At 48.6% G+C, this 202,280-nt stretch carries 196 protein-coding genes, 1 tRNA gene, 3 pseudogenes and 2 riboswitches (1 of these 202 only partly in view); of the genes and pseudogenes, 100 read left to right on the top strand and 100 right to left on the bottom strand.

Features of this window, described 5'->3' with window-relative positions; genetic code table 11:
* The 3 genes and pseudogenes from N530_RS18895 to N530_RS0112205 all read right to left on the bottom strand — a co-directional run.
* Nucleotides 1-274 (bottom strand): annotated as a pseudogene (locus N530_RS18895) (IS21 family transposase); the annotation flags it as partial.
* Between the two features lie 82 nt (nucleotides 275-356).
* Nucleotides 357-1,190 (bottom strand): ornithine cyclodeaminase family protein, encoded by an 834-nt coding sequence (locus N530_RS18075; RefSeq protein WP_162150957.1) that lies wholly within the window; start codon nucleotides 1,188-1,190, stop codon nucleotides 357-359.
* A gap of 135 nt (nucleotides 1,191-1,325) precedes the next feature.
* Nucleotides 1,326-2,231 (bottom strand): LysR family transcriptional regulator, encoded by a 906-nt coding sequence (locus N530_RS0112205; RefSeq protein ID WP_026480912.1) that lies wholly within the window; start codon nucleotides 2,229-2,231, stop codon nucleotides 1,326-1,328.
* 90 nt (nucleotides 2,232-2,321) lie between these two features.
* On the opposite strand from N530_RS0112205, the gene N530_RS0112200 reads away from it, so the two are divergent.
* Both N530_RS0112200 and N530_RS0112195 read left to right on the top strand, forming a co-directional pair.
* A complete protein-coding gene (locus N530_RS0112200) occupies nucleotides 2,322-2,903 on the top strand; it encodes an NAD(P)H-dependent oxidoreductase (RefSeq protein ID WP_026480911.1) in 582 nt (193 codons plus the stop codon).
* Nucleotides 2,904-2,907: 4 nt separating this feature from the next.
* Nucleotides 2,908-3,315 (top strand): DUF6220 domain-containing protein, encoded by a 408-nt coding sequence (locus N530_RS0112195; protein ID WP_035267031.1) that lies wholly within the window; start codon nucleotides 2,908-2,910, stop codon nucleotides 3,313-3,315.
* A gap of 97 nt (nucleotides 3,316-3,412) precedes the next feature.
* Here N530_RS0112195 and N530_RS0112190 read toward each other — a convergent pair whose 3' ends face one another.
* Together N530_RS0112190 and N530_RS0112185 are read right to left on the bottom strand one after the other, a co-directional pair.
* The gene (locus N530_RS0112190) at nucleotides 3,413-6,874 is read right to left on the bottom strand and encodes an indolepyruvate ferredoxin oxidoreductase family protein (RefSeq protein WP_026480909.1); all 3,462 of its coding nucleotides are present in this window, start codon (nucleotides 6,872-6,874) and stop codon (nucleotides 3,413-3,415) included.
* Nucleotides 6,875-7,113: 239 nt separating this feature from the next.
* On the bottom strand, nucleotides 7,114-7,566 hold the full coding sequence (locus N530_RS0112185; RefSeq protein WP_018690284.1) for an Lrp/AsnC family transcriptional regulator: 453 nt from the start codon (nucleotides 7,564-7,566) through the stop codon (nucleotides 7,114-7,116).
* A gap of 410 nt (nucleotides 7,567-7,976) precedes the next feature.
* Between N530_RS0112185 and N530_RS18690 the strand changes: the two genes are divergently transcribed.
* Nucleotides 7,977-10,052: an EAL domain-containing protein gene (locus tag N530_RS18690; RefSeq protein WP_051540928.1), complete on the top strand. Its 2,076-nt coding sequence runs from the start codon at nucleotides 7,977-7,979 to the stop codon at nucleotides 10,050-10,052.
* A 97-nt stretch (nucleotides 10,053-10,149) separates the two neighbouring features.
* Complete coding sequence (locus tag N530_RS0112175; RefSeq protein ID WP_026480908.1) at nucleotides 10,150-11,751, top strand: AMP-binding protein; 1,602 nt, start codon at nucleotides 10,150-10,152, stop codon at nucleotides 11,749-11,751.
* Between the two features lie 15 nt (nucleotides 11,752-11,766).
* Here N530_RS0112175 and N530_RS0112170 read toward each other — a convergent pair whose 3' ends face one another.
* The 4 genes and pseudogenes from N530_RS0112170 to secA form a co-directional block, all read right to left on the bottom strand.
* Nucleotides 11,767-13,038 (bottom strand): GNAT family N-acetyltransferase, encoded by a 1,272-nt coding sequence (locus tag N530_RS0112170; protein WP_026480907.1) that lies wholly within the window; start codon nucleotides 13,036-13,038, stop codon nucleotides 11,767-11,769.
* 1 nt (nucleotide 13,039) lies between these two features.
* Nucleotides 13,040-14,458 carry a lipopolysaccharide biosynthesis protein gene (locus tag N530_RS0112165; protein ID WP_247869194.1) on the bottom strand — a complete coding sequence of 473 codons (1,419 nt, stop codon included), beginning with the start codon at nucleotides 14,456-14,458 and terminating at the stop codon, nucleotides 13,040-13,042.
* Nucleotides 14,459-14,629: 171 nt separating this feature from the next.
* A complete protein-coding gene (locus N530_RS19530; protein WP_371179706.1) occupies nucleotides 14,630-14,773 on the bottom strand; it encodes an SEC-C metal-binding domain-containing protein in 144 nt (47 codons plus the stop codon).
* 47 nt (nucleotides 14,774-14,820) lie between these two features.
* A pseudogene (secA, locus tag N530_RS0112160) lies at nucleotides 14,821-17,500 on the bottom strand (preprotein translocase subunit SecA); the annotation flags it as partial.
* Between the two features lie 244 nt (nucleotides 17,501-17,744).
* On the opposite strand from secA, the gene N530_RS0112155 reads away from it, so the two are divergent.
* The 6 genes from N530_RS0112155 (at nucleotide 17,745) to N530_RS0112130 (ending at nucleotide 21,813) form a co-directional block, all read left to right on the top strand.
* Nucleotides 17,745-18,647 (top strand): peptidylprolyl isomerase, encoded by a 903-nt coding sequence (locus tag N530_RS0112155; protein ID WP_211097893.1) that lies wholly within the window; start codon nucleotides 17,745-17,747, stop codon nucleotides 18,645-18,647.
* Between the two features lie 2 nt (nucleotides 18,648-18,649).
* Nucleotides 18,650-19,879 carry a bifunctional glutamate N-acetyltransferase/amino-acid acetyltransferase ArgJ gene (gene argJ, locus N530_RS0112150; protein WP_026480903.1) on the top strand — a complete coding sequence of 410 codons (1,230 nt, stop codon included), beginning with the start codon at nucleotides 18,650-18,652 and terminating at the stop codon, nucleotides 19,877-19,879.
* 49 nt (nucleotides 19,880-19,928) lie between these two features.
* Nucleotides 19,929-20,693 (top strand): GNAT family N-acetyltransferase, encoded by a 765-nt coding sequence (locus N530_RS0112145; RefSeq protein WP_247869193.1) that lies wholly within the window; start codon nucleotides 19,929-19,931, stop codon nucleotides 20,691-20,693.
* On the top strand, nucleotides 20,677-21,090 hold the full coding sequence (gene mutT, locus N530_RS0112140) for an 8-oxo-dGTP diphosphatase MutT (RefSeq protein WP_371179705.1): 414 nt from the start codon (nucleotides 20,677-20,679) through the stop codon (nucleotides 21,088-21,090). The genes N530_RS0112145 and mutT overlap by 17 nt, the downstream gene beginning before the upstream one ends.
* A 104-nt stretch (nucleotides 21,091-21,194) precedes the next feature.
* Nucleotides 21,195-21,524 carry a hypothetical protein gene (locus N530_RS0112135; RefSeq protein ID WP_026480900.1) on the top strand — a complete coding sequence of 110 codons (330 nt, stop codon included), beginning with the start codon at nucleotides 21,195-21,197 and terminating at the stop codon, nucleotides 21,522-21,524.
* A 121-nt stretch (nucleotides 21,525-21,645) separates the two neighbouring features.
* Nucleotides 21,646-21,813, top strand: a complete 168-nt coding sequence (locus N530_RS0112130; protein ID WP_026480899.1) for a Flp family type IVb pilin — start codon at nucleotides 21,646-21,648, stop codon at nucleotides 21,811-21,813.
* Here the strand turns inward: N530_RS0112130 and N530_RS0112125 are convergent.
* Complete coding sequence (locus N530_RS0112125; protein WP_026480898.1) at nucleotides 21,810-22,664, bottom strand: SAM-dependent methyltransferase; 855 nt, start codon at nucleotides 22,662-22,664, stop codon at nucleotides 21,810-21,812. The two genes, N530_RS0112130 and N530_RS0112125, sit on opposite strands and share 4 nt — an antisense overlap.
* A gap of 39 nt (nucleotides 22,665-22,703) precedes the next feature.
* Here N530_RS0112125 and N530_RS18065 point away from each other — a divergent pair, with 39 nt between their 5' ends.
* The 4 genes from N530_RS18065 to N530_RS0112105 all read left to right on the top strand — a co-directional run bounded on the left by N530_RS18065 (nucleotide 22,704) and on the right by N530_RS0112105 (nucleotide 25,078).
* Nucleotides 22,704-23,468, top strand: a complete 765-nt coding sequence (locus N530_RS18065) for a ComF family protein (RefSeq protein ID WP_035267027.1) — start codon at nucleotides 22,704-22,706, stop codon at nucleotides 23,466-23,468.
* Between the two features lie 83 nt (nucleotides 23,469-23,551).
* Nucleotides 23,552-23,809, top strand: coding sequence for a glutaredoxin 3 (gene grxC / locus N530_RS0112115; RefSeq protein WP_026480897.1), 258 nt, complete (start codon nucleotides 23,552-23,554; stop codon nucleotides 23,807-23,809).
* A gap of 2 nt (nucleotides 23,810-23,811) precedes the next feature.
* Complete coding sequence (locus N530_RS0112110; protein ID WP_026480896.1) at nucleotides 23,812-24,642, top strand: carbon-nitrogen hydrolase family protein; 831 nt, start codon at nucleotides 23,812-23,814, stop codon at nucleotides 24,640-24,642.
* A 4-nt stretch (nucleotides 24,643-24,646) separates the two neighbouring features.
* The gene (locus N530_RS0112105; protein WP_026480895.1) at nucleotides 24,647-25,078 is read left to right on the top strand and encodes a DUF1178 family protein; all 432 of its coding nucleotides are present in this window, start codon (nucleotides 24,647-24,649) and stop codon (nucleotides 25,076-25,078) included.
* Between the two features lie 7 nt (nucleotides 25,079-25,085).
* Here N530_RS0112105 and ubiG read toward each other — a convergent pair whose 3' ends face one another.
* Nucleotides 25,086-25,838, bottom strand: coding sequence for a bifunctional 2-polyprenyl-6-hydroxyphenol methylase/3-demethylubiquinol 3-O-methyltransferase UbiG (ubiG, locus tag N530_RS0112100; RefSeq protein WP_026480894.1), 753 nt, complete (start codon nucleotides 25,836-25,838; stop codon nucleotides 25,086-25,088).
* A 165-nt stretch (nucleotides 25,839-26,003) separates the two neighbouring features.
* Here ubiG and N530_RS0112095 point away from each other — a divergent pair, with 165 nt between their 5' ends.
* The 10 genes from N530_RS0112095 to N530_RS0112050 all read left to right on the top strand — a co-directional run bounded on the left by N530_RS0112095 (nucleotide 26,004) and on the right by N530_RS0112050 (nucleotide 39,392).
* On the top strand, nucleotides 26,004-27,257 hold the full coding sequence (locus tag N530_RS0112095; RefSeq protein WP_018690266.1) for an aspartate kinase: 1,254 nt from the start codon (nucleotides 26,004-26,006) through the stop codon (nucleotides 27,255-27,257).
* Between the two features lie 78 nt (nucleotides 27,258-27,335).
* On the top strand, nucleotides 27,336-29,603 hold the full coding sequence (gene ptsP, locus N530_RS0112090) for a phosphoenolpyruvate--protein phosphotransferase (protein ID WP_026480893.1): 2,268 nt from the start codon (nucleotides 27,336-27,338) through the stop codon (nucleotides 29,601-29,603).
* Between the two features lie 77 nt (nucleotides 29,604-29,680).
* Nucleotides 29,681-30,757: a peptide chain release factor 1 gene (prfA, locus tag N530_RS0112085; RefSeq protein ID WP_018690264.1), complete on the top strand. Its 1,077-nt coding sequence runs from the start codon at nucleotides 29,681-29,683 to the stop codon at nucleotides 30,755-30,757.
* 4 nt (nucleotides 30,758-30,761) lie between these two features.
* A complete protein-coding gene (prmC, locus tag N530_RS0112080) occupies nucleotides 30,762-31,631 on the top strand; it encodes a peptide chain release factor N(5)-glutamine methyltransferase (RefSeq protein WP_051540927.1) in 870 nt (289 codons plus the stop codon).
* A gap of 270 nt (nucleotides 31,632-31,901) precedes the next feature.
* Nucleotides 31,902-32,633: a DUF4167 domain-containing protein gene (locus N530_RS18060; protein ID WP_051540926.1), complete on the top strand. Its 732-nt coding sequence runs from the start codon at nucleotides 31,902-31,904 to the stop codon at nucleotides 32,631-32,633.
* A gap of 127 nt (nucleotides 32,634-32,760) precedes the next feature.
* On the top strand, nucleotides 32,761-32,955 hold the full coding sequence (locus tag N530_RS0112070) for a CsbD family protein (protein ID WP_026480891.1): 195 nt from the start codon (nucleotides 32,761-32,763) through the stop codon (nucleotides 32,953-32,955).
* A 228-nt stretch (nucleotides 32,956-33,183) separates the two neighbouring features.
* Nucleotides 33,184-35,793: an ATP-dependent chaperone ClpB gene (gene clpB, locus N530_RS0112065; protein ID WP_026480890.1), complete on the top strand. Its 2,610-nt coding sequence runs from the start codon at nucleotides 33,184-33,186 to the stop codon at nucleotides 35,791-35,793.
* A 152-nt stretch (nucleotides 35,794-35,945) separates the two neighbouring features.
* Nucleotides 35,946-37,316, top strand: a complete 1,371-nt coding sequence (locus N530_RS0112060) for a L,D-transpeptidase (protein WP_026480889.1) — start codon at nucleotides 35,946-35,948, stop codon at nucleotides 37,314-37,316.
* A gap of 141 nt (nucleotides 37,317-37,457) precedes the next feature.
* Entirely contained in the window at nucleotides 37,458-38,438 is a 981-nt protein-coding gene (locus tag N530_RS18055) for a L,D-transpeptidase (protein WP_051540925.1), read from the top strand.
* 75 nt (nucleotides 38,439-38,513) lie between these two features.
* Nucleotides 38,514-39,392 (top strand): 3-hydroxybutyryl-CoA dehydrogenase, encoded by an 879-nt coding sequence (locus N530_RS0112050; RefSeq protein WP_026480888.1) that lies wholly within the window; start codon nucleotides 38,514-38,516, stop codon nucleotides 39,390-39,392.
* 25 nt (nucleotides 39,393-39,417) lie between these two features.
* On the opposite strand, the gene N530_RS19065 is transcribed toward N530_RS0112050, so the two are convergent.
* Nucleotides 39,418-39,591, bottom strand: coding sequence for a hypothetical protein (locus tag N530_RS19065; RefSeq protein ID WP_155851983.1), 174 nt, complete (start codon nucleotides 39,589-39,591; stop codon nucleotides 39,418-39,420).
* 142 nt (nucleotides 39,592-39,733) lie between these two features.
* A riboswitch (SAM riboswitch) is annotated at nucleotides 39,734-39,811 on the top strand.
* A 44-nt stretch (nucleotides 39,812-39,855) separates the two neighbouring features.
* Between N530_RS19065 and metA the strand changes: the two genes are divergently transcribed.
* The 3 genes from metA (at nucleotide 39,856) to N530_RS0112030 (ending at nucleotide 42,434) form a co-directional block, all read left to right on the top strand.
* Nucleotides 39,856-40,782 (top strand): homoserine O-succinyltransferase, encoded by a 927-nt coding sequence (metA, locus tag N530_RS0112040; protein ID WP_026480887.1) that lies wholly within the window; start codon nucleotides 39,856-39,858, stop codon nucleotides 40,780-40,782.
* Nucleotides 40,779-41,225: a GNAT family N-acetyltransferase gene (locus N530_RS0112035; RefSeq protein WP_026480886.1), complete on the top strand. Its 447-nt coding sequence runs from the start codon at nucleotides 40,779-40,781 to the stop codon at nucleotides 41,223-41,225. Before metA ends, N530_RS0112035 begins: the two co-directional genes overlap by 4 nt.
* Before the next feature lie 66 nt (nucleotides 41,226-41,291).
* Complete coding sequence (locus tag N530_RS0112030) at nucleotides 41,292-42,434, top strand: Mrp/NBP35 family ATP-binding protein (protein ID WP_026480885.1); 1,143 nt, start codon at nucleotides 41,292-41,294, stop codon at nucleotides 42,432-42,434.
* Nucleotides 42,435-42,484: 50 nt separating this feature from the next.
* On the opposite strand, the gene N530_RS0112025 is transcribed toward N530_RS0112030, so the two are convergent.
* From N530_RS0112025 to N530_RS18045, 9 genes are all read right to left on the bottom strand, one after another.
* Nucleotides 42,485-43,792, bottom strand: a complete 1,308-nt coding sequence (locus N530_RS0112025) for a branched-chain amino acid ABC transporter permease (RefSeq protein ID WP_026480884.1) — start codon at nucleotides 43,790-43,792, stop codon at nucleotides 42,485-42,487.
* Nucleotides 43,789-44,799, bottom strand: coding sequence for a branched-chain amino acid ABC transporter permease (locus N530_RS0112020; protein ID WP_018690251.1), 1,011 nt, complete (start codon nucleotides 44,797-44,799; stop codon nucleotides 43,789-43,791). Before N530_RS0112020 ends, N530_RS0112025 begins: the two co-directional genes overlap by 4 nt.
* 1 nt (nucleotide 44,800) lies before the next feature.
* On the bottom strand, nucleotides 44,801-45,505 hold the full coding sequence (locus N530_RS0112015; protein WP_026480883.1) for an ABC transporter ATP-binding protein: 705 nt from the start codon (nucleotides 45,503-45,505) through the stop codon (nucleotides 44,801-44,803).
* Complete coding sequence (locus N530_RS0112010) at nucleotides 45,502-46,290, bottom strand: ABC transporter ATP-binding protein (RefSeq protein ID WP_018690249.1); 789 nt, start codon at nucleotides 46,288-46,290, stop codon at nucleotides 45,502-45,504. Before N530_RS0112010 ends, N530_RS0112015 begins: the two co-directional genes overlap by 4 nt.
* 82 nt (nucleotides 46,291-46,372) lie before the next feature.
* Complete coding sequence (locus N530_RS0112005; RefSeq protein ID WP_026480882.1) at nucleotides 46,373-47,563, bottom strand: ABC transporter substrate-binding protein; 1,191 nt, start codon at nucleotides 47,561-47,563, stop codon at nucleotides 46,373-46,375.
* A gap of 338 nt (nucleotides 47,564-47,901) precedes the next feature.
* Complete coding sequence (locus N530_RS18050) at nucleotides 47,902-50,118, bottom strand: TRAP transporter fused permease subunit (protein ID WP_035267021.1); 2,217 nt, start codon at nucleotides 50,116-50,118, stop codon at nucleotides 47,902-47,904.
* Nucleotides 50,119-50,195: 77 nt separating this feature from the next.
* On the bottom strand, nucleotides 50,196-51,197 hold the full coding sequence (locus N530_RS0111995; protein WP_026480881.1) for a TAXI family TRAP transporter solute-binding subunit: 1,002 nt from the start codon (nucleotides 51,195-51,197) through the stop codon (nucleotides 50,196-50,198).
* Nucleotides 51,198-51,316: 119 nt separating this feature from the next.
* Complete coding sequence (locus tag N530_RS0111990) at nucleotides 51,317-52,663, bottom strand: sigma-54 dependent transcriptional regulator (RefSeq protein ID WP_026480880.1); 1,347 nt, start codon at nucleotides 52,661-52,663, stop codon at nucleotides 51,317-51,319.
* Complete coding sequence (locus N530_RS18045) at nucleotides 52,660-54,387, bottom strand: ATP-binding protein (protein ID WP_051540924.1); 1,728 nt, start codon at nucleotides 54,385-54,387, stop codon at nucleotides 52,660-52,662. The genes N530_RS0111990 and N530_RS18045 overlap by 4 nt, the downstream gene beginning before the upstream one ends.
* Before the next feature lie 302 nt (nucleotides 54,388-54,689).
* Between N530_RS18045 and N530_RS0111980 the strand changes: the two genes are divergently transcribed.
* Together N530_RS0111980 and murF are read left to right on the top strand one after the other, a co-directional pair.
* Nucleotides 54,690-55,721: an NADP-dependent oxidoreductase gene (locus N530_RS0111980; RefSeq protein WP_026480879.1), complete on the top strand. Its 1,032-nt coding sequence runs from the start codon at nucleotides 54,690-54,692 to the stop codon at nucleotides 55,719-55,721.
* Nucleotides 55,722-55,885: 164 nt separating this feature from the next.
* Nucleotides 55,886-57,259, top strand: coding sequence for a UDP-N-acetylmuramoyl-tripeptide--D-alanyl-D-alanine ligase (gene murF / locus N530_RS18040; protein WP_051540923.1), 1,374 nt, complete (start codon nucleotides 55,886-55,888; stop codon nucleotides 57,257-57,259).
* Between the two features lie 33 nt (nucleotides 57,260-57,292).
* Here murF and N530_RS0111970 read toward each other — a convergent pair.
* Nucleotides 57,293-57,369 (bottom strand) — tRNA-Arg (locus N530_RS0111970).
* A gap of 33 nt (nucleotides 57,370-57,402) precedes the next feature.
* Nucleotides 57,403-58,566, bottom strand: a complete 1,164-nt coding sequence (locus N530_RS0111965) for a M20 aminoacylase family protein (protein WP_026480878.1) — start codon at nucleotides 58,564-58,566, stop codon at nucleotides 57,403-57,405.
* Nucleotides 58,567-58,711: 145 nt separating this feature from the next.
* Between N530_RS0111965 and N530_RS0111960 the strand changes: the two genes are divergently transcribed.
* Complete coding sequence (locus N530_RS0111960; protein WP_026480877.1) at nucleotides 58,712-59,887, top strand: D-alanyl-D-alanine carboxypeptidase family protein; 1,176 nt, start codon at nucleotides 58,712-58,714, stop codon at nucleotides 59,885-59,887.
* On the opposite strand, the gene N530_RS0111955 is transcribed toward N530_RS0111960, so the two are convergent.
* The 5 genes from N530_RS0111955 to N530_RS0111930 all read right to left on the bottom strand — a co-directional run bounded on the left by N530_RS0111955 (nucleotide 59,853) and on the right by N530_RS0111930 (nucleotide 63,497).
* Entirely contained in the window at nucleotides 59,853-60,098 is a 246-nt protein-coding gene (locus N530_RS0111955) for a sulfurtransferase TusA family protein (protein WP_026480876.1), read from the bottom strand. The genes N530_RS0111960 and N530_RS0111955 overlap by 35 nt on opposite strands.
* 1 nt (nucleotide 60,099) lies before the next feature.
* A complete protein-coding gene (locus N530_RS0111950) occupies nucleotides 60,100-61,146 on the bottom strand; it encodes a murein L,D-transpeptidase family protein (protein ID WP_026480875.1) in 1,047 nt (348 codons plus the stop codon).
* A 150-nt stretch (nucleotides 61,147-61,296) separates the two neighbouring features.
* On the bottom strand, nucleotides 61,297-62,253 hold the full coding sequence (locus N530_RS0111945) for an acetyl-CoA carboxylase carboxyltransferase subunit alpha (protein ID WP_026480874.1): 957 nt from the start codon (nucleotides 62,251-62,253) through the stop codon (nucleotides 61,297-61,299).
* A 96-nt stretch (nucleotides 62,254-62,349) separates the two neighbouring features.
* Nucleotides 62,350-63,267, bottom strand: coding sequence for a site-specific tyrosine recombinase XerD (gene xerD, locus N530_RS0111935; protein ID WP_026480873.1), 918 nt, complete (start codon nucleotides 63,265-63,267; stop codon nucleotides 62,350-62,352).
* Nucleotides 63,268-63,311: 44 nt separating this feature from the next.
* Entirely contained in the window at nucleotides 63,312-63,497 is a 186-nt protein-coding gene (locus tag N530_RS0111930) for a hypothetical protein (protein WP_026480872.1), read from the bottom strand.
* Between the two features lie 142 nt (nucleotides 63,498-63,639).
* Between N530_RS0111930 and N530_RS0111925 the strand changes: the two genes are divergently transcribed.
* Genes N530_RS0111925 through N530_RS0111915 form a run of 3 tightly spaced genes read left to right on the top strand, consistent with a single transcriptional unit; the run spans nucleotide 63,640 to nucleotide 66,610 of the window.
* A complete protein-coding gene (locus tag N530_RS0111925) occupies nucleotides 63,640-64,242 on the top strand; it encodes a shikimate kinase (protein WP_026480871.1) in 603 nt (200 codons plus the stop codon).
* Nucleotides 64,235-65,359, top strand: coding sequence for a 3-dehydroquinate synthase (aroB, locus tag N530_RS0111920; RefSeq protein ID WP_026480870.1), 1,125 nt, complete (start codon nucleotides 64,235-64,237; stop codon nucleotides 65,357-65,359). The genes N530_RS0111925 and aroB overlap by 8 nt, the downstream gene beginning before the upstream one ends.
* Nucleotides 65,360-66,610 (top strand): HlyC/CorC family transporter, encoded by a 1,251-nt coding sequence (locus N530_RS0111915; protein WP_026480869.1) that lies wholly within the window; start codon nucleotides 65,360-65,362, stop codon nucleotides 66,608-66,610.
* Between the two features lie 18 nt (nucleotides 66,611-66,628).
* Here N530_RS0111915 and N530_RS0111910 read toward each other — a convergent pair whose 3' ends face one another.
* A complete protein-coding gene (locus N530_RS0111910; RefSeq protein WP_035267072.1) occupies nucleotides 66,629-66,916 on the bottom strand; it encodes a BolA family transcriptional regulator in 288 nt (95 codons plus the stop codon).
* A gap of 142 nt (nucleotides 66,917-67,058) precedes the next feature.
* Between N530_RS0111910 and N530_RS0111905 the strand changes: the two genes are divergently transcribed.
* From N530_RS0111905 to N530_RS0111890, 4 genes are read left to right on the top strand one after another with little or no spacing between them, the layout of a single operon-like run.
* Nucleotides 67,059-67,679: a J domain-containing protein gene (locus N530_RS0111905; protein WP_018690228.1), complete on the top strand. Its 621-nt coding sequence runs from the start codon at nucleotides 67,059-67,061 to the stop codon at nucleotides 67,677-67,679.
* A 51-nt stretch (nucleotides 67,680-67,730) separates the two neighbouring features.
* Nucleotides 67,731-68,717: a cobaltochelatase subunit CobS gene (gene cobS, locus N530_RS0111900; RefSeq protein ID WP_026480867.1), complete on the top strand. Its 987-nt coding sequence runs from the start codon at nucleotides 67,731-67,733 to the stop codon at nucleotides 68,715-68,717.
* A gap of 10 nt (nucleotides 68,718-68,727) precedes the next feature.
* Nucleotides 68,728-70,626, top strand: coding sequence for a cobaltochelatase subunit CobT (cobT, locus tag N530_RS0111895; protein ID WP_026480866.1), 1,899 nt, complete (start codon nucleotides 68,728-68,730; stop codon nucleotides 70,624-70,626).
* Nucleotides 70,619-71,620: an esterase-like activity of phytase family protein gene (locus tag N530_RS0111890; RefSeq protein WP_026480865.1), complete on the top strand. Its 1,002-nt coding sequence runs from the start codon at nucleotides 70,619-70,621 to the stop codon at nucleotides 71,618-71,620. Before cobT ends, N530_RS0111890 begins: the two co-directional genes overlap by 8 nt.
* On the opposite strand, the gene N530_RS18685 is transcribed toward N530_RS0111890, so the two are convergent.
* The 3 genes from N530_RS18685 to rpmB form a co-directional block, all read right to left on the bottom strand.
* Nucleotides 71,617-72,210 (bottom strand): hypothetical protein, encoded by a 594-nt coding sequence (locus tag N530_RS18685; RefSeq protein ID WP_051540922.1) that lies wholly within the window; start codon nucleotides 72,208-72,210, stop codon nucleotides 71,617-71,619. The genes N530_RS0111890 and N530_RS18685 overlap by 4 nt on opposite strands.
* Nucleotides 72,211-72,283: 73 nt before the next feature.
* Nucleotides 72,284-72,904, bottom strand: coding sequence for a VUT family protein (locus N530_RS0111880; protein WP_026480864.1), 621 nt, complete (start codon nucleotides 72,902-72,904; stop codon nucleotides 72,284-72,286).
* Nucleotides 72,905-72,995: 91 nt separating this feature from the next.
* Nucleotides 72,996-73,286: a 50S ribosomal protein L28 gene (gene rpmB / locus N530_RS0111875; protein WP_026480863.1), complete on the bottom strand. Its 291-nt coding sequence runs from the start codon at nucleotides 73,284-73,286 to the stop codon at nucleotides 72,996-72,998.
* 221 nt (nucleotides 73,287-73,507) lie between these two features.
* On the opposite strand from rpmB, the gene N530_RS0111870 reads away from it, so the two are divergent.
* From N530_RS0111870 to N530_RS0111845, 6 genes are all read left to right on the top strand, one after another.
* Nucleotides 73,508-74,290, top strand: a complete 783-nt coding sequence (locus N530_RS0111870) for a DUF3108 domain-containing protein (RefSeq protein WP_026480862.1) — start codon at nucleotides 73,508-73,510, stop codon at nucleotides 74,288-74,290.
* Nucleotides 74,291-74,313: 23 nt separating this feature from the next.
* Nucleotides 74,314-75,219 carry a DMT family transporter gene (locus tag N530_RS0111865; RefSeq protein ID WP_026480861.1) on the top strand — a complete coding sequence of 302 codons (906 nt, stop codon included), beginning with the start codon at nucleotides 74,314-74,316 and terminating at the stop codon, nucleotides 75,217-75,219.
* Nucleotides 75,220-75,348: 129 nt separating this feature from the next.
* Nucleotides 75,349-76,089, top strand: coding sequence for a methyltransferase domain-containing protein (locus N530_RS0111860; RefSeq protein WP_026480860.1), 741 nt, complete (start codon nucleotides 75,349-75,351; stop codon nucleotides 76,087-76,089).
* 84 nt (nucleotides 76,090-76,173) lie between these two features.
* Nucleotides 76,174-76,959, top strand: coding sequence for a chorismate mutase (locus N530_RS0111855; protein ID WP_026480859.1), 786 nt, complete (start codon nucleotides 76,174-76,176; stop codon nucleotides 76,957-76,959).
* Nucleotides 76,960-76,985: 26 nt separating this feature from the next.
* Complete coding sequence (gene hisC / locus N530_RS0111850) at nucleotides 76,986-78,104, top strand: histidinol-phosphate transaminase (RefSeq protein ID WP_026480858.1); 1,119 nt, start codon at nucleotides 76,986-76,988, stop codon at nucleotides 78,102-78,104.
* Nucleotides 78,105-78,123: 19 nt separating this feature from the next.
* Nucleotides 78,124-79,035: a prephenate/arogenate dehydrogenase family protein gene (locus N530_RS0111845; protein ID WP_026480857.1), complete on the top strand. Its 912-nt coding sequence runs from the start codon at nucleotides 78,124-78,126 to the stop codon at nucleotides 79,033-79,035.
* Between the two features lie 10 nt (nucleotides 79,036-79,045).
* Here N530_RS0111845 and N530_RS0111840 read toward each other — a convergent pair whose 3' ends face one another.
* The gene (locus tag N530_RS0111840) at nucleotides 79,046-80,047 is read right to left on the bottom strand and encodes a DUF2125 domain-containing protein (RefSeq protein ID WP_026480856.1); all 1,002 of its coding nucleotides are present in this window, start codon (nucleotides 80,045-80,047) and stop codon (nucleotides 79,046-79,048) included.
* 51 nt (nucleotides 80,048-80,098) lie between these two features.
* Between N530_RS0111840 and N530_RS0111835 the strand changes: the two genes are divergently transcribed.
* Nucleotides 80,099-80,626 carry a gamma-glutamylcyclotransferase gene (locus tag N530_RS0111835; protein WP_026480855.1) on the top strand — a complete coding sequence of 176 codons (528 nt, stop codon included), beginning with the start codon at nucleotides 80,099-80,101 and terminating at the stop codon, nucleotides 80,624-80,626.
* On the opposite strand, the gene N530_RS0111830 is transcribed toward N530_RS0111835, so the two are convergent.
* The 4 genes from N530_RS0111830 to ftsE form a co-directional block, all read right to left on the bottom strand.
* Nucleotides 80,607-81,335 (bottom strand): 1-acyl-sn-glycerol-3-phosphate acyltransferase, encoded by a 729-nt coding sequence (locus tag N530_RS0111830; protein ID WP_211097898.1) that lies wholly within the window; start codon nucleotides 81,333-81,335, stop codon nucleotides 80,607-80,609. The genes N530_RS0111835 and N530_RS0111830 overlap by 20 nt on opposite strands.
* A 151-nt stretch (nucleotides 81,336-81,486) precedes the next feature.
* Nucleotides 81,487-82,077, bottom strand: coding sequence for a YdcF family protein (locus N530_RS18030; RefSeq protein ID WP_051540921.1), 591 nt, complete (start codon nucleotides 82,075-82,077; stop codon nucleotides 81,487-81,489).
* A 177-nt stretch (nucleotides 82,078-82,254) separates the two neighbouring features.
* Complete coding sequence (locus N530_RS0111820; RefSeq protein ID WP_026480853.1) at nucleotides 82,255-83,229, bottom strand: ABC transporter permease; 975 nt, start codon at nucleotides 83,227-83,229, stop codon at nucleotides 82,255-82,257.
* Complete coding sequence (gene ftsE / locus N530_RS0111815; RefSeq protein ID WP_026317555.1) at nucleotides 83,222-83,881, bottom strand: cell division ATP-binding protein FtsE; 660 nt, start codon at nucleotides 83,879-83,881, stop codon at nucleotides 83,222-83,224. Before ftsE ends, N530_RS0111820 begins: the two co-directional genes overlap by 8 nt.
* A gap of 168 nt (nucleotides 83,882-84,049) precedes the next feature.
* On the opposite strand from ftsE, the gene N530_RS0111810 reads away from it, so the two are divergent.
* From N530_RS0111810 to N530_RS0111800, 3 genes are read left to right on the top strand one after another with little or no spacing between them, the layout of a single operon-like run.
* Complete coding sequence (locus tag N530_RS0111810; RefSeq protein WP_026480852.1) at nucleotides 84,050-84,610, top strand: hypothetical protein; 561 nt, start codon at nucleotides 84,050-84,052, stop codon at nucleotides 84,608-84,610.
* A gap of 3 nt (nucleotides 84,611-84,613) precedes the next feature.
* Nucleotides 84,614-85,162: a phosphoribosyltransferase gene (locus N530_RS0111805; protein ID WP_026480851.1), complete on the top strand. Its 549-nt coding sequence runs from the start codon at nucleotides 84,614-84,616 to the stop codon at nucleotides 85,160-85,162.
* Nucleotides 85,163-85,537 carry a response regulator gene (locus N530_RS0111800; RefSeq protein ID WP_026480850.1) on the top strand — a complete coding sequence of 125 codons (375 nt, stop codon included), beginning with the start codon at nucleotides 85,163-85,165 and terminating at the stop codon, nucleotides 85,535-85,537.
* Here N530_RS0111800 and N530_RS0111795 read toward each other — a convergent pair.
* The 4 genes from N530_RS0111795 to argH form a co-directional block, all read right to left on the bottom strand.
* The gene (locus N530_RS0111795) at nucleotides 85,534-88,149 is read right to left on the bottom strand and encodes a TIGR02302 family protein (RefSeq protein WP_026480849.1); all 2,616 of its coding nucleotides are present in this window, start codon (nucleotides 88,147-88,149) and stop codon (nucleotides 85,534-85,536) included. The two genes, N530_RS0111800 and N530_RS0111795, sit on opposite strands and share 4 nt — an antisense overlap.
* Before the next feature lie 116 nt (nucleotides 88,150-88,265).
* Nucleotides 88,266-89,531, bottom strand: a complete 1,266-nt coding sequence (gene lysA, locus N530_RS0111790; RefSeq protein ID WP_026480848.1) for a diaminopimelate decarboxylase — start codon at nucleotides 89,529-89,531, stop codon at nucleotides 88,266-88,268.
* Nucleotides 89,532-89,547: 16 nt separating this feature from the next.
* The gene (locus tag N530_RS0111785) at nucleotides 89,548-89,730 is read right to left on the bottom strand and encodes a lipoprotein (RefSeq protein ID WP_026480847.1); all 183 of its coding nucleotides are present in this window, start codon (nucleotides 89,728-89,730) and stop codon (nucleotides 89,548-89,550) included.
* A 90-nt stretch (nucleotides 89,731-89,820) separates the two neighbouring features.
* Nucleotides 89,821-91,257 carry an argininosuccinate lyase gene (gene argH, locus N530_RS0111780; RefSeq protein WP_026480846.1) on the bottom strand — a complete coding sequence of 479 codons (1,437 nt, stop codon included), beginning with the start codon at nucleotides 91,255-91,257 and terminating at the stop codon, nucleotides 89,821-89,823.
* On the opposite strand from argH, the gene N530_RS0111775 reads away from it, so the two are divergent.
* From N530_RS0111775 to N530_RS0111740, 6 genes are all read left to right on the top strand, one after another.
* Complete coding sequence (locus tag N530_RS0111775) at nucleotides 91,256-91,900, top strand: TlpA disulfide reductase family protein (protein WP_026480845.1); 645 nt, start codon at nucleotides 91,256-91,258, stop codon at nucleotides 91,898-91,900. The two genes, argH and N530_RS0111775, sit on opposite strands and share 2 nt — an antisense overlap.
* A gap of 559 nt (nucleotides 91,901-92,459) precedes the next feature.
* Entirely contained in the window at nucleotides 92,460-95,312 is a 2,853-nt protein-coding gene (locus N530_RS0111770) for a helicase-related protein (RefSeq protein ID WP_026480844.1), read from the top strand.
* Nucleotides 95,312-95,734, top strand: coding sequence for an RNA-binding S4 domain-containing protein (locus N530_RS0111765; protein WP_051540920.1), 423 nt, complete (start codon nucleotides 95,312-95,314; stop codon nucleotides 95,732-95,734). The genes N530_RS0111770 and N530_RS0111765 overlap by 1 nt, the downstream gene beginning before the upstream one ends.
* A gap of 104 nt (nucleotides 95,735-95,838) precedes the next feature.
* Entirely contained in the window at nucleotides 95,839-96,177 is a 339-nt protein-coding gene (fdxA, locus tag N530_RS0111760) for a ferredoxin FdxA (RefSeq protein ID WP_026317553.1), read from the top strand.
* Nucleotides 96,178-96,487: 310 nt separating this feature from the next.
* Nucleotides 96,488-97,087, top strand: coding sequence for a CarD family transcriptional regulator (locus tag N530_RS0111750; RefSeq protein ID WP_026480841.1), 600 nt, complete (start codon nucleotides 96,488-96,490; stop codon nucleotides 97,085-97,087).
* 171 nt (nucleotides 97,088-97,258) lie between these two features.
* A complete protein-coding gene (locus N530_RS0111740; protein WP_026480840.1) occupies nucleotides 97,259-98,113 on the top strand; it encodes an RNA polymerase factor sigma-32 in 855 nt (284 codons plus the stop codon).
* A gap of 10 nt (nucleotides 98,114-98,123) precedes the next feature.
* Here N530_RS0111740 and N530_RS0111735 read toward each other — a convergent pair whose 3' ends face one another.
* The 4 genes from N530_RS0111735 to thiB all read right to left on the bottom strand — a co-directional run bounded on the left by N530_RS0111735 (nucleotide 98,124) and on the right by thiB (nucleotide 103,114).
* Nucleotides 98,124-99,632: a M48 family metalloprotease gene (locus tag N530_RS0111735; protein ID WP_081773954.1), complete on the bottom strand. Its 1,509-nt coding sequence runs from the start codon at nucleotides 99,630-99,632 to the stop codon at nucleotides 98,124-98,126.
* Between the two features lie 138 nt (nucleotides 99,633-99,770).
* Nucleotides 99,771-100,505: a thiamine ABC transporter ATP-binding protein gene (thiQ, locus tag N530_RS0111730; RefSeq protein ID WP_026480838.1), complete on the bottom strand. Its 735-nt coding sequence runs from the start codon at nucleotides 100,503-100,505 to the stop codon at nucleotides 99,771-99,773.
* Complete coding sequence (locus N530_RS0111725; protein ID WP_202899066.1) at nucleotides 100,505-102,112, bottom strand: thiamine/thiamine pyrophosphate ABC transporter permease ThiP; 1,608 nt, start codon at nucleotides 102,110-102,112, stop codon at nucleotides 100,505-100,507. The genes thiQ and N530_RS0111725 overlap by 1 nt, the downstream gene beginning before the upstream one ends.
* A 6-nt stretch (nucleotides 102,113-102,118) precedes the next feature.
* Nucleotides 102,119-103,114, bottom strand: coding sequence for a thiamine ABC transporter substrate binding subunit (gene thiB, locus N530_RS0111720; protein ID WP_211097892.1), 996 nt, complete (start codon nucleotides 103,112-103,114; stop codon nucleotides 102,119-102,121).
* A gap of 53 nt (nucleotides 103,115-103,167) precedes the next feature.
* A riboswitch (TPP riboswitch) is annotated at nucleotides 103,168-103,263 on the bottom strand.
* Nucleotides 103,264-103,348: 85 nt separating this feature from the next.
* On the opposite strand from thiB, the gene N530_RS0111715 reads away from it, so the two are divergent.
* The 4 genes from N530_RS0111715 to aqpZ all read left to right on the top strand — a co-directional run bounded on the left by N530_RS0111715 (nucleotide 103,349) and on the right by aqpZ (nucleotide 107,087).
* Entirely contained in the window at nucleotides 103,349-104,005 is a 657-nt protein-coding gene (locus N530_RS0111715) for a thiamine diphosphokinase (protein WP_026480835.1), read from the top strand.
* An 86-nt stretch (nucleotides 104,006-104,091) separates the two neighbouring features.
* Nucleotides 104,092-104,358 carry a hypothetical protein gene (locus tag N530_RS0111710; RefSeq protein WP_026480834.1) on the top strand — a complete coding sequence of 89 codons (267 nt, stop codon included), beginning with the start codon at nucleotides 104,092-104,094 and terminating at the stop codon, nucleotides 104,356-104,358.
* A 115-nt stretch (nucleotides 104,359-104,473) separates the two neighbouring features.
* Nucleotides 104,474-106,288 carry an ABC-F family ATP-binding cassette domain-containing protein gene (locus N530_RS0111705; protein WP_026480833.1) on the top strand — a complete coding sequence of 605 codons (1,815 nt, stop codon included), beginning with the start codon at nucleotides 104,474-104,476 and terminating at the stop codon, nucleotides 106,286-106,288.
* 112 nt (nucleotides 106,289-106,400) lie between these two features.
* Nucleotides 106,401-107,087: an aquaporin Z gene (aqpZ, locus tag N530_RS0111700; RefSeq protein ID WP_035267064.1), complete on the top strand. Its 687-nt coding sequence runs from the start codon at nucleotides 106,401-106,403 to the stop codon at nucleotides 107,085-107,087.
* Nucleotides 107,088-107,167: 80 nt separating this feature from the next.
* Here the strand turns inward: aqpZ and N530_RS0111695 are convergent, their stop codons facing one another.
* Entirely contained in the window at nucleotides 107,168-107,635 is a 468-nt protein-coding gene (locus N530_RS0111695) for an Lrp/AsnC family transcriptional regulator (RefSeq protein WP_051540919.1), read from the bottom strand.
* A 121-nt stretch (nucleotides 107,636-107,756) separates the two neighbouring features.
* On the opposite strand from N530_RS0111695, the gene phhA reads away from it, so the two are divergent.
* Nucleotides 107,757-108,554: a phenylalanine 4-monooxygenase gene (phhA, locus tag N530_RS0111690; protein ID WP_026480830.1), complete on the top strand. Its 798-nt coding sequence runs from the start codon at nucleotides 107,757-107,759 to the stop codon at nucleotides 108,552-108,554.
* A gap of 63 nt (nucleotides 108,555-108,617) precedes the next feature.
* On the opposite strand, the gene phbB is transcribed toward phhA, so the two are convergent.
* Together phbB and N530_RS0111680 are read right to left on the bottom strand one after the other, a co-directional pair.
* A complete protein-coding gene (phbB, locus tag N530_RS0111685; protein WP_018690184.1) occupies nucleotides 108,618-109,343 on the bottom strand; it encodes an acetoacetyl-CoA reductase in 726 nt (241 codons plus the stop codon).
* A gap of 66 nt (nucleotides 109,344-109,409) precedes the next feature.
* Complete coding sequence (locus N530_RS0111680) at nucleotides 109,410-110,585, bottom strand: acetyl-CoA C-acetyltransferase (protein WP_026480829.1); 1,176 nt, start codon at nucleotides 110,583-110,585, stop codon at nucleotides 109,410-109,412.
* Nucleotides 110,586-110,867: 282 nt separating this feature from the next.
* On the opposite strand from N530_RS0111680, the gene phaR reads away from it, so the two are divergent.
* Together phaR and N530_RS0111670 are read left to right on the top strand one after the other, a co-directional pair.
* Entirely contained in the window at nucleotides 110,868-111,458 is a 591-nt protein-coding gene (gene phaR, locus N530_RS0111675; RefSeq protein WP_026480828.1) for a polyhydroxyalkanoate synthesis repressor PhaR, read from the top strand.
* Between the two features lie 113 nt (nucleotides 111,459-111,571).
* Entirely contained in the window at nucleotides 111,572-112,006 is a 435-nt protein-coding gene (locus tag N530_RS0111670; RefSeq protein ID WP_026480827.1) for a heme-binding protein, read from the top strand.
* A 73-nt stretch (nucleotides 112,007-112,079) separates the two neighbouring features.
* On the opposite strand, the gene N530_RS0111665 is transcribed toward N530_RS0111670, so the two are convergent.
* From N530_RS0111665 to N530_RS0111650, 4 genes are read right to left on the bottom strand one after another with little or no spacing between them, the layout of a single operon-like run.
* Complete coding sequence (locus tag N530_RS0111665) at nucleotides 112,080-112,475, bottom strand: hypothetical protein (RefSeq protein WP_026480826.1); 396 nt, start codon at nucleotides 112,473-112,475, stop codon at nucleotides 112,080-112,082.
* 25 nt (nucleotides 112,476-112,500) lie between these two features.
* Entirely contained in the window at nucleotides 112,501-112,941 is a 441-nt protein-coding gene (locus N530_RS0111660; protein WP_155851981.1) for a hypothetical protein, read from the bottom strand.
* 56 nt (nucleotides 112,942-112,997) lie between these two features.
* The gene (pdxY, locus tag N530_RS0111655) at nucleotides 112,998-113,867 is read right to left on the bottom strand and encodes a pyridoxal kinase PdxY (RefSeq protein ID WP_155851980.1); all 870 of its coding nucleotides are present in this window, start codon (nucleotides 113,865-113,867) and stop codon (nucleotides 112,998-113,000) included.
* Nucleotides 113,868-113,875: 8 nt separating this feature from the next.
* A complete protein-coding gene (locus N530_RS0111650) occupies nucleotides 113,876-114,139 on the bottom strand; it encodes a hypothetical protein (protein ID WP_018690177.1) in 264 nt (87 codons plus the stop codon).
* A 144-nt stretch (nucleotides 114,140-114,283) separates the two neighbouring features.
* Here N530_RS0111650 and N530_RS0111645 point away from each other — a divergent pair, with 144 nt between their 5' ends.
* Together N530_RS0111645 and N530_RS0111640 are read left to right on the top strand one after the other, a co-directional pair.
* Complete coding sequence (locus N530_RS0111645) at nucleotides 114,284-119,089, top strand: NAD-glutamate dehydrogenase (RefSeq protein WP_026480823.1); 4,806 nt, start codon at nucleotides 114,284-114,286, stop codon at nucleotides 119,087-119,089.
* A gap of 10 nt (nucleotides 119,090-119,099) precedes the next feature.
* Complete coding sequence (locus N530_RS0111640) at nucleotides 119,100-120,515, top strand: MFS transporter (protein ID WP_026480822.1); 1,416 nt, start codon at nucleotides 119,100-119,102, stop codon at nucleotides 120,513-120,515.
* A 58-nt stretch (nucleotides 120,516-120,573) separates the two neighbouring features.
* Here N530_RS0111640 and purH read toward each other — a convergent pair whose 3' ends face one another.
* The 4 genes from purH to htpX all read right to left on the bottom strand — a co-directional run bounded on the left by purH (nucleotide 120,574) and on the right by htpX (nucleotide 126,530).
* Entirely contained in the window at nucleotides 120,574-122,190 is a 1,617-nt protein-coding gene (gene purH / locus N530_RS0111635; RefSeq protein WP_026480821.1) for a bifunctional phosphoribosylaminoimidazolecarboxamide formyltransferase/IMP cyclohydrolase, read from the bottom strand.
* Nucleotides 122,191-122,301: 111 nt separating this feature from the next.
* On the bottom strand, nucleotides 122,302-123,987 hold the full coding sequence (locus N530_RS0111630; protein ID WP_162150956.1) for a heparinase II/III family protein: 1,686 nt from the start codon (nucleotides 123,985-123,987) through the stop codon (nucleotides 122,302-122,304).
* An 84-nt stretch (nucleotides 123,988-124,071) separates the two neighbouring features.
* Nucleotides 124,072-125,505 (bottom strand): RsmB/NOP family class I SAM-dependent RNA methyltransferase, encoded by a 1,434-nt coding sequence (locus tag N530_RS0111625; RefSeq protein WP_026480819.1) that lies wholly within the window; start codon nucleotides 125,503-125,505, stop codon nucleotides 124,072-124,074.
* Nucleotides 125,502-126,530, bottom strand: a complete 1,029-nt coding sequence (htpX, locus tag N530_RS0111620; protein ID WP_026480818.1) for a zinc metalloprotease HtpX — start codon at nucleotides 126,528-126,530, stop codon at nucleotides 125,502-125,504. Before htpX ends, N530_RS0111625 begins: the two co-directional genes overlap by 4 nt.
* Before the next feature lie 90 nt (nucleotides 126,531-126,620).
* Between htpX and N530_RS0111615 the strand changes: the two genes are divergently transcribed.
* Both N530_RS0111615 and N530_RS0111610 read left to right on the top strand, forming a co-directional pair.
* Nucleotides 126,621-126,833: a DUF1674 domain-containing protein gene (locus N530_RS0111615; protein WP_018690170.1), complete on the top strand. Its 213-nt coding sequence runs from the start codon at nucleotides 126,621-126,623 to the stop codon at nucleotides 126,831-126,833.
* A 248-nt stretch (nucleotides 126,834-127,081) separates the two neighbouring features.
* Nucleotides 127,082-128,401, top strand: a complete 1,320-nt coding sequence (locus N530_RS0111610) for a TadE/TadG family type IV pilus assembly protein (protein WP_026480817.1) — start codon at nucleotides 127,082-127,084, stop codon at nucleotides 128,399-128,401.
* A gap of 331 nt (nucleotides 128,402-128,732) precedes the next feature.
* On the opposite strand, the gene acs is transcribed toward N530_RS0111610, so the two are convergent.
* Nucleotides 128,733-130,685 carry an acetate--CoA ligase gene (acs, locus tag N530_RS0111605; protein WP_026480816.1) on the bottom strand — a complete coding sequence of 651 codons (1,953 nt, stop codon included), beginning with the start codon at nucleotides 130,683-130,685 and terminating at the stop codon, nucleotides 128,733-128,735.
* Between the two features lie 292 nt (nucleotides 130,686-130,977).
* On the opposite strand from acs, the gene N530_RS18680 reads away from it, so the two are divergent.
* Nucleotides 130,978-131,517 carry a D-Ala-D-Ala carboxypeptidase family metallohydrolase gene (locus N530_RS18680; protein WP_051540917.1) on the top strand — a complete coding sequence of 180 codons (540 nt, stop codon included), beginning with the start codon at nucleotides 130,978-130,980 and terminating at the stop codon, nucleotides 131,515-131,517.
* A gap of 60 nt (nucleotides 131,518-131,577) precedes the next feature.
* On the opposite strand, the gene N530_RS18020 is transcribed toward N530_RS18680, so the two are convergent.
* The gene (locus N530_RS18020) at nucleotides 131,578-132,807 is read right to left on the bottom strand and encodes an MFS transporter (RefSeq protein WP_051540916.1); all 1,230 of its coding nucleotides are present in this window, start codon (nucleotides 132,805-132,807) and stop codon (nucleotides 131,578-131,580) included.
* Between the two features lie 108 nt (nucleotides 132,808-132,915).
* Here N530_RS18020 and N530_RS18890 point away from each other — a divergent pair, with 108 nt between their 5' ends.
* Nucleotides 132,916-133,065 (top strand): DUF3309 family protein, encoded by a 150-nt coding sequence (locus tag N530_RS18890; protein WP_018690164.1) that lies wholly within the window; start codon nucleotides 132,916-132,918, stop codon nucleotides 133,063-133,065.
* Nucleotides 133,066-133,122: 57 nt separating this feature from the next.
* On the opposite strand, the gene pyc is transcribed toward N530_RS18890, so the two are convergent.
* Complete coding sequence (gene pyc, locus N530_RS0111585) at nucleotides 133,123-136,587, bottom strand: pyruvate carboxylase (protein WP_026480815.1); 3,465 nt, start codon at nucleotides 136,585-136,587, stop codon at nucleotides 133,123-133,125.
* A 123-nt stretch (nucleotides 136,588-136,710) separates the two neighbouring features.
* Complete coding sequence (mgrA, locus tag N530_RS0111580) at nucleotides 136,711-137,742, bottom strand: L-glyceraldehyde 3-phosphate reductase (protein ID WP_026480814.1); 1,032 nt, start codon at nucleotides 137,740-137,742, stop codon at nucleotides 136,711-136,713.
* 317 nt (nucleotides 137,743-138,059) lie between these two features.
* Here mgrA and N530_RS0111575 point away from each other — a divergent pair, with 317 nt between their 5' ends.
* From N530_RS0111575 to N530_RS0111445, 27 genes are all read left to right on the top strand, one after another.
* The gene (locus N530_RS0111575; protein WP_026480813.1) at nucleotides 138,060-138,713 is read left to right on the top strand and encodes a 50S ribosomal protein L21; all 654 of its coding nucleotides are present in this window, start codon (nucleotides 138,060-138,062) and stop codon (nucleotides 138,711-138,713) included.
* 124 nt (nucleotides 138,714-138,837) lie between these two features.
* Entirely contained in the window at nucleotides 138,838-139,107 is a 270-nt protein-coding gene (rpmA, locus tag N530_RS0111570) for a 50S ribosomal protein L27 (protein WP_018690158.1), read from the top strand.
* A 128-nt stretch (nucleotides 139,108-139,235) separates the two neighbouring features.
* Nucleotides 139,236-139,835, top strand: coding sequence for a GNAT family N-acetyltransferase (locus N530_RS0111565; protein ID WP_026480812.1), 600 nt, complete (start codon nucleotides 139,236-139,238; stop codon nucleotides 139,833-139,835).
* A gap of 95 nt (nucleotides 139,836-139,930) precedes the next feature.
* Nucleotides 139,931-140,971: a GTPase ObgE gene (gene obgE / locus N530_RS0111560; RefSeq protein WP_026480811.1), complete on the top strand. Its 1,041-nt coding sequence runs from the start codon at nucleotides 139,931-139,933 to the stop codon at nucleotides 140,969-140,971.
* On the top strand, nucleotides 140,937-142,088 hold the full coding sequence (gene proB, locus N530_RS0111555; RefSeq protein ID WP_051540915.1) for a glutamate 5-kinase: 1,152 nt from the start codon (nucleotides 140,937-140,939) through the stop codon (nucleotides 142,086-142,088). Before obgE ends, proB begins: the two co-directional genes overlap by 35 nt.
* A 712-nt stretch (nucleotides 142,089-142,800) precedes the next feature.
* Nucleotides 142,801-143,082 (top strand): hypothetical protein, encoded by a 282-nt coding sequence (locus tag N530_RS0111550; protein WP_026480809.1) that lies wholly within the window; start codon nucleotides 142,801-142,803, stop codon nucleotides 143,080-143,082.
* 106 nt (nucleotides 143,083-143,188) lie between these two features.
* Entirely contained in the window at nucleotides 143,189-143,470 is a 282-nt protein-coding gene (locus N530_RS0111545; protein ID WP_026480809.1) for a hypothetical protein, read from the top strand.
* A gap of 104 nt (nucleotides 143,471-143,574) precedes the next feature.
* Nucleotides 143,575-143,859, top strand: a complete 285-nt coding sequence (locus N530_RS0111540) for a hypothetical protein (RefSeq protein WP_026480808.1) — start codon at nucleotides 143,575-143,577, stop codon at nucleotides 143,857-143,859.
* Between the two features lie 249 nt (nucleotides 143,860-144,108).
* Nucleotides 144,109-145,395 (top strand): glutamate-5-semialdehyde dehydrogenase, encoded by a 1,287-nt coding sequence (locus N530_RS0111535; protein WP_026480807.1) that lies wholly within the window; start codon nucleotides 144,109-144,111, stop codon nucleotides 145,393-145,395.
* 56 nt (nucleotides 145,396-145,451) lie between these two features.
* Complete coding sequence (locus N530_RS0111530) at nucleotides 145,452-146,042, top strand: nicotinate-nucleotide adenylyltransferase (protein WP_051540931.1); 591 nt, start codon at nucleotides 145,452-145,454, stop codon at nucleotides 146,040-146,042.
* 121 nt (nucleotides 146,043-146,163) lie between these two features.
* The gene (gene rsfS / locus N530_RS0111525) at nucleotides 146,164-146,562 is read left to right on the top strand and encodes a ribosome silencing factor (protein WP_026480805.1); all 399 of its coding nucleotides are present in this window, start codon (nucleotides 146,164-146,166) and stop codon (nucleotides 146,560-146,562) included.
* Nucleotides 146,563-146,600: 38 nt separating this feature from the next.
* The gene (rlmH, locus tag N530_RS0111520) at nucleotides 146,601-147,086 is read left to right on the top strand and encodes a 23S rRNA (pseudouridine(1915)-N(3))-methyltransferase RlmH (protein WP_018690463.1); all 486 of its coding nucleotides are present in this window, start codon (nucleotides 146,601-146,603) and stop codon (nucleotides 147,084-147,086) included.
* 102 nt (nucleotides 147,087-147,188) lie between these two features.
* The gene (locus tag N530_RS0111515; RefSeq protein WP_162150955.1) at nucleotides 147,189-148,700 is read left to right on the top strand and encodes a murein hydrolase activator EnvC; all 1,512 of its coding nucleotides are present in this window, start codon (nucleotides 147,189-147,191) and stop codon (nucleotides 148,698-148,700) included.
* 2 nt (nucleotides 148,701-148,702) lie between these two features.
* On the top strand, nucleotides 148,703-150,025 hold the full coding sequence (locus tag N530_RS0111510; RefSeq protein ID WP_026480803.1) for a S41 family peptidase: 1,323 nt from the start codon (nucleotides 148,703-148,705) through the stop codon (nucleotides 150,023-150,025).
* A 130-nt stretch (nucleotides 150,026-150,155) separates the two neighbouring features.
* Nucleotides 150,156-151,370, top strand: coding sequence for a divergent polysaccharide deacetylase family protein (locus tag N530_RS0111505; protein ID WP_026480802.1), 1,215 nt, complete (start codon nucleotides 150,156-150,158; stop codon nucleotides 151,368-151,370).
* Between the two features lie 12 nt (nucleotides 151,371-151,382).
* Nucleotides 151,383-151,922 carry an RNA pyrophosphohydrolase gene (locus tag N530_RS0111500; protein ID WP_026480801.1) on the top strand — a complete coding sequence of 180 codons (540 nt, stop codon included), beginning with the start codon at nucleotides 151,383-151,385 and terminating at the stop codon, nucleotides 151,920-151,922.
* A gap of 275 nt (nucleotides 151,923-152,197) precedes the next feature.
* Complete coding sequence (locus tag N530_RS18675; protein ID WP_162150954.1) at nucleotides 152,198-154,360, top strand: methyl-accepting chemotaxis protein; 2,163 nt, start codon at nucleotides 152,198-152,200, stop codon at nucleotides 154,358-154,360.
* Nucleotides 154,361-154,363: 3 nt separating this feature from the next.
* Entirely contained in the window at nucleotides 154,364-154,714 is a 351-nt protein-coding gene (locus tag N530_RS18005; protein ID WP_035267013.1) for an STAS domain-containing protein, read from the top strand.
* Nucleotides 154,711-155,076 (top strand): response regulator, encoded by a 366-nt coding sequence (locus N530_RS0111485; protein WP_018690470.1) that lies wholly within the window; start codon nucleotides 154,711-154,713, stop codon nucleotides 155,074-155,076. The genes N530_RS18005 and N530_RS0111485 overlap by 4 nt, the downstream gene beginning before the upstream one ends.
* A gap of 12 nt (nucleotides 155,077-155,088) precedes the next feature.
* Nucleotides 155,089-157,242: a chemotaxis protein CheA gene (locus tag N530_RS0111480; RefSeq protein ID WP_035267009.1), complete on the top strand. Its 2,154-nt coding sequence runs from the start codon at nucleotides 155,089-155,091 to the stop codon at nucleotides 157,240-157,242.
* A 12-nt stretch (nucleotides 157,243-157,254) separates the two neighbouring features.
* Entirely contained in the window at nucleotides 157,255-157,710 is a 456-nt protein-coding gene (locus tag N530_RS0111475; protein WP_026480799.1) for a chemotaxis protein CheW, read from the top strand.
* Nucleotides 157,707-158,582, top strand: coding sequence for a protein-glutamate O-methyltransferase CheR (locus N530_RS18000; protein WP_035267006.1), 876 nt, complete (start codon nucleotides 157,707-157,709; stop codon nucleotides 158,580-158,582). Before N530_RS0111475 ends, N530_RS18000 begins: the two co-directional genes overlap by 4 nt.
* A complete protein-coding gene (locus N530_RS0111465; protein ID WP_026480798.1) occupies nucleotides 158,582-159,601 on the top strand; it encodes a chemotaxis response regulator protein-glutamate methylesterase in 1,020 nt (339 codons plus the stop codon). Before N530_RS18000 ends, N530_RS0111465 begins: the two co-directional genes overlap by 1 nt.
* 20 nt (nucleotides 159,602-159,621) lie before the next feature.
* Nucleotides 159,622-160,011, top strand: coding sequence for a response regulator (locus N530_RS0111460; protein ID WP_018690475.1), 390 nt, complete (start codon nucleotides 159,622-159,624; stop codon nucleotides 160,009-160,011).
* Nucleotides 160,011-160,541, top strand: coding sequence for a chemotaxis protein CheD (locus N530_RS0111455; RefSeq protein ID WP_026480797.1), 531 nt, complete (start codon nucleotides 160,011-160,013; stop codon nucleotides 160,539-160,541). The genes N530_RS0111460 and N530_RS0111455 overlap by 1 nt, the downstream gene beginning before the upstream one ends.
* On the top strand, nucleotides 160,541-160,846 hold the full coding sequence (locus N530_RS0111450; protein ID WP_026480796.1) for a hypothetical protein: 306 nt from the start codon (nucleotides 160,541-160,543) through the stop codon (nucleotides 160,844-160,846). The genes N530_RS0111455 and N530_RS0111450 overlap by 1 nt, the downstream gene beginning before the upstream one ends.
* A 411-nt stretch (nucleotides 160,847-161,257) precedes the next feature.
* Nucleotides 161,258-161,659: a hypothetical protein gene (locus N530_RS0111445; RefSeq protein ID WP_018690478.1), complete on the top strand. Its 402-nt coding sequence runs from the start codon at nucleotides 161,258-161,260 to the stop codon at nucleotides 161,657-161,659.
* A 2-nt stretch (nucleotides 161,660-161,661) separates the two neighbouring features.
* Here the strand turns inward: N530_RS0111445 and N530_RS0111440 are convergent, their stop codons facing one another.
* The 35 genes and pseudogenes from N530_RS0111440 to N530_RS0111260 all read right to left on the bottom strand — a co-directional run bounded on the left by N530_RS0111440 (nucleotide 161,662) and on the right by N530_RS0111260 (nucleotide 191,186).
* Nucleotides 161,662-162,168, bottom strand: a complete 507-nt coding sequence (locus tag N530_RS0111440) for a hypothetical protein (RefSeq protein ID WP_026480795.1) — start codon at nucleotides 162,166-162,168, stop codon at nucleotides 161,662-161,664.
* Between the two features lie 2 nt (nucleotides 162,169-162,170).
* Nucleotides 162,171-162,554, bottom strand: a complete 384-nt coding sequence (locus N530_RS0111435; RefSeq protein WP_018690480.1) for a hypothetical protein — start codon at nucleotides 162,552-162,554, stop codon at nucleotides 162,171-162,173.
* Between the two features lie 12 nt (nucleotides 162,555-162,566).
* Nucleotides 162,567-162,908, bottom strand: coding sequence for a rod-binding protein (locus tag N530_RS18670; RefSeq protein ID WP_018690481.1), 342 nt, complete (start codon nucleotides 162,906-162,908; stop codon nucleotides 162,567-162,569).
* A 34-nt stretch (nucleotides 162,909-162,942) separates the two neighbouring features.
* Nucleotides 162,943-163,365 carry a hypothetical protein gene (locus N530_RS0111425; protein ID WP_026480794.1) on the bottom strand — a complete coding sequence of 141 codons (423 nt, stop codon included), beginning with the start codon at nucleotides 163,363-163,365 and terminating at the stop codon, nucleotides 162,943-162,945.
* Nucleotides 163,362-164,117 carry a flagellar biosynthetic protein FliR gene (locus N530_RS17990; RefSeq protein ID WP_035267003.1) on the bottom strand — a complete coding sequence of 252 codons (756 nt, stop codon included), beginning with the start codon at nucleotides 164,115-164,117 and terminating at the stop codon, nucleotides 163,362-163,364. The genes N530_RS0111425 and N530_RS17990 overlap by 4 nt, the downstream gene beginning before the upstream one ends.
* Complete coding sequence (gene flhA / locus N530_RS0111415; RefSeq protein WP_018690484.1) at nucleotides 164,114-166,198, bottom strand: flagellar biosynthesis protein FlhA; 2,085 nt, start codon at nucleotides 166,196-166,198, stop codon at nucleotides 164,114-164,116. The genes N530_RS17990 and flhA overlap by 4 nt, the downstream gene beginning before the upstream one ends.
* Nucleotides 166,199-166,306: 108 nt before the next feature.
* Entirely contained in the window at nucleotides 166,307-166,573 is a 267-nt protein-coding gene (fliQ, locus tag N530_RS0111410) for a flagellar biosynthesis protein FliQ (RefSeq protein WP_018690485.1), read from the bottom strand.
* A complete protein-coding gene (gene flgD, locus N530_RS0111405) occupies nucleotides 166,560-166,973 on the bottom strand; it encodes a flagellar hook assembly protein FlgD (protein WP_081773949.1) in 414 nt (137 codons plus the stop codon). Before flgD ends, fliQ begins: the two co-directional genes overlap by 14 nt.
* Nucleotides 166,973-167,422, bottom strand: coding sequence for a flagellar biosynthesis repressor FlbT (flbT, locus tag N530_RS0111400; RefSeq protein WP_018690487.1), 450 nt, complete (start codon nucleotides 167,420-167,422; stop codon nucleotides 166,973-166,975). Before flbT ends, flgD begins: the two co-directional genes overlap by 1 nt.
* Nucleotides 167,422-167,766: a flagellar biosynthesis regulator FlaF gene (gene flaF, locus N530_RS0111395; protein WP_018690488.1), complete on the bottom strand. Its 345-nt coding sequence runs from the start codon at nucleotides 167,764-167,766 to the stop codon at nucleotides 167,422-167,424. The genes flbT and flaF overlap by 1 nt, the downstream gene beginning before the upstream one ends.
* Before the next feature lie 24 nt (nucleotides 167,767-167,790).
* Nucleotides 167,791-168,831: a flagellar hook-associated family protein gene (locus N530_RS17985; protein WP_051540912.1), complete on the bottom strand. Its 1,041-nt coding sequence runs from the start codon at nucleotides 168,829-168,831 to the stop codon at nucleotides 167,791-167,793.
* Between the two features lie 3 nt (nucleotides 168,832-168,834).
* A complete protein-coding gene (gene flgK, locus N530_RS0111385) occupies nucleotides 168,835-170,298 on the bottom strand; it encodes a flagellar hook-associated protein FlgK (protein WP_026480792.1) in 1,464 nt (487 codons plus the stop codon).
* Between the two features lie 56 nt (nucleotides 170,299-170,354).
* Complete coding sequence (locus N530_RS0111380; RefSeq protein WP_026480791.1) at nucleotides 170,355-171,611, bottom strand: flagellar hook protein FlgE; 1,257 nt, start codon at nucleotides 171,609-171,611, stop codon at nucleotides 170,355-170,357.
* A gap of 20 nt (nucleotides 171,612-171,631) precedes the next feature.
* Nucleotides 171,632-172,395, bottom strand: a pseudogene (locus N530_RS19270) (response regulator transcription factor).
* Nucleotides 172,396-173,043: 648 nt separating this feature from the next.
* Nucleotides 173,044-174,492: a flagellar hook-length control protein FliK gene (locus N530_RS0111365; protein WP_026480790.1), complete on the bottom strand. Its 1,449-nt coding sequence runs from the start codon at nucleotides 174,490-174,492 to the stop codon at nucleotides 173,044-173,046.
* The gene (locus N530_RS0111360) at nucleotides 174,489-175,748 is read right to left on the bottom strand and encodes a hypothetical protein (protein ID WP_026480789.1); all 1,260 of its coding nucleotides are present in this window, start codon (nucleotides 175,746-175,748) and stop codon (nucleotides 174,489-174,491) included. The genes N530_RS0111365 and N530_RS0111360 overlap by 4 nt, the downstream gene beginning before the upstream one ends.
* The gene (locus N530_RS0111355) at nucleotides 175,745-176,944 is read right to left on the bottom strand and encodes a flagellar motor protein MotB (RefSeq protein ID WP_051540911.1); all 1,200 of its coding nucleotides are present in this window, start codon (nucleotides 176,942-176,944) and stop codon (nucleotides 175,745-175,747) included. Before N530_RS0111355 ends, N530_RS0111360 begins: the two co-directional genes overlap by 4 nt.
* Nucleotides 176,944-177,756: a hypothetical protein gene (locus N530_RS0111350; protein ID WP_026480787.1), complete on the bottom strand. Its 813-nt coding sequence runs from the start codon at nucleotides 177,754-177,756 to the stop codon at nucleotides 176,944-176,946. The genes N530_RS0111355 and N530_RS0111350 overlap by 1 nt, the downstream gene beginning before the upstream one ends.
* On the bottom strand, nucleotides 177,753-179,393 hold the full coding sequence (gene fliF / locus N530_RS0111345) for a flagellar basal-body MS-ring/collar protein FliF (protein WP_026480786.1): 1,641 nt from the start codon (nucleotides 179,391-179,393) through the stop codon (nucleotides 177,753-177,755). Before fliF ends, N530_RS0111350 begins: the two co-directional genes overlap by 4 nt.
* 126 nt (nucleotides 179,394-179,519) lie before the next feature.
* Nucleotides 179,520-180,464 (bottom strand): flagellin, encoded by a 945-nt coding sequence (locus tag N530_RS0111340; protein WP_026480785.1) that lies wholly within the window; start codon nucleotides 180,462-180,464, stop codon nucleotides 179,520-179,522.
* Nucleotides 180,465-180,681: 217 nt separating this feature from the next.
* The gene (locus tag N530_RS0111335) at nucleotides 180,682-181,623 is read right to left on the bottom strand and encodes a flagellin (RefSeq protein ID WP_026480784.1); all 942 of its coding nucleotides are present in this window, start codon (nucleotides 181,621-181,623) and stop codon (nucleotides 180,682-180,684) included.
* Between the two features lie 189 nt (nucleotides 181,624-181,812).
* Nucleotides 181,813-182,505 carry a flagellar type III secretion system pore protein FliP gene (gene fliP / locus N530_RS0111325; RefSeq protein ID WP_051540930.1) on the bottom strand — a complete coding sequence of 231 codons (693 nt, stop codon included), beginning with the start codon at nucleotides 182,503-182,505 and terminating at the stop codon, nucleotides 181,813-181,815.
* 41 nt (nucleotides 182,506-182,546) lie between these two features.
* Nucleotides 182,547-183,056, bottom strand: a complete 510-nt coding sequence (locus tag N530_RS0111320; RefSeq protein ID WP_026480782.1) for a flagellar basal body-associated FliL family protein — start codon at nucleotides 183,054-183,056, stop codon at nucleotides 182,547-182,549.
* 9 nt (nucleotides 183,057-183,065) lie between these two features.
* Entirely contained in the window at nucleotides 183,066-183,773 is a 708-nt protein-coding gene (locus N530_RS0111315) for a flagellar basal body L-ring protein FlgH (RefSeq protein ID WP_026480781.1), read from the bottom strand.
* Nucleotides 183,770-184,309, bottom strand: coding sequence for a MotE family protein (locus N530_RS0111310; RefSeq protein ID WP_035266992.1), 540 nt, complete (start codon nucleotides 184,307-184,309; stop codon nucleotides 183,770-183,772). Before N530_RS0111310 ends, N530_RS0111315 begins: the two co-directional genes overlap by 4 nt.
* Complete coding sequence (locus tag N530_RS0111305; RefSeq protein WP_018689954.1) at nucleotides 184,309-185,415, bottom strand: flagellar basal body P-ring protein FlgI; 1,107 nt, start codon at nucleotides 185,413-185,415, stop codon at nucleotides 184,309-184,311. Before N530_RS0111305 ends, N530_RS0111310 begins: the two co-directional genes overlap by 1 nt.
* Complete coding sequence (gene flgA / locus N530_RS0111300; protein WP_018689953.1) at nucleotides 185,412-185,882, bottom strand: flagellar basal body P-ring formation chaperone FlgA; 471 nt, start codon at nucleotides 185,880-185,882, stop codon at nucleotides 185,412-185,414. The genes N530_RS0111305 and flgA overlap by 4 nt, the downstream gene beginning before the upstream one ends.
* Entirely contained in the window at nucleotides 185,882-186,670 is a 789-nt protein-coding gene (flgG, locus tag N530_RS0111295; RefSeq protein ID WP_026480779.1) for a flagellar basal-body rod protein FlgG, read from the bottom strand. The genes flgA and flgG overlap by 1 nt, the downstream gene beginning before the upstream one ends.
* Before the next feature lie 10 nt (nucleotides 186,671-186,680).
* The gene (locus N530_RS0111290) at nucleotides 186,681-186,980 is read right to left on the bottom strand and encodes a flagellar hook-basal body complex protein FliE (protein WP_018689951.1); all 300 of its coding nucleotides are present in this window, start codon (nucleotides 186,978-186,980) and stop codon (nucleotides 186,681-186,683) included.
* Entirely contained in the window at nucleotides 186,977-187,396 is a 420-nt protein-coding gene (flgC, locus tag N530_RS0111285) for a flagellar basal body rod protein FlgC (RefSeq protein WP_026480778.1), read from the bottom strand. The genes N530_RS0111290 and flgC overlap by 4 nt, the downstream gene beginning before the upstream one ends.
* Complete coding sequence (gene flgB / locus N530_RS0111280; protein WP_026480777.1) at nucleotides 187,396-187,749, bottom strand: hypothetical protein; 354 nt, start codon at nucleotides 187,747-187,749, stop codon at nucleotides 187,396-187,398. Before flgB ends, flgC begins: the two co-directional genes overlap by 1 nt.
* 74 nt (nucleotides 187,750-187,823) lie before the next feature.
* Nucleotides 187,824-188,348, bottom strand: coding sequence for a hypothetical protein (locus tag N530_RS0111275; protein WP_026480776.1), 525 nt, complete (start codon nucleotides 188,346-188,348; stop codon nucleotides 187,824-187,826).
* Nucleotides 188,345-189,685: a FliI/YscN family ATPase gene (locus N530_RS0111270; RefSeq protein WP_026480775.1), complete on the bottom strand. Its 1,341-nt coding sequence runs from the start codon at nucleotides 189,683-189,685 to the stop codon at nucleotides 188,345-188,347. Before N530_RS0111270 ends, N530_RS0111275 begins: the two co-directional genes overlap by 4 nt.
* A gap of 6 nt (nucleotides 189,686-189,691) precedes the next feature.
* Entirely contained in the window at nucleotides 189,692-190,411 is a 720-nt protein-coding gene (flgF, locus tag N530_RS0111265; protein ID WP_026480774.1) for a flagellar basal-body rod protein FlgF, read from the bottom strand.
* 1 nt (nucleotide 190,412) lies between these two features.
* A complete protein-coding gene (locus N530_RS0111260) occupies nucleotides 190,413-191,186 on the bottom strand; it encodes a DUF1217 domain-containing protein (protein ID WP_026480773.1) in 774 nt (257 codons plus the stop codon).
* Between the two features lie 146 nt (nucleotides 191,187-191,332).
* Here N530_RS0111260 and motA point away from each other — a divergent pair, with 146 nt between their 5' ends.
* From motA to N530_RS18665, 6 genes are read left to right on the top strand one after another with little or no spacing between them, the layout of a single operon-like run.
* Complete coding sequence (motA, locus tag N530_RS0111255; RefSeq protein ID WP_026480772.1) at nucleotides 191,333-192,187, top strand: flagellar motor stator protein MotA; 855 nt, start codon at nucleotides 191,333-191,335, stop codon at nucleotides 192,185-192,187.
* 5 nt (nucleotides 192,188-192,192) lie between these two features.
* On the top strand, nucleotides 192,193-193,080 hold the full coding sequence (locus N530_RS0111250) for a FliM/FliN family flagellar motor switch protein (protein WP_026480771.1): 888 nt from the start codon (nucleotides 192,193-192,195) through the stop codon (nucleotides 193,078-193,080).
* Between the two features lie 16 nt (nucleotides 193,081-193,096).
* Nucleotides 193,097-193,537 (top strand): FliM/FliN family flagellar motor switch protein, encoded by a 441-nt coding sequence (locus N530_RS17975; protein ID WP_081773948.1) that lies wholly within the window; start codon nucleotides 193,097-193,099, stop codon nucleotides 193,535-193,537.
* A 2-nt stretch (nucleotides 193,538-193,539) separates the two neighbouring features.
* On the top strand, nucleotides 193,540-194,538 hold the full coding sequence (locus N530_RS0111240) for a FliG C-terminal domain-containing protein (RefSeq protein WP_026480770.1): 999 nt from the start codon (nucleotides 193,540-193,542) through the stop codon (nucleotides 194,536-194,538).
* Nucleotides 194,539-194,551: 13 nt separating this feature from the next.
* Nucleotides 194,552-195,643 (top strand): flagellar biosynthesis protein FlhB, encoded by a 1,092-nt coding sequence (locus N530_RS0111235; protein WP_018689940.1) that lies wholly within the window; start codon nucleotides 194,552-194,554, stop codon nucleotides 195,641-195,643.
* Nucleotides 195,640-196,119 carry a hypothetical protein gene (locus tag N530_RS18665; RefSeq protein ID WP_026480769.1) on the top strand — a complete coding sequence of 160 codons (480 nt, stop codon included), beginning with the start codon at nucleotides 195,640-195,642 and terminating at the stop codon, nucleotides 196,117-196,119. Before N530_RS0111235 ends, N530_RS18665 begins: the two co-directional genes overlap by 4 nt.
* A gap of 13 nt (nucleotides 196,120-196,132) precedes the next feature.
* On the opposite strand, the gene N530_RS18660 is transcribed toward N530_RS18665, so the two are convergent.
* Nucleotides 196,133-198,898 (bottom strand): methyl-accepting chemotaxis protein, encoded by a 2,766-nt coding sequence (locus tag N530_RS18660; protein WP_051540908.1) that lies wholly within the window; start codon nucleotides 198,896-198,898, stop codon nucleotides 196,133-196,135.
* A gap of 355 nt (nucleotides 198,899-199,253) precedes the next feature.
* On the opposite strand from N530_RS18660, the gene N530_RS17960 reads away from it, so the two are divergent.
* A complete protein-coding gene (locus tag N530_RS17960; RefSeq protein WP_051540907.1) occupies nucleotides 199,254-199,757 on the top strand; it encodes a GNAT family N-acetyltransferase in 504 nt (167 codons plus the stop codon).
* A gap of 60 nt (nucleotides 199,758-199,817) precedes the next feature.
* On the opposite strand, the gene N530_RS0111210 is transcribed toward N530_RS17960, so the two are convergent.
* The 4 genes in view from N530_RS0111210 to N530_RS0111195 are tightly spaced (at most 26 nt apart) and all read right to left on the bottom strand, a layout consistent with a single transcriptional unit that may run on beyond the window.
* Complete coding sequence (locus tag N530_RS0111210; protein ID WP_026480768.1) at nucleotides 199,818-200,225, bottom strand: F0F1 ATP synthase subunit epsilon; 408 nt, start codon at nucleotides 200,223-200,225, stop codon at nucleotides 199,818-199,820.
* A gap of 5 nt (nucleotides 200,226-200,230) precedes the next feature.
* Nucleotides 200,231-200,431: a hypothetical protein gene (locus N530_RS0111205; protein ID WP_018689935.1), complete on the bottom strand. Its 201-nt coding sequence runs from the start codon at nucleotides 200,429-200,431 to the stop codon at nucleotides 200,231-200,233.
* Nucleotides 200,432-200,457: 26 nt separating this feature from the next.
* Nucleotides 200,458-201,999 (bottom strand): F0F1 ATP synthase subunit beta, encoded by a 1,542-nt coding sequence (gene atpD, locus N530_RS0111200; protein ID WP_026480767.1) that lies wholly within the window; start codon nucleotides 201,997-201,999, stop codon nucleotides 200,458-200,460.
* A gap of 17 nt (nucleotides 202,000-202,016) precedes the next feature.
* Nucleotides 202,017-202,280, bottom strand: partial view of a F0F1 ATP synthase subunit gamma gene (locus N530_RS0111195; RefSeq protein WP_018689933.1) — the 3' portion only. It continues 621 nt past the right edge of the window; 264 of the gene's 885 nt are visible here — the last part of the coding sequence; its start codon lies beyond the right edge, outside the window; it ends in the stop codon at nucleotides 202,017-202,019.

The raw sequence follows: 202,280 nt of genomic DNA, 5'->3' as shown, positions 1-202,280 counted from the left end.
CGAAGCCAAGCGTCACCAGATCTGCATGCATCTGCTTGGCAGTGCGCCGCTCTTTGCGCGATTTGCGCTGCTCTGTCAGCAGCCAACCCGACAGTTTCTCCGCAAACGGATCCAACTTACTTTGTCGCGTCGGCACCTTGAAACTAGGCTCAATTATGTCAGCTCGCAGATACTTCCTGATGGTGTTGCGAGATAGCCCGGTCCGCCGTGAAATCTCGCGAATGGGCATCTTGTCCCTCAAGGCCCACCGTCGAATAATGCTCAAAAATCCCATGTCTATCACTCCAATTACCCCCGACAAATCTGGTCAAGGGCAAGGTTGCACATGGGTCATTTCTCAGTGACAATTCTGACCTCTACCGGGTCAGTTCTGAGTGACATTCAACAACCAGATCATAAAAATCACCAAGCACGGCACTGCGCTCAATAGCGCCAGAGGCAAGCGGGATTATCAATTCACCAATATGATCGACTGTCGTTTCAAAGCTGTCGACAAAAATCCGCGCCTTTTGTAGCAATGCATCATCGGCCTCGCGCATATCCGCTTTAAATGCGCCGATGAGATCGACATGGGTTCCAGGCTTAATCCATTCGCCTTTGATGAGCGGCTCAAGGCAATAGGTTGCCGCTGACACGATATCATTTTGCCCACATGCCTCTGCCAAATTTTCAACGGCATGGGCATCTTTTTTCGTAGCTAATTTTTCAGCGTTTTTAAATGTGCGGTTCCAAATCGATACATTCTTGATCGATGGAAAAATGGCGCGGTAAGCGTCAATAAGATTATCCCCAACGGTGCCGGCACCCACAATCAATAGATTTTCAGGCTCTGGATTTGCCAATAGTTTTGCACCCAGAACGCTATCACCAGCCGTTTTCCATTTGGTGACGATATCGCTTTCAATCATCGCCTTGGGGGTACCGGTCTCATCGTCAAAGATCAACATAGCGCCCTGCACAGTTGGCAAATTGCGCTGCGGATTATCAGGACTGACCGTTACTGATTTGACACCTTGGCCAAGACCTTGAATGGCCGCAGCGCGTGAAAGAAGGGTTTTGTTGCCGCAGTCTAAAAACTGATCGCCAAGTGTCGCCTTGGGCAGTTTGTGGCCTGCTATGATTGCATCACAGATCATCTGCCAATTCATGAGGTGATCTGCGTCAGTCGATTTAATGAATTGTATGTCCATGATCGTGAATACATCCGATATCTTAAATGTGAAGCTGTTCGTGACCATGCATAAAAATGAATCGGGCACAACCATTCGCGATATCGCCCGCACATCCGGCGCGACACTTTAAGCAAATAACCCGCCCCAAAAGCACTAAGCCCCTAACGTGTCAAAGATAGTTTTGATGGTCTCGGCAACATGCTGCAGGCCTAAATCTTTCTCTCGCCGTTTGTGCCATGCCAGATGCAGCGGAAAACCACTAACAGCGACAGGAGGCTCAAATATTGCAACGTCTTCACGGCCATGAAGAGCAAGGCTGCGCCGAGGCACCATCGCCATAAAATTTGACGAAGTAAGGATGCGCGGGATCATTTGAAACGATGGAACAACAACACCCACCTTGCGTGAGCGGCCCATTGTTTCGAGTTTTTTATCAAGCGGGGAGCGAAGCGCGCCCTGCCCTGATACAAGAATATGGGGCCAATCAAGCCAGACATCCAAACCAAAGTCTTCTGCGGCAGGATGGTCTGCACGCATAGCAACAACATAATCTTCTTCGATCAATATATGTGTATCGATATGCTCTATATCGTTTTCAAACACAGAAATTGCCAGATCCGCGTCTTCATCTCTGAGCTGCTGAAGCGTTGCTTCAGAGCCATGCCAAGGTTGAAAAACAACCGTGATTCCTGGCGCTGTGACGCTAAGCGCTGCGATAAGTGGGCCAGCAATAATCGCAACCGGATCGTCTGAGGTGGTAATGCGGACAATCTGTTTTATGTCTTTGAGATCAACCGCAGGCGGATCGACCAAATCAACAACATTCAAAAGAAGCGATTTGAGCGGCGCTCTGAGCGCTTCAGCTTTCGCCGTACGGTACATGATACCCCGACCACGTTCGAGCAACGGGTCACGAAACAAATCGCGGCAGCGTTGCAGAGCATTAGAAACGGCGGGCTGCGTCATGTTGAGGCGAAGCGCAGCACGGCTCACATGTGCCTCATCAAGCAGCGCATCAAGCACGATTAAAAGGTTTAAATCTACACTTCTTAAATTCATGAAATCTATAATAGACTATATCTAATATCATTTGGAATAATTTATTGAGAACATTTAAATCGGGTTCTACACACCAACTGGAGTTTAGAAATGCCCGCAACTTTAATCTTACTTTTCCATCGAGATTTATCACAATCAAAAGCCAATGCAGCCCTCGCGAAGGCAGCGCAAACGGTTAAAGACGTTCAGGTCGTCGATATGCAGGCCCGTTATCCCGGCGGTGTCATCGATATATTTACAGATGCTGGCGCGGATGCAGAAATGCTGCTGTCTGCTGACCGGATCATTTTGCAATTTCCCATCCAGTGGTACGCCACACCAGCACTGCTCAAAGCATGGCAGGATGCTGTTTTAACTAGAATGTATTATATCTTTGCAGAAGCTGAAGGCGATCACCTTAAAGGCACGCCGCTCATGGTGGCAGCAACAGCAGGCAATACTTCAAGCGCTTACGGACGTGATGGTGCCAACCGCTATACGATAGATGAATTGCTCACACCGCTGAAAGCAACAGCGCATCGTTGCGGTTTGGCATGGCACTCTCCCTATCTGGTATTCACTGCAGATAAATTAGAACCCTCTGAATTAGAGGATGCGGCGCTGGGTTATGTGAACGCTATCGAACATTTCATTTCAGCGACGTCCGGCTCTTCAACCAACGAGGCAGCGTAACGTTATGATTGAAAATCTACATGATACGCTCATCGCTTCTAAGCGCGGCACACCAAAACTTTTTATCGCTTCGGGCTTGGCTATACCGCTAGGGCTTGGCGTGCAGTTCCTACTTGCTGGCCACGCATTATTCGCTCAAGCCACTTGGGATGCACACATAATGTTTGGCGCACTTTTAAGCATTCCAATTCTATTGCAGTTTTCATATGCCGCAATCGTGCCTCACCTTCGTGGGTTTATCTGGTGGGCAAGCGCAGTTTTAGTGCTCTATTTAATACAAATTATGTTGGCGGCTGGCGGCACGGCAACCCTCGCCTACCATCCTTTTAATGCCGCCCTTCTACTGACAGCTTCGCTTATCATGCTGTTCAAGGTCGAACGGCGTCGTGCATATAGCTTCCCGCATTCTTAAACATCAGACCACAAACAAAGGCATCAACACCGAATTAATCGATGTTGATGCACTCTAAAACAACAGGCAATCACAGAACGCGAAATGCGGGGCTATATCATTCAGCCGCTATCTTGCTGATCTCAGGCTTATTGATTTGGTTCAAGAGATCTTCCCGTCTCTTATCATGAGCTGCACGCGCTTCATCTTTGACTGGACCAAAGCCCCGCACCTGATCAACCAATGATAAAAGAGCCAGCGCTATGTGTGCAGGCGCAGAATCAAGCTTATTCAAAACCAGATCAATATCCTGCTCATATTGCGTAATTAAAGCACGTTCCGCTTTGCGCTCTTCACTTCGGCCAAATGGGTCGAAGGGCGTTCCGCGCAAGCCTTTCATTTTTGTCAAAAGACTGAACAGCTTTAATGTCAGCGGACCAAATTCACGTTTCTTTGGTCGCCCGTTTGGCGCAGTACCACTGAGCACAGGCGGCGCTAGATTAAACGAAATCCGATAATCACCATCAAACTGCTCATCTAGCGCAGCTTTAAATTCCGGCGCAGTGAAAAGCCGTGCAACCTCATATTCGTCTTTATAGGAAAGTAGTTTCGAATAGTTTTGAGCGACGGTGCGCGTGAGAGCTTCACCGTTTTTAATGTCACGCGCCGCGCTGCGCACCTTAGCAACAACCTGCTTATAACGCTCTGCCAGATCCTTGTTTTGATATGCTGTCAGATGCGCTACGCGATGTTCAATCAGCGTATCAAGTGTCATCTCATCTTGAGCAATCTGAGGTGACTTGTCGCGCAATTTTGACATGACAAAATCAGGATCATGAGCCAGCAGTCGGCCCCAATTCAAAGCGACAATATTTGCATCAATTGCAATACCGTTCAGGCGTATCGCCTCTTCCAAAGCGTCAATGCCAACCGGCACAAGGCCTTTTTGAAAAGCATAACCGAGCATCATAATATTGGTCGCGATTTCATCGCCTGCGACGGCAACCGCGATGTCAGAAAAATCACGGAAGTCATCTTTAGATCGCACCGTATCACTAACAGTGCGCTGAATTTCAGCAGCCTTAAAATCAAAGTCCCGCATCCGCACAAAATCTGAAACAGGAATAACCTTGGTATTAAGAATACCGTGGGTGCGCTTAGGGTCACAAATGATCGTGCCCTCTTTAGAGGCCGCAACAACAGCATCGGCTGCGATGATCACATCGGCACAACCATTGGCAATGCGCGGTGCACGCACCGGATAATCCTTTGGCGAAATGCGGATATGACTAAGAACAGCACCGCCTTTTTGAGCAAGCCCTGCCATATCCATAATCAAAGGGTTCTTGCCTTCAATATGTGCAGCCATACCAATCAGCGCGCCGATCGTTAAAACGCCCGTACCGCCAACCCCCGTAACAGCAATGTTCCAAGGTTTTTCCATAGACGGCAGTTTTGGTTCAGGCAGAATAGAAAAATCAGGCATTTGTGCCGGCGCGTTCTTTTTCTTCTTGCTACCACGAACCGTTACAAATGAAGGGCAGAACCCTTTAAGGCAGGAATAATCCTTATTACAGGCAGATTGGTTGATCTGACGCTTGCGGCCGAATTCTGTTTCCTTTGGTTCGATAGCAATACAATTTGATTGCTTTGAACAATCGCCGCACCCTTCACAAACGCTAGGGTTGATAAATAACCGCTCATCTGGATCAGGCGCAGCATTGTGCTTACGGCGTCTGCGTAGTTCCGCTGCACATGTTTGAACATAAACAATAGCGGTCACACCAGAAATCTCGCGCAGTTTCACCATAACCTGATCAATATAATCGCGGTGTTTGACAATCACGCCAGCAGGCAAATCTTTCGATTCATAAAGCTCCGGCTTGTCAGACAACAAATAGATCGTTTCCACACGTTCATTGTGCAGTTGATGCGCCAATTGCTGCGGCGAGAGTTCGCCGTCAAGCGGCTGACCGCCCGTCATCGCAACCGCATCATTATAAAGCAATTTATAGGTAATATTTGCCTTGGCAGCGACCGATGCTCGAACGGCCAATATGCCCGAATGGAAATATGTGCCGTCGCCCAAATTGACGAAACGGTGCTTCTCATCCGTATAACGACCAATCGCCGTCCACGGCACACCTTCCGCGCCCATATGAGAAAAGGTTTCCGTATTTCGGTCCATCCATTGCACCATGAAATGACAGCCAATGCCCGCCATCGCTTTTGAGCCTTCAGGCACACGGGTGGATGTATTGTGTGGGCATCCGGCACAATAATGCGGCAAACGCGTCACCGGAGCCACATGTTTCAAACCTTCAAATTGGCGATGCTCCAGAACGTGTAATTTAGTTTCAATGCTTGCCGCCAAACCTTCGGGCAAACCCATTTTCAAAATTCTATCAGCGATTGCGCGCGCAACTGAGCCAACCGTCAACCCCGCAGACAAAGACAGGAACGGTTTATCCTTTTCATCGAACTTACCAACAATACGAGGCCGCACATCGGCGCGCCAATTAAACAACTGTTCTTTAATCTGGTTTTCAATCAGCTCGCGGCGTTCTTCAACGATCAGAACCTCCTCAAGCCCTTGAGAAAATTCGCGAATACCAACCGGTTCAAGCGGCCAAGGCATCCGTACTTTGTAAAGCCTTAGACCAATCGCTTTGCGTTCTTCAGGTCCAATGCCCAATTCTATCAGCGCCTGAACCACATCCTCATAGGCTTTGCCAGAGGCGACAATACCAAAACGGGCTTCAGGCGTATCCATCGTAACTTTGTTCACGCCATTCGCGCGGGCAAACGCAATCGCGGCATAGGCTTTCAGCTCCTGAAGGCGTTGATCCTGCACAAGCGGCGGATCAGGCCAACGCAAATTAAGACCGCCCTCTGGCATCTCGAAATCTTCTGGCAGAACGAACTGCGTTTGCTCCTGCGCCAAATCAATGACCGATGTTGTCTCAATGGTCTCGGAGATCACTTTATAGCCGACCCAGCATCCCGAATAACGAGACATGGCAATGCCAAACAGCCCCATTTCAATAAATTCATGAATTGAGGACGGATAAAGCATCGGCATCACGGCAGATATAAATGCATGATCGGACTGGTGCGGGATTGATGAGGATTTACACGTATGGTCATCGCCAGCAAAGGCTAGAACACCACCATGTTTTGAACTGCCAGCTGCATTACCATGTTTGAATGCATCGCCTGAACGATCAACGCCCGGACCTTTGCCATACCATAGGCCAACCACGCCTTCGCGGTTAGCTTGCTGTGACAGATGAACTTGTTGCGATCCCCAGATTGATGCAGCGGCCAAGTCTTCGTTCAAGCCCGGCTGAAAAGTGATATCAAGCGGGTCCAAATATTTCTTGGCGCGCACCAATTGCTGGTCATAACCGCCGAGCGGTGAGCCACGATAGCCAGAGATAAAAGTTGCAGTATTGAGCCCCGCTTCTCGGTCACGGCGCATTTGCACCATGGGCAAGCGCACCAATGCTTGCGTTCCAGACAGGAACACCCGCCCCGACGTTGCGGTATATTTATCATTCAATGTGATTTTCGCGCTCAATCTTCATCCTCCCGATGTTGAGTGACCGTCATTGGAAGAGCTCGGACCGGTTCGAATGACCGCGCTCAATTCCAACTCTGATATCAAACAGTAAGGCGACTAGGCAGAAACATCATCCCTATTATAGTGATTTTATAGGGCAGTAGAGAAACACCGTATCTTAAAACTAACAAAAAAGGAATATTTGTTACGCAATCTGGTCGAAAGCTATGACGTACCCATCAAAGCGCAATATAAAATCAAACAGGAACATCAGGCGTGTTTTTCACTTCTTTGAGCGTCAAACTTGTATTGATAAGCGAGACATGCGGCAGCTGGAGTAGCTTGTGCTTAACAGCCTCTTCGTAATCGCGAATGCTGCGGGCCAGCACTTTCAATATAAAATCATATTCTCCTGCTGTGGTATAACATTCAACCACTTCGGGAATATCTTTCGATGCCCGCTCAAACTCCTCAAGCGTATGGCGTTTATGTGAGGCCATTCGCACGAAGCAAAACGCCACAATATCGAAGCCCATTTTTTGCGCATCGAGCAGATATCGCTTGTCCGTAATATAACCTTCTTCTTGCAGCCGCTTGAGCCTGCGCCAGCAAGGCGTATGGCTCAACCCTGTTGCTTCACCCAGCTCCCGCATCGTAAGTTCAGGCTGCTTCTGCAACACTCTAAGAATACGCTTATCGGCCTCATCCATACGCTGTCCTCCCCTATGACATATATTCAGCGTTATACGCTTCCAGAAGCATATATATGAAAGCCGTCCTATTTAATTGCTAAATATTGAAACATAGTTGCCGTGCGCTGTCTAAACAGTGCCAAAGTGTTACGATAACATATCTTATTGAGGGCCAGATAACAGCAAAACACAAGCTTCTCGGATGCCGTTACAATTCGGCACACGCATAGGTTTAGTTGTAAATTAATCGAATAGAAACCAAAGCAGAAAATAATACATTAGTTTAACATTATTTTCACTCGGGCAAACGAACCTATAAAAAGTATAGCGAGAAATAGGTTGGCCATGACATCAGCTGATGCATAGGCCTTATCCCTGATGGTAGCCTTAAGGTTATACCTATCACACGCTAGAGTGAGGGGCTGTGCATGAAAACGTCTATGCGTTTACAATCAAAGGATAAATTGCCGCTTACCGGCCATAAGCGCTTGGATAATTTTAAAACAGATCTGTGCCACACCATCGTTGATCGCATGGAACAGGGTGTCATTGTCTTTGACCGTGAAAACATTCTTTTTGCCAACAAGACAGTTTGTGAAATTCTATCCGTCTCAGAGGATTTCCTCAGCCCCGGTTCTTCATTGGAAGAATTCATCAAATTCGGTGTCAAACGCGGAGACTATTATCCAAATTCTGAGCTCACCTTAGCCGGAATACGCATGCGCCTCATGGCAGGTGAAGATTTTGTACTGCTCCGTAAGACACCCAATGGCCGTTTTTTTCGCATCAATAGTCGGTTCCAAGATGGTATTGGCATTAGTACTTATACCGACATTACCGAAGAAACACGCGAAAAAGCCGTTTTAGAGACAACCGTTGAAACGATTGCACAAGGCCTCCTCGTTCACGACCGCGAGAACATCGTCATCGCCAACAAGCATATGTTGAGTGTGATGAATTTGCCTGCTGAAATCGTCGAAACGGGCACTCCATGGATAGAGTTTGTCAAATATCGCGCAGAACGCGGCGACTATGATAGTGTTGATGAGCACGTACAGAAAATTCTCGATGCGTTTGATTCACAAACAGGTTTCTCAACTGAAACCCGTGCTAACGATAAGACAATACGCGTTGAATGCCGCAATGCGCATGACATGATGTTTGTCACTTACACAGATGTGACGGACGCCAGAGCGCGTGAAACAAAGCTCCAGCAAAAAGAAGCTGAAGTGAGAGTTCTGGCAGAGACCGATAGTCTCACCGGCGTAAAGAACAGACGTGCCTTTGACGATTACCTCGCAAAACAGTTCAAGCACTGGCAAAAGAACTCAAATAATAGCCAAAAAGAATTGGCGCTCATCCTTCTTGATTTGGATCATTTCAAACCGGTCAACGACACCTATGGTCATAGTTTCGGAGATAATCTTCTAAAACGGGTTGCGCGGCGCTTTGGTAAAGTTATTCGAAAAAGCGATACGATTGCGCGCATTGGCGGCGATGAATTCGGCGCGATTGTCGAAGTCGATTGCAAGAACGAGGCAATAGAGATCGCAACCCGCATGCGCGATGCGACAAGACAGCCAATTCTGATCGATAAAACAAAACTGCGCGTGAATGCATCTGTTGGCATTAGTTACTTCTCCGATGGTTTTAATGATGCATCGGCTATGTTTGTTGGCGCGGATCTTGCGCTATACGCGGCGAAAGACGACAGCCGCGGTTCTGTTTATGAATTTGAACCTGAATTTGCATGTAACGCGAAGGCAAAATATCTTCTTGAACAAGACCTTATATCTGCTTTGGATAAGAATGAATTTGTCCTTTATTATCAGGTTCAACAAAATCTAAGCACTGGCGGCGTTGCTGGCTATGAAGCGCTAATGCGTTGGCAACATCCAACCAAAGGGCTAGTATCACCAGCAGATTTCATACCCTTGGCAGAAGAAACAGGCCTTATTGTTGAAATGGGGCGCTGGGCGCTCAAGCAAGCTGCGCGAGATTTTGGCGGAAAGGAGAATAAAACGCGCGTCGCCGTCAATGTTTCTCCAGTTCAGTTCCGCGAATCTAATTTGATCGAAGATATTCAGCAGGCGCTTGCAGAATATGATCTTGCGCCGCAACAATTGGAAATTGAAATAACAGAAGACGTCCTGATTGAGGACAATTCAAATACGCTCAATATCCTTGAAGGAATTCGCGCACTTGGTGTCGGCCTCTCACTGGATGACTTTGGCGCGGGATATTCCTCATTGGGTTATTTAACGCGTTATCCATTCAGCAAGCTCAAAATTGACCGCTATTTCATTGACCAAATGATCCGCGATGAGCGAAGCCAATCATTGGTAAAGTCAATTCTTTCCCTTGCTTCGAATATGGGCATGAAAGTGACAGCGGAAGGCGTGGAAACGCCTGAGCAGCTTGAACTTTTGATAAAAAGCAATTGTGATGAAGTTCAAGGATATCTGCTTGGCAGGCCAGAGCCGTTCAGCGCGATCAACAGATAGGCGGCCCCTGCAAAACAGCGCAGAACAGTTTTTCTTTGCGTGCACTGCACAAAACTCTTAAACGTGGCAGCATGATGTGCATGTCCCGAGTATTATAATGTTACCCGAAAGCCCAAAAAGTCACGAAGATTTAGTGTCGCGGTTTCGCTGGAACATTCCGGCGCGTTTCAATATTGGCGTTGCCTGCGCGGACGCTATTGCAAGCTTAACGCCTGAAAAGCCTGCAATTATTGATTATTCATCTGGAACACCGCAAACGCTTAGCTTCAAACAATTGGCCGAGCGATCAAGCCGATTTGCTTCTGCATTGGATGGCATTGGCATAAAGCGCGGTGACCGCGTCGCCATCATGCTTCCTCAAAGCATTGAGGCTGCCATCGCTCACTTAGGCATTTATAAGCTCGGCGCAATCGCTGTTCCGCTTGCCATGCAATTTGGGCCAGAGGCGATGCAACATCGCCTTTCAGCGTCAGGCGCGCGCGCTTTCATTGCTGATAGCGCAGGCTTGGAACGTTTAAGCATCATTCATTCCAACCTACCCGATTTACAAATAAGGATTTCAGTTGGACGCACAGGTAACGCGCATATTTTTGATGATTTAATTTCAAAAGCATCCACCAATTACCCATTCGCCAACACATTGGCTGATGACCCTGCGATGATGCTTTTTACATCTGGCACCACTGGACAGCCCAAAGGCACATTACACGCGCACCGTGTTCTACTGGGCCATCTTCCGGGTATCCAAATGGCGCAAGGCTTCATGCCTCAAAATGGGGACCGCCTATGGACACCATCTGATTGGGCTTGGGCTGGCGGTCTATTAAACGCTTTGTTGCCTGCCCTTTATTTTGGCGTAACCGTCGTTGCAGCCCGCGCTCCAAAATTTGAAGCAGACTGGGCGATAGACCTCATAGGCAAGGCTGAGATTCGCAATATTTTCATGCCGCCAACAGCATTAAAATTGATGCAATCCAATTTAAGAAAAGCCCCGAAATTAAATATTCGCTCCATCGGTTCTGCGGGTGAAGCGCTGGGCGGGAAAACGCTGGAATGGGCAAAACAACACTTCGGCGTCAGCATCAACGAATTTTACGGCCAGACAGAATGTAATGCGATCATCAGTGCCTGCCATGAACTTGGCACAATTAAATCTGGCTCGATGGGCAAAGCGGTACCAGGCCATAATGTCGTCGTTCTTGATGAAGAAGGAGAAATTGCCAAAACGGGCGAGGTTGGGGAAATTGCCGTTAAAAACGATAGCCCCGTCATGTTCCTGCGATATTTCAACAATGACACTGAAACTGCCAAAAAGTTCAAAGGTGACTGGTTACTAACCGGCGACCGCGCATTGTGCGATGACGAAGGTTATTTCCATTTTGTCGGGCGCAACGATGATATCATTATTTCAGCTGGTTACCGTATTGGCCCGACTGAAATTGAAGATTGCCTGACCGCCCATCCAGCCATTGAGCTGGCGGCCGTTACGGGAAAAGCAGATGCAACACGCACACAAATCATTGTGGCCCATATCAAACTTGTTGAAAATGAGCGGCCAAGCGAGCAGCTAAAATTGCAAATTCGCGACTTTGTGAAAACGCGTCTATCGGCCCATGAATATCCGCGTGAGATAAATTTCGTCGATTCGATCCCGATGACGGAAACGGGCAAAATTATTCGCAAAGCATTTCGCAGCTAGAACAAACGTTCCTGCTTATCGTTTTCCAAGCATGAGCTTTAAACGTGCACTCACATTTTTAGCTGTTTTCTTCGTCGAACTATACAGATCCATTTGGGCTGCCGCTTGACGTACTTCACGTTCTTTACTCGGATCAACACCAATCACAAGCGTCGCCATCTCGGCATTATCCTGCCAAAGATGTGACATCATCGGATGATCTTCAGAAGCGCAGCTGTCGGCAAATGTAATGTTCGGGTCATCCAAAAGTGCTTCAGTTGTGCGCACCATCAGCAATTTACCCGGTGAGAACGCACGCATGGTTTCATCATAAGCGATTTTCCATGTCCAAGCTGAACCGCTTTCGATAAACACAATGAGCGAAGCAATAACGCGGTTATCAAGCTTCAACATATAGATACGGCATTTATCAACTTCCGCCAGCGAGTTCACCGCTTCACGTGCAAAAGCTGCCCGCAATCGGTCCGACGCTAGTGATGTGCGTTGTTTGCCTTTCCAACCTGCATTTTCAAGAAGCAGAAACTCCTCCATGCCCTGACGTATTTCAGTTGGGTTACGCGCAATCTCAAAAACAAAATCGCCCTGCCCCTCCATCTTGCGCCATAGGCGCCCGAAGTCTCGGCGGTGGTGGCTGCCCATGCTCTCTTTAAAGTAAACATCTGCATCGGCAGTCGCATCTAAAACGGGCCGTTTGACGGTGCGGGTAGTGGCCAGAGGCAAGCCATTGGAAAGCGCAACAGATCTCAAAAGAGAAACAACAGGGCTATTCAACATGACATCGGGAAACGCGATGATCTTCGGCAAAGGAACAGTTGGTAATGATAGCGTACCAAACAAATCTTCAATGATTTGCATCGCTTCGCGGCGCTCAACAATCGGCGTTCCCAATGGTCCATAAGGGTTTGCCCATGCACGGATAAGATCAGGTCCGATTGCAAAACCGGGCTTTTCTACGGTAAATGGCATCAAAAAACGGGTTTCAGAAGAACGATCATCTGAATCCTGAAGCACCAAAAGACGTACCTGACGCTCATCAAGGCGTGGCATTGCCGGCACGCAAAAGCGTGGGCTGAAAAACACATTTGGTTCTATGCAATAGTCACCAGCGCGCTCAATTGTCGGTAAAAGATCAAAACCTGCTTTGGCTGGGAAAACCCGAAAATGGCGACTTCCTTTCGACAGACGGCTAACTTCAGGGATATTGTCCTTATACTCGCTCGCAGGCGTACCTGGCATAACAAGCGGTGTTTCAACAATCTCTTCATCAATAATCGGCAATGCAGACATTTTAAGAAACTTCCTCATCAAGGGCGGGCGAAAATACAAACATCGAAACACCAATTCGCACCCGTACTATGTAGAACAGGGCTAATGTTTCAAAAACGGTGGCAATGGCGGTCGCAGCAGCAGCACCATAAATGCCAAATTGAGGTATCAAAATCAGGTTCAAAGCGATGTTAATCGCTAGAACAGCCCCAAATACAGCCGCGCAAATATTCTGATTACCCGACATATTCAAAAGGTTTTCAGCAGGGCCAATGCTGGCTCTAAACACTACACCCGTGACCATGATAAACAGAACAGGATAGCCTTCACGGAAAGCTGAACCGAACATCGAAAGCAACAGCGGCCCAGCAGCAAGCACGATAATGCCCATGATCAGTGATGGCCAGAATGTCCAAGTTGCCGAGCGGCGCGCCAACAAACGCAATGCGGATTTATCATCATCGTCGATACGCGCTGCGAACAGGTTAGAAACACCGGCTTTAACAGCAAAGAAAACAAAATGGACAAGGGCTAAGGTTTTTGCGGTTGCGTAATATATACCCACGCTTTCGGGGTCCAACATGATGCCAACCATAAAAACATCGGCGTGAACGAGCAAAGAAAAGAAGCCGTCCACGAGAAAAATAGGAAGCGCAACCAATATCCAATTCTTCATTTCAATGCGCGGTTTAGCTTTTGTATATGCGCGATCCAAACCCCGAATAATGACAAAATGTTGGATAAGAGTGCTGAAATAACTCGCAATGACAGCGCAAACCAACCCCGTCACCCCATTAACCGGATAATCTAAAAGCCAAGCGCCAACCATCAATGCCAAGATGAATAATGGGCGCAGCAAATATGTAGGCGCAAGGGCCCTAATAGGCCAGCTATTGGCGCGCGCCGTACCATCAAGCATATCACCCAATGCGATCATAGGCAGTGCAAAAACACCAACAATGAACGGCAAAACATAGTGGCTATCAAAGAAATTTGAACCATAATAGGCAACGCAAATCGTAGCTATTGCTGCGATTGTAGAGCTCAACAATACGAAAACCCGGCTTGTCAGCAAAATGCCGTGCACACCCGCAAGATCGTTTTTCTCACGATATTGCGGCAGAAACCGAATGATCGCCGTGGGAAAACCAAGGCATGACAAATTTCCGATGACGACCATGGCAATCCATACCATGACAAAAATGCCATATTCATAAGCGCCCATAAAACGAGCAAGGACAACTTGGCTTACAAAGGCGATTGCAGCGCTAAATATGCGGATAGAAAAAGCAATAATTGAAGCGCGCTGCGCGCTAGAAGCATCATCCGTACCAGACAGCGCAATATCCAAACGCTCGGCGAAGGGCCGCAAACGCGCAAAAAGCGACGTTGGAAAGAATGTTTCAGCTGTTTGTACTGCAGAGAACCGCAATGTCTTCACCCATAAATTGAATATGAGTGGGTTATACGCCGATTGGCTTAAAATTTTGTTCGCATATGAGCCGCGTTCAAATTGCTGAAAGACATGGTAAACCAAGCACTAACGCAAAGGGCCTGCACGATTAATAATTCGCGCAGGCCCTTCAATTAAACCAAGTTTCGTTTTGAAAATTTAAGCAAATGCACCATGGCAATGTTTAAATTTCTTGCCCGAACCACATGGACATGCCTCGTTACGACCAATTTTACCCCATGTCTCAGGGTTTTCGGGATCACGGTCCTCGGGTGCAACAAACCCAAGCGCAGCAGAAGACAATGCAGCCGCGGCACCGGCAGGGCTTGAGCCTTCGCCAAAGTCGTTTTCGCCCGTTGTGCCGTCAATGTGGCGACCTTCCATTTCTGGCAATTCAGGCTCCGGCGCATCAGCCGCTTCGCGTACAATTTCCACACGCATCAGTTTTGATGTTACTGAAACACGTAAACTTGCAAGCATTGTTTGGAACAGCTCAAAAGCTTCCTGCTTATATTCTTGCAATGGGTCACGCTGCGCATAGCCTCTAAAGCCAACAACTGAACGCAAATGATCAAGCGCGACCAAGTGCTCGCGCCACAACTCATCAATCGTCTGCAAAATCAATGACTTCTCAACATAAGTCATGATCTCTTGACCGAACCGTTCGGTACGCTGCGCAGCAACATCATCGCTAACTTTGAGCAAACGCTCCAGCATATCGTCTTCAGCAATACCTTCTTCTGCGGCCCATTCTTCAATCGGCGCATCTATATTAAGCTGCTCGATCACCGCTTCTTTAAGTTCAGCAATATGCCATTGCTCAGCATAGGCTTTTTCAGGAATGTGCTGGGAAATGAGGTTTTCGATTACTTCATGGCGCATTTCTGTGACTGTTTCAGTCAGATCTTCGCTGTCCATAACCTCAAGACGTTGTTCAAAAATAACCTTACGTTGGTCATTCATCACATCATCATATTTCAGCAAATTCTTACGGATATCGAAGTTGCGCGCTTCAACTTTACGCTGCGCCTTTTCAAGCGCTTTGTTGATCCACGGGTGAACAATCGCCTCGCCGTCTTTCATGCCAAGCTTTGTGAGCATGCCGTCCATGCGCTCTGACCCAAAGATACGCATCAGATCATCTTGCAAGGACAGGTAAAACTTAGAACGGCCCGGGTCGCCTTGGCGGCCAGAACGGCCACGCAACTGATTATCAATACGGCGGCTTTCATGGCGTTCTGTCGCCAGAACATAAAGACCGCCAGCGTCTAGCGCCTCTTTCTTCAAAACTTCAATTTCAGCAGCAATTTCCGCTTTGCGTTTTTTGAGTTCGGCTTCATCCGTAACATCGCCCAGTTCCTGCGCAACACGCATTTCCAGGTTACCGCCGAGCTTAATGTCCGTACCACGGCCAGCCATATTGGTCGCAATCGTGATTGAACCGGGCACACCTGCCTGAGCAACAATGAAAGCTTCGCGTTCATGCTGACGCGCATTGAGAACTTCGTGCTTCACACCGCCTGCTTTGATGGCATTTTCAACATCGCTCAGCGATGTCTTCAAATATTCAGCAAACTCTTTTTCTTTGCCTTCTTTAATCGCAGCAATACGGCTTTCCAACTTACCTTTCAGCGCTTGCAAATATGAAACATTGCTGAGGAAACTGGAAAGAAGCTCCGACTTTTCAATCGATGTTGTGCCCACAAGAACCGGCTGTTTGCGGTTTTGGCAAGAAATAATATCCAACACAACGGCATCGTATTTTTCTTCAACAGAACGATAAACTTCATCGTCTTCATCGATACGTTTAACGGGAAGGTTTGTTGGAATTTCAGAAACACCAAGACCGTAAATATTGCCGAATTCTTCCGCTTCGGTAGAAGCTGTACCGGTCATACCCGATAGTTTTTCATACATGCGGAAGTAGTTCTGGAACGTCACAGAAGCCAGCGTCTGGTTTTCAGGCTGGATAGTTGTGCCTTCTTTTGCCTCAAGCGCTTGGTGCAAGCCTTCAGAGAAACGGCGACCGGGCATTTGGCGGCCCGTAAATTCATCAATAATGACGATATCGTCACCCTTGACCATATAATCTTTGTCGCGCTGGAACAGCTTATGCGCTTTCAGCGCATTATTGATATGGTGAACAATTGAAACGTTCTCGACATCATAAAGATTGTCACCTTTGAGCATGCCAGCTTCACGCAAAAGGTTTTCAACGCGCTCAGTGCCATCTTCGGTAAATGTCGAAGATTTTTGCTTTTCGTCAATCGTGAAGTCTTCATCATTCAACATCGGAATGAATTTATCGATCTGAACATAAAGCTCGGACTTATCTTCAAGCGGGCCTGAAATAATAAGCGGCGTACGTGCTTCGTCCACCAGAATGGAGTCAACCTCATCGACCACGGCAAAGAAATGTTCACGCTGCACCATTTGCGAGCGGTCCATTTTCATATTGTCGCGTAGATAATCAAATCCAAGCTCGTTATTTGTCGCGTAAGTCACGTCGCAGTCATATGCTGCTTTGCGCGCATCATCATCCATTCCATGAACAATGACACCGCAGCTCATGCCAAGGAATGAGAAAATCCGGCCCATCTCTTCGCTGTCGCGCTGCGCAAGATAGTCGTTTACGGTAACAACATGAACGCCCTTGCCTGCCAGAGCGTTGAGATATGAGGGTAATACCGCAACAAGCGTTTTACCTTCACCTGTGCGCATTTCGGAAATTGATCCGTCATTTAAAACCATGCCGCCGACCAGCTGCACATCAAATGGGCGAAGCCCTAACGCGCGCACAGATCCTTCTCGTGCAACAGCAAAGGCTTCCACCAAAAGACTATCAAGTGTTGCGCCATCTGCGATGCGTTTGCGAAACTCATCCGTCTTTGCGCGTAGCTGCTCATCTGAAAGCGCTTGTATTTCACTTTCAAGCGCATTGATTGCAGCAACATTGCTGTCGAATGATTTTAAATAACGGTCATTTGCCGTGCCGAAGATTTTGGCTGCGATGCCGCCGATACTGACCATTATATATGGTCCTTTCCGTTAAAGCCGACTTGGATAAGTCGCTGAAATGAGTTGCAGCTACAATTGCTGCAATTGAACAGTTTTGGCACTCAGGTTTGAAAAATCCAAGCTGGACGCGCCACATTCGGACAGATAAGAGTGGCATTAATCGATGTCAACGCTACGACCAATGCCATTAATACGCCACGTTCACGGGTTGTTGATCGCAAAACGAAGCAAAACTAAAGAAATGGACTATTATCCCATGACACTAACGTCAACTAGCCTACCGTTGAACGCAGTTCGCACACGTAAAGTTGCGCGCTTTTCTGCAGCTATTTTTGCCATTGGCAGCGTTTTTAGCACAGCGGCATTCGCGCAAGATGCTGAAGATAAAATTATTGGCACATTGGGCGGCGAACCAATCATGCAAAGTGATTTGGCTTTAACGGTTAGTGAAATGGGCGAGCAACTGGGCCAAGTTCCTGCTGAACAGCAGCAATTTGCCGCGCTTATGGCGCTGATCGACATTAAGCTACTGGCTTCCAAAGCACGCGCAGATGGCCTTGATCAGGATGACGAGTTTAAAAAACGCGCTAAATTTTTAGAAGAGCGCACTCTTCATAACATCTTGTTCAGAAAAGATGTCATCGACGGCATAGCAGATGAAGAAGTGCGCGCACGTTATGACAAAGAAGTTGCTGCAACACCTTCCGAAAATGAAGTAAACGCAGCGCATATTTTGGTGGAAACCGAAGAAGCAGCTAAAGAAATCATCAAAGCGCTTGATGACGGTGCAGATTTTACTGATTTGGCGAAAGAAAAATCAACAGGCCCATCTGGTCCTCAAGGTGGCGATTTGGGCTATTTCACAAAAGGCCGCATGGTTCCTGAGTTTGAAGAAGTTGCTTTTGCACTTGATGCAGGCGGTTACACCAAAGAGCCCGTTAAAACACAATTTGGTTATCATGTGATTTTGGTAAAAGACATTCGCCCTGTTCAGCCACCAGCATTTGAACAGGTTCAGCCACAAATCCGCGCAACTTTGCTACGTGAAAAATATTTCAACTACATCAAAGGTCTTCGTGACACAGCTGAAATAAATATCGAAGACGAAGCGCTCAAAGCAGCTTATGAAAAAGCAATAGCGGAACAAGAAGCACAGTAAACATGGCGAAACCATCACCTGTATCCCCACTGGCACCAAAACAGGTGCCAGTATTGCCGCCAATAAAAGGCGTTACGCTGGCCACAGCTGAGGCAGGCATAAAATATAAAGGCCGCACAGATGTGATGGCGATGATTTTTGATCAGCCCGCAGCCGTTGCAGGCGTGTTTACAAAATCAAAATGCCCGTCAGCGCCGGTGGACCTTTGCCGTGCTCATTTGCCTAAGGGCCGCGCAAAAATACTGATTGTCAATTCGGGCAATGCAAATGCCTTTACCGGCAAAAAAGGCATAGCGGCAACAAAGCTTACAGCTGAAATCGCTGCAAAAGCTGCCAATTGCGCCATTGATGAAGTGTATCTTTCTTCAACGGGTGTAATCGGCGAGCCTTTGGATGCGACAAAATTTGAAGGCCACATTGAGCAGATGGTTAAAACCGCTGAGCCCGATGCATGGTATCAAAGCGCGCAAGCCATTATGACGACCGATACATTTGCCAAAGTTGCAACCCAAACGGCGAGCATTGACGGCAAAAACTACACGATCAACGGCATGAGCAAGGGCGCAGGTATGATCGCCCCTGATATGGCGACAATGCTTGCTTATGTGGTAACAGATGCTCCTGTTTCTGCGGCTGTTTTGCAAGACTATCTATCTGCATCGACCAAAACGACATTCAATGCCGTGACCGTTGATGGAGACACATCCACCTCTGATACGCTACTGGCGTTTGCAACAGGCGCAGAAGAATTCACAAACCCTGATGATGAAATGCTAGCAGCGTTCAAAGCAGCATTTCATGCTGTGCTTCATGATCTGGCTATGCAAATCATTCGCGACGGTGAAGGCATCCGCAAAGTTATGCGTGTTGAGGTTGAAGGCGCAACATCGCAAGATGCCGCCAAGAAAATCGCAATGTCCATCGCAAACTCTCCGCTTGTAAAAACGGCGATTGCTGGCGAAGATGCCAATTGGGGCCGCGTTGTTATGGCTGTTGGCAAAGCTGGCGAACCAGCCGACCGCGACCGTCTTCAAATTCGCTTTGGCGATATTATCGTTGCAAGAGACGGTGAACGCGAAGAAGGCTATAGCGAAGAAAAATGCGCCGCTTATATGAAAAATGATGAAATCGTCATCGGCGTCGACATTGGCCTTGGCTCGGAACGCTTTACCGCGTGGGGCTGCGATTTGACCAAAGAATACGTAGAAATCAACGGCGATTACAGAAGCTAAACCAGTTAATTTACCTTCTTTAATTGCGCAGTAGGAGTTGTTGAAGCCTTTGCCTAAACTTTCACTTGTAAGACGACTGGAAGCCGTTGGTTTTCGTGCATGGCCCGCTGCATCTGTTCATTATGACGGAAGCTGGGCCGTAAGGCTCACAGCAAGCCACCCTTCACGCAGGTTAAACTCGGTCAATCCACTCGACCCTGCGGATCAACGTGATTTTGAAAACCGTATTGCCCGTATGGAGCATCGCTTCGCATCCTATAACAGGCCATTGGTTTTCAGGCTTTCCCCGCTTGCGCCCGCCCCTTTGGCAGCACATTTTGACAAGGAAGGCTGGCAACGCGTTGCTGAAACGCACGTACTCATGGCAACATTGAAAGACATGGACCTTGATTCAGGCATTTATCAATTGCCGGGCAAAGACATCGGGCGCTTCGTTGATGCCTCCATCTCTATCAGGGGCGAAGACCCTGAGCGCAAACCTGGGCTTACCGAAGTTTTAGAAGCAATCCGCCCGCCCAGCGGCATGTTCGTCATGGAAGATGATAAAGGCCCCGTTGCGTGCGCATTATGTGTACGTGATAATGATATGGCTGGCCTTTTTGACATTGGTGTACGCCATGATTGTCAGGGCATGGGATATGGCCGCTCTATCGTGCGAACGGCATTGCGCTGGGCCCGCCAACAAGGCGCCAAAACAGCATGGCTACAAGTAGAGGCAGCCAATAAGGGTGCCAACGCGCTTTATAGCCGCTTGGGCTTCTCTGAAGTCTATTCCTATGTGTACCGCACCAGAAAAAATGATCATCATGAGTAATATACTCCTTGTTCCAGCGTGCGCGCTTGTTGATACCGACAACCGAATATTGCTGGCTCAGCGCCCTGAGGGAAAATCCTTGGCTGGTTTGTGGGAATTTCCGGGCGGAAAGATCGAACAAGGCGAAACGCCCGAAGAAAGTCTTGTGCGAGAACTTAAAGAAGAGCTCGGCATTACAACCCAAACGGCATGCCTTGCCCCTTTAACATTTGCCAGTTACGCCTATGAAAAATTCCATCTCCTGATGCCATTATTCATTTGCCGTAAGTTTGAAGGCATTCCAATGCCGCAGGAAAATCAAACGCTTAAATGGGTCCGCCCTGAAAAATTACGCGACTATCCTATGCCACCGGCAGACGAGCCACTGATCCCAGTGCTTCAAGATTTGCTGCGTTAACAAGCTCCCATCACAAACGTTCAACATCGTTAATCAATCGTTTAATCAAAACTGATAATAGTCATTACATAGATGACGACGATTACTATTACGGAGTTTGCGTTATGAGTGACGAATTGGAATGGGCAATAATTCGCGGTGAAGATGAACGCCAAACTGCGACGAAAAAAAACAGCACAATTCGCATTGCACTTCTTTTTGGCGGCGTAGCCGTAGCCTTGGGACTTTTCGCAACTCCGTTCCTTGATCGCAATAGCGGCGCTAGTCAAAGCTTCCACATGCTTGCAAACAACATTGACCCCTTCACAACAGCAAGCACGCGAAACAGCGCAAGCCCTCAAAAATCATACACGATACGGCGTTCTGTTTTGCAAAAAAGCCCTGTTGCAAAATGCATTATTCAAACCAATGGCGCGCCAATCGGCGATTGTTAAATTGCAACGAATATTCTTCAGCTTGAATTAGTCAACAAATGAAACCACTTCATCTTGTTGTTTTCTTAATGCATGCATTAACTTATTTGCGTTAGATAATTGAGCTCAAGGATTTATACAGATGCTAAAACAATTTTTATCTAATGAGCACGGTGCAACAGCGATTGAATACGCATTAATCGCGGCGATGCTGTCATTGGCAATTATCGGCGGTGTCTCAAGCACATTTAATGCGATTGAGCACATGTTTTCCGACAATGAATCACATATCAGCACAGCATTAAACTAGCTGTTTGCCGTTCTGTCCTTCAACACTTTGGCAAGGCTTTGCGTTGCACTGCCTGGTTTGAGCGGCTGTGGCTGCGAGGCATCCGGCGCCCATCCAGACATCCATATAAATGAAAATGTCGCACGAATTCGCCCATCTGAATCAGCAAAATTCTCTGCATAATGTTGAGCAGCATTATGAAAAAGATCACGGCGGCTTAAACTCTTTTGTCTTTCAACAAGCGTGTTGGTTGCCCCCATCGCACGTAAATCCAGCATAAGATCAAACATCGTGTCATAGCGCACAACAACGCTATCAATATCAGTGACAGGCAAGGCAAATCCTGCGCGCTGCAAAAGCCCGCCAGCATCGCGCACATCCATAAATGGCAAGACGCGCGGCCTCACACCACCTGAAATTTTACTTTCTGCCGCAAACAGGCTTTGGCGTAGCTCCGTGAGTGTGTCGCCGCCAGGAACACAGGCTAGAAAAAGGCCGTCCGGCTTTAGCGCACGGCAATATTGTATCAACATACCCGGCATATCATTGGCCTGATGAAGGCTCGAAACATCGATAATCAAATCTTCAGACTGCACATCAAGTCCCAATATGTCCCCATGCCGTAATTGCACATCATCCATAGCCGCAGATATTTGCAGCGTTTTTTGATCATCGAAATGCGCCCGAACAAAGCTTGGGTACATACTCACAAACCGACCAGATTTAAATTCTCGGTTCGTAATATCGAGGCGGTCTTTTAAATCCTCTAAAATGCGGGCGAGCAAAAAATCTGCACCGGCAATCTTGAGCCGTTCTGCACGCTGAACTGCTGCATCAACTTGCTTTTTATCAATAATGGTGCGGATACTCATAAACTGCTTTCATCAAGGCTGATTGTTTTGAAACTACAAATGAGAACTTGGGCGAAAAATGCAAGTCGTTCCGTCTTTGGAACTCTATTTCCTGATGTTTGTCTTGGTTGCGGCGCTTTTGTTACCAAGCAGGGAGTTGTTTGTGCAAATTGCTGGTCCAAGCTTCAATTCATCGAACGCCCCTATTGTGAAATAAACGGCACGCCTTTCACTGTCGATTTTGGCCTTGGCGCTGTCAGTGCAAACGCCATCGCCAATCCGCCTCATTATCATGCCGCGCGTTCAGCAACTATACATTTGAGCATCGCTCGGCAATTGGTAACGCGCTTAAAATACGCGGATAGAACAGATCTTGCGCCATGGATGGCCGATTGGATGATCCGAGCAGGACGCGAATTTATTGATGAAGCAGATTTGGTCGTGCCCGTTCCCCTGCACCGATGGCGTTATTTCTCGCGCCGCTATAATCAATCCGCTGAGCTGGCCCGTATCATTGCTAAAAAAACGAGCAAAGCCCATTGCCCATCTGCATTGTTAAGAAAAAAGCCGACACGGCAGCAAGTTGGCCTTAATTTGCGCCAACGGCAGGAAAATGTTCGCGGCGCGTTTATTGTGCCTGCAGATCAACACATACAGATTGCGGGGCGAACAATTTTGTTGATCGACGATGTTTTGACCACCGGCGCAACGGTGAATGCGGCGGCCAAAGCATTGCAAAAATCAGGCGCAGCCAAGGTTTATGTTTTGACCTTTAGTCAAGTGGTTCCACAATTCATTGAGCCGCACAAAATTCGCTCAAGCTGATTGAACACTGTAAATTGATGCAAATTGCATTTGCTCAAAGACAAACAGCGCCTATATACGCGTTTGAAACGTTAGGAAAAACAATGGCAAAAGTAACAATCTATACGCGCAAAATGTGCGGTTTCTGTTCAGCAGCAAAATCGCTGCTCAATAAGAAAAAAGTATCGTACAAAGAACATGATGCAACTTTTGATCCTGCGCTTAAAAAAGAAATGATACAGAAATCAAACGGCGGCTCTACGTTCCCGCAAATCTTTATTGGTGAGCTTCATATTGGCGGCTGTGATGATCTTATGGCGCTGGAACGTGCCGGTAAACTTGACCAACTTTTGAAAGCTTAAATATGCGCTGTGCAGCAATTCAAATGCGATCCGGCATTGATGTCGCCGCAAACATTACCGCGATGGATAAATTGGTGCGCGATGCAGCCGCCGATGGTGCTCAATATATTCAAACGCCAGAAATGACAGGGCTTTTGCAAAAAGATCGTAAAGCCTTGATGGCCGCGATAAAGCCAGATCAAGATGACCTCGTTCTTGGCACAGCAGCAAGCCTTGCCAAAGAACTGCACATTTGGCTGCATATTGGCTCCACACCCATTTTGCTGGAGGGCGGCAAGGTTGCAAACCGCGCAGCACTTTTCTCACCTCAAGGCATCCGTGCGGCGACATACGACAAAATTCATATGTTTGATGTGGATCTCGACAATGGTGAAAGCTGGCGTGAAAGCGCTGTTTACGAGCCAGGCGAGGCAACGCAAATCGTTCAAGCCGGTGAAATGCTACTTGGCCTTGCCATTTGCTATGATGTGCGCTTTCCAAATATTTTCCGCGATCAAGCCTTAGCAGGCGCGAATGTTTTAACGACACCGGCAGCTTTTACCAGACAAACGGGTGAAGCCCATTGGCACGTTCTGCAGCGCGCACGCGCCATAGAAAATGGGGCTTATGTTATCGCCGCTGCACAAGGCGGCACCCATGAAGATACCCGCGAAACATATGGCCACTCAATCATTGTTGATCCCTGGGGAGCTGTTCTGGCTGAAAAAGCCGACGATAAGCCCGGCTATATTATTGCCGATATCGACATATCTAAATCTGTAGAAGCGCGTAAAAAAATACCGAATTTGAAAAACGCCCGCCCGTACCGGGTTGAAACACAGCATACCGAATAAAGTCATGAAATTTTCACTTGAATGTAAAAACACCCACGCCTTTGAAGGTTGGTTTAAATCAAATGATGATTTTGAAACGCAATCAAAGCGTGGTTTTTTAGAATGCCCTATTTGCGGCACGCATGAAGTGGCCAAATCATTGATGGCACCATCTGTTTCGACAGGCCGCCAAAAAGAAAAAATCCAAGTCGCCGCTGGGCAAAAAGCGCAGGCCGAAATTATGGCCAAGATGATGGAATTTGCTAGAGAAGTGAAATCCAAAGCCGATAATGTGGGTGATAAATTTCCTGAAGAAGCGCGCAAAATACATTATGGTGAAGCCGATAGCAGGCCCATCTATGGTAAAGCGTCTAACGAGGAAGTCGCCGAGCTTTTGGATGAAGGCGTTGAACTCATGCCCCTACCCGATGTTCCAGATGATGAGAAGTTGAACTAGACAGGCCTTATGTATCGGCTTCTCGCTTCGCAACAACCATGTAATTAACATCCATATCTTTTGATAAACGCCAGTCATCCGTCAATGGATTGTAGAAAACGCCGCTCTGTTTAAAAACAGATACACCTGTACCATCCAGCGCAGCATCAATTTCAGTCGGTTTGACCAGCTTTTCAAATTGATGCGTGCCTTTAGGCAACCAACGCAAAACATTTTCCGCCATAAAAATCGCCAATGCCCGCGCTTTAGCTGTTCGGTTAATTGTCGCGATAAAGATCAAACCACCCGGTTTGACCATATGCGCACAGGATTTCAAAAACAGATCAACATCGGAAACATGTTCAACAACTTCCATGTTCAAAACAACGTCGAACTTTTCACCTTTCGCATCAAGGTTTTCAGAAGTCGTCGCGCGGTAATCTATGGCCAGCCCTGACTGATTTGCATGTATTTTAGCAATTTCAATATTCTTTTCTGACGCATCAGCACCCACAACATCCGCGCCCATGCGTGTCATAGGCTCGCACAATAGACCGCCGCCGCAGCCAATATCCAGAACACGCAATCCAGAAAATGGCTTATCTTTTGAAACATCAAGCCCAAAATGCTCAGTCATTGTCTCGCGAATATAGCGCAAACGCACCGGATTGAACTTGTGCAACGGCTTAAACTTACCAGCAGGGTCCCACCATTCAGCAGCCATTGCTGAAAAACGGTCAACATCTTCCTGATCAATTGTTGTGGCATTATCTGCGGACATGGCAAGCTCCTTATCGCCAAGAGATTGAGCGTCAGTGCCCTCAAGTCAAGAGGCACAGTGCCGCAGATCGCTTTAACACGCGACAAGCTTGCAGGTATGAAAAGTTTTCGCTAAGGAGCGCGCAGTAATTATTTAGTCCAACGACCAATAGTCGAGCATCGCAAAATGGCCCGCATTGTCATGAAATTTGGCGGCACGTCCGTCGCCGATATTGAACGCATTCGCAATGTTGCCAAACATGTGAAGCGTGAAACCGATGCAGGACACGAAGTCGCTGTGGTTGTTTCTGCCATGGCAGGCAAAACCAATGAGCTTGTTGGCTGGGCCCGTGAAGCCTCTCCAATGCACGATGCGCGTGAATATGATTCAATCGTAGCATCGGGCGAACAGGTAACAGCCGGACTTCTCGCCATTACTTTGCAGAACTTAGGTGTTGATGCGCGTTCTTGGCTTGGCTGGCAAATTCCGATCAAAACCGACAATGCCCATGGCGCCGCCCGCATCATGGAAATCGAAGGCTCGGAAATGGTTCGCCGCTTGGGCCTTGGTCAAGTTGCTGTTGTTGCTGGTTTTCAAGGCATTGGCCCAGATAACCGTATTGCCACACTTGGCCGCGGCGGATCTGATACAAGCGCAGTTGCCATTGCAGCGGCTATTAAAGCCGATCGCTGCGACATCTATACGGATGTTGATGGGGTTTATACGACCGATCCGCGCATTGAGCCAAACGCTCGCAGATTGAACAAGGTCTCTTATGAAGAGATGCTTGAAATGGCCTCACTTGGGGCGAAAGTATTGCAGGTCCGTTCTGTTGAACTGGCTATGGTACATAATGTACGCACCTTTGTGCGTTCCAGTTTTGAAGCGCCGGACGCACCCGGAATGGGCGATTTTGAAAATCCGCCCGGCACACTGATTTGTGATGAGGATGAAATCGTGGAAAAGCAGATCGTTACCGGCATTGCTTATGCAAAAGACGAAGCGCAAATTTCGCTGCGTCAGCTTGATGACCGCCCCGGCGTGTCAGCGGCAATTTTCGGCCCACTGGCCGAAGGCGGCATCAATGTTGATATGATTGTCCAAAATATTTCCGGCGACGGAAAATATACCGACATGACATTTACCGTACCGCACGGCGATCTTGAAAAAGCGGTTGCTCTTTTAACCGAGAACAAAAGCAAAATTGGCTTTGATGAAGTTCAGTCCGAAGCAGGCTTGGTTAAAGTTTCTGTTATCGGCGTTGGCATGCGTTCACACACAGGTGTTGCAGCAACTGCATTTAAAGCGATGGCCGATAAGGGCATCAACATCCGTGCGATCACAACATCAGAGATTAAGATTTCTATTTTGATCGACGGACCTTATGCAGAACTGGCTGTAAGAACGCTTCATAAAGTTTATGGTCTCGACAAGGCTTAACTTGCAGTTCAAAATCACACCTGAATAAACCGGCACGCTTATGTGATTTGCGTGCCGTGAAAGAGGTATTGCAATTAGATGCGGGATGTAGACGCCGGCCCAAGGGTATTACTAAAACGGATTCGCCAGATCATGGTGAAGCCGATGGACCCACAAACGCGTCTTGATCGCTTCGTTGAAGAAATCGCCCAATCAATGGTTGCAGAGGTTTGCTCTGCCTATGTACTGCGCGCCGATAGCATATTGGAGCTTTATGCCACTTTCGGCCTGAACCCTGATGCTGTTCACTTGTCACAATTGCGCCTTGGCCAAGGTCTTGTCGGCACGATTGCATCCTCATCAAGGGCGTTAAATCTATCTGAAGCGCAAAGACATCCAGCGTTCCAATATCTACCGGAGACAGGAGAGGAACTTTATCATTCCTTCCTTGGCGTGCCTATTTTGCGCGCTGGCCGCACGCTCGGCGTTCTGGTTATCCAAAACGAAGCGCACCGCGTTTATTCCGACGATGAAGTCGAAGCCATGGAAACCGTCGCCATGGTTATTGGCGAACTCATCGCACAAGGTGATCTAAAAGGCTTATCCACAGCCGGTGTTGAACTGGACATGGAAAAACCGGTTTCACACCATGGCCAAAGTCTGTCTGACGGCATTGGTCTTGGCCATGTTGTTTTGCATGAGCCACGTGTTGTCGTCACCAACCTGTTCAACGAAGATACGGACGCAGAATTAGAAAGGCTTGAAAAAGCCATTCGGGGCCTCCGCCTGACGATTGATGACATGCTAGCGCGCCGCGAAGTCGCCTTTGAGGGTGAGCACCGCGAAATTCTCGAAACTTACCGCATGTTCGCGCATGACAAAGGCTGGGTTCGGCGCATGGAAGAAGCCGTTCGCAACGGCCTGACCGCTGAAGCTGGCGTTGAAAAAGTACAAAGCGACATGCGCGCGAAGATGCAATCGATCAACGATCCATTTATGCGCGAACGCTTAAGCGACTTTGATGATTTGGCCAATCGCTTGCTACGCCAATTGGTGGGCAATGCCGGTGCCAAAGCGAGCAATATGCCGCAAGATGCTATTTTGATCGCGCGCACGATGGGCGCAGCAGAACTATTGGACTATCCGCGCGATACATTGCGCGGCCTTGTCCTTGAAGATGGCGCGCCCACCAGCCATGTTGTCATTGTTGCACGCGCAATGGGCATTCCTGTCGTCGGGCAAGCCAAAGGTGTTGTTGCGGTTTCAGAAAATGGCGACGCGATCATTGTTGACGGCCTTGCCGGTGATGTTCACTTGCGCCCGCAGCAAGATGTTCAATTGGCATTTGCTGAAAAAGTGCGCTTCCGTGCCAAACGCCAAGAAGAGTACCGCGCATTACGCACGCAGCCCAATATCACAAAAGATGGCGAAGAATTTTCGCTGATGATGAATGCTGGCCTGATGGTCGACATGCCGCAACTGGAAGAATCAGGTGCCAGCGGCATCGGCCTATTTAGAACCGAACTTCAATTTATGGTTGCCTCGACTTTCCCCAAAGCTGATGCGCAGGAAAAACTGTACCGCGCCGTTATTTCTGAAAGCGGCGGCAGGCCCGTCACATTCCGCACACTCGATATTGGCGGCGACAAGGTTCTTCCATATTTCCGCAATGCACCCGATGAAGAAAACCCTGCCCTTGGGTGGCGTGCTATCCGTTTAGCACTTGATCGGCCTGGCCTCTTCCGAACCCAATTGCGCGCGCTTTTGCGTGCATCCGCAGGCAGTGAACTGCGCTTGATGGTGCCGATGGTCTCTGAAATTTTAGAGCTCAGACAATCGCGCGAACTTATTCAAAACGAAGTGCGTCATCTTTCAAAATTTGGTCATGGCCTACCCAACAAAGTTTATCTTGGCGCCATGTTAGAAGTGCCGAGCCTTTTGTTTGACCTCGACAATTTGATGAAAGAAGCCGACTTCATTTCCATTGGCTCAAACGATCTCTTCCAATTCTTTATGGCGACAGATCGCGGTAACAGCCATGTCGCAGGCCGGTTTGACACTTTAGGCATTCCATTTCTGCGCGCGCTTAAATCAATCGCTGACAAAGCCAAAGAACACGGCACATCGCTCACATTATGCGGTGAAATTGCATCAAGGCCGATAACAGCGCTCGCGCTCCTAGCCCTTGGCATTAACAAGACATCGATGTCACCTGCGGGCATTGGCCCTGTTAAAGATGCGCTGCTAAAAACCGATATCGGTGCGCTGCGCAATGAATTATTGCCATGCCTCGAAAATGGCATTCCAGACCGCTGCGCCCGAACACTTATTGAAGATTTCGCTGAAAAGCATGATATACCGCTTTAGAGCGGCTTCCGCAAAAGTAGATGCCCCTTTTTTACGGCCCACAAAGACATTGAGCTTAAACGAGATTTATTTCACGCATGATAGAATTGCCTGACGACAAGATGGACCAAATGGTCAAGCGTTTCGAAATGCTTGAATCGCAAATGGCTGAAGGGCCGGACGCCGAAACCTATGTAAAATTGGCTGGCGAATATTCCGATCTGGAAGATCTTGTAAAAAACATCCGCCAATACCGCGCCAAGACATCTGAAAAAGCTGAACTTGATACGATGCTTGCTGACCGCACAACAGATGCGGAAATGCGTGAGCTGGCAGAGATTGAGCTTGAAGAAGTCGAAGAAGCGATTGAAGGCCTGCAACAAGACATCCAAGTTTTGCTGCTACCCAAAGATGCTGCTGACAGTAAAAGTGCAATTTTAGAGATTAGAGCCGGAACAGGCGGACTGGAAGCTGCGCTTTTTGCTGGCAATTTGTTCCGCATGTATGAGCGTTTTGCTTCTGAAAATGGCTGGAAAGTTGAAGTCATTTCACAAAGTGAAGGTGACGCAGGCGGCTTTAAAGAAATTATCGCAACGGTTACTGGCCGCGGCGTGTTTGCGAAATTTAAATTCGAATCCGGCGTTCACCGCGTTCAGCGTGTACCTGAAACAGAATCAGGCGGGCGTGTTCACACATCAGCCGCAACTGTCGCCGTATTGCCGCAAGCCGAAGAAGTAGACATTGCTATTCGCACCGAAGATATTCGCATCGATACAATGCGCGCATCAGGCGCTGGTGGCCAGCACGTTAACACGACCGACAGTGCCGTTCGCATCACGCATATTCCAACGGGCGTAGTTGTTGTGCAAGCAGAGAAATCTCAGCACCAAAACCGTGCGCGGGCAATGGAAGTATTGCGTGCCAGATTATATGATATGGAGCGCCAAAAGGCCGCTGATGAGCGTTCTGAAAACCGCCGCCTTCAAGTTGGCTCTGGCGACCGCTCAGAGCGCATTCGCACATATAATTTCCCGCAAGGGCGCGTGACCGATCACCGTATCAATTTAACGCTGTATAAGCTTGATCGGGTGATGGAAGGTGATCTCAATGATGTCATTAATCCTCTTATCGCCGATTATCAGGCGACTTTGCTGACCGAAAATCTGGAAGGTTGACCGGTTGGCAACGCGCAATGAAGGCCTGAGCATCGAACAAGCGTACCGCGATGCGCGCAAAAAGTTTCGCGATGCAGGTTTAGAAACGCCGGACATGGATGCAGCGCTTCTTCTCGAACATGCTTGCGGCGCCACGACAATTGACCGCATGACCGCGCCTGAAAAGCGGATAACGCCCAGCCAAAGCGATACCTTTGCTGCTTTCGTTAAACGCCGCCTGCTGCGTGAGCCTGTTCACCGCATTATGGGCGAACGGGAATTTTACGGCCTAACGCTTGGCCTTAATGAAGCAACCCTCATCCCCCGCCCCGACACAGAAATCCTCGTGGAAATGGTACTGCCATTTGTGCATGAACGCATTGCTCTAAGCGGCACATGCTCCATTTTGGATTTGGGCACAGGCACAGGCGCGATCGCGCTCGCAATTTTAAGCCAAGCACCTTTGGCTACAGCGACGGCGACTGATCTGGAACCAAAAGCACTTGAAATGGCGGTACAAAATGCCGAGCGCCATCAGCTCCAAAACCGTTTCTCGGCGATACAATCGGACTGGTTTGAAAATGTGTCTGAGCGCTATGATCTCATCATCTCAAATCCGCCTTATATAGTCAGTAAAGTCATAAATGATCTTGCCGCTGATGTGCGCGATTACGATCCGATGCTTGCATTGGACGGCGGCGATGATGGCCTAAACGCCTACCGCATTATTGCATCGCAGGCCGCAGCTTACCTAAAGTCGGGTGGACGAATCGCCGTTGAAATCGGGTTTGATCAAAAAACGAGTGTTTCTGCTCTGTTCAATCAAGCCGATTATGCGACATTTGTGACAAAAAACGACCTCAGTGGAAATAATAGAGCACTTTTTTTCACATAAATTTCATGAATTTAGTTAAAAAATAAAAAAACCGCTTGGCAAGCAGCAAAAGCAACGTTACCAAAGATAGCAAGTGAAGCCGAGTGACTTTCAGTCCGGCATGACACCGTAATCTAATTCACTAACGGGCGGCGATAGGTTTGCTAAGAAGCAAATGACGTCACGGGAAGCCTCGTTTGAAAGTGACACGAGATCAAAAATGATAATCATCCGTAGCGATCATATGGTCCAAACCGGATTCAAGCTTCTGAAAAGTAAGACGAGATTTAGATGAGACCACAACAGCAGGGTCGCCGCCGTAATAATAATCGTGGTGGCAATAATAATAGAAACCGAAATCAAAATCCGCTCCAGCGCAGCTATGAAAGCAATGGACCGGATGTAAAAATTCGAGGCAATCCGCAAGTCATTGCCGACAAATACAACCAACTTGCACGCGATGCGAGCTCTGCCGGTGATACTGTGATGGCAGAAAACTATTTCCAGCACGCAGAACATTACACACGCATCATCATGGCTGCACAGCCAGTACAGCAACCGCGCGATGAGAATGATCAAAACGAAAACGATCAGAACGAAAACGCGCAGGGCGACAACACGCAAGACGATAATGCGGAAAACGAAAACAATGATACGCAAGCAAATGCTGGCGATCAGGACAACCGTAACAATAATCGCGGCCGCCAGCGTAACAACAATCGTGGCCGTGGGCGTGATCGCGACAATGATCAAAGTTCAAATGACAGCAAGCCTGAAGTGACGGCAGAAGCTGCACCAGAAAAACAGCCTGAAGTTAAAGCTGAGACTTCTAGTGTATCCGCAGAGCCAGTTGCTATCGCACAAGAAACGGCAGAGGCAGCGCCAGCACCGGTGAAAAAACCGCGTGCACCACGCAAGCCCCGTGCGCCTAAAGTGCCAAAGGCAGAAGCTCCAGTCGAAGCTGCGGCTGAACCTGCTCCTGCAGAAACAGTCAGCGAACCAAAGCCGGAAGCTGCTGAATAGTTTCATTCAACTGTAAATGATTTAACCCGTCTTGAGCATCTCAAGGCGGGTTTATTTTTATCCAGTGGGAACCTCCTTCTCAATGCGGCGTTGTTAGAACATAGCAACCAATCAGAAGGATACAGTCATGAACTGGGATATAGTTGAAGGTAACTGGGAACAATGGAAAGGCAAAGCCCGCGAGCAGTGGGGCAAGCTTACCGATGATGACATGGACATTGTTGAAGGCAAGCGCGAACAGCTTGTTGGAAAAATCCAAGAGAATTACGGAAAAACCCGAGACGAAGCTGAAAAAGAAGTCGACGACTGGCTCAGCAAATAAATAACGCACATTAAAGCCCCTGCATTGTCAGGGGCTTTTTTGTATAATGTGTTAGGAATTTAAGCGCTGCACGGCGTAAAACCTTTTATTTTCAAACGACCGTTCCCATATATTGTTTGACGATAGGGCTTGCCTCATTGATTGTCTGTAATAGGCAATTTGGGAGTCCGTCATCGATAAATCTTTGTCCATTGCCTTTTAAGGGATGGTCATTAATCGGAGACAAAAATGAATATTGAACAATACTCGGAACGCGTGCGCGGTTTCATTCAAAGCGCACAAACTTACGCATTAGGTGAAAGCCACCAACAATTCACGCCTGAACATCTACTAAAAGTTTTGGTTGATGACACCGAAGGCATGGCTTCTTCTCTCATTGACCGCGCTGGCGGCGACAGCAAACAAGTTCGCTTGGGCGTTGAAACTGCGCTTGGCGCATTACCAAAAGTCGAAGGCGGCAATGGTCAGCTTTATATGGCTGCCCCATTGGCAAAGGTTTTCAAAACCGCCGAAGAAGTTGCAAAAAAATCTGGCGATAGCTTTGTTACTGTCGAGCGTCTTTTGCTTGCATTGGCGATGGAAAAGTCTGCCAAATCAGCCGACATACTTAAGAAATCGGGCGTAACCCCCAACGGGCTAAATTCAGCAATTAACGATATTCGCAAAGGCCGCACCGCTGATAGCGCAAGTGCTGAAAGTGGTTATGATGCGTTGAAAAAATACGCACGCGATCTAACCGCTGATGCGCGTGACGGCAAATTAGACCCCGTTATTGGCCGCGACGATGAAATCCGCCGCACCATGCAAGTTTTGTCTCGCCGCACAAAAAACAACCCCGTGCTTATCGGTGAACCCGGCGTTGGTAAAACAGCCATTGCGGAAGGCTTGGCGCTGCGTATCGTTGATGGCGACGTGCCCGAGAGCCTGCGCAATAAAAAGCTGATGGCGCTTGATATGGGTTCATTGATTGCTGGCGCTAAATATCGCGGTGAATTTGAAGAGCGCCTAAAAGCAGTACTCAATGAGGTGCAGTCAGAAGCTGGCGAAATCATTCTATTCATTGATGAAATGCACACGCTTGTGGGTGCTGGTAAGGCAGATGGCGCAATGGATGCCTCGAACCTACTTAAGCCTGCATTGGCGCGCGGAGAGCTTCACTGCGTTGGCGCAACAACACTAGATGAATATCGCAAACATGTCGAAAAAGACGCCGCACTTGCACGTCGCTTCCAGCCGGTTTTTGTCAATGAGCCAGCGGTGGAAGATACCATTTCCATCCTGCGCGGTTTGAAAGAAAAATACGAGCAGCACCACAAAGTGCGCGTTTCAGACTCAGCACTGGTCGCAGCAGCAACACTGTCAAACCGTTACATTGCGGATCGCTTTTTGCCAGATAAAGCCATCGATTTGGTCGATGAAGCAGCATCGCGCTTGCGCATGCAGGTTGATTCCAAACCTGAAGCGCTCGATGAAATTGATCGCCGCATCATGCAGCTTAAAATCGAGCGTGAAGCGTTGCGCGTCGAAAAAGATGCCGCCTCTAAGGACCGCCTTGAAAAGCTGGAAGAAGAACTTGCTGATCTTGAAGACAGATCAGCTGAGATCACCACAACATGGCAATCTGAAAAAGCAAAGCTTGGTGCTGCCGCTGATTTAAAGCGACAGCTTGAAGAAGCGCGTAATGAGCTTGCGATAGCACAGCGTACAGGTGAATTTCAGCGTGCTGGTGAGCTGACCTATGGCAAAATCCCTGACCTAGAAGCCAAGCTTGCGGAAGCAGAAAAGCAAGGGGAAAATGCGGAAGGTGGTTCCTTGATGGAAGAAACCGTTACGCCAGATCACATCGCGCATATTGTATCGCGGTGGACCGGTGTTCCTGTTGATAAAATGCTAGAGGGCGAGCGCGACAAGCTACTGCGCATGGAAGACGAGATAGCCAAACGCGTCGTCGGCCAAGGTGAAGCGGTGCAAGCGGTTTCCAAGGCGGTGCGCCGTGCACGCGCCGGTCTGCAAGATCCAAACCGCCCGATCGGCTCATTCATCTTTCTTGGACCAACAGGCGTTGGCAAGACAGAGCTAACAAAAGCGCTGGCAAACTTCTTGTTTGATGATGAGCAAGCAATGGTGCGCATCGACATGTCCGAATTTATGGAGAAACATGCCGTATCACGCTTGATCGGCGCGCCTCCTGGCTATGTCGGCTATGATGAAGGCGGACTTCTAACGGAAGCGGTTCGCCGCAGACCTTATCAAGTTGTGCTTTTTGACGAGATTGAAAAAGCCCATCCCGATGTCTTCAACGTGTTGTTGCAGGTTCTGGACGACGGCCGTCTTACCGATGGCCAAGGCCGTACTGTCAACTTCAAAAACACGCTGATTATCATGACATCCAATCTGGGGTCTGAATTCCTTGTCAATCTGACAGAAGATCAGGACGTGGATTTGGTCAGGGACGATGTGATGAATGTGTTACGCGGTGCGTTCAGACCTGAGTTCTTGAACCGTGTGGACGAAACAATCCTATTCCACCGCCTCAAACGGGAGAATATGGGCCAGATCGTCAACATTCAATTGAAGCGTCTGGAAGCACTTTTGGCAGATCGCAAGATCACCTTGAATTTGGATCAAAAAGCCCGCGATTGGCTTGCCGCCAAGGGGTATGATCCGGCCTATGGTGCACGCCCGCTTAAGCGCGTGATTCAAAAATACGTACAAGATCCACTTGCCGAAAAAATTCTCGGCGGGGAGATTTTGGATGGATCAACCGTCAATGTGCTTGAGGGGTCAGACCGATTAAATTTTAAAGCAATTAAATCGGTAAGCGATCAAGCTGCTTAAATTAAGATATTGATGGCTGCTGCTTAAACTTGAGCGGCGGCCATTTTATCGTCGTAATCCAGTGCCTTAAAGCGCCCTAGGGGACACAGGTGGAACCGGACCGTAAATCAAACATTATCGGTTAGGGACAAAATAACTAGGGGTTATCAAACGTGTCTGCACGCCATTATAAAGTTTCAACGCGCTCCATTTTGATCGCTTCAGCAGCAACTTTTTTCGCCAACGCTGCATTGGCTCAGCAATCAACGCGCTTTCCAAATGGTCAAGCGATCCCGCTTGCAGGCATTGGCATTGCCATTGACGAGGCAGGACGCAAGATAACCTATGATCTCGATACGGAAGAAATCATCAGTATCGAAATTCCGCGCAGCGGCCAAATAATCACTAATATTCCAGAAGATTCTTCCCGAAGGATAGCTGCACCGCAGCGTGTCGAACGTGCACCGCTTGGCCAGCCAGAATCATCTGATTTTGCAACGGCAACACCCGAGTTCGATGAGCAGGTGCCTGAAGACCCTAATTTCGGCCGTGAGCAACTGCCTGAAGACGGCACCATGCAAAGCGTCGTGCCGCCAATGGAAAATGATCCATTTGCGCAGCCGCAAAGAGTTGGACCCGAGCCCGCTGACGAAACACAGACGGCGGCCATCGTAAAACCAGACAATCCAAATCTTAATACGAAACCTGAATTTACAGCCAAGCTTCAAATTCTTCTTGATCGTCTTGGCCTATCTCCAGGTGTTATTGATGGGCGAAATGGCTCGAACGTGCGAAAGGCGATGACCGCTCTTTCGATAAAATATAACCGCGACCTGTCATCATTATCGCCCGAAGAATTAGATGCGGAATTAGAATCCACAGGCGGTCCAGCATTCTTGACCTATACAATCACACCGGAAGACACGAACGGACCTTTTGTCAGTGCAATTCCGGTTGATTATGCAGAAAAAGCTAAATTGCCAGCAATGTCATACACATCGGCATTGGAAGCATTGGCTGAAAAATTTCATATGGATGAAAACTATATGAAAAAACTTAACCCCGGCGTGGATTTCTCGCGCGCGGGAACAACCATCCAAGTGGCCAATACTGGCGAAAAAATTAAAACAAAAATATTCCGTATTGAAGCTGATAAGGGCGCGGAACAAGTGCGCGCTTATGATGAGCTAGGCAATCTGGTGGTCGCTTACCCTGCAACGATTGGCTCCACAGCAACACCGTCTCCATCGGGAACCGTGACGATTGAACGGATCGCTCTTGATCCAAATTACACCTACAATCCGAAGATCAACTTCACCCAAGGCGAGAATAAAAGCGTGCTGACCATTCCGCCTGGCCCTAACGGCCCCGTGGGCAATGTCTGGCTTGCACTTTCTAAGCCAACCTACGGTATTCATGGAACGCCAGATCCTTCAAAGATTGGTAAATCCAACTCACATGGCTGCGTGCGCCTGACAAATTGGGATGCTCAGGAATTAGCAGGCATGGTTTCCAGAGGCGTGACCGTTGAATTCCTCGATTAATCAGACATTGTTTGCCAATGACACGCGATCAATCTAACTAAAAAACTGCAACGCGAACTCGGCCTCAATCAAGATTGAATTGACTTAGCCGAGCACACATTCCAAATCACAAACCACATCTTTATTGATATCGGGGCAATCTTGCGTTTCATATTATTTGCATTCATTTTACTGGCTCAAGCAGCACAGGCAGCAGCTCAAAACTTGCCCGCGACCAGTGAAGAATTTGACACGATTAAAATCGGCGGCGCGCAGCTTTATAAACCGGCAAAGCCCTTTCGTGATCAACGCATCATAACGTTGCAAATTATAATGGACCGCGCGGGCTTTTCGCCCGGTGTGATCGATGGTTTAGATACCAAGCGTTTTCACATGCAATTAAGAGCGTTTAAAACAGCGCATAATCATGATTTCAAATTGAACGACCAAGAGGCCGTAGCGCAACTTTTAGCGCAAAGCGGCGGTGACGCATTTGTTGATTATGAAATTACAGCCAAAGATTTGAGCTATAAATTCACACCCGATATTCCTGAGCGTTATGTCGATCAGGCTTCTATGCACCGTATTGATTTCACTTCAGCACAAGAGATGTTTGCTGAACGCTTTCATATGGATGAACAATATCTCATCGAGTTAAATGAAGGCAAAGATTTCTCAAAAGCTGGAGAAACAATCAAGGTCGCTGCCTTTGGCAAATATTTGCAAAAGCGCATCGCGCGTATTGAGGCAGACAAAAAGAACCTTCAAGTGCGAGCCTATGATGCAAAAGGCAACATCGTCGCCACCTACCCCGCTTCAATCGGCTCCACAGTAACGCCTTCGCCAACAGGCACCCATACTGTACGTAACAAGGCTCAAAACCCTGCATACACCTATGATCCCAACGGTTCGGCGCAGCCTGGCCAATCAAAAGGTTTGGTATTATTGCCGCCAGGGCCAAACGGTCCGGTGGGTGATGCTTGGATTGGCTTGTCTAAAAAAACATATGGTATTCACGGAACACCTGATCCCTCCAATATTGGCGTAACAGCCAGTGTGGGCTGTGTGCGTCTGACAAATTGGGATGCGCTGGAACTTGCGCGCCTTGTTAACCGCGGCGTGCAAGTAACCTTTATTGAGTAAAGGTAAGGTTCGCATTTGCATTGCATCGCCGTCGCGATTACATTGCACTGCACAATTTAAAAATAGGCGGGGGAAATGACTGTGATAAAGAAAATTGGTGTTATCGGCGCGGGTCAGATGGGCGCAGGCATTGCGCAGGTTTCTGCAGCTGCAGGCTATAGCGTCGTGCTCAGCGACATTTCCTTGGACAATGCAAAAGCGGCAATCGAAAAGATTGATGCAGCAACGGCCAAGCTGGTTGCAAACGACAAAATGGATGCCGCAAGCCGTCAAGCAATCCTCGCGAATATGACTGCGGCCGGTGACCTATCGGCGCTAGGCGATTGCGATCTGGTTATTGAAGCAGCAAGTGAAGTCGAAAGTGTTAAAAAGTCTATTTTTAAAGAGCTTTGCCCGCTGCTAAAGCCTGAGGCATTGCTGGCTTCGAACACATCATCCATCTCGATTACCCGTCTTGCTTCTTCGACAGACAGGCCAGAGCAGTTCATGGGCATACATTTCATGAACCCAGTGCCGCGCATGAAGCTGGTGGAGCTTATTCGCGGTATTGCGACTGCTGAAACAACATTTAAAGCCGCCAACGCATACGCCTTGGACCTTGGCAAAACGGTAACAACATCCGAAGATTTTCCAGGCTTCATCGTCAATCGTATTTTGATGCCAATGATCAACGAAGCGATTTATACGCTTTATGAAGGTGTCGGCACAGTTGAGTCGATTGATACAGGCCTGAAGCTCGGTGCGAACCATCCGATGGGACCATTAGAACTTGCCGACTTCATTGGCCTCGATACATGCCTGTCAATCATGCAGGTGCTGTATGAAGGGCTTTCAGATTCTAAATACCGCCCATGCCCGCTTCTCGTGAAATATGTCGAAGCTGGCTGGTTAGGCCGTAAAACCAATCGCGGATTTTACGATTATCGCGGTGAAACACCGGTTCCAACACGCTAGGTCAGAACCGGTATCATCTGATAAATCAATAAAGCGGAGAGATTGAGCGCGGCGATACATCGCCGCGAACAGGCATATTAGGTCCCAGCGTCCTGATTTGCTGGGCTATGCGTTTGCGCAATGGTAGCTGACCAGCTGACCGTTGTTCAAACGAAGAATGTATCATGTCCAGTGAGTCGACTGTAAGTGGGCTTGCCATGGTTTTTCCTTTGCATGCAAACACCTCCCAGAATCAAAATACCCAAAGATTGTGTTCTTTCAATGAAAAATTGTGCGCTGCAGCATTATTCTATCGTATAGGCCTGCGGCGATTGATTTGACTGGATGAATTTTGCAGATTAAATAGAATTCGTGGTGATTTGGCCGGTCGGCTTGCAGCCACGTAAAATAATTCGCTAAAGGGCCGTTGCTGAGAAGCCGGTTTTAAGCGTTTATCAAATCGGTTTTAGTCAGCGAGAACACCATGCCAATTCGTATTCCAAATGCCCTTCCAGCCAAAGAAGTTCTGGTTAAAGAAGGCGTCATGGTGATGGATGAGACAACGGCATCGCGCCAGGATATTCGTCCGCTTCAAATCGCGCTCCTCAACCTGATGCCGAACAAAATTAAAACAGAGACACAGATTGCACGTTTGATTGGCTCAAGCCCGTTGCAAGTGGATTTAACATTGGTGCGCATCGGCAACCATGTGGCCAAAAACACCTCTGAGGACCACCTGCTATCATTTTACAACACTTGGGAAGAGATCAAGGACCGTAAATTCGACGGCTTCATCATCACCGGTGCACCGATTGAAAAGCTCCCCTTCGAGGATGTTAGTTATTGGTCTGAATTGCAGCAAATTCTGGATTGGACGACCACCCATGTGCATTCCAGCTTTTTCATTTGCTGGGGCGCAATGGCTGCTATCAACCATTTCCATGATATTCCAAAACATACGCTCGATAAAAAGGCGTTCGGTGTATATCGCCACAAAAACCTAAATCCAGCTTCGCCTTACCTGTCTGGTTTTTCCGATGATTTTTCAATTTCAGTGTCACGCTGGACAGAAGTTAGGCGCGGCGATGTGCCAGCAGATAGCGGTCTCGAAATACTCATGGAATCGCCGGATACTGGGCTGTGTCTCCTACATGAGCAATTTGCAAACCGGCTCTATATTTTCAATCATATCGAATATGATTCAACGTCCTTGTCCGATGAGTATTTCCGCGATCAGGAAAATGGAACACCCGTTGATTTGCCCGCCAATTACTTTCCAAACGATGACCCTAAGAGCACGCCGCAAAACCGCTGGCGCAGTCATGCCTTCTTATTGTTTGGCAACTGGATAAACCAAGTTTATCAGACAACTCAATTTGACCTCAATGATATTGGGAAAGATCGAACATGAGCAGCGAAATTACAATCCGCAGCATACAAAGCGCAGACTTTGACGCTTGGAAAGCCATGTGGACCAAATATCTTGAGTTCTATAAATCAAGCGTTCAGCCGGAAGTCTATCAATCAACATTCGGCCGTTTCTTTGAGCAAGGTGAATTTGAACCCAATTGTTTTGTCGCCTTACAGGACAGCCAGATGGTTGGCCTCGTTCATTTCCTGTATCATCGGCACAATTGGCATGTTGCCAACACCTGTTACTTGCAAGATCTATATGCAGATGAAAATCGGCGCGGCACAGGCATCGGCCGCAAACTCATTGAGGCTGTTTATGAGCAAGCCGATAAAGATGGCGCTGTATCAGTTTATTGGAACACACAAGATTTCAACACTGAAGCCCGTAAACTTTACGACCGAATTGCTAAGTTGACGCCATTCGTCAAGTATCAACGCTGATACAGGGCTTTACCCTTGGCGCGCAACGTCATAATCACTATGTGACGTTGAAACGGCGAGGAAAATATGACGAACGCACCGACCAAAGACGATGTGCAAAGCGCATTGGCAAAGATTAAGCTTCCCGATGGTACAGCACTGGGCGGATCAACGAACCTTTCGGACATTTTTATCGCTGATGGAAAAGTGTTTTTTTCCATCTCATGCGATGCAGCAGAGGCGCAAAAGTTTGAAGCTGTTCGCCTTGCCGCCGAAGAGGCAGTAAAAGCGCTGCCTGGAGCTACTGGCGCAATGGTTGCGCTGACAGCGGAAAAGAAAGCCGGATCACCAAATCCTGCGCCCAAGCCAGCTCCAACGACCGCACCACAGCCAAAACCGCAAGCTGGCCCACAAAACTCCCCCAAAGCGGGCGTTGAAGGCGTCAAGCAAATCATTGCCGTTGCCTCCGGCAAAGGCGGCGTGGGTAAATCGACCACCGCAATCAATATTGCCCTTGGTCTTCAATCTCTCGGGCTGAAAGTCGGCGTTTTGGATGCTGATATTTACGGCCCGTCCCTTCCGCGTTTGCTTGGCATTACGCACAAACCAGAAACAATCGATGGGCGCATATTAAAGCCTATTGAAAAATTTGGCCTACAAGTCATGTCGATTGGCTTTTTGGTCGAAGAAGATACACCGATGATTTGGCGTGGCCCGATGGTGATGTCAGCGCTCACACAAATGCTGCGCGAAGTTGCATGGACCGATCTCGACGTGCTTGTTGTGGACATGCCGCCTGGCACAGGTGACGCTCAACTCACAATGGCGCAGCAAGTACCCCTTGCCGGCGCCGTGATCGTATCCACACCGCAAGACTTGTCGCTTATCGATGCGCGCAAGGGCCTAAACATGTTCCGTAAGGTTGATGTTCCTGTGCTCGGTATCGTTGAAAATATGAGCTACTTCATCGCTCCGGATACGCAGGCGCGCTACGATATTTTTGGCCATGGCGGCGCAAAGGCAGAAGCGATCAAACTCGGCTTGCCGTTCCTTGGCGAAGTCCCCCTCGTCATGAAAATCCGCGAACTATCTGATGCTGGAACACCGATTACAGTAGAAGAGCCAGACGGCCCTCATGCTGCGGTTTATAAAGACATCGCAAAAGCAGTCTATGCGCAGATGAGTGATGGTGCAGGAAAACGCGCAGCGCCCAATATAGTGTTCGAATAAATCTACATATAAAAACGGCGACCCATCGGTCGCCGTTTTTAGTTTCAGTGTTATCTTCGCCGTTCAGGTATTAAACCTTGCGGTGCAAAGCGCAGCACCAGCAGCATTATAACCCCCATCGCCATAAGACGAATATGAGCGGCACTATCCAGCAAATGCAGGCGCAGAGGATTGCTCTCATCCATTGAAGAGGTGATCAAATCCATAAACCACAGCCCGATTGGCTCGGCTTCAACCCAGAAGAACCAGATAATAAAACCACCCAATACAGCGCCCCAGTTATTGCCAGAGCCACCGACAATAACCATTGCCCAAATGAGGAACGTAAAGCGCAGCGGCTGATAGGCACCCGGCGTAAACTGCCCGTCAATCGTCGTCAGCATAGCGCCGGCAATCCCGACGACCGCAGAACCAAGAATAAACACTTGAAGGTGGCGTCCCTTCACGTCTTTACCCATTGCCTCTGCCGCTGTTTCATTATCGCGGATAGCACGCATCATACGGCCCCACGGAGAGCGCAGAGCAGCCTCAGAGAGATAGAGCACAATCAGCAGCACAATGGCGAAAAGGCCAGCATAGCTAAGCTTCACAACCATTGATGACAATTCAATAATCGACATGCCCCAGTCGGCCGCCAAATCCTGAAAATAGACAGATTGCTGAATATCAACTTCATAAGGCACAGGACGCGGCAAACCGACAACGTTTTTCACACCGCGTGTGAGCCAGTCTTCGTTCTTCAACATCGCAATGATGATCTCGGAAATACCAAGCGTCGCAATCGCCAAATAGTCAGAGCGAAGACCAAGTGAAATCTTGCCAACAATCCACGCAGCACCAGCAGCAAACACACCGCCAATGAGCCATGCAAAAATAATCGGCATGCCCGCGCCACCAAGAAATCCGGTAGCAGCAGGATCAACCGCTTCAATCGCATGGGCCGCAGGGTCTAAAAATGCGCGCGTCGCAAAATAACCAGCAACAGCAACAAGCGCGATTAACACACGGCGTTTCGTGCCGCGCATATCATAGTAACACCAAACAATGATGCCGATAGTAAGCGCAGCAATGAGCAAGCCAACAAGCAGATTGCCGCCGCCAGCAGACCAAGCCGCAGCAACAGGCGGCGATGAAACCAATACAGCAGCCAAACCGCCCAATGCGGCAAAGCCCATCACACCCACATTGAGAAGGCCAGCATATCCCCACTGAATATTCACGCCCAGCGACATGATTGCAGAGATAATACATAGGTTAAGAATAGCGAGCGATAGCGACCAGCTTTGCATCTGACCGACGACCACAAACAACATTGCTGTAGCGGCAAACAAACCGATATTACGATAGTTGATGTTCATATTGTTTGCCCCTTAAATATGCCCGTTGGTCGAACAAGCAGAACAACGACAAGAATGGCAAATGACACAGCAAACTTGTAATCGGTCGATAGAAGCTGAATCAAACCATCCGGCACCCAATCACCCGGCGTTAGATAGCCAATGACTTTCTTATAGGCGAATGTCACAGCGATTTCTGAAAACGCGATAATAAAACCACCAACCACAGCACCAATGGGACTACCCAAACCGCCAACAATAGCGGAGGCGAAAATTGGCAGTAGCAATTGCAAATAGATGAACGGCTTAAAGGTCTTATCCATGCCGTACATTGTACCGGCAATCGTCGCCAAACTCGCAGCAAGAACCCAAGCAATGACAACAACCTTCTCAGGGTTCACACCCGATAGAAGCGCAAGATTTTCATTGTCGGAATAAGCGCGCATCGATTTGCCGGTCTTGGTTTTATTTAAAAACCAGAACAAGGCCGCCACACATAGGATCGCCACCACAATGGAAATGCCCTGCGTTGTGCGAAAAGCAATGCCTTCAGCAAGTCCTGACCACTTTTTAAAATCGCCAGCCGTAAAGATGAACCGTGCGCCATCAGCAACATTTTGGTCATCAGGGCCGATCACAAAACGGATCAAACCATTATAGAAAAACATCACAGCCAATGAGCCGATTAGAAAAATAACCGGCGGTGATTTTTGTTTGCGGTAGAACTTATAAACAAGCCTGTCTGTTCCGAGCGCCAACAATACGGCAACAAGAATACCGACAGGCATAGCAATAAGCGCTGTCGGCAGAAATCCGCCTGAAATACCTGCGCTTTGTAACAACCACATAACCAAGATTGTGGTCATTGTGCCAAAGGCCATCAATTCGCCATGGGCAAAATTCGAAAACCGTAACACGCCATAAATGAGCGTCACACCAAGCGCACCAAGCGCGAGTTGAGAGCCATAAGCCAGTGCGGGAATGACAAGAAAATTTAAGAGAACCGCAAGTGCGTTTAGAATATCCATATTACCCACCCAAAAACGCTTTGCGCACGTCAGGATCTGCAAGCAGCGCTTCACCTGTATCCGTGTAGAGATTTTTACCTTGCGCTAAAACATAACCCTTATCGGCAATGTTGAGCGCCTGTTTTGCATTCTGTTCAACCATCAAAATCGCAATGCCAGTGCGGGCAATTTCAATGATGCGGTCAAACAATTCGTCCATAACAATGGGCGAAACACCCGCTGTTGGCTCATCCAACATCAGCACTTTGGGCTGCGTCATCAAAGCACGGCCCACGGCCACCTGTTGACGCTGACCACCGGACAATTCGCCAGCAGGTTGGTTGCGCTTTTCTTTCAAAATGGGAAAGAGATCGAAAACCTGTGCCAGCGTGTCGGAAAAATCATCGTTGCGAATAAACGCGCCCATTTCCAAATTTTCTTCCACCGACATGGACGTGAAAACATTATGGGTCTGCGGCACAAAGCCCATACCTTTTTGAACACGGGCTTGCGGCGTAAGCGCTGTGATGTCTTCGCCGTCCATCGTCACTTGGCCTTCGCGAATGTTCAGCATACCAAACACTGCTTTCATTGCCGTGGATTTACCTGCGCCATTTGGCCCAACAACAACCGCGATCTCACCCTGCTCAACACCAATTGTGCAATCATGCAAAATATCAGTGCTACCATAACCACCGGTCATGTTTTTTCCGAGAAGAAAACTCATGCACTCACCTCTTTGGCTGGCTTGTTTTTAAGGCCAGTGCCCAAATAAGCTTCGATGACTTCTTCATTGTTTTTGATTTCTTCTGCTGTTCCTTCAGCAAGAACGCTGCCTTCCGCCATACAAATTACAGGGTCGCAAAGACGTGAGATAAACTCCATATCGTGCTCAATCATGCAGAACGTATAGCCACGCTCTTTATTGAGGCGCAAAATAGCATCGCCAATTGTCGCCAATAATGTGCGGTTAACACCGGCGCCAACCTCATCCAAAAAGACGATTTTTGCATCAACCATCATGGTTCGGCCAAGCTCTAAAAGCTTCTTTTGACCACCAGAAAGATTGCCCGCCAACTCATCAGCCACATGGCTGATTTCCAAAAACTCGATAACATCATTGGCTTTGTTGCGAATTTCTTCTTCTTCGCGTTTTACAATGCCGGGCTTTGTCCAAGCCTTGATGAGGCTTTCACCTGATTGTCGCGGTGGCACCATCATCAGATTTTCGCGCACTGTCAGTGTTGAAAACTCGTGCGCTATCTGGAAAGTGCGCAATAAACCTTGAGCAAAAAGTTCATGCGGGCTGAGACCCGTAATGTCCTGCCCATCAAGTAATACGCGACCAGAGGTGGGCTTGAGCGCACCGGCAATCACATTAAAAAGAGTTGTTTTGCCAGCACCATTGGGACCAATGAGCCCCGTAATTGAACCGGTCTTGATGGTCAGTGACGCGCCGTTTACCGCGCGGATACCGCCAAAATGCTTATGAATATTCTCTACAACGATCACGAAAGCGCTCCCCACAACAATGCGCTAGATATAAGAAATGCCCGGGCTTTCACCCGGGCAATCCAATGTACTCAAAATACGCTTAACGGTATTTTTCAGTTGTGATTTTTTCGCCATCAACAAGGATTTGACGGAAGCTGCCGCCGCTTTCACCGTTGCCGATAAACTCAACCGCTGTTGCGCCAACATAATCAACTTCGCCGCCTGCAGCTAGAATTTCAAGCGCCTTGCCAATTTCACCTGGAAGAATTTTCTCGCCCGGTGCGTTAGCAACATCCATGACCTTGTCTTTGAAATCTGCAGAATTAGCAGATTTTGCAGCCTGCATAGCAAGCAAGATCAAAGCAGCAGCATCGTAAGATTCAGCTGCGTAAGTATCAGTTTTAACACCGGCATCTGTTGCAAGCTTTTGGAACAAATCTGCGCCTTCGCTCTCAGAACCTGCGATTGTACCGTAAGAACCGTTCAAAGGTGCGCCGATTGCTGCTGGCAAAGAATCGCCAACCATACCGTCTGGCAATACGAATGTTTCAAATGCACCAGCGTCCAAAGCACCCTGAATGATACCTTTACCACCTTGGTCAAGATAACCAGCAACGATCAAAACATCGCCGCCAGCCTGTGCCAAAGCACCAACTTCAGCAGAATAGTCGCCTTTACCATCTTCATGAGCAGCTGAGATAGTAATTGTGCCGCCTTTTGCTTCAAAAGCAGCCTGAATGCTATCAGAAAGGCCTTTGCCGTAATCGTTGTTTGTATATGTCAACGCAGCAGATTTGACGCCTTTTTCGATCAAAACATCCGCCAAAACATCACCCTGACGTGCGTCAGATGGCGATGTACGGAAGAAAAGGCCATCATCTTCAGCATCAGAAAGCGCCGGAGATGTTGCAGATGGTGAAATCATAACGATACCGTTTGCACGCGCAACGTTTTGAAGGATCGCACCGGTAACGCCTGAACAGTCAGCGCCCATAATCGCTGTCACGCCTTCGGCAGTGATCAAGCGCTCTGCAGCCGCAGAAGCAGCAGCTGAATCAATACATGTTGAGTCAGCGCGAACAGACATAACTTCAGCGCCATCAAGGAACTTGCCGCTGTCTGTTGCTTCTTTCATTGCAAGCTCTGCGCTTGCAGCCATTGTTGGTGTTAGCGATTCAATCGGGCCAGTAAAGCCGAGGATAACGCCGATTTTAACCGGTGAATGCGATGCTGAAATCGCAGCAGATGTCATTAGAGTTGTTGCAGCAAGTGCCGCCAAAATCTTTTTCATAAATAGTCTCCCAATATACAAGCGTTTAACAACAAAGAGCGGCTTGCTCGCCCAAATCCTTCCAACCAAGTTGCCACTTTTTTCTCATACGCTCCATTTCAATCGAAACGCATTTCGTGTGGCAGCTAGAATTAGTATACAATATTTTTATTACATTTAATCAACACAGAAAAATGCAATTGCATAAAAATCTAAACCATAGTCCGACATATGCAAAGTGCTACTACGGGATTTGGTAAACGGCAAGAGCGCAATAAGAGCGCCCATTTCAAAACAACAAACCCCGCTTCGGTTAAAAAGCAGGGTTTATTATTGATGCCAAAAATGTAGTTTAAAGCTTAAGTAGAAACGGGCTGACCTGCTTGTATAGCAAGGTTTTGCTGGGCTCTCTTACTCAATATAAAAACAGTAACAACAAGCACAGCACCGACAATATTAGCCGCCCAGTTAAGCGGCCAATAGCTGCCGAGCGCACCTAAAATTATAAGCCCATATAACATTGGATTAAGCGGGCCTTCCGCGTAGCGCTGTATAAGTACATTAGTCGCATAAATGCCAAACAGTGCAAAAAAGCCTATTTGCAAAATTTCAGGCAAGGTGCCGGAAATGAGCGGCGTGTATGCAAACATCAACGGAACGATGTAGAGACCTTTGGCTATTTTCCAGCTTTCAAAACCCGTTGCCATCGGTTTCGAGCCCGCAATTCCTGCGGCTGTAAACGCAGCCAAACAAACCGGCGGCGTGACATTACTATCCTGACTAAGCCAGAAGATAATCAGGTGTGCCGTCAGTAAAAATGATGCTTGAACAGTTGGATCAACCAATAGTGGCCGAACTGTAATCGCCAGTTCAAACGGCATCGCTGCCATCAGCGCAACAGCTTCTTCTCGCAACATACCGCCAGCAACTTTTGCAATATGCGGGCTATCGACCAACATAAACATGGCTGATTTTGCAGGGTCAGCAATACCTTGCATAAGCTGGTCAATGATAATGCTATCAGCCAATATACCCGCCAGCGCAGGCGCTGTCAGAATGGCCAGAATGATATAGGCGGCCGTTACCGGCAACCCCATCCCCAGAACCAATGATGCAAGACCAATCAGCAAAATGGCAATCACCAACGAGCCGCCAGACCACTGCGCGATCATCAAAGAAAAGCCGTTGCCGATACCGCTCGTTACAATCGCATTATTCATAATGCCGATAGATACAAGAAGGATACCTGTCATGATCGATGAGCGGATACCGATCAACAGTGCTTCTGAAATTTTAGCAGGCCCCATATGGACCGGTTCAAAATTAGAGCGACCGAATAGACGTGATGCCAAAGATGTAAACCAAGACACAATCACCAATGATGCGATTGCCCAGCAGGCAGCATAGCTCGGCGTAACGCCAGTCATCAGCATGAAAATCATAACGCCAAGCGGCAAGATGAACGCTAACCCACCGGACAATAATTTCGCGCGGTTCACAACTAAATCAACACCATCGCCAATCTGATGTTTTACCGCTTCAATGCGCACGATAAAGGCAACAGACAGAAAATATAAAAACGCTGGGATGATCGAAACAGAAACAATCGTCGCATAAGGAATGGACGTGTAGCTTGCCATAACGAAAGCCCCCGCCCCCATAATAGGCGGCATAAGCTGTCCGCCTGTCGATGCTGCCGCCTCAACTCCGGCTGCAAATTGCGGCCGAAACCCATTAGACTTCATAAGCGGAATAGTGATCACGCCCGTTGAAGCTGTATTGGCGATTGCAGAACCAGAGATCGTTCCCGTCAATGCCGATGAAAGCACCGCAACAAATGCCGCGCCGCCGCGAATGCGTCCGGCAACAACTTTCGATAATTCGATCACAAAATCGCTTGCGCCAGATGCAACCAAGAACCCGCCAAAGATCATAAATAAGGTAATGTTAGTTGATGAAATATCCGCCAGAATGCCGAACATGCCTTCATCATTATACATGGTTCTGAAAAGCACATCGTTCATCGGAAGGCTTGCCGCACGAAATACGCCCGGCAAATAGCCTCCAAGAAATAGAATGTAGCTCAACGAGACGATTATCAGAATAGGAATGACCCAGCCAGATACGCGGCGCGAAAGATCAAGCGCTGCAAATATCAATAATAATCCAGCAGCCCAATCAACAATGTTGAATTGCCATGACTGCCCCGTCACAGCCAATGTGCGCTCGTAAATACCATTTTCGGCGCCAGCCACCCAAAGCGCAGCACCAGCGACCAAAAGCCCGTATGTGAAATCTAAAAGAACCGCCCATTTTTTCTCGGCATATTTGCCAAATGGACTGAGCGTAACAGATGCCAAAAATGCAAAACCTGCAAAGTGAATGGCGTTTTGCCATTTGCCAGGCTCGTTGAGATAAATATTGGTCGCGATATGCCAAAGTGCGAATAATACCGCAAAACCCACGACCGCATAACGCAATATGGTTTTATCGTTGTTCTCGACAGTCAGCCAGCTTTCGCGGCCATGTAGAGCGACAATAGGCTCTTGAATATCAGTTGGAATTGTTTGGCTCATCACCGCCACCACTTTCTAGATTGCAAGCGTTTAAAAAAGGCGGAGTAAATACCCCGCCTTTAGCTCTTCAATTTGATTTATTGAGCAATCAAGCGCTCTGGAATATCCAGACCGGCTTCTTTGTAATAACGCGCAGCGCCCGGATGCAGCGGCAATGGCAAACCAGCCAAAGCTTTTTCCAACGCCATATCCTTCGTCGCTGGGTGGATCGCAGTCAGAAAGCCAAGGTTCTCATACAATGTCTTCGTAAGCTGATAGACGTGCTCTTCATCAACACTATCATTCACCGCTAAGAAGTTCGGCTGAGCGATTGTATTGATATCTTTTTCCTGACCTGGATAAGCGCCAGCAGGAATTGTAAATGGCACCCAAAGCTCGCGCCCACCGTCCATTTTCGCAAGCTCTTCTTCTGTCACATCAAGAACAGTATACTTGCCTTCATTAGACGCCATCAGTTTTGTAATCGCACCCGTAGGCGTTCCTGATGGAATACCGGCAACAACAACCTGACCGTTGGACATTGCGTCCGCAGTCGGACCGTACCCTGCATAAACAAGCTCGAAGTCTTTTTCGACATCAATACCAAGGCCAGAAAGAAGCACAGCATTTGATTCAAGCGTGCCGGAATTTTGGCTACCCATACCAGCGCTCATACCCTTAAGCGCAACAATATCACTCACTGTGCCAGTTGGTGCCTTATCGACGGGAACAACGAATTGTTCAACATTCTGCCAAAGCATTGATACAGAGCGAAGGCCCGTTTGTGGTTCCGTAATCGGACCTGTTCCCTGCGCTGCATAAGAACCATAAAGACCCTGCAAAATAGCAAAATCAGCCGTACCTGAACCCATCGCCTGAATATTTGCGCCTGAACCGGCTGAGTTGACGGCGGTCAAACTAAACTTTTCTGTCGGCAATAGTTTGATTTTAGTCAGTGTTGAAATGGCTGTTCCGACCGGATGGTAAGTACCGCCCGTTGAAGCAGTGTTTAATACGTAATCTTTAGTATCTTGGGCCATTGCAACACCAGCAGAAACGGCAATTGCAACACCAGCAAGAATTGCTGTGATCGATTTCATGAATTTTCCTCCAAAAGAAAGCTTATCCCAAAGCTTAACCACTGATAGCGGTCGCATCAGACTACAGCTATGAAGAAAAATGCGCAAATGCTTGATAAAGCCTGCGGAAATCCGCAGGGCTACATTTTCTCTAAAATATCGTTTTTGTTGAGCCCAAGCTTCACAATCTTTTCATTGAGCGTTCGCCGCCCAATACCAAGCACATGGGCTGCTTCATCCATTTTGCCATCACATGATTTGATGGCTCTAGCGATCAATTGAGATTCAAATGCCGCCACAGCTTCGCGCAAAGTATCCGGATAGGTTTCGCCGCCCTCAACAACGCCTGACAAAGCAGATGCAAAAGAACCGTCGCCGCGCCGTGCCATTAAGACACGCCGCTCGCACGCATTGCGCAATTCGCGCACATTGCCCGGCAAATCATGGCTCATCAGTGCTGAAAAATCTTCCGCTGTGCTCACGGGCACCTCGATTTCATAACTATTGGCGAAATGATTGAGGAAGTGCGTATAGAGCAACGAGATATCATCGCCGCGCGTGCGCAGCGGCGGCAAGTTGATCATCACCGTGTTTAATCTGAAAAACAAATCTTGGCGAAATTCCCCGTTAGCAACAGCGCTTTCCAGTTTTTCATTTGCAGCAGAAATGATTCTGAAGTCAGACTTTTTAGCCTCGGTTGAGCCAACAGGTGTGAACTCTTTCGTTTCAATAACACGCAGCAATTTGGGTTGAAGGGAGAGAGGTATTGCGCCCAGCTCATCAAAAAACAATGTGCCGCCATTGGCACGGTCAAGATAGCCCGGCGTGCTGTCAGCCAATCCAAAAAGCGCCTCTTCAAACTGAGCTGGCGCTAAAGCCACGCAATTCAGCGTGATAAAGGGCTCTGATGCCCGCCCGCCCAAATCGTGCAGGCCGTGCGCAACAAGCTCCTTTCCCGTACCTGTTTCACCAGTAATCAGCACATTGCTGTCTAAATGGCTAAGATCAAAAACATCATTGCGAAGCCGCTGTATCGGTTCAGACTCTCCAATGAGTATTTTATCAAGGCCAGAGAGCTTAGACAGCCGATCCTTTAGGCGGTCATTATTCAGCGTCAGATGGTTCAGTTTAGCAGCATTACTCAACACACCCAGCAAGCGCCGCGGATCAAATGGTTTTTCTAAAAACGTGTAAGCACCATCTTGTACAGCAGACACCGCCATAGAAATATCGCCATGCGCCGACATGAGAACGATGGGAATTTTTGAAATCGGCTGGAGAGCTTTCTGCAATTCCAAGCCGCTCATATTCGGCATGCGCACATCACATAAAATGACGTCAAATTGTTGTTGGCGAAGTTTTTCCAATCCCTGCTGCGCGCTTGAAATTACCTCAACTTGAAATCCGCCAGAGGTAAGTAAATCCTTCAAGGAGTTACGCATCTCACGGTCATCATCAATAACCAGAATATTGCTTTTGAGTATCATGGATTATCGCTCGCAATAATTTGAGGCAGATAGATAGAAAAGATAGAGCCACCATCGGGCAAATTTTCTGCTGTCATGTGGCCATTATGGTCTTTGACAATCTCTGCGGATATAGAAAGCCCAAGCCCCATTCCCGTGCCCGATGCCCGCGTGGTGTGGAACGGTTCCTGCAATTCATCAATCTTCTTTATACCAATCCCATGGCCGGTATCACTCACTGAAACAACCACTTCTTGTTCGTGAATTTGCGCTCGTATTTTCAAAGCCTTGTTTTCGGCATCATCCATTGCCGCAATACTGTTTTGAATGAGGTTCACAACAACCTGTTCCAACCGCAACCTATTGCCAAAGACCAAAGCTTGGCGGACATCCAACGCGCAATCAATATCAATTCCAGCGGCAACAATATCGTGCTCAACCAGCGCCATAGCGCCGTCAATAACATCGCCGATTTCAAATCGTTCGAACTTTTCCATTCCAGGCTTGATGAACAGCCGCAGCTGCTTGGTCAAATTATCCATCCGGTCAATGACACCGGAGAAATTTTGAAGTGTCGCCTTGGACGTTATGTGTCCGCTAATTTCTGCCGCTGCAAGGTAGTTTCTAAGCGCTGAAATCGGTTGCCCTAACTCATGTGTTACCGATGCGGATAGCTGGCCAAGCGCTGCCAATTTACTGGACTGCGATAACTCCTTTTGCGCATTGCGCAACTCCTTGTTGGCGATTATCAGCTTGTTCCGGTCCGATTGAGAAACAGCAAAAGCCTGACGAATACGTTCAGAGCGAAGAAATACCGCGAACACCAAGAGCAACACGACGAATATGCCAAAGACACCTGCGGCAAGTGCTGCGCGTTCATATATGCGCCGCTCATCCTGGAAGAAATGAACTTCCCACCCAAGCCGATCAGCAGGGCTTGTTACATGGATAAAACGCTGATCACCAATATAGGCTGCGTAAGGATCAGTTTTTTTCCAATCGAGCAAATCAAGCGGTTGGTTGCCAAATTGGCGCTTATTCATAATGTTAATGCGCTGCTCTGGCGTAAGCGCCACCAAAGTTTTGTAAAGCCATTCTGAATGCGAGGTTAAAACGATAATACCGGAATCGTTTGCTACAAAAATCTTCTCGCCTGCATCAACCCATGCGCGCTCCAAACCGCTCATGTCCAGCTTAATCACAATAGCGGCGAACGGCCGACCATTCGCGTCGACAATCGGCTCTGAGATGAAATAGCCCGGCCTGCCCGTTGTTGTGCCAACGCCAAAAAACTCACCTGTCTGGCCCCGCATTGCGTTCATATAATAGGGACGAAACGCATAATTTTGCCCAACGAAGGAGCTTGGCGTACCAAAATTTGATGCCGCAATGGCTGTGCCAAAACTATCGAGCAAATAGACCGCCTCTAACTTTGCTTTTTCTGCAAAGCCGCGCAGTCTTACATTGAGCTGATCAAGCGCGAACCCTTTTGCACCAGCAATCACTTGCGCATCACGCGCCAACACATATGGCAAATGCTGGAACCGCTCCAAGCCATCACTCAATGACTTTTCATACAGAGACAGTCGGTTGCGCGCTTCCTGTATCTCGATGGAACGAAAATAGGAAACAGCCGCTAAAAAAAGAAGCGTCGTGGCAGCAATGACCACCACAATTAAAGTGTAATAAACGCTTCTTCGCGCTCTTTGCGCAATCTGTATATCTGGCCCAAGAGGCTCGCTCACATCTCACCTATTACTGATCTTCGTGAAAGATAGTAAGTGAGTATTTTGGTGGCCATGTAAACACAGGCGCTTTTATATGAATACTAATGCCTGCGGTTTTCCGCAGACTAAATGCTGTGAGCTGGCACAGCAGGATGATTAATCAATCATAAAATAGTGAACATGGTTGGACATTTTACCCGCCGTTCCTATCTATTACGGGTAATTGCAACACATAAAACAACAACAATAAGCAAAATCCCATCCCCTGCGCTGTATCGCAAAAATCCAGAAATACAGCCAGTAAAAGAAAGATACTTTAAGTGACCCAATCCAACACCATCAATCGCCGTTATGTTTTAGCAAACAGACCTAAAGGTGAGCCTAACGAAGACACATTGCGCCTTGAGACGTCTGAGATCCCTACCCCTGCAAAAAATCAGATGTTGTTACGCAACGTATTTTTATCGCTCGACCCCTATATGCGCGGGCGCATGAGCGATGCACCATCCTACGCAGCACCTGTAGAGATTGGCGGCGTCATGGTCGGCGGCACAGTCGCACAAGTCGTCACCTCGAATATTGAAGCTTATTCTGAAGGTGACTGGGTTGTCGCTTTCGGCGGCTGGCAAGACTATGCGCTTTCCGATGGCACTGGCGTGATCAACATGGGAAAAGACCCACAAAACCCATCTTGGGCACTTGGCGTGTTGGGCATGCCAGGCATCACCGCTTGGGCCGGATTAACACAGATCGGCACGCCGAAAGCCGGTGAAACACTCGTTGTCGCTGGCGCTAGCGGCCCTGTGGGCGCGACCGTTGGCCAGATCGGAAAAATTCTCGGCTTGCGCGTTGTGGGCATTGCAGGCGGTTCTGAAAAGTGCAGCCATGTAACCGACACGCTCGGCTTTGATGCTTGTATCGATTACAAAGCGTCAAGCTTTGCCGATGATCTAAAACAGGCTGTACCAGACGGCATCGACATCTATTTTGAGAATGTTGGCGGTGACGTTTTCGACGCCGTGTTGCCGCTACTCAATGCAAGTGCACGTATTCCACTTTGCGGTCTAATTTCCCAATATAATGCGACTTCACTGCCTGATGGTCCAGATCGTATGAATTATCTGATGGGCCAAATTTTGCGCAAACGCATTACAATGCGCGGCTTTATTGTCTTTGATGATTTTGGACATCTATATCCAGAATTCTCAAAACAGATGACGGGCTGGGTTAAGGAAGGAAAAATCAAATACCGCGAAGAAATGATCGAAGGTCTGGAACAAGCGCCATCCGCATTTATTGGTCTTTTGCGCGGCGAGGCTTTCGGCAAACGCGTCATTAAGATTGCTGATTAAATTCAGGTATTCAAACTCATGCTGGGGCATCCCTCCAGCATGAGAGCAACGTGCCAAAGCCCCTCACTCCGCCTCAATAGATTGACTTTGAAGCGAAAAATGAAGTTATTTGTAAAGACTAACACTGCACACTCGGAGACATCATCGCCGAAAGGGTGTTAGAAATGGCTGATTGGACATTGCAAAACGTCGCTCAAATTGTGGGCGATTGTGCTTGGGTAAAACCAGGTGCCGAGGATTTGCCAGTGTCAGGCGCATCCATTTACCTTCCAACATACCGCCCCGGTGATATTGTTTTTGTAAGGCCCGAAAGCGCCGGCTTTGGCATTCGCACAGCCACTTTAACGCGCAACAACATAAAACCGCGCTTGGCGATTATTCAGGACGACGCACCTTCAAATTTAAATGCGGATGCGGTCCTTAAGGTCACGGACCAAACAGAAGCCTTGTTCAGCCTCGCGCGCGAAGCACGGCGCATGATTAAATCACCCGTTATCGCGATTACAGGCAGCGTGGGAAAAACCTCGACCACGGCAATGACGCAGCATGCGCTCAGTGCGATTGGTCCCGTTTATGGAACACGCGAAGGAGCCAATGTGCCGCGCGGTGTTGCATGGAATTTGGCCTGCGCTTCGCCAAAGGATCAGTTTGTGGTTCTTGAATTGGCCATCGGCGGAATGCTCAAAAACACCGCTCTCGCAAAGCCGGACATTGCTGTTTTCACCAATATTCACCTTGCGCATTTGATGTACCATTCGGACTTAAGCACGATTGCGCAGCGAAAGGCGAGAATTTTCGAAGGAATGGCAGCGGGCAAATGCGTAGTATTAAACAGTGACATGAATGAGCGGGCCTATTTGGAAAAGTCGGCGCGTGATCGCGGCCTAGAAATCTTATATTACGGTCGCCGAGATGAGGACCAAGTGCGCTTGCTCAGCCTTGATACAAGCAAAGCCATTGCCGAAATTGCAATTGGCGATCATGTTTTGCGGCTGGAAAACTGCCTTCGACATGGCCTCCACATGCTTGAAAATTTTCTTGCGATATGTGCTGTTCATCTTGCGCTTGGTGTAACCATGGAAAATCTGGCTGATAAATTTGCGGATTTTGATGTGGCCAGAGGGCGCGGATCAGTACATCAAGTTCCAACGCAAGGAGGGCATTTTACACTTTTAGATCATTCCTATAATGCCAATCCAGCCTCCATGCGCGCCTCGTTAGTTCATCTGCAAAGTCTGCCAGCGCAGGGACGCCGCATTGCTATTCTTGGCAATATGGCGGAGCTCGGAGATATGGCCGTATCAGAACATGACAGTTTGATCGAGCACGTTAAAAGCCTTGGCTTGGACCATGTCTATACGCTTGGCGAAGGCTTCGACCAAGTAAGTGGATTAGCAAGCCACACACATCTTGATAGTCCTCAGGACTTGCTAACGGTCTTGCGCAATGAAACGCGAGCGGGCGATGCCGTCTTGGTGAAAGGGTCAAACAGTACCGGCCTATACCAAATGGTGAAAAAATTCCTGAGCACTAAGTGAGCTCACAAACATGCTTTCGGGTAAAAGCGGGTTTGGTGATCCCGGCTGGAATTGAACCAGCGACCCTCAGATTAGGAATCTGATGCTCTATCCAACTGAGCTACGGGACCACACGGTGCTAATATGCGAAAATCAGTTGCCGATCAACGTGCTGGATTTTGCTCTGCAATCTGCGCCCAATAGCTGATGCCATAAGGTATGACTTCGTCATTAAAGTCATATTTGGGGTGGTGCAAACCTGCGCTTTCACCATTGCCAATCAAAATCATCGCACCTGGTCGCGCTTCCAACATATAAGAGAAATCTTCGCCGCCCATCAGTGGAGGCGTGTCGATGTCAATGTTACTCGCACCAACAACAGCGCTTGCAGCTTGTGTCGCAATCTCAGTTTCAACGTCATGATTGACCGTTACCGGATAGCCGCGGCGGAATTCTAGCTGGACTTCGCAGCCATAGGTATCGGCAACAGATTTCGTAATCTCCCGCAAACGCTTTTCACCAAATTCACGAATGTCGCTGTTAAGTGTCCTGATCGTGCCGCCAAGTTTTGCTTCATTCGGAATAACATTATGGGCATCGCCAGCATGAAACTTGGTGACAGAAACCACGATAGATTCAAGCGGATCTACATTGCGCGATGCAATGCTCTGCAAAGATTGAACCAGCGCTGTACCCGTAACAATCGGGTCAATCGTGCCATGCGGCATAGCGGCATGACCGCCCTTGCCTTTTAGCGTGATGTTAAATTCATCTGTCGCCGCGAAGAAACCGCCTTTGCGTATCGTGAATTCGCCAACAGGTACATTGGGCATATTATGCATGCCGTATACGCGGTCGATGCCAAACCGCTCCATCATGCCGTCTTTGACCATTTCATTGCCGCCGCCACCGCCTTCTTCAGCCGGCTGGAAAATGACAACAATTGTTCCAGAAAAATTACGTGTTTCACTCAAATATTTTGCAGCGCCAAGCAGCATTGCCGTATGCCCATCATGGCCACATGCATGCATTTTGCCATCTGTTTTAGAAGCATAAGGTTTGCCGGTTGCCTCTTTGATGGGTAGCGCATCCATATCCGAGCGCAGGCCAAGCGTTTCGCCTTCACCGCGATTGCCTTTGATAACAGCACACACACCCGTGCGGCCAAGCCCTGTGACAACTTCATCGCAGCCAAACTCGCGCAGTTTTTCTTCAACGAAAGCTGCGGTCTGGTGCACATCAAACATCAATTCTGGGTTTTGGTGCAAATGCTTGCGCCACCCAGCAACTTCTGCCTGCATTTCCGCTGCTCTATTTAAAACTGCCATGATGTCGCCTCAACTTGAGTGGATTTGGTCCCCCATAGATGGCGCGGCAAAGCTGCCACATCAAGCAATTAATCGACAAAATCGGCCTTAATTGTTTGAAACCGCATGCAGCCTCTACTAAACAAAGCACGACAAAGGAGATTTCATGGCCCGCACGATTAAATCAGTATGGCTTACTCTATCGCTTATTGCTGCGATCATTGTGCCAACACACATCGCACTTGCCGGACCATCGATTGTAATCGAGATGAAATCAGGCCGTGTACTGGAAGCCAATCGGGCCTTTGAGCGCTGGAACCCAGCATCCCTTACCAAGCTGATGACCGCCTATGTCACATTCAAAGAGATTGAAGCTGGCCGCCTAACAACATCAGCGCCAGTGCGTATATCGACGAATGCTGCGAACAATCCGCCAAGCCGCATGGGCTATAAAGTTGGCTCTGTGATGACCGTCGAGAACGCTCTTGAAATGCTCATCGTCAAATCAGCCAATGATGTTGCTGTAGCACTTGGCGAAGCGGTTTCTGGCACTGAGCCTGAATTTGTTGCGCGCATGAATGCAGAGGCAAAACGCCTTGGTATGATCGACACCCATTTCGTCAACCCAAACGGCTTGCATGATGACAGCCAATACACAACAGCGCGTGACATGGGCATTTTAGCAACAGCGATACGCCGTGATTTTCCGGCCTATGATCCCATCTTCGCAGCAGAAGCAATCAGCACGGGCGGAAAAGTGACCTCGACTTACAATTTGCTGATTGGCCGCTATGCGGGTGCAGACGGCATGAAAACAGGCTTTGTTTGTGCATCCGGCTTTAATCTTGTCGCATCAGCAACCCGTAACGGCCAAACTATGATCGCTGTGGTTTTAGGTGCAGTCTCACAAAAAGAGCGCGCAGAAGAAGCTGTAAGACTTATGGAAAAAGGCTTTGCCAACCCTAATCTTGCAGCGCCGACATTGCTTGAATTGCCACGCCCTACAAATGTTTCAGATCAAGTCGCCAATATGCGCTCTACGGTTTGCACAGATGAAGCACGGGCCTCGCGCTGGGATGGCCGACAAATTGAAGGTTATATCACCTTCAATACGCCAGCGATAAAACCGCTGACACGCGCACCAAAAGCGTTAAAAACAGGCCTTGGCGGCGCAGATGGTGTTTCCAAATCGGCTGTCATGCTCAATGGTCAATTTGTTCAAGCCTATCCGGTGCCGTCTGAAAAACCAGTACGGCCAACACTTTTAGAAGATGGCGATAAAGAACAATTCGGTCTGCGGCCCGGCTTTACAGTTCCTGTTCCGAACCAGCGTCCTTCTTAAGAAGAAAGCGATGCCCACCACCTTCAACGGCTTCTGATTTAATTAGAGCATGGCCGCGTTCGCGCGCAAAATTGGGAATATCGATAACGGCAAGCGGATCAGAGGTTTCAATCCAAAGCTCTTCACCAGCAAGCATATCGCGCATACGCTTCTGTGTTTTTAAAACCGGTAACGGACAGTTCAAACCACGCAGATCGTATATTTCAGCCATATTAATTGGACACTTCTTGCGCTGTACTTTCGACAAGCGTCGTTTCTGTTGTCGTAGCAGCAGCCCCAGATGATGACGCTGTCGCAATAACATTGGCTGGCGCTACGGCCGCTTCTTCAGGCAATTTATCCACTTTCACAGCAGCCGGCGCGGGCGCAGTTGGAAGCGGTTTTAAAGAAACAGGACCGGGCTTGCGCCCTTCATGCTTTGCCAACAGCTTTTCAAACTCAACAGCGTAATTGTTTTCAAATTTGGTATAGGCCACTTCTAACTTATATGGCATTTCCATTTTCGGACACGCAGCATTAGCGTTAAAACTACCTTCAATTGCCGATTGGTTGAAGACATAGCGACGGTTACACACGTCCACTTTTGGCGGCAATTGTGTCAGTTCAAAATGGTCATAGCCTTTTTTGAGCATAGACCAATATTCAAAATGCTCGCTATCACGGTGCTTCACCATGTTTTCAGCAGTCATACGAAACGGAAAAGCTTGAACCTGAAAAGCTTCTTGCCCGCCAGCCAATGCGTCGCGCGCAAAACCATAGATTTCCGCAACATTTTCGTCCGTCATTGCATAGCAACCAGCAGATGAGCAGTCGCCATGCACCATCAGATTTGTGCCTGTTCGCCCGAGCGAACGGTCAAACCGGTTTGGATAACCTAAATTGAAAGCGAGATAATAATTAGAATTTGGGTTCATTAGGCCGCGATTGACCATGTAAAACCCTTCAGGAGCCTGACGGTCTCCTTCTTTTATTTTAGGGCCTTTAACACCGGAATATTTGCAAATCTCATAAGATTTAACCAGCGCGTAGCGACCGGTATCTTTCTGCTTCCAAACCTCAAGAGTACCTTCATCCTTGAAGATCCGCATCATGACAGGTGATGACTTCGTCATCCCTTGTGCTTTCATCTTGCGCACGACGTCCTGAGGCAATGGCTGATTAGCTTTGCGGGCAACATCCAGCACATCGCTGGAATTACATCCAGCAAGAACAAGAGCACTCGCAAATCCCAAAGCTATAGAAAAACGTCGTAAGTTCATCAGAGAAATCCAAAAAATTCGCACCTAACCATTATAGTTGACGAATTATTACCGCAAGGTTTCCAACATCACTTCACGGTTATGTGAAATGATGTTGTCCTTGCTATCTTCGCATTAAGGCCGACAAATGACGTAAGCGATTGGTGTAATTTAAAGATTACGCCCGATAGCCAGAAACTTTTCGCGGCGTTGACGCTTAATTTCAGCGCCCTCTTTGCCTTCAAACTCTTTAAGAGCATCAGCAATGCATTTTTCTGCATCGACCATGACGGCATCAATATCGCGGTGCGCCCCGCCCAAAGGTTCAGGAATAATACCGTCAATAACTTTGAACTGCAGCAAATCCTGCGCGGTTATTTTCATAGCCGTTGCAACATCTTTTGCCCGTGCAGAATCACGCCAAAGAATTGATGCCCCCGCTTCAGGCGAAATAACCGAATAAATCGCATGTTCCAGCATGAAAACCTTATTGGCAGTTGCAATAGCAATCGCACCGCCAGAACCGCCTTCGCCGATAACAACGGAGATAATAGGCACGTCGAGGTTCAGACATTTTTCAGTCGAACGGGCAATAGCTTCTGCTTGGCCGCGCTCTTCTGCGCCAATTCCTGGATATGCACCGGATGTATCAACCAGTGTGATAACAGGAATTCCAAATCGGTTCGCCAGATCCATGATGCGGACGGCTTTGCGATAACCTTCAGGCCGCGCCATACCAAAATTATGTTTGAGGCGCGTTTTCGTATCAGAACCTTTTTCCTGCACGATCACAGCAACTGATTCGCCTTGAAAACGTGCAAAACCAGCCAGAATCGCATGGTCTTCTGCAAAGTTCCGGTCACCAGCAAGCGGCGTAAAATCAGTAAACAGCGCATCAATATAGTGAATGCCGTGCGGGCGGGAAGGATGGCGCGCAACTTGCGCTTTTTGCCAAGGCGTCAGCTTACGGTAAATATCGACAAGAGCATCACGCGAACGCTTTTCAAGCCGTGCGATCTCATCGGCGGTATCAACGGCGCCTTCTTCTTTTGCGGATATCTTTTTGAGCTCGAGGATTTGACCCTCAAGGTCCGCGATAGGTTTCTCAAATTCCAGATAGCTGGTCATAGAACTCTGCCATTTTCACGCTTACTCTTGTAGCGTGAGGTGGCGGTTTCAAACACCAATGTCAAGCTTTGCAAACTTGATGCACCCAAAAACATACTAAATTTGCGCCAAAGGGTGATGCTCGCTCACCAAAGCATGCAAACGTTCATCCAGCACATGCGTATAAATTTGCGTCGTGGAAATATCCGAATGCCCCAGCAATTGCTGCACCACACGCAAATCTGCACCATTTTGCAAAAGATGTGTTGCAAAAGCATGGCGCAGAACATGGGGCGACAATTGGCTAGGAGCCAAGCCGCAGCGCGCGCCTATTGCTTTTAAATCACGTGCAAAAACCTGCCGCGCAAGCGCTTGCTCATAATTATCAGCTGGAAAAAGCCATTTACACTGTTTTGATTTGTCATTCAGGTCTCGTATTTCCAAATGATAATCAACGGCATCCATTGCTTTTTGAGACATCGGAACCATGCGCTCCTTATTGCCTTTACCTTTGACAATAAAAAACGGTTCATGACGGCGCATTAAAGAGACAGGCAAACTGACAAGCTCGCTTACGCGCAAACCTGTTGCGTATAACATTTCCAGCAGCGCGTGATTGCGAACAGCCCGCGCCTTAGCCTTTTTTGATCGTTGCGGCGCTTGAGCTTCTAATTCCGCCTGACCAAGCAAACGTGAAACATCATCTTCGCTCATCGTTTTTGGCAGTGTGCGTGCTTTTTTAGGCGCTGTGATCGTTGCCGTTGGATCGTCTTCGCGCACACCTTCTGAATATAAGAACAGATAATATTGTTTTAGCGCAGAAAGCCGCCTTGCCTGACTGGAGGCGGCAAACCCCGCAGCTTCCATCGAGCCTATATAGTCCGCGATTTGACTTTGTGATGCTTGAGCAAGTTTAACATTATTGTTGATGCGTAAAAAACCAGACGCATCATCTAAATCACGCCTGTAAGATGATAGGGTATTGGCAGCAGCGCCGCGTTCAGCGCTCATCATTTCTAAGAATGCATCGATCATATGGCATATTATAGCTTCAAAGTCTTACTGATCTGCGAAGAATATTATTGTGCGTTGGTACTAGCATCAGAACCAGTCTCTTGCCGAACAGGATTTATCTTGTCGGTTGGCACACGTTCGCTCATTTCCCGCTTGGTGGGCTCCACATACAAGACGAGCGCAAACATCGCGCCATAAATGGCACCAGCGATCAGCCCAATTGTCATTAAAAACCGAATTAAACTCGGCATATCATATCACCCAAGAATTCATCCTGCTTCATAAGCGGCTTTTCCTACACAAATCAACCGCCAAATGGCCTCAACAGCACTGACATTCTTGACATTGACGACAAGTTTATGCGCTAAGCAGTCCAGAGCGAAAGACAGTTTCATGGATATGGCAACCAAAAAGCGCGCGGCCAATGTGCGTAACCTGATCGGCGATCAAACCATTGCGCTTGTTGGCCTAATGGGGGCAGGAAAGTCTGCTATCGGCAGAAAACTGGCACTTGCGCTGGACCTACCCTTTATTGATGCTGACACAGAAATCGAAGCGGCGGCAAAAATGCCGGTTGCTGAAATTTTTGAAGCATATGGTGAACCCGAATTCCGCCGCCTTGAAGCAAGCGTGATAAAGCGTGTTTTGGAAAGCGGCCCGCAAGTTCTGGCAACCGGCGGCGGGGCTTTTATCAATGAAGCAACACGCGATATCATTCATCAAAATGGCGTATCCTTATGGTTATCAGCCGAGATTGATTTGCTCATGACTCGCGTGAGCAAAAAAGCAACGCGTCCGCTGTTAAAGAACCCGAACCCACGCGCGATCATGCTCGACCTCATAGACAAGCGTTATCCTATATACGCAAAAGCCAATATCGAAGTTCTTTCGGAAGACCTTACAAAAGACGAGATGGCCTGCATCGTCATCAAAGCATTGGATGATCACTTATCCGAGCAAAGCAATCAGAACGGAAAGTCCAGCCGCCATGCGTGATAGTAATCTCATTGAAACGGTACGGGTCGAACTTGCTGACCGTTCTTACGATATTCTAATCGGCGACAATCTGCTTTTGCAGGCGGGCGAGCAAATTAAATCCGTTCTTCCAAATGCAAAATGCGCGATTGTGACCGACGAAAATGTCGCTGCAATCCATTTAGAAGCTCTACAGGAAAATCTAAAAGCCGCAGGCGTTGAAGCCAAACCGATCATCCTTCCTGCTGGTGAAGCAACAAAAAGTTATACGCACCTTCAAACTGTCATCGAGGCCATTATCGAAATGCGCCTTGAGCGCGGTGACGCAGTCGTTGCTTTTGGCGGCGGCGTTATCGGCGATCTGGCAGGCTTTGCAGCCGCCTCTGTGCGCCGCGGCATGAATTTCATACAAATACCCACATCGCTTCTTTCGCAGGTCGATAGTTCCGTTGGCGGCAAAACCGGCATCAACTCACCGCAGGGCAAAAATCTTGTCGGTGCATTCTACCAACCAAAACTCGTGCTCGCCGACACCGCAATTCTTGATACGCTTTCTGCACGCGAGTTTCGTGCGGGCTTTGCCGAAGTGATTAAATACGGCCTCATCAATGATGCTGATTTCTACGATTGGCTTGAGCAAAACTGGGATGGCATTCAAGAAGGCGGCGAAAAACGCATTCACGCTGTCGCAACATCCTGCCGCGCAAAAGCGGCCATTGTTGCCCGTGATGAGTTCGAAGCTGGCGAACGTGCTTTGCTTAATCTTGGTCACACATTTGGCCATGCGCTGGAAGGTATTACAAAATACCAATCGGACGTCTTGGTTCATGGTGAAGGCGTGGCAATCGGCATGGTACTCGCGCATGCTTTTTCCGCCCGCATGAACCAATCATCGCCTGATGATACGGTGAGAGTGACGAATTATCTTAAAAAAGTCGGATTGCCGACAGATATGTCTGGTTTGCGCAATCACGTAAAAACGGCCGATCAAATGATGGATTTCATCGCGCAAGACAAAAAAGTCTCACGCGGTAATCTCACCTTTATTCTGACACATGGTATAGGCCAATCCTATATTGCCAATGATGTGCCGGCAGCAGAAGTGCATGCCTTTTTGACAGAGATTTTGGAGAGCTAAATGGAAATTTGGATAACAACACTCGCAATCATCGTCTTGATTGCTCTGTCCGCCTTTTTCTCTGGTTCCGAAACAGCACTCACAGCCGTCTCGCGCGGCCGCATGAAACAATTGGCCAACCAGGGCGACGTGCGCGGCGAAGGCGTCAATAAATTGACCGAGAACAAGGAGCGTCTTATCGGCGCACTTCTGATCGGCAACAACATGATCAATGTTCTGTCCTCTGCGATTGCGACGACATTGTTCTTGAATATTTTTGGCGAAACCGGCGTTGTCTATGCAACAATCGTGATGACAGTATTGCTGGTAATTTTTGCCGAAGTCATGCCGAAATATCTGGCGATTTCTAAAACTGATAAGTTCGCATTGGCTGTTCAGCCCATTATCCGCATTTTTGTTATGATCGTCTCACCGCTCGCCTATGCGGTAGATCAAATCGTCCGTTCTATTCTGGCTGCCTTTGGCGTGCGCTTTGATGACAATGAATCAATTCTTTCTGGCCACGATGAACTGCGCGGCGCAGTAGAAGTGCTGCATGAAGAAGGTTCTGTGGACAAGGAAGACCGTGCGCGTCTTGGTGGATTGCTTGATTTAAACGAGCTCGATGTTTCAGATGTGATGATCCACCGCACAAATATCGAGATGGTCAATGCTGACGATTCATCCGAAATGATCGTTAAGCAAATATTGGAAAGCCAATATACCCGCCTGCCGCTTTGGCGCGGTGAAACCGATAATATTGTCGGCATCGTTCACGCTAAAGACATGCTGCGCGCTCTGCACACGGTCGACAATGACCCGGCCAAAATCGACATTTTAAAAATCGCAAATAAACCTTGGTTTGTGCCAGACACCACAATGTTGCACGATCAGCTTAACGCCTTTTTGCGCCGGAAAGCCCATGTCGCCATCGTTGTTGATGAATATGGCGAGCTTGAAGGTTTGGTCACGCTAGAGGATATCATCGAAGAGATCGTCGGCGAGATTGCCGATGAGCACGACATCGAGGTTACTGGCGTTAAAAATGAAGCCGACGGTTCTGTGCTGGTTGATGGCTCCGTGCCGATTCGCGACCTAAACCGCGCATTGGGCTGGGACTTGCCTGACGAAGAAGCAACCACCATTGCCGGTCTTGTTATCCATGAGGCAAAACTTATCCCGATGGAAAAACAAGCTTTCACTTTTTACGGCAAACGGTTTCTTGTTCTCAAGCGTGTGAAAAACCGCATCGAAAAACTGCGCATCAAATAAGTTTAAGCCAAACGAGCACTACCAGCGCACATTATCGGTGGTTGCCGCTGGCTCTAAAGCCAACGCATGCAAACCTTCGTCCAGAACGGGCTTAAGCAATTCATTGATCAAGCGGTGTCGCTGAACGCGCCCTACGCCATCAAATTTTGCTGAAATGACCCGCACACGCATATGCGTTTCACCCGAACCATCTGCCGACCCACCGGCATGACCTGCATGCATATGGCTCTCATTAATGACCTCCATTCGCAACGGATCTAGCGCTTGAGACAAGATGTCTCTTATCTGTTTTTCAATTGAACCCATTTCATCGCCTTTCCAGCCTTGCAACACTGCTCATGTCCAGCTAAACCGGAGCGTCGCCAAATGCACGTTAATTTGTGCCTATTGTGACGGTGACAATGCTGTCAATCCTTGTTTAGCGGGTTTCACATCCCACATCGGTAATATGACCAAACGATCAAAATACTTCGATAGCATCCGTATCAATCCGGGTGGTAAAAAAAAGAAAGCCGAAGAAGAGGCTCGCAACAAATGCCAATGGGCAGGCTGCGAGAACGCTGGCGCGCATAAAGCGCCTGCAGGCAGGGACAGAGAGGGAGAATATCTCTGGTTCTGCACGGATCACGTTCGCGAGTACAACAAGAACTACAATTATTTCTCTGGCTTGTCGGATGACGACATTGCCAAGTTCCAGAAAAATTCACAAGTTGGCGATCGCCCAACGTGGAAAATGGGCACGGCAAACGCCGAATCGAATCGCTCTGCGCCAATTTTTGCTGACATGAAATCTGGCTCTGCCAAAGCGATGCGCATGCGCAATCCAACCGCATGGGACAGCGTTGTCAACGCCAAACCAGTGCGCCGCCGCTTAAAGCCGCTGGAAGCAAAAGCCATTCGCACGCTCGGTCTTGAGCAAACAGCAAGCTCTGATGAAATCAAAGCGAAGTATAAAGAGCTTGTAAAAAAGCACCATCCAGATGCCAATGGCGGTGACCGCACATCGGAAGAAATTTTCCGTGAAGTCATTCAGGCGCATAAAATTTTAAAATCAGCAGGCATGGCTTAAAGCCAGCACATTTAAGGACGATGATGGCGCATAGCGCATCAAGGAGACACTATGAATAAGATCGATCTCGATATCGCGAATATGCCAGACACAATGGTTGATGTACGCAAAACTTTCGGCATTGATGTCGATCTTGAAGTGCCTGCCTACACCACGGCCAATAGCTATGTGCCGGAAACGGATGAAGGCTATGTTTTCGACAAGCCAACAACGCTCGCTATTTTGGCAGGCTTTGCTCATAACCGCCGCGTCATGGTTTCAGGCTATCACGGCACGGGTAAATCCACCCATATCGAGCAGGTTGCAGCGCGCCTTAACTGGCCTTGTGTGCGTATTAACTTGGACAGCCACGTCTCGCGTATCGACCTTGTCGGTAAAGACGCCATCGTGTTGCAAGACGGCAAGCAAGTCACCGAATTCAAAGACGGTATTTTGCCTTGGGCATACCAAAACAATGTTGCGCTTGTTTTCGATGAATATGATGCAGGCCGCCCCGATGTGATGTTTGTCATCCAGCGTGTTCTCGAATCTTCTGGCCGTTTGACATTGCTCGACCAGAGCCGCGTGATCCAGCCGCACCCAGCGTTTCGCCTGTTTGCCACAGCCAACACTGTCGGCCTTGGCGATACAACGGGCCTTTATCACGGCACACAGCAGATCAACCAAGCGCAGATGGACCGCTGGTCTATCGTGACAACACTCAACTACCTGCCCCATGATCAGGAAGTTGAAATCATCCTGTCTAAAGCGCCGCAATATCGAAACGAAAAAGGCCGCGAGACTGTGAGCTCAATGGTGCGCCTTGCCGATTTAACACGTAACGCTTTCATTGCCGGCGATCTTTCAACTGTCATGTCGCCGCGTACCGTTATTACTTGGTCTGAAAACACCGCAATCTTCAATGATATTGGCATGGCCTTCCGCCTAACATTCTTGAACAAATGTGATGATCTGGAGCGCACGCTTGTTGCTGAATTCTATCAGCGTTGTTTTGGCGAAGAGCTTGCTGAATCAGCTGCCAATGTTGTGCTAAGTTAACGGAGACAACGTGGCAGGACCCGGCGATAATTATAAGAGAAAACCCAACCAAAAGGTTGATACGGAACCGTTCAAAAAAGCGGTAACAGCTTGCATGCGCGCCATTTCAGGCGAGCAAGAGCTGGAAGTTGTTTTCTCAAATGATAAGCCTGCTTTCGCTGGCAACCACGCCCGTATTCCAGACCTGCCAAAGCGCGTTACCAAAAACGATGTGATGATCACGCGCGGCGTTGGCGACTCAATGGCCCTGCGTGCTGCATGCCATGACGCATCGGTGCATCGCACCATGTTGCCCGAAGGCGATCAGGCACGCGCTGTCTATGAAGCTGTCGAGCAAGCACGCGTTGAATCAATTGGCGCAAAGCGCATGACTGGCGTTGGCGATAATCTTGCCGCTATGGTCGAAGATAAATTCATTCGCTCCAACCTTGCTGGCGTGACCGAAAAAGAAAACGCACCGATTGAAGAGGCGATTGCCCTTGTTGTGCGCGAGCGCCTAACAGGCCGCAAAACACCTGAAAGCGCAGCCTCTGTTGTTAATCTATGGCGTGATTGGATTGACGATAAAGCAGGCGCTGAGATCGAGCGCCTTGCCGATGATATGGAAAATCAGGCAGCCTTTGCCAAAACTGTGCGCGACATACTTTTCCGCATGGAAATGGCCGAAGACTATGAAGGTGATGGTCAAGACCAGAACGAAGACGAGTCCGACGATGAATCATCGCCGGAACCAGAAGACGATGACGACGATGGCGGCCTAGACGATCAAGAGTCAGGCGACGAGTCAACTGAGCAAGACGATACGCCCATTGAAAGCGAAGAATCGCAAGCTGGCGAGATGGATGAATCCGACGCCACTGGCGACGAGATGGATGAAGACTTTGATCAGGAGGCCGAAGAGCCTGGCGAAGCTCAACGCCCCGATCCTGGCATTCATGACATCCTTTCCGACATCGATTACAAAGTTTATTCAACCGAGTTTGATGAAACCATCGGCGCAGAAGATCTATGCGACGCTGCTGAACTTGAACGCTTGCGGATATTTCTCGACAAACAGCTTGCTAATCTTCAAGGCGTTGTCGGCCGTCTAGCCAACCGTTTGCAACGCCGCTTAATGGCACAGCAAAACCGCTCATGGGACTTTGACCAAGAAGAAGGTTATCTTGACCCTGCGCGCCTTCCCCGCATTGTTATCGAGGAACAAGCCGGCGGCTTTGGCGCTCTATCGTTCAAGCGCGAACAAGACACCAATTTCCGCGATACTGTTGTCACGCTTTTGATCGATAATTCCGGCTCTATGCGTGGCCGCCCAATCACGGTGGCTGCGACATGTGCCGACATTCTGGCACGCACACTTGAGCGCTGCGGCGTGAAAGTGGAAGTGCTTGGCTTTACCACCCGTGCCTGGAAAGGCGGGCAAGCGCGTGAAGCTTGGCTGAAAAACGGCAAGCCTACGGAGCCGGGCCGTCTCAATGATCTGCGCCACATAATTTACAAATCAGCAGATGCCCCTTGGCGCCGTGCCAACAAGAATCTTGGCCTTATGATGCGCGAAGGCTTGCTGAAAGAAAATATTGATGGCGAAGCGCTGACATGGGCATATCGCCGTTTGGCTGCGCGCTCAGAACAACGCAAAATTTTGATGATGATTTCAGATGGCGCGCCTGTTGATGATTCAACATTGTCGGTCAATCCGGGCAATTATCTTGAACGTCACTTGCGTGCTGTGATTGAGGAAATCGAAACCCGCTCAAATGTCGAAATGCTCGCAATTGGTATCGGCCATGATGTAACGCGCTATTATAAGCGCGCCGTCACAATCGTTGATGCCGAGGAGCTGGCTGGCGCGATGACAGAACAGCTCGCCTCATTGTTTGAAGAAAAAACCGGAGGTAAGCGCCGTGGTTAAATTCAAAATTGTGATCGTTAGCTTTCTAGCTCTGATGATTGCGCCCGCAATGGCCCAGACCGTTCAAAGCTTTGAGGTTAAAGCAAGATCGATTGAGCAATTTAAAATTGGCTCAAATGAAAAGACTTTCGGCCCCCTTGAATTTGTTGGCGGCCTCGAGATGACAGGCGGATCGCGTGATTTCGGCGGATGGTCCGGCATCAGCGTTTCACCCAATCAAATAGACTTTATCGGCGTTCTCGACACCGGCTTTTGGATTGACGGAAAAATCCTGCGCAATGATGAAGGCAAACCGACCGGCCTTTCAGCAAATTTGCAGGAAATTACGAACGCAGCCGGCATACCCATCACTAAAAAATGGCAAGCTGATGCAGAAAGCATCACCCGCAAAGGTGACCTTGTTGTCGTTGGTTTTGAACGTGCACACCGCATAGACACCTATAAAATTGAACCAGATGGTTCTTATTCTTTCCAAAGCACCAGCGCGCCCAATGTTCCGCTTTATGAGCTTCGTGACAATCGCGGCTTTGAAGCCATCGGCTTTGCACCGCTACAAACCGCGCTCAATGGCGCGCTTGTTGGCATCAGTGAAAAGAGCCTCGACAAAGATCAAAACATGATGGGCTTTGTGCGCAATGATGATGGCAGCAGTTTCCAGTTCTCTGTCGTCAGAAGCGATGAGTTTGATATCACCGACCTTGGCTTTTTACCGGATGGCAATCTAATCATTCTCGAACGGCGGTTTAACATAGAATCCGGCATTGCGATGCGCCTTCGCCATCTCGACGCAAGTGAAATCAAGCCAGACTCTACCGTTGATGGCGACGTCTTGTTGGAAGCCGATATGCTTTACCAGATCGATAATATGGAAGGCCTGTCGATCACGACGGACCAAGACGGCACGCCGCGCCTGACAATCATCTCCGATGACAATCATTCACTGATTCAAAGAAATCTTCTTTTAGAATTTAAACTCACCGAAACCGTGAATTAAAAATTACGCCTAACGCCAAAGACATGCGCGTTATGCCCACCGCTCATATTAGACAATGTACCATTGGCACCAGAACGGTGATGCGTGCGATAGAAAAATTCCGTCTTTGGTAGCTGTTCAAAGCTAAAGGCAATTTCAGGGCCTAGATAAAACAGCAACGCCGCATCTGTTCCTGCCGCATGAGCCCGCTTAGTCTCCAAGCCGATTGTGTCGGTGACGGCACTTAAACCAAAAGTAAAGCGTGGCGCGACGTTAACAAAGCCAATATCAAGCCCTTGATGACGAATGGTTGCGCCTGCCCACAGTTCAGCGCTTGTTGGCTGATTTTCACCAAGGCGGATTGCACCGCCAACTTCGCCGCCCCAAAAGAAGCCGTAGCCAAGTTCACCGATGTCACGGTTATAGATCATGCCGAAATTATAATTGTTCTCAAGGTCGCCGCCAAAGGGAATATTGGCATCGCCTGGAAACGAGGAAGCCGAAAACTGCCCAACAAATAAAGACACACCTTCAGAAAGAGTCTTTTCGCCAGCATGAGCCACATTGGACAGCAACAACGTGCTCAATAATAAAGTAATCTTCTTAAACATAACGCCAACTCCCACAGTCGAAATACTTTATACAGACGCAGGAACCATTGCAATATTTTGATCTAAACTTTGGTTAGATAACCGCAGGGGTTTTAATAACCAGCCTGTAGGGAAATAGCATTGCTAAACCGACAAGTATTTTCACTGTAAAGTCACCAACGGCCAGTGACATCCACAACGGTGCCTCTGCCCCAATGCCTAGAAACGGCACGGCAAAGCCGAGCGATCCATCCTGACCACCAAAGTCCAAAAAGCCAAACATCGGTGCAAAAGCGATCCCGAAGAATAAAACAGTGTCGAGGATTGAGCCCAAAAGCGTCGATATAAACGGCGCTTTCCACCACGCAGAAGCGCGCAAACGATCAAATATGGAAACATCCAACATTTGAGCAAATAGGAATGCACAACCAGATGCAATCGCGATACGCGGCGTTGCCAACCAGATCGACAATGCAACAGCGATAATAAAGCCAGAAAACACAACGATTCTGGCTTGTGACTTACCAAACCGGCGGTTCGTAAGGTCCGTAACCAAAAAGGCGAGCGGATAGGTAAAGGCGCCCCACGTCAAAATATCCGCGAGGTTAATCCCACCAATTTGAGCTTGAACAGGAAACTGAACAAGAAAATTGGAAGCAAGCACAACGGCGCACATAGCGATAATGAAAAAGGGGGTGTTTTTTAACATAAGCATTTTTTTACCCTGGGTGATGCCACCAGCTGGAGAGAAAAAGGAGCGGACAATTGCCCGCTCACACTAAAATATAAATATGACTTGAAAAGGCTTAAGCCGCTTCAGTTTGCTTCTGCGCAATACGGCGCTTGATCAAACGAGCGCGCTGTGAAAGCTCAGTAGCTTTAGCTTTTGCCAAATATGCATCAAGGCCGCCACGGTGCTCAACAGAGCGAAGTGTTGACGCAGCAACGCGAAGGCGGAATTTTTCGCCCAACACGTCAGACATCAATGTAACTTGGCAAAGGTTTGGCAAGAAACGACGACGTGTTCTGTTGTTTGCATGGCTAACATTGTTGCCAGTCATAACGGCTTTAGTTGTCAATTCACATACGCGGGACATAGTTAGTACCTCAAATTTTTATGGCCTCTCGTCCATTAAAGATCAAAGCGAAACCGCATACGGCCGCCGACGCTGTCAATAGACTTTGCGAGGAGTCGGGTTTCTATAATGTTGAGTTTCGGAAAGGTCAATGCCTTACATGGACAGAATTGATCATATAAAAGGCCAAATTACACACTAGGCGTAGTCACAAGGGACTTATTACATAGGATTAGCAGGCAATGAAGCGCCTTTTTAAATTTATGGCATTTGCAGCTTTAGGCGCAGGGGCAACGACAAATTCAGGTCTAGCAGCTGATTTCGCAAGCGAATATTCAATATCCATCATCGGAATAAACATTGGCAAAAGCGAATTCAAGACATCTATTAATGACAATCAATACAAAATATCAGGATCATTAAATGCTTCTGGCATTGCCACTGTTTTCACATCAACAACTGGAAGCCTAACAGCCAGCGGCAAATTAAATAATGATAAAGTGCTCGCCACTGCATTTGACGTGAAATACAAAGATGGCGGCAAAAGCAAAAGAACAACGCTTGGATTTTCTGGCGGCAACGTGACGAAAATTTCAAACACCCCAAAACCTAAGAAAAAAGGCAAATGGGTTGAGGTACAAAAAAGCCATCTAAACGATGTGCTGGACCCGATGGCGGCGATTCTTGTGCCTGCAAAATCATTTCAAGATGTGTGTAACAATACGCTAAAGATTTTCGACGGTGAGATGCGCGCTGATTTTCCAATGCGCTATTTGCGCACGATCCCGTTTTCGGCCCAAGGCTATAGCGGCGACGCCGTAACGTGCCGCGCCTCTTTCAAACCAATTTCCGGTTATGACGCAAACAAAAAAGACATAAACTGGATGCGTGACAGTGGCCGCATTGAAATCAGCTTTGCCCCCGTTGGTAACACAGGTTATTTCGCGCCAGTTGCGGCGAAAATTAAAACCCGCATAGGCATGGCAAATATTAGAGCGAACCGTTTTGAAGCATTGACAAAATAAACCGCGTCATCAACACATCCAGCATGGATAAAGACAGCAGCGAGACGCACACAAATAGCGCAACCATCATCGGCTTCACAGCGGTATTGATGTGGGCGCTGCTGGCTCTTTTCACGGATGCGACAGGCAACATTCCGCCATTTCAGCTAGCGTTCATGACGTTTTTCATCGGCACGCTGATTGGTATCATTTGGAATATCGGTCGCAAAAAGCCAACAAACGAAAATCCAATCCCGCTGCGTGTCGCTTTAGCGGGCGGCATTGCACTCTTTGCTTATCACGCGCTTTATTTTGGTGCTTTGAAAAACGCCCCTGCGGTGGAAGCAAGCCTAATTGCCTATCTGTGGCCGCTACTCATTGTTGTGTGCAGCGCTTTATTGCCCGGCGAAAAGCTAGGCTGGCATCATGTATTGGGCGCATTTGCAGGTTTTGCTGGTACAATTCTCATTGTGACAGGCGGCAAAGGCTTCACCATAGACCCAGCAGCAGCATTTGGTTATGGGCTCGCCTTCGCAGCTGCATTCACTTGGACCGCTTACTCTTTGGCCTCGCGAAAATTTGCGGATGTCCCGACAAAAAGCGTCATAGCCTATTGTGCCGTGACGACCGTTCTCGCCTTGGCCGCTCATTTGATGTTTGAAGAAACAACTTTGCCAAGCAGCACATTGCAATGGCTGGCCATTATTGGCCTTGGCCTTCTGCCCGTCGGGGCAGCATTTTACACGTGGGATTACGGCATGAAGCGCGGCGATGTCCAAGTCATTGGCGCTTCAAGCTATGCAGCGCCCCTGCTTTCAACCATCATTTTAATTGCTTTTGGCCGCGCAATCTTTTCATGGTCAATTGTGTTTGCCTGCTTGCTGATAACATTTGGTGCAATGCTGGCCGCGAAAAACATTATTCGCCGCCGCAAGCCTGATCAGCTTTAAGCCTGCAGAGTGCAAATGTTTGAAGACAATTCCCTCACTTCATGACCATTTAGCCCTTGTCGAACGGGCCAGCACATCGCACATTCCCTTTATGGTGCAACCCCATGTAACACAGCAGAGTAAATGCTCATGAACGCCGACATCGTGGAAATGCGCGCGTTTTATCATTCCGCGCTCGGAGAACGCAGCAACAACGCGATTGCAATGGCGTTAACGCGGATATGGGAGCCGGTTGCAAAAGAACGCCTCGTCGGCATTGGCTATACGCGCCCTTGGCTGGAGCGATTTGAAAATGACTCACAGATCACATTAGCTTTCATGCTTGCAGCGCACGGCGCAGCTAAGTGGCCACGCACCGGCCCTTCACGTTCTGCGCTTGTATTTGATGAAGAACTGCCCCTTGCCGATAGTTCAATCGATAGAATACTTGCCGTTCACGCTTTAGAATATGCCGAAAGCCCACGCGAGACATTAATGGAATTTTGGCGCGTCCTCGCACCCAATGGCAAATTAATTTTGGTTGTGCCGAACAGGCGCGGTGTATGGGCGCGAATAGACACAACGCCTTTTGGCAATGGCCGCCCGTTTTCCTCTGGGCAATTAAGAAATCTGCTCCGCGAAACAAATTTCACGCCTGCCCGCGAAACAGAAGCGCTTTTCTTTCCGCCTAGTCGGCGCTTTTTAGCGCTCAAGCTTTCCAACCAATTTGAAGCGGTCGGCCTGCGCATCGGCCGTCTGTTTGGCGGTGCCATTGTAATCGAAGCTCAAAAGCAACTTTATCAGGGCTTGCCTGTCGCAGAACGTCAATCGAGACGTGTTTTCGTTCCTGCCCTTTCCCCGCAAGGCGCGACCAGAAACCAAGTGGATTGATGGCTTTGCATTTGCAACAAACTCAACGTACACAAAGTGCTCAAGCACTTGGACACCCAGACATTCAATAAGCCAGAGAATAAAATGACTGCAAATAATCTTCAGCGACTGACAGAACTTCGCGCTAAAATTGATGCTGTGGATGAATCAGTCCATAATCTTTTGATGCAGCGCGCCAGCGTTATTGACGAGCTTATCAAGGTTAAAGGTGCCGCGACGCAAAAAGGCGCAGCATTTCATCCGGGCCGTGAAGCCAGCATGATGGTCCAATTTGCTAAGCGCCACGCAGGAAGCTTGCCGCTTGAGATGATCATCCATATCTGGCGCGATATCATTTCAACATTTACTTTTCTGCAAGCCAATTACACGGTCCACCTATCTAATGTGGGCGACACCAATTTGCTGCGCGATATGGCACGCTTTCAATTCGGCTTCACTGTTCCATTTGAAAACCACGCCACCGCAAAAGAAGCATTGAACGTTATGGCCGAGACCGGAAACGCTTTGGCCGTTATCGCGGTGAATGGCGAAAAATGCTGGTGGCAATATCTTGGCGGCAAAAACGGCCTCGGCTTGATGGCACGGCTTCCGGTTCTGCTTGAATCTAAACTGCCGTCAGTGGATGCATTTGTTGTTGCACCGCCAACGTCTGAATCAATCCCTTTTGATTGGCGCACTTATGCTGGATATGTATCAAGTGCCGACGCCTTAAAAGATTGGACAGGCGGCAAAGTGATCGCAATTGATACAGACGAACAAGGCAAGCATCAGGCGCTCATCGCGATTGCCGATGGTGGCACCGCACCAAAGAGCATGCTCGACATTCGCGCTGTAGGCGGCTATTTCGATCAAGTAGAATCGGCCGCGTAAAGCGCGTTTATAATCTGGATATTAAGATGACCTCACAATCACCAAAAGCCACTCGCCCAGAGCCTAACAAAGGCGTGCTTGATATTGCAGCCTATGTACCTGGCAGCGACAAGGCCAATCCAAATGTTAAATTGCACAAGCTCTCTTCGAATGAGACGCCGCTTGGCCCAAGCCCCGCTGCAATAGATGCTTATAATAACATTGCAAATAAGCTTGAAATTTACCCCGACGGTTCTGCTACCGAACTGCGCGATGCCATTGCAAAGACACATGGCCTAAACCCTGAGAACATCTTATGTTCAAACGGTTCGGACGAACTTTTGGGCTTGCTTGCAGGCACTTATATAGGTCCCGGCGATGAAGGCATCTTCACCGAGCACGGCTTCCTTGTTTATAAAATCCAGATCAAAGCTGCTGGCGGTGTACCGGTTGTGGTGCGCGAAACAGATTTGCACGCAAATGTCGACGCTATTTTAGAAGCGGTGACAGAGCGCACTAAGATCGTGTTTCTTGCCAATCCAAACAACCCAACAGGCACATATATGAGCGACGCTGAAGTGCGCCGCTTGCAGGAAAACTTGCCGCCGCATGTTATGTTGGTGCTTGATGCTGCCTATGCAGAATATGTACGGCGCAATGATTATGCCTCCGGCATCGAATTGGTTTCAGCAAACCAAAACGTTGTCATGACGCGCACATTCTCAAAAATTTATGGCCTTGCAGCGCTGCGCATCGGCTGGATGTATGCGCCTGCTCACATTGTTGATGCGATTAATCGCGTGCGCGGCCCGTTTAATGTCAACACAGCGGCAATTGCAGCTGGTGCAGCAGCGATGAAAGATCGCGCTCATATTGATAAGGCAATTGCTTATAATGAGGAATGGCTGCCGAAACTCACCGAGGCGTTTACCAATATTGGTCTGAAAGTCACTCCAAGTGTTGGCAATTTCGTGCTGATCCATTTTCCTGATGGTGATGCCGTTCATACATCGCAAGGCGCTAATGACTATCTGATTGAACGCGGTTTTGTTCTACGTGCTGTTGCGGCTTATGGATTGCCAAACGCTTTACGCATGACAATTGGTTCTGAAGAAGCCAATCTAGGTGTCATCAACGCACTAACCGAATTTATGAAAACGGCCTGATATGCCTCTGGATAATCCTATGTTTGATCGCATTGCTTTAATTGGCATTGGCTTGATCGGCTCGTCTTTGGCGCGCGTGATTGAGCGGGAGAAGATTGCGGCCAACGTCGTTGTCTCAACCCGCAGTGAAGAAACGCTAAAGCGCGCAGAAGAATTGCGCCTTGGTACGCATTACACAATGGATGCAGCCGAAGCGGTAAAAGATGCAGATCTTGTGATTATATCTGTGCCCGTTGGCGCATCGGGTGCGGTCGCCGCACAAATTGCCTCGTCGCTAAAACCGGGTGCCATTGTCACGGATGTCGGCTCAACAAAAGCCTCTGTCATTCGTCAGATGAAACCTGAATTGCCAAGCAATGTGCATTTCATTGCAGGCCATCCCGTCGCAGGTACGGAATATTCTGGTCCCGACGCTGGCTTTGCGAGCCTATTTGAAGGCCGCTGGTGTATTTTAACGCCGGACGAAGACACGAACCCAGAAGCATTGCAAAAGCTTAGCGCCTTTTGGACGGCATGCGGTTCTGATGTTCAAACAATGGACGCTGTTCATCACGATCAAGTATTGGCGCTTGTCTCGCACCTGCCCCAGCTCATCAGTTACAATATTGTTGGCACAGCATCTGATTTTGAAACGGTCTCACAAGCCGATGTCATCAAATATTCAGCATCAGGCTTTCGCGATTTTACCCGCCTTGCGGCATCCGACCCTACAATGTGGCGCGATGTCTGCCTGCACAATAAAGACGCTATCTTGGAAATGCTTGCCCGTTTTTCAGAGGATCTATCCTCCATGCGCGCAAGCATTCGGCGCGGTGACGGCGATGCTCTGTTTGAGCTGTTCACCAAAACGCGCTCCATCCGCCGCTCTATTATTGAAGCAGGTCAAGATGTCGATACACCAAACTTTGGCCGCACACCGCACAAGGATTAATAAAGAGGCGTTAAAGCGGCTTGAGCTTGCCAAGTGGAATAAAGCCAAGCCTGATCTGGCTCTTTGTAATTGAAAGAGTCATCTCAACTTCATCGTTTTTTTCGCCGCTGCGCGGCTGTCCCGCAGCAAAAGCCGAAAGCATAGGCGCGATATTTGGCAGTGCTTTGCCAATTAAGTTCGAGACTGCATCCACATCAATAATGCGTAACGTAAGTTCACCGTCGATCAGCCCTTGATTATCGACCTTCAAAGGGCCGCTGAGTAATAGACCTTGATCGTCGCTAAGCAGAACACCAATTCGCCGCACATCCAAGTCCGTGCCGCGCAACTGCAAAGAGTTTGACGCCAAAAGCGCTGCCCCGTCTTTTACCGTTGCATCAAAATCCAGCCCAAGCGGTGGCAGGTTTTCTATTTGAGCAATTGTGTTTTTAATCGACAATTCCTGCGCGCGGCCAGCAAGATCCAGATCATTGCCATTAATCCGCATATGGCTTTCAAGGCCGATTGCAGCAATGCGCGGTGCATCATCGCTCTGTTCGATGCGCACATCTTTGCCAACAATCGAAACATGCTGCGGCAAAGGGTTTGTCGCCACAAAAGAACTGCGCATCGATGACCAGCTCACCTTAATATCTTGCGCCATAGAAGGTTGCTCAATGACAAGCGGCCCATCCAACTCACCAATTATCTTGCGTGGATCATAGAACTGCGCAGCAGAGCGAAAGGCACCAGCCTTAATGATGAGGGCGTTATTCTTGTCATCATTGTAAGAAACTGCATCGCAAAAAACGCCAAACCGAAATGGATATCCGCGCACAATCCGATTGTCGCACTCAACAACATTGCCCTTAGCAGCCTGCACACTGATCAATTTTCCGGCAGCTTCGTCAATTTTACCTGCAACAAAATACCACCCAGCCGTTGCAGCCACGATCAAAAAGACCGAAAAGGCAGACAAGAACTGAATACGCCGCTTTGCATTATAGGGCTTTTTTGCGTTATCGCTGGACATGACTTCTCCATTTGCAGTTACGCATAAATACGATTGAAAGTTGGATGAATTATGAACGATCTATGGGTGTTCGGCTATGCCTCTTTAATGTGGAAGCCCGATTTTAAATTTACCGAAAAACGCCGCGCCAGATTATCAGGCTACCACCGCTCGCTATGCATTACATCTTGGGAACATCGTGGCACGCGTGAACGCCCCGGCCTTGTGATGGGGCTCGACAATGGCGGCGCCTGTGTTGGCCTAGCGTTCAAAGTTGCGCCGAATGACAAAGATGACGTCATAGCCTATTTACGCGAACGCGAGCTTGTCACGAATGTTTATCTCGAACGAATGGGCAAACTCACATTAGACGGCGGCGAACGTGTGGACGGCCTCATCTATGTCGCCGACCATCGCCACGAACAATATGCAGGCCGGCTATCGGTTGAAGATGCCGTCGAGCGCGTTTGTGGTGCCGCCGGCGGCATGGGGCCAAACGAGGACTATGTGCTTAACACCGCTGACCATGTAAAAAGCTTGGGCATTAAGGATCATTGGCTGCAAGCTGTTGCCGACAATATCAGGAAGCGCTCTTCTTAAGTTCATCGATGCGCGCCTGCGCTATAGACGAAAATGGCGGCGGATTTGGTCCATCATAAACCTCCAGCAGCAAACGGTCACAAGCTTCTTCCGTAGACGATACTAATGCAGCCATAAATTCACGGCGCGAAAGACCGGGCGGTATCGGCTTTAGAATTTCAACTTTGATTGTGCCCGGAAACCGTAAAAACTTACGGCGCGGCCAAAACAGACCCGCAACATGGGCAATCGGCACCACTGGCACATTCAAATTTTCATAAAGATGAAAAATACCGGCCTTATAGGCTGGCTCTGCACCTGCAGGACGGCGCGTGCCCTCAGGGTAAATAACAATCTGGCGACCATCTTTAATCGCTTCCCCAGCGCCCTTGTTGATCGATTTAATCGCAGTCTCGCGGCTACCGCGATCAATACCGATCATTTTCATACGCATCAGAAACCACCCGAACAGTGGTATCCATTTTAGTTCACGTTTTAGAATATAAACTGGGTCCGGCCACCAAGGCACAAATGCAAATGTATCCCATGCGGACTGGTGTTTAGGCGCAAGAATATAGCCGCCCTCCGGCATATTCTCAAATCCTGTCACCTCATGTTTTGTGCCGCAGATAATTTTCAAAAACCACAGATTCGAGCGTGCCCAAAAGCGCGGCACCCACCAAGCATTTTTGCGTTTTCCAATAGAGAAAAACGGCAACAGCACAATCATGTAGATCAGCGTGGAAAAGTAAAAAACGAAATTATATAATGCGGAACGAAGTGCAGTCACAAATAAGCCCAGACAGTTTTGCGATCAAATAACTGTCAGGTTACAGCCATTTGAATGTTAAGGTTGCGTCACTCTAGTACAAATGCAGTCATTATTTCAAAGCCGGAATTCGGCCATCGTGCAAGGCTGCCCGTAAAAAAGTTGCAACCAGCTTGCCATACTCAAGCAGTAAAACACGATATTGGCCAATCCGCTCGCCCATTGTAAACGGCCCAGAAGATCGGTTGCGTATCGCATAGGGCAATAATTCGATGTCACCTATTTCACGGCGAAGTTCCATCAAACTGCGCGGCATATGATAATCATTCGTGACAACAAGCAGCGATTTATAATCTTTTGAAGCCGCCCAATGGGCCGTACCCAATGCATTGCCAATGGTATCCAAAGCATCTTGGTCAATATCAACGCAGCAGTTGAAAAGCTTGTCTTCTATATCAAGGGCATGCTTTAGCAATTGATCGTCGGTTTTGCGGTTAACACCAGAAATCAGCAGCCGCTCACCGCGTTTTTCACGGAGCAATTGTATGGCTGGTTCCAACCGAGCAAAACCGCCCGTCAGCACAACAATACCGTCAGCGGTTTCAGCGCTTTGATTGCGGGCATGCCGATCAACGCTTGTCAGAAAAACGCCAAAGCCCACAGTCAATAAAAGCACAGACAGCAGCAACAAAAAAGCGAACATCCGTAGCAGTCGCCCCGTTATGCTGCGTTTCCTCGCCTCTACCATAATGTTTCGACTTGCACGGACATGCAATCATCCCACGGTGTTTCAACTTATTTTAATAAAGCTGAAATCAAGTATAGAACAGGTCAATTTTGGCGTTTATCCGATCAATCCAATGAAAACGGATGTTTTATATCAATAAGATTGACGCGACGGGTCTGCGCGTTGCTCATCGATCTCATATATCGTGCGCACAACGGTTAATCTTGCCGTTAATGTCGTGAGAGCAGCAACCAACGCAATGACAAAAAACGTGCCTATGAAGATGCCCATCCCAATGGAAAAATCGCCAAACAGAACAGCGACCTGCACGCCCTCAGCAGTGGTTAAATTGCGCCCTGCCCAAAATTGAAAAATAAGGAACATTGCGATCGCAGCGCCGCCGCCAATCAATGCACCGCGAAGGCCAATCCAGAAGAACCGGCGTTGAAATTGACCCGCGATAAAATTAGCGCGTGCACCAACAAAATGCAGCACTTCAATAATAATATGATTGCTCGCCAATGCGCCGCGCGTGGCAAAAACAACGGTGAGAACCAACGCTGTTAAAACGAGCAAAAGAATAGCAACGCCCACATAGGTTGTTGTGTTTGCCATCGACACGAGCCTGTCTACCCATGCTCTGTGGTCATCCAATGTAGCATTTGGAATAGCCTCATTAATTGCTGTACCAATTGCTTTAAAGTCTGGTGGGTTACGTTCATCAATCCGAATGACCACCAGCCGCGGAACCGGCAATTCGCTTAAATTTATATCCTTGCCAAGCCATGGCTCTAGCAAAGTGGCCGTTTGTGACAGGCCAATGATACGCGCATCGGTAACACCGTCAAAACTTGCTGCAATCGCCTGCGCTTCCACCAATGCCGTTTCGATATCGAAATCACGGGCTGGACGTATTTGTACGGTGGCCTCACGAGAAATTTGGCTTTGCCATGACGACGCGCTTTTATCGATCATCAAAACAGCCCCAACCGTTAGGCATGCCAAAAATGACATAATCGCAATAACAAGCGACAATGCCTGCCCTGCAATATTGGAGGGCGGTACAATCGGGGTCGGTTTTACAGAATGTTCTGTTTCCGCATTCATTTGCACAGGAGTATCAGCCATAAATATCCAAATGCGAATTGTTGAGGATCATTCTTCGCGCATCAACCTGTTCCATCAAACCAAGATCATGCGTGGCAACAACAACCGCCGTGCCAGAACGATTAAGTTCAAGGAAAAGGCGCAGCAGACGCCGTGCCATATGCGGATCAACATTGCCCGTTGGCTCATCGGCCAAAAGAACTTCCGGTTGATCAATCAGCGCACGCGCAATGGCAACACGCTGTTTTTCACCGCCGGATAAAACAGGAGGCAATGCATGTAATTTATCGCCCAGCCCAACCCAGTTCAACAAATCGCTAACATCGCTGCGAAAACCGCTTTCGTCTTTGCCCCGCACCCGCAAAGGCAGCGCGACATTTTCATATGTTGTCATATGATCGAGCAGTCTAAAATCTTGGAACACAACACCGATACGGCGACGCATAATTGGCAATTCGTGACGTTCAATCGTCGCAATATCACGGCCAAACATGCTGATCGAACCGCGTGTCGGGCGCAGCGACATGAACAAAAGCCGAAGCAAGCTTGTTTTGCCAGCCCCCGAAGGGCCGGTTAGAAATTGGAACGAACGCTCTGGAATTTCAAAAGAAACATCCCTTAGGACTTCCGTTTCCATGCCATAGCGCAATCCAACATTTTCAAACTTGATCACGCTGCCCACTGCCCCGAATCATCGAAAATCTGCATCTTTTCACTAACACAGCTTGTCTTCACCTCAACATGTAAAACCGATAAACTGCCATTCAGCACGTCAAACGGAAACCAACAATTAACCATGTTTACTCCATAAGATTGGGCTTGGGCGTCAGGAAACACTTTAATGACCAATAAAGAAGATGCAATTGATGTCGAATTTGAGACCGTCCAAAAAGATGGCGCTCAGCCGGTTAAAAAGCCTACATCAGCAAACATAAAAGAAGATAATGCTGACAATGACGAGCAGCTTGCGGTGTTTGGCAAAATGCCGAACAAGAAAAAGCAAAGCGGCATGTCACTGCCGATGTTCACGCTTGTCGCAGCGGTTTGTTCTGTCACCGCCTTTTATCTTGCCGGTGGTCATGTTCTATTTGAAAATGCGCAACCGATTATTGTCCAGCCAGAAATCCAGCCCCTTTTGCAATTTCAAAATATCAGCACAAACCGCCTCGCACGCGATGGCAGTGATGTTTTGACCATCGAAGCGACCATTATAAACAACGATAAAGTCGCTCGTGTTTTACCGCCTGTTATCGTTCATATCGGCGATGATCCCACAAAGCGTCGCATGTTTCGCATTAATCGCGGTGAAACCCTTAACCCTGGCGAGCGGTTGATGTTTACAAACAGCCTCCCCGTTGGCAAAGGTAACTCAGATAAAGCTGAACTTACATTTGCGGAATAGATAATGCCGATTGTGCGCAACAAGAATATCGACGTCCTTTTTCCTGCCTCTGCAATTGCAGTGCGCCACCTTGAGCTTGCGCGTGAAATCGCCGCCCACAATTATAAAGATCTGCTGGTGATTTCGATTCTCAAAGGATCATTCATTTTCGCAGCTGATCTTGTGCGCGCGATGCATGATGTTGGCCTTGAACCCGAAGTAGAGTTCATGATGCTCTCAACCTATGGCAAAGGCACTGAAGCGGGCGAAACCAAATTGGTGCGCGATATCGAAAGCACTGTTGAAGGCCGCGATGTTCTGCTGGTTGATGATATTCTTGAATCAGGCACAACTTTAACTTTCGCGCGTGATTTAATGATGAGCCGCGGTGCAAATTCTGTGTCCTTTGCGGTACTGCTCGACAAGCGCGTTAAACGCAAAGCCGCAACACCGCTCAACGCTGATTTTATCGGCTTTGAGTGCCCCGATCATTTTGTTGTCGGATACGGCATGGATGTTGCCCATGCATTTCGCGAATTACCATTTGTAGGCATTGTCACAGGAGATGCCTGAATGAGCACAGTGCTTGTAGTTGATGATGACGCCTCAGTTCGCACATTCACAGCGCGCGCGCTGATGCTTGACGGACATGATGTTGATCAAGCCGATGACGGCGATGTCGCGCTGGAGATGATCATCGAGAAAAACGGTGCTTACGATCTGGTTCTGTCAGACATTCGCATGCCCGCAATGGACGGCATCGAAATGGCCAAAACCGCGGTTAAAGATTTTCCCGATCTAAAAATACTGCTCATGACCGGATTTGCCGAACAGCGTGAACGTGCGTCCGATCTTTCCAAGATCATTATTGATGTCGTGCCAAAACCGTTTTCACTTGCCGATATTCGCCAAGCGGTCAAGTCTGCTCTGGAAACGGATCGGCCTTAATTTAGGTCAAGCAACCGTTCCAGATAATCTTTTTCAAGTTGTTGCAAAGCGCCATTGCCAAGACGCTTTCTAATCGCCTCCAAGATTTCGCGTGCACGGCGCACATCAATCTCATCAGGCACTTTGACATCATCGCCAAAATCAGGACCAGATGAACGTTGCGGGCGGCCAAGCGGATCACGGCCTTGCGCCTTGCTCTGACCACCGGGCTCGCTGGACGAACCTTGGCCTTGTTGCGCTTGCTGTTCCATTTGCTCCATCATGGATTGTGCACCACGGCGCAGCGAATCCATCGCTTCACCTTGATCGCTAAGCGCTTGATCGCCAGAACCTTCGCCAAGCGCATCGCCGGCTTCGCCCATAGAACGTTCGGCATCGGAAAATTCTTCGCCCGGATTAATGCCCATGCCTTCCAATCCTTCCATGAATTGGTTGAGCCTGTTCTGCAGCGCCTGCTGTCCGGGCTCCAAGCCCTCTATTCCCGCGCCGCCTTGCGCGCGCTGTTGGCCTTGCTGGCCTTGTTCGCCTTCTTGCCCAGGTTGTTGCCCTTGCCCTGGCTGTTGCTGGCCTTCTTGAGAATTGCCAGGCTGCTGACCATCTGGTTGATCGCCTTGGCGTTGCTCACCTTCTTGTGCGCCATCCTCAGGCCGCTGGCTGCGCTGAAACGTGTCGTTCATCAGCTCTTGCTGCTTGCGCAAAATCTCGCCCAACTCATTCATTTGCTGCTGCGCTTGGTTCTGCTGGCCTTGTTGCCCTTGCTGTGGCTGCGCCATCTGAAGATTATTCATCATGTCGTTCAGCTGCGACAGCATATCCATTGCCTTATCGCGCGCGCCGGATTTGGCCATTTCTTCGAGGCGATCAAGCATTTCATCCAGACTTTGTTGGTCTAGCTGCTGCGCATTTTGTTGGTTTTGCTGATTTTGCGGATTGCCTTGGTTTTGACGTGCAAACTCTTGCAAATATTCTTGCATTGCCTCACGTAGCTCGTTCATTGCCTGCTCGATTTCTTCATCCGAAGCACCGCTTTCAAGCGCATCGCGCAAAGCCTGCTGCGCATCTTTCAAACGCTTTTCGGCATCCGACAAACCACCGTCTTCAATATTGCGCGCAACTTCCCACAAATAATCAACGACACTGCGCAAATCATCATCATTATTGGCATAGCGCAATCTTGATTTTGCCGTCGTAATTCCGAGAAAATGCGCCGTATTATTGATCGTTTCTTCAGGGTAAAGCGTAAATAGGTCGAGCATTTCATAAACCGCAACAGCACTATTGGCATCCAGCGCTAAATTGCGCCGTTGCTCGATAAGTGCACGTGCAAGCTTATTGGAAAAGGGCCTGCCCGGAAGGATCGCTTCGACCATTTCACTATGGCCAGCTTGGCCCAGATCATCTTCGACCCGCAATTGAACATTTACCCGCGCACCTGCCCAAGGATGCTCGGTTAAATCAACCGATGTTTTGGCTTTACCTTCATCGTTGCGGCGTGGCAGGCGCAGCGCAATATCAGGCGCTTCATAGAGCGGGCGCGCATCTTCGCCTTGCTCATCAAGCAATGTCACCAAGGCTTCGCCGCTTGCGATACGGTAATCATCATGAGCAATATATTTTAGCGTCATCGCACCGTTTACGGCGCGTTCAACATCGCCGTCAAAAGTAACCTCTGGCGCTTTATCGTCGCTGATGGTCAGCGTCCATTGCTGCAAAACTTGCTCGCCGAGCGTTGGGCTTGCGTCAGCTTGCGGCAAAATGCTGAGCTGGCCGCTTTCCATTGCAACAACTTCAAACTGCCGCGCTTGTGTCGATTTGCGGCTCGAATCATCATCAAGAACATCGAGAACTGACCCCACATTAGGAAACGTGACTTGCTCGGCGCCCGTACCGCCAGAAACCCGCACGACAATCTTACTGCCTTCAGGTGCTGTAAATTCTTTGCGCTCCGCATTGATATCAGACGTCATGAAAATAGGTGCAACACCAGTATAAGATGGCGGCGTTACCCACGCATCAATGCGTGCCGCAATCACTTCTCCATTATTATGAGAGAAAAACACATCGCTAATGCGCCCGCCCTTCGCGCCAAAAGAATAGGCAAAGGCAATAACAAGCAGAAGGGGCACCACCGCGCGCAAAGCCCACGGGTCACGCTCAGGAATATCGGTGCGCGCTTTTACGCCCTGAACATCACTGATTTGGCCAGCGAGTTTCCTCTGATGCAATGCCCAAAGCGTTTTAGCAAAATCATCCGTACCAATCGCCAGAGGATCGTCTTGCACCGTAATCGGTTGGTGCAATAGCTTATTGTCCCGCTCAAGCCGGCGATCAATTTCATCACCTGTCGGCATTTTGAATTTTCGAAGCGCCGAAAGGCTTGCCAACGCGGCTAAGGTAAAGACAAGGCCGATAAAAATACGGGTTAAGTCGCCCACCGAGCGAAACAGGCCGAACCATGAAACAATCAGAAAAAGACCGACGACCAAAACAAGCGGCAATGCCGCTGGTGCTAGCCGTTCAAATGCAAGCGAAAAACGGCTCCACAGCCGCGCACCGCGCAGCTTTTTAGCTGCTTCGTCCCAGTTTTGCTGACTTGGAGATTGCTTCGCCATGCGTCCTCTCGCTCGATTTTTAACAAAGATAGCAGAGAAAGCGGCAAAGACGAGGCTACTGGTTCATTTAGACAATAAAAACCGGTAACTCTTTTGTCACCGGCAGGTAAATGGCCTTAAATCCAGTCAGGCATACTATCCAGCGCAATCAATTCTTCATATGTTTTGCGTGGCCGCACAACATGGAACTGATCATCATTGACCATAACTTCCGGCACCAAAAGCCGTGAATTATATGTTCCTGCTTGCACCGCGCCATAAGCACCAGCCGAGCCAACAGCGATCAGATCGCCTGCTTCAAACATTGGTAAATTACGCTCCTGCGCGATAAAATCGCCGGATTCGCAAACAGGGCCAACAATATCAGCGATGAAATGTTTGGCATCATCGGCTGGCCGTTTGACCGGAATAATCTCATGATAAGCTTCATAAAGCGTCGGGCGAATAAGATCGTTCATCGCCGCATCAACAATCACAAAGTTCTTATCTTCAGCCTGCTTCACATAGATCACTTCGCTAACGAGAATACCCGCATTGCCTGCGATCAGTCGGCCCGGTTCAAAAATCACCTGCACGCCCAAAGGTTTTACATGGCTTTTGACGATATCGGCATAAGCATCCGGCAATGGCGGCGGTGCATTGTCGTTTTTATACGGAATGCCAAGACCCCCGCCCAAATCAACATGTTCGATATCATGACCATCACTGCGCAATTGCTCGACAAGCTCAGTCAAAAGGCCAAAAGCCTCATCAAACGGTTTCAAATCCGTGATTTGGCTACCAATATGCATATCGATACCAGCAACTTTTAAGCCCGGCAGCGCCCCTGCACGTTTGTAAACATCACGTGCCCGCGCAAAGGAAATGCCAAATTTATCGCCTTTTTTGCCCGTTGAAATCTTGTGATGCGTTTTGGCATCCACGTCCGGATTAATCCGCAGCGATATCGGTGCAATTTTGCCAAGCGCGACAGCGCGCGCGGAAATCATCTCAAGTTCAGGCTCTGATTCCACATTGAAACAATGAATACCTGCCTCAAGTGCAAAATCAATCTCACGCGCCGTTTTGCCAACGCCGGAGAACAATATTTTAGAAGGCGGAATACCGGCCGCGAGTGCACGGCGTAATTCGCCTTCCGACACAACATCAGCGCCAGAACCAAGTTTGGCCAATGTGGCAAGCACTGCCTGATTGGAGTTGGCTTTCATTGCATAGCAAACAAGCGCATCCACATCTTCAAAGGCTTTAGCAAAGACATTATAATGACGGCTTAAGGTCGCCGTTGAATAGCAATAAAATGGCGTGCCAACCTGCGCAGCAATATCTGCCACAGCTACGTTTTCGGCATATAAAACACCGTCTCTATATTCAAAATGGTTCACGGGGTCTGCCTGATAGTTAGTTGAGGAGCGCGTCGAGCACGAAAGGCTTTTCTTCAACGCTCGGTTCTTGTGTTTCTTGGCCAGCAGGCTTTGAAACACTTGATGGCGGCGGCTCTAACGGCCCAGCACGCCCACAGGCCGCCAATGCTGCCAGAAGCGACACCATTGTCATTGCATTTATAAGCTTTGACGCTTTCATTTCAGATCACCCAATCCAAACCGCTAAAGTCACTTTTTCCGCTTCTTTCATAAAACGGAACGTTGTCATTTGCACCCCTGCAAATATCACTTATTTAGAGCGCTTTTCCATGCGCTTAATCCAATAGCGAATTTGCTTTTTAACTTGCGCAGGTGCCGTGCCGCCGAAACTTGTGCGGCTGGCAACAGACTTTTTAACGGTCAGCACGGAAAACACATCTTCGGTGATGGATGGGTTGATGCTTTGCAACTCTTCCAAGGTGAGCTTTTCAAGCGGCACATTTTTCTTCACCGCAAGCGCTACCGCTGTACCTGTCACATGGTGCGCATCGCGGAACGGCATATTGATTTCGCGCACGCACCAATCGGCAAGATCAGTTGCAATTGAATAGCCCGAACCTGCAGCTTTGCGCATCGCAGCTTCATTAACTGTTAGATCAGAAATCATGCCCGTCATGGCAGCCAGCGCCAATTCCAGCGATTCGGCAGCATCAAAGACCTGCTCTTTATCTTCTTGCATGTCTTTAGAATAAGATAGCGGAAGCCCCTTCATCACCGTCAAAAGACTAACAAGCGCACCATTGATACGGCCAACTTTCGCGCGAACCAGTTCGGCAGCATCAGGGTTTTTCTTTTGCGGCATAATAGATGAGCCGGTCGAAAAACTATCCGACAGAGTTACAAAGCCAAATTGCGGTGTTGACCAAATGACGATTTCTTCTGCAAGCCGCGATAGATGCGTTGCGCAGATAGATGAAAGCGACAGCATTTCTAATGCAAAATCACGGTCAGATACGGTGTCGAGCGAGTTACGTGTCGGCTCGCGAAAACCAAGCGCCTTGCTTGTCATGTGGCGATCAATCGGAAAGCCTGTTCCAGCAAGCGCCGCAGCGCCAAGCGGGTTTTCATCAAGACGCTCTAGCGCATCATCAACACGGCTAAGATCACGGCCAAACATTTCCACATAGGCCATGCAATGATGACCAAATGTTACCGGCTGTGCGGTTTGCAAATGCGTAAAGCCGGGCATCACTGTGCCAGCATGTTCTTCTGCACGAACCAGAAAAGCGCCAATAAGGTTTTCTAAAAGCCCTGCTGTCTTTTGCAATTCAGCTTTGACCCATAGTCTAAAATCAAGCGCAACTTGGTCATTGCGTGAGCGCGCAGTGTGCAAGCGGCCTGCCGCATCACCGATCAAATCACGCAGGCGCGATTCAACATTCATATGAATATCTTCAAGCGCACGCGAAAATTCGAATTTGCCCGCTTCGATCTCTGACAAGATCGTGTTCAATCCGTGAATAATCTTGTCGCGATCTTCCACCGTGATTATGTCACATTCCGCCAGCATGGTCGCATGTGCGATTGAACCGGCAATATCCTGCGCGTAGAGCTTTTTATCAAAACCAATGGAAGCATTGATCTCTTCCATAATCGCAGCAGGGCCAGACGCAAAACGGCCGCCCCACATCGAGTTTGATTTATCAAGCTTGGTTTTGTCGGATTTGGAATTGGAAGATTGAGACATGAAACGGACTAACCCTGACAGCAAATTGATTACAAGACGCGGTGCTTTGTCGCTTGGCGTTTCCGCGCTGACAATCGGCACGCTTGGCATATACGGGTGTAGTGACACATCTGGCAATGCCTCTAGCGGCTTGTCTGACGCACTAAAGGCCAAAATAGCGCCCCTTTTGGTCGGTGATATCGCCGCAATGGCCATTCGCGACAACGCTGACGACCTGTCTGAGCTCACATTTAATGGACCAGATGGCAAGCCAATGAAAATGTCAGATGCCAATGGCAAATACCGATTGGTCAATCTTTGGGCAACATGGTGCGCACCTTGTCGGCACGAAATGCCGGCCCTAGACGCCCTTCAAAAAGCCAAAGGCGGCGATAAATTCGAAGTCATCGCCATTTCAGTTGATGGCGGCGGCGAAGAAAAGCCCCGTGCCTTTTTTGATGAAATCGGGCTCACGAATCTTGGCTTCTATCATGACCCTTCAATCAACGTTTTCAATGCGCTCAAGAAGAAGTCGCTGGCACTTGGTTTGCCCGTAACGCTCCTTTTGGATGAGAACAGCCGCGTTGTTGCCAATATGAATGGTCCAGCCGAATGGGCGAGCCCCGATGCTTTCAAGCTGATTGATGCGGTATCAGCGCTTTAAAAGCGCGAAAAGTTAACAAAAACGGCCAAGTCAGTCTCCACTTCTGGCTTTCAGCACTCTCAATAGTACCTGGCGCACTGCGCTTGGCACTACATGTCGTAAGAACAAAACAGGAAGATCGTTTAAAGGCTGATTCGACCCCGATTCGTTCTACCCACGTTCTGAAAGTTAACAAAAATCGAGGCAAATCAACGATTTATGGTTAACAAAACCTTTACAGGGCAATTCAATTTTAAGACCTTAACGCACCGTAAATAAGCCATTGAGGTTTTGTTTACGTTCCTTAACGGGACAATGCCATTTTTAGCGATAAGACGATTCCGCCGATCAACATATAGAGGCTTGATCTGAAAACCCGCACTATATAGCCATGAACAAAACAAGAATTATGATTCCTTGCCGATTCGTCAGCGATTCGTTCCACAATGGTTCCAAAACTTAACAAAAGTCGATTTTCATTCGCAATTTGAGCATCTTTTATCGTGCATCAACCTTTTATCATGCCAAAACCATGCTAATGAGGCAGTTGCTTTTAATCGTGCCTACCCACGGATTTCCCATGTATCGCCCTCAAGAATCGGTCGTTTTTTCTGGACATAGCGTCCAGGCCGTTTTGGGGCCAACCAATACCGGCAAAACCCACCTCGCTATCGAGCGCATGTGCACGCACAGAACAGGCATTATCGGCCTGCCTTTGCGCTTGCTTGCACGCGAAGTTTACGCCCGCGTTTGCGAGAAGGTCGGCATTGATAATGTAGCTCTGGTTACGGGCGAAGAAAAAATCGTCCCCAAAGGCGCGCGCTATTCCGTTTGTACCGTTGAAGCCATGCCGCGCGATGCGAAAGTCGAATTTGTTGCCATTGATGAAGTACAACTTGCCGGAGATTTCGAGCGCGGCCATATTTTTACCGACCGCATATTAAATATTCGCGGCATTGAAGAAACATTGCTGCTAGGCGCAGCAACCGCAGCGCCCATCTTGCAAAAACTATTGCCAGGCCTTTCCATCATCACCCGCCCGCGCATGTCACATTTGGCCTATGCAGGCTCTAAAAAGATCACGCGGCTACCGCGCCGATCAGCCATTGTGGCATTTTCAGCCGACGAAGTTTACGCCATTGCCGAGCTAATCCGCAGGCAGCGCGGCGGGGCCGCCGTTGTGATGGGCTCCTTATCGCCGCGCACACGCAATGCGCAGGTTGAACTCTACCAAAACGGCGATGTTGATTACCTTGTCGCAACCGATGCCATTGGCATGGGCCTTAATTTAGATGTCGACCATGTCGCCTTTGCCCAAACGCGCAAATTTGACGGCCACCAGTTTCGCGATCTCAATCCAGCGGAAATGGGACAAATCGCCGGACGTGCCGGACGTCATCTGCGCGATGGCACCTTCGGTGTTTCCGGTCAGGTTGCACCACTGGACGAAGAATTGGTTGAACGTATTGAAACCCATCAATTTGCAGCGCTGAGCGTATTACAATGGCGCACCCGCAATTTTGATTTTTCTTCAATTGATGCGCTCAAAGCGTCGCTTGATACATTGCCGAAAGTACAAGGCCTCACACGGGCACTACCGGCGGTCGATCAGCGTGCCCTTGAATTTCTATTACGCGACGTATCGGTGGTTGATATTTGCAAATCAGCAAAAGATGTCGAAACGCTGTGGGAAACCTGTTCACTGCCGGATTATCGCAAAATTGCACCCGCACAACATGCCGACATCATTTCCTCAATTTATGAGGATTTAATCAAAACAGGTCATGTGAACGAAGATTATATGGCCCAGCAGGTCAAGCGAGCCGACCGTACAGATGGTGAAATTGACTCAATATCCCACCGGATCGCACAGATCCGAACATGGACATATGTGTCAAACAGGCCTAAATGGCTTGCCGATCCGCTACACTGGCAAGAAAAAACACGCGAAATCGAAGACAAACTCTCCGATGCGCTCCACGAAAGGTTGACGAAACGGTTTGTTGATCGCAGGACAAGCGTGCTCATGAAGCGACTAAGAGAGAACAACGAGATGGATGCTGAAATCAGCGCAGCCGGTGACGTCACTGTAGAAGGTCACCACGTAGGTCAATTGGATGGATTTCGGTTTACAGCCGATACCACGGCAGAAGGCGAGGATGCAAAAGCAATCCGCGCGGCTTCTGCAAAAGCATTGGCCAGTGAGTTTGAAACGCGCGCAGAGCGCTTTGGTGCAGCGCCCAATGGCGATCTGGCAATTTCCTCTGATGGAACATTGCGCTGGCTTGGCACGACCGTCGGCACATTAACGTCCGGCGATGATTGGCTAAAGCCTCGGCTTATCCTTCTTGCCGACGAACAATTGACAGGTCCAGCACAAGACAAAGTGCGTGCACGCGCAGAGCGTTTTATCGCCTTTCATATTGAAACACACCTCAAGCCACTCACAGACCTTCAAAAGGCTGACGAGCTATCTGGCATTGCACGCGGTATTGCATTCCGCCTGATCGAAGATCATGGCATTGTTGCGCGCCGCGGAATTGCTGACGAGATGAAAACGCTCGATCAGGATGGCCGTGCTGCACTACGCCGTTATGGCGTGCGTTTTGGCTTCTATCATGTTTTTGTACCTGCTTTGCTTAAACCAGCACCTGCAGGACTGCTCACGCTTCTTTGGGCCTTAAGCAATGATGGCAAAGACAAAGATGGTTATGGCGAAATCATAACGCTACTGGCAAGCGGACGCACATCGCTGGTCACGGACCCATCTTTTGATAAAGAATTCTACAAACTTTCAGGCTACCGCCTGCTCGGCCCCCGCGCCGTGCGTGTGGATATTTTGGAACGTTTGGCTGATCTTATTCGCCCAACGGTCTATTGGAAGCCCGGAACAGAATTGCCGGAAGGTGCTTACGGCGATGGCCGTTTTGTTATCACGCCCGCAATGTTGTCAATTCTTGGTGCGACCGCAGAAGACATGGAAGAAGTGCTAAAAGGGCTTGGCTATCGCCATGAGCCAATCGATGCGCTGACAGCCAACCAAGCCCTTGAGGCGCTCAAAACCCAGCACGGTCCAAAACCAGCCGAAACAGCTGCTGAGGAGCCTAAGGCGGCAGAACCTGCATCTCAAACAGATGATGCAGCACCTGAACCAAAAGCAGAGCCACAAGCTGAACCTGAAGAAACGCCTAAGCCAGTTCTCGTTTGGCGTCAGGCACGTTTTGAACGTGCACCAAATCGCGGAAAACCGGGTGAGCAACGCAAAGGCGGCAAGCCAAGCGGCGATCAAAAACCACGCCGTAAGGGCAAACCGGGCGGCAAAAACAGCCAACCTCAAAATGCAAAAGCATCGCCGCCGCGCAAAGAAAAGCCGATTGATCCAGATAGCCCCTTCGCTAAGCTTCAAGCATTGAAGCAACAACTCGGCAAATAATGCGCGATAATGACGCCAAGACTGATGCGGGTACAAATAAAACAAGCCCTACCCGCATCCGTCTCGACAAATGGTTGTTTTTCGCGCGCGTCATAAAATCCCGCACTCTCGCTGCAAAATTTGTGAGCTCTGGTCATGTGCGGGTTAATGGCGAAAAAACCACTCAACCAAGCCAGAATGTAAAGCCAGATGACGTGCTGACAATTTCATTGGAGCACAATATCAAAATTTACCGCATTATTGATTGCGGCATGCGGCGCGGCCCTGCGCCTGAGGCACAGCGGCTTTATGAACATAATTCACCGCCGCCCCTTAAAAAACCTGATACTAAATTTGCTGGGCTGGCAGCAAGAAGAGACCCCGGTGCAGGGCGTCCAACGAAAAAAGAACGTCGCGAATTGGACCGGCTGCGCAAAAACTAACTTATAATCTGTAAGCCTGCCACAAATCGCCGCGACGACACCTCTTGCACCGCAACAAGATTCCGCATAATCAGAGCGCGACTACGCTAATCCGGAGTGATAAATTGACCTATATCGTCATCGATAACTGCATCAAATGTAAATATATGGATTGCGTGGAAGTGTGTCCGGTCGATTGCTTTTACGAAGGCGACAATATGCTGGTCATCCATCCGGATGAATGCATTGACTGTGGTGTTTGCGAACCTGAATGTCCTGCAGAAGCAATCAAGCCGGATACAGAGCCGGGCCTTGATAGCTGGCTTAAGATAAATACCGAATATGCGGATAAATGGCCGAACATCACCATCAAGCGTGATGCGCCTGATGATGCAAAAGAGTTTGACGGCAAACCAAACAAGTTCGAGCAATACTTTTCGCCTGAACCTGGCCAAGGCGATTAAGCCTGTTTGGTAGCTTACCCTAAGCCAGCTTGTTAACTATAGAATCGCCCTACTTTTTCATGCTGCGGTGCACGATGTTGCAAGCCATTGAAAAACGCCAATTTTTGTGTTATACCTGTTGATAATGTCATTCTGCACAAAAATTTGTTGGTCCCAATTTTCACAAATCCAAGAATAAATATTCTTTGATTGGCTTTAGCGCGTTTAGCGTTGCCTGAGCCAACAAATATATTTTGTCGAATGACGTATGACAATAGCTTCGGCTGCAACCAATGGTCCGGTCACAATACCGGACGGGAGTACTGATTACATGGCAACTGCGCCCAAAAAAACATCTCAGCGTCAAGGTTTTAAAACAGGCGAATTTATTGTTTATCCAGCCCATGGTGTTGGACAAATTACAGTTATTGAAGAGCAAGAAGTTGCTGGCCTAACAATGGAACTCTTTGTCATCGAGTTTCATAAAGACAAAATGCGTTTGAAAGTGCCTGTGGCAAAAGCACTCACAATCGGCATGCGTAAACTTTCTGAGTCTGGTTTTGTTGATCGCGCTCTTAAAGTCACACAAGGCCGTGCCCGTGTAAAACGCACAATGTGGTCACGCCGCGCTCAAGAATATGATGCGAAGATCAACTCAGGTGACATTATTTCAATTGCTGAAGTTGTGCGCGACCTTTACCGCGCTGAAAACCAGCCTGAACAGTCATATTCCGAGCGTCAGCTTTATGAACAAGCTTTGGACCGCATGGCACGTGAAATCATGGTCGTGAAGAAAATTTCTGACACAGAAGCCGTGCGTTTGATTGAAACAAATCTCAACAAAGGCCCGCGCCGTGGTGCAAAGGCTGAAGGCGAAGATGGGGAAGCTGAGGCTGTAACCCCAGCTGAAGGTTCTGAAAAAGCTGCATAAGCCATCTTTTTTCTGACATTTTTGAACGCCCGAAAACACCCAGTTTTCGGGCGTTTTTATTTTGGGTGGTGCTCAAAACCAGAAAAACAAGGCTTTTCTTCAATTAGAAATGAACCATTTTGCGTCTCACGCGTAATCCCTTTGTAACAAACGTTATTAAAGGAGTGCATCATGGAACCAGCCCGACGCGATATGGTTCGCACCGCAATGAATGCCCCTTATTTGGAACGCGGCGAAGAGCATGATCTGGCCGTTGCTTGGAAAGATAGCCAAGACCAAGAAGCACTCCACAAAATAACAACCGCCCATATGCGCCTTGTTATTTCCATGGCGTCAAAATTCAAAAATTTTGGCCTGCCGATGAGCGACCTCATTCAAGAAGGCTATGTCGGCTTGCTCGAAGCCGCAGCACGGTTTGAGCCAGAGCGCGAAGTGCGCTTTTCAACATACGCCACATGGTGGATCCGCGCTTCGATGCAAGATTATATTTTGCGCAATTGGTCAATCGTGCGCGGCGGCACAAGCTCAGCCCAGAAATCATTATTCTTCAATTTAAGACGACTGCGCGCAAAGCTAAGCCAAGGCGGCGATCTTCTCTCACAACCTAATCTGTACGGCGAGATCAGCCAAGCGCTTGGCGTTTCTGAAAAGGATGTCGCATTGATGGATTCGCGCCTATCTGGTCCTGATACATCCCTTCATGCACCTGTGAGCGATGATGAAACGGGTTCAGCAACCCGCATGGATTTTCTGGTCGATGACCGTCCATTGCAGGATGAATTGGTGGAAGAAAGCATTGATACAGAGCGCCGCACATTATGGCTTCATGATGCCATGCATGTGCTCAATAAGCGGGAACGCAGGATCATCAGTAAAAGACGTTTGAGCGAAAAGGGCGCGACCCTTGAGGCATTAGGCGTTGAACTTGGCATTTCCAAAGAGCGTGTGCGTCAAATCGAAAATCGCGCACTAGAAAAAATGCGTTTTGAGCTTGAGAGTGATCGCCGCGTAATCCTAGCCAAATAATCAAGGCACCCTACTGCGTGACGACTTTATATAAAGTGCCAGGCTCCAATGCTTGGCCTTCAGACACGCCATTGAGTACGCGAAACAATGTTTGAGCGCTGGTAACATCGCGCATTCTGGCAGCCATGGTGGCAACACTATCGCCAGCTTCAGCTTTTAAAATACGAATACGCAGCGGTTTCAAATCCGCTTTTTCCGATGCCGATAGCAATCGGAAAGACGAGCGAACCTTACCAGCCAAAACCGATAGTTCAGGCGAACCTGCCGGTGCAGCTGTCAAAATGCGGTAAACAGCGCCATTGGCGCGCACCACCGTGACATCAAAATCCCAGCGTCCAACAGATGCTTTTGCCGTAGCAGCTTCCAATCCATTGATTGATGCTGCACGCACCGATGAAACGTCCAAACCTTCAACCCAGCCACTGGCAATATATTCGGTCAGGCTTGTCGTCTTGGCAACTTCATCACCATCAAAGCGGATCGCTGCACCATCGGCCGAGCGGCCACCCAAAACAGCTTCAGGGCGGTTTTCAATGTCAAAGCCTTCTGGAAACTCGAACGTAATGCCAAGCTTCACATGGCTATAACGCTGCGCACGCACATAGCCCTCATCGGCATTATCGCCAAACATCATGCCATTGAGACCACGCATATAGCTTTCGCGGTCCCGTGCGCCCGTGCCGCGCCCACCAAATTTACGCGCATGGCCAACTGCCAAGGTAACACGCTGCGGTGTTGAAGGGTGCGTCGATAAAAAATCAATACCCTTATCGTTCGCGCCAGATGCGCTGCGATAAGCATTAAACGCCGCCATACGTTGCTGAAAAGCGGCCGCTGCATAAGGATCATATCCAGCTTCGCCAATAGCCGAAATGCCAACAGCATCTGCTTCCAACTCTTGGTTGCGCGAGAATTGTGCAAGGTCAAGTTTACCGCGCACAAGGGCACGTCGGCCGGCTTCCTTGTCACGCAAAACATCCGAAACGACCCGTTCGGCCAGAACAGCTTCTTTTTCCCGCTCTTGGCGCAAGATGCCGTGGTTTGAAGTTACGTGTGCCATTTCATGCGCGATAACAGCAGCCAATTCAGCGCTATCACTCGCCAATGCCAGCAATCCGCGCGACACATAAAGATAACCGCCCGGCAACGCAAAAGCGTTGACCACCGGAGAATCCAAAATCGAAATTTGATAAACTTGGCTTGGATTGTCAGAGACAGTCACAAGCTTGCCCACAATACCGGCAACCATGCGCTCCAAAGCAACATTGGAATATTCACCGCCATAGGTTTCCAATATGCGTGGATGCTGCAAAGCGCCTAAACGCGCCAATCGGCCTGAGCGCACATTTTCTGCAATGATGGGCGACTTTGATGGTGAAAGCGACGGGTCCGATGCAAGGTCAACAAAGCTCTGGCATGCGCTGAGCGCAATTGGCGACACTAAAGCCAAAACCCGCAACCATTTTGATGCGGGCAGTGGGAACAATCGCTTTTCTAATTTATGCTGAACTAGGACCATATTGAAAATGCGCCGCTTGGCAAAATCCGATTCTATTAATGTGTCATATCCAATAGCGGGATAGATGCCGCTCGCAAAGCAAAAGATTTATCTATCGCAGCGCTAAACCTGAAATCAGGCAAAACAACGTCAAATTTATCACGTTCTGCGCCCTATTAAATAATCACGCACCGCTTCATTCTGATTTTGCGTTTTAGCAAGCTCACTTGATGGTCCATGATAGACGACACCTTTGGGGCCTAAAAATACAAGATCTTCGCTAATATGAAGCGCATCTTCTGGTGAATGCGTCACCATCAGCGTTGTCATAGCGTTTTTATTGGCAAGCGTTCCGACAAGATCGAGCATTTCGCGGCGAAGGCCCGGCCCAAGAGAAGCAAAAGCTTCATCCAGCAACAATATTGGTTTATGCCGCACCATCACACGGGCAAGCGCAACACGCTGCCGCTCACCACCTGAAAGCTGGGCGGGTAGCCGCTCTCCATAATTTTCCAAACCAACGCTTTGAAGAGCCATATTGATCTGCTCTTTCTCGCCAGCGGACAATTTAAGCGAAGGCGAAATACCAAGGCCCACATTCTTAAAAACACTCATATGGGCGAAAAGATTATTCTCTTGAAACACCATCGAAAGTGGACGGTCTCCCGCGGCGCGGTGGGTATTATCTTCTCCGGCGAGCCAAATCTCGCCTTTCTGGGGAATTTCAAAACCTGCCAGCAAGGACAACATTGTTGATTTGCCCGAACCACTGGCCCCCATGATCGCGGTGATAACCCCTTGGCGAAACTGCGCATCAAAATGCATGGCAGGCATGCCAGCATCATAAGCAAATGTGACATCACGTAACGCAACACTGATTTTATCAGTCGTCATCACTTTTTATCCTTTAAAGAGACGCTACTGCGGTCTGCGAACATCAAAATTGCCAAGGTAAACACGCACAATATAAGCGCCAAACCTGCTGCGTCATTGGTGCGGTAGCTGCCCATACGCTGCAAGATTAAATACGGCAAAGTCTGCACTTTTTCTGATCCAAAAAGCGCAATGACACCCAGATCGCCGAGCGATAATGCAAAGGCAAAAGCAAAGCCAACAGATAAAGGCTTGATCATTACCGGCAACAAAACCAAACGCCATTTGTCAAAACCTTGAATATTAAGTTGCGCGCATAAACGGTCATGGCGTTGCGCTGCAGTTTGCCGTGCAGGCAGCACAAACCGCATCGCAAATGGAAGTGCCATAGCCGCATTAACGCTGACAACCAGATAGGGCGCAGCTTCATATATGCTCACGAATGGCCGCAATAAAATGAACCATCCAGCGGCAATCACAATCGGCGGCACGACAAGCACCAGCGATGCTGCATGACTATAGGCGCCTTGCATAAAGCCAGCGCGAACAGCCCCCTCGCATAAGGCCAGCGTAACGACAATACATAGGCACGCCGCAAGAGCGCCCAGCACAAAGCTTGTCATAATGGCTTTTTGAACCGCCGCTTGGCCAAGCAATTTAATAAGGTCGGCAGCAATGCCTTTTGCAAAGATCGCAATAAATGGCGACGCAACAAACAGTGCCGCCACGCCAAGCACAATCACCGCCAAGATGACTTGGCTTGCCTTATGTTTGATCAGCAAAGGACGCGTGCGTTCAAGCGTCATGCCAGCATCAATATTGCCGCCAGCGCGGGCAAACATATAGACAGAAAAGGCGGTCAGTGCGAGTTGCATGACGGTTAAAACCACAGCGCGCGGAATATCAAAATCAAATGTCAGCGCCTGATAAATACCGACTTCCAGCGTTGTGGCACGCGGACCGCCGCCCAGCGTTAGCACCACGGTGAAAGAGGTAACGCACAGCATGAATACCAACGCCGACGCGTTAAACAATGCAGGGCGCATATAAGGCCAACAAATATGGCGAAGGCGCTGTAGCGGCCCCATATTAAGCTGATGCGACAAGCGTTCATACTCCGCAGGCATAGCATTAAGAGCGCCAAGAATAACACGCGCGACAAGCGGCATATTGAAAAACACATGCGCGATTAAAATGCCGGACAGTCCATAGATCGTGCCGATAGGCAATCCTGCCTGCTTGAGCGCTTGCGTGACAAAACCTTGATTTCCGTAAAGTGATACGATTGCTAAAACCGCTACGATTTGCGGCAAAACAAGCGGTATCGCAAACAGGCGGAGCAGCAATTCACGGCCATAAAAATGCTTATACTCAAACAGCAAAAACCCGACAGGAATGGCAAACAGTGCCGACAACAACGTCGATAGTGCCGCCTGCCAAAGTGTAAAACGAATGATACGCCAGACAACAGTGTCTGTTGCAATATCAATTACATCAACCTGTGAGCCGCCAAGAGCCGCAAAAACAACCAGCGCAATAATGGCGCCTAGCGCCAATGCTGCCAACAGAAAAAGGGCCAGCGGCGGAATCGCAAGCCCTAATCCTTGGTATGGTTTTGTATATTTCAAACCTTGTTACCGGCTCATAACTTCAAGCCATTCAGCAACCCAGTCTTTACGGTTCAAAGCAACGTCATCTGATGAATAAAGCAGCGCATTGTCTGGCTGAACGAGCTTATCAAAAACCGGATTAAGCGGCTTTGATGTCGCAGCAGCAGGAAGCATCCAGTTTGTTTCAGGAATAATGTCTTGGAATTCTGGGCTAACGACGAAGGATAAAAACTCTTTCGCCTTCGGGTTTTCAGCGCCTTTTTTCGTCAAGCCTGCCACTTCTATTTGCATGTAATGGCCTTCAGAAAAAGCCGCCGCCTGATATCGATCATTGTCTTCGGCAATCATGTGGTAGGCCGGCGATGTCGTATAAGACAGAACCATTGGCACTTCGCCATCTGTGAACAGCCCATAAGCTTCTGACCAACCCGGCGTGATCGTCAAAATGCGATCATTTAATTTGGCATAGGCCTCCGGTGCATCATCGCCATATAATTTCTTAATCCATAACATCAAACCAAGGCCCGGTGTTGATGTGCGCGGATCTTGAATTGCAATCTTGTTGGAAGCATCGCCGTTTAAAAGCTCTTCCATGCTGGAAGGCGGCGTAGCAATCTTTTGCGTGTCATAAACAATGGCGAAATAACCATAATCATAAGGCACGAAAACATCATCATTCCAACCGCCAGGAACGGCCGCCGCCTCAATGTCCATGCCGTGCGGTGCAAAAAAGCCTTCGGCTTTGGCTTCCGCAATCAGGTTTTGGTCTATACCCAGCACCAAATCAGCATCGGTGTTTCCACCTTCCAGCCGCAATCGGTTGAGCAGTGCGACACCATCGGCGGCAGAAACAAATGTTACGTCACAGCCGCACTTTGCTTCAAATGCTTTTTCAACTTGCGGGCCCGGACCCCATTCAGCTGTAAAGCTCTCATAGGTATAGATAGTGACGTCCTGCGCATGCGCATGCGTCGCGACAACACTGCTCAGCAAAGTGCCCAATAGGATGGATTTTCTCAAAGCTTCTCTCCTTGTTTTAAACAAGGGACAAACACAACGTTTAAGGGGAATTCCAAAACCGTGCGCCTAATCCCTCCGCCGGTGTTAACCGGATCAGGTTCTACGGGTCGGATTACCTCTCAGCCATTATGGCACCCCGTTAGACAAGTTCCGCAATAGCATTTGTATAAAAACGCGGCAAGAGCGCCAAGCTTCGCTATTGCGCTGTAATTTGCCAATGCTTATGACTGGGCAATGTGTAATTCCAGCTCAATTACGATCCTTTTAGGCGGCACCTTACAGGTCGATGACGACCTAAAAGAGCGCGTCAAAAACAGCTATGTCGTGGCTGCCGATGGTGGCATTGCCCACGCAAAGCCTCTTGGCTTAATGCCAGATATCTGGATCGGTGATTTTGATTCCAGCACTTCTGAATTTTTTGATGATTATCAATCCGTTGAAAAAGTGCCTCACTCTTCCAATAAGAACCAATCCGATGGCGAGCTTGCTCTTGATCTAGCTATTGCCCGCAAACCGCAAACGATCACCATTTGCGGCGCACTTGGCGGCAAACGAACAGACCATGTGCTTTTTATATTATTGGGTGCATTGAAATACGCTCTGGATAATCCTGATATCGCATTTTATCTAACCAGAGGTGATGAAACGGCTTTTCCGCTGCTTCCAAACCGTGAATTGGCGCTACATTGTGCGCCGGACACGACATTTTCAGTCATCCCCTTTAGTGCGCTAACCGGCCTCACCGTCTCAGGTGTAAAGTGGCCGCTACGTGATGAAAATATTGCGCTGGGCTCAACCCATACGCTGTCAAATATGTCAAACGGCAAAACAAAAATTAAGCTGGTTGACGGCTATGCTCTTGCCTTAGTTCAAAATAAGCATAGTTTATGATTGTAGTGGAAGGGAACATCTACAACCTGTCAGAAAAATGAGACATAGTTCTGCTTTTCTGACCCTATTAACTCGGGAGCATATCCATGAAGAAAATTACAGCAACAATCGCAGCACTCGCAATGGCAGGCGTAGTCGCAACAGGCTGCACAAACTCTGATCTTCGCGCAGGCGGTGCAGGCGCTATTGTCGGTACTGGTGCGGCCCTTATTGCTGGTGGCAACACTGAAGCAGTATTGCTTTCTGCAGCAGCAGGCGCAGCAGCTGGCGTCGTTATCGGCCGCGTAGCACAAGGTTCAAGCCAGTGCTATTATTCAAACGGCCGTGGTGGTTACTACAAAGCACGTTGCTGATCTAAAAATAATTGAATTTGAAAGCCCGTCTTTTGGCGGGCTTTTTATTGGCCTTGATTTCAGCGCTTGAAACCGCCAAAGCCTGATCGAAGAAACGACAAAGGTTATTATGGCAATCTCCCCGCCCCTACTGCGCTTGGAAAATATATTACTGACTTTCGGTGGCAAACCGCTCATCGAAGAGGCAAGCTTTTCCGTGCATACAGGAGACCGAATAGCGCTTATCGGGCGCAACGGCTCCGGCAAATCAACTCTTTTAAAAATCGCCGCAGGCATTACTGATGCGAGCGATGGTGATGTCACATCAGATCGTAACGCCACCGTGCGTTATTTAGCGCAAGCCCCAGATATGGCGGATTATGCAACGGTTGGTGAGTATATCTCAAAGGGCCTTGGCCCAATGGATGATCCACACCGTGCCAGCTATTTGGCAACAGAACTTGGGCTGGATGAAACCAGATCGCCCCAAGGGCTTTCTGGCGGCGAGGCGCGGCGCGCAGCGCTTGCGCGCACTTTAGCCCCTTCACCTGATATTCTGCTTTTAGACGAGCCGACCAACCACCTTGACCTGCCCGTTATTGAATGGCTGGAATCCGAGCTACAACGCTCAAAATCTGCCATCGTATTGATTTCACACGATAGGCGTTTTTTACAAAACATTACCCGTAAAACTCTGTGGCTTGACCGTGGACGCTTACGGGAAAACAGCGCGGGCTTTTCACAATTTGAAGATTGGCGCGACAAACTTTTAGAAGAAGAAGAACAAGAGCTTCACAAGCTTGGCCGCAAAATTGTGCGCGAAGAACATTGGGTAACGCACGGCGTATCAGGTCGCCGCAAACGCAATATGCGCCGCTTGGGTGAATTATCAGAACTAAAATCAGCTTTCAGAAATCATCAACGTGCCGAAGGCAATGCCAAGCTAGAAACAAGCGATGTACGCACCAGCGGCAAGCTGGTCATTGAAGCCGACAACATCGCCAAATCCTATGGCAATCGCACGTTGGTTAAAGACTTTTCATTGCGTGTGCATCGCGGTGATTGTATCGGCCTTGTTGGCCCCAATGGTGCAGGCAAAACAACATTAATCAAAATGCTAATTGGTGAACTGGAACCCGATAGCGGCAGCGTTCGCCACGGCACCAATCTTGATATTGCGATGCTGGATCAACGCCGTGATGCGCTCAAGCCGGATGAAACGCTCGAAAACTTTCTAACCGATGGACGCGGACAAACGCTCGTCGTCAATGGCGAAGAAAAACATGTGTCGTCCTACATGAAAGATTTTCTTTTCAAGCCTGAACAAGCCCGCACACCGGTCAGAGAATTGTCGGGCGGCGAGAAAGCACGGCTGATTTTAGCCAAATTGCTCGCACGCTCAAACAATTTGCTGGTTCTCGACGAACCAACCAACGATCTTGATATGGAAACATTGGACCTGCTGCAGGAAATGATTGCCGACTTCAAAGGCACCGTTCTACTTGTCAGCCACGACCGTGATTTCCTCGATAAAACCGTTAATGCGATTATTGCGCCCGATGCAGAAAATACAGGCCGCTGGATCGCTTATGCTGGCGGCTACACCGACATGCAGGCGCAGATTAAAGAAATAAAAGCAGCAAACGCGCCAGCGAAAAAAGACGCCAAATCTGAAAAGTCGGCGCAATCAAAGCCAACAACCGCCAATGCAAAAGGCAAGCTTTCCTATAAGCAGAAATACGCGTTGGAAACGCTGCCTGCCAAAATGGATGAGATTACCAAGAAGGTGGCTCAGCTTGAAACCAAGATGGCTGACCCTGCCTTTTTCGCCAAAGACGCAGAAGGGTTCAGCAAAGCAGCCAAGGAACTTGAGGCTTTGCAAAACAGCCACACAGCCATGGAAGAAGAATGGCTGGAACTGGAAATGCTACGCGAAGAACTCGAAGGTTAAAGGCGTAATACTTTAAAGAATGATTTTAAGGATTGTAAAACCAAGTAACAATTTACATTATACATGTGCAGAAACTATCTGTGTTTTATTATAGGATTTATACATGTCTACAATGAAAAAAGTATCAGCAGAATTCTTCGGTACATTCTGGCTGGTGTTCGGTGGTTGCGGCAGCGCCATTTATGCCGCGGGCATAGCCGATGTTGGAATCGGGTTTCTTGGGGTTGCGCTGGCATTTGGTCTGACCGTTTTGACTATGGCATATGCCGTTGGAGGCATTTCTGGGGGGCACTTTAATCCTGCGGTCTCCATCGGCTTGGTGTTCGGCGGACGCTTCAGTGCCAAAGAGCTACCGGCTTATATTATTGCGCAAGTTGTCGGCGGCCTTGCAGCCGGCGTTATGCTTTACCTCATTGCAAGCGGCCAAGAAGGCTTTGCAGCGGGCGGTTTTGCAGCCAACGGCTATGGCGAACATTCCCCTGGTGGCTACTCCATGGTTTCGGTTCTCATCGCCGAAATGTTGCTGACTGCAATGTTTTTGATCATTATTCTTGGCTCAACTGCAAAATCTGCATCTGCTGGTTTTGCCCCTATTGCTATTGGCCTAGGCTTAACTCTCATTCATTTGATTTCTATTCCAATCAGCAATACGTCTGTGAACCCTGCGCGGTCGACCGCAGTAGCATTTTTTGCTGACGGCGGTTGGGCCGTTGGGCAATTATGGATGTTCTGGGTGGCTCCAATAGCTGGCGCCGCTATTGGCGGAATCATCTATAAAGCATTGCTAGAAACAAAATAAGTAATTTAAGGCGGGCTGAAAAACCCGTCTTAAACCGCATGATTGTTTAGACTTAAACAACAGCTAAAAAGCAGCAACAATTAGCACTTGAGCGCAACCGGCAGCGCACCGGCAACCTTGCTTTGGCGCAAGATAAAGTTGGTTGTTGTCGTGCGCACCACGCCAAGACGGTTAATGCGCTTCATGATAAAGCGTTCAAGATCTTCTGGGTCTGTCGCGGCCACTTTGAGCACGAAATCAAACTCGCCCGTGATCGAAGCGCATTCGATAATTTCTTCTGCACCATCAATGAAATTATTAAATAAATCGATGGATGCCTCACTGTGATCCATAAGCGATACATGCACATAAGCCAGCGCATGCAGGCCTAATTTTTTGCCGTCCACAATGGCAGCATAGCGCGTGATATAGCCCTCATCTTCCAGCTTCTTCATCCGCCGCCAACAGGGCGATGGCGATAGTCCCACCGCATCTGAAAGTTCTTGCGTGCTGGCGCGTCCATTTTGCTGCAAAAACTTTAAGATTAGCCTCTCAAAATTATCAAGCATAATTCACCTACTTTCACACACATCAGAAAAAATTTACCCAGATTATGATCTGTAGCATCAAAATAGAACATAATTTATTGCAATGCCATGCAATTCTAACCTAAACCATGGGAGGTGAGACATGCCTAAATCAACAAAATATGTTGCTAAAATCGCTGATGCGGAAGGCCGAATAGATTACACAAGCCAAGACGATGCTGTGTGGCGCGATCTTGTTGCCCAGCAAGAGCAAAACATCAAAAAATACTCCGCAAAAGAATATTTGGCAGGTCAAGAAAAACTAAATCTGCCAAAAGACCGCGTGCCGCAATGTGTTGATGTTTCTAGGCAGCTTCAAGCGCTAACAGGATGGAGCGTGGAGCCCGTTCCAGCGCTAATTGGCTTTTCTCAATTCTTCTCAATGCTCGCCAATCGAACATTTCCCGCAGCGTCATTTATCCGTAGCCGAGAAGACTTCAACTACATCGAAGAGCCAGACATTTTTCATGAAATATATGGCCACACACCACTACTTACCGATGAGCGCTTTGCAAAGTTTTCCGAAGCCATTGGTAAAACAGGGCTTGAATGTGACAAGTCCGATTATTCTTGGCTGATACGCCTTTATTGGTTCACCATCGAATTTGGCTTAATCCGCCAAGATGGTCAGATCAAAGCATTGGGTTCCGGTCTTGCATCGTCGCCAACAGAATTGATTTGTTCTGTCAGCGATGAGACCGCTATTCGCAAGCCCTTCGATGTTATCGACATTTTGCGAACACCGTACCGAATTGATATCCACCAACCGATCTATTTTGTGCTCGATAATCCCGATCAGCTTTTTAAAGCTGCAGACCGCGATCTCTTAAGTGACATTCGGGAAGCGCGCCAACTGGGCCTGCATGAACCCGCATATCCGCTCAAAGAAGCCGTTGCTTAATCGGTAACAAAAAACGGCCCGCATTTTAACGAGCCGTTTTCATAAATAAGCATACGGGCTTTATTAAACGAAGAACTGCGCACCGTTCGCCGAGATGGTCGAACCATTGATGAAGCCGGAATCATCAGAAGCTAAAAACGCGACGCAGCGTGCAATTTCCTCTGGCTCACCCAAGCGGCCAGCTGGAATTTGCGGAATAATCTTGGAGTTCAGCACTTCTTCAGGGATAGCACGCACCATTTCAGTGCCGATATAGCCTGGGCAAACCGCATTGGCTGTAATGCCAGCACGTGCACCTTCTTGCGCCAATGACTTCACGATACCCAGATCACCTGCTTTTGTTGCAGCATAATTGACCTGACCAAATTGTCCTTTTTGACCATTGATCGAAGAAATAACGATAACGCGGCCAAATTTACGCTCGCGCATGCCCGGCCAAACCGGATGAACAGTATTGAATACACCAGTCAGATTGGTGTCGATCACTTCTTTCCACTGGTCAGGAGACATCTTATGGAAAGGCGCATCGCGTGTGATGCCAGCATTGGCAACAACGATGTCAATCGGGCCGATTTCAGCCTCAACCTTTTCTATGCCTGCTTTGGATTCGGCATAATCAGCGACATTCCATTTATAGGTTTTAATCCCAGTTTCTTTAGTAAATGCCGCCGCCTTCTCATCATTGCCAGCATAAGTCGCCGCAACATTATAACCTTCAGCCTTCAGTGCTTTCGAAATTGCCTCTCCAATTCCGCGGGTGCCACCCGTTACCAGTGCTACTCGTGCCATAGTCTGCTCCTCCAGCGTTATTATCCTCAAAAAAGGCGGCCCGTAAGCCGCCTTACAAATATGAGGTTAGTCACGCTCTACGCAGAGGGCAACACCCATTCCGCCGCCAATGCATAAAGTTGCAAGGCCTTTTTTGGCATCGCGTCGCTGCATTTCAAAAAGCAAAGTGTTGAGAACACGTGCGCCAGAAGCACCGACCGGATGTCCAATAGCAATCGCACCGCCATTGACGTTGACGATATCTTCGCTCCAGCCCATGTCCTTATTAACGGCACAAGCCTGCGCCGCAAAAGCTTCATTGGCTTCAACAAGATCAAGATCGGCAACAGTCCAACCCGCTTTTTCAAGCGCTTTGCGTGATGCAGGAATTGGACCCGTGCCCATGATTGCAGGATCAACACCAGCTGTTGCCCATGAAACAATACGCGCAAGCGGTTTGATGCCGCGCTTTTCTGCTTCTGCTTGGCTCATCAATACGGTCACCGCAGCGCCGTCATTAATGCCTGATGCGTTCGCAGCTGTTACCGTGCCATCCTTATCAAAGGCAGGGCGTAGCTTGGAAATACCTTCAACCGTCACACCTTCTTTGATGTACTCGTCTTCCTCAACAATTGTTTCGCCCTTGCGGGTTTTCACGGTGAACGGCACGATCTCATCTTTGAACTTGCCAGCCTTGCGTGCAGCTTCAGCTTTATTTTGTGACGCAGCAGCAAAAGTATCTTGATCAAGGCGCGAGAGCTGCCATTTCTTGGCAACATTTTCAGCTGTGTTACCCATGTGATAGCCGTTGAAAGCATCGGTCAAACCGTCTTTCAACATCGTATCAACCATTTTGAAGTCGCCCATTTTCACGCCGCCGCGCAAATGCTGGCAGTGCGGCGCCATAGACATGCTTTCCTGACCACCGGCCACGATAATATTTGCGTCGCCTGATGCGATCTGCTGCATACCAATTGCAACGGCACGTAGACCAGAACCACACAATTGGTTCAAACCCCATGCTGTAGCTTCTTGAGGAATGCCCGCAGCCATAGCCGCGATTCGCGCTGGGTTTTGGCCCGCGCCTGCTGTCAAAATCTGACCCATGATGACTTCGTCAACATCTTTAGGGTCAACACCAGCACGCTCAAGCGCGCCTTTAATGGCCGCTGCGCCCAGTTCATGGGCAGGAACATTGGCAAAAGCACCAAGAAATGATCCGACAGGTGTGCGCGCTGCGCTTGCGATAACGATAGGTTGCATATTTTTCCCTTTCACACTCCATGACAGGCCTGCCGATTGGCAGTTCTACCGGAGCTATTTTAAGTCCAATCGGCGATGGAACATTATTCTTTCAAGCAAGCTTGATTATCTAAGTCAAACCCCTTTCAGATCAAGTTACACCCTTGCGCCAATGTTTGCGCGTTCTTTTTGAAAATTTGACAATAAGAAAAGACTTGGAAAACTGCCGAATACCGCGTTAGTTTGTCAGTGTTACATTCATGCGCAGCTGATTGTCTTATGTACTGCGTAAAAGGAGGTCTAATGGCCAAGAAAACTGACACAACGATCATTAAAAAATATGCCAATAGACGCCTCTATAATACAGGTACGAGCTCCTATGTAACGCTTGAAGACCTAGCAACAATGGTCAAGAACGACGAACAGTTTACCGTTCAAGATGCAAAATCAGGCGAAGACATTACCCATTCGGTTTTAACGCAAATCATTTTCGAGCAAGAAGCCAAAACAGGCCAAACCATGCTGCCTGTCTCCGTTTTACGCCAGCTCATCTCGTTTTATGGCGATCAAATGCAAATGGTAGTCCCAAGCTATTTGGAACATTCCATGGCGGCCTTTGCAAACGAACAAGCGCAGATGCGTGAGCAAATTACATCCATGGTCGGCAAGTCACCCATCGATGTGATCGCCTCAAGCCAAGAGATGATGAAAGAACAAACACAGCGCAATATGGAAATTTACCAAAAAGCCATGCGCATGTTTAACCCGTTTATCCCAGGCGGCGATCAGCCGGAAAGCGCGCCTGAAGCAAAAGCTGAAAACAGCGACGACTTAAAGAGCATGAAAGACCAGATTGCAGAAATGCAGCGCAAGCTCGACCAAATGGGCAATTAACAATACCGCTCACTTTGGATAAACAGTTTCGCCAATAAAGCCCGTGACGTAGCTTTCATATTAGCCTTTACCAAGGGCTGATCATTTGCACATAACATATAGATGGGGCCACAATGGCAAAACTGACACTTTCAAACGCAAACAAAATCATCACTGATGCGCTTGCAAAAGGCAAAGAGCTTGGCCTGAAGCCACTCACCGTGGTGGTTCTGGATGCTGGCGGCGCAACCATTGCCATGCAGCGTGAAGACGGCTCATCGCATCTGCGCCCTGAAATTGCAGCAGGCAAAGCCTTTGGCTGTATTGCAACTGGCGTTGGTTCACGCTGGCTGAACGCACAAGCCGAAACCCGCCCGCATTTTCTTGAAGGACTTTCAAATGTTTCTGGCGGCCGTATCGTAGCCGTTCCAGGCGGCGTATTGGTCAAAACAGAAACAGGTGAAATCATCGGTGCTGTTGGCATTACCGGCGACACATCAGACAATGATGAAGCTGCCGCAGTAGCAGGTATTGAGGGCGCAGGGTTTACGCCGGATACAGGCGCTTAAAGCTAGCTATCATCGTGATATAGAAAAGGCATCCACGCGGATGCCTTTTGTTTTTGCGGTTGTGAAAGTACGTTTAATTATAAGAAACGTCTCTTCCAGCTGACCTGATCGAAACAGAAAACCCAGCCATAACGTCAATAAGAGCCATCATCATCAACAAGAAGAAAACCGATGTTGACGCGCCTGCCACGATTAAAAACTCAACCAAAAATGCAATAAAGACGACCGTTGAAAACAAATGGTCAAGCACTGACGTGTTTGACGTGCGGGTCGATTTCAAAATTTCAAAGAATAAAAACAACAAGCCAATGGCCAGCAACATGGCGCCCAAGCTCATGGTCCATTGCCCACCTGAAATCAGATTGACCGAGAACACTGTTCCGTTCCAGGGATCAACAGATGCGCCCGTTACCAGAATAACATTATAGGCGATGAATGGGATGATCATCAGCGGGATTACACTAAACATATATATCGTCTCCTAATGAAATCGATCAAAAATCGTCACAGCGCTCGGCGATCGTTTCCTGAACAGATTTCGTGATACGCATATCAGCTATATCAAAAATTTCTCGCGTCATCAGCGCATTACCACCAAAGTCATAGCAGGCAACAGCTGTAACGCTTTCCATCGTGGAATCAGCATCTATTTTATACGCGATATAGCCCTCTTTAATGGCAGAGGACCAGCCCTCAAGGCTTTCCACAAACTCGGCCTTCGTTTGCATCGTATCGAGGTCTTTGAGTTCAATGGTCGCTTTTTCAGAAAGCAAAGCTGTAATTTCGCTCTGCATCTTAGGCAAATCATTGGCGGGGGATAATGCCGCGTACCACGCATTGACCAGTCCAACAGACATCGCCTTGTTTTCAGCATGTGCAGCAGACGCCATAAAGACAGCCAAACCTGCCAAGATCAGCCTATTCATTTTCAACATTTGTCCGCCCCATCTTACATGCAACAAAATATTTCTCGCTCCTTCAAAGCAAGCCATCAGCAAGAACGCTTAGGCACAACCGAAGGCCCAATTGCCCGCATTTGCACCATGGATCGCGGCTGCCGCAAACTATGCATATCCTGCTCAAGGGTAAGTTCATCTGCACCCCGCTTTGCCGTATTGCTCAAAACTTCAAACACTGACTGCGTGGAGATATGCAAAGCATCGCTCGCGCTCATGCCAGAAAGATAACGCGCTAAAACGAGTGCGGCGGTTAGATCGCCCGTACCGCTTGGCACATTTGTGAGTTTGCGATGCTCGGCAAGCCAAGCACTATTGTCATCGATGAAAAGATTACCAATACCGCCCTTCAACATACCAAATGCAGATGTGATAATCGCACGCGGAATGTCTGATTTGCGAACCTGCTCGACAATCGCGTTATTGTCCTTAAATTTAGTATTGCTCAGCCATTCGAATTCAAATCGGTTTGGCGTTATGAGATCGGCCTGCGGAATAAGCGCATCGCGGATAGTGCTTGCCGTATCCTCAGGAATGTACAGCCCGCCTTCATCGCCAATAACTGGATCGCAAACATAAACCAGATCAGGAACTTTCTTGCGCAAGCTTGCAATGAACTTCCCAATTGATTCGGCCTGTCCAGCAGAACCAAGATAGCCGGTTAAGACAGCGCCCACTTCATCGACAAATTTTGAGTTCAACAAATCATCAAGCAAGGCAGCAAAGTCGGCATCATCAGGCACAATACGCGTTGCCTTGCCATGCCCTGGGTGCCAAGGCAAAGTCACGGTCGGCACCGCCCATACAGGAAAGCCAAGAGTTTCTAGCGCGAACACCGCCGCCCGATTGCCAACGGACCCACGAACAACATGGCTGGAAATAACAATGACAGATGGCTTACGCATAAAATTACTCATGCCGCACCGCGTGAAAGAAAGTTAAGAAGCCAAATCGCTAACGCAATAAAGACGACAATTGATAGCCCGCGCCCAATGCGCTTGCCCCAAACTTCGATCTTATCTTCTTGATCGGCATCCGCGCCCAACAAGTGATCTCGCGTTTTATTGGCCGTGCGCACTAAGGATGAAGTACCCACAACCTCAGAATTCGTATTGACCGAATTGAGGATACGATCCGATTCACGGCGGCGCTCTTTATCTGAATTCTTGTTAGCCATAGCGATCAACCTCCCAGTCACTTATGCAGTTACTTGTGTGACATATTTTTGAAAACAGACAATGGCAATTTTATACTGCAAGTAAAATATGCTCTGCTATGGTAACGCCAGATTGCCGCTAAGTGCAACGAACGGGAGACTAAAATGGGAAAAACGCTTACCGCATCCGCAAAACGCATTCTGCAAGAAGTCAGCGCTAAATTGAGCGTAATGGAAACGGCTCTTGCTGAACCACTTTTGGGTGCAGCTTATGCTGAAGATCTAGCGATCATCGAAATCGATACGCTAGCAGCAGCAATTAAACTTTCTTCTGAAACTTTAAGCACTCACAAAAAAGGCGAATCAATCGTCGAAGTGCAAAGCATCACGGATGAGTTGGGTAAGTCGGCGACAATTGTTTCGATCATCAATGAGAACATGCCGTTTTTATTCGATAGCGTCTTGGGCGAAATCAACGAAAGAGCCTCTGATGTTCACATGGTCGTCCATCCGGTTCTGGATGTAAAACACAACGCCAAGGGCTTCGACATTATCGACAAGTCGCGCCCTGGCCTTGCCCGTGAGAAAACCCTGCGCACCAGCGTCATTGTCGCAATTCTTCCTCAGATGAGCGACGAAGCGCGCGAAACTTTGAAGAACAGCGTTATCTCAACACTTGTGCAAGTGAAGGCCGCCGTTCGTGACTGGCAACCTATGCAGAGCAAGATGAGCGAAATCGTTCAAGCCCTGACAGAAGGCGTAACCCCTGCACGCAAGAAAGACATTCAACAGGCTGTCGAGTTTTTGTCTTGGCTGCGTGATGATAACTTCACGTTTCTTGGCATACGCGAATATAATTATGTCGGCGGCGAAAAAACCGGCAAGCTGGTACGCGCCGACCAACCTTCGCTTGGCATTTTGAATAATCCCGATATTCATGTCTTGCGCCGCGGCGATGAACCGGTCACGACAACACCCGAAATTCGTGCCTTCTTGACCGGCCGCGATGTGCTGATCGTCACTAAAGCCAACTTCAAATCGGTCGTCCACCGCCGAACCTATATGGATTACATCGGCATCAAGAAATATAACGATAAAGGCAAATTGTCGGGCGAGATTCGCATCGTCGGCTTGTTCACATCCGCAGCCTATACGCGTTCTGTAAAACGTGTTCCTTATATCAAATCTAAAATTGAAACGGTTATCGCGCGTTCTGATTATGAAGCCGACAGTCATTCCGGCAAGGCACTCCTCAATATCCTTGAAGATTATCCCCGTGATGAACTATTTCAGGTCGATGCGCCTACCCTATTACGAAATGCTGAGGCAATACTTGCGCTTACCGACCGCCCAAGAGTGCGGGTTCTAAGCCGCATCGATCCATTTGATCGCTTTGTCTCTTCCATCGTCTATGTGCCCCGCGACCGTTACTCTTCTGAAAACCGCGAGAAAATTTGTGCAGCCTTGGCCGATGCCTATGACGGCCATGTCTCGGCTTATTATCCAGCCATTCCAGAAGGCATGCTGGCACGCGTCCATGTTATTATTGGTCGCCGCTCAGGCGAAACACCAAAGCCGACACAGGCTTCATTGGAGCGCACCGTCAACAACATCATCCGCACATGGGAAGATGCACTGCGCGAAGAACCGGACCTTGATGCAGCAGCCTTTAATCGCTTCTCATTCAGTAATGTTTACCGCGACACAGTTAGCGCCGCCCAAGCGGTGCGCGACGTTGACTACCTTGAAAAATTGTCAATCGAAAATCCTATTGCAGCAGACTTCCATGCAGTGTCTGATGACACCGAAAACAAGTCTTCAGCTGCTTTGCGCATCTATCATCTTGGCGCACCGGTTCCGCTTTCAGAGCGTGTGCCTATCCTTGAAAATATGGGCTTCCGTGTCATTGATGAGCTGAGCTACGAGGTCACGCTCAAACCAACAGAAGCCAATGGCCCGATCTCGGTTTTCTTGCATGAAATGCGCCTTGAAAGCGCCTCCGGCGAAATCGTACCAATGGAAGATTGCGGCGCTCTTTACGAAGAGAGCTTTGTCTCTGTTTGGTCAGGTGCCAATGAGAACGACCGTTACAATGGCCTTGTTCTTTCAACAGGCTTCAATGCGCGGCAAGTAACTGCCCTGCGCGCTTATGGTCGTTATCTCAAACAAGCTGGCATCGCATTTAGCCAGGATTATTTGGCATCGACGCTCATAAAACACAGCCATATCGCACGCCAGCTCTTCGATTTATTTGATGCAAGATTCAATCCTGATCGTGCGGCCGATCCTGAAGAAGACACAAACGTTACGCAAAAACATATCAAAGCTGCGATCAGCGACAGCCTTTCCGAAGTGCCCAATATTGATGAGGACCGGGTTATTCGGCGCTTCCTCAACCTTATTGAAGCAACATTGCGAACGAGCTATTTTCAACATGATGAAAATGGTCAGCCAAAGCGAAACATCGCTTTTAAATTTGATCCACACCAGATCGATGGCATTCCAGCACCAAAGCCTTACCGCGAAATATATGTGTTTGCGCCAGATGTGGAAGGTCTGCATTTGCGCTTTGGGCCAATCGCACGCGGTGGCCTGCGCTGGTCTGATCGCTCGGAAGATTATCGAACAGAAGTGCTCGGCTTGGTCAAAGCACAGCAGGTTAAAAACGCTGTTATTGTTCCGGTAGGCTCAAAAGGCGCGTTTTATCCAATGCGCTTGCCAAAGAACGGATCACGCGATGAGATTTATGAGGCAGGTCGTTCTGCCTATATGACATTTATTTCATCGCTATTGTCACTTACAGACAACCTCGACGGCGACACTGTAATTCCACCATTGCGCACCGTGCGCCATGATGGCGATGACCCTTATCTTGTTGTTGCAGCCGATAAGGGAACTGCTTCATTCTCCGACACGGCAAACGGCATTTCTCAAGGTCATGATTTCTGGCTGGATGATGCTTTTGCATCTGGCGGTTCGGCTGGCTATGACCATAAAAAAATGGGCATCACAGCACGCGGCGCATGGGAGGCTGTTAAACGTCACTTCCGCGAAATGGATAAAGACATCCAAGAAGAGCCATTCACTGTTGCCGGTGTTGGCGACATGTCGGGCGATGTTTTTGGCAATGGCATGCTCTTGTCAAAGCAGATCAAACTGATCGCTGCGTTCGATCACCGCGACATCTTTATTGATCCAGATCCAGACCCTGCATCATCGTTCAAGGAACGTGAGCGTATCTTTAATTTGGGCCGCAGCAGTTGGCAGGATTATGATACAAAAAAACTATCCAAAGGCGGCGGCATATTCCCGCGCAGCCAAAAAATAATCACACTGTCTAAGGCGGCGGCTGATGCCATTGGCCTTGATAAAACCAAAGCATCACCAACAGAGATTTTGACAGCCATATTGAAGGCTGAAGTTGAACTCTTCTGGTTCGGCGGCATCGGCACCTATATTCGCGCAAGCCATGAAAGCAATTCAGAGGTTGGCGATAAAGCAAACGATCCTATCCGCGTAGCAGCAAAAGATGTACGTGCAAAAGTGCTTGGCGAAGGCGCAAACCTTGGCGTCACACAGCCAGCGCGTATCGAATACGGCTTGCTGGGTGGGCGCTGTAACTCTGATGCCATCGACAACTCGGCCGGCGTGAACTCTTCTGACGTGGAAGTGAACATCAAAATCGCATTTGCGCCTTCCATGCGTGATGGCAGCTTGCCGCGTGAAAAGCGCAACAAGCTACTGGAAGCAATGACCGATAATGTCGCTGAATTGGTGCTGGAAAATAACTACGAACAAACGCTAACGATTAGCCGAACACATGAACGCGGCGCATCGATGCTTTCCGTTCAAAAACGCCTTATGGAATCGCTGGAAGATCGCGGCCTTCTTGACCGCGAAGTTGAAGACCTGCCCAATGATGAAGAGCTGGCACAACGCCTAATCGATAGAACGGGCCTTACACGCTCAGAAATCGGCGTTCTTCTGTCTTATGCCAAGATTGTGCTTCTTGATGATCTTGTTGCTTCAGATGTTCCAGATGATCCATATCTTGAAAAATATCTGATGAGTTATTTCCCGAAGAAAATGCAAAAAGACTTCGCAGATAACATCAGAACCCACCGTCTGCGCCGTGAGATCATCGGCACAGTTTTGGCCAATGAAGTTGTCAACAAAGGCGGCCCATCAGTCATTAGCCGCTTTGAAGATGCAACCGGCGTTCTGCCATCGACGATTGTGCGTGCACATGTCATCACCCGCGATGCCTATAATTTACCGCAGTTAAACGCGGCAATTGATGCACTTGATGGCAAGGTGAGCGGCAGTGAACAGCTCTCGCTTTATAAAGACCTGTCAGACTCGCAGCGCACAGCCATTAGCGGTTTCATTAAAACCGTCAATGATGATCTTGCGATTGCAGATCATGTGGCGCGGCTTTCTGCCATTCGCGATGTGCTTGAAGGCAAGCTCATGTCTATCATACCGCAATATTTGAACGATTGGGCAAAAGAGCGTCATCAAACATTCAAAGGTTGCGGCCTCAGCGATACACATGCCAAACGCCTTGCTCTACTGCCAATTTTGACGATGGCACCAGACATGGCTGCAATTATGGATGCAACGAACCGCGATGTACTGGATGTTGCACAGGCTCTGTTTGCTGTCTCCAATACGTTTAAAATTGGCAGGTTGGAGCATCTTGCAAATCTGTTGGAAACGGGAGACTACTTTGATGGGTTAGCCCAGCAACGTGCGCTCGACACAATTCATACAGCACGCAACGCTATTACAATCTCTGCACTTTCGAACAATACGCTCGAAGCGACAGCAGCTGTTGAAGCTTGGCATGCTGCCAATGAAGTGCGTATATTGCGCGTGCAAGAGCGAATTTCTGACCTAACAGACAAATCAGATTTGACAGTCTCGCGGCTAACAGTAGCAGCGGGCTTATTGACTGATCTTGTCAGCTAACGGATAAAAAATGACCGATACCAATCTGGATGCCTCAGAAAAACCCGCAACACAAAAAAGAGGCATCTGGGGATGGATGTTTTTTGATTGGGCAGCACAGCCGTTTTTCACAGTTGTCACAACCTTCATTTTTGGGCCTTACTTCGTCTCAAAAATGGCTTCAGACCCAGCGGCAGGACAAGCCGCATGGGGCTATGGCATAGCAGCAGGCGGTTTTATCATTGCGATATTATCGCCCATTCTTGGATCAATCGCGGATCAAACCGGCCCGCGAAAACCTTGGATTGCTGCCTTTGCTGCGGTAAAAATAGCCATGCTCTTCACCCTATGGTGGGCAGCCCCCGGCTCCAGCCTTGTATGGGTGGTTGCGGCCTTCACATTGGCATCGGTCGCAGCTGAATTTTCAACGGTGTTCAACGATTCAATGATGCCGCGCCTTATCCCTTCCAAGGATGTGGGCAAGGTCTCCAACATTGCGTGGGGCCTTGGATATGCTGGCGGCATGATCGTTTTGATCTTCATCATTTTGGGCCTTGCCGGAAATGCTGAAACGGGCAAAACACTCATCGGCATAACGCCTCTATTTGGCATTGATCCAGCACTTGGCGAAGACGCCCGTGCAGCAGGGCCAATCTCTGCGATCTGGTATTTTATCTTCATTTTGCCAATGTTTTTCTTCACGCCCGATTCAGCAAAAACAGCAGGAAAACCGATGGCGCAAGCCGTGCGGCTTGGCCTTAAAGATTTAAAAGCAACGCTCAAAGAAGTGCGCCATAAAGCTGGCCTCTTACGCTTTTTGATTGCACGTATGATTTATCAAGACGGTGTAAACGCATTGCTTGCACTGGGCGGCGCGTTTGCTGCTGCAATGTTTCAATGGTCGATTACCGAGATTGGCATCTTCGGCATCATCTTAAACATCGTTGCAATTGCCGGCTGCCTTGTTGCTGGCCGTATGGACAGCCGCTTTGGCTCGAAAGCGATCGTGCAACTGTCAATCATCTGCCTCATCATTGCGACCATCGGCATTGTATCCACCGGACCAGGCTTCACTCTGTTTGGTTTGCTACAATTTTCTACCGATGATCCAGGTGGCCTTTTCGCGACAGCAGCGGAAAAAGCCTATCTTGTATTCGGTCTTTTGATCGGCGTTGCCTTTGGACCAGTACAAGCATCATCGCGCTCCTATATGGCACGCAGTGTGGAGCCAGAAGATGCAGGGCGTTATTTCGGAATTTATGCGCTTGCAGGACGAGCCACCAGCTTTGCTGCACCGCTTGCTGTTGCCATTGTAACCGACATCACAAATTCGCCGCGCATTGGCATGGCAATGATTATCATCTTTTTGGTGGCCGGAAGTGCAATCCTTTACAGCACGCCATATCCTGCCAATAAGCCGAACTATGTCGCGCGCCGTATGCGCTAAAAAAAGAAGCGCCCTGAACCTGCAACGCGCAGGCAAAGGACGCTTCAAAAATAAAAGCTTAGTGCCTGAAGTGACGGTTGCCTGTCATAATCATTGCAATATTGTGCTCATCAGCAGCTGCAATAACATCATCATCGCGCATTGAACCGCCCGGCTGAATGACGCAGGTTGCCCCCGCAGAAGCAGCAGCAAGAAGACCGTCAGCAAACGGGAAGAACGCATCAGAAGCAACCGCAGAGCCCTTCGTCATTGGCTCATCAATGCCCATTGCTTCGGCAGCATCTACAGCTTTGCGTGCAGCGATACGGCTGGAATCAACACGGCTCATCTGCCCTGCGCCAATACCAACCGTTGCCCCATCACGCGCATAAACAATGGCGTTGGATTTCACATGTTTGGCAACGCGGAATGCGAAAATAAGGTCTGCCATTTCCTGCGGCGTTGGCTCGCGTTTGGTCACACACCGCAAATCCATATCATCAACCACAGCTGCATCGCGGTTTTGCTTAAGGTAGCCGCCAGCAATTGTTTTAAGCGTAAACCCAGCCGCTCTCGGGTCGGCCAACATACCTGTTTCGAGCAAGCGGATATTCGGCTTCTTCTCAAAGAGTTTGCGTGCTTCATCTGAAATAGAAGGCGCAATAACAACTTCCGTAAACACACCCAAAATCGCTTCAGCTGATTCAGCATCAAGCCTCTGGTTCAAAGCAACAATACCGCCAAAGGCCGACGTGCGATCACAGTCAAAAGCGCGTGCATAGGCTTGGCTAATCGTATCGCCCGTTGCCACACCGCACGGATTAGCGTGTTTGATAATCGCAACGGCAGGTTTGTCCGTTGCAAACTCGCTGACAAGTTCAAATGCAGCATCCGTATCATTGATATTATTGTAAGAGAGCGCCTTGCCCTGAATAAGTTTGGCTGTCGCAGCACCAGGACGCTTATCGCCTGTTAGATAAAGCGATGCATTTTGGTGCGGGTTCTCGCCATAGCGCATGGATAGCGCCAATGTGCCACCGATCGCATCATAGCGTCCAAAACCTTCATCATCGATCGCGCCGACCATCCAGTTTGCAATCATCGCATCATAGCTGGCAGTGCGGCGGAACGCACGCAAAGCCAATTGCTTGCGCAAGGCAAGGTTCGTTGCGCCACCATTTTCGTTCAACGCTGCCAGAACTTCATCATAATCACCAGCGTCCGTTACGATAGCAACATGGCCGTGGTTTTTCGCAGAGGCACGAACCATCGCAGGTCCGCCAATGTCGATATTTTCAATTGTCGTTGCTTCATCTTCACCGCGTGCAACAACTTCTTCAAATGGGTAAAGATTGACCACAACCAGATCAATGCCAACAATATTGTGCTCTTGCATCGCCGCAACATGCTCAGGATCGTTGCGCACAGCCAGCAATCCACCATGCACCGATGGGTGCAATGTTTTAACGCGCCCGTCCATGATTTCAGGAAAGCCCGTTACTTCACTAATATCAAGAACAGGAAGGCCCGCATCAGCAATCGCTTTGCGTGTACCGCCCGTTGAAACCAATTCAATCCCATGACCGACGAGCGCCTTTGCGAAATCGATCAACCCAGTTTTGTCGGAGACAGATAGAAGCGCGCGTTTAACCTCAACGCGGTCCGGCGGAGTAATTTTTTTGGAAGCTATTGCCATGATAAATTGCCTGCTTGAAGCGAGAATGGAGAGGATTTACCGCCCCATAGCATTAGCTTGCCATGATGACCATGCCGCCACGTGAATGAGGCTAAAAGCCACAGATTTTTATCAGATACGTTCAAAGCGCCACTTTACGCTATCAACGCCCGGATATTCAAACGAGATAACAATCTGCCAATTATAAATCGGCCCGCTAATACCGGCGAGAAAAATGCTCTGCTCAATCATCGGCTTTTGATTGACGGCGCTAAATTGCCAAACCTCACCGCGATCCGTTTTAATCTGCAAATAGTCACCAACTTCTGCAACCTGTATCGAAGGATGAAGGTGAAACCGGATATCAGCCTTATGGCTTGTCTTGTGAATAGCGCTTTCAGGCGTCAGTCTGTCATAACCATCAAGGCGCCTCCCAGAATGAGCAAGCAAAATGCCGCGCTCATGCCACAGACCTGATGTGGGCAGATAACCATTATGACGTGCACTGAAGCCTTCGCCATTCTCGGTTTTCCAAGGCTGTGTTTCCACAACTGTCGGGCCACGTAAAAGCCGCGTATGTCGCCGCCTGCCGGAACTAAATACGGCAAATTGTGCAGAAGACTTATCATCCAGCACGAGCGCTGAATGAGCAGCTGTTGCGCGTGCCGGAGCATCATAAACATCACGGCACAAACGATCTACACCGGCGTTGACAATCAACCGGTTGCGGCCACTTGAAAACTCAAATGCCAACGTGCTGGCATGCGTTTTAACACCGTTATAACCCGCTACCGGACGGCCAATATCTGCAATAACAACAGCATCATTTTCCACCAGCTTTTGATAACCACTTTGATTGGCAATGCCGTTGGGCTGACCATTGGTTACATCATGGCGAAGCACCGCAGCCGAAATATCTGCATCACCAATTCCAGCCCCATGAAATTGCGCGATACTGCCATCGGCATGGCGAAAGAAGCGGAGCATCGGGAACAGCCGATCAATCGCACGTAGAAGCTCTGATGGTACAGGCTTTGAGGCCGCAATATAAAGCTGCGAAAGCGGCAATAATTCGCAAAGAATATCGGCAATGGCATCGGGATTGCGTGAGACATGCCCACCATCGGTGTAGATCTGCCGCTTGAGTTGATATTCTAAGTTACGTGCCGCCCGTGTGCGCGTTTTATCATGGCTTGTCAGTACGAGTGAGCACATCGCCAGTGCGATCCGCACTTTCAACAATTTAAGATCGTCTTGGCACCCACGCGCAAAGGCCCGCAAATAGCGCATTTGCTTATTGATCGAGGCTAAAAACCTACGGTAAAATGAGTGCTCACTATTACGCAATATGAACGGCGCATGTTGCAGCCATGCAATCAAGCGAGCCGCACAAATATCAGCTTCCCACGAAACACCGATAATGCGTTTGCCCGGCCCATTAAGCCAACCATCAATCAAAGCACGCGCATTTTCTGAGGCAAGTTCGGTATCAGCCGCGCTCAAATGCCTAAGCCAGCGGAAGCTGTGCAACCCGTTTTCCCAAGCAGGTGACGGCGCCTCAACATCAAAAACAGAGGTTGCGCCCGTTTCAACCGTGCGACCAGAAAACGTAAAACGCCCCTGATAAATATCCCGCGCAACAAGCGGGTCAGAAGGGCGAATGCAAGATGGTGTGAAAAGCAGGCGCTCTGATGTTCGGCCAACAAAACGAAACCACCATAGGGGACCGGCCTGCAAACGGCTGTTAATCCGTTCCAGCACAAGCTCTGCGCCGACACGCAGATAATCTGGTTTCATAATATTCGATAGGCTACTCAAAAACTTCGCCCCCATCACTCTTCCCCAAAAGAGGCTAGACGATGATGAGCTTAATATAAAGCCAAATTGTTACGCGTGCGAAATTCATCCACGGCGTTTAAATACAGCGGCAAAAAACCCGTCGAGACCTGAACCATCGAAATTTCCTTCGCGGTTAAAGTCAGCAGGTGTCGTGCGCACGAAACCTTCCGGCGTTAAACAGGTCTCTAAACCTGTAATGGCGGCGGCCTCAACGGGCACAACATCAAAGCCATTATCAGCATCTGCGAACACGCGCGCCACATCTTCGCCTTCCAATGGATCAAGCGAACAATTCGAAAAGATTAGCACACCATCGAGCGCAACAAACTGCGCAGCCTTGGTGAGCATCCGCGCCTGAAGTTCAGCAAGCTTTGTGATGTCTTCAGGTGTTTTTGTCCACGGCACATCGGGATGGCGGCGCACCGTACCGGTTGACGAACAAGGTGCATCAAGCAGAACAGCGTCGAATAATTCCTCTGGCGCAAAATCAAACAGGCTAGACACAACCGTTTGGCAATTCTCATTTAGCCCAAGCCGCGCCAAATTCTCGTCCAAGCGTTTCAAGCGATTGGCAGACATATCAAGCGCGGTAACTTTAGCGCCAGCCGCTGCAAGCTGCGCGGTTTTTCCGCCCGGTGCCGCGCATAAATCAAGCGCCCGTTTTCCGTTCAGATCGCCAAACAACTTTGCAGGCAGTGCGGCGGCGGCATCTTGCACCCACCAAGCGCCTTCATCAAAACCTGCAAGTTGCGTAATATCGGCATCGCCGTGCGGGCGGCGCAATGTACCAAACGGCAATAGTGCCGCCTCAAGCGCTTCTGCCCATTTTTCTGCTTCGCCAGCATTCTTTACCGTAAAATCAAGCGGCGCTTCAATGCGGTGCATTGCTTCAATTTCAGCTGCTTTTTCCGCGCCATAAATCTCGATCAACCGCTCAGAAAACCACGGCGATGACCGCGGTGTTGCCTGCGCTATTTTATCGAGCACTTTTTGCTTAGAGCGCACAGCGCGGCGCGTGACCGCATTCACAAGCGAAGCAAAACGCTTCAAACGCGGATCACGGTTCGCCGATTCAACCGCCAGATCAACGGCGCTATGATCGGGCACATCAAGGAACAAAATCTGCGCCAATGCGACATGAAGCACAGTCTGCAGGGCGGTTGCACCTGCCGGTAATGGCTTATCGATAAAACTGTCCAGCACATCACTAAGTTCGGCACGAAAACGCAATGCTACCATCAATATGGCGCGTAAAAGCGCACGGTCGCGCCGATCTAAGGCCAGATAGTGCGGGTGACCATGAGCATCATCGGTCAACGCATCAAAAGATGTATTGGTCTCTATGATCGCACCAAGCAAACGGTGCGCGGTGCGCCGCGTTGCAAGTCCGGGCTTATTAGCCCCATCATCGCTATACTTTGTTTCAGCTTGATGGGGAGCGCGCGCCTTTTTGTTGCGGGCGCGTACTTCGTCACGTTTCGATTTTTGGTCGTTCACCGGTCATTTTCCTCGCCGCGCCCCCAAGGCAGCGGCTTTGAGGTTGAAGACTTTGCATGATTGCCACCAGTATTTGGAATACCGGACGAGCCGCGTTTGTGCTCAATTTTGGCCGAAGGCAACTCTGTAACCGAACTCTCACGGCGTGCCAATGGTGGCTGTGATGTTTCATGTGCTTGGCCGCCGAATTCCTCAGCCATCGCCATCAAAGCATTCACGCGGTTTTGCGTGTCCGGATGGGTCGAAAACAGGTTATCAGCGCCAGAACCATTCAGCGGATTGATAATGAACATATGCGCCGTTGCCGGATTGCGCTCAGCGGTAATATTAACGCTGCGGCCCGATGCGCCAGCAATTTTCACCAACGCGCTTGCCAGCCATTCAGGACGGCCACAGATTTCCGCACCCCGTTTGTCTGCTGAATATTCACGTGTTCGGCTGATCGCCATTTGAACAATCATCGCAGCAAATGGCGCAACAATCATCGCCGCCAACACGCCAATGAACCCAAATGGGCTATTATTATTGCGGCCACCAAAAAACAGCGCAAAATTACCAAGCATCGAAATGGCACCAGCCAAAGTCGCTGTAATCGTCATGATGAGCGTATCGCGGTTTTGAACATGGGCTAATTCATGCGCCATCACGCCTGCAACTTCTTCTGGCGTTAGCATGTTTAACAGGCCTGTTGTGGCCGCAACGGCCGCGTTTTCAGGGTTACGCCCCGTTGCAAAGGCGTTCGGTTGATCTTCGTTAATCACATAAACACGCGGCATTGGCAGGCCTGCATTGGCAGAAAGATCTTCAATCATGCCATAATATTCAGGTGCCGATTTCGCGTCTACTTGCTTGGCATTATGCATGCGCAAAACCATCTTATCGGAATTCCAATAGGAAAAGGCATTCATGGCAAGCGCAATGATAAAGGCAATCATCATACCGCCAGTACCCCCAACCATATACCCGACACCCATAAAGAGCGCCGTCATAAAAGAGATGAGCATTGCTGTTTTGACTAAATTCATCGGCTTATCCGCATCCAATCTGTTATAGACCTGACTATATTTCTTCCCATATATGGTATCATAAAGACTAAATTTCCAATGGTAGATAAAATGAGCGACAACGAGCAAACCCAAAGCCAGCCATCACGCAGCTTCGATGAGCTACCTGCGCCAGCGCAGCGCGCATTAAAAGAGGCCGAAGAGCGCCGCATCCAAATGGAAGAAGACAAAGCAAAACGCGCAGCAGAAATTGGCGGGCGCGGCGGTGAAGATCCTGCACGCTTTGGTGATTGGGAAGTCAAAGGCATCGCAGTCGACTTTTAGAACTGCATCTGTCCTTTCATTAAAATAATAATGAATTTCTTAGGGCGCTCTTGGTGATATTTTAAATCTCTTGAGCAAGACACGCTTCAAAACGCGCAAATTTATGATTCCATAACGTGCTTTTGCTACGCCTAGCGCAACAAAAGCATGGTGTTTATTGAGCCAATATATCCGCTGATACAGCTAAAAGTATCCAAGGACAGGCCACGCAATGCCATGCAAGAAATCAGTTGTGTAGGGAAATTGCCGTGCCGATTATATCAAGATTGAACAAAAAGCTTTTTAAAACAGCGTCCTGCTTTCACAAAGATACGCAGGGCCAGTTTGCCATTATCTTCGCGATTACCGCCGTCGCTCTGGTTTTAGCGGGCGGTTTAGCCGTTGATGGCGCACGGCTTTATTCAGCAAAGTCCAAATTGGATAACGCAATGGACGCCGCCGTGCTGGCAACAACCCGCGATATAACGACGGGAAAAATTGCAAAAGAAGACGCTGAAGAAGCCATCGGCAACTTCCTATACTCAAACATAAATCCAGCCAGCTTTAGCAATGCCGAAGTTAAAATCGATAATATCAGCATTGATGACGTCACAAAGACAGTTAAGGTTGATGCGCATATCAAGCTACCGATGACGTTAACAGCGGTAGCGGGTTATCAAACGGTGGAAGTGAGCTCAGCTTCTGCAGCAAGATATAATGATGATAAAATTGAAATCGCGATGGCGTTGGATGTCACCGGCTCAATGAACAGTAAAATTAAGGGCTCCCCCACAGGTGAAACGCGGATCGAAGCCCTCATAGAGGCAGCCAGTGCCGCAATTAATACTTTAATTCCTGATGAGGAGGCAGGCAAACGTGTCCGCATTGGCCTTGTGCCCTATTCAGCCTCCGTGAACATCTCGCCAATCAAATCTGAAATTCAAATAAGCGGCAAAACAAAAGGCTGCGTTATCGAGCGCACGAACAGTAAACGCTATACAGATGACTTCTCTTCTGGATGGAATAAAGTCAAAGGCATATCATACGCACCTGGAAAATGGTGGAATGACCGAGATGGAAACCCATGCACAAGCAACGAAATTCTGCCGCTGACCAATGATACAGCCAAGCTAACTTCAAAAATAAAAAACCTTGACCCCTATGGCTTTACCGCTGGTCATGTGGGCATCGCTTGGGCACAATATATGCTGTCGTCTAAATGGAATACAGCTTGGCCGACTGAATCAGAAGTTGCCCCATCATCGGACAAAACAACCAAAAAGTTTGCTGTCATCATGACAGATGGAGAGTTTAACACTTTTCTCTCCAATGGTCAGGGGAACGGCAAAGGCGCAAACGAATCGCGTTCTTATGCAGAAAACCTATGCACCAACATTAAAGATAACGATATTAAAGTCTTCACAATCAACTTTGCGGGTGGAGACGATGCCAGCAAGCTAATGGCAAAATGTGCCTCGCCAGACACAGAAACGAACCAGTTCTTCTTTGATGCCTCAAGCGGTGAAGATCTCAAAAAAGCTTTCCAAGCAATTGCTGAAAGCATTAAGGGTCTGCGCCTTGTCGGCTAAATAGAAAAAGGGCCGCTCAAAGAGCGGCCCCGCAATTCCTTCTACCGGTCGGTTTCAACCAAAGCTAAGCGCTTCCGGCGTCAGATATTCAAACTCTTAGAGGCTGCTCCAAGAGGCAAAAATCCGCATAAACCGAGCCGTCTTATTGGAACTACTGATCATCGGATCACCCCCTTTCGTTTGTTAAACACAGGTAAAAGATGGGGCAGCAAATCCGTTTTGCCAAGGGGTAATTTTCAATAGGCAGGTTAAGACGCCATCCCACTTGATCCAAAATGAAAAAAGCGCCGCATGAAAAATGCAGCGCTTAATCAATTTCAGAACTAAAGCCTTAAGCTTTTTTGTTTTGGCGGTTCGCAATCAAATCATCAACAACGGCTGGATCAGCCAGTGTTGACGTATCGCCAAGCGAGCCGAAGTCATCTTCCGCGATTTTGCGCAAAATACGGCGCATGATTTTGCCAGAACGTGTTTTTGGCAATCCCGGTGCAAACTGTATTTTATCAGGTGACGCAATAGGGCCAATATCTGAACGCACATGCGCAACAAGCTCTTTGCGTAAAGCGTCATCGCCTTCCTCGCCCTCCATCAACGTCACATAGCAATAAATGCCTTGTCCTTTGACATCATGCGGGTAGCCAACAACCGCCGCTTCTGAAACTTTCTTATGCGCCACAAGTGCTGACTCAACTTCGGCGGTGCCCATCCGGTGTCCAGAAACATTGATTACGTCATCAACGCGTCCTGTAATCCAATAATAGCCGTCTTCATCACGTCGGCAGCCATCGCCCGTAAAATATTTGCCCTTATAGGTGGAGAAATAAGTTTGGATAAAGCGCTCATGATCCCCATAAACACTGCGCATTTGGCCAGGCCATGAGTCCGTAATACAAAGATTACCCTCAATAGCACCGTCCAAGACCCCGCCTTCATTATCAACCAATTGCGGCTGAACGCCAAAGAATGGACGCGTTGCAGAGCCCGGTTTTAAGGCCGTTGCACCCGGCAATGGCGAAATCATAATACCGCCGGTTTCTGTCTGCCACCATGTATCGACAATCGGTGATTTACCTTTGCCAACGGTCTTATAATACCATTCCCACGCTTCAGGATTTATCGGCTCTCCGACAGAACCAAGTGTGCGTAGCGATTTAAGTGAAGCCTTATTTACATGCTCATCACCAGCCCCCATCAAGGCGCGGATCGCCGTTGGTGCGGTATAGAAAATATTGACATTGTGCTTGTCGCAAACATCCCAGAAGCGCGATGGCGACGGATAATTCGGCACACCTTCAAACATCAAGGTTGTCGCACCATTAGCAAGCGGACCGTACACAATATAAGAGTGCCCCGTTACCCAGCCAACATCTGCTGTACACCAATAGATATCGCCATCATGATAATCGAACACATATTCATGTGTCATCGATGCGTAAACAAGATAGCCGCCTGTGGTGTGAAGAACACCTTTTGGTTGGCCTGTTGAACCGGATGTATAAAGAATGAAAAGCGGGTCTTCAGCTTTCATTTTAGCTGGTTCACATTCAGGGCGTGCCGCAGCAACAGCCTCGTGATACCAAACATCGCGATCTGCATTCCAGTCGATTTTAGCAGCTGTTCGGCGAACAACCAATGTGGTCTTCACGTCCACGCCGCCCTTGGATGCAATCGCAACCGCTTTGTCAGCATTGGCTTTAAGCGGGATTGTCTTGCCGCCGCGCAGCCCTTCATCCGCAGTGATAACAAATGTGGATTCACAGCCAACAATTCGCCCTGCCAGCGCTTCTGGAGAAAAGCCGCCAAAGACAATTGAATGAACCGCGCCAATACGCGCGCAAGCAAGCATCGCATAGGCTGCCTCAGGAATCATCGGCATATAGATTGTAACGCGGTCGCCTTTTTTAACGCCGTTTTTCTTCATCACATTAGAAAGACGGCACACCTGCTCATAAAGCTCATTATAGGTGATCTTCTTATCATCATAAGGATTGTCACCTTCCCAGATGATCGCCACTTGATTGCCGCGTTTTTTCAAATGGCGGTCAATGCAATTATAAGCAACGTTCGTGACGCCGTCCTCAAACCACTTGATTGAGACATCGCCCTCAAAACTTGTATTCTTCACTTTGGTGTAAGGCTTGAACCAATCAATACGCTTGCCATGCTTAGCCCAGAATTTCTCAGGGTCTTTCACACTCTGCTTGTACCACTTTAGGTATTTTTCATCATCGATTTTCGCGCGTTTTTCGGCCGCAGGCAAAACACGGTAAACTTCACCAGACATAGAATTCTCCTCCAAGGGCATTGGCCCGTATTCTAACGCAAAACTGCGCCTCCACTGAGTATAAATAAAACAACATCAAAGCTTCGTAAATTAGACGAACGGCCCCTACTGCACTTGCCACACTATTAAAATGCCAGACATCTAATGTGACAGGACGTAACTAAGCTTGAATTGACCCTTGGTAACGAGACATTTACCCCCGCGCAATGGCTTGGGAGGGTTGTGCATTAAATTGCACGACCCTCCTTTTCTTTAAAAAGCCTCTCATTTGAATAAATTATAGGTCTTATGTATGCGCTTTACGCAATCGCTTAATTTTACACGTCACAAGCTGGCTATTCTCTTTCTAACGTTCATCGCTGTCACCACAGCAACGAGCGCGCAATCTGGCGCTTTGAATACCAATGGCAACCCTTGGCACGCTTTAACAAATGGCCTGATGGATCATGATCACGGCCATTTACTGCGCGAGCCTTCACCTTTCGACGACATGAGCGCAGTTCAACTCGCCGCTCTACCCAAAGGTCGTCGCATCCATTTTAACGCACCATCAAAATGCGTACCAGCACGGCTTAAAAGCGTTTTGCAAAATGTTGCTGCGAAATACGGACCAATCACGGTCAATTCGACTGTTCGCAGCAGTAAAAAGAACCGCAAAATTGGCGGCAAGAAACGTTCATGGCATCTAAGGTGCGCGGCAGTTGATTTTCGCGTTCATGCGGGCACCAAAGGCCTTTTGTCATATTTGCGTAAAAGCAAAAAAGTCGGCGGCTATAAGCGCTATAAATCAGGCTTCTACCATATTGATATAGGCCCAAAGCGTACTTGGTAAATCACGCTTGATAAAATGACGATAAGCCCGGCTCTCAATGTCGGGCTTTCTTGTTTGCAGCTAGGTCTTCTTCGTTCTATTGCCGTCTATATGTGGCAGCACAAACCCAAGCGCCGCAACGCCAAGAACGATGATTGCCCAGCCAACATAAACAATGCCAATCGAATAATATTCGGCAACAACACCCACTAATGCTGGAATAAAAAGCAGCCCCGCATAGCCAAGCGCCGTCACCACGGCAATGCCAACCGATGGGCGAATGCCGGGATATTTGCCAGCTGCAGAAAACAACACCGGCACCACATTCGCCATACCGATACCAGCAACAAAAAAGCCAAAACACGCCAGATAGAAATTATCGGCATAGCCGCCAAAAAATAGCCCGACCGATGAAATCGCTGCGCTCACAATAAAAGTGCGCCGATCACCAAAACGCGTACGCACACCATCGCCCAAAAAGCGCATCAACGCCATTGTGAACGAAAACGCCGCAACCGCATAGCCGCTGACGATCAAAGGTGCATCCAGCTCATTGCGAAGATAAAGCGCACTCCAGTCGATAATTGTGCCTTCTGACGCAAAAGAAAACAGTGCGGCAAATCCCAAAAGATAAAGACCAAAAGAGCGCGGAATTCCTGTTTTGCGTTTTTTAGTCTGAGCGCCCGCCTCTTGTTGCGCGTCAAAATCAGAATCCATATTCGCATCAGACATAAGCCGCGGCCACGCATAAAACATAAGCGCAAGAACGATGCCTGTGACAATCAAGGCATGTCCCATTTCGCCAAACCAGACAATCATAGCCCCGCCGCTGAGGCCGCCAACCAAGCCCCCAAGGCTCCAAAATCCGTGATAAGAAGACATAACCGGACGATCAAGCGCGACCTCTACAGCCACACCATTGGCATTCATAGCATTGTCCATCGCCCCCAAAAACATGCCGAACCATAACAGCGCTAAGGCCGTTCCGAACAATGATGGCACAAGGGTAAGCAGAATGAGAGAAATCGACAGGAAGAGCCATGTCCAGCGAATAACAAAAACCGAACCGTATTTTGTAACCAGCCATGCACCGACAATAAGCGCAAACAATGCGCCAAGGCCAAAGACGACAATTAACTGTCCAAGCATGCCCTCAGAAATGCCCAGCCGTTCAACCATGACCGGAATTTTGGCCGCCCAATGACCAATCATCAAACCATTGGCAAAAAACGCCGCATTAACGGCCCATCGCGCATGAAATAACGCGCCCGCCGTTGAAGGCGAGAAAGCCGTGGTCTGATGTTCGCTCATAATTGCGACCTTCTGTAAAAGCTCCAACAGAGCCTATGGCAGGAGAGAAAGGGAACCGAATAGCCGTTTCGACGTTATGGTATCAAATAATTCGAAAAGGAACATGTCATGGGTCTATCAACAATCCTCCTCATCATACTTGTACTTCTACTCATCGGCGCGATACCTGCGCGCGGACGCTTCGGCAACGGCCCTATCGGCATTGTCGGCGTTTTGTTGATTATTGTTGTTATTCTAGCGCTCACTGGCAATATTTAACCAGTCAGCATAAAGCGCGGCTCACCAAAGCCGCGCTTTATAATTTATTCAAACCCGTTAGCTTTCCAAAACAACCAACAAGTCTTTTGCATCAATCTGGTCGCCCGCTTTAATAAGCACTTCGGCAATCTTGCCATCGCGCTCGATATGAATTGCAGTTTCCATTTTCATCGCTTCGATAGAGCAGATCACATCGCCAGCAGTGACGTCTTGCCCAACGCTGACAGCAAGCGTTGAAATAACGCCCGGCATTGGGGCGCTAACATGCGCTTCATTGCCTTCTTCAGCTTTGCGGCGTGACAATGCACCTTCTGCGCCATGGGCCCGATCTGGTACTTTAATGCGGCGTGGTTGACCGTTCAGTTCAAAGAACACTGTCCGCATGCCTTTTTCATCGGTCTCGCCAATAGCCAGACAACGCGCAACAAGCGTTTTACCTTTTTCAATCTCGATAAACACTTCATCGGATTGCTCCAGCCCGTAGAAATAGACCGGCGTTGGCAAGCGTGAAACAGGGCCGTATTTTTCTTGCGCAAGCGCAAAATCCGTAAACACCTTCGGATACATCAAGTAAGATGCAAATTCGAAATCATTGATTTTGCGGTCAAGCTTGGTTTCAATCTCGGCGCGCATCGCATCAAGGTCAGCAGCGGCAAGCAATGAGCCTGGAACGTCCGTATAGGCCTTTTCGCCTTTCAGCACTTTCTTCTGAATGTCCTTTGGCCACCCGCCCGGCGACTGGCCAAGATCACCGCGCATCATAGAAACAACAGAATCTGGGAACGCAATATCTTTCGCCGGATCTTTGACGTCTTCAACCGTCAAATCTTGGCTCACCATCATCAACGCCATATCACCAACCACTTTGGAAGACGGCGTCACTTTAACGATGTCGCCAAACATGTTGTTGGCATCATGATAAGCGCGTGCAACTTCGTGCCAACGTGTCTCCAATCCGAGCGAACGTGCTTGCTCTTTCAAATTGGTGAACTGACCACCCGGCATTTCATGCAAATAGACTTCAGAAGCAGGGCTTTGGCTGATCGTTTCAAACGCTGAATACTGATTGCGCACCGCTTCCCAATAGAACGAAATTTTGCGAATCCATTCTGCATCAAGACCGCTATCGCGCTCAGTGCCGCGCAAAGCCTCAACAATGGAGCCAAGACATGGCTGCGAAGTGTTGCCTGAAAAGGAGTCCATGGCTGCATCAACGGCATCAACACCGGATTCAACAGCCGCCAACACTGTCGCAGCAGCAATGCCGGATGTGTCATGCGTATGGAAGTGAATTGGCAATTCTGTTTCGCTGCGCAATGTTGTGAATAGCTGACGTGCCGCAGCAGGTTTTAGCAAACCTGCCATGTCTTTCACACACAACACATGGGCACCCGCCGCTTCCAGCTCCTTGGCAAGACCAACATAATATTTCAGATCATATTTTGGACGGGCAGAATTAAGAAGATCGCCTGTGTAACAAAGCGTTGCTTCACAAATCTTATTCTCTTCAATCACCGCATCCATAGACACGCGCATATTGTCGACCCAGTTAAGACAGTCGAACACACGGAACAGATCAACACCGCCAGCGGCCGCTTGGCGAACAAACTGTTTGACCACATTGTCAGGATAGTTCGTGTAACCAACACCATTGGCACCGCGCAGCAACATTTGTAGCAAAATGTTCGGCGCTTGCTCACGCACCATCGCAAGGCGCTCCCACGGATCTTCCGTTAAAAAGCGCATCGACACGTCAAACGTCGCGCCGCCCCAACATTCCAATGACAAAAGATTTGGCAAAGCGCGCGCATAGGTGCCCGCAATCGAAGCGATGTCATGGGTACGCACACGTGTCGCAAGCAGGCTTTGATGGCCATCGCGCATCGTCGTATCGGTAATCATGATCTGTTTTTGATCACGCAGCCATTTAGCAAACCCAACAGGACCAAGTTCATCAAGCTTAAATTTAGTGCCTGTTTCTGGCAGCTTGCCTTCAAACCAAGGCACAACCGGTGCTGCGCTATCTTCTTTTGGTAGCGGACGCCCTTTGGTTTCAGGATGACCATTGACACTAACATCGGCAATATAAGTCAAAAGCTTTGTCGCGCGGTCCTGTCGTTTAACCTGCTCGAACAGCGCTGGCGTATTGTCGATAAACTTCGTTGTATATTCATTCGACTTGAAAAGCGGATGCGAAATAATCGCCTCAAGAAACGTCAAATTGGTCGCAACACCGCGAATACGGAACTCACGCAATGCGCGGTCCATACGGGCAATAACTTCGTCAGACGTCGGTGCCCATGCGGTTACTTTTTCCAAAAGCGGATCATAGAACCGTGTGATAACCGCGCCCGAATAGGCTGTGCCACCATCAAGGCGAATACCAAAACCCGTTGCACCGCGATAAGCTGTAATACGGCCATAATCAGGAATGAAATTCTGCTCAGGATCTTCCGTTGTAATACGGCACTGGAGCGCATGACCATTAAGGCGAATATCTTCCTGTTTAGGAACGCCCGATTCAGGCGTACCGATCGCGTGTCCTTCAAGAATATGAATTTGCGCTTTAATAATGTCGATGCCCGTGACTTCTTCTGTCACAGTATGCTCAACCTGCACGCGCGGGTTCACTTCGATAAAGTAAAACTCGCCGCTGTCTTTATCCATCAGGAACTCGACAGTACCAGCACCGATATACTGGGTCGCATTGGCAATTTTCAGACCGTAATCAGAAATTTCCTTGCGCTGTTCCATCGACAAATAAGGCGCAGGTGCACGCTCAACCACTTTTTGGTTTCGGCGTTGAATAGAACAATCACGCTCCCAAAGATGGACTGCATTGCCATGCGTGTCGCCCAAAATCTGAACTTCCACATGGCGGGCATTTTGAATTAGTTTTTCAAAATAGACTTCGTCCTTACCAAAAGCAGCACGTGCTTCGCGCTTTGCTTCGGTAACATCGTTTATTACGTCATCTTCAGAGAAGATCGCACGCATACCGCGGCCGCCGCCGCCCCACGATGCTTTAAGCATAACCGGATAGCCGATCTCGGCGGCCATCTTTTTAACTTCCTCCATGTCATCGGGAAGCGGTGTTGTTGCTGGCACCACTGGAACACCGGCAGAAATCGCAAGATTTCGCGCAGCAACCTTATTGCCAAGGGAGCGCATGGTTTCAGGCTTAGGGCCAATAAATGTAATGCCGGCTTCTTGGCAGGCATCCACAAATTCAGGGCTTTCAGACAAAAGACCATAGCCCGGGTGAATAGCATCAGCACCGGAAATGCGCGCAACGCGCAAAATTTCCTCAATCGAAAGATAACTTTCAATAGGCCCCAAATCTTTTTCTAAATGAGGGCCACGGCCAACCTGATAGGATTCATCGGCTTTAAACCGGTGCAGCGCCAGCTTGTCTTCTTCTGCCCAGATTGCGACCGTTTTTATACCAAGTTCATTGGCTGCGCGAAAAACGCGAATCGCAATTTCAGAGCGGTTAGCAACAAGAATTTTTTTGATGGCCACTATGTAGTCCTCAGTATGTTGATTATCGTTACGGCATCTATAAAGTCATAAATGGTGCAGTGCAAACCGCTTGTCTCATAGCGGCTTAACTTTACGCATCCAGCAAAGCTGGATACTTAAACTTCACTCGCTCTCAGATGATTTAGCCCAAAGATTGATGTCTTCATCGCCGGCAATTTCATCAATGCGCTTTAGTTCATCGCTCGTGAACTCAAGATTTGAGACAACACCCGCACAATCCAAAACTTGACTTGGCTTTGATGCACCGATGAGCGCTGTTGTTACGCGTTCGCCGCGCAGCACCCAAGCCAGCGCCATTTGCGCCAATGTTTGCCCACGTGCTTCTGCCATCTCGTTCAGCGCCCGAACGCTATTAAGTGCACTGTCAGTGAGCATTGATTCAAACAGCGATTTACCTTGGGTAGCACGGCTACCCTCAGGAATTCCGTTCAAATATTTCTTCGTCAATATGCCCTGCGCAAGCGGCGTAAAAGCAATGGAGCCAACGCCTTCCTCTTCCAGAGTATCGAGCAGGCCATCACTCTCCACCCAGCGGTTCAGCATGTTGTAGCTTGGCTGATGGATAAGACACGGCGTTCCAAGATCTTTAAGGATTTTGACCGCTTGGCGTGTCCGCTCTGAATTATAAGATGAGATACCCGCATAAAGCGCTTTGCCGGAACGCACGATTTGGTCCAGCGCGCCCATTGTCTCTTCCAGCGGTGTATTTGGGTCAAAGCGGTGCGAATAGAAAATATCAACATAGTCTAGGCCCATACGCTTCAAGCTCTGATCGCATGACGATATATGGTACTTTCGGCTACCCCATTCGCCATAGGGTCCGGGCCACATGTCATAACCAGCCTTTGACGATATAACCAACTCATCGCGGTAACCGGCAAAATCAGTTTTCAAGATTTCGCCAAACGCACTTTCTGCACTGCCCGCAGGCGGCCCATAATTATTGGCCAAGTCAAAATGAGTGATTCCATTGTCAAACGCTGCCTGACAGATTTCCCGCTTTAATGTATGCGGTGTGTCATCGCCAAAATTGTGCCAAAGCCCTAAGGACACAACGGGCAACTGCAAGCCCGAACGCCCACAATGGCGATAGGTCATTTTTTCGTAGCGATCTTCGGCTGGTACGTAACGCATGAAATTCTCCAATGGTATTTGGCCGCGAAGATGATCAGCGCAAGCCAGTTTGTAAAGCTAGCATCCGCACAAATCGGTACTGCTGGGTACACCTAATATGGAATATAGCACTCAAGAATACTATTAGCGGCGAACCACACACCCACTTGACTTTACGGGTTTATACCATCATAGAAGCCCCGTTGGTGCGACATGGTTCGCGCCGCGTTTATTTTACGCGGCAATTTTGTCAGTCAACATCATAACCGGAACGACTATAAAAAGACGGCCTACGTCCTTGGCGTAAGAGCTGGAATTGAACACGAAAGGTAAAAACGATGTTCGCAGTCATTAAAACCGGCGGTAAGCAGTATCGCGTATCCGCTGATGACGTATTTAAAATTGAACGCCTTGACGCTGAAGAAGGCGCACAAGTCGAATTCACAAACGTATTGATGGTCGGCAGCGGCGCAGAAGTAACAATCGGCGCGCCTGAAGTTGATGGCGCAACCGTCGTTGCTGAAGTTGTCGAGCAAGGCCGTGGCCGTAAAGTTATCGCTTTCAAAAAGCGTCGCCGTCAGAATTCACGCCGCAAGCGCGGTCATCGCCAATACGAAACAACTGTTCGTATTACAGAGATTCTGACAGATGGTGCAAAGCCTTCTAAAAAAGCAGCTGCTAAGCCTGCTGCGAAAAAAGAAGCTGCTCCTAAAGCGGAAACAAAAGCAGCACCTGCTAAAAAAGAAGCTGACGCTTCTGCATCAGCAGCGCCATTGTTTACAGCGCCAGCAGGCGATGCAGACAAGCTAACAAACATCAAAGGCATCGGCCCAGTTGCTGAAAAGCAGCTTAACGAGCAGGGCATCACAACTTTCGCTCAGATCGCAGCTCTTTCAAAAGCTGACATCGAAAAAGTTGATGAATATATGCCTTTCTCTGCTGATCAGATCACTGACTGGCAGGCGCAAGCTAAAGAACTTATCAAAGGCTAAGCGCGTTTATCGCGCTCTGACTTGATATCTCGGGCAAATGCCCATAATAACAATTTGGTTCCAACGTTAGGCAGCAGCCAGACACTGGAACAACCAAACCGCAAAGTGCGGCAGGAGATTTAAGATGGCACATAAAAAAGCCGGTGGTTCGTCACGAAACGGTCGCGATTCTGAGTCAAAACGCTTAGGCGTTAAAAAATTCGGTGGCGAGAATGTTATTCCTGGCAACATCATCCTACGTCAGCGTGGCACAAAGTGGCACCCTGGTACTAATGTCGGCATGGGTAAAGATCATACGATTTTTGCTACATCTGAAGGTGCTGTGGAATTCCGCAAGAAAGCCAACGGACGTACATATGTTTCTGTAGCGACAATGCAGGAAGCCGCTGAATAAGCCGGAACTTCTTGAGACCGGTGTTCAAATCCCCGGTCTAATTGTAAAATGACTTAAGGGAGTTGAGCATCAGTTCAGCTCCCTTTTTAATACAAGCCTAGTGAAAACAGATGATAGCAACTGCAAACATGAGTTCTCCGAACGCCTCTGTATTTGACCTTGATACACCTGTTCTTGAGACGCCGCGCCTCATCATGCGCCCGCCGCACCGCGAGGACATTGAGGATCTGGCCTTTATCGGCAACAACAGAGAAATCGCGGAAATGACATCCCGCATGCCGCATCCCTATTCAAAGGATGATGCGCTGGCCTTTATCGAAAGCTTCGAAAGCGGCCGATATGAGGGATGTATCTATGCGATCACACAAACGGATTCCGGCCGCTTAATCGGCATGGGCGCTGTTGAAAATCGCAAACGTTTCGGCGGTTTGGAAATCGGTTACTGGCTTGGTAAGCCCTATTGGGGCAGAGGCTTTGCAACAGAAGCCGCCAGTGCGCTCGTAGATCTTGCCTTCCGTGTGACTGAAACTGACTGCGTTTATGCGGCATGCCGCACGAACAACCCTGCCTCACGCGCAGTGTTGAGAAAACAAGGCTTTAACTTTGTTGGTCTCGACGAAATGAACTCACTAGCCGCTGGCATTGTGCCAATTGAGCGCCATTGTCTTGAGCGTGATATCTGGCTTGATAAGAAATCTGAAGAAAGCAAAGCCGTCGCACGCAAATAATACGTTAAAGACGCGAGTGGATTCTCTACTCGCACTTTGACAACATTTGCGTTAGACACTGCGCTCATAACTCTAAATAGCGTATTGTCGTATCCATGAAATTCCTTGATCAAGCCAAAGTATTTATTCGTTCCGGTGATGGCGGCGCAGGTTCCGTCTCTTTCCGCCGTGAAAAATATATCGAATTCGGCGGCCCCGATGGCGGCGACGGCGGACGCGGCGGCGATGTATGGGCCGAATGTGTTGACGGCCTTAACACGCTGATTGATTATCGTTACGCCCAGCACTTCAAAGCACCAACCGGCGTACACGGCATGGGCCGTAATATGACCGGTAAAAAGAGCGATGATAAAATCCTCCAAGTGCCCGTTGGAACGCAAATTTTTGAAGAAGACAATGAAACGCTCATCTGCGACCTCACAGAAGTCGGGCAGCGCTTTCAGCTTGCGCGCGGCGGCAATGGTGGCTTTGGCAATGCTCACTTTAAATCGTCGACCAACCAAGCACCGCGCCGTGCCAACCCTGGCCAAGACGGTATTGAAAAGTGGATATGGCTGCGCCTAAAGCTGATTGCAGATGCTGGCCTTGTCGGCCTGCCAAATGCAGGAAAATCTACCTTCCTTGCCAGCGTAACATCGGCCAAACCAAAAATTGCTGACTACCCATTCACCACACTTCACCCCAATTTGGGCGTAGTGCGTATTGACCAAAAAGAATTTGTGCTGGCTGATATTCCCGGCCTCATTGAAGGTGCACACGAAGGTGTTGGCATTGGCGACCGCTTTCTTGGCCATGTCGAGCGCACACGCGTATTGCTGCATCTGGTTTCTGCGCGTGAAGAAGATGTGGCACATGCCTATAAAGTTGTTCGCCGCGAACTGGATGCCTATGGCAACGGTTTGGAACTGGACCAAAAAGCAGAAGTCATCGCGCTTTCACAAACTGACACACTGCTTGAAGACGAGCTTGCGGAAAAAGCTGCGGCTTTGGAAGCGGTTTGCGGCCAAAAGCCAATCATGCTGTCATCGGCCACACGTTCAGGTATCGATGATGTGTTGCGGGCATTGATGCGCCATATTCAGGCACAGCGTAAGCAAGAAGATGGTCCGGAAGACCCAACACGCTGGGAACTGTAAATCTGTGGTCGCGCTATCAAATTATAAGCGTATCGCGATAAAAGTCGGCTCTGCCCTTCTTGTTGACCGAAAATCTGGTGTGCGCGATATTTGGCTCAAAAGCCTATGCGCCGACATTGCCAAATTACAGGAAGCTGGCTGTGAGATAATGATTATCTCCTCCGGCGCAATTGCGCTTGGACGTACAGTTCTTGATCTACCGTCTGGCATTTTAAAGCTAGAAGAAAGTCAGGCTGCCGCTGCCGTGGGGCAAATCGCCTTAGCGCCAGCTTGGAATAGCGCCCTTAAACATCACAATATTAACACCGGCCAGATCTTGCTGACGCTCGAAGATACAGAAACACGGCGTCGATATCTCAATGCGCGCGCAACATTGAGCGAGCTTTTGCGCCTCAAAGCTATTCCTGTCATCAATGAGAATGACACTGTCGCAACGAGCGAAATCCGCTACGGCGATAATGATCGCCTTGCCGCACGTGTTGCCACAATGATGAATGCCGATTTGCTCATCTTGCTGTCAGATATTGATGGGCTTTACACGGCACCGCCAGCCTTAAACCCAGATGCTGTGCATTTGCCAATCATTGATACGATTACGCCTGAAATTGAAGCCATGGCAGGCAGCGCCGCTTCTGAATTATCACGCGGCGGTATGCGCACGAAGATTGATGCAGGCAAAATCGCCACGCACGCCGGAACCGCGATGATTATCGCAAAGGGTGAAGCACAAAACCCGCTTCAGTCTTTGCAAGATGGCGCGCGCTTCACGCTCTTTAAACCATCGACAACGCCTGTTTCGGCTTGGAAGAACTGGATTGCCGGTCAATTAGAGCCACAAGGCAAGCTTATCATTGATGAAGGTGCACGCGGCGCACTGTTAAGCGGCAAGTCGCTTCTTGCCGCAGGCGTCAAATCAGCTGAAGGTGATTTTCAACGCGGTGATACTGTCGCGATTTTGCTTGAAGGGTCTAATATCGAAGTGGCGCGCGGCCTTTCTTCATATAGTTCACATGAAGCGCAGCTTATTACGGGCCGCCGAAGCAGCGATATTGAAACCATATTAGGCTATGCGCCACGCGCAGCCATGGTTCACCGCGATGATATGGTCATCAGCTAACACACGCACTAAGAAATATTTGCAAGAAAAAGGCCGAAACGCTGCAACGTTTCGGCCTAAAGTCCTAATAAGTTATCCCAACCCAAATAGGAACACACAAATAAGGTACATGGAATGGTACCTTACCGCAAGTAAGTTTTGGTAAGCTGTAAATTTCCAACATTTTTGAAGCGAATTTCAATTTTTGGCCCAATCAGCCATTCGCGATTTGAACAAAGTCGATCACGAAAAGCGTGATAACCCGCGAGAATTTCGCAATCCTAGCCCTTCAAAAGTCATTTCAAGAAAAAAGCCCAAAAAAAGTTCATTTTTCTCTTTTCCAAGAATGCCTAAAACAAAGGCATTTCGGCACTTCCATTTTGCAACGCTGTGTTCACAAAAACTACACATTACGAGCAACAGAAAGAAAAATGGACACTTCAAAAATCCGCAAGTATTTGAATTAGCTTAACAATTTATATCGTCCGCTTCTTTTCCGCGCACCTCAATCACGGTTACTCTCACAGAAATCTAACGTTTTCGTAATTTGAAACCCTGCGCTGAGGAGCCTATCTTCAACTCATCGGAAGCGGAACGAAAGAATGTTTCAAACATCTTTTAAACCGCAACCCAAAACAAGACCGGAATAAAAAACGACCCGGCCAGAATTTAGACGAAACTTTTGAGCGACACTTAGCGTTGTTCAAATGACAACAATAAAAAGGAACACATTATGAAAACTCTTGCACTTACACTCGCAGCAACTTTGATTGCTTCTACTTCTGCTTTCGCAGCTAATAGCTCATTTTCAAATGGCGACGGTTCTTACCTGCAACATGGCAGCAACCTTGACATGGAATCAACAGCTTCAATCGGTACAAATGCAATCGACACAAGCGCAGTATTTACTTCAAGTGAATATGTGAACGGCCGCGACGCTACAGTGAAATACACACTTGGTGCAGACGGAAGCCGCAACATCATTTCTGAATCTTTCCGCTCAAGCGACCGTTAAGATTTAGCTTCAAGAGCCCGAGGCGCTGCAATGCCTCGGACCCGCCCAGACGATCCCAACCCAATTTTAAAAATAGCGTTCAAACGCTGATAAAAAGGAATACATTATGAAAACTCTTGCCCTTACACTCGCCGCAACTTTGATTGCTTCTACTTCTGCTTTCGCAGCTAACAGCTCATTTTCAAATGGCGACGGTTCTTACCTGCAACATGGCAGCAACCTTGACATGGAATCAACAGCTTCAATCGGTACAAATGCAATCGACACAAGCGCAGTATTTACTTCAAGTGAATATGTGAACGGCCGCGACGCTACAGTGAAATACACACTTGGTGCAGACGGAAGCCGCAACATCATTTCTGAATCATTCCGTTCAAGCGACCGTTAAGATTTAACTTCAAGAGCCCGGGGCGCTGCAACGCCTCGGACGCTTCGAAACTATCCCAACTCAATTTTAAAAATGGCGTTCACACGCTGATAAAGGAATACATTATGAAAACTCTTGCCCTTACACTCGCCGCAACTTTGATTGCTTCCACTTCTGCTTTCGCAGCGAACAGCTCATTTTCAAATGGCGACGGTTCTTACCTGCAAAACGGTGGCAATGTTGACATGGAAGCAACAGCTTCAATCGGTTCTGTTGCAACAATCGACACAACAAACATTTTCACAGTTGATGAAGTTGTTCATGGCCGCGATGCAAAAGTGAAATTTACACTGAATGCAGATGGAAGCCGCAACATCATTTCTGAATCTTTCCGCTCAAGCGATCGATAATTACTCAAATTGCCAGATTTCAGATAATCCCCCTCTCCCAATAGGTTAATCTGGCAAGAGTGGACCTGACACTGCCAATGCAGCCAGGTTCAAGCGAAGTCATAAGCGTGCCCCTCCATGCTCAATGACTTCGCCGTATCAACCACCGCCGGCAATGCCAGCGGTGGTTTTTTTGCAATTATAAACGTCACGTTGCACCAAATGCCGCATCGGTGTAAGAACGCCCAAGTTCTAAAAATTGAGACGGATATGCTGACGCAAACAAATAAATCGACGCAAGAGATTGAAAGCCTAATGGCCGCGATTGGCCAAAATGCGAAAGCGGCAAGTGGCCCTCTATCAATCGCTTCAGCGCAGCAAAAAAACGACGCATTAGCGGCGATGTCCGATGCTGTACTCAAGAACATCGATGTCATTCTTAGCGCCAATGAATTGGACATGAAAAACGGCCTCGAGGCTGATCTTTCGCCTGCAATGCTTGATCGCCTTAAACTCGATAAAGAGCGCATTGAGGCGATAGCAGCAGGCATCCAGTCAATTAGCAAATTGGCAGACCCAATTGGCGAAGTAATCGCTCAGTGGGATCGCCCAAATGGTTTGAACATCGAGCGCGTACGCACGCCGCTTGGTGTGATCGGCGTCATTTATGAAAGCCGTCCAAATGTAACAGCGGATGCTGGTGCGCTCTGCTTGAAAGCTGGCAACGCTGTCATCTTGCGCGGCGGCTCGGATTCAGTCAATTCATCACGCGCCATTCACGCTTGTTTGGTGAGCGGCTTGAAACAAGCCGGATTGCCAGAACACGCAATACAGCTTGTACCAACAACAGACCGCGCAGCTGTCGGCGAATTGCTGAAAGGTTTAGGCGGCTGTGTAGACGTGATCGTCCCACGCGGCGGAAAAAGTCTCGTAGGACGCGTTCAAACCGAAGCACGTGTGCCTGTTTTCGCGCATCTTGAAGGTATCTGTCACATCTATGTGGATGGCTCTGCCGATTTGCAGATGGCTGTCGACGTTGTCACAAACGCAAAAATGCGCCGCACAGGCATTTGTGGCTCAGCCGAAACGCTACTTGTGGACCGACAAGTAGCCGCCAGCCACCTCATACCTATTTTGAAAAGCCTAAAAGAGAAGGGTTGCGAAATTCGCGCCACAGAAGAAATTTGCATTGCTTATCCTGATGCTGTTCCAGCGAAGGAAGAAGATTGGGCAACCGAATATCTTGATGCCATTATCTCGGTGAAAGTCGTTGATGGTATTAGCGCCGCTCTTGCCCATATTCAAAAATACTCCTCTGCCCATACAGAAGCTGTGATTGCAGAAGACGAACACGTCGTCTCGCGCTTTTTCAATGAAGTTGATAGTGCGATTTTGCTCCACAACGCTTCAACACAATTCGCTGATGGCGGCGAATTTGGCATGGGCGCTGAAATCGGCATAGCCACAGGAAAAATGCATGCTCGCGGACCCGTTGGCGTTGAACAGCTGACATCGTTTAAATACCGCGTGCATGGCACCGGCCAGATCCGAACCTAACCCGCGTGAAACACACCAAGGACATCACCGCAGGCGTTGCAGCGCAATATCTGCGCATGCCCTATGTTGAAAAAGGCATGACCGTTGGTCTTTTCGGCGGCTCTTTTAACCCGCCGCATGATGGGCACCGACTGGTATCGGAAATAGCGCTGCGCAAGCTGGGGCTAAACCAATTATGGTGGATGGTCACGCCGGGTAATCCGCTTAAAGACACATCTAAATTACCAAGCCTAGCGGAGAGAATTGCGCTTTCTGAAAAGCTCAATCATGACCCGCGCATCAAAATAACAGGCTTTGAAGCCTCACTGAATACAGCCTACACGGCCCAAACATTGGCCATGATCCATAAGCGTAATATCGGCGTGAATTTCGTTTGGATTATGGGCGCAGATAATCTAGCCAGCTTTCACAAATGGCAAAATTGGCAAATTATCGCTCAAACATTTCCCATAGCCGTGATTGACCGCCCCGGCTCCACTTTGTCTTATCTATCATCGATCATGGCCAAAACTTTTGACTATGCCCGCGTTGACGAAAATGATGCACCCGCTTTGGCGCATCTAAAAGCGCCCGCATGGACATTTATTCACGGCCCAAGATCACGACTTTCATCAACAGCAATCCGCGACAAAACAACAAACCAGTAACATGTCGTAACCTTCTTCAAGATGGATTGCGTCTTGAAACTGTTATATAGGCATGACTATCTTTACATTATCAGGCAGACGAAACGCCTGATTTGCAAATGTTCCAGAGGAAAGGACCCACTTGAGAACAGCAAACGAAAAGAAGGTTAAACAACCTTCAGCATCCGAACTCAGCGGCACTGCCACTGCGCAACGGATTTATGATCTTGTGATGGACAGCTTGGATTCAAGCAAAGCCATCGACATCATCCCGATCAACATTCGAGGCAAATCTGCACTGGCCGATTATATGGTTGTTGCATCAGGTACATCACATCGACACGTGAACGCTGTTGCTGACCAATTGCTTCGCACATTAAAAGAGCAAGGCTTGGGCACGTCCCGCGTCGAAGGTCTTGCAGGCGCCGACTGGGTTTTAGTCGATGCAGGCGATGTGGTTGTGCATATCTTCCGTCCGGAAGTACGCGAATTCTATCAGCTTGAAAAAATCTGGTCAGAAGACGCAGACACGGTGCATTAAAAATACCGCTCCGGTACAGCACCGGAAAGGATTGATTTATGCAGCTGGTTTTATTTTGTGTTGGCCGTCTTAAAAAAGGGCCAGAGCGCGAACTTGTTGAGCGCTATCTTGACCGTGTGGCCAAGACAGGCCCGCAATGCGGCCTGTCTTTTGGCGGCGTAACAGAAATCGTTGAAAGCCGCGCCCAAACCGCCGAACAGCGCAAAGCTGAAGAAAGTGCGCGTTGCCGCGAGCTTTTAAGCGACCCACGTTCCGCACTGCTTTTATTTGATGAACGCGGAAAGGCACTTGGTTCACGCGATTTTGCTGGAAAAATCGGCGATCTTCGCGACCGTGGAATCCAGACCTTGGTGGCCGCAATTGGCGGCCCTGACGGTCATGACCAAAGCCTTGCACAAGAAGCACAAATGGTCGTAGCACTCGGCAAATTAACCTGGCCCCATCAAGTGGCACGCATTTTGGTAGCCGAGCAGCTCTATCGCGCGAGCGCCATTTTGAACAATCACCCCTATCACCGCGACTAAAAAGCCAAGCGCTTAATCATATTTGCGCCCCTTTACACTTTTATCGCAGCGCAAATCATTTAAGGTTAGGCAAGAAACAGGCTTTGATTCTTGGCAACGACATTGGGTAAATTTTTAACACGGCAATATTGGCTGGTGGCGCTCTTCATGTGCGCTGTCACCAGTGCGCAAACGCAGGTGTTATTACCCGATGATATGCCCCCAGAAGTTCGCCAAAGCCTACAAAAATCTACCGCAGAATTAAACGCAATCCTTGATGAACGCGGTGTCACAGAACAACGCACCAAAGAACTTGAAATTGAGGTCGAAGCAATTCGCAAGGATAGAGCGGCGATTACAGCAGCGCTTATTCAATCTGCCAAAACTGAAAAGAAATTAGCGGCAGATATTTTTCAATTGCAAGAAGATCTGTTGGCGCTTGAAACCCAAAAGGCAGACATTCAAATCGGCCTATGGGAGCGCCGCGGCGCATTGGCAGAAGTATTGGCGGCTTTGCAGCGCATGGGCCTTAACCCGCCGCCCGCAATTTTGGTCACGCCCGAAGATGCACTTGGCTCGGTGCGCAGTTCTATTCTTTTAAGTGCAGTGGTGCCGCATATGCGCGCCGAAACCGAAATTTTAATTGCCGACATTCAAGAACTCGATCAAATCACGGGCAGCATTACGTCAGAGCAAGAAAAGCTAAAATCAACACGCCAAGAGCAAGCAGCAGAACAAAAGCGCCTCACTTTACTTGTCGAAGAAAAGCGCAAAATTGAAGGACAGACGGCAGCAGAATTGGCCGCGCAACAAAAACGCATGGCCGAATTACTTGCACAAGCCGAAAGCATGGAAAGCTTCATTTCTTCGCTAGAAGATGAGGCCGAACGCGTAAAACGAGAAGCTGAAGAAAAACTACGCGCTGAAGAACAAGCGCGCATTGAAGAAGAGCAGCGCAAAAAGGCAGAAGCAGAAGCAGCGCGCCTTGCAGCTGAAAAAGCACGTGAAGACGCCGAGCGCGCCAAGCGTGAAGCCGATGAAGCCCAGCAGCTTGCTGCCGAACAAAAGCTGCGCGAGGCAGAAACAGCCCGTTTGAATGCTGAGCGCGAACAACGCGAAGCACAATTGCGAATCAATGCTGCGCGTGAACGTGCAGCTGAATTGGCTGCAAAACCAAGTAGCATTGCGCCGGCAGCAGCATTTTCAACCCGCAGCGGCCAATTGGCAAAGCCTGTTTCAGGCCGCACAATTACCGCATTTGGCGATGATGACGGACTTGGTCAAAGAGCACAGGGTGATACATTAGAGACCAGCCCTAACGCGATTGTGACTGCACCAGCAGATGGGAAAGTGCTATATGCTGGACCATTCCGCGCCTATGGTAACCTATTGATCATTGATGCAGGAGAAGAGTATCATCTTGTCCTTGCCGGTATGGATAGGATAGACGTTGCACAAGGACAATTTGTGCTTGAAGGTGAACCAGTAGGCGCAATGGGCCGTATCAGATTAGCCAGTGTTACGGCTGCGGCGACTAAAAATGACAACCCGACGCTCTATATAGAGTTTAGGAAGAATTCAAAACCGATCGATCCATCACCATGGTGGGAAAAGATCAGTGCGGGAAGGACGTAAATATGCTCCGTAAACTATCTCTGCTGTTCGCAGGTGCACTCATTGGTGCAGGTACAACAGTGCTTGTAGCAGGCCAACCGATGATTAGTGCCAATGCAGCGGGCAATGAGACATACAAAAATCTAGCGATTTTTGGAGATATTTTCGAAAGAGTGCGCAGCAATTACGTCGAAGAGCCAAACGACAGTGAACTCGTTGAAAATGCAATCAACGGCATGTTGATGTCGCTTGATCCCCATTCGTCATATCTCAATACTGAAGATGCTGATGACATGCGCACACAAACCCGCGGTGAATTTGGCGGTCTTGGCATTGAAGTTACAATGGAAGATGAACTTGTTAAAGTCATCACACCTATGTTTGAAAGCCCCGCTGAAGAAGCAGGCGTGCTTTCCGGTGACTTTATTTCCAAAATTGACGGCGAAGAGGTTCGCGGCCTGACACTGCAAGAAGCGGTCGACAAAATGCGCGGCCCCATTAACACGCCGATCGTATTGGAGCTTCTACGCAAGGGTGCCGATGCGCCGATTGAAGTGACTATCGTTCGCCAAATCATTACTGTTCAAGCTGTAAAAACGCGCATTGAAGATGACGTTGCTTATCTTCGTGTTATCTCCTTTACCGAGCAGACCTATGATGATCTTGCCGAAGGTATCGAAAAGATGACTGCGGAAATTGGTGAAGATAAAATCAAAGGCTATGTTATTGATTTGAGGCTCAATCCGGGCGGTCTTCTCGATCAGGCGATCAATGTATCCGATGCGTTCCTTGAAAAAGGCGTTATCGTTTCAACACGTGGCCGCGATGACCGCGACAGCCGCCGCTTCTCTGCGCGCGCAGGTGATTTGGTCAACGGCAAGCCGGTTATTGTGCTGATTAATGGCGGTTCCGCCTCTGCATCTGAAATTGTTGCTGGCGCTCTGCAAGACCATCGCCGTGCAACGGTTGTGGGCACACAAAGCTTCGGCAAAGGCTCGGTTCAGACAATCATCCCGCTGGGCGAAGGCGGCGCGTTGAAGTTGACCACAGCGCTGTATTACACCCCTTCTGGTATTTCCATTCAGGGCAAGGGCATTACACCGGACATCAAAGTGGACCAGACCTTGCCTGAAGAGCTTCAGGGACGTGATTTAACGCGCGGTGAATCTGATTTACGCGGCCATATTGCGGGCGAAAAGGAAGATGACGAAGGTTCCGGCTCAGTTGCTTATGTTCCCCAAGACCCAAAAGATGATGATCAGCTTACATTTGCGCTCGAATTGCTGCGCGGAGAGCGCACGGATAAGGCATTTCCGCCAGATCCAAACAAAGCGACATCTAACTGATCTCTAACAACGGTCGGCAAACGGTAGCATTGCCAAAACCGTGACGAGACCTAAGATAGAGGCCACCATCGCTGGTGGCCTTTTTGATTCGATTAATTATGTTCAAGCAGCCTGAAAGTTATTCTAAAATATGAATGATCTAAACGCCCCGCTTGGCAAAAACTTACCGCCAAAAAAGCGCGCACCCAAAACGCCGACCTCGCCGCCAACGGGAAGAGGCTTTGCCGTTATATTAGGCGTTATATTTATCGGCATTTTGGCGCTCAATATTTACATCTTCATTGATACGCACAAAGATACAGGCACGCTTGTTGTGCGCCTGCCTGAACCAGAGCCAATTGAAATAGCCGAAGCAAAGTCTGAGCCAGAAGCGGACAAGCCCGATGTTGAAGTCATCTATGGGCAACCGGACGCAAATCTTTCACAAGAGCCGATTATAGCCGCTGAACGCGAAACAATCACAGAAGTTTCGCCGGGCGGCCCGCGCATCATTACAATCCGCGATCCACAGGCGACCGAAATCGGCCAGCCGGATGGCCAACGCCACCGGCCAGTGCAAAGCGCATTGGAGGAAACAGATGCGGGCAAGCTACCCAAACGCACCGATGATGGACGCCGCCCTGTTGATATTTATGCGCGGCCTTGGTCAAATGCTGGCGGCAAACGCATAGCCATTGTCATTGGCGGCCTTGGCCTGTCACAGACGGGCACGCAGCGCGCGCTGGATCAATTGCCACCAGAAATAACGCTGGCCTTTGCCCCAACCGGCAACAGCTTGGATCGGTGGATGGGTGTAGCCCGCAAAAAAGGCCATGAGCTTTTAATGCAAATTCCAATGGAACCGTTCAACTATCCGCAGGTAAACCCCGGCCCGCATACGCTGCGTTTGGCTTCAAGCCCTGAAACCAATCTTGAAAACTTGCAATGGGCGATGGCCCGAATGACCAATTATAGCGGCGTTACCAACTATCTTGGCGCGCGCTTCATGGGCGACAAGCAAGCAATAACGCCGATATTAGAAGAATTGGGCGAGCGCGGCCTCTTGTTCTTTAATGACGGCAGCTCAGGCACAGCTGGCAATCTTGGCGCTGATGCTGCGCGCGCCCGCGTTCCCTATGCGGCTGCAAATGTGATTATTGATAACTCGAATTCTCCAGATGACATTCGCACCAAACTCAAAGCATTAGAAGCATTGGCCGAGGCACGCGGCACAGCAATTGGCACAGGCTCCGCGCTTGAACTCACGGTTAAAACCGTTGCTGAATGGGCCAACCAAGCCAAAAAGAACGGTTTTGAAATTGTTGGTATCGCCGCTCTTGCAAGCGATCCCGAGCGTAAGCGTTAGATAGGGCACCCAATGGCTAAGAAAGACAAAAAACACATGCGTGCAGAAGATCTTCCATACCGTCCTTGCGTTGGTGTCATGATTCTCAACAAAGAAGGCCTTGTCTGGGCAGGGCGGCGCATCAAAGAAGGCAATACGGAATATTCCGGCTCTCCTCTATTGTGGCAAATGCCGCAAGGCGGCATCGACAAGGGTGAAGAACCGATAGAGGCGGCCGCACGCGAACTTTATGAAGAAACCGGCATGACATCGGTCACCCTCATTGAAGAAGCGCCTGAATGGTACAACTATGATTTGCCCGCCGATATGATTGGTATTGGCCTTAAAGGAAAATTCCGCGGCCAAAAACAGCGCTGGTTTGCCTATAGATTTTCAGGTGATGAATCCGAAATTCAGATTAACCCACCGCCAGGTGGGCACACTGCTGAGTTTGATCAATGGGCGTGGAAACCCATGGCTGAGTTGCCAGAGCTGATCGTGCCCTTTAAACGCGATGTCTATCAAAACGTTGTTGCAGCCTTTGCGCATTTGGCAGGCACCAAAAGCAACTGACGTCTTCTCAATGCGGCTGTTCAAAGTTGTGTTCTTATAAATTGGGCTGCCCAGCAAGGCCCGCACAAGCACGCCACGTTTCAATTGGTCAGGGTTAAAAAGCTTCTAAGGCAAGCAATTGCTTAAAAGAATCTATAACGGAGCAATCAAATATTAACCAAATGAAACTTAGAACATTAAGATCGAAGAGCCCTGTTTTGGCTTAGGCATGATGCCGCTTTCGCACCCGGTAATCCGGAATGTTGATATCCATCCATTCCATAACGGGACTTTCTATGAGTTCTCCCTCGCTTTCTGTTAATCAGGCGACACAAAATACGAACTCCTCCTCAACTTTGAGGCGCGGTATCTGGTCATTTGCTGGCTTGATCGTGTTGACCCTTGTCGGCACGACGAGTTTTGCGATTTACACTCAATCGCAAAATAATAATGTAAGCCAAAGCATTCAGCAGGTAATCGAGGCGAAAAATCTGGTTTCAGATATTGCCCCACCGCCAGCATATGCGATCGAAGCTTATGTGAATGTGCTTGAGGCCAATCGTGGCCGCGCCGATATCAAAGCGACTTTCAATGAATTCCAACAGCGCGAAACTGAATATTTGCAGCGTGTGGATCATTGGAAAGCATCACCAATTCCAGCCGATATTAAACAGTCGATTACCGTGGACGCGCCCGCTGCGTTGCAAGATTTCTGGCAGCAGTCAAAAGAGGTCGTCTTTCCGATCCTTTTGAAAGAAGGCGCTCGATCAGCTGTTGATGGCTCAAAGCTCAATGCAGCTTTAATGCAAATCGAAAATTCATTTAGCAATCACCGCGATATTGTGGCCTCTGCCACAACACAAGCGCAGCAATATCTTGATAGCAACGCCGCATCAGCACAAACAGCTGAAGGCATGAGCGATTGGACATTCCCTGCGCTTGCTGGCCTGATAGGCCTTATGGTTCTTGCTGCTCTTTATGCGCTCAGCCGCAATGTTCTAACGCCGCTTGGCGCTATTGCACGTCATTCTGAAGGCCTGACAAAAGGCGAAGATTTAGGCGAAATCCCATTTACTGAGCGGAACAATGAAATTGGTTTCATTGCCAGCGCATTAAACACAATAAAGCATTCAAATTCTGATTCATTAAGCGCGCAAAAAATCATCAATGAAGAACGAGAACGCGCTGCAAAACTTTCAGAAGAAATCACAAAAGAACGCGAAGAGCGTGATGCAGAAACAGCCAAGGCTGTCAGCCAAATCGGCGCTTCTTTAAACCGCATGGCCAAAGGTGATTTCACTGGCACAGTTGATACCCCGTTCACAGGCGAATTGGAAAAACTACGCGCAGACATCAATTCCACACTGGCACAAATCTCACAAACATTCGGCCGTATCGTCAACACGACAGAAAGCCTTGGAACAGGCGTGCTTGAGATTGTCACAGCGTCGGACGATCTTTCTGTTCGCACCGAGCGCCAAGCTGCATCTTTAGAAGAAACAGCTGCGACACTCACACAGATCACTGCGACCGTTAAAAAATCATCTGAGGGTGCAAAACACACCAAAACAGTGGTTGAGACGGCCAAAGAAGATGCGATGCAAAGCGGTGCAGTGGTTGAAAAAGCCCTTTCCGCAATGAGCGAGATTGAAAAATCTGCCAAGGAAATCAATCAGATCATTTCAGTCATTGATGAGATTGCCTTCCAGACCAACTTGCTTGCATTGAACGCAGGCGTAGAAGCTGCCCGTGCAGGTGATGCAGGCAAAGGCTTTGCTGTTGTTGCATCAGAAGTTCGTGCCCTTGCACAGCGCTCTGCCGAAGCGGCCAAAGAAATCAAAGGCTTGATTTCAAAATCCAGCGTACAGGTTAAAGACGGCTCCCAGCTTGTGGGCAAAACCGGCGAAACACTACACCGTATTGCAGATCAAGTTATTCACATATCTGAGGTTGTTGACCAAATCGTCAGCGGTGCGGACGAGCAGTTCCAGTCCTTGAACGAACTCAACGCCGCTGTCAGCGATCTTGATTCCGGCACACAGCAAAATGCTGCCATGGCAGAAGAAGCAACTGCGGCCTGTCATTCACTCAAGGCAGAAGCATCAGAACTCACTGATTTAATCAAGACGTTCAAGATTTCAGGCAATACAACCTTCGCGCCACGCGCACCTATCCAGCCACCCGTAAGACCGGCCGCTAAAGTTGCGCCAAGCGCACCGAAGGCACGCACAGCGCCAACGGCTCCGCTTGCACCAAGCGCGATTAGAAAACCAGCGCCGATAGAGCCGCGCAAATTCGTTACATCTGCCAAACCTGTTGCGATTAACGGAAAAACCACGCAGCACCACGCGCCAGCGCCCTCGCCTGCCAAAAACCTAATTTCAAAAGTCTCCAGTGCTTTTGCGCCAAACACGCAAGGCAATACCGCACTGCAAGACGATGACTGGACGGAGTTTTAAGACATGACAGATCAAGAAATGGACTTGAGTATCGATCTCGATATGTCCGATCTATCGCCCGCTCTAAATTCAGGTGAGCAGTCGAACCTAGCAATCGACGCAAAGCTATCTGGCGAAAATGTTGAAGCGCTCATCAGCGATATTTTAGCATTGCGTTACAAAGATTTGAACATCGACGCGAGCGCTGTTGAGCAAGCCGATACGCCCTGCATTGAGGCGCTGATATCGGCATCAAAACAATGGGCGCTTGATGGATTTTCTCTGACTTTTTCAGCCATATCTGAAAATTTCATAGCCATACTTTCTACATTAGGTCTGGATCAATCTGATCTGGAAACAGGAGAATTGAAATGACGACGACAGTCCTTGCGGTCGATGATTCACGCACGATGCGCCAGATGCTGGAGCATTGCCTTAAAGGTGCAGGTTTCAATGTAGTTTTGGCAGAAGATGGCGCAGATGGCTTGGAAAAGCTTGCAGCCAACGATCCTAAAGTCATTATCACCGACATCAATATGCCTGTTATGGATGGCTTCGAGTTCATCGAAGCAGTGCGCGGCGGTGACAATAAATCACGCCTACCAATCCTCGTCCTGACAACTGAAAGCGATGCGGCGAAAAAAGAACGGGCCCGCAACGCAGGCGCAACGGGCTGGATTGTGAAACCATTTGATCCTGAAAAGCTCATTGGCGCTGTCAAACGCGTTATGCCGTAAGGGGAACGACTCATGAATATGGATGCAATCAAAGACACGTATTTTGCCGAATGTGGCGACCAGCTTGCTGAGCTAGAGTCGGGCCTCTTCGACATGTCGAACGGCGATACGGACCCAGAGATTATCAACTCGGTTTTCCGCGCGGTTCACTCGATCAAGGGTGGCGCGGGAGCATTTGCGCTTGATGACTTGGTGAGCTTTGCTCATGTTTTTGAAAATGCATTAGACGTCATCCGCTCGGACAATTCCCAATCAAGCCCACAGCGTATCGACCTTTTATTGCGCTGCGCCGATGTGTTGACGGATATTGTGGCCGTTGCGCGTGATGGCGGCGACAAAATTCCTTGCGAAGAAATAACCCAAGCGCTTGAAACCGAATTCAATCTCGAAGCTGAAGATGAAAACGCAGAAGAAACCGTTTTCGATGCGGTGCCAATTTCACTCGATGCCTTTGATTTCGATGATTTTGGAACCCCGCCAAAAGCATTTCAAATCGCGTTTGCACCGCAAAACGAACTCTATTTGCATGGCCATGATCCACAGCGCATCTTCCGCGAAGTTGCCGAGCTTGGCACCTGCACAGCGAAAGCTGACATAAGCAATGTCCCGCCGTTAGATGGTTATGATCCAAAGGTGACGAACCTGAGCTGGAACCTAACGGTTGAAACAGACGCTACTCTTTCAGCTGTAAAAACCCCGTTTGAATGGGTTGAAGATTTCTGCACGCTCGAAATTCAAGAGCCAGAAGAAGAGGCATTTGAGGGCGGCGCTGATATTAGCGACTTTCTTGGCGGCCTTGATCTGGATGTTGATACATCCCAGTTCGACGATGATGCACCAGAAGAAGCGCCTGCAGATTTCGGTGCACCTGTTGATATTGATTTGCCCGCAGCACCGCTTGAACTTGTTGAGACAAAAGAAGCAACGCCAGAAGCCAGCAAAGATCGCCAAACAGCATCAAAGCCAATCCGTGTGGATTCGGCCAAGGTTGACCGCCTGATCAACCTCATGGGCGAAATGGTAATCAGCCAATCCATGTTGACCATGCAGATCAATGATGCCGGATTTGCTTCTGGAACTCCGGCCGGTCTTGCGCTTGTTGAATTGCAAAACCTTACACGTGACATCCAATCAAGCGTGATGGCTATTCGCGCTCAGCCGATTAAACCTGTGTTCATGCGCATGTCGCGCGTTGTGCGCGAAGTTGCCAATGCGACAGGCAAAAAAGCCAATCTGGTGCTTGAGGGTGAATCAACAGAAGTTGATACAACCGTCATTGAAGGTCTATCCGATCCCCTCACCCATATGATCCGTAACTCCGTTGATCATGGCATCGAAAGCGCAGAAAAACGCATTGCTGCAGGCAAACCAGAAGTGGGCGAAATCAGGCTTTCTGCTTCTCATAGTTCAGGCAGCATAGTGATCGAAATTCGCGACGATGGTGCAGGGATTAATCGGCCAAAAGTTCTCGAAATCGCACGCAAAAAAGGCATCGTCTCACAAGACGCTAAACTTTCAGACGACGAAATCGACAATCTTATTTTTGCGCCCGGTTTTTCAACGTCAGATGAAATTACCGATGTTTCTGGCCGCGGTGTCGGCATGGATGTCGTGCGCCAGTCCATTCAAGGGCTGGGTGGCCGCGTTCTTATCTCATCAGAGCCCGGCAAAGGCTCGCACTTTACGCTGCACCTCCCGCTAACACTCGCCATCCTTGATGGTATGTTGGTTAAAACTTCCGAGCAAATTCTCGTATTGCCGGTCACATCCGTTATCGAAACCATCATCTTCAACAAGGAAGATGTGTTCACGATTGGCGAAGGAAACCGCGTCTTGAAACTGCGCGGCCAATTGGTGCCGCTCATTGATATTGGGCACAGCCTTGGCTTTAGCGAAAAAACAACCGATTGGGAAAACGCCACCGTCGTTGTGGTTGAATCGCGCAAGAACGAAATGAGCGCGTTGGTTGTTGATTCAATCGTTGGCCAACAGCAGGTCGTCATTAAAAGCATGGAAAGCAATTACAAACGCATTCCAAGCATTGCAGCAGCTACAATATTGGGCAGTGGACGCATCGCATTAATTCTCGATGTCGATGATATCGTTAGCCGCAAGGCAAAAGAAGTCCCTGTTCAGCAAACCCCGAAACTCGAAAAAATCGCCTAGAAGGAAACTGATATGTCCGATGTAAACAGCAAGCATGAAGAGTTTATCGTCTTTCGCGTAGGCGAACAGGAGTTCTGCGTAGAGATCACATCTACACGCGAAATCCGTGGATGGACGCCATCAACCGTTCTTCCCCATTCACCAGATTATCTGCTCGGTGTTATCAATCTGCGCGGCACAATTTTGCCAATCGTGGATCTGGCAAAGCGCCTTGGCCTTCACTCTGAAGGCCCAACGGAACGCCATGTCGTTATCGTGGTGCAAGTGAAAAACAAAATGGTCGGCCTTTTGGTCAATTCCGTGTCAGACATTTTGGAAGTCAAAGCAGAAGATTTACGCGATGTGCCTGACCTAGACAATCAAGTTGCCGCTGAGTTTTTCGGCCGTGTTGTTGTCTTGGAAGAGCGTATCATATGTGAAATCCGTCTTGATCGCCTTGTGCCGGATGAAGTGGAACTTGCGGCATGAACGCAGCCCTCGAACTCGCATCAGGCACTCAAAACGCCTTTGCAAGTCCGGAGTTAAGTCTCGCTGATTTTGCTACGATCGCAAAGATCGTTCAAGATCTAAGTGGTATTCAGCTCAGTGAGCGTAAGTTGGGATTGGTCAAATCTCGATTGCAAAAGCGATTGCGTGTGCAGCGCCTATCTGATTTTGGCTCTTACATACGTCTGGTGCAATCACCTGATGGACGTGATGAATTAGAAGAACTCATATGCGCGATCTCGACCAATGTGACAGGCTTCAATCGGGAGCCGCATCATTTCACACACTTCCGTGAAAACTTGGTCGAAAAACTCGCCAAAAAGCTGACCAACGGTGAATCTGTCCGCATATGGTCGGCTGGCTGCTCAAACGGCAGCGAAGCCCACACCATTGCCTGCGCCATGCTGGATGCTTTTCCAAAAGTTGCAAATTACGACTTCCGTATTCTAGCAACAGACATCGACAAATATTCTCTAAACGTTGGGCGCAGCGGCCTTTATAGCGCCGATATGGTGTCAAAGATGCCAAGCAACACGCTATCAAAATGGTTTAAAGTCGTCGACGGCTCTTACCAGTTAGCGCAAGCACCACGTGATTTGGTCTCGTTCAAACATCTAAACCTGATGAATTCATGGCCGTTAAAGCGCAAATATGATGCCATTTTCTGCCGCAACGTACTGATCTATTTTTCGCATGAAGATCAGGAAAAACTGTTCAACAAATTTGCAGATCACCTTCTGCCTGAAGGGCAATTTTTTATCGGTCATTCCGAACGCGTTATCGGTTCTGCTACGGATAAGTTTAAATCCATTGGCTCGACCACCTATGAACGCACACTACGAGGTTCGAACTAATGGCCGTTAAAGTGCTCATCATTGATGATTCAAAATCAATGCAACGATTGCTCGCAGCTATCCTGTCTGATGATCCGATGATCGATGTCATTGGCATGGCATCGGACCCTTATGAAGCACGCGCCATGATCAAGGAGCTGAACCCTGATGTTCTGACCCTTGATATTGAAATGCCAAAAATGAATGGCCTGCAATTTCTGTCGAAGGTCATGACGCTGCGTCCAATGCCGGTGGTAATGATTTCCAGCCACACAGGCAGAGGCACTGAACTATCGCTTGAAGCATTGTCGCAAGGCGCATTTTGCTGCCTGCCAAAACCGCGCATTGATGATGAAGCAGCGCTTCGCGAAATCTGCGCGATGGTAAAGTCGGCCGCTCAATCAAGCGCAGCGATTACGCGTAATGCCAAACAACCCGTGGCCATAACGGCAAAGCCGGAACGCATCAGATCTGGTACAATGCCGGAAATCATTGCCATTGGCTCATCGACCGGCGGTGTAGAAGCCTTAACGACTTTGTTTAAATCCTTTCCGGCCGATTGCCCGCCAACAGTTGTAACCCAGCATATGCCTGCCACTTTCACAAAGAGTTTTGCAGAGCGGTTAAACAAAATATGCAAGCCGAATGTTAGCGAGGCAAGCAATCTCACGGTTTTAGAGCCGGGCAATATTTACATTGCACCGGGCGCGGTTGGTCACACCAAGATCATCAAGACCGATAAGCTGCGCACACGCGTCAGCCCCGGTGAGCCCGTTGATGGCCATATGCCATCGGTCAATGTACTTTTTGATTCACTGGCGGAAACTGGATGTAAGAATATCTGCTCAGCGCTCCTTACGGGCATGGGCAGTGACGGCGCAAATGGACTTTTGCACCTGAAAGAAGCAGGCGCAAAAACAATTGCACAAGACGAAAGAACAAGTCTCGTATACGGCATGCCTAAGGCGGCGCATATGCTGGGGGCAGCGAGCTTTGTATTACCAATAACAAAAATAGCAGACGCATTGCTCAGTTACTGAGCAATATACAGGAGGTCCAAATGGCAACTAAAGATGTATTAAGGGTGATGGTCGTAGACGACCATGTGACGAGCCGAATGGTTACGGTTGAAGCCCTCGAAGGGCTTGGCATCCGTAACATTGTGCATGCGAAAGATGGCCGCGAAGCATTTACAAAACTATCAGCCGCACCTGTGCATCTGATTATTTCAGACGTGTACATGCCTGATGTTGATGGGTTGCAATTGGTCAAAGCGCTGCGCGCACATCCAAAGCTGCAAAAAACAGGCATCATTTTGATGACCGGTCGAAAAGACGAAAAAATTGTAAAACTCGCACAGCAGTTTCAAGTGAACATGGTGCTCGCAAAACCATTTACAGAAGCCAGCTTGCGATCAGCCATTGAGTCTGTTGTCGGACGACTGAACTAATGTTTGACAACATGGTCAAAGTGTCGGTCATGCAGCGTTCGCATCATGTATCAAGCGACGCCAACACCGTCTTGTCAGCCGTTCTGGGCTCATGCGTTGCTGTTTGCGCCTTCGATGCGACCATGGGCATTGGCGGCATGAACCACATGCTGCTTCCTGACGCGCGCGAAAAAGATCAAAACGCAAGCAGCACGCTTTATGGTGCCAACCTCATGGAACTCCTGCTGAATGATCTTTATAAGCAAGGCGCCCGCAGACAATATCTTCAGTTCAAATTATTTGGTGGCGGAAAATTGACGAGCAATGGCTTTGATGCCGGCGAACGCAATATCAATTTCATCAGTGAATTTGTTAAGAATGAAGGGCTAAATGTCATATCATCGAGCCTTGGCGGAAACGCCGGACGCCGGATTGAATTTCATCCTGCAACCGGACGCTCACGGCAAAAATTATTAATCGACAAACAGGTCGAAAGCATTGCGCTGCAAACTGAGATCATACCTGAAACAGGTACAATGGAGCTATTCTAGTGACTGATAATAAAACAAATACACAGCACGATGATGCCATCAATATTATTGCGGCTGAATTGCTATCCATCGCGAATGAAATTGAAGAATTGCCTTCATTTGATCCAAGCGAGTTGACCAATGAAAAAATGATGCAGTTGCAGAAGATTGATTTTTGCAGCCAGCGTTTGCGCGAAGTTTCAAAACTGGTTGTTGAGTTTGCGGAGCAATCGCATCAAGACCAGATCACGCTTTTGAAGATTCTCGCTTCCAGCGCCAAGCTTGAACATACGCGCGATCTTTTTGAGCAGCATAAAATTGGCTAGAACAAGCCATAGTGTGCTGCTCCAAGTTCTGAAGAGACGAAAATCCACCCGAAGTTTCTTCTCATCTTAATTTTGCGACGAGTTGATAATGCACCGCTGACAAGCAGCATGCTTAAAAGTCGTCGCCGCCTGCATTTAAGCAGTGAACGGCAAATCGTGCGCGATAGGCTAGTCGATCATTTCTAAAGTCAAAATTGACACGATTAACAAACAGCCACTTACCAACACTACTAACATCGAAACACTCATCCTAAATATCTGCAATCATTGCACTTTTATGATGCCCGACATGCCTTGCCCGTAGCTGCCTCTATAAATACAGCAATAAATCCACAGCGCTTAATGATTCCAGCGTGGGGCAAGCAGCACGGCCTATGTTGAGAATATTATTATCGCTTGGCTATTTTATTCATGAACACTGTCGTTTCAAACATCGTCCTACCTGCTGCATGCGCATTAGTGTTCTGCGGCGCAGCTTTCATGGGCATTTCTGTAGAACCCAGCGGCCATAATCAGGCCGTGATTGATAATGGCAAACTGAAAAAAGAAGAAGTTGCGACGGTTCAGCATTCTTTCCCAGTCTTCTACCAAAATGAAAAAACGGGCCATTGCGTGCTGGGCATCCGAACGCCTGTTGAAAAATCCAAAGATCAATATGCAGATGCAAAAAGCGTCAAGCAGCGCAAAGAAATCTATACAAAAGCGTCAACAATTCTAGCAAATGCGGAAGACGGCGATGCGGTCTGTGCTGATCTATTTAGCGCAGCAGCAGCAATCGCCGATGTAGAAGAATATGTATTCCTACTAAAATAGGACTATTCGTTAGTATCGTTCGCAGCATTACCGCTGACGCTATCATCGATAAGCAGAGCATCATTTTGTAAGATATCAAGCTGCGAAATCGTAACGCTATCGACCATTTGAACACCAAGCTCGGTGTTTATTTTGTTCAATAATCCATCTTCGGTTTCACCGAAGATACGATACGTATTGTTTGTATTGAGCGATGCCGCTGTCGCAATCAAATGTCTGTAGATAGCATCTGTCAGATAGGTCTCAAGATTGAGGTCAAAACGTTTGGCCTCTTCCTCATTAATCTGCACCAAAAAGCGCGACAGCAAATAACCATCAACTTGATTATCCACGATCAACGGCACGGCGATCAATTCGAGTTCGAGATAACGCTCTTGCTTATCTTCACTACCATCAGCATGTATGCTGGCCGGATCATGCGCTGCATTATCAGGTAATAGTCCAGCCCATGCCCCGCCAGCAACGCTGGCCAGAACACCAAGCGCTGTGATGTTTCCTAGTAAAGACATGCCTACAGACTGCGATAAGCGGCATAGGTGCCGTCTTTGCTGCTTGCCTGCGCAAGATTGCCTAGAATGTCCACGATCTCTTTAGAGGCGTTGATTTGAACCGCAAGACGGCGCTCGTTTTTATCCGCAGCCTCTTTAAGTTTTTTCAACTCACTCAGAGCTTCGAGGTCTTGCGGGCCAAGCACAACATCTTCCATCGCGATGCTTAGCTCAAACAAGTAACGGTTTTTGCGCGCAACCAAATCAGACACATCTGAGCTGGGAGAAGCTGTCAGCAATTGCGTTTCTTCGTCCATCACAGCCGTGGCGCGGCGTAGCAGGTTTATTAAAGTCGTATTCGCAGCTTTATCAGTTTTTTTCATTTTTACTTTGCGTTGCGCAGCCATAATGCGTCCTACCTATTTAGATGTTTTTGGGGTTTCAGCAGTGTCTTTTGTAACCAGTTCCGCAATGCCAAAATCTGCTGATTTAACCATCAATTGAGCAATCTGGTCAGACATCATTGAGCGCCAGACATCGCCTGAAAATCCATCGCCAAAATATTCGCTGTCTTTCGGCATAATATCAGCCACCATTTGTGACATGACCATCGCTTCAAATTTCTTCGCTGGAGAAAGTGCTGTCTCGCCAACACTGCGTTCCTGTCTTAAGCTTTGCGTTTTTTCAGCACCATTGAGCTTTGCAATTTGCGACGGCTTGTCACCTAAAATGCTTGCGATGGAATTGACTGCCACGTCCATTTTAATTGCGCTTTCAATGAAAAGAACCTATCGCCTAATCTAGATCAGCAATCTTGCCTGAACCTGTGGATTGACCATATTTTGATGCGCGTAAATCAATCTGCTCGCTTTGTTCAATTGCTTCGAATTCTTTCAAAGCGCGCGCCCGCTCTTCGCGAACACCATCACGGGTTTTTTCAAGCTTTTTGCTTTCAGAAAAAGATTCTTGCACCTTCTGCGCCACATGTTTTTCCATATGTTTCAGGTTGGTCTCCAGCGTGCGAAGCCGGTCATAGGTAAGCTTTGGGAAGAGACGTTCTGCAACGCTGCCTTCATCGAGCGCCGCCAAAAGGCTTGCCCTTTCAACAGCGATTGCGTGTTTCTGCCGCTGTGCGAAAGCGAGTTCACGTTCTGCTTTTTCCTGCCGCATCTTTTGCAATTTTAAAATGCGTTGTTTTGTATCTAATCGAGATTTCATCGCACACCCAACTCAAATACTGTCGGCAATGCCGATACAAACAAGCTGAGCATATAAGGGATTGAGAAGTACAAAATAAACAATGCCCCAAACAACATGAACGGCAAGGCGATGAAGTATAGTGGAATTTGAACCGCCAATTTATTAATGAAGCCAACGGCAAGGTTGACGATAATCGCAAAGCCAATAAATGGACTGCCAAGCTGCAAGGCGATCATAAAACTCTCGCGCAAAACATCGGTCAGGCCCACCAATAGCAAGCGCACATTGGGCGCCTCATCTATCGGTCTGACTTGGTAAGTATCAATCAATGCAGACAAGACCAGATGATGAAAATCAAAGATAAAAAGCATTGTCAGCGCACTAAATGAAATCAGTGATGTCAGCGAAGATTGCGCATCGGTTCCCTCAATCGGCGCGCCAAGCATACCGCCAAATCCGACAGTCATTGCCACGCCGCCAGCGATAAATTCTAGCGCTAAAAGATAAACCCGCACGATCAAACCAAAATACGCACCGATGAGCGTTTCGCGAAAAATCGAAAGCAACAGCAAGTCATTTGGCAGCTGCCCACCTGGCGTTTCAGGCATCATCAGACTTGTCAGCGCGAAAGAAATTGTAACGGCGGCAAACAGCCGAATCTGCGGCGAAACCCGCATACTTGAAAGACCGGGCAAAAGCATAAAGCACGCGCCAACACGGCAAAAAATAAGAAAGAACGCCGTGATATCACCAGCGACACTTGCAATCATGAAATTGAGCCAAGAATATTGATCTCAATACCCTTGCCTATTTCCACATGCGAAATAACTGGCATATCAGCATGTAGCCGCTCGATAATCATGCGCACATAAGGACGCGCATCAGGCGATGTAACAATCGCAAACTGATTATGTTTCGTGCGAAGGTCCTTGATCATATCGTCCGCTTCTTTGCTGAAATCTTCCAGCAATCTTGGATCAATATCAAACTGCACCAACTCACCAGATGCATCACGTTTCAAGCTTTCACGGAAAGCCATTTCCCAGCGGTTGCCAAGGCGCAATAGTTTCAGCACACCGTTCTCGGTTAAGTCGCCACATAGCTGCTGCGAAATACGGCTGCGCACATGCTCAACAATCGCTTCAGATTTGCGCACGCTCGGCGCGATTTCTGCAATGGCTTCACTGATAAGCGTCAGGTTTCTAATCGACACACGCTCGGCAAGCAGTAGCTTTAACACCGACTGGAAACCTGGATAGCTGATATGCGTCGAACACACATCATCAATCAGCTTACGGTAATCACCATCCATTTGCGCAACAAGTTGTTTGACGACAGTAAACGACAAGAGTTGCGGTAGATTGTTGCGGATCACTTCACTCAAATGGGTAAGCAGAACCGATAAATTGTCGGCCGTTTGAAGCCCAAGCGCTCGCACATCCGCAGAAAATGTTTCAGGAATAGACAATGCATCAACACCGTAAGCCGGATCTTTGATCGGTTCTTTCGGCATATTGTTAAGTTGCGGGTGCGTACCAAACACCATCAAATCGCCCAAATGCAATTTGTACTCAGCCACCACCGTGCCATGTACTTTGATCTGATAAGATTTAGGATCAATCGAGAAGTCATCGGTGACCTGAATTTCAGGCACAACAAAGCCGTACTCAACCGCAAAACGCTTACGCATTTTCTTCATACGGTGTGCAATTTCTTGCTTCTTAGGCAACATGCGTGCGGCAAGCTGCTTGCCCATCACCAATTCAACTTCAACCGTGCGCAGCGATTCCTTAACAGTGTCGCGCTCAGCAGATTGCTTTTCAATCAGATTATTCTCAATTATTTTTGCTTCTTCATTGGCACGGCGTTCTTCAACAATCGGCTTAATATAACCAACAGAGACCATGAGAAGCGCTAGCATCAGGAATGGCAATGCGGGCAGACCTGGCATCAGGCCAAGAATGGCGAGCATAATACCGGCCACAAAAAGTGCCCTTGGATATCCGCCAAGCTGATCAAGAACCGCTTTTTCTGCCGAACCAGTTGTACCGCCTTTTGAAACAAGAAGACCCGCAGCCAGTGACACCACAAGCGCAGGGATCTGCGATACCAGACCATCGCCCACAGAAAGCTTTGTGAAGATGTCAGCCGCTTCACCAATGCTCATGTCATAACGGGTGACACCAATAATGATGCCGCCGAAAATATTGACCGCTGTAATAATAAGACCGGCAATCGCATCGCCGCGCACGAATTTAGATGCACCATCCATCGAGCCAAAGAACGAGCTTTCCTGCTCCAGTTCTTTACGCCTTGCACGGGCTTCAGCATCATCAATTGCGCCCGCTGAAAGGTCAGCATCAATCGACATCTGCTTGCCGGGGATAGCATCAAGCGTAAAACGTGCGCCCACTTCCGCAATACGCGTCGCACCTTTTGTAATCACCATAAAATTGACGATGATCAGGATCATAAACACGACAAGGCCAATGACGAAATCACCGCCCATAACAAATTGCGAAAAGCCGCCGATAACATTGCCCGCAGCATCTGTGCCTTCATGACCGTTTGATAGAATAACGCGGGTTGTCGCAATGTTAAGCGACAGCCGGATCATCGTGACGATCAGCAAAATTGTCGGGAATGAAGAAAAATCAAGTGGCTTTGAAATCCACAAGGCGACCATCAAAATCAAAACGGAGATCGCGATAGAAAACGCTAATCCCAAGTCGATCAGAAATGTCGGAACCGGCAAGAATAGGATTGTCAGCATCATGACAATCACAACCGCAAATCCAATATCGCGGCCGTGGAAACCCGGCTTTACTGCTGCTGTGTGGTTTGCTGACAAAACCGTCCCTCAAGATCAATCATTGATGAGATCAACCTAGGCCGTCAAACTTGTGCGAAGTAGGCGTGGCCACAAAAAGTGGCCCGCAAATCATAGATCAAGGAAAATCTAAAAGCCGGTTTCGATTCTTGAATATAAAACGTCAGTTAACCGGCCAATTTGAGAGCCCATAAAGGGAGCAGCAATTGAAAGTGCGAGAAAAATCGCAATAATTTTAGGCACGAAAGTCAGGGTAATTTCCTGAACCTGTGTCAAAGCCTGCAACAAAGCAATGGAAAGGCCGACCACCATTGCTGAAATAACGGCAGGGCCTGACACAAGGATGGTTATCCAAATGGCAAATTGAACCAGATCAAGGACGTCAGCCTGGTTCACTGTCAGAAATCCTAACACCGCTGGAGACGATGACGCGCTCGCCGGATTGCAGCGTCGCGATAATGCCATCATCCAGAACTTGAACTTCAGAAACAACGCCTGCGATTGAATTATCGGGCGAACTGATATGCTTGCCGATAAGAGAACCGGCTTGCTCAAGATAGCCAGCTTTCAAAATCGTATCGAGCGTTGCCCGCATTTGAACCGATTGCTCAACATTCGAGAACGAAGCCAATTGAGCCATATATTCACTGGATTTCATCGGCTCGGTCGGGTCTTGATTTTTGAGCTGTGCGACCATCAGCGTTAGAAACGCATCATAATCAACTGTTGCTTTTTTTTGCGCTGTTTGCGTGCTCGCGCTGCCAGTTACACTGGTACCTTGTACTGCATCAACCATCAGCTTGCATTCCTTAGTTGTTCGTAAACCGGCTTTTCCAACACCACAGGATCAACTCTATTTGCAAGAATTTCCTCTTCGATGTCATAGAGCGCGCGAATAGATTTCAACGCCTCATAATAACGCTCTTCACCAACCATCTGATCAACATGTTTGAGACCAGAAAGAACTTTCTGATTGTCGAAAGTTTTCAAAAGCGTTGGCAATGTGTCACGGAAATGCGGCGTTACTGTATCGCGGTCTTTTGGTGATATAACCATAACCTGCACGATGAAATATAACTGACGCAAAGGTGTCGTTGCTTCTTCAGCTTGCAGCACATGGCTTTCAAGCAAAAAATCCACATCGTTCAGAAGCTCGATAGATACTTTACGGTCAACGCGAAAAACTGCGCCATTGATAAAAAATCGTTCGTTCGCCTTTAAGAATATTTTGAACGTACCCGCCATCAGAGCCCCCCTTTGATGATTTGTGAAACGCCAATAATTCCTTCAATTTTGCCGGAATCCCCCTGCCTAACGGCTTCACATTCCTGCAAAATCCAAATACCGACTGAAATTATTCCGGCCCGTAGATCTTTGGTCAGTGTGTTGTCTTCACTGGCCAAATCCTCAAGCACAATACTCCAGAAACGGCCTGCAAAATGGACAGCTTCAATTTCTGCCATTGAGCCTGAACCTTCGGCCTGTGCCTTTTCGAAAAGCAGAATGCTGCGGTCAAGCAACTCACGCTCGCGTGAGCGTGCATCTACTGCCGAGTCCTGTTCTACTTCTGAATATCTAAGCACTATCATTATCCATCCAATCGAGTGGCAAAATTAACGCAAATACTGCATCAGACTCAGGTTCTGAATGCGCGCGGTCACCGAATAGGAAACCTCGATTTGCGTGAGTAAAGAGTTGACTTGAATGGCCGTCTCATAAGGATCGACACCATCAAGATCGATGACAAAAGTTTCAAGCAGTGATTTCTTAACTTCAAGCGCCGCACTGGCACGCTCGACCCGCTCTTGTGAAAGTCCAATGGTGCCGCGCATCTTAGTGATGCCGCCACTGGCTTCAGTCACATTTTCAACGACATATTTGCCAACCGCATCAAGCGCACTGTCGCCCAATTGACTGTTGTACATTTCAGAAGCCAAGATCGTGCTGAACATCAGTTTTTGGACTGATTTTTCATTCGCGCTAATACTTGTCTTGACTGTCACACCGTCAGAAACCCGCACATCTGGCACATCACTGCTAGCGTTTGACATGCCGCCTGCCCACTGCGTGGAAAGGAAATCAGATTCAGCACTAACTAGAAATGTTTCCATATCTGCTTTGCTAATATTGGCTGCCAAAGGTGAATCAATTGGGAAGCCAAACGCAGCGGCAAACTGACCTCTAAATGCAGTTTGCGCTGGCGAGCCCTCATAATCATTTATGGGAACAGCATCAGAGTTTTCACCACCAAAAACAAACACACCGCCAACAGTAGCATTAAGGCTGGCTGTCATTTCAGCGATGCCACTTTTAGCGGTAATCGCAACAGCGCCTTTTTGCGAATTATTGCCAAGTACAAGGCTTATCGCTTCGATTAGATTATCGCCGACAGCGGTCAATTGCCCCATAGATGATTGCGAGGTTCGCATGCGAACCGAAACCAAATCATTGGTGTCAGTTAGACGTTTAATAACAGAAATATCGTGACGCAATGAAGCAAGTTCACCCGTTTTCGAACCAAGTGCTAGTCCTGAATCCGCATTGCGACCAGTCACAGTTTCAAGCTGCAAGTTCGGCAATGTACGCTGCATACTGGCCGTCGAATTACGAAGACCAAAATTAATTGCTGCGGTTGATACGTATGATGCTTTCATGGTTTAGCCCACCGACTGGAGAAGAGTAGCGTACATATTATTAACCGTCGAAATCACCCGTGCTGATGCCTGATAGGATTGCTCAAGCTCAATTAGCATCGACAATTCTTCATCAAGATTAACACCCTGATTTGATGAAAGAGCGGTTTCCAAACGGTCGCTGAGCGCCTGTTTACTTTCCGCCGCACGTGTTGCTGTTGAACGCACGCCGTCCAACCAACCAATTGATGATTGCGCATAACCAGAAAGAGAATAACTACCAGCCAAACCGAAAGAAGGGTCCGTTGTTATGGTCTGGCCAATACTTTCAATGTAGCTGTTAAGGCGCGTTGAAAAAGCAGCACCGCCATTGGTGTTTTGAACATAGTTGGCACCATTGGCACCGCCATCGCGAAGCACATCAGCACTGCCGCCAACAGATGGATCAAATGCAGCATTGACCGAGAGAGTAAGTGCAATGCCATTGACCGCTGTCGCGCCGCCAGGGATTGCTGGACCGCCCGAATAAGTAAACAGTCCGGCAAGTGCAGGACCGCCGCCGCCAGATTGATCCGTTTCGGCAAATTGCACAATCAAACCGCGCGCAATCTCATCAAGCTGACCTTGAACCTGCTCAGCAACATCATCTCGCATTTGCAATTTTGCTGCCAGCGAGCCGATAGCATTGGTGCTGGCCCCCGAACCAGATGTCAAAGGCACGCCATCGATGTAAACTTGATTACCAGCATTGCCAGGCGAATAGGACGCCGTTGGCTCAAAGCTAACTTTGCGCGGCAGCGTTTCAAATAATGTTACGCCCTCGCTTGTGTAGATCTGCAGGTCATTGTTATCGCGTGTATTCGTTGAAATAGAAATATATTGCGATATTTCTTTGAGAAGAGTGTCACGGGTATCCAGCGCATCATTGACGTCTTGGCCTGTCGCGGTACCGCGTACAATTTCATCATTGGCTATTTTGAATTTATCGAGCAAAGCATTAACAGTTTCAACGCCGCTTGATATTTCACTATCAAGCCGTGTGCGATAGCTTTGAACCGCAACAGAAGCATCACTGATACCATTGGCAAGTTCTTTGGCCGCATAGATGGCCTGTTCACCGGTTAGATCGTTTGATGGATCGGTGGCAAAAAGCTGCAAGGCATTTTCAAACTGGGTCAGAAATGTTGCAGGCGACGTAGAATTATCTGTACCATTGATGACATTGTTCAGCCGCGCTGCGCCATCAGCAATCGAGGCTTGCCCAGCGCTGGACGCCATAGCAGCCAAACTATTACGCAAAAGCTCTTGGTTCTCAGCACGGCGAACAGAAAATACCGTCGCACCCGCACTTGTGGTGACAAGTTCAACATCTCGGCGTGCATAGTTTGTGTTGCCTGACTCCGAGATATTTCTGGAGGTAACTGATGTCTGTAGCGAAGCGTTGAATATTGAATTCTGAGCCACACGTAATGCTGTAGATAAAGACATTCTTTCCCCTTTACTGCCGCTTGAATGGAGCGGCAGCTGCTAATGCGAGCGTTATCCTAGCGCTTCAAGTTGATGACAGTTTCAGTCAGTTCAGAGCCTGTCTGAAAGACTTTTGAGTTGGCAGTATAGTTACGCTGCGCCTCAATCATGACCGTCAATTCAGTCGCGATATCAACGGTTGAGTTCTCAAGTGCACCAGACACGATCTTGCCGTTGCCACCCTCATTAGCGAAGCCAAGCGATACTTCACCAGACAGATCTGTCGTTGTGAAAATATTACCTGTTTTGGAACGCATCTGGTCGGGGCTAGCAACTGTCGCAATAGGAATGCGGAACAGTTCACGCGTTGAACCATCTGCATAAGCGCCAAGAATACGGCCGTCTTCACCGATCTGCACCAGTTCAATACTCGAAGGAATATTACCGTTGACTTCAGCGTCCGAAGCCAAAAAGCCCGTTGCAAGCTGTGTGGTTTTGGAAATATCAAGCGCCAATGTCGCACCACCAGGAACCGGAATTGTTAGGCTGGTCGGGCTTGCGCCTGTCATCTGACCCGTGGACGGGTCGAAACTCAACGTATCTGTTGTAAGCGGCCCCGAAGCATACGGGAAGCCAGTACCTGATGATGCACCAGACTGATCATAAACAGTCACTTCCCAAGTGTTGGCAGCCGTCTTGGTGTAATAAACATCAAGCAGTACCGTACCACCCAAATTATCGTAAGCGACAAGTGAAGTCTTATTGCTGAACTCGGTCAACGGGTCGTTGGAAGCCGGAGTTGGTGAAGTTGAAACTGCGGTATTAGAGTTCAAATTCACCGTGACCTTACCAAGCGTAGAAGGCACAGCGACAAGCTCTGTCTGAGCCACCGTAACCGGAACAAGCCCTTGGAAGCCGTTTGCAACAGCAGCAGGTTCACCATTGTCATAGCTATAGCCAAGTAGTTTGAACCCTGCTGCGTTAACAAGCTCACCTTTTGAATTGGGAACAAATGATCCTGCACGTGTAAGCTGAGGAACGCCGTTCTGATCCTGCACAACAAAAAAGCCATTGCCTTCGAGTGCTAGGTCAGATGTTGAAGTGGTAAAACTCAAAACACCTTGCTGGCTAACAAGCTGGCGTGATGTTGTTGTAACACCGCCGGACGCATATCCACCAACGGACTGGTTCACAACCTGCGTGGAGAACAATGTCTCGTAGCGCTTATATCCAGTTGTACTTGAGTTTGCGATGTTGTCGGCTGTTGCAGCTAGTCTGTTAGCCTGACCTTCCATACCGGACACGCCGGTCCGCATCATACCATAAACGCTCATCTAAGGCTCCTTTAACTGTATTAGGAAACCTTAGCTGCCAAATCTTGCGCGAGGCTCACATGCGCAATGGAAGTTGCTTTTTTCTGAACCGAACGTTCTGGCTGCTTCAAATCAGCAGGTTTCATCAAGCGGTATCCAAGGAAACGCTTAGAATCGATGACTTCTTCGCCAAGGGCAGCACGCAATTTTTTGCGCAGCTTGCTGATATGGCTTTCAACGACACATTCGTCGACGTCTTGCTCAAGCACACCATAAACAGAATTGTAAATCTGTGTGCGCGATGCGCGGCGATCGCCGATAGATGCAAGATATTCAAGAATACGGGCTCACGGCGCGGAAGCGGAAATGACACGCCGTCAATTTCTGGGTCGCGGCCATCATTGAAAATACGCAAACGCCCGAGCTCTTGCTTCGGCGCTTCGGCAACGCTGCGACGACGAATAGCAGCGGCACGCGCTAAAATCTCAGTAACATGAACGGGCTTCTTGATGACATCATCAGCGCCGTTTTCGAAGTGGAACAAAATGTCGGTCAGGCTCGACTGGTCAAGAACGGCGATGAGCGGCGCTTTAGTGCGCGCTCTGATCTCGCTAACTGTCGCTGCATGATCACGACAATCACCGATGAGAAAAGCTTGAACGTGCTTCAAATCCGCATCTGAAATTGCCTCAAGGAAATCTTCCATAGAGCTATCGCATGTGGTGGTCGCCGGATAACCAAGCCTCAGGAACATTGCCTTGAAACCGTCGCGTACCAACTCTCTGCTATCAACAATTACAATCATTACCCTGCCCTCGAATCATTCAGTTAATCCCCACCTTCAGAACTAGCTAAGCGGTGACTCTATCCACAACTGCGAGAATTTGAACATTGACTTATGGTTAATATTCTGAAGTTAGGGATTTATTAACGTATACGAATGGGCGTTTAACCGTCGATAACGGCGCTCTTTTTACGTGCAATATTTCCTTCACCACACTTTTAAAGAGACGTAAAAAAACACCATTTTGGACGCAGGTATTTTTTCAGCTTTAATTTATTCTCCTTACCCGAAACTGGCTGTGTCTCTTTTATAGAGACGTTATTATTATTATTTTTCAATAATTTAAAAGAATTCAACTTTTAGGAAAATTCTGCGAGCGTTCAAAGCCTAGACGAGTAACTTTGCCGTAGCACTCGATTTTAGCGGTTGTGTAGTCGCGCCAGAAAAGAAAAATTTCATCTTTTAAATAAACTATTAACGACTCTTCAGATTTGATCATTTTAGAACGCGAATCACAGGCCCAAATTCGCCTCAATTTTACCTAAATCATGGCTCAATTTTTTCTATTTTGAGGGGTTTGATGACGCCAACTGTGTCACTCAAGACTCATACGACCGCACCAATGAATCGCAATTCATTCATTTTGAACGCTGAAAATAAACAAATGAATCAGATGATGATTCGTGTCGAATCATAACCCACTCGTTCGCCGCCCGTTGTTGGTTGCAATGTTGCCAACCGACCATCTTTATCACCATCCAGATCACGGTTATTTTGACCATCAGTCTCACGGTCATCCGTCATAGCGTTCTCAAAATCGGAGAAACTTCCGTTCTCCAAAGCCGCATCTTGGCTGCCAGAATTGTTGTTTTTGCCAAGAGCAATATTGATATTATTTTCGCTAGCACCAAGGGCACGCATAGATGTTTTAAGCGCATCAATATCAGCATTGAGCATATCGAGTGTCTGTTTAGACTCAACGATCAGTTCAATTTTCACGCTGTCACCTTCCTTGGTCAACCGTGCCTGAACACGGCCCAAGCCGATAGGATAAAGCTGCAAGGAAATGACATTGCGGTTCGCCGCAGCAACACCGCTTGCTTGCACAGCACTTGTTGTCTCAGCCTTCTGCATGGAGCGGATTTCTGGGCCTAACCGATCCAAGACCTGATCTTTCACAGGCGGCGGCGCATCATTGGCAGTGCCGGTAATCTGAGTCGCCGTTTGCATGCTTGCTAGCCCAGAAACCTCAACGCGGCCTACTGGCTGATGGGTGTTTTTAGCTTTACCGCCTTCTGAGCCGACAGCAATGCGTGTTGAATTTTTCACGTCAGCAAATCTGTCTACCGTTAACTCAGCTTTCCCATCGCCTTTAAATGACAGGCCGTCCAAGCTTTCACGAACAGATGTTTGAGCATCCGGTTCAAGCCCAATCCGCCGCGCTTCATTGCTCGATAGCTTTTGGGTAAAGGTCAAATTATTCACGGTTACATTCGTTTGACCTGCAATAACAATTTGCTCACCATCAACATTACCAACTTTAGTCGCTGCAGATTTAACAGCTTGCGCAACTGACACGCTGGCCTGTTCTGTCATGCCATGCTGATCAATGGCCATAAAAGCCTTGGCAGCCGTTGCATTATTCGCACCGAGCTTCGTTTTGCCTGTCAGTGTGTTGACTATTGAGCGCACTGTTTCTTCGGTAGCATCAACCGTTTCGGCTGGAGCCAATGACTTGTTTTCAGCAGCAATGATTTTTGCATTTCCATCAACGACGACGGCCGCTTCCTCAACGGAGCCTATGCCAAGCTCTACATTAATCGCAGCTTCAGCCAGTTCTGTATTTTGTTCCAGGGGCGCTGCTTCCAGATTGATCACCTGCGGCTGATCGGCAAATTCCGCATGGGTTTCAAAACTGGATAGACGCTTGATCGAAGCCAATTTATTGGATGGCGCAGCTTCTACCTTATCTCCCTTTGGGGATTGAAGGCCTTGCTCAAGCAGCTCTTTGAAATCGGGCTTGGCGTCATTTGAAGCCACATCGCGATCCGTCTTATTCATCGTCGATGCGGATCGACCAGCGGCGTGTTGAACTGTCATTTGAGAATTTGCGATCATTCCAAAGTCTCCAAGAGTTCATCTGCGCCAACAATTTTAGTGCGCATCTTTTCAACAAAAGACTCAAGCTTAAGCTCATCTTCGCCAAGCTTGGGTTCTACTGACACATTCGATACATCAGTCGGCATATCAACCTCGATCGCATCAACACTGGTTTGTGCTTCTGGCTCGATTATATCATCCTCAGCATTGACCGAAGCTGTCTTCGCGGCTTCATCAATATCTGGCTCAGCGATAATAGCCGTGAGCGATGCAAGCACGACGCCGCGCAACCGTCGGTTCTTTTCTTGAAGGTCCGAAGGAATAATATTGCGCACTTGCGTCAATGCTTCTTGTGCCGTTTCTACTGTAATGGTCTCAATCTGATTATAGATATTGAGAAGCTGGCGGTCAGCATCGCTCATTACTTGAGCATCAGACGCACCATCCGGTGCCTCGTCCTTATCCAAGGCGAAAAACAGTTCGGGCTTACCTGCAAGAGAAGCTGCACGTTTTATACGAACCAACAAGGCTTGCCGCTCTGGCTCTGGCAGGAAGGACAAAACACCCAGCACTTCTGTGCGAAAAACCGGATCATCCAGATCAATCGCCGCGCGCACCATTTCATTTGCAAATGTTGAAGCATAGGGCGATGAGCCAAATGTGCGTGCGTAGCGGCTAGCTTCACGTATAAATCTATAGCGGTCCGCACTTTCGCGGTAGACAGGCATGATGGCTCGCAGCGCGCTTTCTTCAAAAATCGTGCCCGGCAGTTCTAGCTTCACGAAGCTTAAATCCGTAACCTTGCGCACAAGATCCTCATCATGCTGCGCTCTCACCAGCGCGATAGCGGCACCAAGGACACCGCCAATTTTACGTGGCTCTAAAGCACTGAATACTTCGGCAGCATTCTTGCCATTATAGAGCTGCACCGCACGCGCAACGATTTGCAAATCCGGAAACTCTTTAAACGCATCACGGCGCGCATATACCAACGCAACCCCGCCGCCCGAAATTGCAAAACTCAGCACGGCACGCAGATTGCGTTCATTCGCAACCTCGTTTGCATCGGGGCGACTTAATTCACTGCGCACCATTTTATACAATTCGCGCTGCATACCAATCGATGCTTTATCGCCCAGTGCAATCGAATCTTGTGCGCGCTGGAATGAGCGCACCAATTGTGTTGGATCAAGCGAGCCAATATCGGCCTGTGCGGGCAGAACGCTAGCAGGCATCGTCAACAATAAGGTCACAAGGGCGGCCAGCTTTTTCATTGGCTATCCAGTGCAATCATAATATCAATGCGCCGGTTTTCAGGCGCAAAAGGATCTTCCGAATTTTTCAAATCACGGTCAGCTTTACCAGACACAGAAACAATACGCTTTTCGTCAACACCGCTGCGCACAAGCATATAGAGCGTTGCCTGAGCACGCGCCGCAGATAGGCGCCAATTGTCATAGGCTTTACCGCGATATGGCCGTCCATCCGTGTGGCCAATAACACTCAATGAAACATCCTTATCAGCAATCTGCGCGCCAATGGCATCAACAGCATTGATAAGCTCAGCTTTAGGAATAGCGGAGCCAACACCGAACATGCTGAACCCTAAATCATCAGAAAGAGAAACAAGCACGCCCTCAGATTGCGCCACGACCCGAACCTGATCCTTATTAAGACCGATCACGTTTAAAACGTCCTCGAGCGTCTCTTCAACTTTTGCCGCCAGCGCCTCTGCTTCGGTAGGCTTGGCAGCATCATCAATTTGCATATCAGGCGTTTCGCCAGCTGTCTCAATCGCCTCCTGGGTGACTTCGTTTTTAACAGCAGGCTCTATCTCGGCTTGTGCTATCTCTAGTTCAGCCTCGGGCGTTTCAACCTGTTCGCCTACCTTATCAACGGCTTCAGCGGTTTCACCTTCTTGAAGCTGCTCTTTAATAATTTCGCGCAGCGATTCTGCTTCAGCCGTTTCAGGCTCGGTTAATGCGTCACCTTGCTCATCCCAATAGGTTTGAGAGAACGGATCAATAAAGACAGGTTCAGCAACATAGTCATTTTCAATGTCAGAAGGACTTCCAGTGCCAGCACCAAGTTGCTCATTTAGCGGTGCGGCAATTGCATCTTCCGCAACAATTTCATCAAGAACAGCCGCCGGATTGCCAAAGAACTCAGCCTCCGTTTCGCCCTTGGCCTCATGCTCCAGTTCGGTTTCTTCCACTGTATTATCTGCGGGGCTCAGGCCCTTTTCGCTCTTCTTGCTATCAACCAGTTTTACGGGGTTGAAGTAGCTCGCAATTGATTTTTGCGCTTTATCGTCCGTGGCATTGACCAACCAAAGCACCAAAAACAGTGCCATCATCGCCGTCATGAAATCAGCAAATGCGATTTTCCAAGCACCGCCATGGTGGCCTTCTTCGCCGCCGCCGCTGCGACGAACAATGATGATTTCTTGTTTTTCGTTCTCACCCAACATCAGCTAAGCTCCGCAATCAAAGCTTCAAACTCAGCAAGGCGCGTTGAAACCGACGCCGTATCATAAGTGACCACGATATCGAGCAATCCATTATCTTCTACAAATTTGATTTTAACCGGCAAATCTTCACGCGCTTCCAACTGCTTTTGCAAACCTTCAACAAGCTCGGCAGGCCCTTTAATGGTCGCCACAAGATCGTTTGCCGTTGGCACGAGCGTTGCAATGAAATCGACAATACGTTGCTTGCCGTCCTGTTCGATTGATTTTCTCAATACCGATTGAAAGCCCGATAAAACACTTTGGTTAAACTCAAATTTGAGCGGCTCCAAAGCGGCTTTCACCGCTTGATCCACGCGGTCAAGAATAGTTTGTACGGCGTCCGCACCAATATTTGTCGCTTTTGGCTGATCTAAAATACTTGCCAAAGCATCATCAAGCGTATCCGACGATGCGACATTATCCGCATTTGAAATAAGGTTTTCAGCCGCGCTAACCGGATCGACAGCGCTCAAGTCTGACAACGGATTTTCTTCAAACGGCTCTGGCGCTAAGGGCGTGTCTAAACTTAAATCATCCTCAAATGACACTTCGGCCTGCATAGGCGCTGAGGCAAATGATGGTTCCTCATCATCCATTGTAAATTTCGGCATATGCGGAAACGCAGACAGCTCTTGTTTGATGCTAGGCTCAAACCCGCGCACAGGCGTTTCATCCTGCGCCAAGTCATCACCAGCAAGGGATTTGAATCCACTTGGCCAGCGCCCCTTGGCACTTTTCTTGTGCTTCTTTGAGGAAAAATCAGGAAGCATCATGCAGGAACTTCCGTCACCCAACGTCTAAGAATAGCCGCAGCGCGTTTCTCATCAAGATCAACAATCATGGCGATACGGTCTGCTGGTTCAGGCGCCATACGTGCCAACAAATCTTTGCGGTCAGGATCATTATTATTGTTTGTAAAGTCATCCATCGAAAAGTCTTGATCAAGCATAGATGGCTCATCCAGCGAAAAGTCCGGCAAGCCGCCAGCGCTTTCCATCGCAAAGTCTTCAACTTGCGGTGTCTCTGGATTGCTTAGCGTGCGAAGCGCTGGACGTACCGCAAACATCACGACCAGGATTACAGCGCCCAAGAATGCAATAGCGTTAATTGCTGTTCCAAGCTGCTTGGATAAAACAGTCGCAATACCTTCTTCTGATGTTGCCACAAGTTGCTCAACCGGCAAGAAGTTCACAGCTGTCAGTTCAACAATGTCATTACGCGCTTCTAAAGTGCCCGATGCTGCTGCGACCAGCGAGCGTATTTCAGCCAGCTTTTCTTCTAACTGCGCATCGTTCATTTCTGGGTCTTGTTCAAGCATTGCCGCCTTGTTGACAACAACCGCTACAGACAGACGTCCGATTTCATAGCCATTGCTAACAACCGCAATACGCTTTGAGTTTAACTCATAATTGGTCGTCTCTTCACGCCGTTCACTGCGCTCGCTCTCATTGGCACCACCAGAACCTGGCACTTCTTCGATCAAATCTTGTTCAACCGTAGCAGGTTCACCGCCAGCACTTTGCGCAGATGAATTTTCACTGCGCACCACTTGCACTGAGCGTTCAACACGCGAATCAGGATCAAAGATTGTCTCTTCGGTTTGGCGTTGATCGGTGTTGATATCGGCCTGAACACTAACGCGGAAGTTAGCCGAGCCTAAATAAGGCGTCAGCGCGCGTTCAATGCTGTTTACAACTTGCCCTTCGACACTGGACTTAATGCCAAGATTATTGCCGGCAGAATTACGCAAAGGATCTTCACCAGCGGCCAAAACACGGCCAGCCGAATCAAGCACTGTCACATTTTCTGTAGAAAGAGAGGGAACCGCAGAGGAAACCAAATGGCGAATAGACATTGCTGTCTGCTGTGCTTGTGAACCATCATAACGCACAATAACCGATGCTGTTGGCGCTTGTTCTGCCCGCCGGAAATTGCCTTGCTCAGCCATAACAATGTGAACACGCGCGGCCCGCACACCTTCAATGGTTTGAATTGAGCGCGCAACCTCACCTTCAAGCGCCCGCACACGGGTAATTTCTTGCATAAAGGCCGTCAAACCGAGTGAACCTAGATCATCGAACAATTCATAGCCCGTGCTTGAACCACTTGGCAGACCTTTTTCAGCCAACACCATGCGCGCGCGGCTAACATCACCCACCGGCACCATAAGAGCGCTACCTTCAGCGTTTACATCATATTTGATACCCGCATCCGAGAGCACAATGCCCATTCGGCCGATATCGTCCCGCTCAAGATTGACATAGAGCGTCGTGTTCACCGGTTTATTGACATAAAGCGCACCAAATAAAACGATGGCCATTGTGCCAATGCCAATGCCCCCCAAGATCGCTAGCTTCTTGATTCCCAAGGCGCCAACATTCTGCATGAATTGGTTAAACTGATTAAGCACAGATACATTCCCCGCAATATTGAGCAAACATTACGAACTGAACCTTGTGCGGACATGAATTTATGAACGCTAGACGCAAAAAAGGCGGCCAAGGGCCGCCTTTTGCTAAATTCTGCTAGAGATTTATTATCCCTGGAAGAGCGATAGAATTGTTTGAGCGTTACCGTTTGCAATCGACAATGACTGCACACCAAGCTGCTGCTGCACTTGAAGTGCCTGCAAGCGTGTTGATTCTTCGGTCATATCCGCATCGACAAGCTTACCGATACCGCGTTCAATCGCATCCATCAGATCGCCAACAAAAGTGCTTTGCAAATTGATACGCTTCTTAGAAGTACCAAGGTCAGAAGCTGATGTTGTCAACGCTTCAACCGTTGCATCAACATTTGAAATCATGTCGGCAAGCACAGTGTCGTCAACGTTTGTTGCTGTGATATCAAGTGTTGCAACAGAATATGTCACGTTAACGGGTGTCGCAGCACCGTTTGCAGCTGTGTATTCTTTATCAAGCAAACCAACTTCTGTTGCGCCTGTACCCGCATCGAACAAAACAGTTGTCGTTGTGTCAATATCAATCGTTGCAAGCGATACTGAGCCGTCAGCTGCACGGTTAAAAGATGCAACAACGCTTTTGGTCGCTGAATAGCCTGCAACACTTGAATCAACTGAAAGCCAGTTTTCACCGGAGAATGTTGCTGATTCAGAAATGCTTGTAAGCTGGTTTTGTAGCTCACTGATTTCTGATTGAATTTTACTGCGGTCAACACCTGGTTCGCTGGCAGCAACGAGCTTGGATTTAATTTCATCAACCACTTCAAGCGCGCTGTTGATACCCGTATAGGCAACATCAACTTTCGCAGCGCCAAGTCCGAGTGCATCTTGAACTGTGCTCAGTGCCGAGCTGTCTGAACGCATTGTTGTAGCAATTGACCAATAAGCAGCGTTATCGCTCGCTTCAGCAACCTGTTTGCCGGTCGAGATACGCGCTTGCGTTGTTTCAATTGATTTATTCGTGATCTGAAGAGACTTCAACGCGGTCATCGCTGCAGTGTTAGTCAAAATACTGGACATGGTGTCCCCTTGTTTGGCACAATTTTGGGACATTCCGGATCGGCCGGCGCACCGAAGAGGCTTCATGCTCTATAGGTCTATAGTCGGTGCTTAAGGGCGAATCATAAACTCCCCGTTAACTATGGTTAATAGAACATGGTTAACAAAAAGTAACCAGTAAATTCGACATAAAAAAGGCCGCCCAATGGGCGGCCTAAGTGCTGTTATTAAATTACGATTAACGGAAGAGCGACAGGATTGTCTGTGCGTTGCCGTTTGCAATTGACAATGACTGAACACCAAGCTGCTGCTGAACCTGAAGGGCCTGCAAGCGTGTTGATTCTTCTGTCATGTCTGCATCGACAAGCTTGCCAATGCCGCGATCAATCGCATTCATTAGATCGCCAACAAACTCGTTCTGCATGTTGATACGCTGTTTTGATGAACCAAGGTCAGAAGCCGCAGTTGTAAGGTTCTGCAAAGTGGCATCTACTTTTGAGATCATGTCTGCAAGAACAGTGTCGTCAACGTTTGTTGCTGTAATATCAAGTGTTGCAACAGAATATGTCACGTTAACGGGTGTCGCAGCACCGTTTGCAGCTGTGTATTCTTTATCAAGCAAACCAACTTCTGTTGCACCTGTACCGGCATCAAACAATACTGTGCTTGATGTATCGATATCGATTGTTGCAAGAGATACTGAACCGTCAGCTGCGCGGTTGAACGAAGCAACAACGCTCTTTGTTGCGTTGTAACCAGTTGCACTTGAGTCAGTTGAAAGCCAGTTTTCACCAGAGAACGTTGCAGATTCTGCAATGCTTTTTAGCTGGTTCTGAAGTTCACCGATTTCAGATTGGATTTTAGTACGGTCAACACCTGGCTCGCTGGCAGCAACAAGCTTAGACTTGATTTCATCAACCACGTCCAAAGTTGCATTAATACCTGTATAAGCAACATCAACCTTAGCAGCACCAAGACCCAAAGCGTCCTGAACTGTACCAAGAGCTTTAGTGTCGGAGCGCATTGTTGTTGCGATAGACCAATAAGCAGCGTTGTCGCTGGCTTCAGCAACCTGTTTACCTGTCGAAATACGCGCTTGCGTTGTTTCGATAGCAGAGTTTGTAGACTGAAGTGATTTAAGCGCAGTCATCGCTGATGTGTTAGTCAAAATACTGGACATAATTGTCCCTTTCAAAAGATACTCGAAGAAGGGACATTCCGGATATCCCGGTTCGATGGACAGGCATCATGCCATAGCCAAATCGGCCACCATCGTCGCAGGCCAAAATGGCGGACAAAGTTTAATAAAGATAAAACTGAAGCAAGCTGATCGGAAAAAAATGATTTTACGAATATTCTTGGTAAATAGTTAGATAACGGACCGAACCAGATTACCAACCAGAATATTCCAACCGTCAATCATAACAAAGAACAGTATTTTAAAGGGTAGCGACACCACCGATGGCGGTAGCATCATCATACCCATCGCCATAACGATTGTAGCGACGATAAGGTCGATCACCAAAAATGGCAGAACGACAAGAAAGCCGATTTCAAAACCGCGCCGGATTTCTGAAATCATAAAAGCCGGTATCAAGACACGGATATCAACAACACCGGCGTCATTGCGCACCACTTGGCCGCGCTCTTCAGCAAGATCCGTAAAAAGATCAATATCCTTGTCACGCACGTTTTTTTCCATAAACCCGCGAAAAGGTTCAAGCGTGCGCTGAAACGCAGTTTCTTCATCAATCTGTTCGGCCATCAATGGCTGAATGCCAGATTTCCAAGCATTGTCGAGAACAGGCGACATGACATAAAAAGTCATAAACAAGGACAGGCTAATCAGAATAATGTTTGCAGGCGTCGATTGCAGACCAATGCCAGAACGCAAAATTGAAAACACAATGATAAAGCGCGGGAAACAGGTGACCATCACCAAAATGCCCGGCGCAATAGCAAGAACCGACAGCAATCCAAACAGCTGGATAATCTGGCCGCTCGTTTGCCCGCCAACAGGTCCAAGAACATTTTGCGCAAATGCAGGACTAAGCGTGATCATTAAAACGCAAGCAGTCAAAAATGGTCTGTTAAAAATACGCATTACTGAACGATAAACGCTTTGACCAAAACACGTCCGGCTTCGCCGCCGCTGATCATTTGAGCACGTTCGTTCAAATCTTCGAGCATATGCTCAAAGCCAATGGCACCTTCCAAGTTTCGCAGTTTTACAGTTTTCATATAGCGCAGAAAATCACTTTGAATTTCAGCCGTCACATCAGCAGAAGGCTGCTTATTAAACAGCACCGAAAATTCTGCCCGCACCCACACATCCGATGGATCACTTAAATTCGTCAAAATAGCTTCAAGCGGCACAACCACCATGGATGGTTCATTCGAATTATGGACCGGCACAACAGATTTTTCAGCAGTCGGAACGGGGGCAGCTTCTGTGCTCGCATTCGCCTCAATCATCGGCGATACATAAAATTTTGAAAAACTAAAACCAAGCCCGCCAGATAGCGCGAGCAGAAGAACAGGCACCAAGATCGCCGAGATCATTGATTTCTTCTTTGGTTCTTCATCAGTTTCGATCATGAGTGGTGTTGCCATTTCATGCACCTATAATGGAAGCAGCATGTCGAGTGCCTGCTGACCATAAGGTGGTTGCTGCACTTCGGTTATACGGCCCTGCCCACCATAGCTAATGCGCGCTTCAGCGATTTTCTCATATGGAACAGAACTGTCTGGCAAAATGTCAGATGGACGTACAATGCCTTCAACTGTCATAACGCGCTTCTCCGCATTAACAACAATTTCCTGCGTACCGCGGATCACCAGATTACCATTTTGAAGCACTTCCATGACAACTGCGGCAATGGAAACATCCAGTTTTTCCTGACGTGTCGTCCCGCCGCTACCATCAAATGTTGTGCCTGAATTCAAACTACCGTCAAGCGATCCTGACAAGCCGGTGCTTGTGCTCGCACCAAGCCCAATTGATTTGCTGGAGGTACGCTGCCTGTCCGAGCGATTATCAAACTGCGCTTTATCGTTAAGAACAATATTAACGGTTAGAATATCGCCGCGGTTCATCGCTTGGCGGCCCGTGAACAAAGACGCAGCGCTATTATTCCAAGTTGAATATTTGCGCGGTGTATCAGGATACATCGAACCAAGTTCTTCCTTGGTGTGCGTTTGATATTGCGCATCAACACTCATTGGGCTGAGCTGCGGCGTTTGCCCGATTGTCTTGGGTTGAACCATACAGCCGCTTAATGCTGCCGATACACCGACCGCCCCAATCATATGTGCGCATAATTTTATCATTGACGTACTGCTGTTGTTTTATCGCTTGAAGCCGCCATAATGCTGGTGACCATTGAGGCTTTGCGTGGTTCCATTTCACTTAAAATGGCGGCAGCCGTGCGTGATTTGAGTTTCATTAAAAGCGCTGCAGATAAACCACCATCCATATTGGCAAGGCGTTCAGCAGCTGAATCCGGCGGCATATTGGCATAAACATCAACCACAGCAGAACTCGCCATACGTGCGAACTCTTCGCGCTTTTCAACCCATCCCTCAAGCTCGGCTTGCTTCGTATCAAGCAGCTTAATGCGCTCTTCCAAATCAGCCTTTAGCTCTTCCAACTGTTCGCGCTGCAAAGCATAGCGGCGCTCGCGCGCAGGCTCGGCAATATTGGCGCAGAACAATTCAAGCTCTTTGTCAGAACCCGGAGCAACATTAGATACAAGGCTCTTTTGCATAGTTTGCACAGACGGCTTTTCTTCGGCCGTTGCAGCAAATGACAACCCTAAAGCCAAGGCAGCCGTAGCCATAAATAATGATGTGTTCGCTCTAAGCATTATTGCACCACCAAATCTGCTTGCAGTGCGCCTGCATTTTTAATCGTCTGCAAAATAGCGATCGTTTCGCGTGGACCAACACCTAGTTGATTAAGTCCTTCAACAAGCGAGTTAAGGCTTGCACCATTAACAACACCAAGACCGGTGCCTTCTTGCGTCACTTCAATATTGGTAAGCGGCTCAACAGCCGTTTCACCCAGTGAAAATGGGTTAGGCTGACTGATCGTCGGCGTCTCGCTCACACGCACCGTCAAAGCACCATGGCTAACAGCAACCGGTGTTACGCGAACATCTTGGCCAATAACCACTGTGCCTGTGCTTGAATCGAGTACAACACGGGCTGGCGAATCTGTTTCAATCGGCAATGATTCAATCGACGCAACGAACCGCGCGGATGTGATGTTTTTCGGCTTTGTCACCACCACTGTGCGTGCATCAATTTCGCGCGCTGTGGCTCGGCCATAGGTATTGCGCGAGAACTGATTGATCGCATCGGTAATTGCCACAGCCGTCGAATAATCTGGATTGCGCAATTGCATTGTGATTTCGTGAACCTCTTGGCCGTTGGCCTGAACTTCTTTTTCAACAATCGCACCATTGACGATACGGCCAGATGTCGGCGTTCCTTGCGATACCGATTCAGCCTGACCACGAGCAAAAAATCCGCTGGTCGAAACCGGCCCCTGTGCAACAGCATAAATCTCGCCGTCACCACCGCGCAGCGGCGTCATCACAAGCTGTCCGCCCTCTAGCGAAGTCGCATCGCCAAGCGATGACACATCAACATCAATGCGCGAACCATGGCGCACAAATGCTGGAAAATTCGCCGTCACGATAACAGCGGCAACATTGTTAAGCCGCGCCCGTCCGCTCTCGGTAGCAATGCCGAGCGAATCAAGCATCGAACGCATTGAGGTTTCCGTAAACGGTGCATTGCGCAAACTATCGCCAGTACCTGGCAAACCAACAACAAGGCCATAACCGATAAGCTGGTTATCGCGCGCATTTTGCAACGTCACAATATCCTTGATCCGTGACTGGGCGAAGGTCGGTGATGTAAGAGCAAGCGTTATGAATGTAAGAGCAACCCATTTGAATAATTTCATAGGGCACTCACATAAATTGTACCATCATCAGAGATACGGCCTGCAATAATTCGCGCGCTGTCTTGATTGCGCACGCGGATCGTATCGCCAACAATGCCGTCTTCCAGTGCGACCGCAACCAAAGAAATGCTAATCGCCTCGGTTTCATAAAGAACCCGCACATTCTGACCAGCTTCAACAATATTACCTTCAATGACAGCGCTTGGGAGAATCAAACGGTTGGGCAAAATTGTTTTGGTTGCGACCTTGCCAATCAAAGCATCGAGACTTTGAATTGATCGGGCAGCATTTGGCATTTCACGCTTGAGCGAAACAAGTTTGACCATGTCCGCTTCAATGGTCTGGCCCGGATAAATAACGCGCACAGCAGTTGCAACACTATCAACGGCATGTGCTGGCATAACAGCCAACAATCCCGCAAATACACACAGTGATAAACGTGCAATACCGCCGCAGCGCATGATCATTATCTCAATCCGTTAGAAACAACACCGGCCATCTGGTCGGCAGCCTGAATAACTTTAGAGTTCATCTCGTAGCCGCGCTGTGCAGCAATCAACTCGGTAATTTCTTTCACTGGATCAACGTTTGAGCCTTCAAGATAGCCTTGCTGAATTGTCGCGTAGCCAGGATCGCCCGGCACACCCACAAGCGCTTCGCCCGAAGCTTCCGTTTCCGCAAATTGGTTGCTACCCAGTGCTTTTAGTCCAGCATCATTGGCAAAGGTTGCAAGCGTTAACTGGCCCAGTTCCTGCAATTGGATCTGATCATCAAGACGGGCAAATACTTGGCCTGATTGATTGACGATCACTTCAACTGTGTTTTCTGGCACAGTAATATTGGGCTGAACGGCATAACCATCTGATGTGACAAGCTGGCCTTCTGCATTGGTGTTAAACGCGCCTGCACGCGTATAAACAGTTTGGCCTGCCGGACCATCAACTTGAAACCATCCATTACCGGTCAGCGCCATATCAAGGCGGTTGCCTGTGCTTTGAAGCGCGCCTTGAAGATGCACATTACGCACAGCCGCAGTGCGCACACCAAGACCGATATTGGTGCCCTCTGGCACAACTCCCGCATTGGCGCGTGTCGGCGTGCCAGCAGCACGTTCAGTTTGATAAAGCAGATCGGAAAATTCCGCGCGTGCACGCTTAAAGCCAGTTGTGTTCACATTGGCGATATTGTTGGCGATCACTTCAAGATTTGTCTGCTGGGCATTCATGCCAGTTGCAGCAATAGAAAGAGCTTTCATTGGATATTCCTCAGATCGACATTCTTGAGATTTCGAGATAGGCGGTCACGATTTTATCGCGCACCGCAATGGACGCTTGAAGCGCTTGTTCGGCCTGCATGACAGCATCAACAACCTGCCGCGTATCGGCATTGCCCATCAGGCCTTGCACCGCCGTTTTGTCCGCCGTGCGCACCGATGAAACTGTGTCCGCCGCCATATCAGACAGCACTTGGCTGAATGACATTTCTGAGCCAGTGCTAATTGTATTGGCTTGGCTTGGGGCTGCGCTCGATACGCCGCCTGCAATTTGACCTATTGCTTCAATCATCGTCCGGACCTCATAAGTTCAATCGTCATGCCGATAAGTTCGCGTGCCTGTTTGAAAACTTCCAAATTCGCCTGATAAGAGCGGTTTGCTTCACGCATATCCGCCATCTCAATGATCGGATTAACGTTTGGCATTTTGACATAGCCAGCTTCATTGGCGGCTGGATGTCCTGGATCAAAAGTCATTTGAAAATCGCGTTTATCGCCAGAAATACCGCTGACACCAACTGAAGACGCATCGCTTTCGCGCAGCACAATAGTTTCAAAATTCACCAGCTTACGCTGATAAGGATCGCCGCCCTTAAGGTCGCTGGTTGACTGGGCATTGGCAAGGTTTTCAGAGACGACGCGCATACGCAGCGATTCGACATCAAGCCCTGCAGCGGCAACCTTCATACTAACTGATAGATTATCCATTATGGTTTTACCGCCATTAAGAGCATTCGGTGGAAAGTAGAAGTAATCGCGGTGTTCAGCTCTGTCTGACTGCGCACTTCGGCCGATTTCACCAATTCTTCCTCAAGCGAAACGCTTTTGGTTGAACGTTCAATCGCAACATCGCCAATACTGCGTGTACCGGTTAAATGGTTCGCATTGGTGAGCTCTAGCTTGTTTGTTACATTTGCCAATGTGTCAGCAAAAGAAGCTGTGTCCAGCGACTTATAGCTGCTGACATTCGCATTCGCGATATTACCAGCCACGGTCGCTTGGCGCGCAGAAAGCCATTGCGCGTTCGTGGAGGCAATTGAAAATATGGATGTTGTTTCCATGACATTCCTCTTAGACTAAGAAGAACTTACCGGAATGAACTTGTCTGTAGCTTGTCGCTACCTTTTCATTTTCATTACTCGGCGCGAAGCACAACATAACGATTAGTGACAAGCCGGCTTTCACCGTCTTTTTGGATTAGCGCACGAACGCGCGCACCGCCCGGCAAGCGTGAATTCCGGCTGATAATATATATGCCGTCATCGCTCATAATCATGGCGCGGCGCTTATCGCCAGCCAGCAAACGAACATCATTCGCAACCGCACTTGGCATTGGCGTTACTTCCGCCTTAGCTTGTTCGCTCGCCACAGTACCCGTTGTTATCTGATCAACATTTGACAATTGATTGGCGGGCAAAAAACGCCCCTCTTCCAAATCAAACAAAGCCCGGCCGCCTGCCATATAAGCCAGATGGTCTTCTGCGCCCGGTTGCTGGCGTGAAAACACCATTTGCGGCGGTGAGTATCGCGCCGGATTAATATAGGCATCAAGCGGCAAGAACAAAGCTCCGCCAGTGACCGTAACAAGAAAAACACCAAGGCCTACATCGCCGCGATCAAACCAAGGTTTTTTGCTTTTTGAATTGCGCTTTGAAGTCATTCGCTTGCCGTTTCTTGCTTAAGGTGCGCTGCCAAATCAGCAAACACATCGCCCGATACAGGATCATCAATACCCTGTTTTAAAAATTCATAGATGACTGGAACAAGCGATACCGCCTGATCTAAATCAGCATCCGCGCCATGTTGATAACCGCCCATCATGCGAAGATCGCGGCTTTCTTCAAACAGAGTGACCATCGATTTTAACTTGCTCACAAGACCGCGTTCGCTCTCGCTCCACACTTTGGTGGCGAGCCTTGAAATGGAAGCAGCCGGATCAATCGCTGGCAGTCTGCCGCGATTCGCCAATCCGCGATCTAAAACAAGATGCCCGTCCAAAATCCCGCGCAAACAGTCAGACACCGGATCATTATGATCATCGCCGTCAACAAGAACTGTCGCAACCAATGTCACCGATCCGTCAGAACCTGTTTCGCTTGGCCCTGCCATTTCAAGCAAGCGCGGCAATTCAGTAAACACCGATGATGGATATCCGCGTGAAACTGGAGGCTCGCCCAGTGTTACGGCAACTTCGCGTAGCGCATGTGCATAGCGCGTTAGCGAATCAACAAGGCAAAGAACGCGCTTTCCTTGGCGTGCCAAATCTCGCGCAATTTCCATCGCGGTGACCGGCGCACGTTTACGCATAACCGCGCTCTCATCACTGGTCGCAACCACGATGATTGATTTGCGCAAGCGTTCCGGCCCGAGCGTATCTTCAACAAATTCACGCACCTCGCGGCTACGCTCTCCAACCAAGGAAATAACAACCGCCTGAAAATCATCTGTTTTGGCAAACATCGCTAAAAGCGTGGATTTCCCAACCCCAGATCCAGCAAAAATACCAAGCCGCTGTCCGACACAAATAGGAGTAAATATATCAACCAGCCGAATGCCGGTTTTAATCGGCATTTCAACGCGGCCGCGTTTCATGGGAGACGAATCAACAGGCACATCATTTTGAATAGCTGCAAGCGAAATACTGCTCTCGCCGTCAATAGGTTCGCCAAAAGCGTTGACAACACGGCCAAGCATTTCTTGCGCGTTGCGTTTTTTAACAGCCTGATCGATCAGCGCAGCAGCGCCTGGCGAAATCCCGCCCATAGGTTCGCACGGAATACCAAGTGCGCTTTCATCTGAAATTTTTACAACTTCAACCCGTGTACTACCGCCGCTGTGCAGAAGTTTCACCATGTCGCCCAGTTGCAAATGAGAAGGCATGCCTTCCAGCACAGCACTGTTACTATGCAAGCTTTTGACCCGCCCGCCAAAGGCAAGAGGTTCCGTTAAAAACTTTCCTGCCGCGACCGTATCAGCGAGTTCTGTCAGGCTGGACATAATTTATCAGCGCCCAAACGAACGAATGAGCTGCTGCAATGATTGGTCCGCTTTTTCCGTTAGAGCAACCGACTGCTCAAACCCGCGCTGCACCGTGATCAGACGTGTAATCTCTTGCACTGGATTGACGTTTGACTGTTCAATATAGCCCTGCATAACACCGGCTTTAGTTTGATCAACCAGCACTTCAGTCGTTTCATTGGCGCGAAAACCAGATGGTCCATAGCGTTCAAAATTAGTGCCGGGATTAAAGCTAAAGAGGCCAACGCCGCCGACTACATTGCCGTTTTGCGTAATAACACCGTCACCCGCAATATCGACAGAACCGCCCGCCGCATTAAGCTGAATAGGCGCACCGCCAGCATCCAAAACAGCATCGCCGTTTAATGTGACCAGAGCGCCCTGATTATCAATTTTGAAACGGCCATCCCGTGTCATCACATTGGCGCCATCAACCTGCACTTGAAACCAAGCATCGCCCGAAATGGCCAAATCAAGTGCGTTGCCTGTGCTTTCAAGCCCGCCAGCGCGACTGCTAATAATTTCGTCGCCCTTGGATACCATCGACACACGTTCATCATCGACGCTTTTGAGCACTTCATCAAAAGTGATTTGCGTTGCACGAAACCCAACAGTTCGACTGTTTGCCACATTGTTAGCAAGGCTCGTCAAACGCTCTTCCATCGCCACTTGCCCTGTCAGGCTGACGCTCATTCCATCTTGCATTTTATGAACGCCTCAATTGTTGAATTTGGAGCATGGTGTTCATGTCGATACCAAGCGCGCCAGATTGACCAAATAGCAGGCCCACGCCGCCAGCATCCGTTGTTTGCGGATTATTGATGTCGTATAAAGCGGTGAATTTTGTTAAGAGCTTTTCGATGCCCTCGGGACTTTGAAACTCTGCCAAATCAAGTTTAGCGGATAAAATTTCAACTTGCTTATCAAGATCAAGTGCAGCCGTTGCTTCAGGAATACCAAGCGCGGTGCGCACCACGGTGGCAATGGCAGGCTGTGCTAGAATTTGTAGGTAAGATGTTACATCCGGCGCCTTGCGCTGGAAATAAAGTGCAAGACGAACACCTTCATTGTCTTGCCCTTCTTCTAAAGTTTGGCGCAGATATTTATCAACGACTTCGCCTTGCGCACGATCAAAAGAGGTTGCAGCGCTACCAAAGCTTTCAAAATTGAACGCTTTTGCGAACTCTCTATACCGTGGGTCAGACAATGAGTTCGCAAAGCTTTCATCATCGCTAATGCCCTCAGTGAGCACCTTTTCCATAAAGGCTTTGGCATAGGTCATCTCGCCCAATCCAAAGGCCTGCATGGCAAATGCATAGACCCGCCGATCAGCCATAAAATCTTCGACGCTTTTTATCGTCTGAATTGTTTTGCTAAAGTACTCAACTTCGCGCGCCTCAAAAGGCTGCGCCGCAACTTGAGATATTGCCGCGGGTATGTCCCGGCTTAAATTTTGAAATGACGTAAGGGTGCCAACCATAAGAGAGCTCCAAGTTCAAACTCTCTAAATATTAGCCCCATCTGCTTGCGCGTAGCTGTACTGAATAAAGTGCCAATGCTGCCCGTTAAAAACAGTTTGAAGCAAGGTTTGCATGTCATCTTGCAGCCGAACCTTTGGAGGCGAATGTGGGCATACTAATCGGCATGATCGTTACTCTCGGCTGCGTGCTGGGCGGTTATATGGCGATGGGCGGCAAATTGGGCGTCCTTAATCAACCTTTTGAATTTGTGATTATTGGCGGGGCCGCAATTGGTATTTTCCTAATTGCCAACCCTCTATATATCGTCAAAGACACTGGGGCATCGCTTATGGAGAGTTTTAAAAACTCGGTCCCAACAAGCGAGAAATATCTTCAACTTCTTGGTCTTCTTTATCAATTGCTGCGCGAGTTGAAAAACAAGCCGCGCAACGAAGTGGAAACACATATTGATAATCCAGACGACTCAGAGATTTTCCAAGCTTATCCGTTGATTATGCAGGAGCCTGATTTAATCGGATTTATCTGTGACTATGTGCGCCTCATCATTGTTGGCAATGCAAGGCCGCATGAAGTTGAAGCATTGATGGAGGAGGAAATCGACACCATCAAACATGACAAGCTGAAGGCTTATCATGGTTTGCAAGCTATGGCAGATGGCCTTCCTGCTTTGGGTATTGTTGCTGCGGTTCTGGGTGTTGTTAAAGCAATGGGTGCCATCGACCAAAGTCCTGAAATTTTGGGCGGCCTCATCGGCGCTGCGCTAGTTGGTACATTCGTTGGTATCTTCTTGTCATATGCGGTTGTCGGCCCTATTGCGACCAGCGTCAAAACCGTGCGTGAGAAAAACATCCGGCTTTACTTCGTCGCGAAACAAACATTGATTGCTTATATGAATGGTTCCTTGCCGCAGGTGGCGCTTGAGTTTGGTCGTAAAACCATCTCGCATCACTATCGTCCAACACTTGATGACGTTGAAAACGTTTCTATGGGCGGCGGTTAAAATCAATGACGATTGCAGTTTCAACATCCATCACCAACGACATGCCAGATGTGTACAAACGTATTCTTCGGCAAAAAGGTGAGCACGAACATATCGACAAATTGGTCGCTGCGGTTTCATCGCGATTTCAATCTGCGCTCAACACCAATTTTATGGCTTTGGGCTATGAAATAAAATGGCGCGTTGATGGCACTTCTAAAAGTTTTGATTTCCGCAATCTAAAGGAAACCACACTTTTCGGTTTCCGCATGGATAATGGCAAAACACCCGCTGCAATGTGCGTCGTGCCGCAGCAAGGCTCAATGCTCGTTGATATGATGCTGGGTTCAGATCCTGAACTTGAAAGTGAAGCAACAGCGCCAAAGCTGACAGAGTTTCAAGAATCCATTCTGATGGAGTTCGGCAATTTGATGGCCGCAACCATTGAATCTGTCTTGCAGCTTTCAAGCCGGTTAAGCCTTGATAAAATGACAGGGCAAACAGCGCAAAATGGTCTTGGCGACCATGCAAGCTTCGCCATGACAGTTCAGCACGGCGATCAGAGCTACACATTTGAAATTTTGCTGTCACAAAACGCAATCCTAAAGCTTAATTTCCGCGAAAAAGAACCTGAACCTGTCCGTGAGAACAGGGGCAACATTACGCCGGAAAAAGATGTCGATATTGAAATTTTCGGCATTGTTCACTTAAGCGAGATGACACTCAGAGATGTCGCGAAACTTAAACCAGGCGCAGTTCTGGCTTTGGGTGACAATAAAAATTGTCAAACGACACTTTCATCGAAGGGGCGCAAGCTTCACAAATGCCAACTCGGGCAAGATGAGAATTCATACGCACTATTAGTCGAAGAAGCGCACGAGCCGATTCAGTCGATTATAACTTCAGCTGTTTAGAAAGCGGGCCACCATTATGATAGATTTAAAGGCAGATAGCCCCCTCGATATGGACCTCGAACCACTAGAGCCACTTGAACAAAGTGAACTTGCTCCAGCAGAAGAGCCTGCAAAATTTGTTGATTCAGATCCCCTCAATGCGGCGATCGACGAATTGCAGAAATCAATTTCTGATGAGGAGCTTGATGGTGCGGCTAGAAAATTTTCCGGCAATGCCAATTACAATAAAAGCGTTTTTGATGTCCCTGTAGAAGTGCAAGTTATCATCGGTTCAACCCGCATGTCAGTGTCACAGCTCATGGCAATGGAACCGGACACCGTCGTCACGCTTGATTCAAAAATTGGAGAACCAGTAGATATCGCAGTAAACGGCAAAAAGATTGGCGAAGGCGAATTAGAAATTAATGCGCATGACCCGAACTCACTTTGCGTGCGAATCGTAAAACTCGGCTCATAAGCATGGTAAAAGTTTACACACTCAGCAGACCACAACGCGCCGCAGCCATTCTCGTAGCAATGGGCAAAGAACGCGCTGGCATTGTTTTGAAAACATTCAAAAGCGAAGAGCTGCGTGTGATGATTGATGCGGCGCACACATTGCAAACAATTCCGCAGCCGGACTTGGAAAAACTTGTCCAAGAATTTGAAGCTGAATTTACCAAGGGCGTTGGCCTGATTGATTCAGCCGATACGATGAAGAACATTCTTAGCGACTTCATGAGCGATGATGAACTTAAAGATTTCATCAAACGCGAACAGTTGGAATCGCCAGAAAAAGAAACCATCAACATTTGGCAGCAATTGGAAGAGACCGAGCCTGAAAAGGTCATTGCTTATCTTGAAAAGCAACCTGCCCAGCTCGCATCCATCATTCTAAAGCGCCTTCAGCCGAAAACTGCCGCAGCCTTGCTTAAGCATCTGCCGGAAGACAAGCGCAAGAAAACCGTCGCTCGTATGCTGTCGTCGCGTGATATCAGTGACCGCATGCTCGAAGCCATTGAGAAGAATTTGCGTGAAGAATTCAAGCCTAATCCAAATTCGGGTGGCTTGCGCGAATCAGCCTCTAAGATGGCTGAAATCTTGAACGAGATGGACACTGAAACCTGCGATATAATGTTAGCGCAGATGGAAGGCCAAGTTGAAGAAAAGAAATTGGCTCTCGTCAAATCGATGATGTTCCGGTTTGAAGATTTGGTTCACATGTCAGCCATAGACCGCACTAAGCTTTGTGATGGGCTGCCACAAGAACTTCTAACCAATGCATTATTTGATGCCGACAAAGATGTCGCCGAAGCGGTGCTGTCGAGCCTTGGTCAACGTACACGTCGCATGATCGAATCTGAGATGGGCGACGATGTCAAAATACAGGAAAGCACGGTTATTCAAGCGCGCAAGTCCATAGCGACGCTCGCTCTCAAAATGGCCGCAGAAGGTCAGATTACCCTTCCTGAAAAATAGGACATCATAGATCATGTCCGACGATCAAGATAAAGACCAGAAAACCGAAGATGCTTCTGAGCAGAAGATCAAGGATGCGCTGGAGAAAGGTCAAACACCTGTCTCCAAAGAGCTCTCCATCTTTTTCAGCCTCTTGGTTATTCTCGCGCTCATCGTATTCGGCATGTCCGAAAACATGATGGCAACAGGCGATCAATTGGCCGGCTTGCTGAATAGGTCAGGTGAAATTTATCTAGCTTCCAACGATGATGTTATGGAGCTTATGAAAGTCTGCGTGGCCATTGGCGCTATTTTGGCCGCACCGTTTTTTGTCGGTCTAATGCTCGCCGGTATTGTGAGTTCCGTATCGCAAAACCCGCCTTCAATCGTCTGGAAGCGCGTAACGCCGCAACTATCAAGAATTTCCATTGGCAAAGGCCGTGAGCGCATTTTTTCCGGCAAAGGCTTTATCGAATTTCTAAAATCCGTTGCTAAAGTCGGCATCTCTATCTTTATTGTTTATTTTCTAACCTCGAATTTCATCGAAGGTTTGATGTCTGGTTTTTACACCAGAACGGCAGATTTTCTGACCCATCTTCAACTGGAATTAATCGGCATTGTCTCTGCTATTCTTGTGACGATGACAGTCATCACAGCCATCGATGTTTTCATCTCACGCAAGCAATGGCTTGATGATTTGAAAATGAGCAAGCAAGAAGTCAAAGACGAGATGAAGCAGGCAATGGGCGACCCATTGCTGCGCTCACGTCAGCGGTCTATGGCGCTTGATCGCTCTCGAAACCGTATGATGGCAGCGGTCCCAACAGCGACCGTCATTATTGCCAACCCAACACACTTTTCTGTGGCGCTGCGCTATGACCCGGACAAGGATCCCGCCCCGATGGTCGTGGCGATGGGCCAAGATGTGCTTGCGCTGCGTATTCGTGAAATTGCAAAAACCCACGAAGTGCCGATCATTGAAAATGTTCAATTGGCACGCGGCCTTTATAAAATTTCAACCGTTGATCAACCAATCCCGCCTGATTTCTTTCAAGCCGTTGCTCAGATCATCGCGTTTCTTCGTAATCAAACCAATAAAAGCAACCCATTAGGTCCTGCTATATGAATGAAATTACAACCCATTCCAAAATCGAAACCCAGCTTGCAGCGACAATGCGCGGCTTTATCGGCGAGTTAAGGCTTGTCGATCTTGCCCACTATGTCAGCTACATTCAGATGGATCGTTTCGATTGTTTGGCCGATATTGTTGGCGAAGCCTCACAGCTTTATTTTGCACCTGATTTTCTGCAGCTGGAAAAAGTTGCGTCGGTTTCATCTGATTGGGGAACAGAAGCATCTGTGTCACTCAACATCAGTTTTAATGGCGCACGCGCACGCAACATCGTGAATATTGTTCTGTATGATACCTATGCAACGATTAAGCTGCTTCATACAACGCCGGCTAATTCTGACATAAGTCAGCAGGATCTTGAAGATTCGTGTTGCCGCGAAATTGAAGAAAACTATTTGGGCAAAGTGGCGCTCGGAAATATGCGGCCACTGGGTGAGGCTATTCTTTCTCACGCCAGTTTACGCCGTTAACGAGCAACTTAGCTTATGAAGCTTTTTGCCACTCTTCGCTTTGAGTTTGCGCCGCATCGCCTGAAACATTAAAGCGCGACACCGTTGCCATAAGATCAGCAGCCAATTCAGCCACCGTTTGTGTTGCTGCATTGGTTTCTTCTGCCATCGCAGCGTTTTGCTGTGTGGATTGATCAAGCTGCCCGATCACGCTGTTTACTTCCTGCAAGTCATCTGACTGTTCACTTGATGCCGTTGCAATCAGATCAATCAACGCATTGACCGAACTAATGTTTTCTTCAATTGCCGTAATCGACGTACCGGTTGATTGAACCAAGCGCACACCATTTTCAACTTCTTCGCCAGATGTTGAAATCAGGCCGTCAATTTCTTTGGCCGCTGTGGATGCACGTTGTGCAAGTTCGCGCACTTCCTGCGCAACAACAGCAAAACCAAGTCCTGCTTCGCCAGCACGCGCTGCCTCAACGCCCGCATTCAAGGCAAGCAAGTTTGTTTGGAATGCAATATCTTCGATCATTGACACGATAGAAGCAATTTTGGATGACGTATCTTCAATACGGCCCATTGCCTCAATGGCTTGCGACACAACATCGGATGCTTTGCGTGCATGATCTTGCGATTGAAGTCCCATTTGGGTGGCTTCCATCGCACGCTCAGAAGAGGCTTTAACCTTGTTCGTTACTTCACCCAATGTCTGTGCAGCACCTTCAATTTGGTTTGCTTGGTGTTCTGTGCGTTCAGCAAGCTGCGCCATCGCTGAACGCAGCTGTGTCGAGCCTGAGCTGATATCGCCCGTATTATGCGCCACACGTAGCATCACCGACTGCAATGTTTCCTGCGACTGGTTAAAGTCGGCGCGTACATTATCCAATGTGCCATAAAATGGTGTTTCCAAACGAGCGCTCAGATTTCCCTGTGCCAGTTCTTTCAACCCAAAGCCGAGTTCATCGACAGCTGACTGGATTTGGCGTGCCTCTTCAGCTTTCAAATTTTCATTTTCGAGGCGTTCTTCCTCAACTTCTAAGCGCACTTTTTCAGAGTTGCTTTCAACTTGAATTTTTTCCAGTGCGTTATCACGGAAGACCAAAAGTGCTTTTGCAAGCTGGCCAAGTTCATCGCCGCGATTGGTATAATTGATCTCCGTATCAAGCTCACCTTTGGCAAGCGAACGGGTCGAACCAATAAGCTTAGACAGTGGATTAACAATACCGCGATTAATCACGACAAAGGCAACTAGCAACAATGTCAGAAGCGCGGCCGCTCCAATACCAATCAGGACATTCGTGCTCCAAGCAAGCTGTTCATCAAGCTGGGCTGATGACGTTGCGATTTCAGCACGTTCCGCCGTCAAAATATCAAAGATGATGCTGTTGATAAGTTTTGTTTCGCGGTAAACATCTTGAACAAGACCTTCTACGGCCTCGCTCGTATTCAACACAGATTTGCGAAGGGCAATAAGGCCCGTGTCGGGATGAACAAGGTCATTGAGCTTTTTGGCATTTTCTACAGTGTCTGAATTGCCAACTGCGTCAAGCAAATTGCTAAGACGTGAAACAATAAAGCCAACGCTCTGCTGCATCGTCTCCACGATCTTAGGATCGTCGGTCAACGCACCTTGAACCACCATTGATGTAAACTGGCGCAAAGTAGACATTGCTTCCAAGCTGCTACGCACTTGCTTCATCTGGATATTCACCAAATCATTGATAATACCCTTATTCTCTGAAGCTGCCTTTTGCGCGTTCAGCAGCATTCCATTATATTTATTATCAACGGCTTTCGCGAGTTCCTTTTCAACATCGTTTTGAAGTTCGTTAATTCCATCAATAAATGTTTGAACAGAACCGGATTTCGGGAAGAAACTTGCCAGTTCACGCATTTTAATTGCTTCTTCGCCGCGATTCGCCAGCAGGTTGAGTTTGCTAGCTGTTTCTTGGGTAAGATCGCCATTGGCAAGCAGGCTCTTGGTCGTATTGCGAATACGAATAGATGCGCGTCCCAAAATCGACTTGAACTTGCCTTCAAGTTTTGGCTCGCTGAGGTTCAGGAATGTTGAAGCCGCACCACCCAATTGACCCACTTCGATTTGGACATCCATCAATGTGCGAAATGCAAAAACTTCTGTCTTCATCAATCGGTCAACAAGCGCGCCAGCTTCGCGTCCAGCAGTTTGGCCACCTGCTTGCAATTCTGAATAGGCTTTGCTGATAGCTGGTGACAGTAAAGCGCCAATGCGTGTGTCTGTTTTAAACAGCTCAAGCAGCAGTTCAGATGACTGCGCTTTGATTGAAAGATTTCCATCGGTCATTGCATCAAGTGCGGAGAGCTGGCTGCTAAATCCCTCAACTGCTTTGCGCAGTTTGGCAATATCGTCCGCTGCAGGCCCCGTTTGATTGGAGGCTGGAACACGGTTGAGCAGGTTCTCAACAGTGAGCGACAATGTATCGAAAGCTTCTTGACGTGCATCTTGTTGATCCGCGCCAATCAGTTCTGAGGCTGCGATCGTAAGCTCTGTACTTTGAATGGCCAGCGTGCCTGCATCCACAAGCGAAGGAACGCGCTCTTCGTTAATAGCGCGAAACTGAGTGCTCGCCGAATTAAACGCATAAACGGCGATGGTGATTGCAACAGCGGTAAGCAAACCAACAACGGCGATAGAAGCACTGAGCTTCGTTCTGACACCAAGTGTTTTGCGATCTGGCTTTACAGCAAATTTCTGCGTCGCAGCTTTGCTATTTGACTTATGACCAAACTTAAACAGATCTTTTGACAGCGCCATTGATAAAACCACATACGTTCTTGGAATCTATTGGTGGGAAATTGACATAAAAGCCAGATCATCCGTAAAAACGGTGTCACGGCTACACTAATATTCAATTTCGAGAAGGACATGCTGCGCATTGCGAGCGTTTTGGCGAAGATCATCGTCAACAAGTGCTGTTGCCGCCATGCATGACGCTGCCATTGAAGCACTAAAAATTAGTTAAAATTGACGCTATGCCATTAACAATTACAATCATCATACGGCACGCTTACTGCATGCATTGAATTCTAATCACGCCGTGAATTTTAATGTCATATATGCGATATAGCTAAGAACGGATCACGATGATTTTAAATGAGCAGGTTTTACCATGATACTCGACAAGACCATTTTCGCACCTTCCACTTATGCTCAAATCGACGCTGTCAAAATCGTTCATGAACGCGCATTTGGGGCAAGCTTTGAGCCTAATTTGGTGGAAGCACTTCTGCTATCAGATATTCCAACGCTCGATATGGCTGCATTTATCGACACACAAATCGTCGGCCATGCATTGCTTACTGCACTTGAGGGCCAAGACCGCGCTTTGGCGCTTGCCCCGCTCGCCGTTGATCCAGATTGGCGTGACTTTTTAATCGGAACAGAAATTGTTCGCCGCTTGATTGACGACGCAAAAGCGCAAGGCTGGAAAAGCATATTTGTTTTAGGCGATCCGGTTTATTATGGACGCTTTGGGTTTAATTCCCAATTGGCGGACCGCGTTCAATGTGCTTTCCAATGCCGCGAATTTCAAGCACTTGAGCTTGAAGAAGGCGCACTTGCAAATGCCACGGGTGAATTGCTTTACCCAACACAATTTGCGGCCGTGGGCTAAACCCCAGACATGAAAAAGCCGCCCATTAGGCGGCCAATCAAAGCGAAATTTTAAAAGCGATTAAGCTGGTAGAATTTGCTGATTAAGTGTTGTCAGCTGTGCAAGATAATTATTTGCCTTGGCTTGATCTTCGCCTTCAGCCGCAGCCGCTGCATCAGCCTTTGCAGCCTCGATACGCGCATCAAGATCAGCTTTGTTAACGTCAGACACGGCAACAGCAGATTCTGCAAGAATTGTGCATGATGTTGGAAGAACATCAATAAAGCCGCCAAAGATGACGTAATCTTCTTGTTTGCCCTCAGCAGTCGTCACTTTCGCAACACCGGGTTGCAAAGTTGACATTGTCGCTGCGTGGTTAGCCATCACCGTGAAATAGCCATCACTACCAGGTACAACGACCTGTGTGACTTGCTCAGATAGAAGCAGGCGCTCCGGAGAAACCAACTCGAATGTAAATGCGTCAGCCATAAATATTACTCAACTTCGCTCTGTGGCAAAAGTGAACCCAAAAAGCCTAATCCAGCGCCGATCAAAGAACCAACAATGAGATTAAAACTTACTGAATTATCATAGTCCAGACCGAAAAACTGGTCGAGAGTACTCGGTCCGATAAGCAGTCCGACAAGGAAACCGGCGAATGTAAGTTCCGCAATAAATTGCAACCTATTATTCATCACCGGCTCCTTTCGAGCTATTTCAATTATGCAGCTTCCGCTGCAAGTTTCTGTGCTTTCTCAAGCGCTTCTTCAATGGAACCAACCATGTAGAAAGCAGCTTCTGGCAAATGGTCATAATCACCAGCTACCAAGCCTTTGAAGCCCTTAATTGTGTCTTCAAGTGCAACCAGTTTACCCGGTGCGCCTGTAAACACTTCAGCCACGAAGAACGGCTGAGAAAGGAAGCGCTCAACTTTACGTGCGCGCGCAACAACCAGCTTATCTTCTTCAGAAAGCTCGTCCATACCCAAAATAGCAATAATATCTTGAAGCGATTTGTAACGCTGCAAAGTAGACTGCACCATACGGGCAACTTCATAGTGCTCTTCACCAACGATTTGTGGGTCAAGCATACGTGATGTTGAATCAAGCGGGTCAACCGCAGGATAAATACCTTTTTCAGCAATCGCGCGGTTAAGCGTTGTTGTCGCATCCAAATGCGCAAACGATGTCGCAGGCGCCGGGTCGGTCAAGTCATCGGCAGGAACATAAATCGCCTGAACCGAAGTGATCGAACCTTTTTGCGTCGTCGTAATACGCTCCTGCATCTGACCCATGTCAGTTGCAAGTGTTGGCTGGTAACCAACCGCTGAAGGAATACGGCCAAGAAGCGCTGACACTTCTGAACCGGCCTGTGTAAAGCGGAAAATGTTATCAACGAAGAACAACACGTCCTGGCCTTTATCACGGAAGTCTTCCGCAATTGTAAGACCTGTCAAAGCAACACGGGCACGCGCACCTGGCGGCTCGTTCATCTGACCGTATACGAGAGCTGCTTTTGAGCCTTCGCCGCCGCCTTTGACGTTAACGCCAGAATCGATGAATTCGTAGTAAAGGTCGTTACCTTCACGTGTACGCTCGCCAACGCCAGCAAACACAGAATAACCACCATGGGCTTTCGCGATGTTGTTGATCAATTCCTGAATAAGAACCGTTTTACCAACACCAGCACCACCGAACAGACCAATTTTACCGCCACGCGCATATGGTGCGAGAAGGTCGATAACTTTAATGCCAGTTTCAAGGATCGCAGCTTCAGTTGATTGCTCAACATAAGTAGGCGCTTCAGCGTGAATTGGACGCAAAGTCTTTGACTTGATCGGACCAGCTTCGTCAACCGGCTCGCCGATAACGTTGATGATACGGCCAAGCATTTCTTCGCCAACAGGAACCATGATCGGTGTGCCTGTGTCTCTTACGTCCTGACCGCGAACCAAACCTTCAGTTGAGTCCATCGCGATACAGCGAACTGTGTTCTCGCCCAAATGCTGAGCAACTTCGAGAACCAAACGGTTGCCGAGGTTGTCAGTTTCAAGTGCGTTAAGAATCGCTGGCAGATTATCCGTGAACTTAACGTCCACAACCGCGCCGATGACCTGAGAAACCGTGCCAATTGCACCGGACTTTGCCGCTGCTGAGCGTGACGGCGCTTTTGATGCAGCAGCTTTCGCTGGTGCTTTACGCGCTGGCGCTTTTTTAGCTGGTGCCTTAGCCGGAGCCGCAGCTTTTGCTGGTGCTTTTGCCATTTTGACTACCCTTTTCCTTACAGCGCTTCCGCGCCCGAGATAATTTCAATAAGTTCTTTAGTAATTTGCGCCTGACGCTGGCGGTTATAGCTCATTGTCAGCTTGTCGATCATTTCACCGGCGTTACGGGTCGCATTGTCCATAGCGGACATTTTTGAGCCCATTTCACCAGCAACATTTTCAAGCAATGCGCGGAAAATTTGAACCGAGATATTGCGCGGGATGAGATCATCCAAAATGGCACTGGCATCTGGCTCATATTCGTACATCGCAGATGCCGC

Origin of the sequence: Ahrensia sp. 13_GOM-1096m (assembly GCF_000620605.1) — a bacterium.
GTDB classification, from domain to species: domain Bacteria; phylum Pseudomonadota; class Alphaproteobacteria; order Rhizobiales; family Rhizobiaceae; genus Ahrensia; species Ahrensia kielensis.
The sequence above is the reverse complement of the archived record's forward strand: the minus strand, read 5'-3'. Positions and strand labels throughout refer to the sequence as shown.

Excerpts from the sequence above, each read along its gene's own strand:
- N530_RS0112105 (WP_026480895.1), top strand. The coding sequence starts at position 24,647 with ATGAAATTTTCACTTGAATGTAAAAACACCCACGCCTTTGAAGGTTGG.
- N530_RS0111820 (WP_026480853.1), bottom strand. The coding sequence starts at position 83,229 with ATGGCTGATACTCCTGTGCAAATGAATGCGGAAACAGAACATTCTGTA.
- N530_RS0111855 (WP_026480859.1), top strand. The coding sequence starts at position 76,174 with ATGACTGCAAATAATCTTCAGCGACTGACAGAACTTCGCGCTAAAATT.
- N530_RS0111910 (WP_035267072.1), bottom strand. The coding sequence starts at position 66,916 with ATGGGTTCAATTGAAAAACAGATAAGAGACATCTTGTCTCAAGCGCTA.
- N530_RS0111355 (WP_051540911.1), bottom strand. The coding sequence starts at position 176,944 with ATGTTGGGTGAGAACGAAAAACAAGAAATCATCATTGTTCGTCGCAGC.
- flgK (WP_026480792.1), bottom strand. The coding sequence starts at position 170,298 with ATGTCTTTATCTACAGCATTACGTGTGGCTCAGAATTCAATATTCAAC.
- N530_RS0111320 (WP_026480782.1), bottom strand. The coding sequence starts at position 183,056 with ATGGCAACACCACTCATGATCGAAACTGATGAAGAACCAAAGAAGAAA.
- obgE (WP_026480811.1), top strand. The coding sequence starts at position 139,931 with ATGAAATTCCTTGATCAAGCCAAAGTATTTATTCGTTCCGGTGATGGC.
- N530_RS18665 (WP_026480769.1), top strand. The coding sequence starts at position 195,640 with ATGAATGAAATTACAACCCATTCCAAAATCGAAACCCAGCTTGCAGCG.
- N530_RS0111460 (WP_018690475.1), top strand. The coding sequence starts at position 159,622 with ATGGCAACTAAAGATGTATTAAGGGTGATGGTCGTAGACGACCATGTG.
- N530_RS18680 (WP_051540917.1), top strand. The coding sequence starts at position 130,978 with ATGCGCTTTACGCAATCGCTTAATTTTACACGTCACAAGCTGGCTATT.
- N530_RS0111565 (WP_026480812.1), top strand. The coding sequence starts at position 139,236 with ATGAGTTCTCCGAACGCCTCTGTATTTGACCTTGATACACCTGTTCTT.
- clpB (WP_026480890.1), top strand. The coding sequence starts at position 33,184 with ATGAATATTGAACAATACTCGGAACGCGTGCGCGGTTTCATTCAAAGC.
- N530_RS17990 (WP_035267003.1), bottom strand. The coding sequence starts at position 164,117 with ATGATTGCAAGTGTCGCTGGTGATATCACGGCGTTCTTTCTTATTTTT.
- rlmH (WP_018690463.1), top strand. The coding sequence starts at position 146,601 with ATGCAGCTGGTTTTATTTTGTGTTGGCCGTCTTAAAAAAGGGCCAGAG.
- metA (WP_026480887.1), top strand. The coding sequence starts at position 39,856 with ATGCCAATTCGTATTCCAAATGCCCTTCCAGCCAAAGAAGTTCTGGTT.
- N530_RS0111775 (WP_026480845.1), top strand. The coding sequence starts at position 91,256 with ATGAAACGGACTAACCCTGACAGCAAATTGATTACAAGACGCGGTGCT.
- N530_RS18075 (WP_162150957.1), bottom strand. The coding sequence starts at position 1,190 with ATGGACATACAATTCATTAAATCGACTGACGCAGATCACCTCATGAAT.
- N530_RS0112035 (WP_026480886.1), top strand. The coding sequence starts at position 40,779 with ATGAGCAGCGAAATTACAATCCGCAGCATACAAAGCGCAGACTTTGAC.
- N530_RS0112170 (WP_026480907.1), bottom strand. The coding sequence starts at position 13,038 with ATGTCTGCATTGCCGATTATTGATGAAGAGATTGTTGAAACACCGCTT.
- N530_RS0111800 (WP_026480850.1), top strand. The coding sequence starts at position 85,163 with ATGAGCACAGTGCTTGTAGTTGATGATGACGCCTCAGTTCGCACATTC.
- N530_RS0111640 (WP_026480822.1), top strand. The coding sequence starts at position 119,100 with ATGACCGATACCAATCTGGATGCCTCAGAAAAACCCGCAACACAAAAA.
- N530_RS0111695 (WP_051540919.1), bottom strand. The coding sequence starts at position 107,635 with ATGCTTGATAATTTTGAGAGGCTAATCTTAAAGTTTTTGCAGCAAAAT.
- aroB (WP_026480870.1), top strand. The coding sequence starts at position 64,235 with ATGCGTGATAGTAATCTCATTGAAACGGTACGGGTCGAACTTGCTGAC.
- N530_RS0111575 (WP_026480813.1), top strand. The coding sequence starts at position 138,060 with ATGTTCGCAGTCATTAAAACCGGCGGTAAGCAGTATCGCGTATCCGCT.
- N530_RS0111835 (WP_026480855.1), top strand. The coding sequence starts at position 80,099 with ATGAACGATCTATGGGTGTTCGGCTATGCCTCTTTAATGTGGAAGCCC.
- N530_RS0111645 (WP_026480823.1), top strand. The coding sequence starts at position 114,284 with ATGGGAAAAACGCTTACCGCATCCGCAAAACGCATTCTGCAAGAAGTC.
- N530_RS0112025 (WP_026480884.1), bottom strand. The coding sequence starts at position 43,792 with ATGAACATCAACTATCGTAATATCGGTTTGTTTGCCGCTACAGCAATG.
- N530_RS0112135 (WP_026480900.1), top strand. The coding sequence starts at position 21,195 with ATGAGTGACGAATTGGAATGGGCAATAATTCGCGGTGAAGATGAACGC.
- N530_RS0111270 (WP_026480775.1), bottom strand. The coding sequence starts at position 189,685 with ATGTCCAGCCTGACAGAACTCGCTGATACGGTCGCGGCAGGAAAGTTT.
- N530_RS0111925 (WP_026480871.1), top strand. The coding sequence starts at position 63,640 with ATGGATATGGCAACCAAAAAGCGCGCGGCCAATGTGCGTAACCTGATC.
- N530_RS0112155 (WP_211097893.1), top strand. The coding sequence starts at position 17,745 with ATGACACTAACGTCAACTAGCCTACCGTTGAACGCAGTTCGCACACGT.
- N530_RS18685 (WP_051540922.1), bottom strand. The coding sequence starts at position 72,210 with ATGTTTAAGAAGATTACTTTATTATTGAGCACGTTGTTGCTGTCCAAT.
- N530_RS0111765 (WP_051540920.1), top strand. The coding sequence starts at position 95,312 with ATGCGCGATAATGACGCCAAGACTGATGCGGGTACAAATAAAACAAGC.
- N530_RS18660 (WP_051540908.1), bottom strand. The coding sequence starts at position 198,898 with ATGGCGCTGTCAAAAGATCTGTTTAAGTTTGGTCATAAGTCAAATAGC.
- mutT (WP_371179705.1), top strand. The coding sequence starts at position 20,677 with ATGATCATCATGAGTAATATACTCCTTGTTCCAGCGTGCGCGCTTGTT.
- flgF (WP_026480774.1), bottom strand. The coding sequence starts at position 190,411 with ATGCAAGATGGAATGAGCGTCAGCCTGACAGGGCAAGTGGCGATGGAA.
- flgC (WP_026480778.1), bottom strand. The coding sequence starts at position 187,396 with ATGGATAATCTATCAGTTAGTATGAAGGTTGCCGCTGCAGGGCTTGAT.
- N530_RS0112130 (WP_026480899.1), top strand. The coding sequence starts at position 21,646 with ATGCTAAAACAATTTTTATCTAATGAGCACGGTGCAACAGCGATTGAA.
- N530_RS0111995 (WP_026480881.1), bottom strand. The coding sequence starts at position 51,197 with ATGAAATCGATCACAGCAATTCTTGCTGGTGTTGCAATTGCCGTTTCT.
- N530_RS0111305 (WP_018689954.1), bottom strand. The coding sequence starts at position 185,415 with ATGAAATTATTCAAATGGGTTGCTCTTACATTCATAACGCTTGCTCTT.
- N530_RS0111260 (WP_026480773.1), bottom strand. The coding sequence starts at position 191,186 with ATGGTTGGCACCCTTACGTCATTTCAAAATTTAAGCCGGGACATACCC.
- phbB (WP_018690184.1), bottom strand. The coding sequence starts at position 109,343 with ATGGCACGAGTAGCACTGGTAACGGGTGGCACCCGCGGAATTGGAGAG.
- atpD (WP_026480767.1), bottom strand. The coding sequence starts at position 201,999 with ATGGCAAAAGCACCAGCAAAAGCTGCGGCTCCGGCTAAGGCACCAGCT.
- N530_RS18050 (WP_035267021.1), bottom strand. The coding sequence starts at position 50,118 with ATGAGCCAAACAATTCCAACTGATATTCAAGAGCCTATTGTCGCTCTA.
- N530_RS0111670 (WP_026480827.1), top strand. The coding sequence starts at position 111,572 with ATGGCAAAACTGACACTTTCAAACGCAAACAAAATCATCACTGATGCG.
- N530_RS18670 (WP_018690481.1), bottom strand. The coding sequence starts at position 162,908 with ATGGACGTGGCAGTCAATTCCATCGCAAGCATTTTAGGTGACAAGCCG.
- N530_RS0111545 (WP_026480809.1), top strand. The coding sequence starts at position 143,189 with ATGAAAACTCTTGCCCTTACACTCGCCGCAACTTTGATTGCTTCTACT.
- N530_RS0111335 (WP_026480784.1), bottom strand. The coding sequence starts at position 181,623 with ATGTCCAGTATTTTGACTAACACATCAGCGATGACTGCGCTTAAATCA.
- prfA (WP_018690264.1), top strand. The coding sequence starts at position 29,681 with ATGATAGAATTGCCTGACGACAAGATGGACCAAATGGTCAAGCGTTTC.
- N530_RS0111750 (WP_026480841.1), top strand. The coding sequence starts at position 96,488 with ATGGCAACTGCGCCCAAAAAAACATCTCAGCGTCAAGGTTTTAAAACA.
- N530_RS0111660 (WP_155851981.1), bottom strand. The coding sequence starts at position 112,941 with ATGTTGAAAATGAATAGGCTGATCTTGGCAGGTTTGGCTGTCTTTATG.
- N530_RS0111535 (WP_026480807.1), top strand. The coding sequence starts at position 144,109 with ATGCTGACGCAAACAAATAAATCGACGCAAGAGATTGAAAGCCTAATG.
- N530_RS0111870 (WP_026480862.1), top strand. The coding sequence starts at position 73,508 with ATGAAGCGCCTTTTTAAATTTATGGCATTTGCAGCTTTAGGCGCAGGG.
- N530_RS0111435 (WP_018690480.1), bottom strand. The coding sequence starts at position 162,554 with ATGGCTGCGCAACGCAAAGTAAAAATGAAAAAAACTGATAAAGCTGCG.
- N530_RS0111310 (WP_035266992.1), bottom strand. The coding sequence starts at position 184,309 with ATGCTTAGAGCGAACACATCATTATTTATGGCTACGGCTGCCTTGGCT.
- N530_RS0111880 (WP_026480864.1), bottom strand. The coding sequence starts at position 72,904 with ATGCTTATGTTAAAAAACACCCCCTTTTTCATTATCGCTATGTGCGCC.
- N530_RS0111485 (WP_018690470.1), top strand. The coding sequence starts at position 154,711 with ATGACGACGACAGTCCTTGCGGTCGATGATTCACGCACGATGCGCCAG.
- N530_RS0111840 (WP_026480856.1), bottom strand. The coding sequence starts at position 80,047 with ATGTCCAGCGATAACGCAAAAAAGCCCTATAATGCAAAGCGGCGTATT.
- N530_RS0111770 (WP_026480844.1), top strand. The coding sequence starts at position 92,460 with ATGTATCGCCCTCAAGAATCGGTCGTTTTTTCTGGACATAGCGTCCAG.
- aqpZ (WP_035267064.1), top strand. The coding sequence starts at position 106,401 with ATGAAAAAAGTATCAGCAGAATTCTTCGGTACATTCTGGCTGGTGTTC.
- N530_RS0111650 (WP_018690177.1), bottom strand. The coding sequence starts at position 114,139 with ATGGCTAACAAGAATTCAGATAAAGAGCGCCGCCGTGAATCGGATCGT.
- N530_RS0111360 (WP_026480789.1), bottom strand. The coding sequence starts at position 175,748 with ATGAAAAAGCTGGCCGCCCTTGTGACCTTATTGTTGACGATGCCTGCT.
- N530_RS0111425 (WP_026480794.1), bottom strand. The coding sequence starts at position 163,365 with ATGAAATCTCGATTAGATACAAAACAACGCATTTTAAAATTGCAAAAG.
- flbT (WP_018690487.1), bottom strand. The coding sequence starts at position 167,422 with ATGGCGGGTACGTTCAAAATATTCTTAAAGGCGAACGAACGATTTTTT.
- N530_RS0111865 (WP_026480861.1), top strand. The coding sequence starts at position 74,314 with ATGGATAAAGACAGCAGCGAGACGCACACAAATAGCGCAACCATCATC.
- N530_RS0111905 (WP_018690228.1), top strand. The coding sequence starts at position 67,059 with ATGACCAAACGATCAAAATACTTCGATAGCATCCGTATCAATCCGGGT.
- N530_RS0111205 (WP_018689935.1), bottom strand. The coding sequence starts at position 200,431 with ATGAATAATAGGTTGCAATTTATTGCGGAACTTACATTCGCCGGTTTC.
- N530_RS18675 (WP_162150954.1), top strand. The coding sequence starts at position 152,198 with ATGAGTTCTCCCTCGCTTTCTGTTAATCAGGCGACACAAAATACGAAC.
- N530_RS0112110 (WP_026480896.1), top strand. The coding sequence starts at position 23,812 with ATGCGCTGTGCAGCAATTCAAATGCGATCCGGCATTGATGTCGCCGCA.
- N530_RS0112050 (WP_026480888.1), top strand. The coding sequence starts at position 38,514 with ATGACTGTGATAAAGAAAATTGGTGTTATCGGCGCGGGTCAGATGGGC.
- N530_RS0112030 (WP_026480885.1), top strand. The coding sequence starts at position 41,292 with ATGACGAACGCACCGACCAAAGACGATGTGCAAAGCGCATTGGCAAAG.
- ptsP (WP_026480893.1), top strand. The coding sequence starts at position 27,336 with ATGCGGGATGTAGACGCCGGCCCAAGGGTATTACTAAAACGGATTCGC.
- N530_RS0111950 (WP_026480875.1), bottom strand. The coding sequence starts at position 61,146 with ATGAACTTACGACGTTTTTCTATAGCTTTGGGATTTGCGAGTGCTCTT.
- N530_RS0111740 (WP_026480840.1), top strand. The coding sequence starts at position 97,259 with ATGGAACCAGCCCGACGCGATATGGTTCGCACCGCAATGAATGCCCCT.
- purH (WP_026480821.1), bottom strand. The coding sequence starts at position 122,190 with ATGGCAATAGCTTCCAAAAAAATTACTCCGCCGGACCGCGTTGAGGTT.
- N530_RS0111710 (WP_026480834.1), top strand. The coding sequence starts at position 104,092 with ATGAAGAAAATTACAGCAACAATCGCAGCACTCGCAATGGCAGGCGTA.
- N530_RS0112195 (WP_035267031.1), top strand. The coding sequence starts at position 2,908 with ATGATTGAAAATCTACATGATACGCTCATCGCTTCTAAGCGCGGCACA.
- N530_RS17960 (WP_051540907.1), top strand. The coding sequence starts at position 199,254 with ATGATACTCGACAAGACCATTTTCGCACCTTCCACTTATGCTCAAATC.
- N530_RS18065 (WP_035267027.1), top strand. The coding sequence starts at position 22,704 with ATGAGAACTTGGGCGAAAAATGCAAGTCGTTCCGTCTTTGGAACTCTA.
- N530_RS0111810 (WP_026480852.1), top strand. The coding sequence starts at position 84,050 with ATGACCAATAAAGAAGATGCAATTGATGTCGAATTTGAGACCGTCCAA.
- mgrA (WP_026480814.1), bottom strand. The coding sequence starts at position 137,742 with ATGCGTTACGTACCAGCCGAAGATCGCTACGAAAAAATGACCTATCGC.
- N530_RS0112205 (WP_026480912.1), bottom strand. The coding sequence starts at position 2,231 with ATGAATTTAAGAAGTGTAGATTTAAACCTTTTAATCGTGCTTGATGCG.
- rpmA (WP_018690158.1), top strand. The coding sequence starts at position 138,838 with ATGGCACATAAAAAAGCCGGTGGTTCGTCACGAAACGGTCGCGATTCT.
- fliP (WP_051540930.1), bottom strand. The coding sequence starts at position 182,505 with ATGATCACGCTTAGTCCTGCATTTGCGCAAAATGTTCTTGGACCTGTT.
- N530_RS0111960 (WP_026480877.1), top strand. The coding sequence starts at position 58,712 with ATGGCCCGCACGATTAAATCAGTATGGCTTACTCTATCGCTTATTGCT.
- hisC (WP_026480858.1), top strand. The coding sequence starts at position 76,986 with ATGACCTCACAATCACCAAAAGCCACTCGCCCAGAGCCTAACAAAGGC.
- N530_RS0111250 (WP_026480771.1), top strand. The coding sequence starts at position 192,193 with ATGACGATTGCAGTTTCAACATCCATCACCAACGACATGCCAGATGTG.
- N530_RS0111500 (WP_026480801.1), top strand. The coding sequence starts at position 151,383 with ATGGCTAAGAAAGACAAAAAACACATGCGTGCAGAAGATCTTCCATAC.
- N530_RS0111475 (WP_026480799.1), top strand. The coding sequence starts at position 157,255 with ATGTCCGATGTAAACAGCAAGCATGAAGAGTTTATCGTCTTTCGCGTA.
- thiQ (WP_026480838.1), bottom strand. The coding sequence starts at position 100,505 with ATGACGACTGATAAAATCAGTGTTGCGTTACGTGATGTCACATTTGCT.
- N530_RS0111735 (WP_081773954.1), bottom strand. The coding sequence starts at position 99,632 with ATGGTCCTAGTTCAGCATAAATTAGAAAAGCGATTGTTCCCACTGCCC.
- htpX (WP_026480818.1), bottom strand. The coding sequence starts at position 126,530 with ATGAATTTAGTCAAAACAGCAATGCTCATCTCTTTTATGACGGCGCTC.
- N530_RS0111785 (WP_026480847.1), bottom strand. The coding sequence starts at position 89,730 with ATGAAAGCGTCAAAGCTTATAAATGCAATGACAATGGTGTCGCTTCTG.
- N530_RS18000 (WP_035267006.1), top strand. The coding sequence starts at position 157,707 with ATGAACGCAGCCCTCGAACTCGCATCAGGCACTCAAAACGCCTTTGCA.
- N530_RS17985 (WP_051540912.1), bottom strand. The coding sequence starts at position 168,831 with ATGAAAGCATCATACGTATCAACCGCAGCAATTAATTTTGGTCTTCGT.
- N530_RS18060 (WP_051540926.1), top strand. The coding sequence starts at position 31,902 with ATGAGACCACAACAGCAGGGTCGCCGCCGTAATAATAATCGTGGTGGC.
- N530_RS0111715 (WP_026480835.1), top strand. The coding sequence starts at position 103,349 with ATGTGTAATTCCAGCTCAATTACGATCCTTTTAGGCGGCACCTTACAG.
- N530_RS0111665 (WP_026480826.1), bottom strand. The coding sequence starts at position 112,475 with ATGTTTAGTGTAATCCCGCTGATGATCATCCCATTCATCGCCTATAAT.
- N530_RS0112200 (WP_026480911.1), top strand. The coding sequence starts at position 2,322 with ATGCCCGCAACTTTAATCTTACTTTTCCATCGAGATTTATCACAATCA.
- N530_RS0111930 (WP_026480872.1), bottom strand. The coding sequence starts at position 63,497 with ATGCCGAGTTTAATTCGGTTTTTAATGACAATTGGGCTGATCGCTGGT.
- N530_RS0111860 (WP_026480860.1), top strand. The coding sequence starts at position 75,349 with ATGAACGCCGACATCGTGGAAATGCGCGCGTTTTATCATTCCGCGCTC.
- N530_RS0111380 (WP_026480791.1), bottom strand. The coding sequence starts at position 171,611 with ATGAGCGTTTATGGTATGATGCGGACCGGCGTGTCCGGTATGGAAGGT.
- N530_RS0111455 (WP_026480797.1), top strand. The coding sequence starts at position 160,011 with ATGTTTGACAACATGGTCAAAGTGTCGGTCATGCAGCGTTCGCATCAT.
- murF (WP_051540923.1), top strand. The coding sequence starts at position 55,886 with ATGGCTGATTGGACATTGCAAAACGTCGCTCAAATTGTGGGCGATTGT.
- argH (WP_026480846.1), bottom strand. The coding sequence starts at position 91,257 with ATGTCTCAATCTTCCAATTCCAAATCCGACAAAACCAAGCTTGATAAA.
- N530_RS0111510 (WP_026480803.1), top strand. The coding sequence starts at position 148,703 with ATGCTCCGTAAACTATCTCTGCTGTTCGCAGGTGCACTCATTGGTGCA.
- N530_RS0111465 (WP_026480798.1), top strand. The coding sequence starts at position 158,582 with ATGGCCGTTAAAGTGCTCATCATTGATGATTCAAAATCAATGCAACGA.
- flaF (WP_018690488.1), bottom strand. The coding sequence starts at position 167,766 with ATGATAGTGCTTAGATATTCAGAAGTAGAACAGGACTCGGCAGTAGAT.
- N530_RS0111945 (WP_026480874.1), bottom strand. The coding sequence starts at position 62,253 with ATGACCAGCTATCTGGAATTTGAGAAACCTATCGCGGACCTTGAGGGT.
- N530_RS0111915 (WP_026480869.1), top strand. The coding sequence starts at position 65,360 with ATGGAAATTTGGATAACAACACTCGCAATCATCGTCTTGATTGCTCTG.
- argJ (WP_026480903.1), top strand. The coding sequence starts at position 18,650 with ATGGCGAAACCATCACCTGTATCCCCACTGGCACCAAAACAGGTGCCA.
- N530_RS0111830 (WP_211097898.1), bottom strand. The coding sequence starts at position 81,335 with ATGATTGTGCTGTTGCCGTTTTTCTCTATTGGAAAACGCAAAAATGCT.
- N530_RS0111445 (WP_018690478.1), top strand. The coding sequence starts at position 161,258 with ATGAACACTGTCGTTTCAAACATCGTCCTACCTGCTGCATGCGCATTA.
- grxC (WP_026480897.1), top strand. The coding sequence starts at position 23,552 with ATGGCAAAAGTAACAATCTATACGCGCAAAATGTGCGGTTTCTGTTCA.
- N530_RS0111805 (WP_026480851.1), top strand. The coding sequence starts at position 84,614 with ATGCCGATTGTGCGCAACAAGAATATCGACGTCCTTTTTCCTGCCTCT.
- N530_RS0111550 (WP_026480809.1), top strand. The coding sequence starts at position 142,801 with ATGAAAACTCTTGCACTTACACTCGCAGCAACTTTGATTGCTTCTACT.
- N530_RS0111795 (WP_026480849.1), bottom strand. The coding sequence starts at position 88,149 with ATGGCGAAGCAATCTCCAAGTCAGCAAAACTGGGACGAAGCAGCTAAA.
- N530_RS0111440 (WP_026480795.1), bottom strand. The coding sequence starts at position 162,168 with ATGTCTTTACTAGGAAACATCACAGCGCTTGGTGTTCTGGCCAGCGTT.
- N530_RS0111275 (WP_026480776.1), bottom strand. The coding sequence starts at position 188,348 with ATGACTTCAAAGCGCAATTCAAAAAGCAAAAAACCTTGGTTTGATCGC.
- acs (WP_026480816.1), bottom strand. The coding sequence starts at position 130,685 with ATGTCTGGTGAAGTTTACCGTGTTTTGCCTGCGGCCGAAAAACGCGCG.
- flgD (WP_081773949.1), bottom strand. The coding sequence starts at position 166,973 with ATGGTTGATGCAGTACAAGGTACCAGTGTAACTGGCAGCGCGAGCACG.
- N530_RS0111340 (WP_026480785.1), bottom strand. The coding sequence starts at position 180,464 with ATGTCCAGTATTTTGACTAACACTGCAGCGATGACCGCGTTGAAGTCT.
- ubiG (WP_026480894.1), bottom strand. The coding sequence starts at position 25,838 with ATGTCCGCAGATAATGCCACAACAATTGATCAGGAAGATGTTGACCGT.
- N530_RS19065 (WP_155851983.1), bottom strand. The coding sequence starts at position 39,591 with ATGGCAAGCCCACTTACAGTCGACTCACTGGACATGATACATTCTTCG.
- flgA (WP_018689953.1), bottom strand. The coding sequence starts at position 185,882 with ATGATCATGCGCTGCGGCGGTATTGCACGTTTATCACTGTGTGTATTT.
- N530_RS0111615 (WP_018690170.1), top strand. The coding sequence starts at position 126,621 with ATGAGCGACAACGAGCAAACCCAAAGCCAGCCATCACGCAGCTTCGAT.
- N530_RS18890 (WP_018690164.1), top strand. The coding sequence starts at position 132,916 with ATGGGTCTATCAACAATCCTCCTCATCATACTTGTACTTCTACTCATC.
- N530_RS0111955 (WP_026480876.1), bottom strand. The coding sequence starts at position 60,098 with ATGGCTGAAATATACGATCTGCGTGGTTTGAACTGTCCGTTACCGGTT.
- pdxY (WP_155851980.1), bottom strand. The coding sequence starts at position 113,867 with ATGCGTAAGCCATCTGTCATTGTTATTTCCAGCCATGTTGTTCGTGGG.
- N530_RS0112125 (WP_026480898.1), bottom strand. The coding sequence starts at position 22,664 with ATGAGTATCCGCACCATTATTGATAAAAAGCAAGTTGATGCAGCAGTT.
- N530_RS0111365 (WP_026480790.1), bottom strand. The coding sequence starts at position 174,492 with ATGATCGCAAATTCTCAAATGACAGTTCAACACGCCGCTGGTCGATCC.
- N530_RS17975 (WP_081773948.1), top strand. The coding sequence starts at position 193,097 with ATGATAGATTTAAAGGCAGATAGCCCCCTCGATATGGACCTCGAACCA.
- phhA (WP_026480830.1), top strand. The coding sequence starts at position 107,757 with ATGCCTAAATCAACAAAATATGTTGCTAAAATCGCTGATGCGGAAGGC.
- N530_RS0111990 (WP_026480880.1), bottom strand. The coding sequence starts at position 52,663 with ATGATACTCAAAAGCAATATTCTGGTTATTGATGATGACCGTGAGATG.
- N530_RS0112015 (WP_026480883.1), bottom strand. The coding sequence starts at position 45,505 with ATGAGTTTTCTTCTCGGAAAAAACATGACCGGTGGTTATGGTAGCACT.
- N530_RS0112175 (WP_026480908.1), top strand. The coding sequence starts at position 10,150 with ATGTTACCCGAAAGCCCAAAAAGTCACGAAGATTTAGTGTCGCGGTTT.
- N530_RS0112005 (WP_026480882.1), bottom strand. The coding sequence starts at position 47,563 with ATGAAAAAGATTTTGGCGGCACTTGCTGCAACAACTCTAATGACATCT.
- N530_RS18690 (WP_051540928.1), top strand. The coding sequence starts at position 7,977 with ATGAAAACGTCTATGCGTTTACAATCAAAGGATAAATTGCCGCTTACC.
- N530_RS0112185 (WP_018690284.1), bottom strand. The coding sequence starts at position 7,566 with ATGGATGAGGCCGATAAGCGTATTCTTAGAGTGTTGCAGAAGCAGCCT.
- N530_RS0112020 (WP_018690251.1), bottom strand. The coding sequence starts at position 44,799 with ATGGATATTCTAAACGCACTTGCGGTTCTCTTAAATTTTCTTGTCATT.
- N530_RS0111235 (WP_018689940.1), top strand. The coding sequence starts at position 194,552 with ATGTCCGACGATCAAGATAAAGACCAGAAAACCGAAGATGCTTCTGAG.
- N530_RS0111540 (WP_026480808.1), top strand. The coding sequence starts at position 143,575 with ATGAAAACTCTTGCCCTTACACTCGCCGCAACTTTGATTGCTTCCACT.
- N530_RS0111290 (WP_018689951.1), bottom strand. The coding sequence starts at position 186,980 with ATGATTGAAGCAATAGGTCAAATTGCAGGCGGCGTATCGAGCGCAGCC.
- N530_RS0112070 (WP_026480891.1), top strand. The coding sequence starts at position 32,761 with ATGAACTGGGATATAGTTGAAGGTAACTGGGAACAATGGAAAGGCAAA.
- N530_RS0111505 (WP_026480802.1), top strand. The coding sequence starts at position 150,156 with ATGAATGATCTAAACGCCCCGCTTGGCAAAAACTTACCGCCAAAAAAG.
- N530_RS0111845 (WP_026480857.1), top strand. The coding sequence starts at position 78,124 with ATGTTTGATCGCATTGCTTTAATTGGCATTGGCTTGATCGGCTCGTCT.
- N530_RS18020 (WP_051540916.1), bottom strand. The coding sequence starts at position 132,807 with ATGAGCGAACATCAGACCACGGCTTTCTCGCCTTCAACGGCGGGCGCG.
- N530_RS18030 (WP_051540921.1), bottom strand. The coding sequence starts at position 82,077 with ATGTTCGCTTTTTTGTTGCTGCTGTCTGTGCTTTTATTGACTGTGGGC.
- N530_RS0111965 (WP_026480878.1), bottom strand. The coding sequence starts at position 58,566 with ATGGCAGTTTTAAATAGAGCAGCGGAAATGCAGGCAGAAGTTGCTGGG.
- N530_RS0111680 (WP_026480829.1), bottom strand. The coding sequence starts at position 110,585 with ATGCAACCTATCGTTATCGCAAGCGCAGCGCGCACACCTGTCGGATCA.
- proB (WP_051540915.1), top strand. The coding sequence starts at position 140,937 with ATGGTCCGGAAGACCCAACACGCTGGGAACTGTAAATCTGTGGTCGCG.
- N530_RS0111530 (WP_051540931.1), top strand. The coding sequence starts at position 145,452 with ATGCCCTATGTTGAAAAAGGCATGACCGTTGGTCTTTTCGGCGGCTCT.
- cobS (WP_026480867.1), top strand. The coding sequence starts at position 67,731 with ATGAATAAGATCGATCTCGATATCGCGAATATGCCAGACACAATGGTT.
- rpmB (WP_026480863.1), bottom strand. The coding sequence starts at position 73,286 with ATGTCCCGCGTATGTGAATTGACAACTAAAGCCGTTATGACTGGCAAC.
- N530_RS0111350 (WP_026480787.1), bottom strand. The coding sequence starts at position 177,756 with ATGATGCTTCCTGATTTTTCCTCAAAGAAGCACAAGAAAAGTGCCAAG.
- xerD (WP_026480873.1), bottom strand. The coding sequence starts at position 63,267 with ATGATCGATGCATTCTTAGAAATGATGAGCGCTGAACGCGGCGCTGCT.
- N530_RS0111480 (WP_035267009.1), top strand. The coding sequence starts at position 155,089 with ATGAATATGGATGCAATCAAAGACACGTATTTTGCCGAATGTGGCGAC.
- flgG (WP_026480779.1), bottom strand. The coding sequence starts at position 186,670 with ATGAAAGCTCTTTCTATTGCTGCAACTGGCATGAATGCCCAGCAGACA.
- N530_RS18005 (WP_035267013.1), top strand. The coding sequence starts at position 154,364 with ATGACAGATCAAGAAATGGACTTGAGTATCGATCTCGATATGTCCGAT.
- phaR (WP_026480828.1), top strand. The coding sequence starts at position 110,868 with ATGGCCAAGAAAACTGACACAACGATCATTAAAAAATATGCCAATAGA.
- N530_RS0111240 (WP_026480770.1), top strand. The coding sequence starts at position 193,540 with ATGGTAAAAGTTTACACACTCAGCAGACCACAACGCGCCGCAGCCATT.
- N530_RS0112095 (WP_018690266.1), top strand. The coding sequence starts at position 26,004 with ATGGCCCGCATTGTCATGAAATTTGGCGGCACGTCCGTCGCCGATATT.
- flgB (WP_026480777.1), bottom strand. The coding sequence starts at position 187,749 with ATGGAAACAACATCCATATTTTCAATTGCCTCCACGAACGCGCAATGG.
- N530_RS0111210 (WP_026480768.1), bottom strand. The coding sequence starts at position 200,225 with ATGGCTGACGCATTTACATTCGAGTTGGTTTCTCCGGAGCGCCTGCTT.
- N530_RS0111315 (WP_026480781.1), bottom strand. The coding sequence starts at position 183,773 with ATGATAAAATTATGCGCACATATGATTGGGGCGGTCGGTGTATCGGCA.